Annotated in this window: 207 protein-coding genes, 7 tRNA genes and 2 pseudogenes (2 of these 216 cut by a window edge); 91 read left to right on the plus strand and 125 right to left on the minus strand. The window is 52.6% G+C overall.

The features are described 5' to 3' along the window. The 14 genes from DSCA_RS09670 to meaB form a co-directional block, all read left to right on the plus strand. Positions 1-590: the 3' portion of a C39 family peptidase gene (locus DSCA_RS09670; protein WP_155316237.1), read on the plus strand. The gene continues 154 nt to the left of window position 1, outside the view; only the last 590 of its 744 coding nucleotides appear in the window; its start codon lies off the left edge, out of view; it ends in the stop codon at positions 588-590. Positions 591-846: 256 nt separating this feature from the next. Further along, a complete protein-coding gene (locus tag DSCA_RS09675; protein ID WP_167527688.1) occupies positions 847-1,809 on the plus strand; it encodes a transporter in 963 nt (320 codons plus the stop codon). A gap of 1 nt (position 1,810) precedes the next feature. After that, the gene (locus DSCA_RS09680) at positions 1,811-3,499 is read left to right on the plus strand and encodes an OmpP1/FadL family transporter (RefSeq protein WP_167527689.1); all 1,689 of its coding nucleotides are present in this window, start codon (positions 1,811-1,813) and stop codon (positions 3,497-3,499) included. 443 nt (positions 3,500-3,942) lie between these two features. Beyond that, positions 3,943-4,488 carry a hypothetical protein gene (locus tag DSCA_RS09685; RefSeq protein WP_155316240.1) on the plus strand — a complete coding sequence of 182 codons (546 nt, stop codon included), beginning with the start codon at positions 3,943-3,945 and terminating at the stop codon, positions 4,486-4,488. A gap of 70 nt (positions 4,489-4,558) precedes the next feature. After that, on the plus strand, positions 4,559-6,112 hold the full coding sequence (locus tag DSCA_RS09690; protein ID WP_155316241.1) for a class I adenylate-forming enzyme family protein: 1,554 nt from the start codon (positions 4,559-4,561) through the stop codon (positions 6,110-6,112). A 138-nt stretch (positions 6,113-6,250) separates the two neighbouring features. Then, positions 6,251-7,990, plus strand: a complete 1,740-nt coding sequence (locus tag DSCA_RS09695) for a methylmalonyl-CoA mutase family protein (RefSeq protein ID WP_167527690.1) — start codon at positions 6,251-6,253, stop codon at positions 7,988-7,990. Positions 7,991-8,058: 68 nt separating this feature from the next. Then, positions 8,059-8,361 (plus strand): hypothetical protein, encoded by a 303-nt coding sequence (locus DSCA_RS09700; protein ID WP_155316243.1) that lies wholly within the window; start codon positions 8,059-8,061, stop codon positions 8,359-8,361. Positions 8,362-8,489: 128 nt separating this feature from the next. Continuing rightward, a complete protein-coding gene (locus DSCA_RS09705) occupies positions 8,490-9,821 on the plus strand; it encodes an MmgE/PrpD family protein (protein ID WP_231716520.1) in 1,332 nt (443 codons plus the stop codon). Between the two features lie 82 nt (positions 9,822-9,903). After that, the gene (locus tag DSCA_RS09710) at positions 9,904-11,100 is read left to right on the plus strand and encodes a thiolase family protein (RefSeq protein ID WP_155316245.1); all 1,197 of its coding nucleotides are present in this window, start codon (positions 9,904-9,906) and stop codon (positions 11,098-11,100) included. A gap of 49 nt (positions 11,101-11,149) precedes the next feature. Further along, the gene (locus DSCA_RS09715) at positions 11,150-13,243 is read left to right on the plus strand and encodes a 3-hydroxyacyl-CoA dehydrogenase NAD-binding domain-containing protein (RefSeq protein WP_155316246.1); all 2,094 of its coding nucleotides are present in this window, start codon (positions 11,150-11,152) and stop codon (positions 13,241-13,243) included. 60 nt (positions 13,244-13,303) lie between these two features. Next, positions 13,304-13,702, plus strand: a complete 399-nt coding sequence (locus DSCA_RS09720) for a cobalamin B12-binding domain-containing protein (protein WP_155316247.1) — start codon at positions 13,304-13,306, stop codon at positions 13,700-13,702. Between the two features lie 29 nt (positions 13,703-13,731). Continuing rightward, positions 13,732-14,682, plus strand: coding sequence for an NAD(P)H-dependent flavin oxidoreductase (locus DSCA_RS09725; RefSeq protein WP_155316248.1), 951 nt, complete (start codon positions 13,732-13,734; stop codon positions 14,680-14,682). Further along, positions 14,683-15,474: an enoyl-CoA hydratase/isomerase family protein gene (locus tag DSCA_RS09730; RefSeq protein ID WP_155316249.1), complete on the plus strand. Its 792-nt coding sequence runs from the start codon at positions 14,683-14,685 to the stop codon at positions 15,472-15,474. Positions 15,475-15,483: 9 nt separating this feature from the next. Next, positions 15,484-16,425, plus strand: coding sequence for a methylmalonyl Co-A mutase-associated GTPase MeaB (gene meaB / locus DSCA_RS09735; RefSeq protein WP_155316250.1), 942 nt, complete (start codon positions 15,484-15,486; stop codon positions 16,423-16,425). Here the strand turns inward: meaB and DSCA_RS09740 are convergent. After that, on the minus strand, positions 16,422-17,987 hold the full coding sequence (locus tag DSCA_RS09740; RefSeq protein ID WP_155316251.1) for a sigma-54 interaction domain-containing protein: 1,566 nt from the start codon (positions 17,985-17,987) through the stop codon (positions 16,422-16,424). The two genes, meaB and DSCA_RS09740, sit on opposite strands and share 4 nt — an antisense overlap. Before the next feature lie 360 nt (positions 17,988-18,347). On the opposite strand from DSCA_RS09740, the gene DSCA_RS09745 reads away from it, so the two are divergent. The 12 genes from DSCA_RS09745 to DSCA_RS09800 all read left to right on the plus strand — a co-directional run bounded on the left by DSCA_RS09745 (position 18,348) and on the right by DSCA_RS09800 (position 31,471). Beyond that, positions 18,348-19,601: a thiolase family protein gene (locus tag DSCA_RS09745; RefSeq protein ID WP_155316252.1), complete on the plus strand. Its 1,254-nt coding sequence runs from the start codon at positions 18,348-18,350 to the stop codon at positions 19,599-19,601. Between the two features lie 70 nt (positions 19,602-19,671). After that, entirely contained in the window at positions 19,672-20,829 is a 1,158-nt protein-coding gene (locus tag DSCA_RS09750) for an acyl-CoA dehydrogenase family protein (RefSeq protein ID WP_155316253.1), read from the plus strand. Then, complete coding sequence (locus DSCA_RS09755; protein ID WP_155316254.1) at positions 20,826-21,692, plus strand: 3-hydroxyacyl-CoA dehydrogenase NAD-binding domain-containing protein; 867 nt, start codon at positions 20,826-20,828, stop codon at positions 21,690-21,692. Before DSCA_RS09750 ends, DSCA_RS09755 begins: the two co-directional genes overlap by 4 nt. Before the next feature lie 27 nt (positions 21,693-21,719). Beyond that, complete coding sequence (locus DSCA_RS09760; protein WP_155316255.1) at positions 21,720-23,789, plus strand: (Fe-S)-binding protein; 2,070 nt, start codon at positions 21,720-21,722, stop codon at positions 23,787-23,789. Between the two features lie 161 nt (positions 23,790-23,950). Beyond that, positions 23,951-24,739, plus strand: a complete 789-nt coding sequence (locus DSCA_RS09765) for an electron transfer flavoprotein subunit beta/FixA family protein (RefSeq protein WP_155316256.1) — start codon at positions 23,951-23,953, stop codon at positions 24,737-24,739. Next, positions 24,739-25,707, plus strand: coding sequence for an electron transfer flavoprotein subunit alpha/FixB family protein (locus tag DSCA_RS09770; RefSeq protein ID WP_155316257.1), 969 nt, complete (start codon positions 24,739-24,741; stop codon positions 25,705-25,707). The genes DSCA_RS09765 and DSCA_RS09770 overlap by 1 nt, the downstream gene beginning before the upstream one ends. A gap of 338 nt (positions 25,708-26,045) precedes the next feature. Next, on the plus strand, positions 26,046-27,419 hold the full coding sequence (rsxC, locus tag DSCA_RS09775; RefSeq protein WP_155316258.1) for an electron transport complex subunit RsxC: 1,374 nt from the start codon (positions 26,046-26,048) through the stop codon (positions 27,417-27,419). After that, positions 27,419-28,414, plus strand: coding sequence for an RnfABCDGE type electron transport complex subunit D (locus tag DSCA_RS09780; RefSeq protein WP_231716431.1), 996 nt, complete (start codon positions 27,419-27,421; stop codon positions 28,412-28,414). The genes rsxC and DSCA_RS09780 overlap by 1 nt, the downstream gene beginning before the upstream one ends. A gap of 85 nt (positions 28,415-28,499) precedes the next feature. Beyond that, complete coding sequence (locus tag DSCA_RS09785; protein ID WP_155316259.1) at positions 28,500-29,171, plus strand: FMN-binding protein; 672 nt, start codon at positions 28,500-28,502, stop codon at positions 29,169-29,171. After that, a complete protein-coding gene (gene rsxE / locus DSCA_RS09790; protein WP_155316260.1) occupies positions 29,164-29,784 on the plus strand; it encodes an electron transport complex subunit RsxE in 621 nt (206 codons plus the stop codon). Before DSCA_RS09785 ends, rsxE begins: the two co-directional genes overlap by 8 nt. Beyond that, positions 29,781-30,572 carry an electron transport complex protein RnfA gene (locus DSCA_RS09795; RefSeq protein WP_155316261.1) on the plus strand — a complete coding sequence of 264 codons (792 nt, stop codon included), beginning with the start codon at positions 29,781-29,783 and terminating at the stop codon, positions 30,570-30,572. The genes rsxE and DSCA_RS09795 overlap by 4 nt, the downstream gene beginning before the upstream one ends. After that, positions 30,560-31,471 (plus strand): RnfABCDGE type electron transport complex subunit B, encoded by a 912-nt coding sequence (locus DSCA_RS09800; RefSeq protein WP_155316262.1) that lies wholly within the window; start codon positions 30,560-30,562, stop codon positions 31,469-31,471. Before DSCA_RS09795 ends, DSCA_RS09800 begins: the two co-directional genes overlap by 13 nt. 419 nt (positions 31,472-31,890) lie before the next feature. Here the strand turns inward: DSCA_RS09800 and amt are convergent, their stop codons facing one another. Continuing rightward, complete coding sequence (gene amt / locus DSCA_RS09805) at positions 31,891-34,173, minus strand: ammonium transporter (RefSeq protein ID WP_155316263.1); 2,283 nt, start codon at positions 34,171-34,173, stop codon at positions 31,891-31,893. A 776-nt stretch (positions 34,174-34,949) separates the two neighbouring features. Here amt and DSCA_RS09810 point away from each other — a divergent pair. The 7 genes from DSCA_RS09810 (at position 34,950) to DSCA_RS09840 (ending at position 42,068) form a co-directional block, all read left to right on the plus strand. Next, positions 34,950-35,396: a hypothetical protein gene (locus tag DSCA_RS09810; RefSeq protein WP_155316264.1), complete on the plus strand. Its 447-nt coding sequence runs from the start codon at positions 34,950-34,952 to the stop codon at positions 35,394-35,396. Positions 35,397-36,050: 654 nt separating this feature from the next. Continuing rightward, positions 36,051-36,323, plus strand: a complete 273-nt coding sequence (locus tag DSCA_RS09815) for a DUF3862 domain-containing protein (RefSeq protein ID WP_197904769.1) — start codon at positions 36,051-36,053, stop codon at positions 36,321-36,323. Between the two features lie 1,391 nt (positions 36,324-37,714). Continuing rightward, positions 37,715-37,918 carry a hypothetical protein gene (locus DSCA_RS09820; protein ID WP_155316265.1) on the plus strand — a complete coding sequence of 68 codons (204 nt, stop codon included), beginning with the start codon at positions 37,715-37,717 and terminating at the stop codon, positions 37,916-37,918. Between the two features lie 21 nt (positions 37,919-37,939). Beyond that, positions 37,940-38,689, plus strand: coding sequence for a radical SAM protein (locus DSCA_RS09825; RefSeq protein ID WP_155316266.1), 750 nt, complete (start codon positions 37,940-37,942; stop codon positions 38,687-38,689). A gap of 696 nt (positions 38,690-39,385) precedes the next feature. Then, a complete protein-coding gene (locus DSCA_RS09830) occupies positions 39,386-39,637 on the plus strand; it encodes a hypothetical protein (protein WP_155316267.1) in 252 nt (83 codons plus the stop codon). 576 nt (positions 39,638-40,213) lie between these two features. Continuing rightward, positions 40,214-41,278, plus strand: coding sequence for a glycosyltransferase family 4 protein (locus DSCA_RS09835; RefSeq protein ID WP_155316268.1), 1,065 nt, complete (start codon positions 40,214-40,216; stop codon positions 41,276-41,278). Positions 41,279-41,303: 25 nt separating this feature from the next. Further along, positions 41,304-42,068: a WecB/TagA/CpsF family glycosyltransferase gene (locus tag DSCA_RS09840; protein ID WP_155316269.1), complete on the plus strand. Its 765-nt coding sequence runs from the start codon at positions 41,304-41,306 to the stop codon at positions 42,066-42,068. A 38-nt stretch (positions 42,069-42,106) separates the two neighbouring features. On the opposite strand, the gene DSCA_RS09845 is transcribed toward DSCA_RS09840, so the two are convergent. Beyond that, the gene (locus tag DSCA_RS09845) at positions 42,107-43,729 is read right to left on the minus strand and encodes a hypothetical protein (protein ID WP_155316270.1); all 1,623 of its coding nucleotides are present in this window, start codon (positions 43,727-43,729) and stop codon (positions 42,107-42,109) included. Between the two features lie 370 nt (positions 43,730-44,099). On the opposite strand from DSCA_RS09845, the gene DSCA_RS09850 reads away from it, so the two are divergent. Then, complete coding sequence (locus DSCA_RS09850) at positions 44,100-46,415, plus strand: 2-hydroxyacyl-CoA dehydratase (protein WP_167527691.1); 2,316 nt, start codon at positions 44,100-44,102, stop codon at positions 46,413-46,415. A gap of 12 nt (positions 46,416-46,427) precedes the next feature. Further along, the gene (locus tag DSCA_RS09855; RefSeq protein ID WP_155316272.1) at positions 46,428-47,480 is read left to right on the plus strand and encodes a GNAT family N-acetyltransferase; all 1,053 of its coding nucleotides are present in this window, start codon (positions 46,428-46,430) and stop codon (positions 47,478-47,480) included. A 64-nt stretch (positions 47,481-47,544) separates the two neighbouring features. Here DSCA_RS09855 and DSCA_RS09860 read toward each other — a convergent pair whose 3' ends face one another. From DSCA_RS09860 to DSCA_RS09955, 20 genes are all read right to left on the minus strand, one after another. Then, positions 47,545-48,687 (minus strand): glycosyltransferase, encoded by a 1,143-nt coding sequence (locus DSCA_RS09860; RefSeq protein ID WP_155316273.1) that lies wholly within the window; start codon positions 48,685-48,687, stop codon positions 47,545-47,547. An 11-nt stretch (positions 48,688-48,698) separates the two neighbouring features. Beyond that, a complete protein-coding gene (locus tag DSCA_RS09865; protein ID WP_155316274.1) occupies positions 48,699-49,691 on the minus strand; it encodes a polysaccharide deacetylase family protein in 993 nt (330 codons plus the stop codon). Between the two features lie 205 nt (positions 49,692-49,896). Next, a complete protein-coding gene (locus DSCA_RS09870) occupies positions 49,897-50,586 on the minus strand; it encodes a GNAT family N-acetyltransferase (RefSeq protein WP_155316275.1) in 690 nt (229 codons plus the stop codon). Positions 50,587-50,648: 62 nt separating this feature from the next. After that, complete coding sequence (locus DSCA_RS09875; RefSeq protein WP_155316276.1) at positions 50,649-52,136, minus strand: O-antigen ligase family protein; 1,488 nt, start codon at positions 52,134-52,136, stop codon at positions 50,649-50,651. A gap of 85 nt (positions 52,137-52,221) precedes the next feature. Further along, positions 52,222-53,760: a flippase gene (locus DSCA_RS09880; protein WP_155316277.1), complete on the minus strand. Its 1,539-nt coding sequence runs from the start codon at positions 53,758-53,760 to the stop codon at positions 52,222-52,224. A gap of 21 nt (positions 53,761-53,781) precedes the next feature. Continuing rightward, a complete protein-coding gene (locus DSCA_RS09885; protein WP_155316278.1) occupies positions 53,782-55,365 on the minus strand; it encodes an alkaline phosphatase family protein in 1,584 nt (527 codons plus the stop codon). 133 nt (positions 55,366-55,498) lie between these two features. Then, positions 55,499-56,890 carry an IS66 family transposase gene (gene tnpC / locus DSCA_RS09890; protein WP_155316279.1) on the minus strand — a complete coding sequence of 464 codons (1,392 nt, stop codon included), beginning with the start codon at positions 56,888-56,890 and terminating at the stop codon, positions 55,499-55,501. A gap of 118 nt (positions 56,891-57,008) precedes the next feature. Beyond that, entirely contained in the window at positions 57,009-59,246 is a 2,238-nt protein-coding gene (locus DSCA_RS09895; RefSeq protein WP_155316280.1) for a GNAT family N-acetyltransferase, read from the minus strand. 48 nt (positions 59,247-59,294) lie between these two features. Further along, positions 59,295-60,089 (minus strand): tyrosine-protein kinase family protein, encoded by a 795-nt coding sequence (locus DSCA_RS09900; protein ID WP_155316281.1) that lies wholly within the window; start codon positions 60,087-60,089, stop codon positions 59,295-59,297. A 12-nt stretch (positions 60,090-60,101) separates the two neighbouring features. Then, entirely contained in the window at positions 60,102-61,556 is a 1,455-nt protein-coding gene (locus DSCA_RS09905; protein WP_155316282.1) for a GumC family protein, read from the minus strand. Between the two features lie 31 nt (positions 61,557-61,587). Further along, entirely contained in the window at positions 61,588-62,586 is a 999-nt protein-coding gene (locus DSCA_RS09910) for a polysaccharide biosynthesis/export family protein (protein ID WP_155316283.1), read from the minus strand. Between the two features lie 39 nt (positions 62,587-62,625). Beyond that, positions 62,626-63,948 carry an alkaline phosphatase family protein gene (locus DSCA_RS09915; protein ID WP_155316284.1) on the minus strand — a complete coding sequence of 441 codons (1,323 nt, stop codon included), beginning with the start codon at positions 63,946-63,948 and terminating at the stop codon, positions 62,626-62,628. Between the two features lie 23 nt (positions 63,949-63,971). Beyond that, on the minus strand, positions 63,972-64,796 hold the full coding sequence (locus tag DSCA_RS09920; protein WP_155316285.1) for a phosphoadenosine phosphosulfate reductase family protein: 825 nt from the start codon (positions 64,794-64,796) through the stop codon (positions 63,972-63,974). Next, positions 64,778-66,694 carry an AAA family ATPase gene (locus DSCA_RS09925; protein WP_155316286.1) on the minus strand — a complete coding sequence of 639 codons (1,917 nt, stop codon included), beginning with the start codon at positions 66,692-66,694 and terminating at the stop codon, positions 64,778-64,780. The genes DSCA_RS09920 and DSCA_RS09925 overlap by 19 nt, the downstream gene beginning before the upstream one ends. Before the next feature lie 28 nt (positions 66,695-66,722). Continuing rightward, positions 66,723-68,225, minus strand: coding sequence for a sugar transferase (locus DSCA_RS09930; protein ID WP_155316287.1), 1,503 nt, complete (start codon positions 68,223-68,225; stop codon positions 66,723-66,725). A 1,418-nt stretch (positions 68,226-69,643) separates the two neighbouring features. After that, positions 69,644-70,519, minus strand: coding sequence for a sulfotransferase family protein (locus DSCA_RS09935; protein ID WP_155316288.1), 876 nt, complete (start codon positions 70,517-70,519; stop codon positions 69,644-69,646). 343 nt (positions 70,520-70,862) lie between these two features. Next, positions 70,863-71,837 carry a hypothetical protein gene (locus DSCA_RS09940; RefSeq protein ID WP_155316289.1) on the minus strand — a complete coding sequence of 325 codons (975 nt, stop codon included), beginning with the start codon at positions 71,835-71,837 and terminating at the stop codon, positions 70,863-70,865. 89 nt (positions 71,838-71,926) lie between these two features. Continuing rightward, a complete protein-coding gene (locus DSCA_RS09945; RefSeq protein ID WP_155316290.1) occupies positions 71,927-73,183 on the minus strand; it encodes a hypothetical protein in 1,257 nt (418 codons plus the stop codon). 1,309 nt (positions 73,184-74,492) lie between these two features. After that, on the minus strand, positions 74,493-75,044 hold the full coding sequence (locus DSCA_RS09950) for a hypothetical protein (protein WP_155316291.1): 552 nt from the start codon (positions 75,042-75,044) through the stop codon (positions 74,493-74,495). Between the two features lie 234 nt (positions 75,045-75,278). Next, a complete protein-coding gene (locus tag DSCA_RS09955; RefSeq protein ID WP_167527692.1) occupies positions 75,279-77,402 on the minus strand; it encodes a tetratricopeptide repeat protein in 2,124 nt (707 codons plus the stop codon). Between the two features lie 474 nt (positions 77,403-77,876). Between DSCA_RS09955 and dinB the strand changes: the two genes are divergently transcribed. The 5 genes from dinB (at position 77,877) to DSCA_RS09980 (ending at position 82,044) form a co-directional block, all read left to right on the plus strand. After that, positions 77,877-79,037: a DNA polymerase IV gene (gene dinB, locus DSCA_RS09960; RefSeq protein ID WP_231716432.1), complete on the plus strand. Its 1,161-nt coding sequence runs from the start codon at positions 77,877-77,879 to the stop codon at positions 79,035-79,037. 70 nt (positions 79,038-79,107) lie between these two features. Beyond that, positions 79,108-79,545 carry an ester cyclase gene (locus DSCA_RS09965; protein WP_155316293.1) on the plus strand — a complete coding sequence of 146 codons (438 nt, stop codon included), beginning with the start codon at positions 79,108-79,110 and terminating at the stop codon, positions 79,543-79,545. Positions 79,546-79,919: 374 nt separating this feature from the next. Continuing rightward, entirely contained in the window at positions 79,920-80,129 is a 210-nt protein-coding gene (locus tag DSCA_RS09970) for a hypothetical protein (RefSeq protein WP_155316294.1), read from the plus strand. 692 nt (positions 80,130-80,821) lie between these two features. Continuing rightward, positions 80,822-81,022, plus strand: coding sequence for a hypothetical protein (locus DSCA_RS09975; RefSeq protein ID WP_155316295.1), 201 nt, complete (start codon positions 80,822-80,824; stop codon positions 81,020-81,022). 155 nt (positions 81,023-81,177) lie between these two features. After that, a complete protein-coding gene (locus tag DSCA_RS09980) occupies positions 81,178-82,044 on the plus strand; it encodes an HDOD domain-containing protein (RefSeq protein ID WP_155316296.1) in 867 nt (288 codons plus the stop codon). Between the two features lie 166 nt (positions 82,045-82,210). Here the strand turns inward: DSCA_RS09980 and DSCA_RS09985 are convergent, their stop codons facing one another. Together DSCA_RS09985 and DSCA_RS09990 are read right to left on the minus strand one after the other, a co-directional pair. Beyond that, positions 82,211-82,573, minus strand: coding sequence for a PilZ domain-containing protein (locus DSCA_RS09985; protein WP_155316297.1), 363 nt, complete (start codon positions 82,571-82,573; stop codon positions 82,211-82,213). After that, entirely contained in the window at positions 82,570-82,854 is a 285-nt protein-coding gene (locus tag DSCA_RS09990; RefSeq protein WP_155316298.1) for an integration host factor subunit alpha, read from the minus strand. The genes DSCA_RS09985 and DSCA_RS09990 overlap by 4 nt, the downstream gene beginning before the upstream one ends. A 643-nt stretch (positions 82,855-83,497) precedes the next feature. Between DSCA_RS09990 and DSCA_RS09995 the strand changes: the two genes are divergently transcribed. The 7 genes from DSCA_RS09995 to DSCA_RS10025 all read left to right on the plus strand — a co-directional run bounded on the left by DSCA_RS09995 (position 83,498) and on the right by DSCA_RS10025 (position 90,356). Then, complete coding sequence (locus DSCA_RS09995; protein WP_155316299.1) at positions 83,498-83,689, plus strand: hypothetical protein; 192 nt, start codon at positions 83,498-83,500, stop codon at positions 83,687-83,689. A gap of 239 nt (positions 83,690-83,928) precedes the next feature. Next, positions 83,929-84,189 carry a hypothetical protein gene (locus tag DSCA_RS10000; RefSeq protein WP_155316300.1) on the plus strand — a complete coding sequence of 87 codons (261 nt, stop codon included), beginning with the start codon at positions 83,929-83,931 and terminating at the stop codon, positions 84,187-84,189. Between the two features lie 736 nt (positions 84,190-84,925). After that, entirely contained in the window at positions 84,926-85,165 is a 240-nt protein-coding gene (locus DSCA_RS10005) for a hypothetical protein (RefSeq protein ID WP_155316301.1), read from the plus strand. 415 nt (positions 85,166-85,580) lie between these two features. Beyond that, positions 85,581-87,557: a hybrid sensor histidine kinase/response regulator gene (locus DSCA_RS10010; protein ID WP_167527693.1), complete on the plus strand. Its 1,977-nt coding sequence runs from the start codon at positions 85,581-85,583 to the stop codon at positions 87,555-87,557. Between the two features lie 222 nt (positions 87,558-87,779). Beyond that, positions 87,780-87,856: transfer RNA gene (locus DSCA_RS10015), tRNA-Trp, on the plus strand. A gap of 384 nt (positions 87,857-88,240) precedes the next feature. Continuing rightward, a complete protein-coding gene (locus DSCA_RS10020; RefSeq protein WP_167527694.1) occupies positions 88,241-88,642 on the plus strand; it encodes a BlaI/MecI/CopY family transcriptional regulator in 402 nt (133 codons plus the stop codon). Next, complete coding sequence (locus tag DSCA_RS10025) at positions 88,629-90,356, plus strand: M56 family metallopeptidase (RefSeq protein WP_167527695.1); 1,728 nt, start codon at positions 88,629-88,631, stop codon at positions 90,354-90,356. The genes DSCA_RS10020 and DSCA_RS10025 overlap by 14 nt, the downstream gene beginning before the upstream one ends. A 99-nt stretch (positions 90,357-90,455) precedes the next feature. On the opposite strand, the gene DSCA_RS10030 is transcribed toward DSCA_RS10025, so the two are convergent. Beyond that, entirely contained in the window at positions 90,456-92,969 is a 2,514-nt protein-coding gene (locus DSCA_RS10030; RefSeq protein ID WP_155316305.1) for a PAS domain S-box protein, read from the minus strand. 643 nt (positions 92,970-93,612) lie between these two features. Here DSCA_RS10030 and DSCA_RS10035 point away from each other — a divergent pair. Continuing rightward, a complete protein-coding gene (locus DSCA_RS10035) occupies positions 93,613-94,464 on the plus strand; it encodes a thymidylate synthase (RefSeq protein WP_155316306.1) in 852 nt (283 codons plus the stop codon). 253 nt (positions 94,465-94,717) lie between these two features. Here the strand turns inward: DSCA_RS10035 and DSCA_RS10040 are convergent, their stop codons facing one another. Next, positions 94,718-94,933 carry a hypothetical protein gene (locus tag DSCA_RS10040; protein WP_155316307.1) on the minus strand — a complete coding sequence of 72 codons (216 nt, stop codon included), beginning with the start codon at positions 94,931-94,933 and terminating at the stop codon, positions 94,718-94,720. A gap of 111 nt (positions 94,934-95,044) precedes the next feature. Between DSCA_RS10040 and DSCA_RS10045 the strand changes: the two genes are divergently transcribed. The 4 genes from DSCA_RS10045 (at position 95,045) to DSCA_RS10060 (ending at position 98,388) form a co-directional block, all read left to right on the plus strand. Beyond that, complete coding sequence (locus tag DSCA_RS10045) at positions 95,045-95,239, plus strand: hypothetical protein (protein ID WP_155316308.1); 195 nt, start codon at positions 95,045-95,047, stop codon at positions 95,237-95,239. Between the two features lie 470 nt (positions 95,240-95,709). After that, a complete protein-coding gene (locus DSCA_RS10050; protein ID WP_167527696.1) occupies positions 95,710-97,311 on the plus strand; it encodes an HDOD domain-containing protein in 1,602 nt (533 codons plus the stop codon). Between the two features lie 110 nt (positions 97,312-97,421). Then, positions 97,422-98,120: a lysophospholipid acyltransferase family protein gene (locus DSCA_RS10055; RefSeq protein WP_155316310.1), complete on the plus strand. Its 699-nt coding sequence runs from the start codon at positions 97,422-97,424 to the stop codon at positions 98,118-98,120. Positions 98,121-98,160: 40 nt separating this feature from the next. Continuing rightward, a complete protein-coding gene (locus tag DSCA_RS10060) occupies positions 98,161-98,388 on the plus strand; it encodes a hypothetical protein (protein WP_155316311.1) in 228 nt (75 codons plus the stop codon). A gap of 465 nt (positions 98,389-98,853) precedes the next feature. Here the strand turns inward: DSCA_RS10060 and DSCA_RS10065 are convergent, their stop codons facing one another. After that, complete coding sequence (locus tag DSCA_RS10065) at positions 98,854-99,021, minus strand: hypothetical protein (RefSeq protein ID WP_155316312.1); 168 nt, start codon at positions 99,019-99,021, stop codon at positions 98,854-98,856. A 168-nt stretch (positions 99,022-99,189) separates the two neighbouring features. Continuing rightward, positions 99,190-99,393, minus strand: coding sequence for a hypothetical protein (locus tag DSCA_RS10070; protein ID WP_155316313.1), 204 nt, complete (start codon positions 99,391-99,393; stop codon positions 99,190-99,192). Between the two features lie 324 nt (positions 99,394-99,717). Between DSCA_RS10070 and DSCA_RS10075 the strand changes: the two genes are divergently transcribed. Beyond that, positions 99,718-100,278 (plus strand): DUF4136 domain-containing protein, encoded by a 561-nt coding sequence (locus DSCA_RS10075; protein WP_155316314.1) that lies wholly within the window; start codon positions 99,718-99,720, stop codon positions 100,276-100,278. Positions 100,279-100,337: 59 nt separating this feature from the next. After that, positions 100,338-103,448 (plus strand): hypothetical protein, encoded by a 3,111-nt coding sequence (locus DSCA_RS10080; RefSeq protein ID WP_155316315.1) that lies wholly within the window; start codon positions 100,338-100,340, stop codon positions 103,446-103,448. A gap of 40 nt (positions 103,449-103,488) precedes the next feature. Here the strand turns inward: DSCA_RS10080 and DSCA_RS10085 are convergent, their stop codons facing one another. The 6 genes and pseudogenes from DSCA_RS10085 to DSCA_RS33185 all read right to left on the minus strand — a co-directional run bounded on the left by DSCA_RS10085 (position 103,489) and on the right by DSCA_RS33185 (position 108,429). Continuing rightward, positions 103,489-105,468, minus strand: coding sequence for a transporter substrate-binding domain-containing protein (locus DSCA_RS10085; RefSeq protein WP_155316316.1), 1,980 nt, complete (start codon positions 105,466-105,468; stop codon positions 103,489-103,491). Positions 105,469-105,480: 12 nt separating this feature from the next. Next, positions 105,481-105,759, minus strand: a complete 279-nt coding sequence (locus DSCA_RS10090) for a hypothetical protein (RefSeq protein ID WP_155316317.1) — start codon at positions 105,757-105,759, stop codon at positions 105,481-105,483. A gap of 234 nt (positions 105,760-105,993) precedes the next feature. After that, positions 105,994-106,401: pseudogene (locus tag DSCA_RS10095) on the minus strand (DsbA family protein); the annotation flags it as partial. A 12-nt stretch (positions 106,402-106,413) separates the two neighbouring features. Then, on the minus strand, positions 106,414-106,818 hold the full coding sequence (locus tag DSCA_RS10100; RefSeq protein ID WP_155316319.1) for a hypothetical protein: 405 nt from the start codon (positions 106,816-106,818) through the stop codon (positions 106,414-106,416). Positions 106,819-106,972: 154 nt separating this feature from the next. Then, positions 106,973-107,932, minus strand: a complete 960-nt coding sequence (locus DSCA_RS10105; protein ID WP_167527697.1) for an MBL fold metallo-hydrolase — start codon at positions 107,930-107,932, stop codon at positions 106,973-106,975. A 335-nt stretch (positions 107,933-108,267) separates the two neighbouring features. Next, positions 108,268-108,429 carry a dodecin domain-containing protein gene (locus DSCA_RS33185; protein ID WP_407924243.1) on the minus strand — a complete coding sequence of 54 codons (162 nt, stop codon included), beginning with the start codon at positions 108,427-108,429 and terminating at the stop codon, positions 108,268-108,270. 1,054 nt (positions 108,430-109,483) lie between these two features. On the opposite strand from DSCA_RS33185, the gene DSCA_RS10115 reads away from it, so the two are divergent. The 6 genes from DSCA_RS10115 to thiS all read left to right on the plus strand — a co-directional run bounded on the left by DSCA_RS10115 (position 109,484) and on the right by thiS (position 116,001). After that, the gene (locus DSCA_RS10115) at positions 109,484-110,509 is read left to right on the plus strand and encodes a molybdopterin-binding protein (RefSeq protein WP_155316321.1); all 1,026 of its coding nucleotides are present in this window, start codon (positions 109,484-109,486) and stop codon (positions 110,507-110,509) included. Positions 110,510-110,879: 370 nt separating this feature from the next. Continuing rightward, positions 110,880-111,758, plus strand: a complete 879-nt coding sequence (locus DSCA_RS10120) for an FAD binding domain-containing protein (protein ID WP_155316322.1) — start codon at positions 110,880-110,882, stop codon at positions 111,756-111,758. Positions 111,759-111,825: 67 nt separating this feature from the next. After that, positions 111,826-112,278, plus strand: a complete 453-nt coding sequence (locus tag DSCA_RS10125; RefSeq protein WP_155316323.1) for a (2Fe-2S)-binding protein — start codon at positions 111,826-111,828, stop codon at positions 112,276-112,278. A 96-nt stretch (positions 112,279-112,374) separates the two neighbouring features. Next, on the plus strand, positions 112,375-114,726 hold the full coding sequence (locus DSCA_RS10130) for a xanthine dehydrogenase family protein molybdopterin-binding subunit (RefSeq protein ID WP_155316324.1): 2,352 nt from the start codon (positions 112,375-112,377) through the stop codon (positions 114,724-114,726). A gap of 292 nt (positions 114,727-115,018) precedes the next feature. Further along, a complete protein-coding gene (locus DSCA_RS10135; protein WP_155316325.1) occupies positions 115,019-115,774 on the plus strand; it encodes a HesA/MoeB/ThiF family protein in 756 nt (251 codons plus the stop codon). Positions 115,775-115,797: 23 nt separating this feature from the next. Beyond that, positions 115,798-116,001: a sulfur carrier protein ThiS gene (thiS, locus tag DSCA_RS10140; RefSeq protein WP_167527698.1), complete on the plus strand. Its 204-nt coding sequence runs from the start codon at positions 115,798-115,800 to the stop codon at positions 115,999-116,001. 191 nt (positions 116,002-116,192) lie between these two features. Here the strand turns inward: thiS and DSCA_RS10145 are convergent, their stop codons facing one another. The 3 genes and pseudogenes from DSCA_RS10145 to DSCA_RS10155 form a co-directional block, all read right to left on the minus strand. Then, complete coding sequence (locus DSCA_RS10145) at positions 116,193-117,092, minus strand: sulfite exporter TauE/SafE family protein (RefSeq protein ID WP_155316327.1); 900 nt, start codon at positions 117,090-117,092, stop codon at positions 116,193-116,195. 363 nt (positions 117,093-117,455) lie between these two features. Further along, positions 117,456-117,893 (minus strand): annotated as a pseudogene (locus DSCA_RS10150) (transposase); the annotation flags it as partial. A gap of 39 nt (positions 117,894-117,932) precedes the next feature. Continuing rightward, positions 117,933-118,145 (minus strand): dodecin family protein, encoded by a 213-nt coding sequence (locus DSCA_RS10155; RefSeq protein ID WP_155316329.1) that lies wholly within the window; start codon positions 118,143-118,145, stop codon positions 117,933-117,935. 965 nt (positions 118,146-119,110) lie between these two features. Between DSCA_RS10155 and DSCA_RS10160 the strand changes: the two genes are divergently transcribed. Then, on the plus strand, positions 119,111-120,319 hold the full coding sequence (locus DSCA_RS10160; RefSeq protein WP_155316330.1) for a M14 family zinc carboxypeptidase: 1,209 nt from the start codon (positions 119,111-119,113) through the stop codon (positions 120,317-120,319). 191 nt (positions 120,320-120,510) lie between these two features. Next, entirely contained in the window at positions 120,511-121,788 is a 1,278-nt protein-coding gene (locus DSCA_RS10165; RefSeq protein ID WP_155316331.1) for a M14 family zinc carboxypeptidase, read from the plus strand. Between the two features lie 580 nt (positions 121,789-122,368). Here the strand turns inward: DSCA_RS10165 and DSCA_RS10170 are convergent. Further along, entirely contained in the window at positions 122,369-123,730 is a 1,362-nt protein-coding gene (locus DSCA_RS10170; protein WP_155316332.1) for a sigma-54-dependent transcriptional regulator, read from the minus strand. Beyond that, positions 123,705-125,666 carry an ATP-binding protein gene (locus DSCA_RS10175; protein ID WP_167527699.1) on the minus strand — a complete coding sequence of 654 codons (1,962 nt, stop codon included), beginning with the start codon at positions 125,664-125,666 and terminating at the stop codon, positions 123,705-123,707. Before DSCA_RS10175 ends, DSCA_RS10170 begins: the two co-directional genes overlap by 26 nt. A gap of 438 nt (positions 125,667-126,104) precedes the next feature. On the opposite strand from DSCA_RS10175, the gene DSCA_RS10180 reads away from it, so the two are divergent. The 7 genes from DSCA_RS10180 to DSCA_RS32515 all read left to right on the plus strand — a co-directional run bounded on the left by DSCA_RS10180 (position 126,105) and on the right by DSCA_RS32515 (position 131,850). Continuing rightward, positions 126,105-127,109, plus strand: coding sequence for an aliphatic sulfonate ABC transporter substrate-binding protein (locus tag DSCA_RS10180; RefSeq protein ID WP_155316334.1), 1,005 nt, complete (start codon positions 126,105-126,107; stop codon positions 127,107-127,109). A gap of 60 nt (positions 127,110-127,169) precedes the next feature. Further along, positions 127,170-127,931, plus strand: a complete 762-nt coding sequence (locus DSCA_RS10185; RefSeq protein ID WP_155316335.1) for an ABC transporter permease — start codon at positions 127,170-127,172, stop codon at positions 127,929-127,931. Beyond that, positions 127,919-128,722, plus strand: a complete 804-nt coding sequence (locus tag DSCA_RS10190; RefSeq protein ID WP_155316336.1) for an ABC transporter ATP-binding protein — start codon at positions 127,919-127,921, stop codon at positions 128,720-128,722. Before DSCA_RS10185 ends, DSCA_RS10190 begins: the two co-directional genes overlap by 13 nt. Positions 128,723-128,789: 67 nt before the next feature. Next, positions 128,790-130,241 (plus strand): trimethylamine methyltransferase family protein, encoded by a 1,452-nt coding sequence (locus DSCA_RS10195; RefSeq protein ID WP_155316337.1) that lies wholly within the window; start codon positions 128,790-128,792, stop codon positions 130,239-130,241. A 57-nt stretch (positions 130,242-130,298) separates the two neighbouring features. Further along, entirely contained in the window at positions 130,299-130,865 is a 567-nt protein-coding gene (locus tag DSCA_RS10200; protein ID WP_231716434.1) for a corrinoid protein, read from the plus strand. 158 nt (positions 130,866-131,023) lie between these two features. Then, on the plus strand, positions 131,024-131,467 hold the full coding sequence (locus DSCA_RS32510) for a dihydropteroate synthase (protein WP_231716435.1): 444 nt from the start codon (positions 131,024-131,026) through the stop codon (positions 131,465-131,467). A gap of 14 nt (positions 131,468-131,481) precedes the next feature. Further along, positions 131,482-131,850 carry a pterin-binding domain-containing protein gene (locus DSCA_RS32515; RefSeq protein WP_231716436.1) on the plus strand — a complete coding sequence of 123 codons (369 nt, stop codon included), beginning with the start codon at positions 131,482-131,484 and terminating at the stop codon, positions 131,848-131,850. Between the two features lie 297 nt (positions 131,851-132,147). On the opposite strand, the gene DSCA_RS10210 is transcribed toward DSCA_RS32515, so the two are convergent. The 4 genes from DSCA_RS10210 to DSCA_RS10225 form a co-directional block, all read right to left on the minus strand. Then, positions 132,148-133,008 carry a GIY-YIG nuclease family protein gene (locus tag DSCA_RS10210; protein WP_155316338.1) on the minus strand — a complete coding sequence of 287 codons (861 nt, stop codon included), beginning with the start codon at positions 133,006-133,008 and terminating at the stop codon, positions 132,148-132,150. Between the two features lie 342 nt (positions 133,009-133,350). After that, the gene (locus tag DSCA_RS10215; protein WP_167527700.1) at positions 133,351-134,139 is read right to left on the minus strand and encodes an IclR family transcriptional regulator; all 789 of its coding nucleotides are present in this window, start codon (positions 134,137-134,139) and stop codon (positions 133,351-133,353) included. A 372-nt stretch (positions 134,140-134,511) separates the two neighbouring features. After that, positions 134,512-134,700 carry a hypothetical protein gene (locus tag DSCA_RS10220; RefSeq protein ID WP_155316340.1) on the minus strand — a complete coding sequence of 63 codons (189 nt, stop codon included), beginning with the start codon at positions 134,698-134,700 and terminating at the stop codon, positions 134,512-134,514. Between the two features lie 42 nt (positions 134,701-134,742). Beyond that, the gene (locus DSCA_RS10225; protein ID WP_155316341.1) at positions 134,743-136,074 is read right to left on the minus strand and encodes a phenylacetate--CoA ligase family protein; all 1,332 of its coding nucleotides are present in this window, start codon (positions 136,072-136,074) and stop codon (positions 134,743-134,745) included. 583 nt (positions 136,075-136,657) lie between these two features. Here DSCA_RS10225 and DSCA_RS10230 point away from each other — a divergent pair. From DSCA_RS10230 to DSCA_RS10240, 3 genes are all read left to right on the plus strand, one after another. Continuing rightward, positions 136,658-137,680, plus strand: a complete 1,023-nt coding sequence (locus tag DSCA_RS10230) for a TRAP transporter substrate-binding protein (protein ID WP_155316342.1) — start codon at positions 136,658-136,660, stop codon at positions 137,678-137,680. A gap of 113 nt (positions 137,681-137,793) precedes the next feature. Further along, positions 137,794-138,234 carry a TRAP transporter small permease gene (locus DSCA_RS10235; RefSeq protein ID WP_167527701.1) on the plus strand — a complete coding sequence of 147 codons (441 nt, stop codon included), beginning with the start codon at positions 137,794-137,796 and terminating at the stop codon, positions 138,232-138,234. Next, positions 138,231-139,547: a TRAP transporter large permease gene (locus DSCA_RS10240; RefSeq protein WP_155316344.1), complete on the plus strand. Its 1,317-nt coding sequence runs from the start codon at positions 138,231-138,233 to the stop codon at positions 139,545-139,547. The genes DSCA_RS10235 and DSCA_RS10240 overlap by 4 nt, the downstream gene beginning before the upstream one ends. A gap of 6 nt (positions 139,548-139,553) precedes the next feature. On the opposite strand, the gene DSCA_RS10245 is transcribed toward DSCA_RS10240, so the two are convergent. From DSCA_RS10245 to DSCA_RS10280, 8 genes are all read right to left on the minus strand, one after another. Continuing rightward, positions 139,554-140,249, minus strand: coding sequence for a Crp/Fnr family transcriptional regulator (locus tag DSCA_RS10245; protein ID WP_155316345.1), 696 nt, complete (start codon positions 140,247-140,249; stop codon positions 139,554-139,556). A 525-nt stretch (positions 140,250-140,774) separates the two neighbouring features. Further along, positions 140,775-142,508 carry a sulfoacetaldehyde acetyltransferase gene (gene xsc / locus DSCA_RS10250; RefSeq protein WP_155316346.1) on the minus strand — a complete coding sequence of 578 codons (1,734 nt, stop codon included), beginning with the start codon at positions 142,506-142,508 and terminating at the stop codon, positions 140,775-140,777. 2 nt (positions 142,509-142,510) lie between these two features. Continuing rightward, entirely contained in the window at positions 142,511-143,383 is an 873-nt protein-coding gene (locus DSCA_RS10255; protein WP_155316347.1) for a TetR/AcrR family transcriptional regulator, read from the minus strand. Positions 143,384-143,481: 98 nt separating this feature from the next. Beyond that, complete coding sequence (locus DSCA_RS10260; protein ID WP_155316348.1) at positions 143,482-144,303, minus strand: SDR family oxidoreductase; 822 nt, start codon at positions 144,301-144,303, stop codon at positions 143,482-143,484. A gap of 36 nt (positions 144,304-144,339) precedes the next feature. Further along, complete coding sequence (locus DSCA_RS10265) at positions 144,340-145,281, minus strand: bile acid:sodium symporter family protein (RefSeq protein WP_155316349.1); 942 nt, start codon at positions 145,279-145,281, stop codon at positions 144,340-144,342. A 74-nt stretch (positions 145,282-145,355) separates the two neighbouring features. After that, complete coding sequence (locus tag DSCA_RS10270) at positions 145,356-147,083, minus strand: thiamine pyrophosphate-binding protein (protein WP_155316350.1); 1,728 nt, start codon at positions 147,081-147,083, stop codon at positions 145,356-145,358. An 81-nt stretch (positions 147,084-147,164) separates the two neighbouring features. Next, positions 147,165-148,001 carry an SDR family NAD(P)-dependent oxidoreductase gene (locus tag DSCA_RS10275; RefSeq protein ID WP_155316351.1) on the minus strand — a complete coding sequence of 279 codons (837 nt, stop codon included), beginning with the start codon at positions 147,999-148,001 and terminating at the stop codon, positions 147,165-147,167. Positions 148,002-148,503: 502 nt separating this feature from the next. Further along, on the minus strand, positions 148,504-148,872 hold the full coding sequence (locus DSCA_RS10280; RefSeq protein ID WP_155316352.1) for a hypothetical protein: 369 nt from the start codon (positions 148,870-148,872) through the stop codon (positions 148,504-148,506). A 227-nt stretch (positions 148,873-149,099) separates the two neighbouring features. Between DSCA_RS10280 and DSCA_RS10285 the strand changes: the two genes are divergently transcribed. The 4 genes from DSCA_RS10285 to speB are packed head-to-tail and all read left to right on the plus strand — an operon-like array spanning position 149,100 to position 151,965. After that, positions 149,100-149,873, plus strand: a complete 774-nt coding sequence (locus DSCA_RS10285) for an alpha/beta fold hydrolase (RefSeq protein WP_155316353.1) — start codon at positions 149,100-149,102, stop codon at positions 149,871-149,873. Then, positions 149,870-150,586 (plus strand): haloacid dehalogenase-like hydrolase, encoded by a 717-nt coding sequence (locus tag DSCA_RS10290; RefSeq protein ID WP_167527702.1) that lies wholly within the window; start codon positions 149,870-149,872, stop codon positions 150,584-150,586. Before DSCA_RS10285 ends, DSCA_RS10290 begins: the two co-directional genes overlap by 4 nt. Before the next feature lie 21 nt (positions 150,587-150,607). Then, positions 150,608-151,096 (plus strand): prolyl-tRNA synthetase associated domain-containing protein, encoded by a 489-nt coding sequence (locus DSCA_RS10295; protein WP_155316355.1) that lies wholly within the window; start codon positions 150,608-150,610, stop codon positions 151,094-151,096. A gap of 14 nt (positions 151,097-151,110) precedes the next feature. Beyond that, positions 151,111-151,965, plus strand: a complete 855-nt coding sequence (speB, locus tag DSCA_RS10300; protein ID WP_155316356.1) for an agmatinase — start codon at positions 151,111-151,113, stop codon at positions 151,963-151,965. A 20-nt stretch (positions 151,966-151,985) separates the two neighbouring features. On the opposite strand, the gene DSCA_RS10305 is transcribed toward speB, so the two are convergent. The 4 genes from DSCA_RS10305 to DSCA_RS10320 form a co-directional block, all read right to left on the minus strand. Next, on the minus strand, positions 151,986-152,543 hold the full coding sequence (locus DSCA_RS10305; RefSeq protein ID WP_155316357.1) for a response regulator: 558 nt from the start codon (positions 152,541-152,543) through the stop codon (positions 151,986-151,988). Positions 152,544-152,614: 71 nt separating this feature from the next. Continuing rightward, on the minus strand, positions 152,615-153,427 hold the full coding sequence (locus tag DSCA_RS10310) for a sensor histidine kinase (protein WP_155316358.1): 813 nt from the start codon (positions 153,425-153,427) through the stop codon (positions 152,615-152,617). Positions 153,428-153,442: 15 nt separating this feature from the next. Beyond that, positions 153,443-155,770, minus strand: a complete 2,328-nt coding sequence (locus DSCA_RS10315; protein WP_155316359.1) for a sensor histidine kinase — start codon at positions 155,768-155,770, stop codon at positions 153,443-153,445. Positions 155,771-155,797: 27 nt separating this feature from the next. Beyond that, positions 155,798-156,244: an amino acid-binding protein gene (locus DSCA_RS10320; protein WP_155316360.1), complete on the minus strand. Its 447-nt coding sequence runs from the start codon at positions 156,242-156,244 to the stop codon at positions 155,798-155,800. Positions 156,245-156,395: 151 nt separating this feature from the next. Here DSCA_RS10320 and DSCA_RS10325 point away from each other — a divergent pair, with 151 nt between their 5' ends. Next, a complete protein-coding gene (locus DSCA_RS10325) occupies positions 156,396-156,773 on the plus strand; it encodes a hypothetical protein (protein ID WP_155316361.1) in 378 nt (125 codons plus the stop codon). Between the two features lie 15 nt (positions 156,774-156,788). Here the strand turns inward: DSCA_RS10325 and DSCA_RS10330 are convergent, their stop codons facing one another. Both DSCA_RS10330 and DSCA_RS10335 read right to left on the minus strand, forming a co-directional pair. Beyond that, positions 156,789-159,428 carry a response regulator gene (locus DSCA_RS10330; protein WP_167527703.1) on the minus strand — a complete coding sequence of 880 codons (2,640 nt, stop codon included), beginning with the start codon at positions 159,426-159,428 and terminating at the stop codon, positions 156,789-156,791. Between the two features lie 224 nt (positions 159,429-159,652). Beyond that, positions 159,653-161,608 (minus strand): ATP-binding response regulator, encoded by a 1,956-nt coding sequence (locus DSCA_RS10335; RefSeq protein ID WP_155316363.1) that lies wholly within the window; start codon positions 161,606-161,608, stop codon positions 159,653-159,655. 334 nt (positions 161,609-161,942) lie between these two features. On the opposite strand from DSCA_RS10335, the gene DSCA_RS10340 reads away from it, so the two are divergent. Genes DSCA_RS10340 through tdh form a run of 3 tightly spaced genes read left to right on the plus strand, consistent with a single transcriptional unit; the run spans position 161,943 to position 165,277 of the window. Further along, a complete protein-coding gene (locus DSCA_RS10340) occupies positions 161,943-162,983 on the plus strand; it encodes a GGDEF domain-containing protein (RefSeq protein ID WP_155316364.1) in 1,041 nt (346 codons plus the stop codon). 47 nt (positions 162,984-163,030) lie between these two features. Next, positions 163,031-164,221: a glycine C-acetyltransferase gene (locus DSCA_RS10345; protein WP_155316365.1), complete on the plus strand. Its 1,191-nt coding sequence runs from the start codon at positions 163,031-163,033 to the stop codon at positions 164,219-164,221. A 21-nt stretch (positions 164,222-164,242) separates the two neighbouring features. Then, positions 164,243-165,277, plus strand: coding sequence for an L-threonine 3-dehydrogenase (tdh, locus tag DSCA_RS10350; RefSeq protein WP_231716437.1), 1,035 nt, complete (start codon positions 164,243-164,245; stop codon positions 165,275-165,277). On the opposite strand, the gene DSCA_RS10355 is transcribed toward tdh, so the two are convergent. Together DSCA_RS10355 and DSCA_RS10360 are read right to left on the minus strand one after the other, a co-directional pair. Beyond that, positions 165,274-166,026, minus strand: a complete 753-nt coding sequence (locus DSCA_RS10355) for an alpha/beta fold hydrolase (RefSeq protein WP_197904770.1) — start codon at positions 166,024-166,026, stop codon at positions 165,274-165,276. The genes tdh and DSCA_RS10355 overlap by 4 nt on opposite strands. Before the next feature lie 310 nt (positions 166,027-166,336). After that, positions 166,337-168,316 (minus strand): MFS transporter, encoded by a 1,980-nt coding sequence (locus DSCA_RS10360; protein WP_155316366.1) that lies wholly within the window; start codon positions 168,314-168,316, stop codon positions 166,337-166,339. Between the two features lie 285 nt (positions 168,317-168,601). On the opposite strand from DSCA_RS10360, the gene DSCA_RS10365 reads away from it, so the two are divergent. Beyond that, positions 168,602-170,092, plus strand: coding sequence for a sigma-54-dependent transcriptional regulator (locus DSCA_RS10365; RefSeq protein ID WP_155316367.1), 1,491 nt, complete (start codon positions 168,602-168,604; stop codon positions 170,090-170,092). A gap of 427 nt (positions 170,093-170,519) precedes the next feature. On the opposite strand, the gene DSCA_RS10370 is transcribed toward DSCA_RS10365, so the two are convergent. The 3 genes from DSCA_RS10370 to acd form a co-directional block, all read right to left on the minus strand. After that, complete coding sequence (locus DSCA_RS10370) at positions 170,520-172,253, minus strand: acyl-CoA carboxylase subunit beta (RefSeq protein ID WP_155316368.1); 1,734 nt, start codon at positions 172,251-172,253, stop codon at positions 170,520-170,522. A 47-nt stretch (positions 172,254-172,300) separates the two neighbouring features. After that, a complete protein-coding gene (locus tag DSCA_RS10375; protein ID WP_155316369.1) occupies positions 172,301-172,693 on the minus strand; it encodes a carboxymuconolactone decarboxylase family protein in 393 nt (130 codons plus the stop codon). Between the two features lie 302 nt (positions 172,694-172,995). Then, complete coding sequence (gene acd, locus DSCA_RS10380; RefSeq protein ID WP_155316370.1) at positions 172,996-174,159, minus strand: glutaryl-CoA dehydrogenase Acd; 1,164 nt, start codon at positions 174,157-174,159, stop codon at positions 172,996-172,998. A gap of 333 nt (positions 174,160-174,492) precedes the next feature. Here acd and DSCA_RS10385 point away from each other — a divergent pair, with 333 nt between their 5' ends. Further along, positions 174,493-175,254 (plus strand): IclR family transcriptional regulator, encoded by a 762-nt coding sequence (locus tag DSCA_RS10385; protein WP_155316371.1) that lies wholly within the window; start codon positions 174,493-174,495, stop codon positions 175,252-175,254. 125 nt (positions 175,255-175,379) lie between these two features. On the opposite strand, the gene DSCA_RS10390 is transcribed toward DSCA_RS10385, so the two are convergent. The 50 genes from DSCA_RS10390 to DSCA_RS10635 form a co-directional block, all read right to left on the minus strand. After that, complete coding sequence (locus DSCA_RS10390) at positions 175,380-176,672, minus strand: TRAP transporter large permease (protein WP_155316372.1); 1,293 nt, start codon at positions 176,670-176,672, stop codon at positions 175,380-175,382. A gap of 45 nt (positions 176,673-176,717) precedes the next feature. Next, on the minus strand, positions 176,718-177,302 hold the full coding sequence (locus tag DSCA_RS10395; RefSeq protein WP_155316373.1) for a TRAP transporter small permease: 585 nt from the start codon (positions 177,300-177,302) through the stop codon (positions 176,718-176,720). Between the two features lie 84 nt (positions 177,303-177,386). Further along, a complete protein-coding gene (locus DSCA_RS10400; RefSeq protein ID WP_231716438.1) occupies positions 177,387-178,262 on the minus strand; it encodes a TRAP transporter substrate-binding protein in 876 nt (291 codons plus the stop codon). A gap of 699 nt (positions 178,263-178,961) precedes the next feature. Further along, on the minus strand, positions 178,962-179,579 hold the full coding sequence (gene rplQ / locus DSCA_RS33445; RefSeq protein WP_155316375.1) for a 50S ribosomal protein L17: 618 nt from the start codon (positions 179,577-179,579) through the stop codon (positions 178,962-178,964). 8 nt (positions 179,580-179,587) lie between these two features. Next, positions 179,588-180,607, minus strand: coding sequence for a DNA-directed RNA polymerase subunit alpha (locus DSCA_RS10410; RefSeq protein WP_155316376.1), 1,020 nt, complete (start codon positions 180,605-180,607; stop codon positions 179,588-179,590). Positions 180,608-180,687: 80 nt separating this feature from the next. Then, positions 180,688-181,317, minus strand: a complete 630-nt coding sequence (rpsD, locus tag DSCA_RS10415) for a 30S ribosomal protein S4 (RefSeq protein ID WP_155316377.1) — start codon at positions 181,315-181,317, stop codon at positions 180,688-180,690. A 69-nt stretch (positions 181,318-181,386) separates the two neighbouring features. After that, on the minus strand, positions 181,387-181,773 hold the full coding sequence (gene rpsK / locus DSCA_RS10420; RefSeq protein ID WP_155316378.1) for a 30S ribosomal protein S11: 387 nt from the start codon (positions 181,771-181,773) through the stop codon (positions 181,387-181,389). A gap of 25 nt (positions 181,774-181,798) precedes the next feature. After that, positions 181,799-182,179: a 30S ribosomal protein S13 gene (rpsM, locus tag DSCA_RS10425; RefSeq protein WP_155316379.1), complete on the minus strand. Its 381-nt coding sequence runs from the start codon at positions 182,177-182,179 to the stop codon at positions 181,799-181,801. 13 nt (positions 182,180-182,192) lie between these two features. Next, entirely contained in the window at positions 182,193-182,309 is a 117-nt protein-coding gene (gene rpmJ / locus DSCA_RS10430; protein ID WP_456236723.1) for a 50S ribosomal protein L36, read from the minus strand. A gap of 49 nt (positions 182,310-182,358) precedes the next feature. Beyond that, positions 182,359-182,577, minus strand: a complete 219-nt coding sequence (gene infA / locus DSCA_RS10435) for a translation initiation factor IF-1 (RefSeq protein ID WP_155316380.1) — start codon at positions 182,575-182,577, stop codon at positions 182,359-182,361. Positions 182,578-182,651: 74 nt separating this feature from the next. Then, complete coding sequence (gene secY, locus DSCA_RS10440; RefSeq protein WP_155316381.1) at positions 182,652-183,962, minus strand: preprotein translocase subunit SecY; 1,311 nt, start codon at positions 183,960-183,962, stop codon at positions 182,652-182,654. Between the two features lie 2 nt (positions 183,963-183,964). Then, positions 183,965-184,405, minus strand: a complete 441-nt coding sequence (rplO, locus tag DSCA_RS10445; protein ID WP_155316382.1) for a 50S ribosomal protein L15 — start codon at positions 184,403-184,405, stop codon at positions 183,965-183,967. A gap of 3 nt (positions 184,406-184,408) precedes the next feature. Then, positions 184,409-184,591 (minus strand): 50S ribosomal protein L30, encoded by a 183-nt coding sequence (gene rpmD / locus DSCA_RS10450; protein ID WP_155316383.1) that lies wholly within the window; start codon positions 184,589-184,591, stop codon positions 184,409-184,411. Positions 184,592-184,603: 12 nt separating this feature from the next. Next, positions 184,604-185,101, minus strand: a complete 498-nt coding sequence (gene rpsE, locus DSCA_RS10455) for a 30S ribosomal protein S5 (protein WP_155316384.1) — start codon at positions 185,099-185,101, stop codon at positions 184,604-184,606. Positions 185,102-185,127: 26 nt separating this feature from the next. Continuing rightward, complete coding sequence (gene rplR / locus DSCA_RS10460; RefSeq protein WP_155316385.1) at positions 185,128-185,496, minus strand: 50S ribosomal protein L18; 369 nt, start codon at positions 185,494-185,496, stop codon at positions 185,128-185,130. Positions 185,497-185,562: 66 nt separating this feature from the next. Continuing rightward, the gene (gene rplF / locus DSCA_RS10465; protein ID WP_155316386.1) at positions 185,563-186,102 is read right to left on the minus strand and encodes a 50S ribosomal protein L6; all 540 of its coding nucleotides are present in this window, start codon (positions 186,100-186,102) and stop codon (positions 185,563-185,565) included. A gap of 79 nt (positions 186,103-186,181) precedes the next feature. Then, positions 186,182-186,574 (minus strand): 30S ribosomal protein S8, encoded by a 393-nt coding sequence (rpsH, locus tag DSCA_RS10470; RefSeq protein ID WP_155316387.1) that lies wholly within the window; start codon positions 186,572-186,574, stop codon positions 186,182-186,184. A 45-nt stretch (positions 186,575-186,619) separates the two neighbouring features. Next, positions 186,620-186,805: a type Z 30S ribosomal protein S14 gene (locus DSCA_RS10475; RefSeq protein WP_155316388.1), complete on the minus strand. Its 186-nt coding sequence runs from the start codon at positions 186,803-186,805 to the stop codon at positions 186,620-186,622. A 29-nt stretch (positions 186,806-186,834) separates the two neighbouring features. Further along, positions 186,835-187,374: a 50S ribosomal protein L5 gene (rplE, locus tag DSCA_RS10480; RefSeq protein WP_155316389.1), complete on the minus strand. Its 540-nt coding sequence runs from the start codon at positions 187,372-187,374 to the stop codon at positions 186,835-186,837. A gap of 34 nt (positions 187,375-187,408) precedes the next feature. Continuing rightward, positions 187,409-187,738 carry a 50S ribosomal protein L24 gene (gene rplX, locus DSCA_RS10485; RefSeq protein WP_231716439.1) on the minus strand — a complete coding sequence of 110 codons (330 nt, stop codon included), beginning with the start codon at positions 187,736-187,738 and terminating at the stop codon, positions 187,409-187,411. Positions 187,739-187,768: 30 nt separating this feature from the next. Next, complete coding sequence (rplN, locus tag DSCA_RS10490) at positions 187,769-188,137, minus strand: 50S ribosomal protein L14 (RefSeq protein ID WP_155316390.1); 369 nt, start codon at positions 188,135-188,137, stop codon at positions 187,769-187,771. Between the two features lie 18 nt (positions 188,138-188,155). Further along, entirely contained in the window at positions 188,156-188,413 is a 258-nt protein-coding gene (gene rpsQ / locus DSCA_RS10495) for a 30S ribosomal protein S17 (protein WP_155316391.1), read from the minus strand. A 9-nt stretch (positions 188,414-188,422) separates the two neighbouring features. Continuing rightward, positions 188,423-188,626 carry a 50S ribosomal protein L29 gene (gene rpmC, locus DSCA_RS10500; RefSeq protein WP_155316392.1) on the minus strand — a complete coding sequence of 68 codons (204 nt, stop codon included), beginning with the start codon at positions 188,624-188,626 and terminating at the stop codon, positions 188,423-188,425. Further along, positions 188,626-189,039, minus strand: coding sequence for a 50S ribosomal protein L16 (rplP, locus tag DSCA_RS10505; protein WP_155316393.1), 414 nt, complete (start codon positions 189,037-189,039; stop codon positions 188,626-188,628). The genes rpmC and rplP overlap by 1 nt, the downstream gene beginning before the upstream one ends. Positions 189,040-189,057: 18 nt before the next feature. Then, the gene (rpsC, locus tag DSCA_RS10510; RefSeq protein ID WP_155316394.1) at positions 189,058-189,708 is read right to left on the minus strand and encodes a 30S ribosomal protein S3; all 651 of its coding nucleotides are present in this window, start codon (positions 189,706-189,708) and stop codon (positions 189,058-189,060) included. Positions 189,709-189,721: 13 nt separating this feature from the next. Continuing rightward, positions 189,722-190,063 (minus strand): 50S ribosomal protein L22, encoded by a 342-nt coding sequence (rplV, locus tag DSCA_RS10515; protein WP_155316395.1) that lies wholly within the window; start codon positions 190,061-190,063, stop codon positions 189,722-189,724. A gap of 16 nt (positions 190,064-190,079) precedes the next feature. Beyond that, positions 190,080-190,361 carry a 30S ribosomal protein S19 gene (gene rpsS / locus DSCA_RS10520; protein WP_155316396.1) on the minus strand — a complete coding sequence of 94 codons (282 nt, stop codon included), beginning with the start codon at positions 190,359-190,361 and terminating at the stop codon, positions 190,080-190,082. Between the two features lie 71 nt (positions 190,362-190,432). Next, complete coding sequence (rplB, locus tag DSCA_RS10525) at positions 190,433-191,257, minus strand: 50S ribosomal protein L2 (protein WP_155316397.1); 825 nt, start codon at positions 191,255-191,257, stop codon at positions 190,433-190,435. Between the two features lie 17 nt (positions 191,258-191,274). After that, the gene (gene rplW / locus DSCA_RS10530; protein WP_155316398.1) at positions 191,275-191,562 is read right to left on the minus strand and encodes a 50S ribosomal protein L23; all 288 of its coding nucleotides are present in this window, start codon (positions 191,560-191,562) and stop codon (positions 191,275-191,277) included. Then, a complete protein-coding gene (rplD, locus tag DSCA_RS10535; RefSeq protein ID WP_155316399.1) occupies positions 191,562-192,182 on the minus strand; it encodes a 50S ribosomal protein L4 in 621 nt (206 codons plus the stop codon). Before rplD ends, rplW begins: the two co-directional genes overlap by 1 nt. Positions 192,183-192,270: 88 nt before the next feature. Further along, entirely contained in the window at positions 192,271-192,900 is a 630-nt protein-coding gene (gene rplC / locus DSCA_RS10540) for a 50S ribosomal protein L3 (RefSeq protein WP_155316400.1), read from the minus strand. Positions 192,901-192,915: 15 nt separating this feature from the next. Beyond that, positions 192,916-193,227 (minus strand): 30S ribosomal protein S10, encoded by a 312-nt coding sequence (rpsJ, locus tag DSCA_RS10545; RefSeq protein ID WP_456236724.1) that lies wholly within the window; start codon positions 193,225-193,227, stop codon positions 192,916-192,918. A 17-nt stretch (positions 193,228-193,244) separates the two neighbouring features. Further along, on the minus strand, positions 193,245-194,438 hold the full coding sequence (tuf, locus tag DSCA_RS10550) for an elongation factor Tu (RefSeq protein ID WP_155320377.1): 1,194 nt from the start codon (positions 194,436-194,438) through the stop codon (positions 193,245-193,247). A 126-nt stretch (positions 194,439-194,564) separates the two neighbouring features. Next, positions 194,565-195,035, minus strand: coding sequence for a 30S ribosomal protein S7 (rpsG, locus tag DSCA_RS10555; protein WP_155316401.1), 471 nt, complete (start codon positions 195,033-195,035; stop codon positions 194,565-194,567). A gap of 40 nt (positions 195,036-195,075) precedes the next feature. Next, positions 195,076-195,447, minus strand: a complete 372-nt coding sequence (rpsL, locus tag DSCA_RS10560) for a 30S ribosomal protein S12 (RefSeq protein WP_155313299.1) — start codon at positions 195,445-195,447, stop codon at positions 195,076-195,078. A gap of 117 nt (positions 195,448-195,564) precedes the next feature. Continuing rightward, the gene (gene rpoC / locus DSCA_RS10565) at positions 195,565-199,974 is read right to left on the minus strand and encodes a DNA-directed RNA polymerase subunit beta' (RefSeq protein ID WP_155316402.1); all 4,410 of its coding nucleotides are present in this window, start codon (positions 199,972-199,974) and stop codon (positions 195,565-195,567) included. Between the two features lie 71 nt (positions 199,975-200,045). Next, positions 200,046-204,131 (minus strand): DNA-directed RNA polymerase subunit beta, encoded by a 4,086-nt coding sequence (gene rpoB, locus DSCA_RS10570; RefSeq protein ID WP_155316403.1) that lies wholly within the window; start codon positions 204,129-204,131, stop codon positions 200,046-200,048. 142 nt (positions 204,132-204,273) lie between these two features. Then, entirely contained in the window at positions 204,274-204,660 is a 387-nt protein-coding gene (rplL, locus tag DSCA_RS10575; RefSeq protein WP_155316404.1) for a 50S ribosomal protein L7/L12, read from the minus strand. Between the two features lie 67 nt (positions 204,661-204,727). Next, positions 204,728-205,252 (minus strand): 50S ribosomal protein L10, encoded by a 525-nt coding sequence (gene rplJ, locus DSCA_RS10580; protein ID WP_155316405.1) that lies wholly within the window; start codon positions 205,250-205,252, stop codon positions 204,728-204,730. Positions 205,253-205,547: 295 nt separating this feature from the next. After that, positions 205,548-206,252 (minus strand): 50S ribosomal protein L1, encoded by a 705-nt coding sequence (gene rplA, locus DSCA_RS10585; protein ID WP_155320378.1) that lies wholly within the window; start codon positions 206,250-206,252, stop codon positions 205,548-205,550. A gap of 95 nt (positions 206,253-206,347) precedes the next feature. Further along, positions 206,348-206,770 carry a 50S ribosomal protein L11 gene (gene rplK, locus DSCA_RS10590; protein ID WP_155316406.1) on the minus strand — a complete coding sequence of 141 codons (423 nt, stop codon included), beginning with the start codon at positions 206,768-206,770 and terminating at the stop codon, positions 206,348-206,350. A 53-nt stretch (positions 206,771-206,823) separates the two neighbouring features. Beyond that, positions 206,824-207,354: a transcription termination/antitermination protein NusG gene (gene nusG, locus DSCA_RS10595; RefSeq protein ID WP_155316407.1), complete on the minus strand. Its 531-nt coding sequence runs from the start codon at positions 207,352-207,354 to the stop codon at positions 206,824-206,826. A gap of 16 nt (positions 207,355-207,370) precedes the next feature. Continuing rightward, the gene (gene secE, locus DSCA_RS10600) at positions 207,371-207,610 is read right to left on the minus strand and encodes a preprotein translocase subunit SecE (protein ID WP_231716441.1); all 240 of its coding nucleotides are present in this window, start codon (positions 207,608-207,610) and stop codon (positions 207,371-207,373) included. A 203-nt stretch (positions 207,611-207,813) separates the two neighbouring features. Further along, a tRNA-Trp gene (locus DSCA_RS10605) sits at positions 207,814-207,890 on the minus strand. 30 nt (positions 207,891-207,920) lie between these two features. After that, on the minus strand, positions 207,921-208,070 hold the full coding sequence (gene rpmG / locus DSCA_RS10610) for a 50S ribosomal protein L33 (protein ID WP_155316408.1): 150 nt from the start codon (positions 208,068-208,070) through the stop codon (positions 207,921-207,923). Between the two features lie 21 nt (positions 208,071-208,091). Beyond that, positions 208,092-209,285, minus strand: coding sequence for an elongation factor Tu (gene tuf / locus DSCA_RS10615; RefSeq protein ID WP_155320377.1), 1,194 nt, complete (start codon positions 209,283-209,285; stop codon positions 208,092-208,094). A 65-nt stretch (positions 209,286-209,350) separates the two neighbouring features. After that, a tRNA-Thr gene (locus tag DSCA_RS10620) sits at positions 209,351-209,427 on the minus strand. A gap of 63 nt (positions 209,428-209,490) precedes the next feature. Next, positions 209,491-209,566 (minus strand) — tRNA-Gly (locus tag DSCA_RS10625). Positions 209,567-209,709: 143 nt separating this feature from the next. Next, positions 209,710-209,794: transfer RNA gene (locus tag DSCA_RS10630), tRNA-Tyr, on the minus strand. Positions 209,795-209,814: 20 nt separating this feature from the next. After that, positions 209,815-209,890 (minus strand) — tRNA-Thr (locus DSCA_RS10635). Positions 209,891-210,305: 415 nt separating this feature from the next. On the opposite strand from DSCA_RS10635, the gene DSCA_RS10640 reads away from it, so the two are divergent. The 3 genes from DSCA_RS10640 (at position 210,306) to DSCA_RS10650 (ending at position 212,635) form a co-directional block, all read left to right on the plus strand. Further along, entirely contained in the window at positions 210,306-212,180 is a 1,875-nt protein-coding gene (locus DSCA_RS10640; RefSeq protein WP_155316409.1) for a lytic transglycosylase domain-containing protein, read from the plus strand. Positions 212,181-212,192: 12 nt separating this feature from the next. Next, a tRNA-Arg gene (locus DSCA_RS10645) sits at positions 212,193-212,268 on the plus strand. 160 nt (positions 212,269-212,428) lie between these two features. Continuing rightward, positions 212,429-212,635 carry a hypothetical protein gene (locus DSCA_RS10650; protein ID WP_155316410.1) on the plus strand — a complete coding sequence of 69 codons (207 nt, stop codon included), beginning with the start codon at positions 212,429-212,431 and terminating at the stop codon, positions 212,633-212,635. Positions 212,636-212,798: 163 nt separating this feature from the next. Here DSCA_RS10650 and DSCA_RS10655 read toward each other — a convergent pair whose 3' ends face one another. Next, positions 212,799-214,157 carry an ISNCY family transposase gene (locus DSCA_RS10655; protein WP_155316411.1) on the minus strand — a complete coding sequence of 453 codons (1,359 nt, stop codon included), beginning with the start codon at positions 214,155-214,157 and terminating at the stop codon, positions 212,799-212,801. Positions 214,158-214,833: 676 nt separating this feature from the next. Here DSCA_RS10655 and DSCA_RS10660 point away from each other — a divergent pair. Then, positions 214,834-215,040 (plus strand): addiction module protein, encoded by a 207-nt coding sequence (locus DSCA_RS10660; RefSeq protein WP_155316412.1) that lies wholly within the window; start codon positions 214,834-214,836, stop codon positions 215,038-215,040. Next, entirely contained in the window at positions 215,037-215,345 is a 309-nt protein-coding gene (locus tag DSCA_RS10665) for a type II toxin-antitoxin system RelE/ParE family toxin (protein ID WP_155316413.1), read from the plus strand. Before DSCA_RS10660 ends, DSCA_RS10665 begins: the two co-directional genes overlap by 4 nt. Before the next feature lie 343 nt (positions 215,346-215,688). Here the strand turns inward: DSCA_RS10665 and DSCA_RS10670 are convergent, their stop codons facing one another. Together DSCA_RS10670 and DSCA_RS10675 are read right to left on the minus strand one after the other, a co-directional pair. Beyond that, positions 215,689-216,495, minus strand: a complete 807-nt coding sequence (locus tag DSCA_RS10670) for a reverse transcriptase domain-containing protein (RefSeq protein WP_155316414.1) — start codon at positions 216,493-216,495, stop codon at positions 215,689-215,691. A 697-nt stretch (positions 216,496-217,192) separates the two neighbouring features. After that, positions 217,193-217,474, minus strand: a complete 282-nt coding sequence (locus DSCA_RS10675; RefSeq protein ID WP_155316415.1) for a hypothetical protein — start codon at positions 217,472-217,474, stop codon at positions 217,193-217,195. Between the two features lie 457 nt (positions 217,475-217,931). On the opposite strand from DSCA_RS10675, the gene DSCA_RS10680 reads away from it, so the two are divergent. Continuing rightward, complete coding sequence (locus DSCA_RS10680; protein ID WP_155316416.1) at positions 217,932-218,777, plus strand: hypothetical protein; 846 nt, start codon at positions 217,932-217,934, stop codon at positions 218,775-218,777. Between the two features lie 174 nt (positions 218,778-218,951). Here the strand turns inward: DSCA_RS10680 and ald are convergent, their stop codons facing one another. From ald to DSCA_RS10725, 9 genes are all read right to left on the minus strand, one after another. Further along, complete coding sequence (gene ald, locus DSCA_RS10685; protein ID WP_155316417.1) at positions 218,952-220,067, minus strand: alanine dehydrogenase; 1,116 nt, start codon at positions 220,065-220,067, stop codon at positions 218,952-218,954. A gap of 158 nt (positions 220,068-220,225) precedes the next feature. Next, positions 220,226-221,548 carry a cyclic 2,3-diphosphoglycerate synthase gene (locus DSCA_RS10690; protein ID WP_155316418.1) on the minus strand — a complete coding sequence of 441 codons (1,323 nt, stop codon included), beginning with the start codon at positions 221,546-221,548 and terminating at the stop codon, positions 220,226-220,228. A 259-nt stretch (positions 221,549-221,807) separates the two neighbouring features. Continuing rightward, the gene (locus DSCA_RS10695) at positions 221,808-222,884 is read right to left on the minus strand and encodes an NAD(P)H-dependent flavin oxidoreductase (protein ID WP_155316419.1); all 1,077 of its coding nucleotides are present in this window, start codon (positions 222,882-222,884) and stop codon (positions 221,808-221,810) included. 119 nt (positions 222,885-223,003) lie between these two features. Continuing rightward, complete coding sequence (locus tag DSCA_RS10700) at positions 223,004-223,909, minus strand: hypothetical protein (protein WP_167527704.1); 906 nt, start codon at positions 223,907-223,909, stop codon at positions 223,004-223,006. Continuing rightward, the gene (locus tag DSCA_RS10705; RefSeq protein ID WP_155316421.1) at positions 223,906-224,493 is read right to left on the minus strand and encodes a hypothetical protein; all 588 of its coding nucleotides are present in this window, start codon (positions 224,491-224,493) and stop codon (positions 223,906-223,908) included. The genes DSCA_RS10700 and DSCA_RS10705 overlap by 4 nt, the downstream gene beginning before the upstream one ends. Positions 224,494-224,610: 117 nt before the next feature. Further along, positions 224,611-226,131, minus strand: coding sequence for a hypothetical protein (locus DSCA_RS10710; protein WP_155316422.1), 1,521 nt, complete (start codon positions 226,129-226,131; stop codon positions 224,611-224,613). A gap of 49 nt (positions 226,132-226,180) precedes the next feature. Further along, positions 226,181-226,525 carry a hypothetical protein gene (locus DSCA_RS10715; protein ID WP_155316423.1) on the minus strand — a complete coding sequence of 115 codons (345 nt, stop codon included), beginning with the start codon at positions 226,523-226,525 and terminating at the stop codon, positions 226,181-226,183. A 77-nt stretch (positions 226,526-226,602) separates the two neighbouring features. Then, positions 226,603-227,673 carry a histone deacetylase family protein gene (locus DSCA_RS10720; protein ID WP_167527705.1) on the minus strand — a complete coding sequence of 357 codons (1,071 nt, stop codon included), beginning with the start codon at positions 227,671-227,673 and terminating at the stop codon, positions 226,603-226,605. Next, on the minus strand, positions 227,670-228,623 hold the full coding sequence (locus DSCA_RS10725; RefSeq protein WP_167527706.1) for a universal stress protein: 954 nt from the start codon (positions 228,621-228,623) through the stop codon (positions 227,670-227,672). Before DSCA_RS10725 ends, DSCA_RS10720 begins: the two co-directional genes overlap by 4 nt. A 23-nt stretch (positions 228,624-228,646) precedes the next feature. Between DSCA_RS10725 and DSCA_RS10730 the strand changes: the two genes are divergently transcribed. The 3 genes from DSCA_RS10730 to DSCA_RS10740 form a co-directional block, all read left to right on the plus strand. Next, positions 228,647-228,859 carry a hypothetical protein gene (locus DSCA_RS10730; RefSeq protein WP_155316426.1) on the plus strand — a complete coding sequence of 71 codons (213 nt, stop codon included), beginning with the start codon at positions 228,647-228,649 and terminating at the stop codon, positions 228,857-228,859. 101 nt (positions 228,860-228,960) lie between these two features. Then, on the plus strand, positions 228,961-229,485 hold the full coding sequence (locus tag DSCA_RS10735) for a TIGR03546 family protein (protein ID WP_155316427.1): 525 nt from the start codon (positions 228,961-228,963) through the stop codon (positions 229,483-229,485). Then, positions 229,482-230,686, plus strand: the 5' portion of a protein-coding gene (locus DSCA_RS10740; protein WP_167527707.1) for a TIGR03545 family protein. It continues 568 nt past the right edge of the window; only the first 1,205 of its 1,773 coding nucleotides appear in the window; it begins with the start codon at positions 229,482-229,484; its stop codon lies off the right edge, out of view. The genes DSCA_RS10735 and DSCA_RS10740 overlap by 4 nt, the downstream gene beginning before the upstream one ends.

A 230,686-nucleotide genomic window follows, 5' to 3' on the forward strand; every position in this document is an offset into this window, starting at 1 on the left:
AGGCGAACATCGTCCGGCAAGAGTATGATTACTCCTGCGGATCGGCGGCCTTGGCCACGCTGCTGAACTACCATTTCGGCGAGGATTTCGAGGAACGCCAGGTGATCCAGGGGCTCCTGCGCCACGGGGATAGCGATAAGATCGCACGCCGGCGGGCGTTTTCCCTGCTGGACATGAAACGGTTCGTCGGTATCCTCGGTTACAAAGGGGTGGGTTACAAGGCCGAATACGGGGATCTGGCCACCATGAAGCGTCCCTGCCTGCTGCCCATCAAGATTTTTGAATATCGTCATTTCACCGTCTTCCGGGGAATTTACAAGGACCATGTTTTTCTTGCGGATCCCTGGCGGGGCAACATCAGTCTCGCCAAGGACGCGTTTCTGGAAAAATGGTACCAGAACGTAATTTTCGTCGTCTATCCGGAAGGCGCGGAGGAAGTTCCGCTTCTGGCCTTGAAAGAAGAAGACCTGCGGTTTATCGATGAGGACACGGCCAGAAAAATCCTTTTCGATCCGGCGTTGAGCGTCAAACCACCCGTGGATCGCCGGATCGACGACCGTCCCCAGGTTCGCCAGGCATACAAAAGATAACAGCGATGGGCATCTTCGCGCCCCACCGCGTGAGAAGGAACGAAGCATGCTTCGAATGAAAATTCCGTTCTTGTTGTTTCTCGCATTTTTTTCGACATCGACAACGGGTTTCGCCGACGACGAGACCACTTTAGACCAAACCGTGCGAGGAGTTGTATCGGCCGATGAGAATAAACGCCAGCCGCAGGAGGGAGGCGACGCTCAACCGGAGCCCCCTCCCCCGCCACCCACTGACCGGCGCGAGACGGATCCGCGCATGAATGAGCTCTGGGACTCGTTGCAGTCCATGCAAGATGAAATAAAGCGGCTCCGGGAACAGCAGGAGGTCAGACGTCGACTGGAAATCACTGACGAGGAAAAAAAGGCTCAGGAGAAGGAAATCCTTCAGGCCGCCGGACGTGAATACACGACCATGAAGAAAGACACGCTTGGGCTGGAGTACAATTTCAACTACCAATACTACTCCTACGATATCATCAGTCAGGCTACGGAGGTGGAACGACACGCCAATCATAATCTCACCAACTCAATGTACATCGAATACGCGTTTCTGGACAACCTGACATGGAACCTGAACATGCCTTTTGTCTACAAGTGGGACAAAACGGGGACCGACCAGTCCATAAGCACGACAGAGCTTGACGATATCTCCACCGGCTTGCAGTATCAACCCTTGCGCAGCAAAGAGGGCTGGCCGGTTGTTATTTTGTTGGGGCGTGTCACCTTTCCCACGGGGCAGAGCCCCTATGAAATCAACATCAATGAGGAGCTGGCGACGGGCAATGGCTATTACTCCGCCTTTGGCGGTCTTTCCCTCAGCAAGACCATTGATCCGGTCATCGCCTTCGGGAACATCGGGTATACCTATAACTTCAAAGACGAAAGCCTGTCCCAGCGACGTAACGGGCTGGAACTGACAGGGATATCCCCTGGGGATTCCATCAGCGGTTCCGTGGGAATGGGGTTCTCCCTTTCTTACAACGTTTCCATGAATTTCAGCTACCAATACTCATACCAGATGAACACCCAGTACACCTGGCGAGAGATTCCGAAGACCGACAGCGGAAGCCGGACTTCATCCCTTTTTTACATCGGCGCCGGGTTTCGCTTGTCCCAAAAGTACTCGATCAACCTAAAAGTTGGAATCGGTTTAACGGACGAAGATCCGGATTTCGTGGTCGGTTTCCGCATCCCCTTCCAATTTGCATCGGATGGGTAAATTGGACAAAAAAGGTGATGGAAGCCTCCATTTGCCGCGGTCTTGCTGTACCGTGTGCCTGGCCGGCATGGTGATCGCCATTACCGTTGCCTTGACAGCACTGCCGACCACCGTCCTTGCGGCCTTCGACGAACAACTGGCCATCGATCCCGTTGCCGTCTCCCTGGCCAATGCCGTCACCGCCCACCCGCCCGGTCACATGGCTATCCATTACAACCCGGGCGGACTATCCACCCTGCCGGACGGCAAACATTTTTCCGCCGGAGCATCGGTGGTTCCCGTCATTGAAGCAACATCTTCCTTCATCCAAGACCCAGAATTTCCCGGCTTCATGGACACCTACAGGGAAGATATCGAGGTGAACGGCAAAAGCGGGACCAGCACCAGCGGGTTCATGTTCCTGCCGGTCTATGACCAGACCATCGACTTTCTCGGCGCTCCGGCATACGCTCTCTCCTTCCGAAAGCCAGGGTCCAGGTGGACCTTTGCCGTTGGCGGGTACGCACCCTTCGGCATCGGTCTTACGCATGGGGATGCGGATGATCCGTCCGTATTCGGCGGAAAGTCCGTTTATCACCAACACCTGATCTATTTCTCTCCAGCCCTCAGCTGTCAGATCACGCCCGACTTGTCTGTGGGTGCCTCCGTCGGACTGGGCCATTCATCCATCGGCGCCGAACTGGAGATGCGCGCTCCCAACGACATGGTCGCATTGACCAAACTACTGGGCGACGTGACACAAGGTCTCGAGATTCCCGTCCTTTCCGAGCTGACCCTCCCCCCCCCCTGGTTCGGTGGCGGAGTCGGCCCATTCAACCGGGTTGCCTCCCTGGAAATTACCGTATGGGACAACTTCAGCCCCAACTTCAATATCGGCTTACTGTGGGAACCATTGAAATGGTTGTCCATGGGCGCCTGCTACCAGAGTGCCATCAAATCAAGGCAGGCGGGCCGATACTCGTTCGATTACTCGGACGAATGGAAGCGTTTGATGAATTGGCTCGGCTCATCCCCCACACTGTTCATCGTGTCGAACGTGTTGGACCTACCCACCGGAGCGGTGGACCATCAATCGGGCAGGGTCACCAGCGAGGTCGAATATCCCCAGCGCGCCCAGTTCGGTATCAAGCTCCAGCCATTTCAACGTCTGCGCCTCATGGTGGATCTGAATTGGGCCGACTGGTCGTCGTTCAAACAGGACACGTTTGTTTTCGATCAGGACATCCAGGTATTCGAAGTGGTCAAGCTCCTTGGATACACCGGCGGCAACAATACACTGATTCTGAAAAGAAACTGGAAGGATACCTGGCACTGGAGTTTCGGGTTGGAAGTTGACCTTCTGGAATGGCTCACGGTGCGTTTCGGATACGAATACCGTCCCAGTTCCATTCCGGATGTCACTTACGACCTGGTGTATCCCATGCCGGACCTGGAAAACTACGGCGCCGGATTCGGCATCCGGTTCGCAAACGGCGTCGTCCTTGATTTCGCCGGCGCATACCTCGTTAATAAAAGTACCAGTATCCCCAACAATTCCAGCATAAACATGAACTCCACCGATTTCACCAAGCCGGTTTACAACCCATATGCCAGTATGAACTACGAACAGAAAACCGAAGCCTATATTTTTTCCTTCAAGATCTCCATGCCAACCCAAGTCATAACGGAAATGTTCAGCCGGCTTTTTTGATCTTCTCCGTAAAGACGCCATCCATACTTTTCTGTCCACGCCATCCCATCTGGAATATATTTTCGCCCCGGATCAAGTCTCCGGATAATCAGCCGATTATTTAAAATGTTAATTGACCGTCTCATCGGAAGGTGGTCGATGCGTTCTCCGGTATTCTGCCAGGAAAACATACAATCTCGCATGACGGGCTTCGCAAGATCTGAATGGTCTGCCAAACCACGGGCAATCGTGGGACGGAAAGCCACGGTTCCCGACCGGACGGTACGGAACGGACATGACGAAAAACGCCGTTTCGTCCGCTTGCCGATTACGGGGCTTCCCTGACGGCTGCCGAAACGGATCGGATCGCCGCGCAAATGGTCATCGCTTCCCTTCCGGGAGACCCTGCTTTGTCAACGGCCGCGATTTCTTCCTAAATCTTCGGGCCGTAAGGCAGGGCAATCATGCCAGGCGACGGCGTCAGAAAACCGGACGAGATAATCAGTGCCGCCTCCTCGATGATTGCCGCTCCCATTGCCATGGATCGTCACTTCACCGGTCTGGAAGCCACTTCCAGTGCCTTGATGAGCTATACGCTTGCGGCGTGTGCGGCCGGGCTGGCAAATTTTATTTTTGGCAGTTTGTTCGGTATCGGTCTGGTACCAGGTGCTCTCGAGATAGTGGTAGGTGATGTCTCCATACAAATGACGGGACCATCTTATAGATCTTTCATCCATTATCGATTTTTGCAATCAAAAGCCCTCTTCCCGGCAGCATGTTCTCTTCGTCGACACGAGCACATCGGACAAATATACTTTTTTTACGGCCGTAGTGGCCGTTTTTTTTTCATTCACCTGCGTACTGTCCTTTCATTATCTTTCCTCATTCGAATCGATCCGTCGCGGTTGCTCCTAAAGCGCAGACCATTACTGGTCCAGGTTTTCAGCCAACGCGTATCTTCATACCAAAGCATCTTTAGTTGTGGCGCAGTTTTTGCTCTGTCGCTTTGAAAGCATGGCATCGTTTGGACGACAAAACATCTTAGGTCAACTTCGCTTTTTGCAAAAAAGGGATAAAAAAATGAAATGGAATGTAGGATCCATCATCAGAAAAAGGGCCCAATTGACACCAGAAAAAAACGCCTTCATTTACGAAGGCGATCCGATTACTTATAAGCGTCTAAACGATGACACAAACCGTTTGGCCAACTATTTTCAATCGGTCGGACTGAAAAAGGGGGACCGTATTTCAGTCGACCTGCTGAACTGCACCGAGTTTCTGTCCATATACTTCGCCGCCGCCAAACTCGGCCTGGTCTTCGTCCCCCTGAACTGCCGAATGGTATCCGGAGAATTGGAATACCAACTCAACAATTGCGGATCGCGCCTGTTGATCTTCCATGACGCCTTCGGAAAGTTGATCGAGCCGATCCACAATTCGGTACAAGTGGACCCAGATAAATTCCTCTGCCTGCATGGAAGCAACCCCAAAGATTTCGCTACCCCCGATTGGGCAGTGGACTTCTGGGAGGCAATCGACGGACAGTCATCGACGGAACCCGAAGTCACCGAACTGATCGACCTGGACGACCCATTCGTAATTATCTATACGTCGGGTGTGACCGGGCAACCCAAGGGAGCGGTGCTCTCCCACGGCCAAACCTTTTTCAAGTGTTTCCAGATCATGATGTATACGGACATGCGTGAGGACGACGTTTTTCTATCCCAACTGCCTCTTTTTCACTCCGGCGGTCTTTTCATCATCGCAACACCGGTATTGTGCCGCGGCGCTTCCTTTGTAATGCGCAAAAGCTTCGAACCCGATCAGTTCACCCAGGATATCAATACGTACAAGCCAACGGTGATTTTCGCCCTAACCACCATGTGGCGCTTTATCCTGAAAGAGGACGCTCTCGATTCGGTGGACGTCAGTAACGTCCGCATCGTCCTTGGTGGAGGAGAAAGGACGCCGTCCAGTCTGCTTCGCGATCTGGAAAGTTACGGACTGAATATGCAGCAGGGGTTCGGCCAGACGGAAAATTCGGCAATGATGATACTGCCCAAAAAGGACACTCTTCGCAAGGAAGGCTCCATCGGTTTGCCTGGGTTCTTTACCGATATATGGATTGAGGATGAAACCGGCAAGAAACTTCCACCTGGTGAAATCGGCGAAATTGTCGCCGCGGGTCCGACGGTGATGTCCGGATACTGGAACATGCCGGAAAAATCGGCGAGCACTATCGTCAACGGCCGCTTGTTTACCGGCGACCTGGGATACATGGATGAAGAGGGCTATTTTTACATTGTCGACCGCGCCAAGGACATGTACCGGACCGGCGGTGAAAATGTCTACCCGGCGGAAATCGAAAAAATACTGGTCAATCACCCGGATATCGAAAATGCCGTAATCGTCGGTGTTCCCGATGATACGTGGGGCGAAACAGGCAAAGCATTTGTTGTCCCCGAAAAGGGAAAACCGGTTACCATCCAAGATATTCGGGAGTTTTTATCGGGTAAAGTCGCAAAATATAAGTTTCCGACCCATTTGGAAATCATCAGCACACTCCCCATGACCGCCACCGGCAAGATAAAGAAATCCGAACTGAAGGAAAAGTATCTGATGAACACGACATAGGAAACAAAACGGTTCTAGTAATCTCGATAACGGTATCTATCCCTACCCGTTTTCGGAAACCAATTGTTCGGCGTTTTACCAATCTTTTAACAGATGTCGACGCTGCACGAGACGATACAGGCGTTGAGGAATAAAAAAATGGATAAACAAAAAAGTAAACTGGCGAAGAAGAAATGGCAAGAAACGACCGTCTCTTCTCAACTTGAGAAATACGGCCTGAGTCGCTCCTGCACCCGGTTTTTCACGCCCGATGACATCAACGGCTTCGACTTTGAGGAAAAGGTCGGATTTCCCGGTCAGTACCCCTTCACTGCCGGCAATACCCCCCTTCCCCGCTGGCAGGCCTTTGCGAGCAAGCTGGCCAAGGCATCGGCGCGTCACGAATGGGGGGCCAGCAGTGCGGGAAAGTACGCAGGCTTCGGAACATCCGAGGATTATCGGGACTACCTGATCCGCATGCACACCATGGGCAGGAAAGGCGCGCCCAACATGGCCATGGACCTACCAACCCAATGTGGCTACGATTCCGACGATGCCTGGGCAGAGGGTGAGGTGGGACGGGTGGGCGTGGCCATCGACTCGTTGCGGGATTTCGAGGTGATATACGAGCCCTATAGCGGGAATATCGATCTGGACAAAATCGCCTCGAATTTCACCATCAACGCCCCCGCCGCCGTGATTATCGCCATGTACGCGGCACTTGCCGAGCAACGCGGCATCCCGTTGAAAAAATTGCGTGGCACGCCGCAAAACGATATCCTCAAGGAGTTCGTCGGTCGCGGTCTCTACATCTATCCACCGAGCCCCTCCCTGCGCCTTTTTCGGGACGCCCTCGCGTTTTGCACGAAGCACATGCCCCGCTTCAACATCACCAGTATCGGCGGTTACCATATGCGTGAGGCGGGCGCTACGAGAAGACAGGATCTCGCATTTAGCATGGCCATCGGTGCGGCCTACCTTCAATCGGGGATCGACGCCGGGCTGGACATCGATGCCTTCGCGCCGAACTTCACTTTTAACGCTTTCGGCGGGAGTATGGAGTTCTACAAGGAGATCGCCTTTCAACGCGCCGCCAGAAGAATGTGGGCCGGAATGCTCAGAAACCGTTTCGGCGCCAAAAACCCCAGAAGCATGTTGATCCGTCAGATTTCGACGGCCCACATCGGCTGCAGCAGCACACAGCTGCAGCGACCGCTGAACAACCTATCCCGCGCGATCATCGGCGGAATGGCCGCTGGCATGTCCGGCGGTATACCGGGGACATTTCCGCCCTATGACGAACCTTTGGGATTGGGCCACAGCCTCGAAGCGCAGCAACTTTCCCATGACGGTACAAGAATTCTCATATACGAGGCCAAGCTGGGTGAGGTCCTGGACCCGTGGGCCGGGTCGTATTTCATGGAGTCCTTGACCAACGACATGGAAAAAGCCGCATCGGAGGAGGTTGAAAAAATCGAAAAAATGGGTGGAGCGGTCGCCGCCATCGAAAACGGATACATGCAGAAAGCCGTCGCCCAAAGCAGTTATGAAAAACAAAAAAAGATCGAAAACCAGGAGGAATTCATCGTCGGCGTGAATTGCTTTACCGGTGCCCATGAGATCGAGGTCAGTATCGACCGCAGTGTCGAGGAGTTATATTCCGCCGACCTGATGGCTACGGCAGAGGCTCGTCAGATCGAGAATCTCGCCCGATTAAAGAGGAACCGGAACAACAAGGAGGTCTGTCGTTGCCTGCGAAACCTGAAGAAAAATGCAAAGGACGAATCGAAGAATCTGATGCCGGATATACTGGCCTGCGTAAAATGCTATGCGACCCTTCAGGAGATATGCGATCAACTCAGAGAGGTATTCGGAGAGGCTGAACCCGCCAAACTATAGTCATGATGGACACCATCACTATTTCGGGACCGCCCGATGGCCGCGTAGCCGGATATAAGGAGGTTCAAGTGACCAATTTTGAAGCGCTGGTTTCAGGAGTTCTTCTTTTCAACGCGATTCCTCACCTTGTTCAGGGGATTTGCGGCAAGAGGCACATGACACCGTTCGGGAAAAGCTCCAGCCCTACGATCAATGTGGCCTGGGGTTGGGTCAACCTGTTGGCAGGGGGGGGCGTGGTTATCCATTCATCATCGGTGCCATGGACAGGCATCACTTATGCCTGCTTCTGCATGGGTGGGGGGCTCACATCGTTTCTCTTGGCCCGTTTCTGGACCAATCCTGATGCGAGGCTGCCCTGGCAAAAGAAATAGTCGACCCCGAACCGGTATTTACGTCGAGCCTCCTCTTTCCACAATTGTTGGGCTTTGCGCAAACCGTGAACTCGTTTTCTTCAAACCGACACAGGAGATAACCACCGATGAATCAAGCATCCGATGCAATGACCAAAGAATTGGCGCGGTTTATCGCGGAACTCGACACGAAAGAGATACCGGCGACCGTTTACGAACACGCCAAAGTCGCCTTTATGGACTGGATCTGTGTGACCCTGGCCGGCAAGGATGATCCCGCGGTGAAAAAACTGCTTAGTTACTCCGATACCATGGGAGGAAATCCACAAGCGACCATTTTGGGCCATGGGACAAAAAGCAGCCTCAGTCACGCAGCTCTCATCAACGGAACGGCCTCCCATGCACTCGATTATGACGATACACTTGAGGCTTTCCTGGGACATCCGTCTGTGACCATATTCCCGTCGATTCTCGCCCTTGGAGAATGGACCGGCAAATCGGGGAAAGCCTTTTTGACCGCTTACATCACCGCACTGAAAGTGGGAGCCGCCATTGGCGCCTGCGGGGGTATGGACCACTACATGAGCGGTTGGCACGCCACCTCGACCCTTGGACATTTCGCCTCGGCTGCAGGATGTGCCAAATTGATGGGGTTGGACGAAAAACAGACGGTAAATGCGCTGGGGATCGCAGGCACGCAGGCATCGGGATTAAAGCGCGTGTTCGGGACCATGTGCAAGCCTTTTCACGCCGGTCGTGCCTCCCAGGCGGGAATGCTTTCCGCCCTGCTGGCCGAGAATGGATTCTCCAGCGCCGAAGATATCCTCGAAGGAAGTCACGGTTTTTTCCAGGTACTGAAGGGGGAGGTGAACCACAAGGTGCTCGGCACGCTGGGAAAGACCTGGGACATCGAAAATCTGGCGCAGAAATACCATGCCTCCTGCCACGCCACCCATTCCCCCATAGAGGGTGCGCTTTCCATCGTGGCCGACAACAGTCTCGCCGTAGCGGATATCGCTTCCCTGCGGGTATTCTGTTCGCAATTGTCCCTGGACGCCGCCGGTAACCACCAACCGAAATCCGGCCTCGAGGGTAAGTTCAGTATTACCTATTGCCTTGCAAATGCACTCATCCGAAAACAGACCGGAATCGCGGCATTTACCGACGCAAGGGTTAATGACCCGGAAATATTGATATTTATGGACAAGATCGATGTAATCCATACGGATGAGTTCAAGGGCCTGGAGGCGACAATAGAAATCGAGACGAATTCAGGGGCGGTACACGAGCAGACATTCAATATCTTGAAGGACATCCCGCCGCTCGAGGATAAACAGGCCAAGATAAGAACCAAATTCGACGATTTATGCACCCCTTTACTGGGAGCGGGGGGGGCGGAAAAACTGGCGGGTCTCATTGCCGCTCTTGACCAGGTCGAAAACATCAAATCAGTCATAGACGCCACAAACGCCTCACTATGACTTGGGGACAAGGCCGTTATTTCTGATTTCAAAAATTTTCATTTTTCGGACCCACAAACAGTTTAACCATTGAGGAGAAGACATGATGACTGAAAATTGTGTTATCGTGAGCGCCAAGAGGACACCATTCGGGAAATACCTCGGATCTCTGTCACAGATGGAACCGCTGGACGTAGCCGTTCATGCAGCCAATTCCACACTGGACGCCGCCGGAACGGAGATCCGCGACAAGATCGATCAAATTTTCGTAGGCAATTGCATTCCAGGCGCCTTCGAAACCGCCTCGGTCACCGGAAGACAAATCGGCCTGAAGCTCGGCCTCGATGTTTTCACCACCACCATCGACACGGCCTGCTGCTCCCCACTCTCCGCCCTTCGCATGGCGCTTTGGGGGCTACGCCTGGGTGAGATCGAGTCCGCGCTGGTGATCGGAATCGAGGCCATGAGCCGCACCCCTCACGTCAGCCGCCAGTTCCGTGAAGGCGTCCGGATCGGCGGGATCAATCTCCCCGATCCCATCTTTCCGATCTCCTATCCGGGGTATCACTCCGTGGCCGTGGATGCCTCCGACGGCGCCGAAAAATACAAGATCTCCAAACGCATGCTAGACACCTTCGCCATGGGGTCACACCTGAAATGGGCCCAGGCAATGAAGGAGAACAAGTTCGGTGACGAGATCTCTCCCATAATGGTGAAAAAAGGCCGCCAGAAATACCTGTTCACGACCGACGAAATGCCAAGACCTCAGGGATCGGTCGCCGGTATCGAAATGCTGCCGCCCGTATTTGGCGCCAAGACCACCACGGCCGGAAACGCGCCCGGACTTAATGACGGGTCATCGGCCATGGTCGTGATGACCGAAAAAAGGGCCAATGCTCTCGGATTGACCATTTTGGGGACGATTGTCGATCAGGTGGGAGATACCGATATGCCCTACGGCATCTCATGGATTCCGGCGAGCGCCATCAAGAAGATTCTTTCCAGGACAGAAAACACCATCGATGACATAGATCTCATTGAGATCAATGAAGCCTTTGCCGCCATGCCATTGGTCAGCACGCGGATCCTGTCCGAAAACGACGACAAAAAATGGCATGCGCTGATTGAAAAAACCAATGTCAACGGCGGAGCCATCGCCATCGGACACCCGGTCGGCGCATCCGGACTCAGAATCACGATGTCCATGATGTACGAGTTGAGACGAAGGGGCGGCGGACTTGGCGTGGCGGCCATCTGTGGCGGATTGACCCAAGGTGAGGCGATCTTGGTTCGCGTTTGAAATCACGCCTGTAGGAAAACTTGGATGCTCGGCTTGAAAGGAGAAAGACATGCCGGAAGTAAAATACCAGATTGATTCCGATACGAAAATCGCGACGTTCGTGATAGATAGCGCCGGCCCGGTCAACACCATCGGCGAACAGTTCATCAAGGATCTTGCCGCGGCCACGAAAATGGCCAACCGGGACAACGTTAACGGGGTGATACTTCTGTCGGGCAAGAAGAAAAGCTTCCTCGACGGTGCCAACCTGATGGAGATCATGAAAGACGGATCTCCATTTAATCTAAAGTACATCGTGCTGAAACTCCAGGATTCACTGTCGGGACTGGCGAAAAGCCCCTTTCCGGTGGCCGCGGTGCTGCCTGGCCAAACGGCCCTGGGCGGTGGTTTCGAGACCCTGCTCTGGTGCTGCGATAAAATTTTCGCCTCTCCTGGAACCAAACTGGGCCTGCCCGAAGTGAACATCGGTCTCTTTCCGGCCGGGGGGGGGCCTGAAACGCTCCGGAGAATCGTCGGTGTCGAAAAGGCCGTGGATATCGTCATGAAGGGACAGGTGCTTCCCGCGGAAGCCTATGTCGACACCGGGCTCGTGGCCATGGTTCCCGCCGGGGAAGGCATGGCGGAAGCCCAAAAGTGGCTGTCGGCGAACGCGGGCCTCGTGAACCGCAATTACACGGACAACTGGAAGGACCCCGGCGGATTGAGCGTTGCGGAACAAAAGGAAGTGATCGCAAAAGCGAGAAAGAAATTCTGCGCGTGTGCCGAAAAACCCTACCTAAGGGCCGCCATCGACGCCATGGCCGATGGGATCGGACTTCCCGTCGAGGAAGCGTCGGCCAAGGAAGTGGACTACTTCGCACCGCTCATCGCGGATCAAAACGTGAAAAACAAGATCGATTTCTTCTTCCTGATGAACAGCATCGCCCCGAAGCTCACCCGCGCGAACACCAAAAAAGCGGTGCCCGCGCCAGAAGTCGCCATCATCGGCGCCGGATTGATGGGGCAGGGCATCGCTCAGGTGTGCGCTGACAAAGGCATCAATGTTGTTCTGATCGATGTGGACCAACAAACGGCCCAGGCCGCGAAGGAGAAAATCGAAAAAGGGTTGGAGCCCCTCGTGCAAAAAGGGAAGTGGTCCGCCCAGCGAAGGGACACGCTTCTTGAAAAAATCCGGGTGTCCGACGACTACAACGAACTGAAAAACGTATCCCTGGTTATCGAAGCCGTATTCGAGGAAATCGGCCTGAAACGAAAAATCCTAAACAAGGTACAGGCAATCAACCCGGACATCGTCTTCGCATCCAATACGTCAACCATGCAAATGCAGGAAATCGCCGCCGAATCAAGTCGCCCCGAACAAGTCGTCGGAATGCACTACTTCTCTCCAGTCCCCCTGATGCCGCTTCTCGAGGTTATTCAGGGTCCGCAGACCTCCGAAGCCGCGTTGGCGACGGCCCTGCTTTCCGGACAACAGCAGGGCAAGACCTGCGTGGTCGTGGGCGATGGTCCCGGTTTCTACACCAGCAGAACCTTCGGCGTCTATGTTATGACCGGGTTCTGCCTGGCGGAATTGGGCCTGGATCCGTGGCACGTCGACCGCTTGGCGCTGGAAGCCGGCTTTCCTCAGGGGCCGCTGAACATTTACGGCACTGCGGGCGGAAACGTCATCTACCATGCAGGCCTGAACATGCAGGAAAAACGTCCGGAACTGATGGTAATGCCAAACACCTTGATCAGGATGTACGAGGCCGGGTATGTCGGTGCCGGCAAACCCTGCTTTTACAAGAACGGCATGGAACCCGACGAAACGGCGCGGCAGTTCATCGTTTCCGACGGCGAACGGCCGACGCCGGACGATGAAGAGGCAAAGGCGATGCTCCTGCTCGCCATGGCCAACCAGGCGTTCCACTGTCTCGATGAGGGCGTCGTGAAAAGCTACTATAGCATGGACCTTGCGGCGGTACTCGGCATCGGATTCCCCGATTGCTGGCACGGTCCCGCCCGCTACGTGAGCAACATTGGCGTGAAGGCGACCCTGAGCCGGTTGCAGGCGCTTTATGAAAAATACACGATTCCTTTCTTCAAACCTGCGGATGAATTTGAACGACTGGCCGCCTGCGGCGTGGACAAGGGACTTGTATAAACACTTGGTTATGCATCCCCGGACATCTCGGCCGGGGATGCCATAGATACGAGGACATCCATGGATGAGAAAAAGAAAATCAGAGTCCTGATCGCAAAACCCGGGCTGGACGGCCATGAGCGGGGCGCCCGGGTCATCGCCTACGGCCTGAGAGACCTCGGATTCGAGGTCATCTACACGGGGCTGCGGCAAACCACCGACCAGATCGTCACGGCGGCAATCCAGGAGGATGTGAACGTGGTCGGGCTGTCGATTCTTTCCGGTGCCCATATCTCCCTGACCCGAAAGGTTCTCGATCAACTGAGGGAACGCGATGCCGGTGATGTGATGGTCATCATCGGCGGAATCGTACCGGAAAAAGACCATGCGGAATTATCGGAAATGGGCGTTGCCGGCATTTTCACAGCCGGAAGCGCCATCAAGGACGTGGCCGCGTTCATCCGGTCGAAGCTCGCCTGAAATCCGTTTTCCGGTCAAGGATAGCCTTCATGAAATCGAATCGTCTTTCAAAACTCATAGGCATTGACTACCCGCTGTTCCTCGGTCCGATGCGCCTGATCACACTGGGGGAGATGGCCGCCGCCGTTTCAAACAGCGGTGGATTCGGCCAAATCGCGGCTTCCGGCCTCTCGCCGGACCGCCTCCGAGAAGAGATCGACAAAGCACACCGCCGGACGGACCGGCCTTTCGGGGTAAACATCCCGATCTACAGAAAAAACGCTATCGACCAACTGGAGGTCTGCACGCAATGCGGAATCCGCACGATCACCACATCGGCGGGCAATCCGACCAGAATCATCGAACTGCTCCGGAACTCCGGAGTCAAGGTGCTGCACAAGGTTTCCTCGGTGGAAATGGCCCTGAAGGCGGAGTCCGCCGGCGTCGATGCCGTCATCGCCACAGGTCACGAGGCCGGCGGCCACGTGGGACGGGATGGCGCCACGACCTTCTGTCTGGTACCCATGCTTGTCGATGCCTTGCAAATTCCCGTGATCGCCGCCGGTGGTATCGCTGACGCCCGGGGACTCGTGGCAGCGTTCGCTTTCGGTGCTGAAGGCGTGGAGGTGGGGACGCGTTTCGTCGCGACGGATAAAGCGCCGGTTCCGGATTTTTTTAAGGAGCTTCTCATTATGGCGCGTAGCCAATCGACCACCCTTCTCGGGAAAAACGCCATGCCCATTCGAGTGTTGAAGAACAAGGCCGCAGTGTCAATCCTGAATCCTGTGAAAAGTGAGGAAGATCGTCAGATCCAGGGTGACGCCGCGGACAGACAATACATTCAATCAGGGGGAGATGCGGACTCGGCGATCATGCCGGCCGGTCAGATCGCCGGTCTGATTCAAAATGTTAAAGACATTGGTGCCGTCTTCCCTGAAATGATCGAGGCGGCCCATACCATTTCGGAAAGGGTCTTCAAGAACTTTCAACGGGAGAGATAGATGGGGTGGGAATACGTTCTATGTGAAAAGAAGGACTCAATCGCGACCATAACCCTCAACCGGCCGGAAAAGTACAACGCCTTCGGTGGCAGAATGAGGCAAGAGCTCTTGGAAGCAGTCGAGGATTCCTGTTCGGACAAGGAGGTTCGGGTGATCGTTATCACCGGCGCGGGCAAGGCCTTTTGCGCGGGCGGTGATGTGGATGAATTCGTTTCCGGAAAAACCCAGGCACTGGCCGATACGGTATCCAACGAAAGACACGCCATGTCCAAGATCGTTTTGGCCATCAATTCCGTGGAAAAGCCGGTCATCGCAGCGGTCAACGGCGTCGCCGCAGGCGGCGGCTGCAATCTGGCACTCTCCTGCGACATCCGGATCGCCAGCGAAAAAGCACGTTTCGGCCAGGTCTTTACCCGCCGGGGAGCCCATCCCGACTGGGGAGGTATTCATTTCTTGCCCAGGTTGGTAGGTTACGCCAAGGCGGCCGAGCTCATTTTCAGCGGTGAAGTTATCGATGCCCAAGAGGCCCTGAAGCTCGGAATGATCAATCGGCTGGTTCCCCATGATCAGCTCGGACAGGCGACAGATGAACTCGCTGGAAAAATCGCCGGCAACGCGCCAATCCCCATCGCTTTCGCAAAAAGAGGCCTCCAGAATTTTCTGAAAATGGATTTACCCCAGGCCTTGGACTACGAGTCCTACGTTCTGGATGTCTGCCTGAAAAGCGATGACTTCATGGAAGGGTTCAAGGCTTTTATGGAAAAGAGGGAACCGACGTTTAAAGGGAAATAGCATAGCCATATGAAAATGGACTGGAAACAGCTAATCGAAGAGATGCAAAATGGATCGGTACGCGCCCTTGCAAGGTTGATCACAAGGGTCGAAAACCGGGATTCCGGGTGGATCGAGGCCATGCAAAGGATCTATCCGTATACCGGTCGCGCCCGAATCATCGGCATTACCGGGTCCCCCGGTGCCGGCAAGAGCACCCTCACGGACCGCCTGGCCCGCATCATGGCTGACGAATCACGCCGGGTGGGAATTATCGCCGTCGATCCATCCAGTCCATTTTCAGGGGGTGCCCTGTTGGGGGATCGCTTGCGGATGAATCAAGTGACCGCCAGCAACGATATTTTCTTTCGTTCCATGGCTACCCGTGGCGCCCTTGGCGGACTATGCGTCGCAGCAAGGGATGTAGTCAAAATCATGGACGCCTTCGGAATGGACACGATTCTCATCGAAACCGTGGGGGTCGGTCAAGATGAGGTGGATGTGGTCAAAACGGCCGATATGGTCTCGGTCGTCTGCGTCCCGGGAATGGGCGACGGCGTTCAGGCGATCAAGGCCGGAATAATGGAGATCGCTGACATATTCATCATCAACAAGGCCGACCATGAAGGATCGGATCAAGCAGCGGCCGACATCCGCGCGATGCTGGAACTCGCGGCCGACGAACATGCAAAGGAAATTCCCGTGGAAAAAACCGTCGCCACGACGGGTGAGGGCATCCCAAAAGTCGCCGACATACTGATGAATGGACGCGGGCTACGTGATACCGAAACCGATCGACGCGAGAAGAAAATCAGAGATGAAATATCCGGTCTACTGGAAAAGGAAGTCGCCCGTCGTTTGGAAAGACGGCATGCCGAAAGCCACGAAATAGAAAACGCCGTCCGGAAAATCCTCGCGCGAGAACTGGATCCGTACACTTTCGTAAAGCAAATGTTGGATCGTTTACTCTAGCGTTTCTTACTACTATTTTTTTTAACCTCCCGCCCAAAGGGAATACCCAGCTTTTTCATTCGTTTTCGCAAGGTGGATGGGTGAATGGCAAGTAATTTGGCAGCCCCCTTCTCTCCCTCAATCTGACCGTTACATTGCTTGAGTACTTTTCGGATGTAGATAGACATGACCGCATCAAGGGGCAACACGACCTTGTCTTCTTCGACAACATGTGATTCACTGCCCGTCTGGCCATCCATTACCGAAGAGAGGATGTCCCGAAAAGTCAGTGTGCCTTTCTTGCAGAGAATCAGATCACGCTCCACGGCGTTTTCCAGTTCACGTACATTTCCCGGCCATGGATAACGCAGCAGCATATCTAAGGTGCCGGTTTCGACACGCGGCATGATCGACCGTTTCATCTCCCTGGATTTCTTCTGTATGAAATGGGATAACAATGCCGGAATATCCTGCCGTCGCTTTCGTAGAGGAGGGATGGTAATCGGAAAAACCCGCAACCGGTAGTACAAGTCTTCCCGAAATCCGCCATCGGCCACCATTTTTTCTAAATTCCGGTGTGTTGCCGCAAGGACTCGTATATCCACGGGAATCGTTTCGATGCCCCCAACACGCTCAATTTCCTTCTCCTGCAAGACGCGAAGAAGCCTGACTTGCGCCTCTGGCGACAGTTCTGCGATCTCGTCCAGAAAGATCGTCCCGCCGTCTGCTCGTTCGAACCGGCCGCGTTTACGTGATACGGCACCGGTAAACGCACCTTTCTCATGCCCGAACAACTCGCTGTCCATCAGCGTAGCCGGCATAGCGCCACAATTCACGCGGATGAAGGGGCCGTTACATCTCAGCGAAAGCTTATGAATCGCGTTGGCGATCACTTCCTTGCCCACCCCGGTTTCTCCCATCAACAGAACGGGACTGTTGAGCGCCGCAACCTGATTTACCAACTCCATCACTGCTTTCAATCCGAGATCGCCGCCGACCACTTCGTCCCCGGCGATGTGGCGCAACTCTTCTTGAAGATAACGATTATCGTCCTCCAACATTTCGCGCAACACTTGAAGCTCCCTAAACCGTATGCAGTTTGCCAGGGCAATGGCAAAGGGTTCATTCAAAATGGCAAGCAATTTCTCATGATGGTGATTGAATTTGATGTTCGGCTCGCAAAAAACGGAAACCGTCCCCACAAATTTTCCCTCGAGAGCCAGGTCCAGGAGCAACCCGGACAAGTGGGGCACCCCCAATTGACGGGCAACCGGACCCGCCACCGCATCGTCTCCCAAACGATTCACCTGTTTGGTTCGCAGGGAACGTTGATCTTCGACCTGTCGCCGGCCTCTTGGAGACAAGGGCGTGCGCAAGGCCATGGTCTGTGCGTCGTCGATCGTGGCCATGGCCACTGTCTCCACAATGCCGAGTTCACGGTCATAGATATGAAAACAAAAATGTGAGGCCGGCAGGAATCGGCATAAGTACTCAAGGCACCGCTGCATGGCAATCTCAATTTCGAGGCTGCTGCAGATCCGCAAAGCCGCCTCACGAAAAAAATCGCTTTCGTTAGCGTTCATGACGTTCTTCTCTGTAGGAATTGAAAAGCGGATTTATCCCTCGTACGAAACCCTTCGTTGTTACCGGCGTCAACTGTACTATAGAGCAGAATATCATAATCCGTACCATAGTCCAGCCTTTTCTCTCCCATGGTCAGGAATTTTAAATGCGGTATATACGTTCTTAAAAAGGTTTTTAGATGAATCAGCCCGATTCATCAAGGGTATTAGAATTTTAACTTTTAGTTATTCTTATATAATAACCCCCACATAACATTTCTATACAGCCCTTTCTTGACTAAAAATGAAAATATTCATCAAGTGGCGCGGATTCTGCTTCTTTAAATGATTTCTGTTAAACCTACCAACCAGGAGAAAATAATGAGAGATGTCGTCATTATCAGTACTTGCCGGACGGCCATCGGAGCCTTCGGCGGCACGTTAAAAAGCCTTAACGGACCTTTTCTGGCCAGCGTTGCCATGCAGGAGGCGATTCGACGCGCCGGTATCGATCCATCCATAATTGACGACGTTCGATTCGGCTGCTGCCTCGAGCACCATGACAATCTGAATGTGGCCCGTGTTGGAGCCCTCATGGCCGGTATTCCCAATACGGTCCCGGCCGTGACAATGAATCGGGCCTGCATTTCCGGAATGGAAGCCACCATCTCCGGCATGGCCATGATTCAGGCCGGCATGGCCGACGTAATTCTCGCGGGCGGTGTGGAGCATATGTCCGGTGCACCGTACACTGTTCCCGGTGCGCGCTGGGGTTGCCGTCTTCAGGATAATACCTTTGTGGATGCCATGATTCACGCGCTGCACGCCGGATCCCACCTGCTTCCGCTGGAAGCCGACGCCCCGGTGGACACGACCCAGGCGCCGGCCAGTCATTTTGTCGGAAAACCCTACATCATGGGCCACACCGCCGAGTTTGTCGCCCAGAAAATGGGTATCAGCCGGGAAGAGATGGACGAAGTGGCCCTGCGCAGCCAGAACAACGCCGAACGGGCAACCCTGGATGGCACCTTTGCCGACGAAATCGTTCCTGTACCGGTCCCCCGCCGCAAAAAGGAACCACTGATCTTCGACAAGGATGAACACTTCAGGCCGGGCCTGACAATGGATCAGTTGCGCGAGCTGCCACCCGCCTTCGTCCCGAAAACCGGAACCGTTACCGCCGGAAACGCCAGCGGCATCAACGACGGTGCCGCCGCCATGCTGCTCATGTCTGCCGATAAGGCCAAGGAACTGGGCCTTCCCCCGATGGCGAGAATTCACGCCACCGGCAAGGGAGCCTGCCATCCCGCCCTCATGGGTTTGTCACCGGTCCCGGCTGTCAATGACCTCACCGACCGAAGCGGCTTGAAAGTGGCCGATTTCGATCTGGTAGAAGTAAATGAAGCCTTCGCCGCGCAATATATCGGTTGCGAGCGTGATTTAGGGTTGAATCGCGAGATCACCAACGTCAACGGCTCTGGTATCGGGTTGGGCCATCCGGTCGGGGCCACCGGCTGCCGCATCATGGTTACCTTGATCCATGCAATGAAAAAAAGAGGAAACAGTTTAGGTCTTGCCACCTTGTGCGGCGGCGGGGGCGTCTCCATGGCCTGCGCACTGGAAATGATCACCTGATCATCGGGCAACGACGACGCATATTCGCGACAGCAATTTCAATCCATTCAACAGGAACCGGAGGAGAAATATGGACTTTGAACTCAGCCGAGAGCAGAAAGAGATCCAGAAAGCCGTTAGAGAATTTGTAAAGGGCGAATTTAAAAAGGAAATTATCGAGGAACTCGTTGAGAACCACGACTATCCCAAAGCAATTTGGAAAAAAGCGGCGGAGCTCGGTTTCATCGGCATACACTACCCGGAGAAGTATTCGGGAATGGGACTCGGATGCCTTGAGAACATCATCGTCGCCGAAGAGCTGGCCCGTGGAGACAGCACGGTCGGTACGTGCTTGCTCATTGCCGACTTCGCATCTGAAATCATTCTGCACCACGGCAGCGATGAACAAAAATCCAAGTGGCTTCCCAAGGTCGCCGAAGGCGAGTGTCTTTCCTGTGGCGCCTTCACGGAACCGGACCACGGGTCTGATATTACTACGGTCAACACCACCGCCATCAAGGACGGTAACGACTGGCTCATTAACGGAACCAAAATGTTTATTACCAACAGCGGCCCCCTGGCTGGCTTTTATTGCGTGCTGTGCCTGACGGACCCGGATGCCGCTCCTTCATACAGGGGGCTCAGCCTCATTCTCGTGGAAGCGGACAATCCGGGAGTCTCTACCCAGGACGTAGGAAAAAAGATGGGAATTACGATCTCCTACACCGCCGAGGTGATCTTTAAGGATGTCAGGGTCCCCCTGGACAATCTGATCGGCAAAGCGAACAAGGGGTTTTACCAATTGCTGGAATTTTTCGATGAAAGCCGCATCCTCGTTGCCGCCCAGGCGCTGGGTACGGCCCAGGGAGCCTTCGACAGGGCGCTTGACTACATCAAACAGCGGGAACAGTTCGGTAAGAAAATCGCTCAGTTTCAGGTCAACCAGCACAAGATCGCCGACATGGCCACAAAAATCGAATGTGCGCGGATGATCACTTACAAAGCCGCATGGAACTTCGATCAGGGTCGCATCGATCCCAAGTTGACCTCCATGGCCAAAATGTATGCCGCGCGTACGGCAGTGGAAGTTGCCGACGAGGCGATCCAGCTGATGGGTGGCTACGGCTACATGCAAGAATACGAGGTCGAGCGGTTTTATCGGGATGCCAAAATTACCGAAATTTATGAAGGAACCAAGGAGATTCAGAAGAACACCATCGCCGGCGCTATTCTGGGAAAGATGAAATGAAAGAAAAAAAAATGGACATCAAGAAAATATGCGTTTTAGGCGCAGGATTGATGGGGAATGGCATCGCACAGGTTTGTGCCCAAACCGGATATCAGGTAACCCTGCGGGACATCGAACAGCGTTTTGTCGACAACGGAATGCAGACGATAACAAAGAACCTCGCCCGGGATGTAAAAAAGGGTCGAAAAACCCAAGCGGAGATGGATGCCGTGCTGGGCAGGATCACACCGACGGTCGATCTTGAAACGGCCGCCGCGGACGCGGATATCGCAGTGGAAGTGATCGTCGAGGTGCTCGGCATCAAACAACGACTGTTCAGGGATCTGGAAGCGATTGTCCCGGATCGCTGCCTTTTTTTCACCAACACCTCCGGGATCAGCATCACCGAGATCGCCGCCTCGACCGCTCGGGCCAAAAAAGTCATCGGGACCCATTTCTTCAATCCGGTCCCGGTCATGCGTCTTCTCGAAATCATCAAGGGGCATGAAACCGACGACGAAACCCTCGCCACCGCAAAAGCGTGGGGCGAAACACTCGGCAAGGAGGTGATCATCGTCAACGAGGCGCCGGCGTTCACCGTTAACCGCATCCTTTGCCCAACCATCAATGAGGCTTTTTACGTTTTGGAGTCCGGAATCGCCAGTGCAGAGGATATCGACAAGGGAATGGTACTGGGATGCAATCATCCCATCGGCCCCCTTGCCCTCGCCGACATGGTCGGTCTCGACACCCTTCTGAAAGTCATGGACAATCTGCATGCCGAGTTGGGAGATAAATACCGACCGTCTCCCTTGCTCAGAAAAATGGTGCGTGCTGGCAATTTCGGCAGAAAAACAGGCAGAGGGGTTTATGAATACGATTAATTTTATTTGCAGAAGAGGACGATTCCTATGACACCTGTTTTACTGCCCCCGGCAAAATTAACTTTCTTGGGGATTCCGACGGTTATTCTTTCCATACTAATTCCGATCGTCGGGATGGTAGTCTTTGCCTACATCATGGCGCTTCGATCGGTCCCGTTGGTAAGGTCCGCGCCGGACAAACGCCTGGACCGGATTCCCGTCCGTCTCTTCAACGTGCTCAAGATCTGGCTGGGCCAGTACCGGCAGCCGCGGTACATGCTGGCCGGTGTGGTGCATATCGTCATCTTCGCCGGGTTTCTGATTCTCAGTGTCCGCTCCTGCTCGTTGGTGATCATCGGCATTAGCGAAAGCTTCGTCATGCCCGGCTTTGGCGGTGTTGTCGGCCACATATACAATTTTTTCAAGGACTACGCCGCCACCGTCGTGCTGATTGCCTGCGCCATCGCCGCCTGGCGGCGGGCCGTGGTGAAACCGGAACGGTACAAAGTGCCGGACAAGTATGGCAAGGATCACACGGCCGAGGCCCTCTTCGTGCTGGGCATGATTTCCACCTTGATGATCTCCGAAAGCCTTTTCGAGGCCAGCAGCGTGGCGGCCAATACCCAAGCCGGTCTGCATGCCGAGTTCTTGGCTCCGCTGAGCCTGGCCTGGCTGTTCAAGCAGTCCCTGCTGTCCACTTCCATCCAGGCGCTCCAGGCCATCCACATCATGGCCTATTACGTCCACGACCTGACCTTCTTCTTCTTTCTCTGCTTTTTGCCCCTGGGCAAGCATTTTCACGTGATCACCTCGCTTTTCAACGTTTTTTTCATGCGCATCGACCGGGGCAACATCAAGCCGGTACGCCACGGCATCAAGGATGATGAACTGGACGACCTGGAATCCTTCGGTGTCAAGAAGCTGGAAGACTTCACCTGGAAGCACATCCTGGATTTCTATTCGTGCGCCGACTGCGGCCGTTGCTCGGACAACTGCCCGGCCAATGCCGTGGGGCGGCCCCTGTCGCCACGCTTCATCTCCATCAAGGGGCGCGACCTGACCTTCAAGAACTACCCCATCTACCCCTACGGTGCGCCTATCAAAAAGAGCGAGGATCTGATCGGCACGACCTATGAGGAAGACGAGATCTGGTCCTGCACCACCTGCGGCGCCTGTGAGCAGGAGTGCCCCATCGGCATCGAATACATCGACAAGATCGTGGACCTGCGCCGTGGCATGGTCGATGAGGGCATGGTGCCCCAGAGCCTGCAAAAGCCCTTGAAGGCCCTTGAAAAACGTGGCAACCCCTGGGGTAAGATGGAGAAGAAACGGGCCGACTGGACCAAGGACCTGCCTGCCGATGTGCCCGTCAAGGACCTGGCCAAGAAAGACTCCGCCGAGGCCCTCTATTTCGTGGACAGCATCACCTCCTATGACGACCGGATGCAGGAGATTGGCCGAGCCACAGCCACCGTCCTGTCAAGGGCCGGTGCGGATTTCGGTATTTTGGGCAAGAAGGAGAAAGACAGCGGAAACGAAATTCGTCGGTTTGGTGAAGAAATGTTGTTCCAGACCATCAAGGAGACCAATACTGATGCCATTTTGAACAGTGGTGTCAAGCACATCATCACCGCCGACCCACATGCCTACAACGCCCTGAAGAATGACTACCAGGGGTTGCCGCCGGTGGAACACATCAGCCAGTTTATCGCCCGAAATGTGAAATCCGGCGCCATCCGGCTGAAAGGCGCCAACGGTGACGGCAAGGTCTATACTTATCACGATCCGTGTTACCTGGGACGTCATAACGATGTCTACGACGACCCGCGATCGGCCCTGGATGCCATTGCCGGGCTCAAGCGGGTGGAGATGGAGCGCTGCCGCGACCGGTCGTTCTGCTGCGGCGGCGGCGGCCTGATGCTGTTCTACGAACCGGAGGAAGAGCAGCGCATGGGCGTGCTGCGGGTGGAGATGGCCGCCAAGGCCGGCGCCAACGTGATCGTCACGGCCTGCCCCTTCTGCCTGGTCAACATGGAGGACGCCATCAAGGTGGCCGGCATGGAGAGCAAGATGGAGGCCATCGACCTTTCGGAATTGATTATCCAGCATATGGAGTAATTTAGTGGATATGATTTGTGGAGCGGTCTCACTTCAGAGAAGCTATATTTGGCAATAACCATCCTGGTTAAGGTTTTTTTTGCCATTGGCACCTCCGGCTCTGGAATGAGATCGCTCCTCCAATTTGCGATTCACTCCGAACATCAATAAGGAGAAAAGAGATGAAAATCTTAGTCTGTGTCAAGCGGGTACCCGATACCGCTGAAAACGAGATCGAGGTCAACGGCGACGGCAGCGATATCGAACGCGACGACCTGGTGTACTCGGTCAACGAGTGGGACAATTACGCCGTGGAAGAGGCCATCCAGATCCGCGACAACGTGGGCGGCAGCGTGACCGTGGTCACCGTGGGCGACGACGAGTCCGAAGAGGTGCTGCGCCGGGAGATGGCCATGGGCGCCGACAACGGCCTTTTGCTGAGTGATGACGCCTTCGACGGATCCGACGGCAAGGGCGTGGCCACCCTGCTCAAAGCAGCCGTTGAAAAAGGGAAATACGACCTGATCCTAACCGGTGCTCAGGCTGATGACGGGGCGGCCCAGGTGGGTGGCATGCTGGCGGCCATGCTGGACTATCCTTACGCGTCACTGGTCAATAAAATCGATGTGGATGGCGACAAGCTCAAGGTGGGCCGTGAAATCGAAGGCGGCAACCAGGAGATGAACGAGATTGCGCTGCCCTGCGTATTGTCCATCCAGACCGGTATCAACGAACCGCGCTACGTGGGTATCCGCGGCATCCGCAAGGTGGCCTCGGTGGAGATTCCACAGCACGGCGCCGCCGATCTGGGCGTGGACGCGGCCACTGTGGGCGCCGCCGGCGCCAAGGTCAAGCGCCTTGACTACTTCGTACCTGAAATGGGTGACGGCGCCGAGATGCTGGAAGGCAGCACCGAAGAGATCATTGCCAAGCTGATCGAACTCTTGAAGGCCAAAGGAGGGTTGAAATAATGGCTGATATCTATGCATACATCACACACAAAGGTGGCGTGGCCGACGATTCGGCCCTTGAAATGGTGGCTGCGGCCAGGAAAATCGATGCCGGCGCGGCCGTGACCGCCATCGTTACAGGGTCGGGCGCCGACGTTGACGCCGTTGCCGAAGACGTGGCCGGTTCTTATGCCAAGGTGCTCAAGTTTAACCTGGACGCCCTGGCCTACCCCAATGCAGAAGTCATCCGCAAACTGCTGGTCAACGTGCTTCCCGGCGACGCCATCGTGCTGGTTCCCCATGACACGTTCGGCATGGACCTGGCCCCCGGCCTGTCCATCAAGCTGGATTCGGCCTTCATTGCCGATGTGGTGGACATCGAGGGCGTGGACGGGACCGACCTGAAGGTGATTCGCCAGGAGTACAGCGGCATGGTCAGCACCCATGTGACCGCCGATATTTCGGCCGGGGCGGTCGTCAACGTGCGCCCCGGCGCCTTTGCCCCGGACGAGAGCAAGTCCGCCGGCGGCAGTGTGGAAGACAAGTCCGGTGATGCCGGGGACCTGACGGCCAAACGCACTTTCCTGGAAATAGTGGAAGCCGAGGTGGGCGACGTGGATATCACCAAGTCCGACGTACTGGTTTCCGTGGGCCGCGGCATCGAGGACGAAGACAACATCGAGGTGGCCGAAGAACTGGCCGAGGCCATGGGGGCCGTGGTCTCCTGTTCACGGCCCATCGTCGACGCCAAATGGCTTGAGAAGTCCCGTCAGGTGGGTACCTCCGGCCAGACGGTCAAGCCCAAGGTCTACATGGCCTGCGGCATCTCCGGCAGCTTCCAGCACATGGGCGGCATCAAGGGCTCGCCGTTCATCGTGGCCATCAACAAGAACGTCAAGGCACCCATCTTCCAAGTGGCCGACGTGGGTATCGAAGCCGACATCCTCGATTTCCTGCCTGAGCTGACCGAGGCTATCGAGGCCTTATAAGTAATCAATTGGAATTGATGCTGGTTATACGATTTGGGAGTTGGCAAGAAAACTCGGTATTGAAATCAATATTATCGAGCATCTTGAAAGAGTTCATAGAATGCCCAACCCGAATGAAATCTTTAAACTCTCAAAATTGATGCGTTCGTAAAAAGTCAAAACCGTTCCATTTTTGTCATTCCCGTGAAGACGGGAATCCTGTAGTTTCAATTGGTTATAGGTTTTCATCTTCGCGGGAATGACATGCCTGGCGACTTTTTACGAGTCTGTCAAAAGTGTTCGGTCCGAAAATTTTAAATCCTTTCAATACAAATTTTTGAACAATCGAAGGCAGGACCATGGCGCTGAAATCGACGGGCTATGACGGCAACGGCACCTTCGCCCATGGCGTCCATCCGCCGGACCACAAGGATCTGGCCAAGGACGCGTCTATCCGTGTGATGCCCACGCCGGACAAGGTGGTGCTTTCGTTGCACCAGAATATCGGTGGCCCCTGCGAACCGATGGTAAAAGCTCGCCAGACCGTTGGGTGGGGCGAGTTGATCGGCAAGGGCGCATCTTTTGTCTCCACTACTTTGCATGCATCCGTGCCCGGCGTCGTCCAGCGCCCCATGCGCATGACGCTGGCCAACGGCCGACACATGGACACCCTGCCCATCAAGACCGACGGCGAAATTCCCTCGGACCGGGACCTGTGGGAGGAAATCTACGGCGGCCATTGGCCGACCACTGGTCTGGAGGCCTACGATCCCGAGCTGATCAGCCGCGACATCAGTGCTGCCGGCCTGGTGGGCCTGGGCGGGGCGGCCTTTCCCACCCACGTGAAGATCACGCCCAGTGACAAGAAACCCATCCATACCCTGGTCGTCAACGGCTGCGAGTGCGAGCCCTACCTGACTTCGGACTACCGGCTGATGCTGGAAGCGTCGGCCCCCATCGTTACCGGAGCCCTGTTGGCAGCCCGCAGCGTGGGCGCCGAGCGCATCGTCATCGGCATCGAGGACAACAAAATCCCGGCCGTGGCGGCCATTCGCCAAGCGGCCGAGGGAACCGGTATTCAGATCGGCGTGGTCAAGACCAAATATCCCCAGGGCAGCGAGAAACATTTGATCCAGGCGCTGCTCAAGCGCCAGGTGCCCCTGGGGGGGTTGCCTGCCGATGTGGGCGTGGCCATGAGCAATGTGGCCACCATAGCGGCCGTGGCCCGGGCCGTGATCCACAATAAGCCTCTGACCCACCGGGTGATCAGCGTCACCGGCGGCGGGATCGTCAAGCCGTCCAATGTGCTGGCACCCATCGGAATTTCTTTCGGCGCCCTGATTGATTTTTGCGGTGGTTTGACGCCCAATGCCGCCCGTTTGGTGGCTGGTGGCCCCATGATGGGATTCGCCTTTTCCAACCCGGAGACGCCGGTCACCAAGGGGGCCGGGGGGCTCACCGTGATGTCGGAAGAAGAAGTTCGGGCCGGCGAGGAAAGTGCCTGTGTGCGCTGCGGCAAGTGCGTGGACGTATGCCCCATGAACCTGGTGCCCACCAAGATCGCTCTGGCATCCCGGTACCAAAACATCGGCTTGTCTCGTCGATACAACATCATGGCCTGCTTCGAGTGTGGGTCTTGTGCCTATACCTGTCCGGCCCACATTCCGCTGGTACAGCTGATCCGGGCCGGCAAGGCCCGGGTTACGGCTGAAAATCGGAGGGAGGGTGAATAATGGAGAAGTCGAACCCTATGCAGGAACCCAACTCCAATGAACCGGCCGCTCCGGTGATCCATGTTTCGCCGTCTCCCCATCTGGTGCAAACGGCGTCCAGTACCCGCCGGATGATGGTGGATGTGCTGATTGCCTTGGCGCCGGTGGTGGTCATGTCCCTGTATGTCTTTCGCGGCTATGCTCTTTTCCAATTGGCTGTCTGTACCGGCGGATGTCTGCTGGCGGAGCTGCTCTTCCTACGGATGCGGGACCGCCCGGCGACCATCAAAGACTGTTCAGCGCTGGTCACCGGGATCATCTTGACCATGTCCCTACCCGGAACGGCTCCCTGGTATGTGGGTGTGATCGCCGCCTTCGTTGCCATCGGCATCGGCAAGATCATTTTCGGTGGTCTGGGCATGAACCTATTCAACCCGGCAATGGTGGGACGGGCCTTTGTCATGATCTCCTTTGCCGGGGCGCTGGCTGCATCGGGATTCGAAGATACCCACAGCGCGGTGGATGCCGTCTCGCAGGCCACGCCCATGAACGCGTATAAGATGAACGGGGTGGTGACGGAGCTGGGAGCTCTTTTTTGGGGCACCACCAACGGCAGTCTGGGAGAGACCAGCGCCCTGGCCTGTATCGTCGGTGGGCTCTATCTGATCGTCCGACGGACGGCCTCGTGGGAGATCCCTACCGGCCTGCTGCTGGCGGTAGCGGTCATCGGCGGCCTGGCGCATCTGGCCGGCCCGGCCGACGGATGGACCGTGTTGCATCACCTTTTGGGCGGTAGCGTGCTTTTCGGAGCCTTTTTTATTGCCACGGATCCGGTCACCAGTCCCCTGACGCCCAAAGGCAAATTCATTTTTGGATTGGGTACCGGTATCTTGATCATGATTTTACGGCTTTTTTCCGGCTACCCGGAAGGGGTGATGTTTGCCGTGCTGCTCATGAACGCGATGACGCCCTTAATCAATAGATGGAGTGTTCCCACACCCTTTGGCGCGAATTAATTGGAAGCGTTAGCAGGACATCGTTGGAGCGGTTTCCAGCCGTGATTATTTACCGTTTTCGTTTTAAACGGAACAGGGATTGTCTATGTACACGGAGAAAAAATCAGTTGCTGCCAGACTGAAAGCCAGCAGCCTCGTCCAGGCTTGGCTGGTGCTGCTGTTGGCGGTCAGCTTCGGGGTCAGCCTGGCCGGCGTGCAGCTGGTGCTGGGGCCTGTCATCGAGGCCAATAAGATCAACGAAACCCTGGAAAAGGTTCCCGAGTTGGTTCTGGGCAGCGACCTGGCGGCCAAAATGACCGACCAGAACCAGAGCCTGGATATTGCCGTCCGCCGGGTCGCCGTGACCAAGACGGACCGGGACAAAGCTTACAGCGTTTACGAGGCGCGCTATCAGGGTGAACTGCGGGGTTGGGTGGTCAAGGCCAAAGGCCAGGGTTACGCCGGTGTCATCGAGATACTCGTAGGCCTTTCGCCGGGATTGAAAACCATTACCGGCGTATTCGTCCTCGACCAGAAGGAGACACCCGGTCTGGGCAACAAGATCATCACTACCGAGTGGCGCGGTCAATTCATCGGAGCACCGGCCGACCGATCCCTGATGGTCGTTAAGGGTGGTGCCGTGCAGCCTGGTGAGATCGATGCAGTGACCGGCGCCACCATCTCTTCCAAGAGTGTCGCCGCCATGATCAACGTGGCCGTCGCCGATCTGCGCAAACCGCTGGCCGAGATGGAGCAGAAGGGAGGCGACAATGGCTGACCAGCCCACCGCCGCCGAACGTTTCATTAACGGCATTTTACCGGAGAACCCGGTTTATCGCCAATTGTTGGGACTGTGCCCCACCTTGGCCGTGACCAACGGCCTGCAGGCCGCTGTCACCATGGCTGCGGCCGTGGGGTTCGTTTTGCTGTGCGCCAACGTGATCACCAGCCTGATCCGCAATTTGCTCAAACCTCACCTGCGCATCGTGGTATTTACGTTGACCATCGCGACCTTCGTGACCATTGCCGACCGGCTGCTGGCTGCCTATCTCTACCAGATGAGCAAAACCCTGGGACCCTATATCCCGCTGATCATCGTCAATTGCATCATCATCTGCCGCTGCGAGGTATGCGCCTCCAAGCAGTCCCCGTTTGCCGCTGCAGCCGACGCCGTGGGCCAGAGCCTGGGCTTCGGGCTGGCCCTGGCGAGCATCGCCGCCATTCGCGAGCTGCTGGGAACCGGGGCACTGTTCGGCCTGCGGGTCCTGCCGGAGGTCTGGCCTGACTGGGTCATCATGGTGCTGCCACCGGGGGCATTTCTCACGTTCGGTTTATTGCTGGGTGCGGTGAACTGGTTTACCGATAGAAAGAAAGGACAGGAGACCTCATGAACTACCTTATTGATATCCTGCTCATCGCTTTGGGTGCTGCCTTGATCAACAACTTCGTGCTTTACTACTTCGTGGGCATCTGCCCTTTCATCGGCGTCTCCCGGCGCGTGAGCATGGCCGTTGGCATGGGGGCGGCGGTGACCTTCGTAATTACCATCGCTGCATTCATCTCCTGGACGATCACCACTTTCGTGCTGATGCCCGGGGCCCCGTTGACCCGTCTGATAGCAGGGTTGTTTATGCCGGCCGAGGCTGCTTCCGGGGTGGATTTGACGATTCTATGCTACATTGTCTACATCTTTGCCATCAGCTCTTCGGTGCAGTTTGTGGAGATGTATGTGCGTCGGTTTTTCCCCCTGCTCTACAAAGCCTTTGGTGTATTTTTACCGCTGATTACCACCAACTGTGCGATTCTTTTCGCCTGTCTGACCATCATGAGCAATGTGGTGGGGGCCGAGAATCCGTCTGACCGCTGGGACCTGGGCCGGGCCCTGACCCTGGCCTTTTTCGGCGGGGTCGGATTCACCGTTGCCATTGTGATCATGGCGGGCATCCGCGAGGAGTTGGCGTTGTGCGACGTGCCCGAACCGTTCCGAGGAGCCGCCATCACCCTGGGCGTGGGCGGCATCCTGGCCATGGCCTTCATGGGATTTACCGGCGTGGACAAAGGGTTGAAGGATGCCCTGACTGAGAAACCAACCGTCTCGGAACAGCAATCCCTTTCGCGCAGTGCTGGACCGGCCGGGGACCATGGCGTAAGAGTTTTGGAGGAATCATGTCCTGGGTAATCGTCAGTCTGGCCGCGGCCACCATGCTGGCCATGGCCCTGGTGCTCTCGTTTGTTCTGGGCTGGGCCAACAGGGCGTTTCATGTCGAGGTGGACCCGCGGGTGGATTCGGCGATCGAGGTCCTGCCCGGCGCCAACTGCGGCGGGTGCGGGTACGTGGGCTGCGGCGAATATGCCGAAGCCGTCGTGGAAAACAACGTCCCGGTGAACCTGTGCACCGTAGGCGGCAAAAGCTGCACGGAAGCTCTGGCGGCGGTCATGGGCGTGGAAGCTGAGGTCAGCTATCCCTGGCGTCCGGTGGTGCACTGCGGCGCCCGCTACGCTGACCGCCTGGGACGGACTGTATATAAGGGTGAGCAGCGTTGCGGACCGGCCAACCTGGTCACCGATATCCAGGGATGCACTTACGGCTGCCTGGGTTTCGGGGACTGCACACGGGCCTGCGACTACGACGCCATCCACATTGAAGACGGTCTGGCCCGGGTGGACTACCGCGCGTGCGTGGGCTGCGGGGCCTGCGCTAAAGTCTGCCCCCGCAACATCATTACCATGGCGCCCTTCAAACAAGAACGCATGATGGTGGTGGAGTGCTCCAATCTGGATGCGGGCAAGGACGTCAAGGCGGTCTGCAAGGTGGGCTGCCTGGGGTGCAAGGCTTGCAAGCGCACCTCGGGCATGTTTGCAATCGTCAACAACCTTTCCACCATCAACTACGACAACTATACCCGGGAAAACTTAGAGAGCGGCCTGCTGGCCGCCAGGAAATGCCCCCGCAACCGGCTGGTCTTCGTCGGCGTTCCGTCGGAGCAGGATATTCTCGCCGTGGCCGAGGAGGATCTGCCCGACGTGATCGAACCGGATTTCAAAACCAGTGTGGACGACACGGAATGGCGTGGATAATTGCTGGTTTGGGTATCAGCATTGCTGTTTTTAGCTTGGTTTTCAGGAGGAAAAGGGCAACCTGAATTAACGCTATCACTCTTGAAGAAATTGAAAGACTTAACGGAGAAATCCTTATCGCATTGGCGGTTAAATTTGGACAATTCGAATGGATACTAATCTCCCCCAAAATAAGGTTTTTGAGACCGAATTGCATCTGTTTAAGTAATTATTTTGGGATCTTGAAACATTTTATTGCTTGAAAGGCTGGCTTTCTAAATGGGTTCATGCTCATAAAAAACGAAAATCCCGGCAAAATCATTTCCTCCAAAAATCGATTTTACAATTTTGGTAATCCGTGCATCCCTAAGAGATATTCACACAGTTTTTGGGCGGAAAGTAATTGCCGCCTTTCATTTACAATCGAGAAAATATAAAACTCAAGTCGTTGCAGAAAGAGAAGTTTTTGTTTTTTCAAACAGGTTTTCCAACTCTTCGAAAGAATCGTCGTTTTTCTGTGAAATCATCTTGACAGCATCCTTGACCTCATGGATCTGGTCCATCATCATGGATGCTGATCGGGATGTCGCTCCCACTACCTCGCTAACATTTTTGATACTTTCTTCCTGTTCCTGCACCGTCTTGAAGATCCTGTCATTGATCTGGCTCATCTGATCCACAGAATCAGCAATTGCTGTAATGCTGTCTAAGGCCATTGTTGAATTGCTCTGAATTTGGTCCACTCTGTCGGTGATATCTTCCGTAGCCCCGGTGCTCTTGGCAGCAAGCCCCTTGACATTATTGGCTACCACTACAAAACCTTTTCCGGCTTCTCCAGCCCGTACCGCTTCGATATTGGCATTTAAAGCCAGGATATTGGTTTGGGCTGCAATTTCCCGAATCTCCATGACGACATCACCGATTTCCTTGGCCGAAGCGCCCAGTCGGTCCACTACCGACTTACCGTTCGAAGAAGTTGAAACCGCTCTATCTACAATGGATGTTGCTTCTGTTGTATTTCGTGCCACATGGGACAGCGATTCAAGTAAAGCATTATTTTTTTCAACGATCTGACCAACGGCGGACACCATGGTCTGAGCCATTTCAGCGGAATCTTCCAGGTGGTGAGAAATTTTTTCGGTCTCTTGATTTACGTTGGCGATGTTGGCCTTAAGATAGGTATAGAAATTCTTAAGCTCTTTGTCTGCTGTATCCTGCTGTGTTTGAAGACTTGCCAAGGCCTTTTTGGACCGGCCTTGCTCATACTGGATTGTGTCAATCATCTGGTTGAAAAAATTTGCAATATCTCCCATTTCTGTACCGATTTCTACCTCGACCTTGACCCGGTCTGAAAAATCCTTGTTCCTTGTAGCATATTGCATGGATTCAGCTATATCAATGAGAGTTGAACGTGCACCATGTTCGGCAATATTGAGTCCTAATTTCTCATCCTCGATACTTACGCGCATACCTCCCATGTATTTGTCTACAATTTTAAGCAGAACATAAGCGGTGCCGAAAGACCATGTAAAACAGGCCGCAACCCCAATGCCTTGAATAAAGATCTGGTGCAAACGATCAACTTCACCCAAGTTTTCAGTTGTAATAAAAAAGCCAACGGCAATGGTTCCCCATGCGCCACACATTCCATGGACCGCAATGGCTCCAACAACATCGTCTATTTTAAGAACCCGCTCGATGAAACGGGTGCCGAAATAGACAACAATGCCTGCTCCGGTGCCGATTGCAGCAGCCCCCACGGTTTCCACGGCTGCACAACCGGCGGTGATACCAACAAGGCCCCCCAGTACGCCATTGGCGATCATTTCGCCTTCGGGTCGTTTGTACGGGCTATTGAGCCAACTCAGGATAGAGGCAGAGAAGCATCCGAAGCTGGCTGCCAGAAGCGTGTTCATGGCGATCCCAGCGATATCTGGGCTCACATCCAAGGTGGAGCCGCAATTAAAACCGAACCATCCGAAAAAGAGAATAAATGTGCCCAGGTAGGCAAGGGTCATATTATGGGGAGGGATGGTGTTTACAGTCCCATCTGCGTTGTATTTTTCATGTCGGGGACCAACGACAATACATCCTGCCAAGGCTACCCAGCCGCCTAAGGAATGGACTACGGTGGAACCAGCAAAATCGATAAACCCCAATTTTTCGAGCCATCCAGTGGCCGCATCCCCATGCAGCAGGCTACCCCATGCCCAATGGCCGAAAATCGGATAAATAAGGGTTGAAATCAGGGCTGAAATTACAAGATAGGATGCAAATTTGGTCCTACCGGCGATTGCGCCTGAGTCAATAGTAGCCGCCGTCCCCACGAATACGGCCTGAAATACAAAAAACACCACATTCCAGGGATCATCGAGTTTCATAACAAAATCGGTAAGGCCAATAAACCCATTGTCTGAAATCCCAAACATAAGACCGAATCCGACGATCCAGAAAAGAATAGAGGCCAGTACGAAGTCGGCTAAATTTTTAATGGCCACATTGATAGAGTTTTTTGCCGTGGCAAGACCTGATTCCACACACATAAAACCAGCCTGCATGATGAAAACTAGGGCAGCGGCCAAAAGTACCCACAAGTAGTTCATATGGGTTTGCAATTGCGCAATATCAGAAAGATGGGCAAGTTTGGCTTCGTCGCTTGCCAACACATCTGTAGTAAGCATAACGATGATAGTCACAATAAATGACACAGATCGGATTTTCATAGAATCCTATGCCTCCATGATTCTGCTAAACACAATCCTATATGTTGCCGAGCTAAATCAAGTTAAATCAATCATTGAGAATCGATATCGGTTGTTGTTATAAAAACTTAAGGGTGGTTTGGTGGTTTCCATGCTGCTTTTCTAAATTGACGTCTCCGACCGTGACAAACAGATCAATCAATTTACCAGATCGGAAGGTGAGATTCTCAACTAAGAGTTTCAGTTTGTTGAAATTTCCGCATAGGCAGTGCTAACAGTTTTGAGGTGAGACGTAGTCGATGGGAAGTTGGCAAGAAGTGATATTTGAATGGATAAACAAGTAATTTACCGCTAATCTGAAGAAAGGATAATTCATTTGGTCCGGTGAGAAAAATTCCACATTCACGCGCACTCCCCTGCCGCAAGCAGCGAGGTATCAAGACCTTAAAAGAATTTTATCGATTTAACGCCGCAGAGCGGTGGTGTATTAGACCCGCTGCTTCGCAATAAACGGGCAGCCTTTAACAGGCATTTCTGTCCCGTTAACAATTCGCCAGCAAGGTTTCCCGAAATTTTTTGGGAATGGTTTTTGCGACTTGTCAGCCATGTCTAAATTGGCTCTATGAAGGTTGCCGTCCTTGTCTTTACCCAATTGTTGTCATGATAGTTTACAAATCTTGTCATTTTTAATGGCACGGCAAAACTTGTGAACTCCTAACAGACCGTATTTATATGGACATGTTTTTACAATGGCACTATACTTGCATAAAATCCACGCAAACCAAAAGGAGGGCAAAGTGCGAAATACAACTGTTTGGGGCATCATTGTCATTGCCGTTTTCTTTTTATTGTCATCAGATGCGCTTGCAGGAACCTTAAGTTTCTCCTGGGGTGGCAGCCAGCAGACCGGAACTGCCCCCACTGTGGCCAAGGCAAATAAAAATGGTCCACCGGCGCACGCGCCCGCCTATGGATATCGTTCAAAGCATCAATACCACTATTATCCTTCTGCCTCGGTATATCATGACACCAGCAGAGGCTTATATTTTTACCTCAGTGGTTCGGGTTGGCAGATTGCGGCATCATTGCCCCAAGATTTGAAGGTGCGATTAGGAAATTCCGTTTCGATAGAGATGGAAACCGATAAACCCTACCTCTACAATGATCAACATAAGAAGCAGTATCCGCCCGAAAAAATAGAGAAAGGGAAAACGAAAAAAGAGAAAAAACGGGCTAAAAGTTAAAGTTTGGGACAGAACTTTATTCTCAGCGGATTCGTTTAGCCAATTGGCTTTTATGACAAAATATCCACAGGTAGGGCCACTATTGGCTCTGCCTCTTTATTTTTTGTAACTGGAATATTACCCGTTAAATTCAATCTTCAAGTTTGTTATAAGTGGCGCTTTTGATGATGCCGATTTCATTGTTAATTGAGGAGGCTGCTATTGTGGTGTTTCGAGGTTAATGCTTTGAATAAATACCTTATGATATTTCTGGTTTTTCTTTTTTTGGGTTGTAGCGATAAGCAAAAATGGCCCGTTTTCGATAAACCATTTAGTAATGCTGTCAAAAAATCCCGGCCGGCTACCATTGATAAATGCGAGTTCCTAAATGGTCAACTTCGTATAAAAGGAAGCTGCGGAGATGAGGGTGAGGTTCTGCTAGTGTTGCCAACGACAAAGGGTGATAACAGGATCATTGGATCACCAAAATGCAGCCAGGGCAGATACGAAGTGATTACCTCTACCTTTGGAAGACCTCCGTGCGGCGTAGCCGTGGAATACGGTGGAGATAAGAGTGTAAAATCCCGGGTAAAAGGCGCTGACATTTACTGTCCTTAACACCCCCTTGAGCAGTACTCCAGCGGGATTGATAAATAAGGATTAACTGGAGATCAAATGATTGCAAATATATCGAAAAAGATGATTTTAGTGATTTGCGTCGCATGCCTTCTATTTCTGACTGGCTGTAGTAAATTAACTCCAGATAACTATGACCAGCTGAAAATAGGCATGAATTACGATGACGTCGTTTCAATATTAGGGAATGCTGACGAATGCGACGGAGCCATTGGCGTAAAAAATTGTGTGGGGGGTGATGAAAAAAAACACATCAAGATCAGCTTCGCAGGTGACAAAGTAATGGTTTTTTTTGGTAGTGGCCTTAAATAAAGGTCAACCCGTTTCAGATTTCACCTCTCATCCCATGGCAGAATCCTACTTCAATTTTAAGCCTCGCAATTTGACATAGCGCCAGCTACAGGACTTTTAAATAATTTGTAACTATCTGAATTTTTTTACTATCCAGAAAAACCTTCGAAATATTCAAAAATGACGTTCAGTTTTAATGGTTCCACAAGCACATTCTGTTATAAGGTGCTACCTTTTTGAATTACAGCTTAGCCTTTCGGGGATGATGGTCTCTTTTTTCGACTGGTTCCCATGGCCAACTCGCCTTCCGTTAATAGTTTTCTACTTACCGGAGTGTTACCCATTCTTTCTAAGATCGTATTGTCATGAATTGGAAATTAGGACAGATGTGACAATCCGTGCAAATAACCATGGTAGGTGCGACGACACCATATGGAACGGACTGGTATAAACCGGCTGGTTTTTTGGACTCGTTCAAGAACACGATTTGGTATTATCAGCAACTGACTGATATTCCGGAAACAGAAATACTTATATGGGGTTGTATTTTTGTGTCGATTTTCCTTGACATCGTCTGAAATGCCTGTTGGGTTATGAAGTGTTGGTTTCCTTATTTTTAATGAGCTCACAAGTTCATTTCGCTATTCATAGTTGATTTTATAAATGGCCTTCCAGAAGATTTGGGGACGCTCAGGCGAATAGTCCTTTCTTTGCTTTAAGTGCTCACCGACCAGAAGGTGCTGCGACAAGGACTTTGGTATCGTTGGGATTATCTCAACCAATCACAATTTCCAGGGTCCTGAATTTTTGGTAATATTCCGTAGATTCGGTTAGAAATGCATATAGTCTATATTGGATTTTTCTAATCCAACTGACCCAAAGTGATTATCCACTTTAAGAATGGAATCCGGTTTTCATCATATTTTCACACTCCTTTGAAAATTCATATTGCTGAGCTCTTCTCTTTCGTCTTCTTAACGCTGGACTTCCACTAACGAATTTTCTTACGAAAGGAGGAATTCGTTATGTATTTTTCATTTAAACCAACAGCTTACTATTTGCTACTGTATATTTATACGACCATGCTCATTGTCGTGAAACCGCTTCTTCCGACATCCGCAAATGAAGCCCACGTCATTGATCCACCCCTCACCAGAAATAACGACTCCATAGTCACGGGTCGTCCCCTTTCTATCGCATCCCCCCATGGACCGCTATCTTTTTATTTCATTTTCATGTAAATGAGCCAATGATTTTTTTATGGCCTGGAAGTTGCCTTGATGGGCAACTATCGAAAACTTTCGGCCACATTTCTTCAAGACGCTGCCCCAGATGAAGGGCATGGACGGAAACGGATTGTTTTTCAAACTGACCGGAAATAAGGACAGATACAGAAACGAAAGGAGGAAGCCATGAATCATGGAATTTGCCACATCTGTGGGACACTATTCAAGCCCTTTGCCAGTAACTGCTCGGTTTTCGGATTTGAAGGCCTTCCCGATTGCATTGACTGGATGCCGGATGAAAGGAACTTTTCGGAGGGCACGAGCGACTCCTTCACCCAAGAGCAATGGGATCAGGATCTGGACGAAGTAGCTCTCTCTAATCGTAATTGACAATAGTACACGATAACCACCATGATTCGTGACATCCACCAAGCGTACACAAACGTTTATGATACGATGAAATGGCTGCTTCCCGATGACATCGGGGAAGCTGTTTTCACGAGAAAGTCGTTGTTGGATCGTATCATGGGCAATCCCCAAGGGCATTGGGCCTATTCTCGGACCAAACTTTATACCCACCATATGTCGCCAGGATGCACTCTGTGCGGCCAAGGGCGATGGTCTTGCCTCTTCATCAATGGCATTTGCAATGCAAACTGTTTTTATTGTCCCACCGCTCAGAACGATCCCGGGAAGCCCATGACCAATACGATTATATTCGATGATCCCCACGATTACGCGGATTATATATCCCGTTATCATGTAAAGGGGGTTGGTTTCAGCGGAGGGGAACCTCTTATTACTTTCGATCGCCTTCTCGCCTATCTGGAAGCCCTCAAGACACGGGTAGATCGGCCAGTGTATACGTGGCTGTATACCAACGGGATTTTGGCAAATCGGGAGAGACTCAAAGCATTGTGCGATGGTGGACTGGATGAAATCCGTTTTGATTTGAGCGCCAATGGCTATCGCCTGGAGCCACTGGAGCAGGCGCTACATGTGATTCCGCGGGTTACCGTCGAAATTCCGGCGATTCCTGAGGATGTTTCCACGGTTAAAGAATTGATGATTGATCTGGAGCGACTCGGGGTTGACCATCTGAACCTTCACCAGATACGTTGTACCCCCTATAACGTCAACCATCTAATAGACAGGGGATAAACATTTGTCCGCGGCCCTGCGGTTACCGTCCTGGAGAGCGAACTGACCGCCTTGACCTTGATCCAATACGCCCTTGAACGGCCCATTGCACTGGCCATCAATTATTGTTCGTTTGCCTTTCGCCACCAATTTCAAGGGATGGGCGCCAGGAAACGATGTGCCAGGGAGATCAAGGCCGGACATGAAGATATCACCCCCACAGGGTATATCCGACATATGCAAATAGTCGGCACCGAAAAAAATATCACTGATGTCTGCAACCTCACATCCCATGCAGTTGACAGTTCAATGTATAATATCTCTGCTAAAAAAGTGAGACTCTCTTTTACTTCTGAATTATGGCCTTTGACTCAAGTTTGACAGTTGTTTTTTAAATATCCATTCATTTCAAGGTGCTACAAGGCACAAAAAAGTTCTTGGCACTACCTTTTAAAATTTCAGGAGCGGCTTACGCGTCCTGTATCGTCGGCGGCATTGCACCCCCAACTGCCTGGAAGACCTTGCTGCATACGCCCTGCTCTGGCTTCTGATCGAAAGTCGCCTGCCATCTTCTGTGATGATTACGCCTTTCAGCGCTTTCAAGTCCTGCTTGATTTCAGCCCAGTTTCGGCAGTGGTTTTCATACGCGGCCGAACATGATGATGATAACCAAGGAGAGGGCCGGATGCTGCCCTGCGAAGAGGACGCCTGGTCAGGTTGGACAACACTAAAAACAGTATTTTTCTTATAATAACCGACTGGCACCATGAACGCATTGTTTTAAACGACTATGCAGAAATTCGTGTACAAATTGCATTCGTTCATCGCGACAGATCAGATGCCTTTGGACCTCATGAAAGTTCGGACTGGTGCATAGATGAGGTGATTGTTGAAACACCCTGCGGGCGGGACCGCTCCTCTACCAAGGTTGAAATCTCCCCGCCGTCAGGCTACTATGGAAGCATCTAGGACTTCGATCTGATGATCCTCATTAAACCATGGGAAGGATGTTCGGTGGCCGAGATGAGAGCCACTTTTAATGGCAGTGATGTCTCTGCGTTTCTGGAGGGCTGTTGTATCGATGGGACATTAGCCATAGGCGGCGAGACATTAAGGTGTCCTTCAACCAGCAGTTACCTTTACCCCGGTTATCATACATTCAGCGTTGACTTGGAATTGAACGACGGTTCCATTGTGAATGACACCGTAAGATGGCATATTCTCTCTGACACTGAGCCCTAACAAAAGGGTTGGCCTGTTCAATCAGCGCTTTAGTTCTTTTTTTTAAGGGTGTTGTATTCAGCGCTTATCGATTTGGCCACGGACAAAGGCAAGGTCGTAAAGGGCCCTGCCTTTGAAATATGACAGGCGGCGCAAGTCAAGGGCGGTCTCAGACCTCGCTTAACGAATCAGGGCAGGGCTTTCCTCTATGCAAGATGGCCAATCTTTTAGGGTTCAACATTTATAATTTTTATAAAAATCCCATCTTTTATTGGGGGTGTGAGTTCCATCCGTTTTGAACACAAAAAAACAGAGGCCCAACAGATGGTCAGCCATAAAATAATTATGCTGGGTGCAAGTCTGGATCAAAATGGAGGAATCGCAACAGTTGAAAAACTGATCTTGGAATTCATTCCCTCCGGGATTCAAGTCCATCACATCGCCAGTCATGACGAAGGTAGCATCTGCCACCGATTGTCTGTATTTGGAAGATCCTGGCTTGCGTTGTTATGGCAACTGCTCAACCAAAAAACAGATATTGTCCATATTCATATGTCAGATGGCGGGAGTCTCATTCGAAAATCGATTTTATCCCTGACAAGTTTCCCGTTTCGAAAACCCGTGATAATACACGCTCATGGTGCAGAATTTCATGCGACTTATGCAAAGCTTCCAAAATGGGTTAAAAAACTGGCCTGCATTATTTTTCGTCGGTGCAACTACTTTCTGGTTCTTTCGAAAACCTGGAAAAATTATTATGAAGCAGCATTGAATCTTCGCGAAGATCAGGTAATCGTCCTGCCGAATCCCGTTGAATTGCCATCTCAAGTCCCTCAACGCATGGATCGAGGAGTAGTTCGTTTAGCATTTATCGGACGGATTGGTTGCCGTAAAGGGACCTTTGACCTAATTAAAGCATTTGCAAACCTGTCGTTGAACATTCGCCGGCGGGCAGAACTGCTAATTGCCGGGGATGGAGAAATTGAGCAAGCCGGCAAGTTGGCTAAGAAGTTAAATGTTGACCAATCCGTAAAGCTACTCGGATGGATTTCATCAGAAACGCGGGATCATCTGTTTTCAGAAATTGACGTCTTTATTCTGCCTTCCTATAATGAAGGTTTACCCATGGCAATTCTTGAAGCGATGGGATGGGGCCTGCCTGTAATTGTCACGCCGGTGGGGGGAATTCCGGAACTGATTCGATCCGGTGAGAACGGGTTGATGGTACCCCCGGGTGACGTCGGACAACTCAGCGATGCTATCCAGCGTCTTATCCGTAACGAGGCATTAAGACGATCTCTCGGAAGTGCCGCTCGAACATCGGTAATGTCCTATGACATCAAAAAGTACTGCGGCAGCCTGTCAAAGATATACCATGAACTTTCATAATACGTATAGGAGCTTAAGGGGCAGAATGAGAATCAAAATTGCTGATGTGGGCATCGACACCTGCAGCTTCGAAAAAGTCGTTGAGCGAATCACTGAGCATCTATTATTAAAAAAACAACCCGAATACGTCGTAACGCCCAATGCGCAGCACATCGTTTTATTACAAAAAGACGCGGCATTTTATCAGATCTACCGCCAGGCCTTTTTAGTCGTTCCTGATGGCGTTCCCCTTTTATGGTCAGCGAAACTATTGGGAACGCCCCTGCAGGGTCGGGTCAATGGAACGGACCTGTTTGAGCGATTATGCCAGGTCAGTGCTGAAAAAGGCTTCAGGGTGTTCCTGCTGGGAGGTCGACCTGGCGCCGCAAAAGCTGCTGCCAGATTGCTTCAAAGCAGAAATCCTGATCTGGAGATCGTCGGTACCCATTGCCCCCCTTATGGATTCGAAAATTCCCAGGAAGAATTGCGCCTGATCAATTCTAAAATTAAAACGCTTGATCCCGATATCCTGTTTGTTGGCTTAGGCGCCCCGAAACAGGAAAAATGGATCTACAGCAACTGTCAAGAGATTGGCGTGCCCATCTCCATCGGTATTGGCGTAAGCTTTGAACTCGTGTCCGGCATGGTGAAAAGAGCCCCAAAGCCAATGCAACAACTTGGCCTCGAATGGCTTTTCCGGTTGTTTATGGAACCGCGTCGATTGTGGAAACGCTATGTTTTGGGAAATACGATCTTTTTATGGCTTGTCATCAAGCAGCGGTTTAGGATGTTTCCCCCCCCCATGCAATAATTTTCCAACGTCACACCCACTGGTCCGGATGCGTAGCGTTAGCCGTCTACGACCAGTAGGTTGCTTGGCGGATTCAATGCTGCGTTGACCCTGAAGGAGATCCGAATGCCTGTGTGCAGTCTGTTTATATAATTGGTTTTCAATTGAATGGTGCCATTGGTCATGTCCATTGCCGGCAGAGCGTTTTCGCTTGTTTTTTCAAACAACTCATTGACAAAATATGCGGTTTCGATTTGTTTTCCGGAAGGCAGCTGTACCGTCCCATCCAAACTACGAAAAACAATATACAGTTCATTGTTTAACGGATTAAGGGAAGAAATCACATCGGCTGACGCAAAGCTGTAAATACTCTTGTATTCTTCCCCATTCCACCGTCGCTCGTCTGTGGAAGAAGGAGCGTTAAAATCCGGCACATCCACCCCTGCAATATTGTCCCAGTTGGGAATAGCACGAAGAAGCTGCAGGTCATTCGTGTAAATTCGATTCTCCTGGTGCTCCAGGTCCACGCCATCTTCGCCGTACCAGCCAAACCAGGCCCCATTGAGTCCGGCAGTTCCGCAAGCATCCAGATGTTGATCAAAGTGCTGATCCTTGTTATAATTATCTTTTCTGTCAGAAAGGGTATTATTGAAGGCATATACATCGTCCAGTGAAATTTTGTTGGCCGGTATGTATGCTCCGGTGGGGTTCATCGGATCAACATAGGCGGGTTCGTTCGTTCCGGGTACCACTCCATTTGGCGCCTGTGATTGAAAACCGCCTTTCTCATAATAATAGTGGTCTAATCTCAAAGTATTATCGGCGTACCATACCGACTTGGTTTTCAAGACTGAAGACTGGGTCGGATTCCAGATATTGGCAAAGATGGCGGTGGGTTCTTGCTGCCCGGTAAAGTCGGTATTACGTGCGTATTTTGTAATCGTTGAAACTAAATCAAGCTGACCGTCACTCCAACTCGCATATGTCCCTTCTCCACCGTAATTATCATTATATATCTGGGCTGTTGTGTTATATACGAAGTCATCTATAAATAGCCCCTGGTGGGTTTCCCAAGGGAAACTGTCTATTACGATCGATACGATTTGCCGAACAACTTTTCTGCTTTTCCAATTAGCGGTCAAATTGCATGCGAACCAACGATCATCCTCAAGTGGCCAATATGTATCAAATTTGGATTCTATATCTTCCATCGTAAGATTATGGTGGGTCAATCCGCTTAGGTCACCAATGGCAGCCGCATAGGACGTGATAATCTCAAAATCTGGCTCCTCAATCTTGTAGAAGCGTTTGTTTGTTCTCTCAATTCCATGCAAAGCCGCTAGCGGATTCAAAGTCGACCCTTCGAACCATCGATACGAAATGTATAAAACGCCAGTTGCTTTTTCTTTATATATTCTAAAAGGAGCTCCCCTTACGTTATAGTTTTTGATTAGTTTTATATTTTCATAAAGAGAATCTTCGATTTTTGCTTCCGAAACAAAAGCGTAACCCATTGCATATGCATGTTTGGTTGCGCTCACGGATGTTCTGAAATTGTGCAGATTGTGGTTTTGGCCCAGAGAAGAATATTGGCCTGCAAGACCGCTCTGTGTAAAAAAGCTTAAACTTAGAATAATTACAGGTACTTTTAGTAGTTCTTTTAATAAAAACATCTTCTTCATTATGGCTGACCTCAAGGTTGTAGTTTGTAGGATCAACTTTGCTATATTTGTGCCAACACCATGAACGCATGTGGTAAACATAGAAAAAATCATAGAAATTATATTGAATATGACACAAATCCAGTGCTTTTCGACAGATACCAGCTTCTTTTTCTTCCGCATAGAAAGTGACCCCCCTGTGAATAACGTATTTATTCAGATAGCAGTAATGGTAACGAGGACAATTTTTTGCAACTCAGAAAAAACCAGAAATGGGGATGTGCCTTTCTGTAGACATTTTTTTCGACCCATGTCCAAAACCGTTTCAGAACAGAAGCATTCATTCGGATCCTGAAATTTTATGGAAAATTTCGTTGGGAAAGGGGGCCAGTTGTACGATAAAAGCGATGCTTATTTAGGGCTTGACGCTGGATCGGCCAGTATTGATTTAGTACTGATCGATAGCCATGGCAATGTTATCGAATCCGCATATCATCTGGCATCACCAGAAACCGGCAACTCATATAGGCACCGCAATTCATGTGACCAATGCTGTGAAATGTGCGCGGACCCATGTGGCGCATCCTTCATCGCAACCAAAATTAAAACCTTTATTTCATCGTGCCACGATCATTTTGACATTGAAATAAAAGGGTGCTGTGGAACGGGCAGTCAAATTAAAAAGAAAACACCGCTCCCAATTCATTTAGATCTTCTGGTTAGTGAGGTTAGCGCGCATGCAAGGGGAATGCAATATGCTTCCAACACCGACAACATTGAGGCAATCATTGATGTCGGTGGCCAGGATTCTAAAGTGATGCGCCTGTCAAGCCCTTTAGACTTTAATATGAGTGGATTATGTTCAGCAGGAACAGGAACCTATCTTGATGAAATATCCAGGGTGGAAAAGATAAGTGTTTCCAAATTTGGGGAAATCGGCGCTAAGTACATTAAACGTTACATAGAATCACTTTCCTCTGATGCCCCATTAAATATCGATCATTTTTCATCTGTCTGCACCGTATTCACCAAAACGTCCTATGTTAAGAAAAAAAGCATTTTAACCCTGGAAGAGCGGGTGGCGGCTATCTGTTGGGCCCAGGCTCGTCAGATTTATAATTCGGTGATTAACCACTTACGGGACTATGACGGCCAGATCTCCTTCCAAGGCGGTGTTTCTTTTAATTCCGGAGTGAAGATGGCATTAGACTATCTGTTAAAGAAAGGCCGGTCGCTACCCCATGACGCTATGACGATTCTTATAGTCCCTGAAATAAAAACCTATTGCGACGATAATGGGCATAAAAAGCCTGTGTCTCACCTGATGGGGGCACTTGGTGCAGCATTGTTGGCAAAAGAATATATTAAATTATCCAGGGGGCAAAAAACAGACACCACACACCACCCCGTACCGCTAAAAAGTTCTATTAAACGGAAAAATTTACTTAAAAAACAAATTGCCCTGTCCAAATTACAAGGGGAATCGAGACCCCAAATAGCCTGGTGTGGCACACTTTTCCCAAGTGAAATCTGCTATCTCTTCGACATGATCCCTGTTGCCCTGCCCGTTTTAGCTGCTGTGGATCATAAAAACGCACACGACAATCTTTTGTCGGCGGCAAGGACTGAGGGGGTTGATCGTGCGAACTGCACTATATTATCTGCGATTTTAGGACGGCTTGATCGAACGCCTGCACCGGATTTCATTTTTCATACAAGCGGCAGTTGTGATTACTACCGCCAGCATATGATCAGGCTTATCGACATAGCCCATGAACGATTCGGTATCGATAAGCAAAAACAGGTCTGTTCGATTGATCTACCGGCATTTAATTATGAAAATGATTTAAACTTGAAATTTGTTGCAGACCAGCTAAAGGACGCAGTTGCAAAGGTTGAAGATACGATCAAAGTCAAACATGATCCTGACAAACTCCGAACGATAATAGAAAATGTGAACCAGGCGAGATATTACCACGTTCTGACTGAGAAACTGCGCGCAAAAAACGACATGCTGGCAGCAGGCTCCGAACTTTTAAAACGATGCGTTCTCTATTCTTCGGCATGGGGATGCAGGGAATTCGTTGACATCACCAGATCCTATTATGAGGAAATTGCAGAACGTGCAAAAAACATATCCGGCAAAAGAAGAATAACCGTCTCCAGGAGCAAAGAAAAACACAGAATCCTATGGGTTTACTTATGGGACTATACGGATCCTGGATTATTTCATTTTATTGAAGTTGAGTTAAATTGTGCAATTGTTGCAGAAGAGTTAAACCACATCCACTGGCCGAAGATGGTTCCCAAACGTCCTTTTGAAAGCATCGCCAGAAGGATTGTCCAGCCGATCAACCATATTAATAGCAGGATATCATACTTGACCGAAATGGCAGAAAAATACAGGGTTGACGGAATCATTTTTTTTGTTCATTTTTTCGCGCATTGCCCCCTCGCCAGTGAAACCGTCCAGCATCAGCTTCGTATTAGTGATTACCCGGTTTTATTTTTGGAAGGAGATTGCCTTGATAAAAGCAGACGTCCCGCAAATATGTTAACCAAGGTACAAGCCTTCGTAGAACAATTAAACAAGAAGAAATATGGTAATATATTCGGTTTCAGGTCGAGCCAAAGCACCCTTCGTGCTCGTACGATTGGTAAAAATTTAGCTTTTCCTGATCCTATAGAAAAAGGCAACTTAAACTAAAAGTGAGCAGGGTTGAACCGAACTTTAAAAATACGTAGATATCATTCGGATGATAAAAGTTCTGTTTTAAAAACCTTTAAGGCGGCCTTCAACAAGAACTATCCACCTGCTCTCTGGAAATGGAAATTTGAGAATAATCCCTTCCAGCCCATTGACCACCCAATGATCTACGTGGCCACAAGCCACGGCCAAATAGCAGGGTCCGCAGGGTTGTTGCCGGTTCCTTTTCAAATTGAAGGGCATCCCGTCTCTTTTTGTTGGGGAACCGATCTCATGGTCCATCCGGATTTCCAGGGACGGGGTATTGCCCGGCAGATATACCAATTTCTTACCCAACAGCATGTAATTATAATGTCCATTGGGGCTACCGCAGGCGCAGCCTATCTTTTAGAAAACAAAACCAACTGGTTCAAAATGGAAGGGGCCAAAAAACGGACCCGCTATTTGGATCTTCAGCCATATTTCCAAAAAATGATTCCTCGGATCTCTCATCCATTAGGCCAATTTTCCCGTTGGGTGCTGAAAGACTTATGCAGTTGGAAGCACTATGATCGTAGAAATCACCAAATCAAAGATATTCTTGAAATAGGACCGGAATTTGACAAATTGTGGAAAGCCTTGGAGCCTTGTTTCCCAATTTCTGTCACACGCACCCGCCAGTACCTTAAATGGCGGTATAGGGGAAATCCTCACCATAGTCACCGTATCTACGGAATCTATCAAGCCGAATTACTATCCGCTTTTATGGTAATGGCGTTTAATAAAAAAAGAACAGAAAGTGGATTCAAAGAAGCGATCATCATGGAGTTAGTGGCAGATCCAAGGGATTCCGAATGCATCAAGACGCTTATTGATAGTGCCGTTTATTTGGCAATTGAAAGAGGTTGTCATGTTGTACGATGTTTTTCATCACCTATATTGGAAAACTATTTTCGTGGTAAAGGATTTTATCATCTTCCTAAACAGGACAGTTATTTTTTTGGCACACTCATTCCGGGCAGCATTCCGGCTCGAAAAATTCAGAACACGAGTTGGTGGATGCTGTCATGCGGTGACATGTGGTGAGCAATTAAATGATGCGCCTGCTCTTGATTTGGATTAGTCTCGATTTGATCGACTAAATTCTAACCTACCGACAGTCAGTCGCCTTATTTTGCAAAAGCTTATCATAAATGGCCTCCAGATCTTTCATTTTTTCAGTAATATTAAATTTTTTTTCCACCCTTTGAAATCCATATTGTCCCATCTGGGTCCTCAACTCAGGCGAATCAATCAAATCAGCCAGTTTTTTGGAAAACCCCACTGTATCTCCTGGTGGTATCAAAAAGCCGGTTGCTTCATTGACAACGGCTTCATTGATGCCTTCGACATCAAATGCCACAACGGGTTTTGCACTGGCCATAGCCTCGAGCAATGTAATTGAAAAGGCCTCTCCACCGCTTGCAAGCGTGAATATGTCTATCAGCTTCATCAATTGATATACATCGGATCGCAGTCCTAAAAGCCGGACACAATCCCTTAGTCCCATCTGATCAATTTGTGCCTCTAAAAGTGGCCTCAAAGGCCCCTCCCCAATAATTAGGGCGATAAAAATTCTGCCCTGGTTTTTTAAAAAAGCAAGGCACTCCAGCAGCACTGGGTATTGCTTTTCCGGAGCAAGTCTACCCACCGTTCCGATCACTGGAAGGGTTGGTGGAATTTTCAATGTAATTTTCAATTTCCGAATATCGATTAAAGTGTTTTTTATAGCATCGACATCGATACCATTGTAAACCAGAGTTATTTTCTTTTTATCTATTTTCTCTCGAATCAACAGGCTTTTCTCCATCCCTTTGGATATGGCAATAGAGTGGTCTACAAACGGAAGTAAGAAACGGTTTGTGAATACCACTCTGTTTTTGCGTTTTACCGGTGAACCGAGAGTTGTTCCATGGTCAGTGTTTACAATTACAGGGGGGCAGGCTAAAATCGAACAGAAAATTCCCAGAGGATTCTGACCATGAATATTGACGATATCGATTTTTCTTTTGCGTAAAAATAGTGTCAATTTTAAAGCCCGGAATACATCAAACCCATTTTTCATTCCGAAAATCACACACTCAAAACCTTCGCTTGCAATCTTTCTGGAAACAATATCGTCTGACAAAAGCACACCAACGACGACCTTGATGCGCATTGGGTCATGGGACCGGCATAGTGACAGCACAAATTTTTCAGCGCCGCCGACACCTGCGGTTGGCAATAAATGGCACACATTTATTGGGCGATTCATAGCATATACGGTTAAAAAAACAGGTAGGGACTGTTTGGAGCTCCCTTTCTTTTCATAGTCAAAGGCCTTTTTATGGGAAACGTCTCAAAGCCGACATTGGTTGTGCAGGCATATTTATATCCCGCCTCCTTAACAAGGCGAACAACATTTTCATTATAATACTCTTTCCCGCCATAAGGGTACGCAAACACAGTTACTGGTTTTTGCGTCTGCGCCTCAATTTCCAGTTTTGACGTGATTATTTCATTTCTGATATCGGTATGTTCCATTGTATTCAAATTAGGGTGGGACACCGTATGCCCGCCAAACGATACGCCATGCATGGCCATTTGAGAAACTTCTTCCCATGAAAGCATGGTGCGCTCGTTGCTTCCTGGCCATTCTTCAATATTACAAGCATTTGCTAAACTTTCTAATATGAAGTTTTGTTCCTTTGTTTTAAATTTTTTCAGTTGAGCAGCAATTCGCCGCAAGATATTGAGGCTGTTAGAAGGTTTTTCGGAAAAAAAAGAGCAAACATCATGTGCAATTTTTGGATGGATTTCATATTTGGCTAGTTTTTTTATATCAGGGATGGAAATCGTTTTGTAGAGAATCCATGACAATCGATCATACCACAAAAGCCGAAGTGTATTTATGTAACCTGTGGCCAGAAATACGGTAGCCGGAACATTATACTTTTTCAATATCGGAAATGCTTGGCTGTACACATCACGGTATCCGTCATCAAATGTCAGAGCAATGCAGTCTTTATTATTGGCTTGAAAGTATTCTGATTGATCTAACCGGCTGATATCGACAATCCGGAATTTTTTTTTCAGGAAACGCACCTGCCTTTCAAAATCCTTTGGATGGACAACATCCTCAAAAAGGGGATACGATCGATGGTCGACACGATGGTACATTAAAATATATAGCCGCCTCTCAGTTCGGTTCCAGCGCAATGCCCCTTTGACTCTATTAAATCCTCCATAAAAAAAAATTGGTTTGACAATCTTTTTCATTAGGATGTAATTGTTTATATTTCGCAAGTCCAATTTGGTACGGATCCAGAAGCGGTTTATTTGCTTTATATCTATGTTGCGTTAATATTTTTTCTCTGGACTATCTATTTGATGCCTGTGTTAAAGTTTTTCGCGCTCCTCAATCTCGATCAGATTGTCCTGTTTCTGGATAGGCTATTTACAGCCGTCCCAATGTGATAAATTCCTATTGTTTAGGCTTACAAACCTTGTTGAAATCTGATTCATTTTTAATTACCGTATACCAAAGGAATTTTTTAAAACAGACGGTCCCTACATGAAAACAACCCATTTTTTCATGTGCTCTTATGGATCCTATATTATTCCCTTCGATAAAACCAAAAGCTTTTTTATATCCTGCGTTTTTAAGTTCGGAAAATCTATAGTCCAACAGGACTGAGTGTGCTCCGCGGGCCCTATTTTCTGGGCGAATAAAGGCGTCATATAATAAAACATAACCATCCCGGGGATTTACATTGTAAAAAAAAGGCGCGCTACCTTCATTTTCTATCATATTTGTGCTTGACCAAGCGTAGCCAATAACTCCTTTCTGGTTTGATATTAAATATCCAAGGGAGTGATTCAGCCTGATTTTGAAACGATCGAGAATGATTTTTCCAAATCTGCGCTCAATTTCGGGGAAATCGTCTTCTTTCAAATAATGGCAGTGATACTCGGACACCTCATATCTATTGTGAAATTGCATTTTATCCAGCGGGAATGTCCAAATACCTAATTCTCGGTGCATGTAGAAAAAGTTAAACATTAATTCGAGACTTCCAGACATAATCCAGCGTAGGGTTTTGATAGCACCATTCTTCTCAACGTAGCCATTAAGTCTTTTGTAGTTGTTTTTTAGAATTGTTTGTAATTCCATAAGCTTTAATGTTTTTACCTTTTTTACTGAAATTCTTAATTATACAGGCTATAATTCTCACGCTACTGATTTTTATTTTTTAAAACGGTCATATCCTCAGACAGAATACAATGCAAAGCGACTATTATCCCCAAGGTAAACCACAGGTTGTTGTTTAGCCCGATGTAATCGATTTTTACCAACACATGAACACACCAAGATACGATCCCCCCTGAAAATCCAAGTCCGATAAGGGCAGGCAATTTATCCCCTGATTTTAGAAATAGAAGTGATTTTTTTGAGGCAGCCAGCAGGACCCATATAAAAGATAGAAGGGCGAAAATCCCTGATTCTGCGGCAATTATTAAGTATGCATTGTGAACCGGAAATGGAAAGGTGTAGGATATATTTCTTCTTGAAAAGTCATATTGATGCATTTCAACAGTATAGTTATTCAATCCGACACCGGTTACCGGTTTGTCTTTAATGATATTGACGGCCACCATCATCATGGGAATTCGGCTGTAAGCCGACCCATAATCATCTTCGATCAACCTGTTTCTTACGCTTCCTGAAAGGCTGAAAACCAAAACCAGGACGACAACAAATGACGTCCCGCCAATCACCAGCGCTTTAATGCTGCCGCCAAATCTTATCCAGAACAATCCACAAAGGGTAATAAGCATACCGATACAAAAGGCTACCCACCCCCCCCTTGAAAACGTAAGTAGTTGGGCTAACATACCCATGAGCATGACCAAACCGATGACGGTTCGAAACCTTCTCCCTTGGTCTGTAAAAAGAAAACAAAGCAAAACCGGTATGAAGGAATTTAAATACATGGCAAGGCCATTAGGGGTGCCGATAAGTCCTCCTACTCTTGAAATCCCTTTGCTTCCGGCCCATCCTTCTTTAAATGAACTGTCAAATTCTCCGAATAGCTGTCCCAGACCAAGTGTGCCGCCTGTCATGTACTGCATAAAGCCAACGATACTTTGAATGACCATACAGGTTGACAACGCCACGACAACCCAGATAATTTCTTCTTTCTTTCTAATATTATTGGAAAAATAAAGAAATACAAGGTATCCTTTAACCGTTAGAGCAAGCATGCTGAGGCTTAAAAGTTTATCATCGGCTTTTAATACGGATAGCCCCGAAAAAAAAATAAACAACAACATAGGAAGGGAAATCGAGGGATAAAACCGGAGTCTTTTTTTAAGAATTATCAGTTGAATAAGCCACTGGTTCAATAAAAACAAGAATATCAAATCAAATAGGGATATGGGGAACCCCTGCAATTGTACATAGGAGGTCTCTTTATAAAAAAAATAAAAATCAAGTCGAATCGAAAGTAAGAACGTAGCAAAAAACAAAAAAAATCGCCTGGAATTGGAAAAAAATATAAAATAAGAAAAAAACCCGATCACCCCGAAAATTAGAGCAAATCCCCATTTGGGGTCCATGTTGGAAGCCATTATAATAATCGTACCAACAGCTACGCCCAAAAACACCACAACGATGTTTTTTTGATGCAGCAGATAAGCATGCCCTGTACGATCTTCTTTCAACAGTAGAAATCTCTTTTTAGTGTGTATCGCTGAGGTTTTTTGTAAATAATTACGTATACAATTTTGAGATATTGGGTTTTTAACTTCATCGTTTCTGATGAAGTAATTTTTTCTTTATTGCGTACAACGTTACACGGTCCTCGTAAGATAATTTGAAAAGAAAAAGTAATCCAGTGTAACTCGCCAAAAAAACAATAGAAAACATCATAATCCTTGCAATTTCATTAATATCGACAAAAATTAGATCTGAACTGTGGATGACTAAAAAAGATACCAAACAGCTTAATACAGGCTTCCAAATATCATTGCGGTAAGGATGCATTTTTAGGAAATACCATACCTCCCCCAAGCGTAACAGTTGAACTGCAATTACTGCAAAGGCCGTGGCAAATGCAGCTCCGACAATACCAAAAGAAGGGATGAGTAGAATATTGAGAATAATGTTAATGATACACATGATGCCAGAATTCCACAAATTCGCTTTTGGTCGCCCGGTCATGACCAGCATATATCCGACAGAACCGGTCGCCGAATTTGCCAACTGGCTGACGCAAAGTATTATCATTGCCTGAGATCCAAATATAAAATTAGGCCCCATTATGGCTAAGATTTCTTTTGAGAAATATGTCAACAAACAAAAAATAGGAAGGCTTGCGGTAAGGATCCATTTTGTTACCATCTTAAACTGAATACCCAATTCAATATTTTTTCTTCGGGCAAACAGATCAGCAATAATTGGCGCAAATATTCTATTAAATGAATCTAGGGGGAATGCGATGAAGGGGGTCAGCCGCTGGGCGAGTCCATAAATACCAACCATAGATGCCGGCAGATAGTGAGCCAAGAGCAGCACGTCTGCTTTGCCGATAATTGTATTAAAAAGGCCAGAGAAAAGCATGGGGGTTGAAAAAGAAACCAGTTTCCTTACCTCGAAAACAGTATATGTCTTTTGAATAATTTCCGGCATATTTTTTACTAAAACATAGATGCTGTATATTAATCCTGCGACTTCCGACAACACGTAGGACCATGCTATTCCGGCCATCAAATACCCTGCATGAATGGTCACGATAACCATCGCAAGCCGAGCAGTCGGAATCAGAATTTTAAATACAAATATTTTATACTTTACATGTTTCATTCCCTGAAGAGAGGATAGGCAAAGCCGCCCGACCACGGAAACTGGTATTGAGGCAGCCATAATTTTAATCATCACGACGTTTCCTCCAATCGGAAACACTTTTTCAACAATCAGAGAACTAAATAAAAACAATGACAGGCTGAGCAAGATACTGAATATAAATGATATTCCCATACTTGAATAGATAAATCCTTTTAAGCGAGGAATATCATCAAGCGCTTTAAATTCTGCAACAAATTTAACAACGGAATTCTCCATACCAATGAGTGCCATCATTCGGGTAACCTCAAGAATCGTCATGGAAAGAATATAGGTTCCGTAAATATCTGCACCGAATGATCGAACGATTATTATGCTGATGGCCAACCGTAACAGAACGGTAACCACATTTCCTCCAAGACCGAAAAATGAATTCTTGGCAATCTTTAAAATTGTTCCAGAATCACCGTTGATCCGTTTTTCTCTGGGATGTGCTACAGTCATATGTAATCTATTAGATTTGTGTTACAAATAACCAAGGTTTTCCAAAAGTTTTTTTGATTCTTCAAAATCATCAATTTCGGTTTCATCGTTTTGCAAAAACTCATTGAATCCATCTTCTTCATAAATAGGTTTGTTTTGTTTAATATGGTATTTACTGAACAATTCTTCAATCAGTCGACCATCGTATCTTCTCGGAATGGGGCAGTTCATTAGATATAAAATAGTTGGCGTGACGTCCTGAATAGATATATTACTGTTAAGTTTTTTCTTTATTATGTGCGGACCGTTTGCTATTAAAAGGCCTTCAACTCTATGTTCTCCTGTTTTTTTCCGATCCCGAATATCATAAGTCAACTTCCTACGCGCCGGATGAAATTTTACAATATAGTCATAATCGAGTTGAACGATCAGATCCGGCGCGCTATCTGTTAAGGGTCCTGAATAAATCGTTTCTCGGGGAAAAACCTGCTGTACAAGTTTTTTTCCTGTTTTTGGATCTTTAATTTCTAAAAGTTTTTCAGTGATTCTATTCTTAATTTCTATCAACAGATTTTTTTCAGTATGGTTTTCTGCTTTATTATTAAAACCAATACCGAAAAAGTTAGCATATATAGGATGATAACTAATTATATTCTTATCATTTTCTAAAAATTCAATAGAATCTAATTTTTCATTTTTTATTATTTTCGATAAAATTCTATTTGTCAGGTACTTTTTCCAAAATTTCAGACTGGTCAAATTCAATTGAAACAGTTTTGAGAGTACATAAAGATTAAGTATACGTTTAGGTGATGATCCAAACCCATGATCTGACATCAATAATTTAATTGTTTCTTCTCCAGTTTCTTTTATCAATCTGGCTATTAAAGTATCTAACATAGTGTAGTAATCTTCAATAATAGTAGAAAATTCATTTCGCCCTGAAGGATCTTCCCAGAAAAAATGTGAAATTCGATCTGACCCCGTAAATACGACCATAAAAAAGTCCCATTCCATCTCTTTCATAAGTTTGAGCGTATTTTCTGCCCTTGATTGAGTAAGCCTGAATACATTTTTAATGAACTCGTCCCTGTTTCTTTTTACCAGTGTACCTGCTCTCCATTCATTCTGCTCCATCAATCCATCCAAATCGACTTTATATTCTTTAAGTTTTGAAAAAAGGCTATTGGGATAAACATAATCAGTTGCTTCAGGTGGAACCAGCATACCTGATATGATAAATCCGTCAACTCGATCAGGAGGGTAAGTAATAGGTATATTAACCAATCCTACTTTAAAGCCATTATCATTCAAATTCCTCCAAAATGGTTTGGTTTTAATGTTATTAAAGCTGACTATTCTTTTTTTGGAATTTTCATCATCCTTATTAAAAAAATAAAAAATGCCATGCCTGCCCGGGTTTGTTCCCGTTATAAAAGAGGTCCAAGCAGGTGCCGTAACTGGCGGTACAGTAGATAAAAGTTTACCATAACTACCATTCTTGATAAGCTTTTCAAAAGTTGGCAATTTATTTTTTTTTATCATTGGAAGTATAATATCAAGCGTTCCACCGTCGATTCCGATTATCAGAATCTTATTCTTTTGATAATTGTCTTTTTGTACCATTTGATATCCTAAACGCTAATTATTTTCTTAAATTTAGAACTGTTTGCAGCCTTTTTTTTATTGCGGTTGTTTTTAAAATTAACTGCAATTGGATAAATAAACTGTACGCGTTCACGGGATATTCCCGTATGAATCAAATCCAGGAAAGGTCAGGCATTATATTACGAAAGTAGGAAGCAATACATTCCACGAGAAATGGGAACGTGGGCTTTTCATTTAAACGGCAGGTCTCTTTCAGTGACAAGATCCGCTCGACCCACCGATTACCCTTTTCGCTTTGGGTTCCCAGACTGCGTTTTCGCCACAGCACACCAAAACGTAAGGCCCGCTCAGCGCGATTATTTGTAGGTTCGACGCCATGGTGATCGAGAAAGGTCCACAGACTGTCCATTTCCCGTACGATCTGACGGGCAAGTCTACCAGCATCGGTCTTGTCCTCCTCCCAAAGGGAGACGGTGAACAAGAAGAACGTATAAAAATCCGACCACTGTTTTGAGTCGGGAGGTTCTTTGGCAAACGATACCAGTTGCCTCAGCCAGGCGGCGACGATTTCTCCGAAGCGGCGAAGGTCGGGTTTCTTTCTTTCCGTCAGGGCATCGGCCTTGCGGATCAGGTGAGCCAGGCAGGTTTGGCGGTGCACCCATTTTTGGTATAGGCCGTATCCATCACTGACCAGAATGCCGTTCCAATCCTGGATTAAGTTTTCGAAGGCCGCCTTAGACCGGTGTGGGTCGATACGATAAAATGCCACCCGTTCATTTACCATGGCCCACAGCCAGTGCAGATCATTTTGCTTAAACCAGGATGTTTCGTCGATGTAGTTACACCAAAAGCGTCGGGCGATCTGGCCGATGCGTTCGTAGACTGGCAATAGCGCATTTGAGGTGCGGTCGACAATTTTCTGGATGGTTCCGGTGGCAATGGGAATGTCTAATACAGATTCGCACAACTTTTTGACATCGTTTCGGCTCATGCCCTTGATGCCGCTCAGTTCACCGATAAAGGCGGTAAAACGAGGACCGTAACCGGTGGACATCTCAGGTGGCAGCATGGCTTTGACCACGTTACCGCAGTTAGGGCAATCGCATTGCTGGAGAAGATAGTGATTGACTTGCATTTCGATTTCGGGAAGCTCAATATGTTGATGTACGTAAAACGTTTTCATCTTTTCCTGATCGAAAGCCGAATGCCCGCATGAGCAACGTTGCGGGGTCAACCAATAGCTCTCGGTCGGGTCCAGCACTTGCTGCTGGTGCGGCTTATGGCCTTTCTGACCGCCTTTAGCCTTTTTGCTCTTTTTTTGCTTTCTCTTCTTCCTCGCAAAAGGTGGATCGGAAGACGGTGGCTTGCTGGAGTTGTGAGAATTTTTCCGGGTCCGAACCTCGAGCTTCTCGAGCCGTTTTTCGTGGAGTGCAATCCGCTGTTCCATATCGAAAAGCGTCCGTTCCAGAGCCATGATGTAATGACGCACCGGCTCTGGCGTCAGTTGCCAATCGAGTTCCGAAAAAGGTCTTTTGAGTGCCATGAAAAGCACCCTATCATAGCCAAAAAGAAAAATCTAGATTTATTTTGAATTATTCCAGATGGTTAGGAACCTTACCTTTGTGTATTGATTTCGGGGACTTGCGAAGCCAATCGGACCATCAAAGTACCCCGTGAATGCTTACAATAAACTTATCTATTGTATAAATGAGTAGCGAACTTAACCGATTGTTAAAAATTAAAATACGGTAAAATCTATCCAAGCTGTTTGACCAATCTATTTTGAATTTTTCTTCCCCTCGACCGTGGTTATATTCTATATTTCTATTATCAAAACAACTTTGAATGGTATCTTTTAAAAGAAGTATACCAGGTGAGAACTTTTTATATACAGGATCATACGAGGTACTGTAAGAGAAAAACTTGTTCTTTATTAAATAACCAATCCTATAAACAATTAGTCGATTTTCTACAAAGATTCCAAGAAGTCTCAATTTCCCTTTTTCAGCGAATTTGGAACAAACTTTTAACATGAAACAATAGTCTTCTGACGAATGAAATAAAGCGGTTTCAGAGTTTTTTTTCCATGATTTATTTTCAACTTCTGCAATAATATTCAAAATCTGTTTAATTTGTTTTTTCTCTTTGACCAACAAAAATGAAATAGTTCCATTTTTGCTAAGTAAGGCATATTTATGCCTGATTTTTTGAATTGTTTTCTTAGTTTTTTCCTTAAGAAGAAAATCTTTCCATCCAGTATTAATCTTTACAGTAGGACACCCCTGACAATGTTTGTCTTTTCTTGTAATGTGGAAGTACTTCCTTTCAATTAAATAGTTGTTCAACCCTTCGAAGGCTTTTAAACCAATTGGTAATCTTTGTAATTCAATAACATGCCACAGTCTGTTATTATCCATTAGGTAATTAAAAGCATGGAGCCACGCTAAATTTGTATCGATATTTAATATAGGCGACAAGTAATCAGATTTTCCAGTGCCAATAAACTGTATTTTTTTTATGGTAACGTTCAGATATTTATCATGAGCGATCATAAACGGGAAAATAGCTACTGGCTTATTGTTAAGATGAAGCATAATAATAAATAGCTTATTTTCTTTCCCATATATTTCCCACCATGTTTTATTCCATAAATAGGTTTGAAATGGTGTAATTTCAACATCTCGATCTTCAAGTTTACACCATATATTTTTAATTTTAACCAATTCTTCTTCATTTGTTATAACTGAAGTTCTTATTGGTTTAATTTCGCGTTTGAAACTTTTTTTTGTATTCAAAACAGGACTATTTTTACTCTTATTATTCATTACTTCCTGATAAACCTTTTCAGTTTCTATTGAAATTGAGTCCCAACTAAATTTTTTTTTTGTCAGTATTGAAATTTCATTACTAAATTTTTTTCTAATTTCATTATGGTTTAGCAAATATACGATTGCATCCTTCAAATCATCCGAATTATGAGGAGAAACAATTAATCCAGTATTACCGTTTTCCACCATTTCGGGTATACTGCCAACGTTGGTTGCAATTACAGGTTTTTTGAATGCAAAGGCCATGGCGACGACGCCACTTTGGCTGGCTTCGACATATGGCAAAACAACAAGCGTACATCTTTTAAAGAAACCTGATACTTTTTCATTTGGTATGAATTCATCATGAACTTCAAATATTTTTTTACTTAATTCATTTTTTCTTTTCTTTAAATCATCTCCATCGCCTGCTATGAGAACTTTAAATCCCGGAATCTCTCTCTCGACCAAAATACATGCCTCAATAAGAAATTTAAGTCCTTTATATTTTTCCATTCGTCCAAAAAAAAGAATTGTATTTTTTTCTTCTTTTATTTTTTCTTCATCATTTTTAAAAGAAAATAAGCTCCCATGAGGTATGGAGTATAAATATTTCAATTTGGAATTAAAATTGTCTAAATATTCTTGTTTTAATTTTTCACCATGAACTATTACATTTTTGTATACACACCTGCGAACATATTGCAATAAGGTGTTATATTTAAATTTCGTTCCAAAATGAGGTAAAACGTCATGAACGGTAACAACAATTGGTACTCTAAAGAGAAATAGTGATAGGTAGTGAATATCACCGCTTTCTTGAATATGTATTATACTCGGCTTAAACCGAAAAACGAGAAGAATTAAACTTAATAAATTCTTAAAAACTTTAATGTTTTTTCCTGGATATTTTTTAAGTATTGTATATTGTAGATTATTGCTATCCAAAATTTTCTTTAATTTTTTTTTTCCAATAGTTTGTTCCACCCTTTTATTTGAGAGCAAAAGATGGACGACGTGTCGTTTCCTCAACGCCAACGCTAATTCCAATGCATATTCAACATGATGTAAAGAAGCCAACAATATTTTCATTATTGATTCATTTTTTCTAAATTTTCAGGGGAATTTGCCGAACTTTAGTTAAATTCTGTTATACAGCCATTTAGGAATTACATGCCTAACACGATTCAGTACGAGCCCTTCAATATTGCATTCATTTTCTCTAAATATTTGAAGGGCTTTTTCTACAATTTCAAATTCAGTTCTGCCAGCCTGTACAACTAATGCGGTAGTATCAGAGGCAACAGCTACAGCTAATGCATCTGATGAAGTAAAAATGGGAGAAGATTCAATTAGTATGTGATCATATAATTTTCTTATTTGATTAATATAGGTAATCAAATTGTTTTGAACGAGATTAGATGATTCAATTGAAGAAGCGAACCCAGCTGGTATTATATGAACATTGCTTTTTCCAACACGGGTGATAACATCTTCATGTTTTACTTCATTTTTTAATAATTCACATAATCCTGGTTTTAGATTAATTCCAAAGGCAGTATGATATACTGGATTTTCTAAATTTGCATCTATGAACAACACATTACCTAAATGTTTTTTTTCCATAATATGGCTAATTAAATTTGCAGTTATCGTAGAGGTTCCTTCCCCCTTCCTGGAACTGGTAAAGTGAAATACTTTACTTTTACTTTTCATTGAAATACGTTCTATCCGTTGTGCGAGAACTCCAATCTCATTCGTATCCTTCAGGTCAACAAACATAAATTGATTGATAATTTCCGGTCTAATATGCTTTTTTTTAGCTTTCTTTTCAGTATTGTGTACTTTAATTGTCCTTTTGGTATCCTTAACCGGATGTAACCCTTTATCTGATAATGTTCCAGCTTTTTGTAATGCCTCATAAGTTCGTGACATGTCTTTCCTTTATTAATTGTAATAGTTTTTAAATGCGCAAATTACCGGAATTGAAAGGTTGTTTTCTGCTTGGGTGGTTGTTTTTATAGTATGATCAAAGTGTTCTAAAAAGAAAGGTGTACCCAATGCAGCAAACAAACCTAGTATAATTGAAGATACGGCCATTAGCGGCCTTTTTGGTGAAATCGGTTCTACCGGCAAGGTAGCCTCGTCAGCAATGGTAACATTAGCGAGGTGGTGTTTCTTCCGCTCACTATAAATATTTGCATCTTCTGCCTTGGAGGCATATAGTAAAAAATTATCGTTATAAATTTTAACTTCTCTTTCTAAATTCCTTAATACACTTTCTTTCTGGCTAAGATCATTTGCCTCTCGCTGCAATTGTTCTATTTTAGCCTGTAATGAACTTTTTCGTATTCGTAAACTTTCAAGTTCTAATTCATCTGTTTTAATTGCTTTATTTATTTCATTTATCATATCATTTTTTAATTCGCGTATCTGGTTTTGTATATCTAAGTACTCTCTACTCGCTTTAGTATAGTTTTTTAATATTTCACTACGTTCAATCAGGAGTGGAACAACTCCTTTTTCAAGTTCTACAATTGAAGGTATTGTCCTCATTTCTTTTGTTATCAAAATTTCTTTATCACTATTATTCAGACTCTTTCTAAGTTGTTCGATTCTACTATTAGCCTCATCAAATGAAATTTCTAAATGCCGAATTTCAGGTCTTACCTCAGTTAGAAGCTCTATATAGGCTTTATTTTGTTCTTCAAGGTCTACAATATTATTTTTTACCTGAAATTCTTTAAGGTTTTTTTCAGCATCTTCTAGCATTTTTCTATATTTTTCAGCTTGAACCCTAAAGAAGTTAACTCCCTCTTCTTTAGAAAATACATCATTATGATGTTTAATATATATGTCCAACATGGTTTCTAACGTTAACGCCGCATTTTTAGGATTTTCCGACAAAAGACTTATTATTATTATATTTGATTTGGCAACGGGTTCAACATTAACAGATCTTCTTAAATTTGAGACAAAAGCATCGAAATCAGAAATTTTTTCTTTGAATTTAATTCCTACCAGGAATGTGTTGATAGCTTCTTTTATTGGTTTAATCCATTTGATTCTTGGTGATTGTTCTAACCTTAATCCATCCTTCAAAAGAAGATCAACCGTTCCATTAAATACAGCATCACTTGTTAATAATTCGATTTCTGTGTTTAAATCTTCTAAAGATAGGGGTGCAATACGTTTTTCGTCAGTCCCAGAGGAAATAATAACACCTTCACTTGTTTTTGGTAAAAGGAGAATTTTAGATTCACTTTTATATATAGGAGTTACGGTATAAGAAAATGTAATAACTAATCCCACAATGATAATAAAGATAAAAATTGCTTGCTTTTTCCAATAATACCATGTTCTGAATAAATCACGATTTGAACTTAAACCTTTAAGTGTCACGATTTAATCTCCATCCAAATATTTAAGTTTATTATGGATTAATTCGATAAGTAAAATTCATACTTATATCCCTTGGAATAATTTTATTTATGTATTGATCTATAAACTGATTTGCCTGGGCAATTTTATTTTTTGGAACAAAAACTACATCGAATCGTTTCAGAAATATATCTTCTCCAATGTTCCCATTTTTAAGAACGTCTTCGATATTCACTAACCTTCCTACAGGCTTTCCATCTAAACTCCTGCTAAGTACCAGAACTGTTTTTAAAGATGCAGTCTCAAAAATAATACCAGCCTCGGATAAAATTTGAGTCACTGTCGTTGGTCCCACGAGTTGGTATGAATCTGGTTTTCTTACTTCTCCATTTACATACACTAAATTGCTGTTTGTAGAATACAATGCTATTGAAATGGCAACACTGGAAAATCGTTTTTTGTAATTTGCTGACAACGTTTTCTCAAGTTGTTTAACCGTTTGGCCTGACGCTTTTGTATCCGTCTCTAGGAAAAAGGGGCTTATATAGCCATCAGGCCTTATCAACATTGTCTTGCTGTGTCCCCCTCTGTCACTTTTAACAGCTTCTTTGAAACCTTTAAGCGCTTGGCTGAACTCTATCAGTTCTATGGTTAATTCGGGATTTTTAAAAGTATCACTGTATATTTCTACTATTTTGTTTTTTAATTGTAATGTTGACAAACCTGCTGCACGTATATCTCCTTTTCTAGATAGAGTTATTTTTCCATCTGGTCTTATCGTTGCCCGTTTGTTTGTCTCTGGATGATATAAAAAATTTACATTTATAACATCACCCACTTCAAGCAAATATTCTTCTTCACTCGGTTGTGTGCTGAAAAAATATGTAATTTGTATCGTATCTCCTTGACCTAATATATAATTAGATGTTTTTTCTACAATTTTTTCACTATAATATGCATCTTTTTTAATCTCAACAGTTGGTCCTACACATCCAATAATGATTATTACCAATGGTATCATGACGAATATAAATTTATTTTGGGTATTCATAAAAAACTCCTCTATTGACTGTTAGTATTTATCAATAATTCATGTTTTATGATATTCATCCAAAATTAAATTTTTTACGTCGAAAATTGTTCTGACACCATTCCCCCTGTTAGAAAATATAAAAGCATCGTCGTTAGTGTGCATACCCTGAAGATTTGAACGGCCAAAAAGATATGGACTTCCAATTTTACCCTTCAAGTCGAAACCATATTCAGATAAAAGTACTAAATCCGGGCCAAACTTTTTATAAGGTCCGTGATATAATTGTTCACGGTCAAATACCTGCCTCAACACCGGACTCCCGTTCTTGTAGGTAAGCTCTCCTAAACCGGAAGCAATTTCTGATTTAATTTTTTCTACATCTTTTTTTCCGATTGATCCGTTTTTAAATCTATCTTTTTTATTGATATATATTCTGGAGGGATCCATAGCGAAGGCTTTTGAAGATGGATTAATATCTTCCCAGCTGGATGGGTGATTATTGATATATGATAAGAAACCGTTTTCTTCCAACCATTTATTTATGTATATCTCAGATTCAATTCCAGTAAATCCATGATCAGAGAGGATCATAAAGTGGTTCTTACCAATATTTGAACCGGGAAGCTCCATAAATTTAGTAAAAAAGGTTCCAACAAATTTATCTACTTTTTGATAGTATTGAATAAAGTCCTTGTGCAATTTTTTTGAGGGATCAGAACCTGAATTCCATAAAAAATGATTGATACGGTCAGTGCCGGTTACGACTATAAGAAACAGGTCCCACTGTTCCCTATTCCATAAAAACTCTCCTATTGCCATTCGGGATTTTAGGGTCGTATCAAGAGAACGAAATAAAAAACCAGTGTTTGAACGACTTCTTTTTGTATCGATATCAATTGAATATTTTATTTTCTGTAATTCTTTAAAAAGATTTGAAGGATAAACGGCTTTTTTTAAATTGGGGGCTACAAAGCCTGAAATTAATACACCTGAAATATTTCGCGAGGGATACGTTGACGGAAGATTTATTACAATTGATCGTTTTGACATCTCGCCTAAATCGTCAAAAATAGTATTTAATTTCAAATTTGAGAAATTGGGGAAGTACATCTTATAACTTCCCGGAATAAGATCGACAAAGCCAAATATACCATGTTCTCCTGATTGAGCTCCAGTCATAAAAGAGGACCATGAAACCGATGAAATTTCAGGCAAACATACACTCATTTTATTAAAGCGACCCTTTTTTATTATAGAACTAATATTAGGTAATTTGTTCTTTTCGATAAGTTTTTTTAAAAAAGTGAAGGGTACACCATCTAAACCAATAATCACGGTTTTATGCCTTTTTCTATCTTCTGTTTTTTTAAATAAAGACATTTAGTATAGCCTATATTTATCCTTTACATGTATCCAAGATCTCGAAGCTGTTCCATTATTCTTTCTTTGTCTTGATCTCTTCCTGACCTCTCAATAGTGTTTTGTAAATCTTGTTCCCATGCAGGCAATTCAGAATTCTTAACGGTGGAATATTTTGAACCGAGTGATCTGTAACCATTGTTGTAAAGCGAACAGAATGGAATATTTTTCCTGTGTATTAATTCCCAAATATCTTGTTCCTTAAAGTGGAGCATAGGGTGTATTCTGACGTGGAATGGATTGTTTATGTTTTTAAAATAGTCTTCTGAACGTCTAGCGCCCTGCTCATCCCATCTGATTGCGGTTCCAACCATTTCAACTTGATTATTTTCTATAAAACTGTTCATCACTACTGTTTTCAGAAGATGGTTGCACACTAAAGATTCCGGTTCCAAAATTAGAAATTGATCTGTAAATCCGAGATTTTTTATTTCAATCTGATTTCTATTATTTAGGTTTTTTATACGAATCCTCTCTCCACAATTTTTTACTTTTTCTAATACATCCGTATTCTTAAGATATGTTACATCAATATTAAAATGTTTTTTGAATTGATCTACAAAATCAATTATTTCTTCAAAAACAGAACCTTCATTTATAAAAAATGTTTTAGGTGGTGGTTTACCGTTCTCTTTAAAAGTTTCAATGTATAACCACAGCATAGTTGTACTATCCTTCCCACCGGTCCAGGCCAAATAAAAATTTTTATAAGGGCATTTTTTTAATCCGCTTATAATGATTCGTTTTGTTTTGTTTACTTTTTCTTCTATTGAAAGATTTGATAATTTTTTTATTCTGCTTTGTTCCACCCATTCTCTCCTGTTTTTTCGAGAATAAAAGATAAATGTTCAGGCTTAAGGGCAAACAATCTCTTTTCCGCTTCATCGCTGCTATTAAAGGATCCCAAATATATACGATAAACCAAATTTTCACCTTGTATTTGTTTATCGGATATGACAGAAAGCCTATTATTATTTTTTAACCGGTTACATGATTGTTGAGCTTCTTCTCTATTATAGTACGAAGAATAATGAATTAGGTATTTGCCATTCCCATCATCTACTACAAGATGTTTTTTTTCAAAATGAGGTAAAATTAATTTCTGGCCTGGGAAAATCTTGTTTATATCATATAAATGAGGATTCGCCTTTTGTATTAGATCAATAATGACTCCCATTGATACGCCATAAAAATCATGCGATATCTCTGACAGATTCTCACCTTTTTTTACTATTTTTAAACTGAATTTTTTATCTTTCTCATCCTTTTTTTCTCCTAATCTTCCCTCTGAAAATTCATCTTGTTTAGTTGTACTCTCTTCATCTGAATGAAATATATTTTCTTCCCTTTTTTTATCATGTTCTGTTTTTTCAACATAGTCCTCTGAGATACTATTATTTGAAAACGGTCCTGTGTGAATATCCTTTCTGTAGCCTTTTTGATATAAATATGATTTTTTAGTCATGACTTCTGATTTAATTGTAATTGGGACGGCTCTATCTTTAGAATATCTTTTTTCTAATAGTAGATCCTTATATTCATCTTTTATTTCCAAATTTATTTTCTTTCCATTTAATCCTTCTGGTTTTCGGGTCTCATCTTTATCCTTTGGTTCAAGATCATAACCAACAGCATTTAAAAGTTTTTTTTCTTGATTTTTCGTAACTTCAGATTCTATTTGAGCTTTTATCGATATTTTATTTTTCTTTTGATTAGATCCGGCTAACTTATCCTTCCTTATATTTTCTGAGTTTGTAGTAATTTTAACTTTTCCATTATCTTTTTTTAACTCTAAATATTTTAATAATCCATCCGAGAACCAGAAAACCGAAAAAACAATCAAAAAAAATACACCCACCCATAATAACGCGTTGTAATTATTTACATTACAGAGCTTTTTTCTCTTTTTGAAGTTCATATCGTCGAGCACTTCTTTAACTATGCGATGGTCAATAGCGGTTGCCGACAAAGCATAACCGATAAGAAGAGAATTATCACAAATATGGTTGATCAAGCGCGGAAACCCCCGACTACCTGAACTGATTAATGAAATTGCTTTTTTTGTAAATATTTGTGATCTCCTACCTGCAACCCGTAACCTATGCTCAATATAGTTCTTAATTTCTCTTTTGCTTAATGGCTCTAAGTATCGATTTATTACCACTCTTTGTGATAATGTTTTCAATGATTTTTTTCGAAGCTTCGAATATAGTTCATTCTGACCTACCAATATAATTTGGATCAATTTAGTACTGGCACTTTCCAGATTTGATAGTAACCTTATTTTCTGCAATGAAGATTCTGTAAGAAGGTGCGCTTCGTCAATAATAAGCACAACTTTAATATCCTTACTACTTAGGTCTTTCAACTTCTCCTTAAAAACTTCAAGCACTTCAAATGGACCTCTATTTTCTGAGACCACTCCCAACTTTTTCGTCATGTATTCTATGATTTCAGCAACTTTCAATTCCGGATTAATGCTATTGAAGATTAGGTAGGATGGATTGATTTCCTTTATCAGGGCATGAATCAAAGTCGTTTTACCTGTTCCAATATCTCCTACCAAAACTATAAATCCTTTTGAATTTTCGACACCATAAAGTAATGAAGCTAAAACTTCCCGATGTTTTTTTGACGGAAAAAGAAATCGTGGATCTGGCGTGTTTTCAAAAGGAAATGAATTTAAATGATAATAGTCTGTATACATTTTTTAATTTTTATCCGGATATCGACTTTCAGAATGCTCCCGCGCCCTTAAGAACAATAGGAATCGTTTTTAATATTATTTTTAAATCCAGCCACAAGGACCATTTATCAATGTATTCCATATCGAGTTCCATCCACCTTTCAAAGGGAATTGAACTTCGTCCATTTACCTGCCAAAGACATGTTATCCCCGGGCGAACACTAAACCGTCGCCGATGCCAATCTTCCCTGAAACCCTTGTAATCTCTGACGGGCAGAGGCCTGGGACCAACAATACTCATTTCTCCCTTTAATACATTGATAAATTGAGGTAACTCATCAATACTTGTTTTTCTCAAATACTTTCCGACAGGGGTAACTCTCGGGTCATTCTCGATTTTGAACACAGGCCCTGTCGCCTCGTTCAACGATTCCAGATCAGCTTGTTTTTTTTCAGCATTTTCGTACATTGTCCGGAATTTGTATAACTTAAAAATTCGCTTATTTTTTCCTATACGCTTCTGACTATAAATAATTGCCCCTGGAGAATCAATTTTGATCGCAATTGAAACTATGGCAAGCAGAGGGAGGAATACGATTAGCAAAACTATCGATAGAATAATATCCATGGTTTTTTTTATAAAAGAGGGATAAAAATCCATATTCTTATGTGTTATATGGATCAATAATTCTTCATCTGAAAAACAATTCCCTGAAATTGGAGCCTTAACATCAAATAAATTTGAAAGGTATCTGATGTTTATCCCTTGCTCTTCACAAGTTGTTATGATTTTAGATGCTTGATCATATAGAGATTTGACAGGAAGGCCTATGATAACCTCATCCACTATACTGTTACGTATGTAGGATTGGAAACTGTCAAAATCACAAACAAGGCTTTTTCTTTTTAAATTGTCCTTATTTCCCCCAAACCACTGGTTGTCCACAAAACCAATAATCTGATAGCCGAGATAAGGAGCCGAAGCAATTTTTTCAGCAAATTTTATTGCCCGTGGATTCGTTCCGATTATCAACATGTGACGAAGGTTTCGTCCGCGGACTCTAACGACTCGAAGAAACAGTCTCAATATGATTCTGCTGGTAATACCGATGATGGTACTCAATAATAGAAAGAGGATAATTGTGTAGGAGTCGATAACCTCTACCGAAAACAGTTTGGCTTCAAAAAATATCAGCAGGCACCCAATTGATGAAGCTTGAATTAAGTCCAAGATTTCTTTGACGGGTTTGTCCAGACGTTTGGAACGGTAGAGGTTTAAATACGAGTAAATGGTCGTCCATATAAGGAGAGCGAGTAGAAAAAAAATAATATTGTTTACGGCGATTTTAAGTTCCGCAATCTGATGAAACGACATCCTGATGCTTTTATCAAAGCCCCAGACAATTGAAACAATCAAACAAAAACCGGCGTTCAAAACATCGAACAGCTTAAATGCATTCAGCAAAAATTTTCTGCGCAATAAATCCATTGTTAATTTATACTGTCCCGAATGAATTGGTAGACCGCGAGTAGACAGAAAAACAGTTCCCAATGGCCTTTTCTCGCAAGCGCCGGTTCAGATAAATTCAGCAGTAGATTCTGTGCAGATCCGTTTTATGAGCTCAATACATGCAGGAAATTGAAGTTCAATTATCTGATTGGAATGGTATTTACATATGAGTTGTGCAACAATTTTTTCAAACCGTAGGGAAATTGAATAAGGGCAACCCGGTATTGGAGTACTAACCTTTCGGCAAAATATTTGCGCCGACTTTTGGCGCGCATTTTTGCCAAATAATTCATCCACAACTTCGGCGGAACCGATACACCTGGGGATAATCAATCTGAACTGTTATTTCGATCGATCATCCCCGACGATTACAGTGTTCGCCCAACTATAAGCTTTAATATTGTGCCCGAAGTTGAAGTCTCCTTTACATCCGTGAAGCTCAGTATCAGCAGTCCCTGTCCTGGCATGCCAACTGGTCCTTGAAGTATTCCAGAGGCGACTATTCCTAGAAAAGACATTACAGAGCAATTAGAAATTCGCCGATACAAAGGCTCCCTACGTCCGCCCCCCCCCCCCCCGCAGGGGTTCTGGTCGCAAAACGACTTTATATGCCCGAATCCAAACCACGCGTTTCAGATTGCTTGTATCCAAGGTCAAGCGCCCCCTGGTTGAATCGACTGGAGCGGATGATATGGATCTGGTGCATGCGAATGCTGACGAGGCGTTCTTCCTGACGCCAACGAGTTGTTCAAACTTGAAAATACCGCCTGCGGTTACCAAAGCCCGATGGTGATCAAAGGCGACTTTCAATCCCTGAAGCGCACCAGGATACAGTTAACGTCCATGCAGCACCGGAGGGCCAAGGCAATGAACCCCATGAGAAAATAGGCCTGTTGCCCCCATGATGGTATCCATCTTCGAAAAACACTGGGCAGTCCTGGCAAAATCAGAAGAAAATTCGAACAAACATTCTGAATTTCGCTCAACTTCAAACATTACGACTGGCGTACGTATGCAAGAAAATTGTGAACTTACACGTCTTAGCCCAAAGCGTTTGGGCAAAAGGTTTTATATTGAGAATTGGTGCAGGATTTAACCAAATTTTAATGCAAATTATATGCAAAAAATGATTATAAATAAATCAGTGGATAATCAATGAGTTAATTTAACATATAGCATGTATTTGTCGGGATAGCCAAGGAAATATTATGAAAAAATTTTCAAAATGTGTAAATATATTCCCAACAACAAGGTGTGATGGTTCGAAAATGGTTTATTTTATGTCATTCCCGGCCGGTCCGTTTTTAGCGGCTTACAGTGCGTTTAAACAATCGCCCGCATTGAAGTGCACCGGAAAGCCGGCCGGTTAGTTCGGCCCGGAGGACTTTACCCATAGCCGGTCTAGCTCCAGGCGATGTGCAGGCAGGCAAACTGATCCCGAATTTTACGGGCCAGCTACCTCAAGCCAATATATAGCCAAGTGGACCTGCGAATTGACTTACGCTTTTTTTTACCTGCATAATCTGTTTGTGCGTCAGTCTTTGTTTGTAACGGTAATTCATGTTTTTAATATTAATGGACCTTATAAATTCCTCAAATTCTAACGACCATCCTAATTCACAAAAATCGCATACCTGTTTTAATGTTGATATGGGATCAGATGTAAAATCTTCATATTTTAAATCAATATATTGGTTAGAAGCCAGACAATCCGCATCATGAATCACTTTCCCAACTTCCCTTTCCCATAATTGCGCAGCGAGTTCGACTGGATCGAATTCGATCCCTGGCCTTGATTTGTTATTCTTAGGGTCAATGAACCAAGGCGTTAAATTTTTATACCAATCAACATTCAGAAAAGAGGCGACAACAGCCCTGACATCCCTTACCACATGAATGAATTTAGCATCCGGAAATATTTGATTGAGAAACGCTATTCTTCTGGAATTTCGTGTATTTTTATTGATAAACCTTCTTTTTCCCGAATATCGAATATGGTCATGGACCATTTTGTGGCATCGCAAGGCATCGGCTTTTTTGACATCACCCTCTGCAAGTGGCGGATCATTCGGGGAATTGAGAACCGGCTTACACCAGTTCCATAAGCGATATCCCTCATCAGGCGTAGGAATCCGTCTTTTCATTATTTTATTAACCAGCGTCGAACGATATAAATTGCTTAACCAAGCTATGATCGGCATTCTGGTGTAGAATTGATTCGAATAATAACTGATCCAAGCCAAATCAGAATGCCATGCCAGCGTATTATAGAATATTGTCGTTCCGGACCGGCCGCACCCGACAATGAATATCGGCTTATAAATTTTATTTTTCATGGCCTTGGTGAAAGCTGTTGTCCATCAGGGAATCGGGAAACGGGCCATCTATGCATGGGCAACAGTGGGTGAAACGGTGCTGAACCAGATATATCGCCTTTACAGCCGGGGCCCGCAAAAAAGCCTGGCCTGATGATTCAATCGTGAACGCATGGGGCTTCATTCAGGTAAAAAATGAAGAAGGCACATAACCCTTGAAGTTGATACACACACCGCAAAAAAAAGCAATGCGAAAATCGCCGTGCTTCGAGGATGGTGATGTGAATGAGCCGTGCACCGCTCGTTTGGATAACGCGGGGCCGCCTTTCAGCGACCCCGGTGTATTTTATTTAGGATGAATCAATTACTGCCCGTCGGGTGCAGGTCCCTCTGTTTCATCTGCAGTTGCCTGACTGCTGCCGCAATAGTTCACCACAACCGTGCCGGTTCCGCCATACGCACTGACCCACTGGCTCTGGTTACCCAATCCGCCATTGTACATAAAGGCGAAGCTGCCATCAATTTGATATGCGACCAGGTCGAGGGCACTGTTGCCCCAGCGGTAGAGCGCTTCGGCGCCCCGCGTTGCGACATCGGTTTCACATGTCCCCTTCATATAGATCCCCACGCTGTCCCGCTTGATCTCGTTCAGGCACCACTCGTAACCAAACGAATCCTGCAGGCAGTAATCGCACTCCTGCACAAAGGCAAGGTCATCAACGACAAGCACCCCACCGAATTCATTTCCGGTAAAAGTGATCTCCACCCTGTCGATGCCGGCCCCGGACACCGACAAGGTCTGCAAGGCGCTGAGCCCCACAACGAAATCAAAATCGACCTGCGTTGCGCCGCGAAAGGCAAACAGACGAATAGTACCTGCATAAGGTGACCCGACATTGACCTGCAGGTGGCTGATGGTGGGTGAAAAACTCATGGTTTGAGGCCCGCGGGCCACGCCGCCGTCTGAAAAAGAGGCAGCCACATTGAATGCGAGGAAATTGGGTGAGCTGTGCCCGCTCACAAAAAAATTGCCGCATTCGTCCAGAATGCCCCCGCCATCCAAGGCGGCAGGTCCGGAAAAAATAACGCCCAGGCTGCTGTATTTGTTCCTGAGAGCTGTAGTCTGGTAAAAATTACACGGTTCCTCGTCTTCGTCAAAGCCGATAGCCACGGCGCCCGCCGGGGCTTCAAGGATATCCCGCCCCGCAGGCTGACCGGCGATTGGTTCCGGCGGGGAGTCACTGTCAACGCCACAGACGACGAAGGCGAATGCGTAACCGGCGCCAAACACCATTATCAAGGCGGCCAGCAACAGTACGACTCGGATGAGTTTTCTCATTTTATAACCTCCCGTAATTATATTTACACTCAAACTGTATTGAGAACCAAATCCATTTTGTTACCGGGCTTGCGCAGGTAGCGTCCTGCCTACTCCGCATCGTTTGGCGCGGCCCCATCTGACGGACTGTCTGCCGCCTGGACGCTGTCGCAGTAGTCAACCACAACCGTGCCGGTGCCTCCCCATGAATTGACCCACATGCTTGTGTTGCCCAGTCCACCATTGTATGTGAAAACAACGCCATTGCCGCCATAAGCCGTCATGGTCAATGCGCCGTTGGCCCAACGATAGAGCGCGAGGGCGTCCTTATCGTCACCGGACGCGTCACAGTCGCCATTCAGATAGATCCCCAGGCCGTCCCTCTTGATCTCGTTCAGGCACCAGACGTATCCAAAGGCATCCTCCAGGCAGTAATCGCATTCCTCCTCGTCGCCACCGGAAACCGTCAGGGGCATCACGCTAAGATGCTGCCGTCCATCATAGTTCCCGCCCCAGGTAAAGGTGTGGTCGTCCCCGGGGTTCCACGTGTCATGCACGTACACGGTGGTCATCTGCTCGATCGAATCGTAATCGTAGCCGTAGCCGAACATGCTATGCCCCTCGATATTGATGAGCACCGGCCGCCCGGCGTCTATTTCCGCCCGGTACTGGGCCGCCGTGAACCCGGCCCCACTCGCATGAACGGGGTAAACGGGTTGATGATAGATGGTGTCGACATTGTAGCCGGCATACTGGACATATTCCCTGACGCCGTACATGCCGCTTTCGTCTTCAAGGCCATTGGCTTCCGCATCGGCCGGTGTAAATGGGCTGCCATCATTAAAAGTGTAAAACCAGGTGTTTCCATCCGTACTGCCCAACTGCGCCTGGCTGGTTCCCATGAAATCGGCGAGGCAGTCAAAATCATGGCACGTGGTGGGATCGGCATTGTTGCACGCGTCAGGCCCCGGATGTCCGAAGGTAACATAAAAATCGTCAATATGCGCCTGGCTTGCGATGGTGTCGTTAGCAATTGCGCCTGGATTCCCAAAGGTGCTCAGTTCTGCTTCGCCTCCCGGTACGAGGTTGGGATAAGCCAGGCCGCCGTAACCGTTAATATCGTAGTAGCCCATCATCATGCCCGCCGAGGTCGGCGAACAACCGTACCACCAGTCGTAATCCGGGGAACTGGTGAGCAGTTTCGGCACACCGAATTGGCGGCCAATAATGATTCGGCCATCGTGCCCCTCGTAATACCTCATTCCATTCTGCTCGTAGAGAAATGTTGCACCCCCATAGGCTCCCGAGCTCAACACAAAAATGGAAAGAAGCAGTACTAAAATTGAAAATGCACAGATTTTCTTCATAGGGTACTCTCCTTGTTAAACCTCTCTTCATGTTGAATAAAATGTAGCCCCAACATCTTTTTTACCATTACTTCGGTTGACGATTGATGCCCTCACCTCCTTTTTGCAAACGCCAATGGGTTCAGGTTACACTTGCGCATGCACATACGCCGTTGCCAAAAGGTCCTCGACTGAGCCTGAAACAAGCTTCCTTAATTAGCCGGACAGTCTAAAACTCAACTCTTATCGGCACCGAGACCTTGCATTTCCGCTGGCAGGCAACGACAAACAGAGAATGAGCAAAGTTTGAGAGGCAACTCACGTCATGCCGGATAGTTACAATTAAGGCGGCTCAGGAGACTGCAGGCACAGGTACGGCTGAGAAATCTTCACATGCAGGCATGTACGCGTTGACAGCGTATGCATCTATCTACGAACCAGGACTCGAAAAATATAGAAACACCCGGTGGTCAAATGCTTCCATTTGGCCCACAAAAAACGCAATCAAATAATACGCAGGCCAGTATCAGAGGAATCTAAAACGATAGCCGGCCCGAGCACCTTTATCGACGGCACCCGCTGCCATGGCAGCGTTCCAGCGCACCGGGCATGCGGACTGGTTGCTGTTGATCCGTACCGCAGCGATCAACAGGAGATAAAGACTACCGGCTCAGAGGCTCAGATCTTTCCAGGACTTTTGGGCAGCCTCCAGATTTGAAATCGGTCTGTAGACGGTTGGCGATCGTCACCGATGAATGTCAACAACCGGTCACATGTACCTGTCCAGCAAAGATACGCATCTGAGCTGGTACCGGAACCATTTGTAGAACTTTGGGCGATCAAGAGAAACAGGAGTGGGCGGACGACGCTGTCAGCATTTCAACGATCAGAATGGTGGATGAAACATGTCTTGCTCAGCTTACCCCAACCAGGATGAACGGCAACAGACAAACCATTGAACCCAACCCGACGAAAGCTAAAAGCATGATTATTATCGGAATGTTACCTCCCTACTGTGCATAGGCATATTCCGAACCATGAAATTGAGGTAATCGCTTCCCGGGTAAAAAGAAAAAATAATACCTGCTTGCCGATAAAGACATTCACAACGGGTCAAGCATTCATTTTCAGATCACGCACACCTGTCGGCGGATGGTCACACTGACGCATGCAAACGCATCGTCATCACGCATGCCACTGACGTCTTTTCAACTTGCCGGCGCCCCGATCCGGATCACAGGCAAGAATCGGCCACAGATGGCAGCAGGGGCATCTGCGCTGTTGCTGACGACTTTTCAGCTGTTTTGGGTATGATCTTTTCCATGAGGCATCAGTTGTTGCCAATATTGCCCATTTTCGGGTTGACGGGTTTTATCTTTTTGTCGGTATTTCCGGCGAGGGCGGCAAAAGGGCCGATAACGACCACCGAAGCCCCTCCGGCAACGGGCTGATAGAAAGCAGCATTAGCAGTTGGGTCGATAAAGATGACGACGAGATCTTTTGATTCAACCTTGACCGGAAGAATTCCTGACACTTGCGATGATATGCCCCTGGGCGCCTCTTCAGGCAGACGATAAACAATCTTCACTTCATCTCCAGGGCTGACCTTTTTTCGGCCTTTGACAACATGGAGCGCCTTCAGGATAAACATCCCTCTCAGCTGTTTTTTCTCGGATGATGGTTCGGTTGCGGTCTCGAACCTTTTCGGAGGCGGTTTTTCATCGAGCAGGAGTATCTTGCCGATGCGCTCTACGGTGCCGATCAGAATCAGGTTGGCTTCAAGATTTTTCTTTTCTATCTCTTCCGGCGGTGGCGAGGCAAAAAGCGTTCCCGTAAAAAAACAAACAAGGCATATAATTGAGAAAAAACGGAAGGATGGCATTTTTGCCCCTCAACCGGTGCTGTTTATCAGGTTTTTATACAGGATTAATCTTGAATTAAATTCTGAATCACTAAAATTGTCAATAAAGAATTTGGCGTCTCGAGTATCCGGCAGGAGTTTGCAGAATCACAGGCCCTAACGTCTGGCTGGAGCCCGTCCAGAAATGGCCAATTTGCCCGATATCTGTGTTGCGCGCCTCAATCTCAACCCAACTCAACTATTTCCGGATGACCACTAATTGGAAAACAGTCGAGCATACAGGGCGGCAACATGGTTCCGCATAGGCCCCTTTGGCAAAACCTGCAGAAGTTCAACAAGGATTGCCTTCGCTTCCCGGGCATTGCCGGCCATGTGATGGGCTCTTGCAAGCTGAAATCGCAGGCCGGTTTTTTGCGGTGCAAGTTCTGAAGCACGGGCGAGGGGGGCGAGGGCCTGATGGACCTGACGGGTTTCAATCAGTGCCATGCCGTAGTTTGCTTGAGCATACCAGTCCCAGGGCTTGCTCTCGGATTCTGTTTGAAAGGTCTGCAGGACGCGTGACATGTCTTTGCGGGCCAGGAAGGACGCCTCTGCGGCTGTAACCGGATCGACAAGCCATGCCTGCTTCCAGTGTGAACCGGCTTCGGACGGCTCCAGATTCGCGAGCATGATGTGTGCCGTCGCCCATTGCGCACGTTTGGGCCAGAGATTGCTGTCCTGGGAAAGTTCGATCAGACGCCTCAAGAACGCTCCAGCTTTTTGTTGATTATGATTTACCAGGGAAATCTGGGCTGCCAGCATCAATATATCAGGCGATTCCGGCATTCGCGCAAGTGCAGCCTGAATATGGTGCAGGGCCTGAGCGACCTGTTTTCTGGCAAACAGGCTCTTGGCAAGAAGATAGTGTGCATCCGGATCAGACGTAACCTCAAGTGCGTTTCGATAAGCGTTTTCAGCGTCCTCAGTCTGCCGGTTGAATTGATAGGCGTTTCCTAAGTTAACATAGTCCCTGACCCAGTCATGCTGCGGTTTTCCAAACCACATCGGCCATGAAATGAGACCAGCCATTAAAAACCAGGCCATTCGATATCCGACAGAACGCCAATCCCTGGCAGACACGTCATCAGCGAGCCGTTTGAGCGCCCACCCGGCCGGAATCATTAAAAAGGGAACCACCGGAATTCGAAAACGTGAATTTACAAAAAATACGACCCCCACAAGAAGATAACCGACTATCCATAACAGGCAGAGGTTGAATGCGAACCGGACTTGCCGGTCCCGTTTTTTAGCCATCCCTATCAGGCCGCAAAACGATAAGGGAAGTATGATACCGAACTGTAAAAAAGGATAACGCATGGGCCATGCTGATTCCTGCATGAAATGAAAGCATATGTTGTTGCGGAATTCACGGCGATTAAAAAAAGCCAGCCCTTTTTTCACCATCCTTGAAAGGGCCCTGTTATAATTCTCGGACATATCGCCAAGCGCCCGTCTAATCCACCACTGGCTGGCTTTTCCGGGTTTTTCGAGGATGTCCTGGGGAACCCTTGAAACAAGCCGCTCCCACTTTAACCCCACGGGGATTGCGGAAATGCCATCTGCTGACAAATGGTTTCCACTGTATAAATTGATTCCGGCGTTGCTTGATACCGGGATAATCTCAGTGGTCAGGACATAATTTCGAATGGTGACCGGTAAAAGAACAGCTGCAATACCTGCTGCAAGAAAGACCGTACGCCCTGCTGTGCCCCTCAACGCCCTCTTTTTGCCCTCCACCGACAGATAAACGGCAACGAGACCGGCCGGCAGGAGTACGTCCGGCCGGACTCCCGCCGACAGCCCAAGTAAAATGCCGCCGAATAAAAATCGTGTGTTGGCGGGACGCGATCTGGACCCGACCAGAAATAGCATTGCCGACAGGTTCAAGGCGATGCTGAGGGCGGGTGTCAAAAGTTGCGACTCGAAAAAGATATAGGGGGCGTAGAGAGCACTTAATACACCGCTGAAGAACCCTGCACGGCGCCCCAACAGGCGGGCTGACAGAATCGCTGCCAAAATACACGACAGAATCCCCATACTATACTGAACCCATTGAATACAGAAGATGTTCTGTCCGAAAAGGGCATACCCCCCCGCTAACCAATAGGCGTAGAGAGCAGGCTTGAACACATCGTCAGGGCCATGGCCCAGAATATCGCCGGCAACGATGCGTTTTGCCCAACCGTCATGATACCCCGCATCGATGATCGGGAATTGAAATAAAGGATGGTCGGCGATGACTGATGCACAGAGCAAACGGTAGCCGATGGCCAGCAGCGCGATGACGACCAGATCCCGTGATTGGACAGAATCATTTGAAGATGTTCGTGACAGCCCCATGGCATAATTTTGCTCGACACGATTACGGCAAGGCATGAGGAATCGGAATTCCGTTTTTGAACCGGCTCCCGTGTCGTTTCAAGGCCGATGGGAAAACCGGTAAACGGCGACGGGAGATCTCATCGGCCAGACGATAGTGTATGTTACCCAGCGACAGATCAGTCCTACGAGCAATTTGAGATGAACTATAGCAAAATTGAATGGAATATGGTCAAAACCTAATAAAAATAACCTTGACTGTCAAATACCAGGACATGGGCCGCCCAAACCTATCGGCAAAGATACCGAGACGCTGGCCACCCTTTTGATGAATTACACCCGTTTCCTTTGTTGGTGGCCCATCATGCCCCTATCTGTCGCAAGCCGGCACCATGGAGGCCGCACAGCGCAGGCTATAATGTTTCTGCAAGTGGACGGTTGAACAGCATATTTATCTGGCAATTCAAGTGCGGGGGCAGGATAATTCACCGGTTGATGTTCAGCATTTGTATTACCATGGTTTTCTACCCTTCGTTTTTCGTATATGTATGCAGCGCTATGTACGGAATTCGAAAAATCATCCACATCGACATGGACGCCTTTTACGCGTCGGTGGAGCAGCGAGACAAGCATGAACTAAAAGGCAGACCGGTGATTGTCGGCGGCGATCCGCAGAGCAGGGGCGTCGTGGCCGCCTGTTCCTATGAGGCCCGCAAGTTCGGGATCCATTCGGCCATGGCCTGTGCCACCGCCTACAAACGATGTCCCCATGCTGTTTTCATTCGCCCCCGGTTTGATGTTTACAGGTCAGTTTCCCGTCTGATCCGGGAAGTTTTTTTAGAGTATACCGACCTGATGGAACCGCTGTCGCTGGATGAAGCCTTTCTGGATGTCACTCAGAATAAAAAAGGCCTTTCCTCGGCCACACAGATCGCCCGGCAGATCCGGCGGCAGATCTTTCAAAACACAGGCGGCTTGACCGCTTCTGCCGGGGTATCGTTCAACAAGTTCCTGGCCAAGGTTGCCTCGGATTGCAACAAGCCCAACGGCATCACCGTGATCACTCCGGACAAGGCACCTGCGTTTATTGACAATCTTCCTGTCCGCAAATTTTTCGGTGTAGGCAGGGTCACCGAGGAACGCATGCTCAACCTTGGGATAAAAACCGGCGCGGATCTCAAAAAAATCAGTCTCAATGACTTGATTCATTACTTTGGCAAGATTGGCATATACTATCATCACATCGCCCACGGCAGGGATGACCGGCCAGTGGAACCCCATCGCGAACGAAAATCCTACGGCAAGGAAACCACCCTGAAGGCCGATATTGACGACACGAACCAGATGATGGATATTCTTCAGGACCTTGCCAAAAGGGTTATTGAGGGATTGCGTCGTGAGGATCGCCAGGGCCTGACCCTGACATTGAAAGTGAAATACCATGATTTTCAGTCGGTCACACGAAGTGTGACTTTTCCGGACCCGATCGCCGACATGGATTTGGTTTCGGTAACCATTAGAAGGTTGCTGGCCAATACCGAAGCCGGTCCAAAGCGTGTACGGCTGCTGGGGATATCGGTTTCCAATTTTCTGGGAGGCCGAAAAGAAAAGGATGGTTGGGTGCAGCTGCCGTTGCCTTTTGGTTTCGAGGGGTGACAAAGGTGATGAGACACCGTCTCTTTAGAGAAATCTGTCAGACTTCTCAAAATGAAATTCTGAGGAAAAAATGATGGAAAGCATAGAAAAGAAAAAACTGATCAAGCAGTTGCATTACATCTGGAATTCTGGAGAAAAAGAAGCAATCCCTGAGGTGTATTCAACGGATTGCATCGTCCACTGGCCGAAAGGCTGGGCAGAGCACGAAAGCCGCGGCCTGGATGGCGTCCGTCAGGCCATTGAAAAGATCCGTTCAGCATTTCCGGACTGGCATGAAGAGGTTGTCGATATGGTCGCCGAGGGCAATAAGGTTGTCACACGATATGTCTCCACGGGGACGCTTCTGGGAAGCTATGCGGGAATCAAGGAAGCGGGTAAAAAAGTGGAATTCGATGAAATCTCCATTTATCGGATCGAGGGAGGCAAAGTTATTGAACAGTGGTGTTTATCAGATGATCTTTCTACATTGCGGCAGATTGGGCGGTTAGAGGAATCTGCCGACTTATAGACAATCCAATCATAAAGTCCACACGGCGCCGCATCTGCATCGTTCTCGGGCATTGGACCTGCGCCATGCCCGGCGCCTTGCATCGACGGCCCCCTGCAAATGAATACAATCCGATGGGTTAAAAAAACAATTGGGTCATTTTTCCCCGGGACCGTTTACAATAAATGGTTGCCGGGTCGTTTTGGAATCGACGATTGAAAACGGCACCGGCTTCCATCGTCATGCCATACCGATCTCGGCTATGCGCAGACAGACGGCATCGAGTTGGCTGATGCCGAGAAAACAGGATATTCCTATTCGCTGAACAATGCTGTGTCCAATCTGATCGTCAGGCCCTTGATTGGTCCGGATTAAGCGTCGGAGACCTGATATTCGTGGATTTTGACAAGGACAATGTCTGTGATTTCGCTGCCGTCTATCTGGACGTTCACGGATCCGTCGACCATGCGGTTGTATTTGCGTCGGATTATTATGACGAGGTAACCATCGAAAATCTGGATGATCCCGATTCCATCATCGTTATGGACATGGCATATGGGTACTGTGATGCAAAGACCCCGGACTATGAGGCTATTTCCAATTAGTGATGGCCCCACGTTCCGTACCGATGCCAAAGGCCCCGGGTTGGGTCCGTTCACCTGGAAATATCATCCTTCGAGAACTGACCCGCCGTTGGTGGCGAAACCGCCCTTCGATCCGGGCCATCGATGGAAAGTTCCCTGTTAGCCCCGCCGAATGGGTCATCCCGGCAACCGCATATCCCTGTTCGAAGCGGCTGTCATCCGCATAAATGCCCTCCGGGCGCCATCTTTCGAAAGGGACGGTCCCAGGCCCTTTCTTCAGGGGGGCGCTGTCGTCTCCATTAACTGAATCCCCCCGGTTCTGCATGGGGCTCACAACGTGTGGCATCTTCGGGCTTAAGGAATAGCACCTGCCATCCAATGAACCGCTCAGCGTTCGACAGGCAGAAGCCTTTAATGAGTGATGCACAAGTTTGGGGCGACAGCCCGTGGGGCCCTATTGCCCCTTCTCCTGAACACCATGAAAAATTTGGATCTTCTGGGAAAATGGTATAATTCCGGCAAAGCGGGGGAAAGCGTGGCCACCGAAAGCCAATAAAAGGCGTCCTGAAACCATGAACCGATACGTTTAGGCCACATCAGACAGTCATAAAATAATGAAATCATTTTTTTTCAAAGGCAGGCGCAGGGGGTGAAAAGAACAAATTTATATTTGAATCAGATAGATACAACCATTTCAAGCCTGGAAATCTGAAATGCGGGGCATTAAAGAAACAACAAAAAAAACCGAAGATAAGGTCGCAGGGTTGCTCCTGGTATTTAGCGAACAGATACTGTTCGGCGCTGAAGGAAACAGGCAGGAAGATGCAAAAAAAATTAAATACTCCGAATGTTCCCAAAAAGATGGAGCCGGTTATAGTCTCCAGCGGCGCTCTACCGTTGCTGTATTTTCTTGAGGCGACCATCTTTATCCCGGGATTGTCACCGAACCGATATACCCCCTTTTAATCATGAGTCGAATTGAACCGTATGTGGAATATTACACCCGTCAGGCCGGCTATTCTCTTTCAGGGAAGCCCATCCGAAACGTGCATGGGACCGTGGTATTGATATGAGCCATGTAGACGATATTATAAAAGAAATAGACGCCATCGCACCGACCTCCAGGATTATCAATCGAATACTGGAGCTTGCAAACGATCCCGAGGGCTCGATATCGGACCTTGCCGATATCGTAAAATGCGACCTGACGCTTACCGCTAAACTTCTGAAACTGTGCAATTCTGCCTATTATGGATTCCCCGTATTTGTGGATTCGGTGGATCAGGCAGTCAAACTGTTAGGCGAAAACAGAGTGGTTGAATTGGCAGTGCTGGGGGGCGTCGGCCAGAATCTGACCAAAGCCCTGAGAGGCTATGATCTCAAAAGGGGAGAACTGTGGACGTGCAGCTTTGCCTCGGCATTGCTTGCAAAATCATTTTCCGAAAAGGCTCATCCGGGCTCAGATAAATTTCTGGTCTACACCGCATCCCTTTTGAAGGATATCGGCAAAGTGGTTATCGAAGGTTATGTCGGCAGGTCTTTTGCCAAAATAGAAAACCTGGTAAAGAAAAAAGGTTATAATTTTGATGAGGCGGAAACGGAGGTCATCGGGATCAACCATGCGGAACTGGGCGGACTGATCGCAGAGAGATGGAATTTCAGCCCGAAAATGATTTATTTTATCCGAAACCACCACCTCAGCGATCCAGGCGCAAGAGAGGATCTCGAAACCGTCATTATTTATCTGATCGATACCGTATCAAGGATGGCGCATACCGGGATTGGTGCCGATGGCCTGGCCTACAGGGTTTACGACGAAATTTTCGGACGCTTGGGCGTTTCCGAGGCCGATGTCAAGGACCTGTTGACCGAATTCCATTTAAACCACAACATCGCGAGAAGGATGTACCATTTAATTGGGTCCCCGACGGGATAAGCCGGACCGGGGAACACAAAAAAGACAGCGGCACCCAATTCCCACAAAAATGGTTACGATGGAAAACCAATCGAAAAAGCCCGCCCTTTTACTTCAGGGGGGGCCTCCTGGATCCCAAATTACGGACAAAACGGCCAACTTCCGAACAGACGCGATTTACGAGGCGTCACGAGGAGATACTGTTTTTGTCGATTTTTATGGTTGATCGGTTGCCCTCATCGACATTTGCCGGAAACTGTCCTTCTTTGAAAATCTTCATCTCGATGGCCTCATTGAACATCACGGCAAACCCGTCTTCATCGCAACGCACGACGGTCCCCATGAGGCTGAGCCTTCTTCCAAATGCAAATATCGGGAATTGGATGTTAATCGACCGTCCCTGATGAATCTTCCTCCGGGTGGTGATAAAAACACCACCGGCACCAACGTTTCTGATCAAATCCCGGAATTTTCCCTCTTTGACGGTGTATTTCGTACTGAAAACAGCCGAGTAGCGAGGGTATTGGCGTCGATGCGCGACGGTATTCATTTTCCATCCACCTTTTTCCGCAACTTCCCGGAGCACTTGAACGTCACGACGCGCCTCGCCGGCAGGATGACCTCCTCGCCGGAAGCCGGATTCCGCCCTTTACGCTCCTTTTTGTACTTGACACAAAATTTACCGAAGCCGGAAATCAGGACATCCTCGCCGGATTGCAGGGAAAACCTGATCAATTCGAGAAGGGACTCAGTAATCGCTGCGGCCTGTTTTTGGGGAAAACCGAGATGGTTCTGGACCCGTTCAGCGATAGCGTGTTTCGTCAGTGTCATATGACCACCTGTTTTATCCGGGGTCAGATTACGGTTTAAAGGGCAAGTCCGATGATGCCAGGCAGCCTGCGTATCCGGCCAAAACGCTCTTCGATATACCCGTTCACCATCCGGCGGCTGCTTTTATTGGGGGCGTCGATCACGTTCATGGCCACGGCCGCCTTCGATAAAGGGATGGTGAACGCTAGGTGAAACAACTCCACGTTTGCAAAGATTCCCATTCTTGTCAAGGGGTTGATTGATGTTGGCAATAGGGCTGTACGGGACGGATCCGGCAAACGGCCAGGAGGCGTGAGGCGCCATGGTCCATGGCGTAGAAATAGCACGATTGCGTATGATGCGACGATGCCTTTTGGCAAAATGGCACCCCTATTCCATTCCGCCCCCCGTCAGCCACATCCGAAACAACCGTTGACAGGCGGCTTCACGATTTATAGGATTAAAGAATAAACTTCGGCAGATTCCGTTTTTCCGGACCCGGTTCCACTTAGGCTGTGCACCCCGTTGATTCTTATTGCCTGCGGGCTTCCCTTACCCAGATAGACAAACCTATCATTTTCCAGGTTCACACCTCTTTTTTGCCGATGCTTGATTATTTGCCTGTTCCAACCGTGCATCCGATCAACAAAGGGGGTGATGGATCATGGCCCAAAAAAAACTGGACAAAGACCTTATCTTTTACAGCCCGGGAGAAAAGGGCACCGTATTTACCTTTAAAGCCGGCAATTTTTATGATCGCCATCTGGTCGACCAGACCATAACGCATCTGGAATACGAAATGGAGCATCCGATCCGTTGGACTGAAGACCGCCGATCGGCGCCCCGACCGTCCTAAGATATTGCAACACCATGCCATCGTGAAGGCCATTGTTAGGAACAGGCAAATAATTCAATGCGTTGTCCATCATGGCCGGACCGTTTGACGAAACGGGAAACCGACAGGCCGAAAAAGGGCGAAGCAGGCAACAGGCCGGGGGAGACATTCGATGGTCCTTGAACGCCCCCGCACAGTGTTTAGGTTTTTCGTAGGGCGTCTCCATAATTAAACGGAGCAGGCCTCCGAAAGGAGGAAAGATGCAAAATTTTCTGAACGACGACCTGAATACACGGCGGCGAAGCGCCGGGGTCAACCGGAGATTGCAGGATGCCGTGGCCCGCAGGGATCGGTATCTTTCACGCCACCCGCACCTGAGGCCCTACCAGGCGGAAATTGACAGGGTGCTGGATAAATCCGGCAGCGTTCATGGCCGCATGGCCGTTCTCGGAACGTTGATCCACGGCAAGCTGATAGAAATGCAAAAAGAACTTCGCAAGCTGAACCAATTTCTCCAGTAGGCCGCCAACCCGATTACCGGTTGCGATGGTCCCGCTTTTATAAACCCATAAAGAGAAACCGGATCACCACGGTGCGATCCGGTTCCGCAAGGAGCGTAAGGAAGAACGTTTGACGTCCCTGATCCCCGGGAAAGGTCAGCTGAGGCCCCGCCTTCCGGGCCGAACCTTATCATCGCAAGGCTGCCGAAACATGGCGCCAAGATGATCAGAAAAGTATCAACGGCCCCTTGATCCAAACCCGGTCGATTCTTAATTTAGAGTATAACCGGAGCAACGCAGCGGGCACTCAGTTGCCCAGGCGGCCACATCCCGTGGCCGCCCCCCTCGCACCACCCCTTGCTCCGGTTTCCATTTTTATTTCGCACGCCTATTCACCCGCTGCAATCGGCCCCCTTGACCATTCCGGGCACAAAATTCTGCAGAAGGCCTTCAAGGGAAAAGATGTCACCGTGCCGGTCCACAAAGAAAGCCCCGGCAGAGGTATGGGCTGCCGGGGCTTATATGGGCAAGTGGTATGGAACTGAAATAATGGCATTACCACTGGTCTTGAAGAACCAGTATTTCCCGAGGGGTTACACGGCAACCGAATTCGGGATTTTTGGGCGGGTGCATCCATGCCCACGCAGCCGCCGACATTGACAGGCCCCTGCAATTGTGATGGAACGGTATCATCTGAACCGTAAAATCGTATGAAACCGCCCACACCACGCTGTCAACGGTCTCCCTGGATCGCCAGATGAATAAATTTCAAGCCATGGCACAAATCATGATTCTGTTGAATCAGGACCAGCTGCTGAAGCCGGGAAGCCAGGCATATAAAACAGTCAGAAAAATGGTTTCCGACACCATCGACAGGCTGGGGCCGGAGGCCGCACTGGCACAGGTCATGGATAAAAAAACCCACCTGCTGGAGGAAATCAAGATATTGTGCATGTGGCACAAGTCCACGGGCAAACGACCGTCCGTAAAATTATAGAATTCAAACATGGGAAGTGGTAACCCAGGTCCCGGTTGCCGGCGCGAGGCGTCGGGCAGGCAAAGCATATCACCCCTTCCCGCTTGCCATGGAGGGGCCTGCGGAGAACGGTGACATGCGCCCTTTCCGCTCCGTTTCGATTTCCCGGGTATCTCCTTTTTCCCGATGCCCAAACGGATTGGAATATGTTTTGAAATTCTCACCTTTCAGGTCAATAACCGTGTTTCCCGCCAGGTGAATGACCTCGGCGCTTCTGCCGCCACCGGTCACGCCCTTCTTATTTCACGGGTTAAGATATCCGATTAACAACCGATAGTGGTCTATATGGTTTCGGTGACCTGGCACTTGGCCGTGAATCCGAATCACTATTTGGACTATGCTCCCATTAATGAAAGGCAGGCAATCAGGAGTGGCGATGGATCCCCGGAAATGCAGCAATCAGGGTACAAACGATGAGGCGGAGACCGGTCTGGCACAATATTGCCTGGACCAGGCCTCCGTCTGCTTCTTCCGCCATGACGCGGAGGGGCGTTTTTTACATGTCAACCAAAAGGCCTGCGAAAGTCTCGGCTACTCTTTGACCGAATTGATAGACATGTCCGTATACGACATCAATCCAACCGTAACTTCCGAAAATTGGCCCAACCTGTGGCAACGCATGTGCGATGCCCGCTCGATAACATTCGAGGCAATTCACCGCCGGAAAGATGGAACCACGTTTCCAGTTGAGATCACGGCCAATCTGATCGAACACAACAACCACCGCTTTGCCATCTCCTTTGTCCAGGACATCACGGAACGGAAGCGAGTTGAAGAAAAACTTCGCCTGACTCAGTTTTCCTTCGACAGGGCCTCCATCGGCATCTTCCGCAGCGGTATGGATGCACGGATTTTAAACGCCAATGAACAAGCCTGCAAAAGTTTGGGATACAGCTGCGAAGAACTGGCCAGGATGACCATTTTCGATATCGATCCAACCGTATCGCAAGAAGTCTGGAATGATCTGTGGCAGAAAACCTGCGAAAAGGTCACCATCAATTTCGAGACGACCCATCGCCGTAAGGACGGAACCACCTTCCCCGTCGATATTACCGCCAACCTGCTCGAATTTGAAGGAAGCAAATACTCAATTTCCTTCGTCCGGGACATCACGGAAAAAAAGGAGAATGAGAAACAAAAAGCAATCATGGAGGCGCATCTCCACCAGGCACAAAGAATGGAGGCAATCGGGACGCTGGCCGGAGGCATCGCACATGATTTCAACAATATTCTTTCAGCTATCTATGGATACACCCAACTGGCGCAACTCAGATGTGCCGGCGGCTCCAAGTTGCGGGAATTCATCGACCAGATTGGCCTTGCGAGCGACCGTGCCAAAGATCTCGTTCAACAGATACTGGCCTTCAGCAGGCAGGGCAAATCGGAAAAGATGCCCATAGACATCGGCAGCGTTGCCAAGGACGCCATAAAATTGATCCGGGCGACGATTCCCACAACCATTGAAATCAGGCAAACCATCAAACCCAAATTAGGCGCCGTGTTCGCCGACGAAACACAAATACACCAGATAATCATGAACCTTTGCACCAATGCCTATCATGCCATGCAAAAAAAGGGCGGGCTGCTCGAAGTGGATATCGTCCCTGTCGCCATCAACACCCAGGATTCATCCAACTACCCGGACATGGATCCGGGAAAGTATCTTAAACTCATCGTGTCCGATACCGGCGATGGCATGGATCAGGACACGCTGGCGCGGATTTTTGAACCATACTTCACAACCAAGAGATCGGGCGAGGGAACCGGCATGGGGCTTTCCACGGTTCATGGAATCGTAAAAGATCACGGCGGGTGTATAAAAGCGTACAGTGAACCGGGTGTCGGGACGACATTCCAGATTTTTCTCCCGCTTGTCGAAACGGTACCCCAAGGATCAACTCCGGAAGAAGGCCCCCTGGCATCCGGCGAAGAGTGCATCCTCCTCGTTGACGATGAAAAACTATTGATTGAAATCGGGAAGGAACTGCTGGAAGCACTGGGATATCATGTTGAAACCCGGACGAGTCCAATCGATGCAATTGAAGCGTTCCGGGTAAATCCTGAAAAATATCAGCTGGTCATCAGCGACATGACCATGCCAAAAATGACGGGCCTGAAAATGGCCCAGAGGATTAAAACCATCCGACCTGAAATACCAATAATCATCTGCACCGGATTCAGCACGACGATCAGCACTGACACGCTTGCACAAAGCGGCATCAACGAGGTGCTGATGAAGCCGGTCACGCTGCATGAACTTTCCAGTACGGTCCGAAACGTGCTGGATGAAACGAGACGGATGACGGTCAGTCCCAATCGCGAAGACGCTGATCATGCCGCCGCCGAACGATGACTCCGAGGGAACCGCTCGATTGATCATGCTATAAACCTATTCCGGAAGGCGGTTTGCGTGCAAAGCCTGACGTTTCCTCAACCGACAACGCTCATCCAAAAAAACCGATAAAAGCAGCGCCCGAATCTCAGATAGGTACGAGTCCTGAACCGGCGCCCCTGCTTAATTTTTAGGCAGACTTTTTCAATTTTCTGTTGTATAGGAACTTTTCGATCATTTCGCAGGCCAGTAGCTCGAATTGGTAGAGCACCGGACTCCAAATCCGGGTGTTGGGGGTTCGAATCCCTCCTGGCCTGCCAGAACCCATAAAGGGGATCAGCCAAAACGGCGGATTCCCTTTTTTAATTGTCGACGCGCACGGATAACCACTGACGCCGAGTGACGTTTGTCGGTTGGCAGGTTGTCGAACAGGGTGTTTATCTTCAGATCCAAATGCCTTTTCGACCGTTCCTCCAAATACCCGGAACTGACGCCGGAAGGTATAGCAGCCCGGTGGCTGTTGAATCAATTGATGGACTACTGGAAAAGATCGTCTGCGGCCCGGGTGAGAGGATTTATTTGATCAAGAAAGGACGTTGCCGGCTGCCACGAAAAAAGGCTTGACATTTCGCCCTGTGTATAAAATGATGGGCCTATGGCATTACAATGTAACAGTTACTCTATATTTTAACAAAGAGGCGTCCATGGCCGAGAATTCATCCCTGCCGGATTTGACTAAAGCGGAATTCGATATCCTGAGAATCATCTGGAAAAACAAAAAATTGAGTGTGCGGGAAGTTCACGACCAGGTCACCGCTACCCATAACTGGGCTTACTCCACAACCAAAACCATGATGGACCGGATGGTCCGAAAGCAATTACTGGCAAGGGGAAAATACCACGGCGTTTTCCTGTACCACCCCCTCATATCCCGGCCTACGGGGTTTACCCGTTTGGTCCAGTTTTTTGCAGACCAGGTCCTGGAACTGGACTACGGGGAGGTGGTGGCCCTTTTTTCCAGGAGCAAGGCCCTAGAACCCGAGGAGATCCGGGAACTGGAAAAACTCCTGGCGGATGAGACGGGGGGTCGTCATGATACATCCTGATGAGATCGCCCGGGTGGTTCTCGGCATCTTATCGCTGCAGTCAGTCTATGTCCTGGTTCTGTTCCCCCTGGTCTGGGGAATGGTAAAATGCTGCCGGGGAAAATATCCCCGGTGGCAGCACGGCCTGTGGTTCCTGATTCTTTTGCGCCTGGTGCTGCCGCCGGACCTGGCCGCCCCCTGGAGCGCCAGCAACCTGGTCAGGTCTTTAACGCCACACCGGGTCTCCCGGTCATTTCTCGCCCTTCCCTGCTCAGACCTCATTTTTCATGACCACCAGCAATCGCGTCCGGCCTCCCTTCCCGATGACGTTGTGACTGAGGATCCCAATGCCTTCGGAATGGCCCCGGCTATCGGCAGCAGAAGGGCTGCGGTTCAATCTCCTCCCGCGCTGAAGTGGCTCCTCATTACGATCTGCTGCGCCTATTTTGCCGTTGCCACATTCTTACTGGCAGTGTTCCTCAGCAGGCGCCGTCGGTTTTGGAAGATCGCAGAGCAGGGAAAGACAGTCCGGGATCCTGCTGTCCTGGACATGATCCAATCCTGGTGCAGGCGGCTGCATATCCGCAGAACGGTGGTGGTAAAGGCGGTTTTTTCAGATGCACCCAGCTTTACCATGGGATTTTTTCGGCCTGTGGTTATCCTGCCGGCGCATCTGACAGACCCGGCCGGGAGCAAGGCCCTTGAACCGGTCCTGGCCCATGAACTGGCGCATGTAAAACGCTGGGACGATCTTGCGATCTGTCTCCAGGAACTGGTGAGAATCGTCTATTTCTTTCATCCCCTGGTCTGGTTGGTGATGCCCCGCCTCACCTGGTCGCGGGAAGCGGTATGCGACGCAACGGTTCTTTCCCACGGAACCATTTCACCCAAACACTATGGCAGGCAGATGCTGGCGCTCGTCGGGGAACAGGCCCTTCCGGAACGGCTGCCCAGCGGGTTGGCAGAATTTACCCCTGCTGCCAGGGGCATGGCCTTTCGGCTGAATCATATTCAAAAGGAGGACCATATGGAATCTCACCCGTTAAGGATTCATCTGACGATTATGATTCTAGGATTATTTCTATTGCCCATGGCACCGGTGGTATCATCGGACCAGGGCAACACCACGGAAGGCGTATCAGCGCCCGTATCCCACGTCCAGGTCCGGGACGGTCTGCAGATGGTGAACAAGGCGCTCGTTCAATATGTCGTACAATGTGTCCCCTGCCAAAATGCGTCAGAGGTTTCGCGAATTATCTGGGGAGACCTGATTACGGAGGATTTTGAGGAAGAAGATTTTTCGCGCCTCGTCTCAGCGACCGACTGTGACATTGTGGACAACATCGGGGACGGCCAGAAAGCTTATGTTTTTTACCTGCTTTCCGGTTCAAGGCAGGGAGTGTATCGTCCCAATTTCCATTTCATAAAAAAACAAAACCAATTGGTGCTCCTTTTCAAGAGCCGCAACCTTTCAGCTTATGTTACGGATCGACCAAAAGTGAATGGACGCTATCAGATTGAAGAAGGATGGAGAGCCGATCTTTTTGATGGGATTGATGATGATCGCGTCAACCTGGCATGGGGCGCTTCCGTGTGGTTCTGGTCTGGAAAACGATATCTGAAGGCCTATACTGACTATACCATCGAAGACGCAACCGACCCCTCGTTATTGGGAACAAAAAGAGAATGGGAGAAGGATACCCGGTCCTTGTATGAAGCCGTTCCCCGGAAGTGAATCCACACCATCCACCGGCGCGACAAGCGACGCCACGTATCAGCAGGCGGTTATGGATGGCCACAATCCCCACGGATTGGATGATTGCCCCTCAGGGGCCTATTTCGTTCCGTCCAGCACCTCCCGGACCTTGACAGCCAGCGTCTGCATGGAAAAGGGTTTCTGGATAAACTGAACGCCTTCGTCGAGCACGCCGTGATGGGCAATGACGTCAGCCGTGTAGCCGGACATGAACAGGCGCTTGAGGTTCGGATAAAGCGACAACAGGTTCTTGGCCAGGTCCCTGCCGTTCATCTCCGGCATGACCACGTCAGTCATGAGCAGTTGGATCTCGCCGGCATGCTCCCGCGCCAGACGAATCGCCTCGCCCGGCGTGGCGGCGGTCCGCACCGTATATCCCTGGCGTTCGAGCATCTTCATGGTGATATCCAGGATCATGGGCTCGTCTTCCACCAAAAGGATGGTTTCGCGCCCGTGCAGGGCCGGCGGTGCCGCATCCTTCTTCGTTTTCGGACCGTTCTCAGTCGTGTTCCGGGGGAGGTAAATCCTGAAGGTCGTGCCCTGGCCAGGCTCGCTGTGCACATCAATGAAGCCGTTGTTCTGCTTGACCATACCGTAGACGGTGGCCAGCCCCAGGCCGGTGCCTTTTCCCACCTCCTTGGTGGTGAAGAAGGGTTCGAACAGGTGCGAGAGCGTCTCGGCGTCCATGCCACAGCCATTGTCGCTCACGGCCAGCAGCACATACTCACCGGGAACCATTCCCATATGACCCGCGCAGTCGGCTTCGTCCAAGGTGACGGCAGCCGTCTTGACGATGATCTTGCCCGTATCGTGGATGGCATCCCGGGCATTGACACACAGATTGGCCAGCAACTGTTCGATCTGGGAAGGGTCTATTCTGAGCCGGCCCAGGTCTTTGCCCGGCAGCCAGGCCAGATGGATGTTTTCGCCGATGAGCCGGCGCAGCATCTTGAGCATCCCCTCCAGGGTCTCGTTCAGGTCGAGCACCTTGGGCGCCACGGTCTGCTTGCGGGCAAAGGTCAGCAGCTGCCGGGTGAGGTCGACGGACCTCCGGGCTGCTTTTTGGATATCTTTCAGTGTTCCATGGGTCGGGTCAGCCGGGCTGACCTTCATCATGCCCAATTCCGTGTAGCCCAGGATCGCCCCCAGCATATTGTTGAAGTCATGGGCCACCCCGCCGGCCAGGCGGCCGACCGACTCCATTTTCTGGGCCTGGCTCAATTGTGCCTGGAGTTTCTCCCGTTCTTCATTGATCCGCTTGCGATCGGTAATGTCGCGGGCAAAGGCGCAGTTGTATTCGCGTCCATCGACCTCGACAAAGTTCGAGTGGATTTCGACCGGATAGACGCGGCCGCCCTTTGTCCGGTGGTTGGTTTGGAAAACGAGATGTCTTTTCCCCCGCAGTTCGTTCCAATAGTCCGACCAGGTTTCCATCTGAAAATCCGGAACGATGTCCGCGACAGTCATCTGCACGAACTCGTCTCTGGAGTACCCCAGAGCCCGGCATGCCGCCTGGTTCACATAAAAGAAGCGTGCATCGGAAGTCATCCAGAAGGCGGCGTCCGCCATGTGGTCAATGGCGAACTGGGTGAACCGCAGCGCTTCCTCCGTTTGTTTGCGATCGGTGATATCGAGATAGACCGCCGTCAGGAGCCGGTGGCCGGCCCTGTCGATGAAACGGCCGAATAACGAGCAGTTTCGGACAGCACCGTCTCGCCGCCGCAGGAGGGTCTCGAAATCGGTAACGTCATTTTGCCCGTGGGCCATTTTGAGAAACCGGCTGCGATCCGAGGAATCAACCCACAGTCCGATGTCGTTTCCGCTCCGGCCGTCCGCCTCTTCCCGGGCATAGCCAAAGGTGCGATACCAGGCCTCGTTCCAGGTCGTGCCCCTGTATCCATCGACTTCGGAAGCATAGGCCATCGGGACCGGGGCCGACTCGAAGAGCTGGCTGAAACTGATCTCACTCTCCCTGAGTGCCTTTTCCGCCTGCTTGCGTGCAACCGCAGTCCCGATTATCTCGGCGAGCGTGCGCAGGGGGGTGAGCTCTTTCTCGCCCCAGGATCTGGTGGCAGCCACATTGTCGTAACCCATGAATCCTGACAGTCTGTTTTCTACCATGAATGGGACGGCGAGAACCGACTTGATGTTCTGGGCCTTCAGAATTTCTTTTTCCGTCCGGGCTTCCGGCGGCAGCTCGGCAACGTCTTTCACATGAATGTTACGCCCCGCCTGCAGTAACTTCATCCACCAGGGAAACATATCGAGGGGCAGTCCCTGAAGATTCTCGATTTCAGGCTTGACCCCGGACGCGCACCATTCGTGGGTGTTGTTCATCGTGTCGCCATCGGAAGTAAACTGGAAGAGGTAAGCCCGTCCAGCCGCACAGAAGCGTCCGATATCTGCCAGGCATGCATTGATGGACTGGTCCAGTTCGGTCAGCGTCAGAAAACGCCGTGAGGCTTCGGAAATGATCTTTTCCAGGGATGCTTTGGTAACAAGCGCATCCGCCACCATCTTTCGCTCGGATTCAGCCTGCTCAAGTTCCTGAACCCGCCGCGCCAGTTCCTCGTAGGTGGGTTTTTCAGGCATGGGGATCTCCCGTGGTTCCGTTCAGAAACAAAGTATATTTTCTGTCGGTTAACTCTGTAATTTACCAGACTCTCAATACTTCAATCAACTGTATACCCGACATCAATCAACTATTCAAACAGTGACAATCTGATATCGGTCATTAATCCAGAATACTTCAATCGCCATGGTTTCGTATGTGCCTTAAGCAGGAATGAGCACCGATAAGCGTGTCATGCCATTTTCTCGGAAATCTCCTGACCCGATGCGCCCCATGTGGATAATCGTGAGGCAGCCCGGATAGTGGTTGCGGTTCAATGATGGCACCTATGTTGCGCTCAATAAGCTTTAAATGATATTGATGTCAGTTGAACCTCACTACCATGAGGCATCAAAAAAAGGCTCCCCCGCCACATCGCGGACGGGAAAGGGGGCCCAAAAAAGGTAGATTCAACGCTGATCCTCCCAGAGTCCCCGACTGCGGGTATCTGGCGGCCGGAGACGGCAACCGGGAAGCGAATTACCCGGCAGCGGGGCAGGCCGTGTAGAGGAACATGATGATTCCCGGGCATGTCCCGGGTGAGCCTGGAAACTTATAAAAAAAGCCGTCCATGGAACAGCCGGGCATGAGCCCCCGGGCCCGGGGCGGTTTACAGGGAGCGGTATGCAAGCCTATTTAGACCTTTGCCGGCGGGTTATTGATGAAGGCGTCTGGGTGAAAAATACCCGGACCGGAAAACGGTGCCTGACAGTGATTAATGCGGACTTTGAATATGATGTCAGCGACGGCAGCCTGCCGGTGCTGACCACCAAAAAGCTGTTCTGGAAACCGGCAATCGCCGAGATGCTGGGTTATCTGCGCGGCTACCAGAGTGCCGCCCAGTTCCGTGCGCTCGGCTGTAATACATGGAATGCGAACGCCAATGACAATGCCGGGTGGCTGGCCAATCCGTTTCGGGTCGGCGAGGATGATATGGGCCGTTGTTACGGGGTTCAAGGGCGGCGCTGGCGAAACCCGGAGGGCAAAGAGATCGATCAGCTGCGTAAAATCGTCGACAATCTGTCCAGGGGAATTGATGACCGGCGGGAAGTGATGACCTTCTACAATCCAGGCGAGATCGATCGCGCCTGTCTGGCAGCCTGCATGCACACCCACACGTTCAGCCTGCTGGGCGATGCATTGTACCTGACGAGCTACCAGCGCTCTGACGATTTACCCCTGGGCCACGGGTTTAACCAGGTACAGGTAGGCTGGTTATTGATGATTATGGCCCAGATTACGGGGAAAAAACCGGCCAAGGCGTTTCATAAAATCGTCAATGCACACATTTATGAAGATCAGCTGGATCAGGTAAAAAATATTCAGCTCAAACGCGATCCGTATCCGTTGCCCAAGTTGAAAATCAACCCCGATATCAAATCGCTGTCGGACCTGGAGAACTGGGTGACGCTCGATGATTTTGAATTGCAGGGGTATCGGCACCACCCGGCCATTCAGTATCCATTCTCCGTCTAAGGGCTCCGCAGCATCTTTCAGGGCGTGCCGCCATGCCGGCCCGCCCTTTTTTAGTGGACGGTTCAACTTCATCCTTTTGGTGGGCTCCTTGAATCGGCCGGGGACCACCCGGCCCGCCCTTCAGGCCCGGACCGCGCATTTTTTGATAATGAAGCGCAGTATAAAAGGTTATTCGTTTCCACTATAACGGTATCTCCGGGACGGGATACGGCTTTTATACTCAGGCTCAGGGCGTCGCTGCATCCATTGGTGATCATGATGTCCTCCATGGACACCGATGGTACCATCGGGGACAGGTTTCAAGTCCAAAGGTGGCTTGAAAAACGGTCGTCATGCTGTAACCGGTTTCCCGGCAAAGCACCCGTAATGACCGCTGTTTTTCAGAAAGCCGGAACGCACCTTTTTCGATCTGGCCCTGGATTCGATCGGCAAGGTCGGCATACAGAAATTGCCCGTATTTATTTTTCATGTCTGCTCTGCTTTTTTTTACAGGTTCTGTTCCTGTTATTTTCAGAATTTGCACTTATACTGTTTTACAGATGATAGTTTTTGTTAACAAATTACAGACGAGGAGAATAAAATGGCGACAGATGGGTTAATGGCCATTCGATATCTGATTTCTGCCGAAGAATCCCGGATAGGAAGAACGGATTACTGGAACAGTGTTTTTCTGGCCGGCAGGACACCGTTTGACAGAACGTGTTTGGCGCTGCTCAAAGTGCTGGTGATAATCACCCTGTCTGTCTTTATGGTGATGGCGCTGAGCCAGCTTTAGCCGGTATTTTTCACCCCCGGATACGGAGCATCGGCGCCGGCGACGCTGCCGCCGGCGCCGATCCGGCCGGCATTGAATCCCCTGTATGACCACCCCCTGCCCCCATCCCCCCTCCCCCATGGCCGGCGCCGGGTCTTTCGGGTACCGGCACACAACTGAAAACCAGTGACCTGAAGCAGGACGACCCCGCCATGGCCCGCCCTATGATCGATCGGAAACCGACGCAACAAGGAAAAGGTTAACTAATTCCGACAAATGACGATAGTATATCAAGCGCTGTCCGGCCGGGTCCCCGATATGAGGCGAAACCGGCCACCGGGCATTACAACCGCCTGAATCGGTATCGCGCCCTGCCCCGGCTCACCGGGGCGGTTGAAAACGGACGCATGTGCATCGCTTTGCATATACGGGGCTCGCGACGGCGGTCCGGGACCTGAACCAAACCGACGGAAAATGGGTGTTCGATGAATATGGACCAGAAAACAGCCGCCCTTCCCAAAGCAGCCGACCGTGGCGAAAGCGCCCTGGATCGGCTGCTGAAACGCATTGGCCGGACGGAAGAATTTCCCACCATCTCCAAGTATGTCATGGAAATCAATCAGAAGCTGGCGGTAAATCCGGACGACTCCAACGCGACCGACCTGGCCAATGTGATTTTAAAGGACCATGCCCTGACCAGCAAATTGCTGAAAATGGTCAACTCGGCCTTTTACGGCCTGGCGGCCGGCAAGGTGAGTACCATCACCCGGGCGGTGGTGGTACTGGGATATGAAAACGTCCGGCTGGCCACCCTCAGTCTGGGGCTGTTCGAGCATTTCAAAAGCAAATCCAGCGCCAAGCATCTCAAGGAAGTGGTGGTCGGCGCCTTCTGGTCCGGGATGATGTCCCGGGAACTGGCATCGATGGATGGCACCGTCAATCCTGAAGAGGCCTTTGTCTGTGCCATGATGACCCATCTGGGCAAAATGGCAATGATCCACTACCTTCCGGAGGAATACCGCAACATCTGCATCTGCATGGCCGACAGGGGCATCGGCGAAGCCAGGGCGATCCGATCGGCATGCGGGGTCAGTTACGAGCAGTTGGGCATGGCCCTTGCCAGACAATGGAACCTGCCGCCACAGATCTGCAACGCCATCCAGCCGCTCTCCAGGGAGGAGCTGCAGGACAAAAAGAATCCGCCGGAACGGCTGAGGGTGCTCTCCGGTTTTGTGAAAGCCTTGTGCGACACGATTCACGGTGGTGGCCAGGCAGCGGATAAAAACAGGATAAAAGGCATCTTGGAGCACTACCAGCCGCATGTCACCATTTCCGGGAAACAGCTGAAAACTCTGATCAAGGATTCATTGGAAAACGTCCATCAGCACGCCCATGCCCTGAGCCTGAATACCTCCCAAAGCACCTTTATCGAACAATTGTCGGCCATCTACACCCTTCGGAAACGGCCATCACCGGCGGAAGCCGTGCCTGCAATGCCCGATCGGCCCAATGACAGCTTCCATTTAACCGATGACCACCTGTTGAAAGCCAGGGCGCGCATCCCCGGGACCCGGAACCCCAAAGACATCATCATGGAAGGGATTCAGGAACTCTCCCAGATCATGATGGCCGACTACGATGTGGACACCATTGCCCTGATGAGCCTTGAAATATTCTATCGTGCTCTTGATTTTCAGCGGGCCCTGATGTTCATCCAGGACAGCGCCACCAGGCGGATGTCGGTTCGTTTCGGTTATGGTCACAATTGCCAGCAGCTGATCGGCAGCACCGGCTTTCAATTGGGATCGTCCACGGATGTGTTCAACCTGTCGATCCAGGTGGGAAAGGACCTGATTGTGGCGGATTCCTACGATGAGAAGATGACGCATATCGTCCCCCCGTGGTACCGCAATAAAATCGATGCCCCGGCATTTGTTTTTTTGCCCGTGGTTTTCCAGAAAGTATGCATCGGCGCCCTCTATGCCGATCGGGACACGGAGGGCCTGCCCATCAGCGATGCCGAACACAGCTACCTGAGCATGCTGCGCAACCAGCTTGTCCTTTCCATTAAATACAGGCAGAGAACCGCTTGAACGGCCGGTTTTCATAAATCGACCTGGATGACAGGACCGACGGTTGACCCCTGCACCCCGAATGCGCTATTGGTGGTTCATTTACGACACCTTCCACCCGATCCGATACCATGCCATTAAAAAATCGCATTCAGGATTTCTGTTACCGTCAGCTGTTTCCGCGGGCTGGTCTGCTCCTGGTAAAACTCATCTCCCGGTCCTACCGGTACCGGCTGGTGGATACCCAAAACGAAACGCGCGTGTTCGATGCCCATGGAACCGTGATCTATGCATCCTGGCACCAGCGCTTTTTTCCGGGAATCACCTTCTTTGCCACCCGTAAGCCCATCGCCATCATGATCAGCCAGAGCCGGGACGGAGAGATGATCGCCCGGGTGGTGAACATTCTGGGGTGGCGGTCGGTGCGGGGATCTTCGTCAAGAGGCGGCACCCGCGCGCTCAAAGCGCTCCGACGCCTGACCCGGAAAGGGTACCGGGTGGGACACATCGTGGACGGTCCCCAGGGCCCTTTCGGTGTGGTCAAACCCGGGCTGCTCACCATCGCCCAGTTTGCCGGCGCGCCCATCGTTCCGGTGATCATGTCTGCCCAGCGGCGATGGGTCTTCAATAGCTGGGACCGGTTCATGGTACCCAAACCCTTCTCCCGGGTGGTCATCCGGTTCGCTCCGCCCATCACCGTCCCCCGCCGGCTCGAAGCCGGCGCCTTCGACGCCCTCCGCCGGGATATTGAAAAACAGATTAAAAAACTCTACATTGAGACCGATAACTGGTGGAGGAGCCCGGAAATGATCAGACGCTATTTTTCCTGATCGCCCCCTTTTACCGGACCTGCCCCCCCAGAGGAACCCGATGACGGAACCCATGTTCAAGCCAGTCGTCGCCGACCCGGTGGAGACGCCGCCGGGTCGGGTCTACCTGGACCACTACCCGCTCCTGGAGGCCCCCTTTGCCATCACCCCGGCCCCTGGATCTCTCTTCTTTTCGCGCTTTCACCGGCAGGACCTCGACAAAATCGGCTATGCCATCGACGGCCGCATGGGCTTCGTCCTGCTCACCGGCGAGCGGGGCACCGGTTAAGCCACCCTCTGCCGCACGCTGCTCGACGGGTTGCACGGCAGGGCCGAAACCGTCTACCTGATCAATCCGTCGCTCTCCGGCCACGACCTGCTGGCCAGCATCCTCGAGGATCTGGGAGCGGTCCCGCCCCCCATGGCCACCCCAAAACACACGCATCGATCAACTCAACCAGTGGCTGCTGGCCAGTGCCATTGACCGCCCCTTTGTGGTGATCATCGTGGATATCACCTGGCGCCGCTGACGGTCGGCGGGCTTGAACCTCTCGCCCGATCAATTCGGATAAATGAGGCGCCGCCGCCGGGTCAGGGGCCATCATGAACAGGGCATCCACCGAACTTTTGGTTTTCTGTGAGTAAAGGTAAAAGGATTGGTTGATTTCGTAGTTCAGCAGATCGTAAGTCTGCGATTCGTCCTTGCCGGAGCGGGGAGTTCAATGGTCCGGGAAAAGAGAAACTGCCCCATGAATTAAAAATAGAGAAAACAGTCCGTCTCTCCAAGATGAACAATCCCGACCGCCTGCCCGTCGAACCCATCGGCCACGTCCTCCCGTTTGGCCTGCCACACCAGGCGGGCGTGGCCACCTGGCGCGGACGGATGCCAAGCTTTTTCATCCGACGGTACAGCCGGCAGCAATGGTTTCCTGGAGATAAAAGGCATAAAGGTGCTGGCGGTGGGCCCGTCGCCGAACAAGGGCATAATTGTAAAAATCGGCCGGATCGGGTTGATCCATGCGCAACTGGCGTTGGATAAACGCAGCGACAAGGAACCTCTTGCGCGCCTGAAAGTCGTTACAGCAGCTCTTTACCCAATAATCGGGCACGACAGGCGTCTGATGGACCGACTGCAATGCCGCCCGGGGCAGTCACCGGTTTCGGCGTTGCCCTCCAGAAATGCCTCCAGGGGCAGGCTGGCCAGGGGTCTGAGACTGCCGTTCGTCCGGCGCATCAGAAAACTGAGGATTTCCTCACCGGCAATAAAGATCATCGATGTGTGGCCTCTGACCATGATGGCCTGCTTATCGGCACCCTGACTCCGAAGTGTAGGTTTTGATGCGTTTTTCAATGATTTTTCACCAACAGGGTTCCGGGCCGCATGGCAGCGCGGCGATCCCGTATTCGCGAATGGCACCGGCCATGCGTGCCCAACCGCGCTGCCCGCCGGCAGGCGGCGCTGGCCGTTTTTTCTCCCGGGGTGCAGGTCTTGTTTTGACTTATCGGGCCAATATGCTAATTATGAGAGGGAGATAGATTCACAATCACGGATGAGGTCCGATCACATGTGACGACAGATACCGGTTTGACTCGCGTCGAACGGCCGGAGGTGCTGAAAATGAGATATGGATGGCTTGCGATTCTTTTGGCGGCGTTGATTGCGGCAGGGTGCTCGGGCATCACGGTCAGCCAGGACTATGATCCGGCGACGAACTTCAGTTCGATGCAAACATTCCGGTGGGAATCTGAAACCCAGGAAAAAACCGGGGATCCGCGAATCGACAATCCCCTGCGAGACACCCGCATCCGGTCAGCGCTGGAGCGACTGCTTGCGCAAAGGCGCATCACAGGATCGGTGAGCGAGGCACCCGCATTTTTAGTCCGGTATCAGTATGCGATTCGCCAGAAACTGGAATCGAGCGGCACCAGCAGCGGCATCGGGTTCGGCATGGGCAGTTACGGACGCCATGGCGGAATTGCCATCGGCACGGGCAGCCAGGTCAGGGAGTATGAAGAGGGCTCGCTGACGATCGATTTTGTCGATGCAACCTCGCGAGCGCTTCTCTGGCGGGGCACGGGCACCCACCGATTCAAGGAATACGGCAACCCGGAAAAGGCCGCCCGGGACATCAATGCACTGGTGGAGAAAATCCTGTCCCAGTTTCCACCTCGGCAATAGGACCAGCGACCGTCACCCCATTAACCGATTTCCCCGCTCAACCCGCACCTGGAGGGCCATTGAGTTTCTTGTTCGATAAACGCGACCGCGATCTTCTCAAGATTGTCAACGATGTTGTACGCGGCTCTTCAACAACCACCATCGGCAAAAAGGGCCTTTTTCCCTGGTTTCACCCCCACGGCATCAAGGAACTGGCAGAAACCCGGGGCCTCCGGATCGCCTATGCGGTCATCCATCTGCTCGAATCCCTGGAGGCCGGCGATCTGGAGGATCGTCTCAACGCACTGCGCGCCCTGCGTGACGAGGTGCTGCATGCCTCGGCCGGTACCATGCCCAAAAATGCCGCCCGGGTGCTCCTGTCGATCATGAAGGATCTGGTGCGGTCCCACGGCAGGGAGATCGAGCAGCTCAAACTGGCCCATGATTTCCGCCGGGCGGCCACCGGGAAACCCAGCATCGTCCGGAAAATGCTGCACCGTTACCACCTGCTGGAAATGCCCGAAGCCTGGAACCAGCTCTCCTTCGACGACCATGTGCATGATATCAACACCAAGGGCCGCAAATCCGCCTCCCATCTGATCATGGACGCCTGGATCAAGGGGATCCGGCGGCTGAGGGTGATCTATTACAACTTCATCGATCCGCCATCGGCCGCCGAATTGATCGAGGCGGCCCAGATCATGGGCGTCGACATCCGCATCGGCATCGAGTTCTCAGCCCGATTCCGGGAGCGCTACATTCAACTGATCTGGGTCCCCAGGGGGTTTTCCGACGCCCAATCGTTCCTCTGTTTCCTGGCCGAAGAGCCGGTCAGGCGGCTCATGGACCAGGGGCGTGAGGTCACGCGCTACCGGCAGCGTTACGTGCTGAAAATTCTCGACGCCTTCAACCGCGTTCACCGGCTGGCCATCAACACCACATTCGGACTGGACATGCCCGTGTTGGACGCCAGTGCCTTTCTCCGCTTTGTCCGGCCGGGCCAGCCGTCCATTCTTCACCTGGCCAAGTATATCCACACCCGGCTGCTGCCGCTGATGGAAGCGAGAGTGGATGGGCTGCGGGCGGCCTGTGAAGGTGCCGATGCCACCCAGCAGGAAGAGATGGCATCGATGGTGGACCAGATGAACACCCTCGATTCGGAAACCATCGTGCGCCGGTTTCTGAGATCCTCGGCCAATCCCGGCATCCCCGACCCCAACCAGGTTCACGATGATCCGGACACGCCCGAAATGCTCACCCTGACGCCCCGCCAGCTGCTGGGCCGCGTCAGTGGCCTGCACACCGGCTATCGGGTCACCTTGAACCTGACCGATCTGGCGCCCGAAGACGTGGTGGAAATCCTCTACGACTGCGAAGGCCTCATCAGCCGTCTGGAAATCTTCAACCTCAAGGACTACACCACCGGCAAGGCCTGTCACATCGAAGAAATCAGCGAGCTTCAGCTGGCCTTCAACGAAGGCAACACCATCAATCTGAAACGGGTGATCCGGCGGATCATCGGGCGCCTGGCCACCGCCAGGCCCTTCCCGGGCAAAGCGGAGCGGATCGAAAAACTGGGCATCATCCTCCACGATATCTCCGCATTTACGGCCATGTATCCTCCCATGCACCTCAAGCCGAGGATCGGCAGCGACTCCACCGGCCACTCCTCACGGTTGTACGGCATGGGATTGGCCATCCTGGACACCCTGCCCCCCATCGCCCGCCGGATGTGCAGCCGCCGTCAGCATGTGGCGCCGGAAGAAATTCCCTGTTCGATAGGCGACCCCCGCGAACCGCCGGACCGGGCCACGCGCAGCGTGATTCCATTCAGCATCCCGGTTTACAAGCGGGTCACCTACATCCCCTACGAAAGTCCCAAGGGATCCCAGGGGCTGCACCAGCGCCTGCTTCAACACCTGCCCAAGCTCAAGGTGCTGGGCCGGACCCGCCAGATCGACTGGCTCGTTCAGACCCACCTCACCCGGATGAATGAAAGGGGAAATATCGTTACCCTGGGAGGCATCGCCGAACAGTCGGATAACGGGCTGAAACTGGGCTGCTGCCCGGCAGAGGAAGCCCCCCCGCGAATATCGCCATTTTACCTGAACAGCAAGGTGAGTAATGGGCTGAAAATCCTGATGGGCTTCATTCCGGCATTTTTATCCTTTTACCTGACCAATTCGTGGTGGGTGCTGGCCTATCTGGGGGCGTTCATCTGGTTCGGAATCACGGGAATCCGGAACATCCTCCAGTCGGTACTGGGCGGCGGTGGCATCGGTCGGTCGCCGCTATTGCAATGGAAGGATTACGTGAGCTGGGTACGGATATCCGATTCATTGCTGTTTACCGGTTTCTCCGTGCCCTTGCTGGATTATCTGGTCAAGACGGTGCTGCTGGATCGGATCGTGGGCATCACGACGACCACCAACCCGGTGGCCCTGTACACCGTCATGGCAGTGGCCAACGGCATCTACCTGTCCAGCCACAACCTGTTTCGGGGACTGCCCAAGGGGGCGGTATACGGCAACTTCTTCCGCAGCATTCTTTCCATTCCGATCGCCCTGGCCTTCAACATATTGATCGGGTTCCTGCTGGGCCTGTTCGGGGTGACGGGTATTGACGGCCACCTGCAGAAATGGGCCGCCGTCATTTCAAAGGCGGCGTCGGACACCGTAGCCGGGGGCATCGAGGGGACGGCCGACCGCTTCAACAATATTCGGACCCGGTTCCAGGACTATGCGGACACCCTGTCACAGCTTTTCAACACTTACGGCCGCCTGGAGGCCCAACTGCCCGAACTGAACGTGTGGGAAACGCTTGAAGCCATCGGCAAAGACCGAATCGACGCCAATGCCGACGCCAAGGACCTGGAAAGGCTCATCGTCATCGGCGCATTGGACCTGCTCTACTTCTGGATGTACCAGCCCCGGGCCCGAACGGCACTCAAATACCTGTTCAAGACCCTTTCTGACGAGGAAAAGCGCATTCTGGCAGGATGCCATGCCGTCCTGAAAAGGGAACGGGAAATCAGTCAGATGTTCATCGACGGCGTGGTGGGAATGAATTTCTCCAAGGGGCTTTCCTTCTACCTGCAGAGTGCCCCCGGCTATCTCAAATCCATGGACCGGCTGCTAAAACTGGAAACCGGGGCGTCTGCCCGGGGTGTTGAAATGCATCAACCCCTTTAAGGGGATGAACCGCGGGCCGTGTTCCAGGGACCGGCGACGATTACGTCGCCTCTTTAGCATCAACGCCGTTGCCCGGCGATGGCGCGGCCGGCAGGATGACGATGAAGGTCGCCCCTTTCCCCGGTTCGCTCTCCACCCGGATGTCTCCCCCCATATCCGACAGGGCCTGGCCGACCACGAAAAGGCCGATGCCGGTTCCGCTGGTCTTTCCCCGGGTGGTAAAAAAGGGCTCGAAAATACGGTCCTTGAGATCGGGGTCGATGCCCGGTCCGGTGTCGGCGACATAAAGGACGCGCTGAAGGGGCCCCGCCGAAGACGTCTGCCCGTTGGACGGATCGGCCATGAGCCCCACCGTCAGGGTGCCGCCGCTGCCGGCCATGGCCTGGGCACTGTTCACACAGAGGTTCATGAGCACCTGAAAGACCAGGGCCGGTTCGGCCCACACGGCGTCATCTTCGCCGCCGACGGCATTGTCAAAGGCAACGGCAGGGCCGCAGGTCGGCTGAATCAAATTGAAGACTTCAGATACGACCCGACCCAGCCGGACCCGTTGTCTTTCGGGTTTACGCCTGCCGGCGGTGGCCAGAAAGTGGCGTACCAGATCGGTGCCCCGATCACATCCGGTGAGGATTTTCTCCGCACTGTTGGCGACGGCATCCGCATCCTGGGGGCGTCTGGCGATCAATTGGGCATAAGCGGATATGCCCGTAACGATATTGCTGAAGTCGTGGGCCACCCCGCCGGCCAGCTGCCCCAGGGCCTCCATTTTCTGGGACGCCAGGACCTGGTTCTCCAATTCCTTCTGGAAGGTGATGTCCACCAGAAGCCCCCGCAACCCGGCATGGCGGCCGCCGGACAATACCGGGGTGGCGTAGAAAAGCGCCGGGAAGGGATCCTTATCCGGTCCGCTGACCACACACGCTTTACCACCGAGATGGCCGTCCAGCGCCCATGCATGGAAATCGGTCTCCCCGGGAAGGAGGTCGGACAGATGGATGCCGTCTGAAATCGACTGGGGGTCAAGACCCATCATATCGAATCCGGAGCGGTTCAGAAAGGAGAGCCGACCGCTGCTGTCCGTCTCGAAGACGGTCTGGGGCAGCAGATCGCAGAGTTCATGGAAGCGCCGTTCGCTTTGCATCAGGGCGGCGGTTCTCCGCCGCACCGTTTTCTTCAGCAAGAGGTTCCAGACAAAGATGGCGGCAGCCACGCCGGCCATGGCGGCCAGCACGAATAGGCCGGAGCGAACCATGGCCATGCGCCGGGCATGGGCGTCGGCAACGGAAAACCATTTGCGGTACAGATCTTCATACACCCCGCTCTGGTGCATCAGGTGGATGCCCTCGTTCAGCTTCGCCAGCAGCCGGTCATCACCTTTTCGGACGGCAAAGGCGTAAGGAGCGCACACCAGCGGCGGACCGGCCATAACGATCGTATCGATGCCCAGCTCGCGCATCAGGTCCAGGGCGCTGAGGCGTTCGATGATCGCGGCGTCATGCCGGCCCTCGGCCAGCAGCTGCAGGGCCTTTCGGGGGGATGAAACCGGCATGATGCGATCGGTGATCCTGCGCGCCTGCAGCCAGTCATGGGAGTATGCCCGGGCATGAACCAGAATCGCCTTTCCGCCGGCATCCTCGATACTTTTGATGGGCGACCCGCGACGAACGAAGAGGCAGTAAAAAACGCCGGCGTGGCTGATGGAGAATTCGAAGGTGTTCTCTCTTTGGGCCGATCGGATCATCCCGGTGGCCAGCTGGATGTCGCCGCTGGCCAGGTCTTCGAGGACGGTCTCCCAGGCGTCCAGCCCGATATCCACATTCATCTCCAGCCTGGCGGAAATCGCTTTGAGAAGATCGACGTTGAACCCGTCAGGCTGACCGTCCGCGTTGAGGAACTCGTATGGGGGAAAGTGACGATCGCCCCGGGCGATCACCGGCGCAGCAGAGGTGTCGGCCGCCGGGAGACCCATTGGATGAACAACGAGGCATGCCAGCAGGCAGGTGCTTAACCACATCCGCATGGGGACGGGCACCTATTGAGCCTGTTCTTTCCTGGGTTTGAACCACTCGGTCCGCTCCCACTGCCAGCCCTTGTCCTTCATGCATTTGCGAATCAGGCGCATCTCATCGAAGGTATCGTAGGTGTCGGGTTCATCACGGATGCCTTCCCGGACCCACACTTCACAGGCCTCGTGGTCGATGGTCCACTCCCTGTCGCTTTTGGTCGGATGATAGGGCTTGTGGGTACACGACACCGAGACCAGTGACGCGACCCATAACAGGAACATGAAACCAACCATTTTACGATTCATCTTTTTATTCCTAAATGAGAAAGCCGGCAGACGGAAGCCGGACCACCCCGACCCGTTCCCAGGGGCCGGGGGCCGTGTGGATCAGGCCACCGTTGCGCGGGCAGCGGCATGCAGGCCGCGGGCGCGCTGTGCCGGTTCGGGGTTATGCCGAGAGGTGAGTCGGTGTATCGGGCCACTGAGAACTGACATAATATAGTTCATCCGCCCGCATACCGCAACGGGATGTCCTGCTTTTCACCGGGCCAGCTCCCGCCGGATCAATTCGGGGAGGGCACCCGGATTTTTTATTCGCTTCCCGTTCATGAACAATGACGGGGTGCCGCGAACGCCGATTCTTTTACCGTTTTCAACATCCGCCGCGATCAATGCCCGGCTGGATGGCAGGTTGCGATCCTGGTTGAATTGCTCCATGTTCAACCCCAGGCCCCCGGCGATTTCCACGATTTTCTCTTCGTTGACCTGCTTGTGGTTGTCGAGGAGCTGGCTGTGAAACGCCCAGAACCGGCCCTGCCTGCCCGCCGCCAGGGAGGCCATGGCGGCCCGATGGGCAAACGGGTGACTGGAAAGGGGAAAGTGCTTGATCACATAGTTGACGTCATCGGGAAACTGGTCCAGCACCTGCTGGATGAAGCGCTCCAAACGCGCACAATACGGTCACTGATAGTCATCGAACACCACCAGGGTGACCCTGGCGTCCGGTGGGCCCTTGACCGCCCTTCCGGACAGGTCGATGTCGAAAATGCGGCTGAACCGGATGACGTTGATCCGGGAAGGTTTGGCGGCGGTCAGGACCAGGCGGTCTTCGTCCTGATAGGCGATGCGGTCGAAGGGCCCCGCCACCGGGATGCGGTCCAGGACGGTCTGGTCGTCGGTCGAGTAGATCAGCACCTCCCCCGGCGTGAGCACGAAGACCAGGTCTCCGGCCGGATTGGCGGTCACGTCCAGGATGGGCGCGCCAATATCTGCGTTGAGGATGCGTTCGTGCTCGAATGCAGCGTGCACCGTGACGGGAATCAGGAGGACCGCCAGGATGACGGCCAGTTTGGTCTGTCTCAACATCGGATTCCTTTGGTTGAAGGTGGGCAACGGGTGTCGGAACGGTTGCCGGACCGGCCACCGTTTCCGGACCGGCACCGGTGTTATAGCACGCAGGATACAACGAAAAAGCGGGCCGGTGCAAGGTGCACGGCCCGCTTTTTTCGGTTTTCCGTTTTCAGGCGCTGAAGGTCAGGTGGGTCCCGGACATGTTCAGGATGAATTGGTCCGGCATCTCTTTTTCGATGCGCTGAATCGCCAGCCGGCCGGTGCAGTGGGTGGGAATGATATAGGTCGGCGCGATGGCCTTCAATGCGTCGATGGTCGGGGCGACGACCCTGTCCGGGTCCTGCCCGGCCAGGTGAAACCCGCCCATGACGGCCATTACCGGGTCGACGCCGGTAGCCTGCCGGGCATAGGCGACGGTATTGACGATGCCCGAATGGGCGCATCCGGAGACCACGACCAGCCCTTTTCCACGAACGTTGAACACCATGGCCGAGTCGTCATCGAATGGGTCCTGCCGTTCCAGCCCGTCGATTTCGCAGAACAGGTTGGGCGCCCCTTTTTCAAACCCGGTGGTGCGTGGAATCTGCCCCAGGAAGGCGGCCGTATGATCGAGCATGGGATAGGGCCTGTCGACATCGACGACGGCCGCACCGGCAGCGGCGGCCTTGTCCCGTGTGAAGGCGGGAAAAAAGACCTTGAAGTCATCGGAAATTTTCATAAACCGGGGGTTTCTGAAGGCCGCGGGATGCACCACCAGGGGGATATCCCGTTTTCCGGTTTTTTCGATCAGCGGTCCGATCCCGCCGACGTGATCCAGGTGGCCGTGGGACAGCGCCGTCGCTTCCACAGCAGTCAGGTCGGCACCCAGCGCGTCGGCATTCTGGGCCGCCCCCTGTTCCGAGAAACCGAAATCGAAGAGCATGCACCGCGAGCGGTCGTCATCGGTGACCGTGATCAGCGAGGAAAAGCCGTGCTCGGCGAGAATGGAGTTTTTCACCTCCAGCCCGACCAGGGGCATGGCACGCTGGACCACCGCATTGTTGTCCTGCTGGACCAGATCGATGGTATTGTCCTGCAGGGTCAGGATCTCCACACGGTCAACGGCCTTGATTTCTAATTTCTCAGTCATGTGTCCCCCTTTTCGCCTTGGTGGTGCATTGGAAAGGTCGCATGCTAATGGGCAAATGCACATAACAATTAGCGCGATAGTGTGCTATTGTCAAGGGGCATTGAAAATAGGGGACCGGCAGCCAGGCCGGAAGGCAATCATGGCAAAACCCAAAGACAAGTTGAAGGGTGACGCCGCCGTTTTGACTTTGAGTTCCCGGCCACGGAGCAGATTGACTGTTTCGCCGGATCGATCCGAACCGCTTCAGTCATTTGGGCATGGACTGATGCTTAACCATCAGTAATTATTCAAGTTTAAACGAAACTTTCACTCTGGTCCTGAAGCCGACAATCCTGTTATCTTCCAAACGCATATCCATATTTAACCACTTCGGCGATGCGCATGTCGCGAACAGATTTGTCAACAGCCGCGACAGCAGCCTTCGCAGCATCTTCCCATGAAGTTTCAGCGAATCGGTAGCGAGTGCGTTTAATCCATTCACTCGCTACCTGACGCATACGGTGCTGAGTGTCGTATTGCTTACGGCCTGGGGATAAGAATAATCAATGGAATTGAAAACAGGGGACACAGCCATTCCCGGTCAAATGGTCGCAACATGGCAGCGGGTAGTGACCATCATCTCCAACCTTATGAATGTTCTCAGCGCCATGGGCGGTCGATAGGAACCTGCGAAATTGGAGAACTTCCGGTCCAACCTCGGCCCGGACAACCCCTTCCCCACCGGAATGCGGATGAAAATGGGCGGCGAGTAGTGTGCCGCGGCGGATATCACCCTCAAAACGGATACCAGTAGGCCTGCGAAGACCCAATCACGCAATAATCTTTTACCAAAGAAACACCTGCTCCTTGAAGCCGTCCAGGTGATGAAATCGGATACCGCACCAGGGATCTTGTTGGCCAACTGCTGGTCTTTGGCCGCAAACAGATATTCAATTTGCAGCCAATCGGTGTCCATCGACCCATTGAAAAATTCAAAAGCCTGTCAGGCGTATCATCCGTGAAACTACCGAAATTGAAATCAACACCACGCTGGGGATGCCAACCATCAGAGCGGACATCGGCCGGATCGAAACAGCATGATGACAATATCTGTGTTGACAGCCAGCCGGTCAGAGGGACGACATTCTGCCTTTTATTTCCTGCCTGTCTCCGGTGAGACCCAATCGATAAGGCGGTCGCAGGGACCATTCCCGATCAAATCGAAGGCGCCGAAGCCCTTATCGAGAAGTCGCTGTTTCTTACCCGGTTTATTTATAATTACGCCAATATCGGCAATTACCGGCTTGCCCCGGATGATAGGATTTTGACGAAAACGCACGCGCTGACATCGAATCAGGCAAACTTTAGTTCACTATATTGAACAGCCAGCATCCCCTCGCCTCTTCATTACCACGGTGGCATAGCTCTCAATAAGGCTTATTTTACTATTAAATAGTGTAATATCAAAAATAAATTGACACTAAGAATTTCAGTGATAAAATGATAACGTTCATTTTGGTGAACCATGCTAAATCGACCCCTTTTAAGGGGCATCCGCAAACGGAGGGCGATATGAAAACTGTATCTGTTGAAGATGCAGTTGGAAAAGTGTTGTGTCACGACATTACCCAGATTGTACCCGGTTTCTTCAAAGGGAGAGCCTTTAAAAAAGGATGCGTCATCCAGCCCGAGGATGTGCCCAAACTCCTGGATCTCGGCAAGGCGAACATTTATGTACAGGACCTGCCGGCCGGTACCCTTCACGAAAACGAAGCCGCCGCAAGAATCGCCAGGGCGGCTGCGGGGAACGGACTTGGTCTGTCGGAACCGAAAGAAGGCAAGGTCAGCCTCACCGCCCGGCACAGCGGCTTGCTGTCGGTCAACGTAGACGCACTTTACCGCATCAACGATATCGAAGACGTGATGTTCGCCACCCTGCACACCCATCATCACGTGAATGCCGACCAGGCGGTTGCGGGAACGCGCATCATCCCCCTGTTTACCGACGAAGAACGCATCGAAGCGGTTGAACGGATCTGCCGGGACCACTTTCCCCTCATCGAGGTAAAGACGTTCACTTCCGTAAAGGTCGGGGTCGTCACCACCGGAAGCGAAATCTACCATGGTCGCATCGAGGATAAATTCGGCCCGATTTTGCGTGAGAAATTCGACGCGCTGGGCAGCCGGGTGATCGACCAGGTACTGGTCTCCGACGACATCGACATGACCGTCTCCGCCATCCACGGGCTGATCCGTTCCGGCGCGCAATTGATCGCCGTAACCGGCGGCATGTCCGTCGATCCGGACGATCAGACCCCGGTGAGCATCCGTGCGGCCGGCGGCAAGGTTGTCACTTATGGGGCACCGGTGCTGCCGGGGGCCATGTTCATGCTGGCCCATATCGACGATGTCCCGGTGGTCGGGCTGCCCGGATGTGTGATGTACTACCAGGCCAGTATTTTCGATCTTGTCCTTCCACGCATGCTGGCCGGTGAAACGGTCACCCGGTCGGATATCGTGCGCATGGGCCATGGCGGATTTTGTTCCAACTGCCCGGACTGCCGCTATCCGACCTGTTCTTTTGGAAAAACAACATAGACGCTCACTAAATTTTTATCTTAATCCTGAATAGTGTTCATCCAGAAATAGGCAAATTGGGTCGAGATCAAGGCGCGCGAAAAATTTTACCGCCCCGTATAGATCACGGGATGTCCCACAGGCATATGGCTGATATTCCGGGGATAAAATTTTGAGCGCAACGCAGATATCGGACAAACTGGCCATTTATGGATGGGCACTAAATAGGGAGTGTCCACCGAAGAAATGAGGAATCTCGCCAGAAGTCAAGGCGGGCAGCGAATTCAAACCGGATACATATTGTCGATATTTCAAGGATTTGAATTTACTGCTCGACGCAGAAATCGGGTGAGAGGTGCCGTTTCTTCGGCGGACACCAGGGAGGAGAGAGATGTTATTGCCCACATTCGATTTTCATGAACCGGTGTCGGTCAATGAAGCCTGTGAGATCATGGGTACTTATGGGGCCAAGGCCAAGTTGATTGCCGGTGGTACGGATCTCATGGTCAACATGAAAAAAAAGATCCTCGCCCCCGAACATCTGGTCTGCCTGGGGCGTATCGGCGCCATGAACAGCATCGCAGAAGATGGCGATCACATCGTCATCGGCGGGGGCTATACCGTGGCTGAATTGACGGTCGATTCCCTGGTGGAGAAAAAGTTGAGCGCCCTGCAGTCCGGTGCCAAGTCCCTCGGCTCGCCGCTGGTTCGCAACCGGGCGACCATCGCCGGCAATATCGGATCCGCCCGGCCCGCGGCCGACCTGCCGCCCTCGTTGATCGCCTACGGCGCCACCGCCGTATTGGAAAGCTGCAGGGGCAAAAGAGAAATCGCCCTGAACGACTTCTTCAAAGGCCCCGGCTTTACTGAAATCGATGTCGATGAAATCCTGACCGAGGTGCGGGTTCCGGTTCCCGCAGACGGCCAGGGGGCTGGCTACATCAACCTGGGTGTGCGCAAGGCCCAGGATTGCAACGTCGTCAATGTCGCTTCTTTCATCGCCCTGGATAACAAAGACGGCAGCATTAAACAGGCCCGCATCGTCATGGGGTCCGTGGGACCGACGCCGCTAAGGGCCGAATCGGCGGAAGCGACGCTGATCGGCGAAAAGCCGGATGAAGCCATTTTTCTCAAAGCCGGCCAAGCCGCCCGGCGGGATTGCACCCCCATCGACGATTTCAGGGGTGCCGCCAGCTATCGCAAAGCCATGGTGGGCATACTGACCAAACGCACCCTGGAGATCGCCCATCGCCGGGCCATCGGCAGCTGATTGGACATGCGTTCGACCATCTGATGCATGAGCGACTGAAAAAAAGAGAATCGCGAAGGAAAAGCCAATGAAGAAACTGATCACACTGACGGTAAACGACCGTGAGGTGGCAATCGCAGTCGAACCGAACCTGACGCTGACCAACCTCCTGCGGTATGAGTTGGGGCTGACGGGAACCAAAAAAGGATGCGAAACCGGCGATTGCGGCGCCTGCACCGTTATCATGGACGGGATTCCGGTCAACTCCTGCCTGGTCCTGGCCGTCCAGGCCAACGGGAGGAAGATCGAAACCATCGAAGGCCTCGAAACCGGAGCGGGACTGCATCCGGTTCAAGACGCCTTCGTGGAGTACGGCGCCATCCAGTGCGGCTTCTGTTCTCCGGGAATGATCCTGTCCGCCAAACATCTGCTGGACAAGAACGACAGCCCGGACGAGGAGGAAATCCGGGCGGCCATTTCCGGAAACCTCTGCCGCTGTACAGGATACCAGAAAATTATCGATGCCATTAAAAGCGTTTGAAGCAACAGCCGATGCCCATCGGCAATCGTCATAAAGTCCGGCAAGTCCCTGTAAAAAGCCTCTGGGTTTGCCGACCGTTTATCGAAGGGATAAATCATGAGTAAACATCATGTGATCAACAGCAGGGCCAGAAGACTGGATTCACCGGCCAAGGCGACCGGCAAGGCCGTGTTCGTGGACGATATCAGCAAGCCGGGCATGTTGCATGGCGCCCTGCTGCAGAGCCCCCATGCCCATGCCAACATTCTCAGCATCGACACCTCGGCGGCGGAAACGCTTCCCGGGGTCAAATGCGTGGTGACCGCCAGGGAGGCCGGGCTGGTCAAATACGGCGTCAGCCCGGCCCGCTATGACGAAACCCTGTTCTGCCACGACAAGGTCCGCTACGTGGGAGACGAAATCGCGGCTGTGGCGGCCGTGGACCCCGAAACCGCGGAAAAGGCGGTTGAACTGATCCAGGTACGGTACGAAGAACTGCCGGCGATCTTCACCGTCGAGGATGCCCTGGCCGAAGGGGCGCCCCGACTGCACGAGAAGTACCCCGGCAACATCTGCGCCGAGGTGCACCAGGAGTTCGGCGATGTCGCCGCGGCATTCCAGGAGTGCGACCTTATCAGGACAACGACAGTGAAAAACAAGCGCCAGGACGGCGGTTTCATCGAGCCCCAGGGCTGTATTGCCGAGGTAGATCACGCCGGCAACCTGACCCTGACCAGCTCCACCCAGGTGCCCCACTATGTCCAGCGTACGGTGGCCATGGTGCTGGGTCTGGATGTGGGCAAGGTGCGGGTGGTCAAACCCTATGTGGGGGCCGGGTTCGGCATCAAGGCCGCGGCCAATCCCATGGAACTGGCCTGCTGCCTGATGGCCGTCCGCACCGGCAAACCGGTCAAGATGAACTACTCCCGCGAACAGGTCTTCATGTACGGACGCGCCCGCCACGGATTCACCCACAAAATGAGCATCGGCGTCAAAAAGGACGGCACCCTCATGGCCCTGGAGCACGAGGCCTGGCTGGACGGCGGCGCCTATTCCAGCTTCGGCATCGCCACGGTCTATTACTCGGGCTCGCTGCTGGGCGGCCCCTACAAACTGCCCAACATGAAATACGACGGCTACCGGGTCTACAACAACAAACCGGCCTGCGGTGCCCAACGGGGCCACGGGGCGGTAATCGCCCGGGCCGCCTTCGAGCAGCAGTTGGACATGATCGCCGAGGAGTTGGGGATCGATCCCGTAAAGATCCGGCAGAAGAACATGATGAAGACCGGGGACACCACCTGCAACGATTTGAACATGAGCAGTTTCGGCATGGCCGAATGCCTGGACGCCGTGACCCAAGGGTCCGATTGGGCATCCAAAAAAGGCAAACTGCCCAAGGGCAAGGGGATTGGCCTGGCCTGCGGGTTTTTCGTATCCGGGGCCGGATTTCCCATTTACCGGTCCGACACCTACCACGGCACGGTGATGGTGAAGCTGACCGAAGACGGCGGGACCGTACTGGTCTATACGGCCTCGGCCGAAATCGGCCAGGGCTCGGACACCACCTTTGCCATGATCGTGGCCGAGGCCGTCGGCGTGCCGCTGGATTGCGTCCGGCTGGCATCGGGCGACACCGACATGGGCGTGGACCTGGGGGCCTATTCCAGCCGCCAGACCCTAATGACCGGACATGCCGCCAAGGAGGCCGGCGAAGATGTGCGGCGTCAGGTCATCGACGTGCTGGCCGACGAATTGAACCTGTCTGCCAAGGGCATCGACATCCGAAACGGGTTCATCGTTTTCGACCGCGACGATGTTGATTTCTCCGCGATGCGCACCCGCTACATCAAGGAACATCGCGGCTGGACGGACAATCCCGATTCCGACAAACTCACTTTCAAAGAGGCCTCCCGGATCGCTTACCTGGCCAAAGGCACCATCGTCGGCACCGGTAAATACAAGCCCCGGTTTCTGGGCGGCAAATACAAGGGCGCCGCCGTCGGCACCTCACCGGCTTACGGATGCAGCGCCCAGATCGTGGAGGTGGACGTGGACCTGGAAACCGGCCAGGTCACCATCGAAAAGGTCACCGATGCCCACGACTGCGGCAAGGCCATCAACCGCACCTCCGTTGAGGGGCAGATGCAGGGCTCGGTCTCAATGGGGATCGGTGAGGCCATGTACGAAGAAGTCAAGTTCGACGACCTGGGCAACGTGATCAACAACGACCTGGCCGAGTACAAGATGGTTACGGCCCTGGACATGCCGCCGGTGGAGGCCATCGTGGTCGAAACCAACGAGCCCAACGGCCCCTTCGGCGCCAAGGAAGTGGGCGAAGGCGCCATCATGCCCACCATCCCCGCGGTGCTCAATGCCGTTTACGACGCCACCGGGGTGCGCATTCACGAACTTCCCCTGACGCCCCAGCGGGTTTATGAAGCGTTGCAGCGGAAAAAGGCGGATTAGGAGAATGCGGTTCTGCGGAATAACTCGAACAAATTTCCATTGGCATGGAAGCATTATTTCGTCCAACGGAACAATTTTACGTGTTACGTACAAAATGTTACGCAAAGGCATTCTATCGGTTTTACTACTCCTGTAAATAAAGGCACCAACTTCGTCATGCCGGACTTGATCCGGCATCCAGACGTTCCCTGGATAGCGCCAAGGATTCACTTCGGGCCCGGCTTCCGCCGGAATGACGGGACTCTGAAACAGTTACACGCCGATGCAATCGACAGTGGTTTGAGGAATTGAAATGTCGGTCGACTTATCAGACGAGGAGCACATCCGCTACCGGCGCCAGCTGATCATGCCGGAGATCGGCATCCGTGGCCAACAACGCCTCAAACGGGCCACCGTGCTGATCGCCGGCCTCGGCGGGCTGGGATCCGTATCCGCCTTTCAATTGACGGCGGCCGGCGTCGGCTGCCTGAGAATTGTCGACATGGATCGGGTCGCGGTCCATAACCTGAACCGCCAGATCCTGCACACCAGCGCCGACATCGGCAAACCCAAAACAGCGTCGTCGCTCGAAAAACTGAAGGCCCTCAATCCGCACTGCCGCATTGAGCCGTTGGCGGCGCGGATCACCGGCGAAACGGCGGCCGCAATGGTCCGCGGCTGCGATCTGATCCTGGATGGCACCGATAACCTCGATACGCGTCGCACGTTGAACCGTGCGGCCCGGGACGCGAAAATCCCTTTCGTTTTCGCCGGCGTGGACGGGCTTGACGGCATGGTGGCGACATTCATACCCGGTCGCTCGGGCTGCCTGGAGTGCATTTTCCCCGGGGATCCCCATCGCACGCCTGCTGAAATCGGCGTCATCGCACCGACTGTCGGCGTCATCGCCTCCCTGCAATGCCTGGAGGCGGTGAGACTGTTGACCGGCCAGGAGCCGAACCTTGCGGGAAATCTGATCCACTTTCACGGAGCGGACATGCGGATAAAACGAGCTATAGTGCCACCCAACCCGAACTGCCGGATCTGCTCCCCGAATAATGGAACGTGAACGCAATCATGGCAGCGGATCGAATGATCGAAATAATACTGAACGACCTGCCCCAACAGGTGCCTGCCAACACCAGCCTGGAGGCCCTGATCCGGGATCTGGGGGAAGCGGATCCGGATCTGATCGTGGAGTTGAACGGCCGCTTCGTCTATGCGCGCGACTACGCGACCACCTTCGTTACAGCCGGGGATCGGCTGGAGTTCATCAATCCGAATTTCGGCGGGTGACGGACCTTTTTCCCAGACTGCAACTTTGGTTTTGGTACTTGCCGGTTTTAGGTGGGTTGAAATCTTGTGGGTAGTTGGATATCTGAACCGCAGTCAAGTCGTTTGAAGCAACGCAATCCAGTGGGGTTCGGACCCTGTTTGATCGTAATTTGACAGATCCCTTTTCCTTGGATACCTCAAATAATTACATACTATGTGAAAAAACCAACGACGTATCGGACAGCTACAAACAGAACGCAGCAACAAAGGATACCTTTGATGATTCGGGCAGGTACAAATTTCTGAGTTCGAGCGCCCAGATACATACCCAGAAGTCCACCTAAACCAAACAAAACACCAAGTGTCCAATCTGGTGCAACTGCAAATTCTGTATATACCCACGACAGGTATTGATAAAAAATCACACCTGCAACTGAGGTGATGAAGGTACCCATCAATGCAGCTCCGGCAACCGTGTAGACAGGCAGACCGATGATTGCCACAAAGAAAGGAGCAACAATGGATCCACCGCCAATGCCATAGATCCCGCCTATAATGCCAACCAAAAAGCAGATGACATAGACAATCAAGGGAGAGAATTGAAAGGTTTCACCATCGTAATCGAATTTTACCTGACGTAGGGTTGACTCAAGTAGCTTAACAATATGCCCTTCTTCCGTTTTGTGTTTTGTGCTGGAACCCTTTTTCTGGCCTTTATTTTTGATGACATCCATGAACAACCGGAAGCCGATATACAAAAGGATCATGCCAACAAACAACTTGAAGTTTCTGGGGTCCGGCAGAAATTCGATTCGGACCCATGCTCCGATGAAAACTCCAGGTAAAGTGCCAATGATTACAGCCCAAGTTAAAGGCCACAGCATCCGACCTTCTCGTATGTATCGATAGACGCCACTTGGTATCGCAACAATATTGAAGACCTGATTCGTTGCACTGACGGAGGGAGCCGTGAAGCCCAAAACGCTTACTTGAAAAGGAAGCAGGAGAAATGCCCCGGATACACCGGCCATTGATGTAAAAATGGAAACCACAAATGCGACAACGAAGGGTATTAGTGGATTAACCTCGATTCCTGAAATTGGGAAAAACATGCTTTAATTTCCGAATAAATGGTATCCTCGTCAACAGATCAGAATAATTTTTATTCAACAAGAAACATACCAGATTTTAAAAAAGACTCAACTTTTTCAAGAGACCGTAAAGTTTAAACATTTTTATTCTCCTAATAGTTCCCGGCAGTCTGGTGTCAATCAGCTAAAGACAGTTCCCTAAAAAAAAGAAACATATGGTTTACAGGTGTACGGCTAAGGAAGATTTAAAAGAAAAGAGTTTGGATACCTGAGCATAGACCGTTTCTTTCAGTTCAAGGCCGAAATCATCATGGTGATGGACCCGAAAGGCTGGACAACCTGACGTATAGGATAAACTCTGAGCCGATTCGTTAAGGGGAGGCCTCAGGCCGCCTCCGCGAATGGATGAGGAAGGCCGTAATAAACCTCATCCGGGGTCAGGTTGTCAAGTGCCTGATGAAATCGCTCCTTGTTGTAAAATGAGAACCAGCCGCGAAGGCCTTTCCGCAGATCGGCCCCATTGTTAAAAGCGCGGAGATAGACATAGTTATACTTCAGGGTCCACCATAGCCTTTCAATAAAAATGTTGTCTTGGGCACGGCCTCTGCCGTCCATACTGATGGCAATGCCATGGTCTTTTAGCAAGCCGGTAAAATCGTCACTGGTAAACTGGGAGCCCTGATCGGTGTTGAAAATTTCCGGGGTTCCGTAGCGGCGGATAGCCTCATCCACCGCCTCAAGACAAAAGTCGGTCTCCATGGTGTTGGACAACCTCCAGGAAAGCACCTTGCGGCTGTGCCAATCCATGACGGCCACCAAGTATCAATCAAGCAATGTATATTTTACAATAGGTATACCCTATCAGTCTGTTACATTTTTGAATGATAACTTTACCCGAGCACGGTAGTCGGTAATCGTTCCATCTTCCACCGTCATATCTAATTTCGAAATTTCCGCCACTCTAAGATTCTTCAAAGACTTTGATGCGGTATATACGGCATTTTCCGCTGAAATTTCCCAATTTGCCTGACTTGTTCCCACCAATTCGATGATTTTGTAAACGCTTTCGCTCATTGATCTCTCCTTTTTGTTTCTAAGTTGATCGTCGAATAAATTGTGAGCAAGATCATCCTCAGGCATTCCAAGCTGTCCACCACTCAGATTTACTTGGCAGGATCAGCGATTCTGAGGCATTGAAATGGATTGAAACCATATACGGCTAAAAGCAAGAAAGGGTGGGTGGGTGGCTTGGCTCACCCTTTCGACTGTGATTATAATCCGACATCGTTGGTATTTTTCAAAGCTTGGTTATAAATTCTGACTCCCTACAATCAGCGACCAATTTCGAACGATATTACATAATATCGTCTATCACAAATTTGGTAGGCAACACCAGCGTTGATTAACCCGATGTACCACATGGCATTTGAATAATAGGATATGTCATTGTATATTAATAATATATGTATCCACCGCCCAGATGGATCGACCACAATAGATTGATGTGGTTTTTGAACAGTTTTCGACCCATTTTTCAAAAGATACGCTAAGATTTTAACAGTCCAATTTCTGTAAGAAATTATTATGGTAACCCAACATACTCCTTCCTTAGTGTTGGACGTTGTGTGGACACACATCATATAGTTCTGAAATTTGATTGAATTATTACATTGTGACAGTTGTAAATAATTTAATTGACATGTTTAGTTCATCACAATTAAGTTTATGCATTGACCTCAAATTGATTACTCCCTGCATACATTCGTAGAAGTTTTTTCACTCCTTTAGAAGATTTCTTTGAACTGAGGTCATCCATAAAAAATTTCCAAACGTCCTATTTTTTCTAATTCTGGTATTGGACCTACAATTTAGAAATAGAAAAGATTCAATCAGAAAGTGATAAATTATTAGCAGTTTAGGTTTTAACTGGACTGCAATTTTTTAAAACAAACGCTCTATTATTTTAGGGGGGGTGATACAGGTAGCGAGATCCAAGCGTGTATTTTCATCATTCCATCATAACAAGAAGGAGGGGTGTTATGAACAATCGATTGGTTACCGTTCTGGCTTTTTTTATTACCGTATCCATTGTGTTTTGCGAAGTATCAAGTGTGTTCGCAAAGACCGACATTGTTCCAGGTGGTCCGTGGATCACCGACAACCAAAATGTCAATCTCTCCAGACTCAGTTCCTATGACGAGCTTGTTAAGAGACTCCACCAGATCGAGAAATCATCCAAAGGGCTGATCGAATTAGAGGTGATCGGGCTAACCAATTACGACAGAAATGTTTACATGGCGAAAGTCGGTGATCCTTCAAGAACGCCTGTCATGATTATGACTCAGCAACACGGCAACGAGCCGATGACCACTGAAGCGGCCCTTAAGGTGCTCAAGGAATTGGGCACAGGCAGCAAGAATGTTCAAGGGATTCTGGATGAACTCTATGTACTCATAATTGTGAGGGTAAATCCCGAAGGTTCGGAACTTTTCACCCGTGGTAATGCGGACTTCACTGCTCCCCCACGTGACTCCAGAAGTTGTTTTGATTCAGATGGGAATGTCGATCCAGCGTTGATCGATCAAGGGCGTGGCGTCTATTCCACCACCTACGTCGATCCTGATGGAAATCTTTTCTCCAATTACGACATCAACCGCTACCACTGGGAAGACTGGTCCCAAAGCGATCAGATCCTTTGCAATCCAGGTCTGCCTGGTAGGCACTTTGACCCCGATCTGTGCCCGGTGCCAGAAGCAGTTGCCGTTATAGAGGCATTCAAAAATTACCGTCCAATCTGGATGGCGGATTTTCACCATCAAGGAACCTATGTCACCGATGACGGTGAAAACGTCACCAGTTCCATTCTGTGGCCCCGAAACGAAAATGTAATAGAGGAATTCGTGGATTTGTCCAAGCAACTGTGTGTCAAGATTTATGACCATATGCAGCAATTCGGTTTCGCCACCATTACTTTGTACCCCGGTGGTACATTTGCGGGAATTGCCAGAAATGCATACGGGCTCGCAGGTGCAGGCAGCATCCTCGTTGAACTGAAAGGCGGTATCGGGCAAAAGCAAAGCGGCATGATTATCAAACATGCCTACGAACAGATGTGGTCGATTCTTGAAGCAACTGCAGATGGATCGCTTTACGAGATCGATCCAACAAGGTCTGATGAAATCCCGCCGAGAGGTACCTACTACTATAAAGACATCCCACCCAATGAAAATGATGATGATGGTGAGTAGGGTGTAACAATCAAAAACTCATAATAAGCAGGGCTTAATGGCCCTGCTTATTATGATTTCTCTCCAACGTACATATCCTGCCCACAAACGAGTGCTTTTTGTTATGCACGTTTAAAAAAACAAAAATATCCAGATACAGTATCTTGTGCCTGACCTCTATTATAAACCAATAGCAATGAGAGGAATTTATCATGAAAAAGAAAGTAAAGTTGGTTTTAGCGATTAGCCTGATTCTCCTGTTTTCCAGTTCCACTGCGATGGCACAACCGCAGTCCATTCCCAACGGACCATGGCTCCAACCAGAGCAATATGTAAACCTGAGTAGTCTATTTCAACCAGATACATTGAATGAGAAATTGCACGAAATTGCGGACCAAGCGGTGGAAGGGCGTATGGAACTTGAGCTGATTGGTAGCTCAGCGGGTTTCGAATGGCCTATGTACGTGGTAAAATTTGGTTCAGAAGACGAAGATAAAGCAAAAATACTTATCGATAGTCAGATACATGGTAATGAACCATTGGGGACAGAAGCATTGGTTGAAATGATCAAAGAGCTGGCTACGTCCAATAGTAGTGAAGTAATAGAAATATTAGACAATGTTGTAGTGTGGGTTATCCCCATGCTAAATCGTGATGGAGCCACCATCTTTGAAAGAGATACGGAGACTTACAGGGGAGACGCCCAAACACGACAAAACGTTCAGGATTGGACGCCCGAAGAGTGGGGACTGCCAAATGATTGTTCAGCTCCTTGGTACCACAGAGATGAAACAACTAGAGGTACACCTGGCTATGATATCAACCGTGACGCTCACCCCCATTTGTTTTTTGACCTTGACAGGCTTCAAGACCAGCATAGTCCGTGTGTCGAGAATCAAAACTGGGGAGGCCAACCAGGATTCTATGTAACTCCCGAGGCCAGGGCGTTAAGAAATACTTTCCGGGAATTAATGCCCGATGTCTATATCAATCATCATCACCGCGGCAGCAATGTCATATCAGAGGATGATAATCGGAGGGTTTTTTTGCAAATTTATGCTCAGTTTGTTCCCCTGGACAGGGTGGACACAATCATAGATGACAGTGTAGAATATTCTTACTCTCTATCTGAGGAATCCTTAGAATTATCTAAAAAGGTAAACGCACTAGTATATAAAAAACTACAAAGGGGTAAGGGCAACTCACCTTTTAGTACCATCACTAAATATCCGAGAGTAGAGGATTACTATGGGGGAGAGGGGCTTCCCGGGACCACGTTGGCGTCTTTTTCCATGAACGGTGCTGCAGTCATGCTTTATGAAGTCACTGCTATAGGTCAAAAAAAGAATGGCATGCTCATCCGGCAAAGTTATATTGGGATTTGGGAAACCCTGTTAGGACTTGCCAACGGGGACCTTTACGATGTAGATCCAGACGTTTATGATACAATTCCGGAGGCTGGTCCCAGAATTGGTAATCCTCGGCTTTAAGTCTAAGGCTGTGCGATCCAGTCCAAAGCTTTAAACTTTTCTAATATTCAGAGAACAGCCCTTAAATCAAGAAGAAACACAGAGATGCGGGCCTGAATGAAAGTAGCCGGATTGCCTATCGAAGGCAGTTCGGCTACAGATACTATATTACGATATCTGGATTATAGGCGGGGTCGCGATACATTGAGATCATCTTACCATTTGGAAAATATTGAAATTTTCCTGATATGCTTTGGTGATCTCCACGATACCACGTGAGTCTTTATTCTGGCAAGGTTTGGCTCATTGTGATTATTTTCAAACATCATTGAAAATTGGAGAGGCTGATATCTACAAGGTTGTTGGAGGCATTAGCGAAATCCGCCATCATTTTTTTGCCTGTGATAGCAAATTGAAAGTCAACTAATCATAGGGAAAGGCCAACCACCAGATGTAGCGGTTGGCCTCTCTGATTTTTTGTCAACCTATCGGTAAACCTTCAGCAGATATCTGCAATTAGCCTTACTGGCAGCTTTGTTATGGTAAACAAAAAGAGAACCGACCACAATCATCGTTTGATGGACATTGTGCAAACTCGGAGTCAATCTTCCATCTGATAATGAGCCAATTTGTCGTAAAGTGTTCTTCTGCCGATCCCTAAGAAAACGGCCGCTTTGGAGCGATTGCCTTCGGCCAGTCGTAACGCGCGACGAATAGCGTTTTTCTCGGCCTCTTCCACCGCTTTTTTAAGTAGCACCGGTTCAGAGGAGCTGTCCTCGCAGGCAAATTCCTTGTCCATGCCCCCGGCTCCGAAGCATTCGGAATCGATCAACGAACCGTCGGAAAGCAGTACCGCCCGTTCGATCATGTTCTTCAGTTCACGAATATTCCCTTTCCAGGGCAGTTCCATGATTTTTCTTAAAACGGTCGGGCTCAACTTGGTCACGTCTTTGTTGTGCCGCTGGTTGAATTCGCGCACGAACTGCCCCACAAATTGCAGCAGATCCTCCCGGCGCTCCCTCAAGGCCGGCAGGTTCAGTGGGATCAGGGAGAGACGATAGTAAAGGTCCTCGCGGAACCCACCCGTATCGACTTCCTTTTTCAGGTCGCGATTGGTTGCGGAGATGAAGCGGACGTCGATCTTGATGGGGTGGTTGCCGCCAACCGGACGGATCTCCAGTTCCTGGATGGCCCGCAGCAGCTTCACCTGGGTCTGGGGCGGCAGTTCGCCGATCTCATCCAGGAAAACCGTTCCGCTGTGGGCCTCTTCCAGCAATCCCCGTTTGGCTCGAATGGCGCCGGTGAAGGCTCCTTTGACATGGCCGAACAGTTCGCTCTCCAGAAGGTTCTCCGGAAGCGCACCGCAATCGATGGTGACGAAGGGGCCTTGGTTGCGGTTGCTGAGAGAATGGATGTGTCTGGCCAACATGGTTTTTCCGGTGCCGGTTTCCCCTTGAATGAGCACCGAGGTATCTGAGGCTGACACCTTCTCGATGATGGCCATGACCTTTTTCATCGGCCGGCTTTCGCCGATGATGAGAAGATTATCACAGGCCTCTTCTTCCTCTTCGTCCAGCCTGGAAAGGCGGCGGTGCATCATGCCGAATTCCACGGCGCGCTGGGCCATGATTTCCAATTCCTGGCGTTTGAAGGGCTTGGTCACATAGTGAAAAGCCCCGATCTTAATGGCCTCCACTGCGCTTTCGATGGTGCCTGCACCGGTGATGATGATAAAGGGCAGATCCTTGTCGATGGAGCGGATTTTTTTCAGCAGGTCCATTCCGCTCATGCCCTCCAGGGCCAGATCGGAAATCACCAGATCGTATTCGGTTTCGGTTAGGGCATTCCAGGCCTCCTCTGCGCTGGCTACGGCGGTGACCGCATACCCTTTGCGCAAAAAGAACCGCTTCAGAAACAAAAGCATCTCCGGCTCGTCTTCAACGATCAGCAGGCGCGTTTCCATTGCTTCTCTCCGTTAGAACCGGGAGGTCCACGAACATGGCGGTGCCTCCCAGGTCGCTGTCTTCGACGGCGACGTTGCCGTCATGTTTTTTCAAAATTCGTGCGGCGACGAACAGGCCCAGCCCGACGCCCTGGGTTTTGCCGCTGGTGAAAAAAGGCTCGAAGATGTGCGGCCGATGCTCCTCGGGAACGCCTTTGCCGCTGTCTTCGATGCCAATCCGATGGTACCTGCCGGAACCATCTCTGCCGACACGCAGCCGCAGCATGCCTTCTCCGGACATGCTTTCGACGGCATTGAGCAGCAGATTGATGAACACCTGCTGCAGTTGGTTTTCGTCGCCCCGGACCCAGTGGTTTTCGGCATTCAGGTCGCGAAGTACCTTGATCTTTTTCAGGCGCGGCTTCAAAAAGTGCAGGCACTCCTCCAGCAGGACGGCGACATCCAGGTCCACCCGGTGAGATGCGTCCGAAGATGCCTGATCCAACAGGGCCCGGGTGATATTTCCGGCACGAAGCGCATTGCGCCGGATGGCGGTCAGGCTTTCCTGGCTTTCGGCATCGTCCAGTTCGCCGCTGATCAGGTCCTCCGCATGGGCCAGGATGATGCCGATGGGATTGTTGACCTCGTGGGCCACGCCGGCAGCGATCTTTCCGATGGTCGCCAGGCGCTCGGAAGCGATCAGTTCCCGCTCCATCAATTTTCGTTTGGTCAGGTCCCGCGCGAAGCAGCATGCCAGCCGTTCCTCTTCGCTGCTGCGACGGAGCCTGGCGGCCACAAATTCGACGTTGATCCGACGGCCGCTGTGGTTGGTCAGTTCGGTCTCCAGGGATGCGATTTGAGCGGCAAACAGTTCTTCTAAAAAAACACTGAGTTTTTCTTTGTCTTTGGGGATCACAAGGGACTGCAGCTTACTGGCCAGCAGTTGGTCCTGGGGGATCCGCAGCTTCTCGACGGCACTCTGGTTGGCCAGACGGATAACGCCCTTTTTATTGATCAGGAACACCATGTCCGGCGACGACTCGATCAACTGCCGATGGCGTTCTTCAGAGACGCTGAGTTGTCCGGTGACCTGGGCCACTGTTCGTTTCAGGGCGATGTGCCAGAAAAACAGAAGAAGGGCAACAGCAGCCACACTGGCGGCAACGAGAACAACCAGCGGTGCGAAACGCTGCCACAGGTAGGATACATAACTTCTCCCCAGCCATTTTTCCCGGACCTGGTCAAGCTGGCCGCTCTTGATCGCCTCTCCCAAGGCCTTGCTCAAGCCCGAATTCAACGGCTGGTTGTCTTTGGCGATGATCATGGTGAACGGAAAGCGCCCCATGCGGACCCCGGCCTGCCGAATGTTTTGCAACCCGTACTTGCCGATCAGATAGGTGGCCATCTGATCGGAATAGTCGATGAATTCCCTGGCCTGCCCGGAGTTGACGATCATCAATGCCTCTTTGACAGACCGCGCCTGGATGAAGCCGCTTTTTTCGCCCCCAGCTCTGGAAGCTACATACGGCTGATCCCGAACGACAACACTTTTAATGGCTTTCAAAGCAGTGCGGCTCGTTTTGTCATCAGGATGATGGACAAACAGGTAGCGCTTGACATAGATCAGGATTTCCATGGTGCTGAACTGCTGGCGCTGCGTTTCGTTCAGGGCAATGCCGACGACAAGGTCCAGGTCGCCGTCTTTTAAGGCCCGCAGCAGATCGGCATCCCTTCCCACCAGATAGCGCGGCTCGGTTGATAGCGCGGCGCTCAACATATTCAGGACGTCCACGCTGTATCCGCGAACTTCGCTCTCACCTTCATCTTGATAGGAGAAAGGAGGAAATCCCATGGGCACGCCGATGCGCAGCTGTTTTTGGGCAATGGCTGCCGCCGGAATAGACAGGATCAGTAGTACGCAGAGGCCGAACAGCCAACGGGTTGAACGCGAGTTCATATATTTAGAACGGCTCATTGAATTCATAGTGAACAGTATATGCAATCGGCAGGCCTGTCACGGGGCGTGACCGATTTTTGGGTTAAATCATCAACATTATAACTGTTCAAGGCTATTCGATGTCAAACCATCCGTTCCTTTTCCTGTTCGGCACAATGGCTGGGACGTGCTCTAAAAATGTGCCATTTCCCGCACTACATGCAGGATTGTGCGCTCCGCCGCACACTGTTGCATGTCTTCCCGTAATAACAGACAATCATTAACCAACATAACCACTTGTTAATTATTGAAATTTATCACATGGCACAAATGTTGATCTTGTTAATTCTCGATCCGGATTGAAGAAGCCTGCACCCCTGACAGAATCAGTTTTAATTGTAGCGACACTTCATACGGATATCATTCAATAACCCATCATTAACGGAGGAGAAAATGAAAATGACCGGTTTTTTTAGAAAGTCGTTGATCCTGGCTGCCGCCCTGATCCTGGCCATCAGCGTCGTTGCGGTGCATGCCGAAGGCAAACCCGAAAAGGTGACCGTGATCTATGGCGGTTCGTCCTGGCTGGGACACTACCCGGCCTGGGTCGGCATTGAAAAGGGGCTGTTCAAGAATCACGGCCTGGGCGTATTGTTTCAGAATTTCTATGCCTCCTCCGGCCGCATGGGGTCATTGGTGGCTGGAGATCTGGATGTGGCCTCCACGGGAAGCATTTCCGCAATCGCCCTGATGGCATCCGGCAGCAGGGGCTTCATGGCTTTCGGCACCCAGGATTCCTACGCCACCGTAGAAGGCATCATCGCCAAAGAGAGCATTAAAACCATCAAGGACCTCAGAGGCAAACGGATCGCCGCACCCTTTGCCTCCAGCGCGCATGTACTCGTGCTGGATATCCTGGAGCAAAACGGCCTGGACCCGGAAAAAGACCTGACCCTGCTCAACCTGAAGGTCAACGAGATGCCGGCTGCCATGGGTTCCGGGGAAATCGACGCCTGTGCGGCCTGGACCCCGCATTTCAACAAACTGCTCAATATGCCGGGCAACCACATGCTGGTGAACGATACCGAGTTCAGCCTGTACAAGGAGTTTAAACTGGGCCCCGGCCCTGACCTGCTGGTGGTCCGTAAAGAGTTTGCCGAGAAATACCCCAACACCTGCAAAGCGTTTGTCAAAGGCTATTTCGAAGCGGTGGACATGCTGATCAATCAGCCCGAAGAGTGCGCCAAGGTGCTGGTCAAGCTCACCAACCTGAGCATGGAAGACCAGATGACGGTGCTCAAGGACATCACCTGGATCAAAGGCAACGAGCAGAAAGCTCTGATGGTAGATCCCGGCGGTTTCACAACTGGTATGCAGCAACTGGCCGAGTTCCTGGTTAAGCACCAGCAGATCGATGAGGCGCCCAAAGTGAAGACCTGGATCGCCGAAAGCATGGTTCCGTAATCATTCATTTCCTTAAGGAGGGCCTTTTACGGCCCTCCTCGCATCCATCGGGGGGAGGCCATGAAAGTAGACAGCACTGCAAAATCGCTAACCATCAGTATTGTCTCGCTATTGATATTCATATCCGCCTGGGAGCTCTTCTGCCGCCTGGGATTCATCGAGCCGCTGTTCATGCCGGCTCCGTCCAAAATACTGACCCGGGCCATGAAACTGATCGACAACGGGCAGCTTGTGGTTCACACCCTGGCGTCCACCCGGCGCGTCATGGTGGGTTTCATCGTGTCAAGCATGGTGGCGATTCCCTTCGGTATTTTTCTGGGGTCGTCCCGTTTCTTCATGGCCGTGTTCGATCCGCTGATTTCCCTGCTCCGGCCGTTGCCTTCCATGAGCTGGATCCCCCTGTCTCTGCTGTGGCTGGGCATCACCGAAACCCAGAAGTACTCCATCGTCTTCATGGGCTCCTTTGCGCCGTCACTGCTGTATATCATCGAAGCCACCAAAGGCATTGATCCTCTCTTGATCCGCGCTGCCAAGAATCTTGGGGCATCAAAACTGGATGTCATGCGGGAAGTGATCCTGCCGGGCTCCCTACCGCAGATTATCGCCGGTTTGAAAGTTATGCTTGGGATTGCCTGGACCTGTATCATTTCGGCGGAGCTCGTCGCCGCCAGGGAAGGTTTGGGATTCATGATCATGAACGGGAAAGAGTATTTTCAAACCGACACCGTTCTTTTGGGTATGGTGATGATCAGCATCACCGTCATGATCATCGACGTGGTATTCAGAAAATTCGAGAGGAGGCTGCTTCCATGGACACGGTAACCAGCGGAAATAAAATATCCATCCAGGGGGTTACGAAAACTTTTTCCGGCAAACGGGGAACAGTGACCGCTCTCAAGGACCTTTCCATGGATGTCGAAGATGGCGAGTTTTTGGTGATCGTAGGCGCATCGGGATGCGGTAAAACCACCTTGCTGAATCTAGTGGCCGGGTTTGATACACCGACACAGGGAAATATCATTTTAGACGGTCAGCCTGTGACCGGAATTACTCCGGAGTGTGGCATGATCTTCCAGCAGTATGCCCTTTTCCCTTGGAAAACGGTTCAGGAAAATGTCGAATTCGGAATGAAAATGAAGCGCATGCCCCATGCCGAGCGCCTGGAGCGGGCAGCTAAATTTATCGATATTGTGGGACTCAATGGTTTTGAAAAAAGCTACCCCCACCATTTGTCCGGGGGCATGAAACAGAGGGTTTCCATTGCCCGCAGCCTGGCAAACAATCCCAAGGTGATGCTTCTCGACGAACCCTTTGCCGCCCTGGATGCCATGACGCGCCAGGTGCTTCAGGAGCAGTTGGTCCGGATTTATGAAAAACATCGCAAAACAATCATATTTATAACGCACTCCATTGACGAAGCGTTGTTGCTGTCTTCCAGAATCATGGTGATGACCGCACGGCCAGGCAGGATCGCCCAAGAGATCATCAACGACCTGCCGCATCCGCGCAATGCCGATGTCCAGCTCTCCAGTCGTTACATGGAACTCAAACGGACCATTTGGGACAGTGTGCAAGCAGAAGTGATGAAAAGTATGGAAGTTGAAGCGGGCTGATAAAATTCCAATTCTGGAAAATGTAAACTCTCAAAAGTATGGAACAATTTTAAAAGGAGAATCCCAAATGAACTCCAAGGGTCTGAGCGGCGGCATTTACAAGCCCTTGTCGCCCGCAGGCATCGACGCCATTCACGATGCATCGCTGACCATTTTAGAAAAGACCGGCATCACCTTCGAAGCCGGCCTGGAAGAGACCGTGGATATGCTGGCCGGGGCCGGCGCCACCGTGGACCGTGAAAACAGCCCTATCCGCTTCCCCCGGGACCTGGTTCTGGAGCAGGCGGCCAAGGCCCCTTCCCGGGTGGTGCTCTATGCCCGCGACGGCAAAAGCGACCTGGAACTCACCGAGGACAAGGTGCACCTGGGCACCGGCGGCGCCGCAGTCAAAATCCTGGATCTGGAGAACGGTCAGCAGCGTTCGTCGACCCTTCATGATTTGTATGAGATCGGCCGCCTGGTGGACGGGTTGGACCACATCCACTTCTTTTTGCGGCCCTGCATCCCCACGGACATCCCCGAATCGGAATACGACGTCAACATGTTCTACGCCTGCCTCAAGGCCACGGGCAAACATGTCATGAGCGGGGTCAACGATGAGGCCGGACTGGAGCGCATCATCGAATTGGCTTCCACGGTGGCAGGTGGCGAAGAGGCGTTCAAGGAAAAGCCGTTTATCTCGGTGATCACTTCTTTCTCCATCTCGCCTCTCAAACTGTGCACCCAGTCCACCCGCATCATGCAGGCCTGCAACCGCCGGGACATCCCCGTGGCCCTTTCGGCCGCGCCCATGTCGGGCTCCACCAGCCCCATGACCATGGCCGGAACGTTGGCTCAGCTACACGCGGAACAGCTGGCCGGCATCGCCATCTGCCAGCTGACCCGACCCGGCGCCCCGCTGCTCTACGGCGGCATTCCGGGCATGGCCAACATGGCCACCATGGGCTACCAGGGCGGGGGCGTGGAGTGCGGCATGATGAACGCCGCCATCCACCAGCTGGCCGCCCATATCGAGGTGCCCAACTACAACTCGGCGGGCCTGTCCGACTCCAAGCTGCCCGACGCCCAGGCCGGCTGGGAAAAGGCCATGACCGTGCTGTTGGGTGCCATGGGCGGCTCCAACTACATGCACCACAGCGCCGGCATGCTGGAATCCATGCTGACCGTGGCCCACGAACAATACGTGATCGACGACGAAATCATCGGCATGGCCTGCAAGGTGCTCAAGGGCATTGAGGTGGACGCCGACCATCTGGCCATGGAGGTGATCGACTCCGTCGGTCCTGCGGGCAATTTCATGATGTCGCCCCACACGATGCAGTACATGCGCAGCGAGTACTTCCAGGGCCACGGGGTGACGGACGCCAAGAGCCGGCACCAGTGGGAGCGGGGCGGCAGCCTAAACGCCCGGGACAGGGCCAGAAATATCGCCCGCAAGATCCTGGAAGCACCGGAGACCCCGTATATTTCCGAGGGTATTGACCAGGCGATTCGAGAAAAATTCAACATCCTGCTGTAGGTATTATAAGGAGAAAACCAATAACCACCCAAGAAATTTTCAACGCCGTCCTGGCCTTTGACGAAGCCACCGCCCTGGCCAAAACCCAAGGCTGAGATCGATGCCGGCACGGCCATCGAAACCATCCTCAAGGACGGCCTGATCGACGCCATGGACGAAGTCGGCGAAAAGTTCAGCGCCGGAGAGTTCTTCGTACCCGAGATGCTAATGGCCGCCCAGGCCATGAAGGCCGGCCTGGAGCTGCTCAAACCCCATTTGGGCGAAGGCGGCAGCCAGAGCAAGGGCACGGCCGTTATCGGCACGGTCAAGGGAGATTTGCACGACATCGGCAAAAACCTGGTGTCCATGATGATGGAAGGGGCCGGTTTCGAGGTCGTGGATCTGGGCGTGGACGTGGAAAGCGAAGCCTTTGTCAAACGTGCGGCTGAAAAGAACGCCGACGTGATCACCCTTTCGGCGTTGTTAACCACGACCATGCCGGCCATGGAGAGCACGGTCAAGGCGACGCGAACGATCATCGGGGGCGCGCCGGTGCCCCAGGCCTTTGCCGACCAGATTGGTGCCGATGGCTGCAGCGCCGACGCCCCGGGGGCGGTGAAGATAGTAAAGGAATTGGTCGCATAAAGCGAACCGATACCACATCAACTATTAGATACACACGCTCTCTTGCAGGGCCTCCTCCTGCTGCCAGGGCGGGCACGATCCAAGGCATCTCCTCGCCAATAACGGGTCGTGCCTGTCTTCCTCGGCATAAAGGTGTGCGTTTTATAGGAGTGAGACCAATGATCATCATCGGCGAACTGATCAACGCCAGAAGAAAGGCGATCAAGGCGGCCATCGAGGCCGACGATGCAGCAGCCATCCAGAAGGTGGCCACAGACCAGGCTGAAGCCGGGGCCGACTACATCGACGTCAACGCCGGCATCTTCGTGGGCCAAGAGCCCGAATACCTGAAGTGGCTGGTGGAAACGGTGCAGGCCGTCACCGACAAGCCCTGCGCCATCGACAGCCCGGACCCGTTGTCCATCGAGGCGGCCCTTTCCGTGCACCAGGGCACCCCCATGATCAACCCCATCTCCCTGGAGAAGGAGCGCTACGACAAACTCATGCCCATTGTCGCCGATACGGACATGAAGGTCATCGCCCTGTGCATGAGCGACAGCGGCATGCCCCAGACCGTGGGCGACCGCATGCGCATCGCCGATGAGCTGGTGGCGGCCTGCTGAAGAACAACGTCAAGGTGGAGAACATCTTCGTGGACCCGCTGGTGCAGCCCCTGTCGGTGGACGGTACTTTCGGGGTGGAGTTCATCAACACCAGCGAAAAAAGCGTCGCAACCTATCCGGGAATCCACACGGCCTGCGGGCTGAGCAACATCAGCTATGGCCTGCCGGCCAGAAAGTTCATGAACCAGACCTTCATGACCATGGCCATCGCCAAGGGGCTGGACGGAGCGATCATCAACCCGCTGGACCAGCGCATGATGGCCAACATCATCGCCGCCGCGGCCCTGGCCGGCAAGGACAACTTCTGCATGAACTACCTCAAGGCTTTCAGAGTAGGCGTTTTTGAACAGCCACAATTTGTTTTTTTGAGAAAATCCCGCTAAACAGTCCGTTCAAAGATAGATCGATCTGGTACGTTTCCGAGTGACAGATGGAGGGCAGGCGAGCGAGCCCGCAGGGCAAAGCTCGCGGAGCCTGCGCTGCTCTAATCACAGGTCCTACTGAAATAAAGATACGTTGGATATCTGAACCGCAGTCAAGTCAAGTCATTTGAAGCAACGCAGTCCTTGGGTGTTCGGACCCTGTTGAATTGGAAAAGCCGGGGTTGCCCGCACTTGATCGCTCTTTGACAATTTATGGTGGTAACGCTTCCACTAACTGGCGGCGGTACACCGTACCGTTCAGTGGGTTGTTCTGCTCCGTCCGGCAAGGTTTCGATTCAGGCCCATCTCACGGCTCTGCAACTTGGCCTGCCATCTTCCTTCCATTTCCAGTATGTCGTTGTCCGTGGCCGACGAACCTGCAACTTCCAGTATGGACACTTGGTAGTCACTTGGGTCTCGGCTCTTCAAACCGAGGTTGCCACCATGTCCAGTTTGAACGTAGTCGTGCCATCTACCCCAGAACCCCATGGTTCCGCTTGCAGAGCCAACGTACTGCTCTTTGGTCCTGGGGCATGTGAGTAGGTACACGCCACGCGCCGCTTGTAGAGCATGACGCCAACTTTGCGGCAATCGCCCGAGGCTCGACAGGGACTGAATGAAGTTGATAAAGCCAGGAAACTCGGGCTCCTTGAAGCGCCTGCGTAACTCCACAATAGGCTTGTCCTGGCGGTTGGCGTATTGAACCCATGCAAGGGCTCCGGCTCCCCAGTCGATGAAGAGCCGCCCAATGAACTCGGTCGCTTCGTCGCACAGCGTGAGGTCGTAGACATCATAAATGCCCGCCTTGTCAATTCCATCCCGGTGAGGCTGTGGGGTGTCTTTGTCGAGCAGCCCGCGGTAGCGTGCTGCGTAGATCCCCGCAAACATGGTCTCGTTGCTCAGATTCACCACGAACACTGCCCAGTACGGAGCGGAGAACTTCTTTCGGGCGGCGATCCTCTGGAGAGACTGATACTGCTCGAAGAGGTCGCGGCTATCACGCCACAGTTCATATACGGAGCGACCACGTGCAGCCGACGTGTCTTTGTGACGTACGAGGCGCACCTCCTTTGGATCAAGGCCTGTATCGCGAAGGACGTTGTTGAACATGAGCGGCATCGTGATTTCTCCTTTCTCTTGAGCAGAACTTAGTTATTCATTCGCTGCGAATTAATTGCACACCAAAATTATCAGGCCAGGTATTTAGCTACAGGGGGTGCGTTGTTTACGGAGGAGGGTCAAATTACAGATACATCGAGTATCCCAGGAAGCATCAAGCCCGAGATACGAAATGATAATCAAACGAGCCCAATAAGAAAATAGATACTTAATAAACTATGCGGCTTGGTGCTGCTGTGAGATCAATACGATTCCCGAAAGCTACACTTTCTCTGGAAATGGATTCAACAATAAGACCACCATACCACTGGTGAGAAGTTATTCCAATGCCGGAAGCATCGCTCAGTCACCCGGCCCTTGATCAAGAATACCACGCAACTTGCCGGAAGCGGCCGTCATGACACCGATGGCGTGCGCAATCTTGTCATCGTCCATACGGTTAGACAGCCCCACCGCCCAGAAAGCCATGGGGGGCCCTTTAATGTTGTTCAGGGCAACGGCCACGGCCCGGACTCCGGTGAGATATTCCTCGTCGTCCACGCAATACCCGTTGGAACGGGCCTCTTCCAGCACAGCTAAATATTTCCCTTCATCGGTGATGGAGCGGGGGGTGTGGAAAGGCAGCCCGTTTTCCCGTATCAACTGCTGCGCCTCACCGGGAGGTTTGGCGGCCAGAAAAACCTTGCCGGCGGCACCGGCGAATAGGGGCAGGACAGTTCCCGGCGACGCCGAAATCTTCAGCGGATCCGCCGATTCGGCGGCAGCCAATATCAGAATGCGGTTGCAAATCAACGCACCCAGGACAAGGGTTTCCTTGATTCGGTCCCGCAACCGGTCGATGACGGGCTGCACCGCCTCGACCATTTTGATAGAATTCCAACTGGAAAAGGCCAGATCGATCACCGTCGGCCCCAGGTGGAGTTTGCGACCATCCGCCCCCTGCACCAGCGCACCTTCACGGAGTAACGCATGCACCAGCCCGTGGGTGGTGCTTTTGCTGTAGCCCAACTTTTTGGCAAGACCGGTGAGGCCGAACGGCTGGCGCGATTGCGCCACGGTGCGCAGCAGGTGGAATGCCTTGTGAACGGCCGGTGCCTGGTAGCCCGCCGATTTGTCTGCTGGTTTTGTCATTTCCCTACAACCTGATGCCCCTTCCCGCTGTCCCTCTCCCTTAAAGGGCGAGGGGACGCAACCGCGATCTGCGTTTATCATTAAGTTTTACCTCAGTGAACACATAGCCTGATCACCACCTGTAGTCAACCACGGCTGTGATCCTTCATAACGCGATAACCGCTCAATTTAAATATGGAAATTTAAGACTATAACCGCGGGCGGGACCGGTGTGTCCCCGGGGAAGGGTTCACCCCGTTGATCTCAAAGAAAAGTGGGCGGTCAAAGGGATCCAACCACCGCGCCTGTGTATTCGCCAACACCTTCAGGCGTTGAAAGTAGCTTGGCTCGCAAAACTCGACGTCTCACCATGAAAAAATGACAGCCACTGAATCATTCCATCTGTGCGGGATCGACAAAATTCATTTCCAGCATCTTGATGCTGGCGCGGACCCGGACCAGATTGCGTTCCAGCGCCGGGTAACCGGTGCGCAAGGATTCCAGCCGTTCGATCGCGGTTTTCATGGCATCGATTTCCAAGCCGATTGCGTGTAGGGTTTCCTCGATTGGCGTTTGATTCATTATCTTGGTCTCTTTGAGGGCACTTGAATCCGGAAACACGGTTTAGAGATGTTTCCGCAGGTCCTTGAAGCGCTTCGCTTTCACATCATAGCGGGGCAGCCGGCCATAGTCATAGAATTCCAGGCGGTAGCTCAGGTTGGTCTTTAGACGCAGTTGGTCCTTTAATTCGGTTTCGATGACTTTGGCGCGTTCTTCCTGCCCGGGGTCCAATTCCACCTTGAGCTTAATCCGGTCGATGTCCCCCAGCTTGTCCACGACGACCTCGTATTCATCGCCGAGACCATCGATCCCCCGGACCACCTCCTCGATGGCCGACGGGGCCAGCAGCACCCCTTTCACCTTGGTGATATCGTCCGCCCGGCCGATGACGCCGCCTTTGATCAGGCGAAAAGTTCGGCCGCAGGCGCACGGTTTTTCCCCCCACTCGATGATATCCTTGGAGTCGAAGCGGATGCAGGGCTGGGCGAACCGGTCCAGGGCGGTGATGACCATTTTTCCGCGGCGACAGGGCTCGTCTATGATCTCGCCGCTGTCGACATCTTCGATTTCGACCAGAAAAAAGGCTTCGTTGACGTGCATTCCTCCCGGCTGAGCCGCACATTCGTACGACCAGGCCCCGATTTCCGTGGCTCCGGCATGGTCGTACACCCGGGCATTCCAGGCGTCCTGCATCCGCTGCTTGGTAGTTGGGATACTGGCGCCCGGCTCTCCGGCACAGGTGACTTTGGTGACCCCCAACCCGGCCGGATCGATATCCATTTTGCGTCTGGCCGTATCCGCCATGCCCAAAATATACGTGGGGGTGGCCATGATGGCGGTGGCCTTGAGTTCCTGAATCTTCAGTATGCGCGCCTGGGTGTCCAGGACGCCTCCGGGAACCAGTTCGCAGCCGATTTTTTCGGCGGCGTAGTGGGCGGCCCAGAAAGCCACGAAAACATTGTATCCGAAGGGGAGAAACACCCGGTCCGAAGGGCGGTATCCCTGGGCCCACATGATAAAGGACCAGCACTCGGCCCACCATTCCCAATCCTGCCACGTATCGGCCTGGTAGACGGGCTGCCCGGTAGAGCCGCTGGTCTGGCGAAATGCCGTGACCTCCTCGAGGGGAACGCAGAGCATGTCTCCGTATGGAAAGGGATCCTTGCGCTGGATGCCGCGCATCATGGATTTTTCCACCTTGGGTACCCTGCGGATATCTTCGAAGCTGTGGATATCGGCAGGCGCGATCCCCGCATCGTCATAAAGCGCACGATGAAACCGGGAATGCTCGTAGGCCCATGTAAAGATCCGCTTGAACTTCAGCAGTTGCAGACGTTGCAGTTTCTCACGATCCATCTTCTCCAGTACCGGGTTCCAGTATGGCGTGTAATCCATGGACAAGCCTTTATCTTCAGATGTGATTAACGGCAGTATGCAGCGACGATTCGGCCCTTTGAAGCCGAATCGCCACTCGGGAAGGGATGGGACGTTCGCCCGACCATAAATAAGTTAGCCCGGTGGTGTATATGATCGGAATCATATAGGCGTGAGATACCCGATAATTTTTTAAATCATGAAGGTGTATGACGACGGTCATAGACATGGAATGAGCATGCGATTAAACGTTAGAAAGGGCAAGAGAAACAGAATGGCGATCAGGTGGGGACCGGACAGTCTAAATTGCCGTTCACGTATCCTATCCGACGATTTTTCCCGACCACGACAGCCTGTATTACACGCGGTATGAAACGAAATGGGATTGAAGGTTTGATCCGCAACCTTACGAGTGTTCGTGATTTCAATATCTTGAAATCACGATCGATAGACATAAACGACCATTTGAAAACCAAGCGGTCTGCCAGAGAATAAGCAATAGTTGCCCAACCAGCGTCGCACCTCCGATAAACGTTATGCTCAAAAATATACAGCCAACGGCTGAAGCATACCATCAACCCAAAAATGACATCGGGAGGGCCTCATGAAAAGATCCGTTTTGCTTGTTCCTGTTTTGCTGGCGATTATTGCGATCCCCCTGGCCTGGGTTACCACCGCATCTGCTGCCGATTTCAAATTAACCTACAGCAATTTTTTCCCGCCCACGCACATCCAGAGTAAACTCGCTGAAGCATGGTGCCAGGAAGTCGAGAAGCGCACCGGCGGCAAAGTCAAAGTAAACTACTTCCCGGGACAGACCCTGACCAAAGCCAAACAGTGCTACGACGGAACTGTGGAAGGAATCTCCGATATAGGCTTTTCGGTACTGGCCTATACCCGCGGACGATTCCCCGTCATGTCTGCCGTTGACCTGCCTCTGGGCTATTCCAGCGGCAAGGTGGCCACCGAAGTGGTCAATCGGGTAAACCAAAAATTCATGCCCAAAGAGTTCGACGATGTGAAAGTGATGTATCTGCATGCCCATGGCCCCGGACTGGTCCACACCAAAGGCAAAGCGGTCCGCAAATTGGAAGACATGAAGGGCCTGAAGTTTCGCGGCCATGGCACGAGCGCGCTGGTGGTCAAAGCCCTGGGCGGCACCCCGGTTCCCAAACCAATGCCTGAAACCTATGAAATGCTGCAAAAAGGGGTCGTCGAAGGCGCCGTCTACCCTCTCGAAGCCAACAAGGGGTGGAAGCTGGGAGAGGTGACCGACTACGCCACCTGCGCCTTCAGCGCCGCCTATACCACCTCTTTTTTCGTCGTGATGAACAAAGACAAGTGGAATTCCTTTCCCGCCGATATCCGGAAGACGATCGAACAAATCAATGCAGAGTGGATCGTGAAACATGGCGAAGCCTGGGATACCAGCGACATGAAGGGCATCCAGTTTTTTCTCAACCAGGGAGGACAGTTGCTTGGTGTCGACGCCCAGGAACAGGGCCGCTGGAAGCAGGCGGTGGCGCCGATCATCTCTAAATACGTAACCGATGCCAAGCAGAAAGGCGTGAGCAACGCCCAGGAAATCGTCGATTTCATCGTGAAAAGCCTAAACGAGCTGCAGTAGGGCTGTTTGTGTTCAGGGGGGGCGACTTTCGGCCCCCTGGCCCACGGAATGATAACGAATGGAGGATGGTCGCCGTTTTGAAATTGTTTCAATGGTTGCGGGATTTATTAAAAATGGGGGGCGCTGTCTGTCTGGTGGCCATGACAATAATGACCTGCGCGGACGTCGTCGGGCGTTATTTGGGGCACCCGATCCTCGGGTCGGTAGAAATCGCCGGGTTCATGGCCACGATGGCGGCGGCCCTGGCGCTTCCCTACACCCACCGCATGCGCGGCCACATTGGCGTTGAAGTCGTGGTGCGTCTTTTATCGCAACGGACCCAGGCCGCCATCGGGCTGTGTACGAATACACTGGCTTTTTTGATGTTCGCCGTGATTTCATGGCGTATGGCCAACTATGCCGAAACGATGCGCCGGTCCGGAGAAGTCTCCATCAGTCTTGAATTTCCCGAGCACACGATCATCTACATCACCGCTTTTTGCTTTCTGATTCTGACCTTGAACCTGCTTGAGGACGTTTTAAAAGACGTCAATACGCTAATGGGAAAAAAATGAGTCCTACGCTAATCGGTACCATCGGGCTTGTCGTCATGCTGGCGATGTTCATGACGCGTATGCCCGTCGCTTATGTCATGATCCTGGTGGGCTGGGTCGGCTTCAGCTATATGGTTTCGGTCAAGGGGGGCCTTAACCTGCTCTCGCGCAACATTTACGAAACCTTTTCCTCCTATGGCCTGACCACGATTCCGCTTTTCATCCTGATGGGCCAGATCGCCTTCAATGCCGGTATCGGGCGTCGATTGTACGACACCGCTTACAAATTTTTGGGAAGCACCCGCGGCGGCCTCGCCATGGCAACCGTAACCGCCTGCACGGCCTTTGGCGCGGTATGCGGATCAAGCCCGGCCACTGCGGCGACCATGGCGACAGTGGGTCTGCCAGAAATGAAACGTTACCAATACGCCGACGAACTCAGTTCCGGCTCTGTCGCGTCAGGAGGGGGGCTGGGAATGATCATGCCACCCAGCGTCGTTCTGATCGTCTACGGCATTCTGACCGAACAATCGATCGGCGCCCTTTTCGTAGCGGGAATCATCCCGGCCATCGTGATGACCCTCTTGTTCATCATTACCGTCATCATTCACTGCCGTTTACACCCGGACCAGGGACCTGCGGGCGAGACGTTCACCTGGCGCCAGAAGATGAAGTCCCTCTCCGGGATGGGGGATACGCTGGCAGTGTTCATTCTCGTCATGGGGGGGCTCTTCCTCGGCCTGTTTACCCCCACGGAAGCCGCAGCTGTTGGCGCTTTCGGCGTTCTGGCGGTTTCTGTCCTCAGGGGACATCTTTCATGGGATGGCTTCGTCAAGTCCCTGTATGAAACCCTGCGAACGTCCTGCATGGTGATGTTCTTGATCGCCGGTGCAGCCGTGTTCGGGAAATTCCTGGCCGTAACCCGCATACCGTTCAACATCGCCAGCGGTGTCGGGGGATTGAATCTGCCACCGTTTTTAATCCTGATGATCGTAATACTGGTTTACACGGTCGGCGGCTGTATCATGGACGCTCTGGCACTCGTCATGCTGACCATCCCGATATTTTACCCGCTGGTTGTCGAACAACTGGCCTATGATCCGATCTGGTTCGGCGTGATCATCGTGTTGATCACGCAAATGGGCGTTATCACCCCACCGGTCGGGATCAATGTGTACGTCGTCTATGGGGTTTCGCAAACAACAGGCGCCGACATTCCACTGGAATCAATATTCAAAGGCATCCTCCCGTTCCTGGCAGCCATTTTCATCGGCATCATCCTGATGATCATCTTCCCTCAGATCATCACCTGGCTCCCCGATCTGATGTACTGAAAGAACTCAGATCCATAAATCCTCAGACTCAGGATCGATCAGCGCTTCCGGTTTGAGAATATCAATCTGTCCCCGGCTTTTTTCGATGATGCCCTCTTGACGCAGATCGCTAAGTACGCGCAATGCGGATTCGGTTGTCGTACTGGCCAGGTCGGCGATCTCCATTGCGGTAAAGTTCAGGACCGGTCCAAATTTTTCGGATAAAGTATGCAGCACGCGCTTTAAGCGTTGAATGACCTTCTTGTCCTGCATGTCCAGGATACGGCTGTTTGAACTGTCCACCGCCTGCCCCAGAATTTCGATAATGGCTATGATCAACTGGGGATGTCCTAATGAAAATTTGGCAAACGCCTTCCTTTCGATAGACATGATTACCGTATCGGTGCAAGACTCTGCGACATAATCACGGGATGCACCGGTAAATGGCCCGATCAGATTCAGCGGTTCTCCGGGACCTGCCAGCAAATAGGTGAGCCGCTTGCCCGTGGCGGAGTATCTGCAGACACGAACCAGCCCTTTCTCAACGATGGTAAAAACATCGCAAGGTTCCTGCGCTTGGAAAATAATGTCATTTTTTTCATAATGTTGCCTTGCAGCCATTTCGGCAAGGTCCAGGTGAGCCTTTGGGGACAGTTCTTTGAACAAATTGGCATTGCGGAATAAAGCGATTTTTCTCCCAAGGCTTTCCGGATCCGTTTTCATCTGTCTTTCCGTTGCAGTTAAGTATAGTCAATTGCCACTCAATAAATATCAGTCGGTTAGCAGTGTATCAGTATGGGGTTCAATTATCAAACCGATGGATATTGCAACAGTTACTAAAATGAATAGCTCTTGCTCAGTCGGGATGGCGTTTTTTGGATATCCATTTTCATAGAGACCCGATAGAAGCCTTAAATAAAGATGGATCGCATGGAGATGTATGTTGATCAGACGCTGCAGGCGCTTGGCGATACTGCGTTAAAATTCGGCTCGGAATGCTCATTTATCACCCATATACCGCACTCTTTTTCGACGAATGGTGCCTTGTTTTGCCTGCGCTCACGACGCTTTTCAACACCCTTGCAGAGACCTGTACAACGCCAGCTGACGGTTGACGATGAAAATGTCGTCATGGCGCACTGTCAATGGATGTTCCGGAGCGGTTTAAAGGTTCATCAAGTCATGAAAAGGCCGGGACCGATCAGGGGATTGCCTTGCCATCACCCCCCTGACCGGTCGATCACCGTCTCATTTCGCATTCAAATGGCTGTATTTGTCCAGGTAGCGCACCGGCATGTTGAGCGCATCCCGGCGGAAGGGTTCGGCCAGCACCTCTTCACCGCCCTGGACGATGGCGTTGATCACGCAGGGCCGGCTGGACGCGATGGCTTCTTTGACCGCATCGCCCACCTGGTCCGGGTGATCCACCCTGAAGCCCAGGGCGCCCATCTCTTCGGCCAGCCGGGCGTAATCGGGGTTGTCCGGCAGGTTCGCGCCCACGAAGCGGTTGTCGTAGTAGTCGATCTGGTTCTTCTTCTCTGCACCCCATTCGTAATTGGTGGCCACAATGGCAATGACCGGAATGTTTTCCCGAACGGCGGTCATCACCTCGGCGATGCCGCTGATGCCGTAGGCGCCGTCCCCCTGGAAGGCGATCACCGGCGCGTCGGGCCTGGCGATCTTGCACCCCAGGGCCGCCCCGTAGGCAAACCCGCAGTTGCCCCAGGAAAGGGCCGAAATGTGCTGCCGGACGCCTTCGAATCTCAGGTAGCTGTTGATCATGGAAGAATTGTTGCCGATGTCGGTGGTGACGATGCTGTTTTCGGGCAGGGCCCGGGTCCACTCCCGGTGAAAGCGGCGTGGGTGCATGGGCGCACTCCGGTCGCTGGCACTCCATTGGTTCAGTTCATCGCCCCAGGCCTGTCTCTCTGCTTTCACATCGGCCAGGCGGCCGCTGTCGGCCTTGAGATCCGGCGCCAGCGCCTTGGTGCGCTCCAGCAGCAGGGTGGCGAATTCTCCGACATCGCCGCAGCTGTAGACATCGGCCCGTTTGGACAGGCCCAGCACGTTGACGTCCGTGTCGCACTGGATCAGCCGGGCCTGGTCCGGCCAGTAGGCCATGTCGTACTGGGGCAGCGTACCGAAGGGCCCCAGACGGGTGCCCAGGGCGACGACCACGTCGGCCTTTTTAATGGTCCGCATGGCCGCTTTGGAACCGCAGTAGCCGATGGGGCCGCAGGCCAGGGGGTGGCTGGCCGGGAAGGTGTCGTTGTGCAGATAGGAATTGACCACCGGCGCTGTCAGGTATTCGGCCAGGGCCCTGACCGGTTCGACGGCATCGGCCTGGGACACGCCCCCGCCGGAAACGATCACCGGATACCTGGCCGCCGCGATGATCCGGGCGGCGGCGTCCAGGTCTTCCAGTGAACCGGCCCCCCTTTTGATGACGGGCGTCGTATAGATCTCGTCCTCGCAGACGCCGTAAAAGAAGTCACGGGGGATGTTTAGCTGGGTGGGGCCGTTGAGATTCTTGGCCATGTAGAAGGCCCGCCGGGCCAGCTCGGCCATGCGCCGGGGCTGGTTCACCCGCACCTGGTACACCGTCTGTCGCTCGAACATGGCCATCTGGTCCAGTTCCTGGAAACCGCCGGTGCCCATGCCCATGGAGCCGGTTTCCGGGGTCAGGGCCACCACCGGGCTGTGGGCCCAGTAGGCCGCCACCATGGCCGATACGAAATTGGCCGCACCGGGACCGTTCTGGCCGATGCAGCACTGGGGACTGCCGGTCACCCGGGCCAGGCCGTCGGCGGCGTGGGTGGCCGCCTGTTCGTGGGCCACGGGAATGAACCGGATGCCGGCGGCGGGGAAGAGGTCCAGGGCGTCCATGTAGGCCGATCCGACGATGCCGAAGACGTTCTTTACCCCTTCGGCCACCAGGGTTTCCACCAGCGCCTCGCTGGGCGTCATTTTCTGTTTTGCCATTATTATCGCTCCTTTTTTGGTTTCAGTCCGTCGATCAACTGGTCGACCGCGTATTCAAAAATATGGGCGTGGTTCTCTCCCTCCAGAACGGTATTCTCCAATTTCTTGAACTGGGTCAGCCCGTGCAGGGCGCCCCAGAACATGACGGCGTATTTTTTGGGATCGACGCTGCGGAAGGTTCCGTCGGCGACGCCGGTCCGGGTAAACCCGTCCAGCAGTTTGAGGATGCGGCTGCCCTTGTGGTCGATCCGCTGCTTCAGTTCGTCGCCCAGCATCACCGTCGGCGTCGCCAGAAAATAGTTGATGATATCGAAATAGTCTTTGTGGCGTCTGCTGAAGTCCAGGTAGGCCATGCCGGTTTCACGAAGCTTTCCGTCGGGGCCGATGGACTTGCGGCCGATGGCTTCGATCTGGCGGAAGAGAATATCCAGGCCCTCTTCCTGGAGCGCATAAAAGATTTCCTCTTTGCTCTGGTAGTAAAAATAGATGGTACCGACGCCGAGTTCGGCCTTGCGGGCGATCTGATTGATGCTGGTGGACTGGATCCCCTTTTTAAACAGGAGGTGTCGGGCCGCATCCAAAATCTGATGTTTGCGCGCCTGTTTTTCCCGTTCTCTTCTTTCCTTGAGTCCCATCGTCTTCCTGATCGAGCGTTGAAGCCGCTTCCTCAATACCTGTTTTTCACTGGCATTGCCGGGAGGGCCGTGGGTTATCCTGGCGGACGTCCGACCGATGGTAACCGCACCATCCGCAGACCGAAAGCCGAACCAGGGGCGTTGGCGCTTCATGTGACAGTGCCGGACCGGACACCAGCGGACCGGGTCCGCTTCGGGAACCTTCAAGGGGTTGGCGGTCCCGGCGGTGTGCTGCGCCACCCACCGCCGGGCCTCGCCCCGGCTGTCCGCCTAACCGGCATGGTACCGGGTCCGGCCGACACAGTGAACGAAGCCATAAATCAGTTCATACGATCCATTCACGACGGCGGGCGTTCCAGTTCCGCCTTGAACCGGCGGGCCATGCGCCGCTCGTAAAAGGCCGGTGCCAGGCGGCTGACCCAGTATCCGATTTTACCCATGGCGGTGAGCACCAGCAGGTCTTTTTCTCTTTCGGCGCCCCGGAAAATGGCGTCGGCGGCGCACTCCGGCGTATCCTGCCGGCCGACCCTGGACTGCGGGTGGCGGGTAACGGTGCCGTCGGCGCCCAGGGCCCGGTCCTGCAGGTTGGTCTTGATAAAGCCGGGACAGACCACCATGACGTGAACCCCCCGGTCCCGGACCTCGCTGCGCAGGGAGGTGAACAGGCCATGCATGGCATGCTTGCTGGCGGCATACCCGGTGCGCCCCAGCAGCGGCGCCAGACCGGCGATGCTTTCATTGGAAATGATCAGGCCGCGCCGCCGGATCAGGCTGTGGATCGCCGCCTTGGTGCAGTAAAGGGCACCGAAAAAATTGACCGCCATGACCCGCTCGTACACCTCGATGCGCGTCTCCACGAAGGCGCTGCGCTGGGTGATGCCGGCATTGTTGAAAAGCACATCGATGCCGCCGAACCGCTCGATGACAGTCTGCATGGCCGCTTCGCAGTCGGATCGCCGGGTCACGTCGCACCGCAGCCCCAGGACCCGGTGGCCGGCATCGGCAAACGCCTGTTCACATGCCTTCACCCGAACCGCATCCATATCCAGCAGGGCGCAGGTGGCACCGGCCCGGGCAAAGCGTCGGGCCACCGCCAGCCCGATCCCGCTGGCGGCGCCGGTCACCACGACGATCCGATTGGAAAAACGACGTCTGGCCATTCGCCACTCCTTTCGCTCCAGAATACGGTTCCGCGATTACAGTCGGCAGGCGGCCTCATCCGTCTGCTCCCCGTCGGGCAGCGGCCGGCGGGTAAAGATAAACGCCGTGGTCAGGCCGGCAAAAATATGCCACACGCCCCACCAGGCCACGAGGATGGCCATACCGCCCAGGCCGTCGAAAAAGTTGAAGACCAGCACCAGCCCCAGGGCAGAGTTCTGGATGCCCACCTCGATGCAGGTGGCGCGGGCATCGCGCTCCTCCAGTCCGGCCAGGCGCCCGGACCAGTACCCCAGGTTCAGGGCCAGGGCGTTGTGCAGAAACACGGCGAACATGACGATGCCCACATAACGGATAAAGTTGCCCCAGTTGGCCGCCAGTGCGCCGCAGACGATCAGGATGAAAAAAACCAGTGAAAATATCTTGAACGGCCGGCGCACCCGGTCGGCCAGGGTGGGAAACGAGCGCGCCAGGACCTGACCGAGGATCAGCGGGATGCCCAGGATAACGAATACGGTAATGAACACATCCACCGGTCTGAGGCTGACCCGGCGCAGGATGTCGGCGGTGTCCGGATTCAGGCTGCCCCAGATGGACAGGTTCAGCGGCGTCATGACAATCGCCGCGATGGTGGAGATGGCCGTCATGCTGATGGACACGGCGCAGTTGCCCTTGGCCAGGTAGGTCATGATGTTGGACAGATTGCCCCCCGGGCAGGCCGCCACCAGGATCATCCCCAGGGCCATGGAGGGATGGGGCTTGAGTATCAGGGTCAGCAGGAAGGTAAAGGCCGGCAGGAGCAGGAACTGGGCCAGCAGACCGATTCCGGGCGCCTTGGGGGACACCAGGATGCGCTTGAAGTCCTCGAGCTTCAGGTCCAGGGAAACGCCCAGCATCATCAGACCGATGGCCCCGTTGATGGCCATGAGCCCCTGGGGGTTGAAATTGAGCCGGACCTGATCGATGGCAAGCGGTTCCATGGATTTGTCTCCTTATTTTCAATGGCAGATCGGTTTTACACAATGGACCGTATGCAGGCAGCCGGTCTGTCTGCTCACATCTTTCCCGATCGAGCCGCCGCCCACAGCCAGTTGCCCGGGGGATCCACATTGGCATCGGGATCGACGGCAACATGAATGACGGCAGGCTTTCCGGAGGCCGCCGAACGCTCCAGGGCCGGCAGGATCTCCTCGACGGACGCCACATATTCACCGTGACATCCCATGGCCGTGCCCACCTGATCGTAGCGGACCGGAGCATGGTCATGGCCGAACCAGGCGGCATCACGCCCGAACTGGCGCTGCTGGGCGCTCTTCTCCATCCCATAGGCACCATCCACAGCCACGAGGATGATAACGGGCAAATCGTTTCGCACGGCGGTTTCCAGTTCCTGGATGTTAAATCCGAAAGCACTGTCCCCGGTGACGCAATAAACCGGTTTTTCGGGACAGGCCAGCTTGGCGCCGAGCGCGTAAGGCAAGCCCGTACCCAGGTGCCCGTAGTTCATCGAGTAAACCACCGAACGTGATTTTCGGGCAACGTGATAATGCAGGTCCCACAGGGTCGTGTTGCCTCCGTCCATCACGAAGATGGCATCATCGCTGAAAAAGTCGTTGCAGGCCTTGAGTATCTGACCGGTGAGCATGGGTTGGCGCGCCGTGTCGGCCAGCGCATCATCCAATTCTGTTTGAAACTGATCCTGGAGGGCCCTGAGCTCGGCGATTTTTGCATGATGAGGGCGTTTTTCGGTCAACTGCCGCACTTCGTCGAAAAGCTGGGCCAATACCAATCGCGCATCCCCGATCAAGGGGATATCGGTAGGCCGGTTGAGCCCGATGTTGGTGGGTTCGGTATCGATCTGGATCAGGCGCTGCTTGTCCGGCTCTCCGAACATGGGCGGCTGGCCCCACATATTTAGTTCACCCAGCCGAGTCCCCACTGCCAGTACGAGATCGGCCTGATTGTTGGCCACAATGCGTGACATGCAGGTGGGATGGAAGCAAAGGGGGTGATCGTCGGGAATGATGCCGCGGGCACGGATGGTATGAGTCACCGGACATCCCAGGAAGTCGGCCAGCCGTTGAACCTGATCGCCGGCATCGGCGCGTTCAGACCCGTTTCCGCAGTGAATGTTGACCAGATCCGCGCTGACCAGCATTTCCGCCGCTCGTTTAATGGCCGCGGGATCTGCCGGCATGCTTTCGACCACCCGGTATCGCTCTGGAGCAATGATGGCCACGCTGGCGTCATCCCCCTTTTGCGAGATGATGTCCTCGGGGATGAGGATGTGGGTGGGACCGGGCCTGCCCGACATGGCGGTGCGAAACGCATGGCGCACCATGTCGGGAATCCGCTTCCAATGATCGATCTTTCCGTTCCATTTGACAGCGGGCCTGAACACGTCCAGATGGTGGCTGACCTGCATGCCTCCCTGGTGAACGTATGAATCGGAAATGTCACTGCGACGCGTCGTGGTGATGGCCACAACAGGGCTGCCTTCGGCCTGGGCGCACATCATGCCCGCCACCAGGTTGGCCGCACCCGGACCGGCACAGGCCATGACCACCGCCGGTTTCCCGGACACCCGGGTGTACGCGTCGCAGGCGTGGGCCGCAGCCGCTTCATGACGGGGGACCACAAGCCGCATATTGAGTTCAGTGCCGAGTCGCTCCAGCGCTTCGATCACCATCATGTAGGTGCCGTCGGTAATGGCATTGATATGACACACACCTTCGGCGTGCAGGCACCTTAACAACAATTCCCCTCCGGTTATTTCAGCCATGATCCCTCCAGTAGATGTCAGTTGATGAAATGGTTTTCGGGAAAGCCGTGTCTGATGATCCCTTTGGCAGCCACCCGGATGTTACAATTCCATGAGCTGTCCGCCGGTGATGTTGATGGCCTGGCCGGTCATGTAGGCGGCGCGGTCCGAAGCCAGAAAAACCACCAGGTCCCCGACTTCATCCGGGCTGCCGATGCGGCCCAGGGGAATGGTCTTGCACATCTCCTTCTCTCTTTCTTCTATGGTCGAATCGAAGAATTGGGCCTCCAGGCCGAAACGCCATTTTTCCAGGTCCGTGGCGATCTGCCCCGGACAGACGGCGTTGACCCGCACGCCGTTGCCGGCCAGTTCCATGGCCATCACCTTGGTGAGCATGATCACCCCGGCCTTGGCCACGGCGTAGGCACCGTTGAACAGGGCCGGCACCTTGCCGGCACGCGACGCCGTATTGACGATGGCGCCGCCATTTAAAATCATCATCGGCAGCAGGGCCCGGCTGACCCGGAAAACGCCATGCAGGTTCACGTCGATGGTCTTCATCCAGGCGGTTTCGTCGTAGGTATGCACGGCATTGGGCACGCCGAAGGAGGCGCCGGCGTTGTTCACCAGGATGTCTATGGTTTCGAACCGCTTGCCGATGGCCTGCACCATGGCGGCAATGCTGTCGGCCCGGGTGACATCCAGGTTGACGGCCATGGTGTCAATGCCATGGGTTCGGGCGACTTCTTTCGCGATATCGGTCATTTCGCTTTCAACCCCGGTCTTGACCGCCAGTTCCGGGTCCGCGTCCCGTCCCAGGTCGGCGATCACCACGTTGGCCCCTTCGGCGGCCAGCTTGCAGGCCACCGCATAGCCGATGCCGGACCGTTTCCCGGCTCCGGTCACCACGGCGGTCTTACCGGAAAGCAGCTTTCCCATATTCCCCCCTTATGATTGACGGATTCGTAAATAAGCCGATATCTGCATTACGCTTCATCCCTCGTCACTGCGGAGTACCGTAAGCACGCCTCATTCCTTAAGGATTCGCAAGCCTTCCTGTCCCGTCTGGTGTGTAGCGGGCGATCTCGCCTTTTTACGAACCCGTCGGAAAAACGACTTTTACGAAGGCATCAAGGTTGAAGTTGATTCAAACAATATAAATCAGACCGGTATTTTTCGAACATCGTTCGATAACTGATCACTAATCTAATTTCGAGATGTCGTCAATAAAAATATTCACCCCCGCCGAACGCCGCCACATGCGCACCACAGCGCCTGCGCGCCAATTCAATCCCTTCCCTCGGTGGAGACGCGGCACAAGAGACGGCTTGGCAGTGGTTTTCTACATGATGGGAGACCGGTATGTGCAAAAATACCGGGCCGGCGGCGAAGCGGGGTCACGGTTGGGTGGGGCAGTCTGTTCGTCAGGAGCGACGCCGTCTCAGCGCGGCAGCTCAACGGTAAGCGTTCTTCCGCCATAGGCGTGCACGGAGTCATGGGCACGGACCGTCACGCGAGAAATATCCTCCGGGATCCCGACCCCTGAAAGGCTGCGGGTGAAGGGCTGTTCGCCCACGTGGGGATGGTAAAGGGTCCGTGACCCCAGCACGGTGCCGTCCGGTGCCAGCAGATCCCATTTATCGGCGTAGTGATCCCAGCCGGTATCATCGTGCTGAACGGTTACATCAAAATGGAAGCTGCCCTTTCCGGTTTTCTCGACGTCAACCTTCAGGACATCCGCTTCACCGCAATATCCGGTGACCGGACCACACAGGGCCAATACGATGACAAATATCCATTGACGGGGCATGGGGGGTCTCCCTCTTGCGATTAAAAGGTGTATAAAAATCGATGATAGGCAAATACGACCCTTTTGCTGGCGGGAATTTTAGAGAATAAGGCATTTTCAGTCCGTTATCAATCCCCCGACGGCCCGGGATATCGTAAAAAAGGATTGAACCATCCGCCGATTTGGGGGTATGAGGAGCGTCTGGCAAAATATCGCCCGCATGCAGACGGGCCCGGAAAGCGGAGAACATGATTGCGCGTAAAGAAAACGGAATTGCTTTTCTGGCAGGAAGATGGCCGCTTTTACCGGACCGGCCGACCCTGGTGTTCATCCACGGCGCAGGGCAGGAAGGTCGTTTCTGGCAGGCCCAGATCGAAGGGCTTTCCGAACGGGCCAACACCATTGCCGTGGATCTTCCCGGACACGGCAACAGCAGCGGCGATGGATTCAGGACGGTGCCGGACTATGCCCGGTCGGTCATGGAATTCATCGATACCCTCTCCCTCCCCGCCCCCATCCCCTGCGGGTTGAGCCTGGGCGGGGCCATCGCCCTTGACCTGCTGGTTCATCACGGCGCCCGCCTCAAGGCGGGCGTGCTGGCCAATACCGGCGCGCGGCTCAAAGTGCTGCCGGCGATGGTTGATACCATCGAAAACGACTACGATCAGCACCTGGATGGACTCGTTTCGTTTGCAGTGGCACGGGGCAACCAGGACGACGAGGATATCTGCCGGAACGTGCTGGCCTGTTCGACGGCAGGCCCCGTAGTGACCGCCAACGACTTTCGGGCCTGTGACGCCTTCGACCTGAGCGATCGGCTGTCATCCGTCAGCGTGCCGGTACTCGTCCTCAGTGCCGCAGATGACATATTGACACCCGTCAAATACGCCGAGGCGATGGCCGACCGGATCCACGGCGCCAGGCATGTCACCCTCGACGGTGCAGGACACATGGCGCCCATTGAACAGCCCGCGGCATTCAACCGGGCGATCGAGCGATTTCTGGAGTCCCTGGTCCGGTGAACGACGCAGCCTCCCATGGCCGGCCCGTGGCCGCATTCGATTTTGACAAAACCCTGATCAATATCGATGTGGCTTATCATTTCCTGGACACCGCCATCAAACGCTGCAGGGTCAGACGACTGGCGGCCGGCATACTCATGCCGGTGCTGCTGCCGTTATTGCTGCTTCGACCGAGTCGAATCATCGCCATGAGCACCATGATGTGGATCGCGACCTTCCCCCTTCGCGGCCGGACAGCGCGGGATGTGTTCAGCGCCTTTGCAGCGGGCGTATTTTCTCCGCCCCTGAACGGCCGGTTCTACGATGAGGGACTCAGCGCCCTGGCAGCACACCAGCGTCTGGGCCATCAATGCCTGATCATTTCCGGTTCTCCGCAGGAACTGGTCAGGCAGGTCGCCCGGACCATGCTGAAGCAGGATATCGTGGTCATCGGTTCACAGGTCAGCCCCTTTCTTGGCGGCCTGGTCTACCGACGCTACTGTATGGGAACCGGTAAAATCAAGCTGGCAAAAGCGCGGGGTCTGCTCCATGGCCATTGGGGCTATGGCTATTCGGACAGTGCATCGGACGTCCCCTTGCTGGCCCATTGCCGCCATCGGTTCCTGGTCAATCCCGGAAAAAAAACGATCAAACGGGTAAAAGCAGCCCTTGGCGGCCGCGTGACCCTGCTGAACTGGGCGAAAACGACAATTGAAAACCTTGACAAAAACTGAATTGAACGAAGGAAAAAAACCATGGAAATCTACGATTACCTCGACACCCACGGCATCGAATACGAACGCCACGACCACCCCCCGGTATTCACCTGCGAGGATGTCAACCGCCTGGTACCGGAGCTTCCCGGCATGAAGACCAAAAACCTGTTCATTTGCGACAACAAGGGCAAACAGCATTTTCTCGTGACCCTGCCCGATGAGAAATCGGTGGACCTGAAGTCATTCGGCGAGGCCCTGTCGGTCAAAAAACTCCGGTTTGCATCGGCCGGCCGGTTGGAAAAACATTTAAAGCTCGAACCCGGGGCCGTGACCATCCTCGGCGTGATGAACGATGACGCCCGGCAGGTCCGGGTGATCGTGGACCAAGCCATCTGGGAGGCCGACGCCCTTCAGTGCCATCCGCTGGTCAACACGGCCACCCTGGTTATCGCCCTGGATCAGGTGCGCAAGTTCCTGGATGCCACCGGCCACGAGGCCACCGTGATGGACGTGCCGTCCCGCAATTAAGCAGGAGAAGATCGATGACTGAAACAATTACAGCAGAATCGACCGCGGCCTTGGACCCGGGCGCGGTTGCGGTGGTCGGTATTCCTTTTGACGAGTACTCCAGCTTCATGCGGGGGCCGGCCAAAGCACCGACGGCCATCCGGAAGACGCTTCATAACGGCGCGTCGAACCTGTTTGCCGAAAACGGCGTCAACCTGGAGGCCCACCCCATGTTTCACGACCTGGGAGACCTGATCCTGCCCGCCGGCGGAGCAGCCTTTGCAGCCATTGAAACCGCAATCGGGCGGGTGGCTGCGCAAAGGGCCCGGCCCCTGGCTCTGGGCGGTGACCATGCCGTCACCTTTCCGGTGGTGGCGGCGCTCAGCGAAGTCCACAACCCGCTGACCATCCTGCACCTGGACGCCCATCCGGACCTTTACGACAGCTACGGCGGCAGCCGCTTTTCCCATGCCTGCCCCTTTGCCCGCATCATGGAAACCGGACGGGTGAAACGACTGGTCCAGGTGGGTGTTCGCGGCATGAACGACGAACAGCGCCGGCAGGTGGAAAAATTCGGCGTCACCTGTATCGAGATGAAGGACTACCGGTCCAAAAATCCCATCGACCTGGAAGGGCCGGTCTACATTTCGCTGGACCTGGACGTCCTGGACCCGGCGTATGCACCGGGGGTATCCCACCATGAACCCGGGGGCATGTCCACCCGCAAGGTCCTGCGGCTGATTCAGTCCCTGAAAAACCCCATTGTGGGGGCCGATATTGTGGAACTCAATCCGGATCGGGATATCAACGGCATGACGGCGGCGGTGGCCGCCAAATTCCTGAAAGAGATCGCGGGGGCCATGCTTCGGCAAGCCGGTGCGCATTCATAGCTGGAGGCGATGAGAAAGCGTCACACGCCCTTGTCCTGCAGGTGCGGGTCGTGTTTCAACCGTTCCTGGATGCCCCGTCCCACCTCCCAGTTGCGGGAAAAATCGGACCAGAACGTCTTGTCTTTGGCCTTCCAGTCCGGTCCGAAGCGCTCGTCGAAATAGGAACCCAGCTTATCGAAAAGGAGCTTCCAGGGGGGCTTGCCGGCGGCGTGGGCGGCCAGCAGTTCCTCCAGGAGGTCGTCCAGGTCGGCCAACGTTTCCTTGGGCAGATAGGAGATCGCCCCCTTGCGGATCGATGACATCAGCGTGTCCGGATTGATGGCGTGGGCCGTGAGCATCACCGTGGGGATTCCCCGGGCCACCGCTTCCTCGAGCAATACCAGCCCGTTGACGCCCATGATGTCCAGAATGGCCAGATCGTAACTGCCGGTCCGGATCTTCTCCGATGCGGTCCCGTAGTCCCGGGCGACCTCGACGGCGGCCATGTCGAGAATATCCTGAATGGTCTCTAAAATGTCCGCTTCGTCATCCACCGCCAGAATGCGTTTACCGTCCAGATAGGATTGATTGGCTGTCATGGGCTCCCTTTCTTTTCATTCGGTTGATCCGGTTAATGGGCAATTATAAAGGAGAACAAGCATGAAACGAATTAACCCGACTGCGCGAAGGTCAGCGGAAGCCGTAGGCAGAAGCAGGCCCCCGGACGGCGATGGTCTTCCACGGAGATGTCCCCGCCCAGGTGGCGGGCCAGAATCCGTGCCCCGGCCAGTCCCAGACCGTGTCCGGTCCTGGACAGGATGGTGCACGGGGCGAGTCGGGTGTATCGCCTGAATATCAACTCCCGGTTCTCTTTTTCCACCCCCGGGCCATCGTCGACCACGTCGACCACCAGCTGACCGCCGCGGCAATAGACACCGATGTCCAGCCGACTGCGGCGGTGCTGGAGGGCATTTTTGATCAGGTTGCCCACAATTTGCCTGAATTTGGTCTCATCCTGGCAAAACTCTGCACAAAAAAGGTCCTCAGAGAAGGTCAAACCGATACCCCGATCGCTCAATAGAGCAGCCCGGTCCGGCCCCGCCTCGACCTCCTGAAGCGATTCCCAGAGACCGGCGTCGACGTTCTCGAGCACCTCCAGGAGCACCTCTTCGATCGCGGGCACCGGATTGAACCGGCAGCACTGAAAACATCCCGCCTCGGAACGCCCCACCTCCAGCAGGTCGGCGAGCAGGCTTCGGGCCTTTTTGGCATTCCTCAGCGCGCGTTTGAGCGTTTTTTCCTGGCGGCCCGTCAGGGTGCCATATTTACCGGGCTTTTCAATCAGCATGCGTACGGCGGTTTCAATGACCGACATGGGATCCTTGAGTTCGTGGATCAGAAACTCCACATCGACCTCGCGGAAAAAAACGCCGTCGGCGGATGCGTCGGCAACGTTGTGGCGGGTCATCGGATCTTCGCTCATCTGTTGTGCCTGTTTTTAGATTTCATCCACGCGGCATGCCAGGTTCAACTCGTTCGAGGGCACGAATCGAATCTGCATGGTGGTACCTCCCGACTCGCCGCAGTCCGCCGGATGGGTGCAGTGGCCGCATCGATCGACGGCACCCGGGCAGAGGTCGCTGTCAGCAGGGATATACCGGCACCTGCGGGATATCATTTTGGTATCGAACCGGTATCGCTCGGAAAAAATGGTAATGCGCAGCAAATCAATCCCCTTGCCGCCGGCATTGAAATCATAGGGTGCCTTGGAGGCATAGCTCAGGGTGTCCCCGGGGGCGAAATAGTGGTTGAAAATCAACCGCTGTTTTTCCGCCGTCAGGCCTACGCCGGTGTCCCGCACCTCGAAAACCGGGCCTTTGCTCCCGGCCCGCACCACCACCGTCACCCGTCCCCCGTCCGGCGTGTTCTCGATGGCATTTTTAACCAGCCCTTCAACAATCTTTTCCATGACCTCCGCGGGAATCAGCACCGCTGCCACCGGCTCCAGACGGAGGTCCAACCGAATATCACGGTGGGCAAAGCGGGGTTTCAGCACCGCCAGATGGCTTTCCACCAGCCGGTCCAGGGCGAGATCCACACATGGAATTTCGGTGTGCCCGAACTCACGGTCAATGGCCTCTTGAATCACGTCGGGCGCCCGTGTCTGTCCCGGTTCGGTTTCGGCCAGGGTGACCAGCATGTCGAGACTGGCGTCCAGAAGGAAAGAGAGCATGCCGTGGGCCCGGTAGTCCTGTTCCCGGAGCATGTCCCCGATCTCGTACTGCATATCCAGCAACCGCTGGAGATTGCGTTGCGCCCGCACCACCACCCGGTCTGCGGCCCCGTCCTCCCCCTTGGGAAGCCTTTTTTCCAGCAGACGCAGGGAAGCGGAAAGAACCGACAGCGGTGTTTTCAGTTCGTGGGAAAGATGATGAATCACCTGCTCTTTGGCCCGGTTGAGCCCGCGCACATTTTCGTAGGCCCGCTGAAGCGCCTCGTTGATGCGGGCATTTTCAATGGGCAGGGCCACGAGATTGGCCACGGCGCTGAGCAGGTCCACGTCAGCGTTGTCGAATGCCCCCTCTTTCTTGTTGACCGCGCACAATACACCGATCATGCGATCCTGGATGCGAAGGGGTACATCCAGCATATTTTTGTGGTGGTACTGGGCCTGCTTGTCCACCTGGTCATAAAAATACGGGCTTTTGGCCGTATCGTGAACGATCAGGGGCTTGCCGGTCCGGTATACGTGGCCGGCCACGCCCTTGTCCATGGGAAACCGGATCTCCTTCATCTTGATGCCGGTCTCGACGTCTTCGTAGGCCGCCACCGGAATGGTGAATTCCCGGGTCTCCTCGTCGATGAGTATGACCATGGCCCCGGCCACCCGGATCAGCGCCTGGATCTGGCGGGTGATATACTCGAGCATGCGGTCCAGCCCGGGAAACCGGTACAGGGCCCGGGAAATCCGAAACAGGGCCTGGTTTATCTGTTCGGCCCGCTTTCGGGCGGTGACGTCCCGCAGGGTGATCACCTGGCCTGCCGGGTTATCCTGTGCGTCGTAGAAAATCGCCCCGTCCACAACGATGTCAAGAATTCGGCCGTCCCGGGTCGAGCGCCGGGTCTCGAAGCCGTGGAGCACTTTTTCGGCAAACAGCCTTTTGATGCCGGCCCGGGTGCGGTCCTTTTCGTCTTCCGGAATGAAGGGAATGCGTTTGCCTTCGAGCTCCTTCAAGGTCCATCCGAAGACCCGTTCGAAGGCGGGATTGAGGTAAGATACCGTACTGTCCATGTTGAAGACAAAAACCGGGTCAGGCAGAAATTCCAGGAAGGCGCGGTAGCGCCTCTCGGCCCGGGAGCTGGCCTGGTAGAGCTCGTGAGAACGTCGCTGGGAGGCCTCCAGCTCCTGCTGGTCGGCAATTTTCCGGGTGACATCGCGGGCCACCCCCTGGAAGCCGGTTTTCCTGCCGGACCGGTCAACAATGAGGTTGACCGATATTTCCAGGATTCTCTCCTGACCGTCTTTCCTGACAATCCGCCAGATGATTTCCGACGGGATTTCCCCGGATTCGTAAAGCCGGTTGAAGACCGTAAAGGCATACAGGGCGTTTTCCGCATCCATGAATTCGCGGAAGTTCCGTCCTTTGATCTCCGTCGCCGTATACCCGAATATCCGGCACAGGGCATTGTTGAAAAACCGGAAATTACCCTTCAGATCCGTTTCATAAAACCCGTCCGCCACCTCTTCCAGGAAGACCCGGAACCGGTCCCTGAAAACGTCATCGGCGATATCCGTCCGGTCGTCATTGGGGGGTGCATGGGCCATAATCACGGGTATTGAAGCGTGAAGCGGTTAATCCGAATTTTCCAGAATGCCGAACTGCTCGGCATCGAGCAGGTGCACGCCATTTTCCTGCATGATCGCGATGGCTTTGTCATTGTCCGAAAACCGGAAGATCATGACCGCCCGTTCCCGGCTCTGCCGCAAAAAGGCATACATGAACACCAACTGCACGTTGGCATCCAGAATCGGTTTGAGCAAACTGGCCAGCTGGCCGGGCCGGTCCTCGATTTCGGCGGCGACGACCTCGTTCACCATGGCAGGAATGTGCATCTCCATAAGCAACTGCCGTGCCTTGGCCACATCGGAAACCAGCAGGCGCAGCTGGCCGAAGGCGCCGGTGTCAACCAGGTTCAAGGCCCTGAGATTGATGCCCGCGTTTCCCAGTGCATGGGTCACCTCGAAAAGGCGGCCCGGTGAATTTTCGATGGATACCACGATCTGTTTGAGTTTTAACATGACCTTCTCCCATGGGTGTAGTATTGAACAAACACGGTCGCCGGGAATGCCGGGCGGCGCATTGGGCAGCACCCCGGCAGGATTGCTATTTTTATCAGGGTATCATTAAGAATAGCGTTTATTCTGTCAAGACTTATCAAAAGGTGAAACCATGAAAATCCGGGCCACGCTGATCGTCTTTGGTTTATGCTGGGCTTTGCCTGTCGACTCGGGCGCCCTGACCGTGGAAGAAATCATGCTGCTCAAACAGAACGGTATTTCCGAAGCCACCATACAAATGATGCTGCAAAGCGAAATGCGTGCCGGCCAGTCGCCTGCTGACGGGGAGAAAATGGGCGTCAGGACCATTATCCGGCCGAACGGCAAGCCGGCCATTGTATACACCACCGACAGCGCTGACGAGGAAGCCCGCAGGGCAGCGGAACGCCTGAAGGAAGAACGGGCCTGGGAAATGCTGCGCCATCTGATCGTGGACACACGAAAAACGGATAGCCGCAGACCGGGGTCAGATGCCGGAAAGCGGGATTGAGCGCTGCTGTCTTCCTCAGTCCTCAGAGACGCGGGCCACCATCTGCTTGAGCCGCCGCTCAAAACCGGCCAGTTCATCGGCCAGGGTCCGGAATTGGATCCCGGCCATTCCAAACTGCTTCTGATCGGCCAGCTGTTCCAGCTGTAAGGCGGCATCCGCCGCCCCATCGATCTGGAAGTTACGCGCCATTCCCTTGAGGGCATGGGCCGTTCGGCTCAACAAGGCCCCATCCCGGTCGGCAATGGCTTTTTTCACCGTCTCCACCATGGGTGGATAATCGGAGATGAACATGTCGGCAACGTCTTTGAAAAATGCGCCGTCGTTGTTGAATGCCTCGAGAATCGCGCTCAGTTCGCCGTCATCATCCCCTGCTGACGTCGACGGGTCGGCGTCCACCGATTCCGGTTTGCGGTCCGGCATGGGCACCACCCGGCGGATGGCTTCCAGAAGTGCGATGGAGGAGATCGGTTTGGACACATAATCGTCCATGCCGGCGTCGATGCACCGCTCCCGGTCGCCTCGCATGGCGTGGGCCGTCATGGCGATAATGGGGATATGGCGATCCCTCTTTTTTTCCAGGTCGCGGATCCTCGCCGTAGCGGTGAGGCCGTCCATTTCCGGCATCTGGACATCCATCAGCACGAGATCAAAATGTTGTCCGTCCAGGGCATCGATGGCCAGGCGGCCGTTTTCGACGATCGTTGCCCGGCAGTGCCAGGTGTCCAGCAGCCGCCGGATATACTTCTGGTTGAAAGGCGTATCTTCGGCAACGAGAATATCGAGCGGCGGCAGGGAGAAATCATGACCGGAACCGTTGTTGTCGACCCGCTTTTCAGCCGGCGCCTGCGCCACTGACAAGGCCTTGATAATGGCGTCCAGCAGGTCCGACGGACGAACGGGCTTGGTCACCAGGGCTCCGACGCCCGTTTCATTGTAAAAGGCCGTTTCCTTGGCGGTGGTGGTGGTCAGCATCATGACAACCCGCGTGGTATCCCCGCCCCGCCCATGGATCTGACGGGCCAGAGACAGGGCGCCCGAATCCGACAGATCCGAATCGATCAGCGCCAGGTCGAAAACGGCCCCGCTGTTTCCCATTTTTTTCAGCAGCGCCATGCCCGCGGCTGCCGATGACGCCGGCTTCGGAACCATTTTCCAGCTGGCCAGCATCTCGCACAGGATCTTCAGGTTGGTGGCATTATCATCCACGACGAGAATCCGCCGCCCGCTCAGGTCCATATCATCCGGCAATTCGGGACCGTCCGCACTCTTGGCGTCCACATCGAAGGCGATGGTGAAGTGGAAGATGCTTCCCTTTCCCAGCACACTTTTGACCCCGATCTGTCCACCCATCAGATTGACCAGTTGAGCGGAAACCGCCAAACCGAGGCCGGTGCCGCCGAATTTCCGTGTGGTGCTGCCGTCGGCCTGCCGGAAGGCCTCGAAAATCAGGGCCTGCTTGCCGGTGGCAATGCCCACCCCGGTGTCCCTGACTGCCACGTGCAGCAGCAGATGATCAGCGTCCACGGTGCGGCATTGGGCAAAAACGACGATTTCCCCGGAATCCGTGAACTTGAGGGCGTTGCCGATTAAATTGAGCAGCACCTGGCGGAACCGGTGATGGTCGCCCACCAACCGGTCCGGTACGTCGGGCGCCACCCGGTAGGCCAGCTCCAGGTTTTTCTCATGGGCCTTGACGGCCAGGATTTTGAGCGCCTCACCCAGAAAATCTCTCAGGTTGAAGGGGGATCGTTCCAGTTCCAGCTTACCCGCCTCGATCTTGGAAAAATCGAGGATATCGTTGATGACCGACAACAGGGCAAAGGCTGCGGATTGAACCACTTTGAGATCTTCACGCTGTTCCCTGGACAGGGGCGATTCGAGAAGCAGCTCGACCAGCCCGATAATGGCATTGAGCGGGGTTCTGATCTCGTGACTCATGTTGGCCAGAAATTCGCTCTTGGATCGACTGGCGGCTTCGGCGGCCATCTTTTCCTGCTGAAGTGCATCGGCCTGGCGACGACGCGTCACATCCCGCAGAAGGCCCCGGTAGCCAACCAGCCGATCATGGCGGCCGGTAATGGGGGATACGGACGTTTCCACCCAGCGCCTGGCGCCGTCCTTGCGGACGATGACAAATCCCAGGTCTTTGATGTTCGTTCCCGTCCGGTTCACCTTGCCAAAGGCGGCAAGGACTTTCTGGGTTTCCGCCGGGGTCAGGAGCCGCCGGTAATCCAGCTGGCGAAGCTGCTCTGCCCCATATCCGGAAATCTTGCGAAAGGAGTCATTGAAAAAGGTAAACCGGCCCCTGAAATCGATTTCGAAGTATCCGTCTTCCATATTTTCGATGATGGTGCGGTATTTTTCCTCACTGCCGGCCAGCGCTTCGTCCGCCTTCTGACGCTGGCGCATCGTATACCCCACGTGAGAACCGAAAATCATGAAAAAACAAAACACCAGCAGCCGGCTCAGCACCTCGTTGAGTCCCGGGTTGAAATAATTGTGGACGAAGGTACCGCTGGTAGCCGTCAATGCAAAGATCAGGGAAGCGAAGATCCAGTAGGCAAAGGCCACACCCAAGCCCAAAAGAAGGACCCGGTCCGCCATCCGCGCGGCACTGGTTTTCTTCTCCGGGTCGAGGAATTCGGGTCGTTTCAATTTTGGGGAATTCTTGATCGTCTGGATGTCAGCCATTGTGCTTTGTTTGCAGCTCCCATTGCAGGCGCGGTTGGTCACATCCGCAGATGGCCTGCTTCCGTATGGACGCCCGATAGAAAACGGAGTCGATGGTCACCCGTCAAGCCTGGCGCGATCGCGCGCAATTGCCTCATGAGCCGCCACCGTCTCGCACGAAGGTCCGCAGCCATGGAACCATCCGTCCTTCAGGCAAGGATCTCCTTGATCTTCTGTGCAAGCTGATTGAGGTTGTAAGGTTTTTGAATAAAACCGTCGCATCCTTTCTTGAGCAGTAAAGCGGCCTGTCCCTCGATGCTGTATCCTGAGGAAAGGATAACACGCATATCCGGCCGTGAGGATTTAACGCGTTCGAAGACGATTTCACCACCCAGGTCCGGCATGATCAAATCCAGAATAAGCATGTTGATACGATCCTTGTTTTCTTCGAATACACGAATCGCTTCCTTTCCTCCGTTGGCGAGCAGCACTTCATAACCGAGTTCATTGAGCATGGCTTTGTCGGCATTGAGGATATATTCCTCGTCGTCCACCACCAGGATGGTGCCCGACCCTTTTTCAGGGAGTGTTCCCGACGAGATCACCCGCAGCTTGTCCTGCGCTGGGGGTTTTTGAAGAATTCGGGCAGCCGGCAGATAAATGGAAAACGTGCTGCCGCGTCCCACCTGGCTGTCCACGGTAATAATGCCCTGGTGTTTTTTAATGATGCCGAATACGGACGCCAGTCCCAGGCCGGTGCCCTCTCCCATGGGGCGCGTGGTGTAGAAGGGTTCGAAAATCCGCTCTACGGTTTTTTCGTCCATCCCCGCTCCGGTATCGGAAACGTCGATTTTCAGGTAACTGCCCGGGGTCAGGTTGTAAGGTTTTACGAAAGATTCATCCAGTTTTACATTGGCCGTGGAAACCGTCAATGTCCCCCCACTGGACATGGCATGCCACGCATTGACATAAAGATCCATCAACGCGAGTTCAATCTGGGCGGAATCCACTTCCGCCGTGGCCAGTTCCGCTTCCAGATGCCGTTCCACATGGATCTCTTTTCTGGTCCGGGCAAACATACCGGAAGACTTTTCGACGATATCGTTGACATCCTGCAGGTCCAGTGAATAGCGGCCGCCCTTGGCAAAACTGAGCAGCTGGCGGGTCAGCTTGGCGCCGCTGTCGATGCAGCGTTCAATGCCCGCCAGTTCATCATACCCCGGATCCCCCACCTTCTTGTCCTGAATTAAAATAGAGACATTTCCCTGAACCCCCATCATCAGGTTGTTGAAGTTGTGGGCAATCCCGCCCGCCAGGTTGCCGATGGCGTCCATGCGCCGCACATGCTGGAGCTGGTACTCCAGGTCCCGCTGCTCGGTGACATCGGTAATCAGCAATATCGTGGTGTCTGTCTCCGCTTTGACCGGAAAACTGCGAATGATGACCTGACGCCCGTTGAGTTCCAGAGGGTGGGTCAATCCGACCACCGGCGATGTTTCCGAGTCCCTGTGCATCAGATCGTCAATCCGGTTTCGATCGGCATCGTCAAACAGTTCACGGGGGTTGGCCGACAGCAGGTTTTCCGGGGGGATGCCAAAAAGCCTGACGGCCGCCGAGTTGGCGTAAACCACACGACTGGTATACACCTCCACGATGCCCTCGTTCATACTTTCCAGAATCGTTTCCAGGTGCCGGTTGCGCCCCAGCAGTTCCTTGGTCATTCGCCGGGCGTATACCGGGATGCCATCCACCGAGGCAATACCCAGAATTTCATGTTCCGAGATCACCGTTGAGGGATTGCCGGAATCCTGGATGGCCGCCAGCACATGCTTGCCCATCTGACCGAAAGGTCCCTTGGCGATGCAGGCGTTCACACCGATTTTTCTGAAGTCCAGATCCATTTCAGCCACGGCGGCGGAGATGATCACGAGATAGCAGTTTTTCATGTGTTCCATGGTTCGGATAATCTGGCACAACTTGTCTCCGCCGATTTTGGGTATGATCAGATCCACGAAAACAATATCCGGCTCATAGGTGGTCAGCAGGCTCAGCGCCGACAGGCCGTCTTCACAGGTTTTCACCTCGTGACCTTCACCGTCCAGCAGATTGGACAGGAACTTCAGAATCATCCGGTTGTCGTCAACCACCAGTATCTTCTTTTTCATGGGCCTGTATCCTCTGTGTGTGCCGCCGGAAGAAGAAAATGCGGCACGGCGACGCGCCAACACGAACCGGCCGCTCCGTCAAATCGGGCATGCCGCAATCGTTTGCTGGAAATTAGTCTTTCAGGTCAATCGATTATGCACAGGCGGCCTTTGGCGGTCAAGCAATTTATCACCGCCGCCAGGCCGGTATCCGAACCGGTTTTTAATTGACAGTTTTAATCTGTGCTTCTAAATAGAAGATCATCATCCGGCAGGAAAACGACCGCCTGACCGGCTACCTCTTACCCCACGGATTTCAGAACTGACATGCACCCGGTAAAATCGATCGACGCCTATGAAGAAAGGCCATCGCACCATGCGCTATGACGACAGCATCGAGGATTCACGCAAACACCTCCGGCTGGCCCTGGAACAGATCGGCAAACTCGGGCTGCCCACCAACCCGATGAACTACTGCATATGGTATGATTATGCGACCGGGAAAAACGGACCGCTCAACGCAGCCATCGACGATCATCTGAAAAACCATGGATCCTTCTCCGAATCGACCAGCCGTCAGTTTTTCGATCAGTACATTGCCGGCCGCGCGGAGACGGTCACCACGCTGGTCCGAGAAGAACTGAAAAAAGTCTTTGCCGAGATTATCGCTGCGATTAAAAACACGAACCAGCATTTTTCCCAATCCGAAAACAATCTGGAAACCATCAACGAGTCCATCGCCGCCAGCCTGTCTGAAGCAGACGTGGAAATGATCGTCAACCAGATCAAACAGGAAATCCAGATCCTGGAAGCCACCAGCGGATCCTTTAAGGAACAGCTGCAACAGGCCACCCGCGAAATCGATCAGCTGAAGGTCAAGATGGCCCGTTACCGCAATGAGGCGCTCAAGGACCCCCTGACCCGTATTGACAATCGTCGCGGATTCGACAAGAAGTTGAAAGCGGCCATGGGCAAAGCCAAGGCGGACGGAGACGCTCTGTGCCTGGTCATGGCCGATATTGACCATTTCAAGCAGGTAAACGACACCCATGGCCATCTCGTAGGAGACAATGTGCTCCGGATGGTCGCGGCCACCATCAACGATTCCATTAAAGGAAAGGATCTGGTCGCCCGGATCGGTGGCGAGGAGTTTGCGATCCTGCTGCCGGATACGCCCGTTGAAGGCGCCATCAAACTGGCCGACAATATGCGCCGCAGCTTTGAAGGACTGGACTTGAAAAAAAAGAATACGGGTGAAAGCCTGGGAAAAATCACCCTGTCATTCGGCGTGACCACCTACAGGGAAAATGAACCTTCGGAAGACCTGGTAAACCGCGCGGATGAAGCCCTGTACCAGTCCAAAAAAGAGGGCAGGAACAAGGTAACCAGCCTGTAGCGACGGTTTTCAGAACACTCGAATAACCGCTAAGGGAGGTCTATCCCATGCGTCCAGCGTTGACAGATCACCTATCTGGTGAAATCAAGATATTAAAGAAAAACGGCCTGTACAAAGATGAACGGACGATCACCTCGGCCCAGCAGGCCGCCATTACCGTCGACAGCGGTAAAACCGTCCTCAACTTCTGCGCCAACAACTATCTGGGACTGTCCAACCATCCACGCCTGGTGGAAAAAGCGCAATCTGCCCTTTCCACCTATGGGCTCGGCATGTCCTCCGTTCGTTTCATCTGCGGCACCCAGAGCATCCACAAAACCCTTGAAGCACGCATCAGCGCCTTTCTGGGAACCGAGGACACCATCTTATACAGCTCCTGTTTTGACGCCAACGGCGGTCTCTTCGAGACGTTGCTGGACGAGAACGACGCCGTAATCAGCGATGCCCTGAACCATGCCAGCATCATCGACGGCATCCGTCTGTGCAAGGCCAGGCGCTTCCGCTACCGGAATAACGACATGGCCGATCTGGAACAACAGCTCAAGGCGGCATCCGACTGCCGGTTCCGCCTCATTGCCACTGACGGGGTCTTTTCCATGGACGGTATCATTGCCAACTTGAAAGGCATCTGTGACCTGGCCGATCGGTACGATGCGCTGGTGATGGTGGATGATTCCCACGCGGTGGGATTTGTGGGTGAAAACGGGCGGGGGACACCGGAATACTGCGGTGTATCCGACCGGGTGGATATTATCACCGGCACCCTGGGCAAGGCCCTCGGCGGCGCGTCCGGGGGATACACCGCCGCACGGAAAGAAATCGTCGACTGGCTCAGACAGCGATCCCGGCCCTACCTGTTCTCCAACTCCCTGGCACCGGTAATCACCGCCACGGCCATTGCCACGTTGGACCTTCTCGAGGAAAGTTCGGACCTGTTGGATCGACTCCGGGAAAACAGCAGCTATTTCAGGAAGGGGATGCAGGCGGCAGGGTTCAGCCTGGTTCCCGGGCAGCACCCCATCATCCCGGTCATGCTGGGAGACGCGGTTCTGGCCCAGAAAATGGCGGCCCGGATGCTGGAGGAAGGAATCTACGTGGTCGGGTTCAGTTTCCCGGTTGTTCCCAAGGGCCAGGCCCGCATCCGCACCCAGATGTCCGCCGCCCACACCCGGGAGCATCTGGACCGGGCCATAGCGGCCTTTATCAAGGTAGGCAAGGCACTTGACGTGATCGACTAAGCCGGAAAGGCGGGTAATCCCATGGAGACCATGAAAGCCATCGTCAAGCTGAAACCCGAAACGGGCATCTGGATGGACCGGGTGCCGTTTCCACGCATCGGCCATAACGACGTACTGATAAAGGTGCTCAAGACCGCCATCTGCGGCACCGACATCCACATCTACAACTGGGACCCATGGTCCCGCAAAACCATTCCCACCCCCATGACCATCGGCCATGAATTTGTGGGGGTCATCACCGAAATCGGCAGCGACGTCCGGGGCCTCAAGGTGGGAAACCGGGTGTCGGTCGAAGGCCATATCACCTGCGGCCACTGCCGGAACTGCCGCGCCGGCAAGCGCCACCTGTGCCGCAACACCATTGGCGTGGGCGTCAACCGGCCCGGATGTTTTGCCGAGTACATCAGCGTGCCGGCATCCAATGTCTTTAATGTGCCGGAGACGATCAGCGACGATATCGCCGCCATCCTGGATCCCCTGGGCAATGCCGCCCACACGGCCCTCTCCTTTGACCTGGTCGGAGAAGATGTCCTGATCACCGGCGCGGGCCCCATCGGCATCATGGCCGTGGCCATCGCCCGCCATGCCGGCGCCCGGCACGTGGTGATCACCGATGTCAACGACTATCGCCTTGAGATTGCCGCGCGAATGGGCGCCACGGCGGCCGTCAACGTCACCCGGACGTCGATCGCCGAAACCGCATCGCAGCTGGGCATGAAAGAAGGCTTTGATGCAGGGCTGGAGATGTCCGGCAACATCCAGGCCTTCAGTGACATGCTGCAGGCCATGAACTATGGCGGGCAGGTCGCCATCCTGGGCATCCCCACAGGCGAGGTGTCCCTGGATTTGACCCAGATCATCCTTAAGGGACTTAAATTAAAGGGAATTTACGGGCGTGAAATGTTCGAGACCTGGTACAAGATGACCAGCATGCTCCAGAGCCAGCTGGACATATCGCCGGTGATCACCCACCGATTCGGCGTGGATGACTTTCAGCAGGCGTTTGATGTGATGCGCTCCGGACGGTCGGGCAAGGTGATCCTGGACTGGGATTAGTGATCATGCCTGAACCGGCCGTGTTCAAGGAAGTGGATGGTCTGGTCGATAACCTGCGTATCGTTCATGATAAATCCGTGGCTTTTATGAACCACAAGAAAGTCATCCATCTCCGCCAGGCGGGCCCGCGCGACCGACACCTTGCCATCGTCGGGTCCCGGCAGTCGGGCGGAGAACCAGGGCTCCAGCGTGCTGTCTCCGGTGATGATGCCCACGGGCACATCCACCGGTCCCAGGCGATTGGGAACCGAGTCTTCCGCCGTTCCGAGCTGCTGCCCCGCCGGCCCCATGATCCAGCGGTATAGAAACCAGTCCTTGAGCAGGTCGGCCAGTTCGCTGCCCTGGTTGGGCGGGCTGAGCATCACCACCCGGCTGCCCGGCGGCAGCCGGCGGGTTTGCAGGTATTGCCGGACGAGAATGCCTCCCAGCGAATGAGTGACGAAGTGAACGGGTGCCGACGGGTGCGCCAATCGGCAGTCCCGGACCGTTTCGGCGACAACACCCTCGCTCAGGGTTTCGATGCTGGCGCCGGTGGACGGATAATCCAGGTTGACCACCCGGTAGCCGCTGTCGGCCAGACGGCTGGCCATCGTGGCCATGGACCGCCGTGTGCGGCCCATGCCGTGAAGAAGAATGACACTGGCTTCGGTTTCCATTTCTTCAGGTTCCGTTTCTGTGGCCCCAACCGCTGTTATCAGGTAAAGGAATGCGGTTATCAGGGCCATCAACGCAGCTGCGTTTCTTACCATCGATTCACACTCCGGGATATCGTTTGTTTGTGTCCGGCAGCGCCTGGCGGGGCCGAAGATCGAAAGGCCACCGCTTGCACCGGCTGGCGGTAGCGGCCCGTAGGGCACTTTTTATCCTGATGGATGCGACCGACATTCGGGCAAGGCGCCAAAACCCTGCCGACAGACAACCGACGACATGGCTTGGGGTCATGGCCACAAAACCGTGCACATCCCAATTGGTCAGCCATGTCTCACCCGTATATAACTCAAAACCGGTCTGGATGAAAAGCACCGCCAGCGTCATGCGTCAGATGAACACCCCATGGGGTCACGGGTGCGGGCACCGGAAACCGCCGGACAGGCCAACGACGGTTTCCCGCAATTCTGATGCTGACACGCGGGCCGGTGCCACCGGCGTCCCGGCCGCCAGCTCCACGCGGGACCAGAAACGCTGGGGCAGACGGGTCAGGGCGTGGCCGTTTTTGTGGCTGAAAAAGCTGCCCCAGAGCCCTTTCAGGGCCAGGGGCACCACCGGCACGGGGTTGGTCCTGATGATCCGCTCGATGCCGGGCTTGAACGCCCCCACCCTGCCGTCACGCGTCAACTGGCCTTCTGGAAATATGCAGACGACTTCCCCGGCCTCCAGGGCTGCTGAAATCTCCTGGAAGGCGGTTTTCAGCCCCACCGGATTGCTGCGATGCGAAGCGATCGGGATGGCCCGGGCCGCCCGAAAGATAAAGTGAAGCAGAAACATCCGATAGATGGGCTCGTAAATGACGAAGCGCACCGGCCGGCGGCAGGCGCCGATAATCAGAAGGGCATCCATGTAGCTCACATGGTTGCAGACCAGCACGGCCGGACCGTCCTCGGGGATGCGGTCCAAATCACGGTGGCGAAACCGGTACATGGTATGGGTGATTATCCACACCAGAAACCGCATGGTAAACTCGGGCACCAGTGAATAAATGTAAACGGCCACGACGGCATTGGAAATCGCAAGAATGAGAAAAAAAACCGGGATGGAAATGCCGGCAGCGCCGAGAAGAAGGGCGCCGGCCAATGAGGAAAGCACCATGAACAGGGCGTTGATAATGTTGTTGGCGGCAATCACCCGGGCACGCTCCCGGGGTCGGGTACGCATCTGGACCATGGCAAACAGGGGCACGATATAGAGTCCGCCGAAAATACCGATCATCACGAAGTCGATCATCAGTCGCATGCTGCCGGGCACAGCCAGAAACCGGGACAACGTCAGCAGACCGTCGCTGTCGGGGAGCCGGCAGGCCCAGAAAAGATCGAGGCCGAACAGGCTCAACCCGATGGACCCCAGGGGCACCAGACCCAGCTCCACTTTCTTGTCCGACAGACGTTCGCACAACAGCGACCCCGCCCCCACACCGATGGAAAACAGGGTCAGCAGCAAGGTGACCACACTTTCGCCGCCGGACAGCACGGTTTTGGTGAAATTGGGAAGCTGGGTCAGGTAGGCGGCGCCAAGCAGCCAGAACCAGGAGATCCCCAGGATCGAAAGAAAGACGGATCGCTCACGGCGGGCATAACCGATGGTCCGCAGGGTTTCTTTGAACAGATTCCATCGTACGGTCAGACGGGGAGCATGGACGGCCGTGGCCGGAATCATGCGGCTTGCCAGCCAACCGGCCAGGGCGATGCCCACCAGCACCAGTCCGGTAACCGCCGGACCGTTTTTGATCTGAATCAGCAGCCCCCCGCAAAGGGTGCCCAACAAAATGGAGATAAAGGTGCCCATTTCAACCAGGGCATTTCCACCGACAATCTCAGTCGGTTTCAACTGGTCCGGCATGATGCTGTATTTAACCGGGCCAAAGAACGCCGACTGGGTGCCCATGAGAAACAAAAGGCCAAGGAGGACCATCAGGCTGCCGGTCCAGAATGCCAGCCCCGCACAGGCCATGATGGCAATCTCCATCACCTTGATCCGACGAATCAGCAGCGATTTTTCCATCCGGTCGGCAATCTGTCCGGCGGTGGCCGAAAAAAGGAAAAAGGGGAGGATAAACAAACCGGCCGCCAGGTTAATCGCCACATCGGACGACATGGAGAGCCGCTGACCAGCCTGGAAAGCGATGGTCAGCATCAAGGCATTTTTAAACACATTGTCGTTGAAGGCCCCGAAAAACTGGGTCCAGAAAAAGGGTGCGAATCGCCGGGTGGACAGCAGTCGCCACATCCCCCGTGGGTCTTCAGATGCCGACTGGTCTAATGGTTTTTGGGTCTTTGACTGAGTCTGGTGTAAATTGGGGAAAACGGCGTTGCTTCGTTTTTCCATCTCGTGGTCCTTTTCTCCGAAGGGTCGGATTGTTGTCGATCCAAGCGGCGCAAAGTAGGGGCCGGGTACCGGTTGATCAGTTGCAATGGGTCTAATCAAATCCCGTGCCTGAATTGAAATTTAATTATTACCCACTGTAATCAATAGAATTATTCGGTTTTCGCCCCCCTTCCATGCAATTCGACCGGAACCAATTGTTCATTTTTTGATTATATGATATGCATTTTTTGTATGACGACGACAGCACGTCGGCCACCGTTCGAACCGGTCAACCGGGAGTTACCCATGAAAAAGCTCACCCCATCGGAACGCGATTTCTTTGCCTTGGTTCACGAAGCGGTCTACGCCAATCCCTTCAGTGACCGTCGAAGCCGCGTGGACTTGGAAATTGCGGGTCTTTTTCCAGGCCGGACCGACCGGCGTGGATTTGGGGAGACCCTTGCCCGGGTCCGCAGGCATATCCAGCGACTCGAGGAGACAGGCCGGGCAACCCTCACCGCCTATGGCCATCGCGACCGGCAGTTGCTGACCAGCTCTTTCCTGTTTGACCTCTTTCACCGATTTACCGACCAGTTCGACCGCCTCATCATTGACCAGTTGAACGCCGGCGACCGCTCCCTGCCGGTGCCTTTTGCCGGGGCGGTGATCGACCTGTTGATCGGCTGGGGCTTTGACGGGGAAATGGCCCGTCGCTATCTGGCCATGTGTTATCAGCTCCGCCGGGCTTTTTTCTTTATCGACAAACATCTCAAGGGACGCAGCGAAAGCATGCGCCGGCTGCGGGAAAGCCTGTGGAACAACGTCTTCACCCACGACATGGATCTTTACCACCGTTACCTGTGGAACCGCATGGAAGATTTTTCCACCATGCTGCTCGGCGAAACGGGCAGTGGCAAAGGAACGGCCGCCATGGCCATCGGCCGATCCGGCTTCATCCCGTTCGATGAAAAAAAAGGATGCTTCGATCAGAGCTTTACCCGTTCGTTCATCGCCCTCAATCTGTCCCAATACCCGGAAACCTTGATCGAATCGGAATTATTCGGCCACCGCAAGGGCGCATTCACCGGCGCGGTGGAGGACTACGAAGGGGTCTTTGACCGCTGCAGTCCCTTTGGCGCCATTCTCCTGGATGAGATCGGCGAAGTCGGCGAACCTATCCAGATCAAGCTGCTCCAGGTAATCCAGGAACGCATTTTCCGTCGGGTGGGGGACCACCGGGCGAGGCCGTTTCGAGGGCGGGTCATTGCCGCCACCAACCTCCCGGCCGAACAACTGCTTGGCGGACAGGCGATGAGAAAAGATTTTTTCTACCGGTTGTGTTCAGACCTGATCGTGGTTCCCTCCCTGGCCCGGCGAATTCATGAAGATCCCAACGAGTTGCAAGACCTTCTCCAGATCGTCATTGAACGGATCGTCGGAGTTCCTTCGAAAGAATTGACGTCGATGGTAAAGGCGCAGATTCACCACACACCGGGACTCGCCTACCCCTGGCCCGGAAATGTCCGCGAGCTTGAGCAGGCCGCACGGCGCATTCTGATGAAACAGGACTACACCCCGATGCCGCCGGAATCACCGTCGAGTCCGGCGGCCTGGCTGCAAACGGGTTTCCAGCGACAGGACATGACTGCCAGGGCCCTGGTCGCCGGCTATTGCCTCATGCTGCACCAGCAGCACCAGACCATTGAAGCGGTTGCGCGGATCACCGGACTTGACCGACGGACGGCCAAGAAACACATCGAAGAAGGCAAACACCTGTTTGTTCCGGGAAGGCGTTGATAAAGAAATGGGTTTCAGGAATTCAGGGCAGCCCCGTTGAACGAGGCTTGAACACTGATGAAACTTGTGCGTTTTCATACACGTTGAAAAGCAATTAAAATGTCCGAATGACAAACAGGTGCCTGCGCATGTTGGACGATGGACAAAAAAAACTCAACATCTCAGTAGATGTAGGGTGCGTTTTACGAACCAGATCTCAAAATAACAGTTGTTTTGTTCAATTTTCCCATTCGGTGTTTTTGTTTGAGATTTGATCTTTGAGATTGGTAATTTTTCAATCAGTGCAGTTCCATCCAATAGAGATTTGAGCACTGGTGAAACGATGCCCGAGATGAAGTTTCATAAGCGGGATATCGTTCCCCCTGGCGAAAAAACGGACGCCGCACCTGTGGCCGCGCCCGTTTTTATCGTATCAATGGAAGGATCGCTACCCTTTGATCACCCGGGGCGTCAGCATCTGGTGCTGGGGGCAGATGGATTTGGGGTTCTGGTAGACACAGCCGGCAAAGGCGGAAAGATAGCGCCTGATTTCCGACATTTTGACCACCTCGTCCACGAATCCCTTGCGGGCACAATAGCTCGGCCGCGAATAATCGTGATATTCCTGGGCCATCTGGTTCATCTTGTCGATCACCGGCTGCAGGGGTTTTCCGGCATTCTTCTCCTTGACCAGCCGCCGTGAGAAACTGGCGGCGGCGGCCGTCTCCCCGTGCATCACGTATATTTCCGTCGTGGCCACGCCCAGGGTCAGGGCGTTGTGCCGGTTGGCCGTGGGCCCGCCCATGACATAATGCGCTGCAGCAGTGCCCTTGCGCAGCACCATCAGCAACTGGGGCACATCGGTGGACTGGATCGAATAGATCAGGGACTGGCCCAGACCCAGCAGTTCGGCCTTTTCGGCGATGTCGCCGACGTCAATGCCGGACGTGTCCTGGAACCAGATGATCGGCACCCGGTCACGCCCGCACAGGGTGACGAACTCGTTCATCTTGATCAGGCCCTGACGGTAGAGCTTACCGCCGATGCCGGGGTAATCGGCATATTCGGGATAGCCTTCACCCAGCCACCCCTGGCGGTTGCCGATGACGCCCATCAGATAGCCATCGATCTTGACCAGGCCGGCGTATATCTCGGGCCCGTAACCCGGCTTGAATTCCATGTGTTCACTGCCGTCCACGATGCGTGCCAGTACCTGGTCGAAGTCGTATATCTGTTTCTGGTTGTAGGGAACCAGGCGGTATATGTCATCGGCCGGGAAAAGGGGCGCTTTGGGCTCAGCCACCCGAAAAAACTTGGGGTTGTAGGCCGGGATGTCCTTCATGTAATCCTTCAGGCCGTCGAGCACCTGGGTCTCTTCTTCGTATACATACCTGAAAAAACCGGTGCCGTCGTAGTGAACATCCACTGACCCCGGCGGTTTGGCTTTGAACTGCTTGGCTGCATTGATAAGGGCCTCGGCGCCCTCTTCGTCAAAAAATCCCTTGGGCGACATGCCGCTGAGGATGCCGCCGCCGCCCACGGCGATATTGCAGTTCTTGTGGGCGAACAGGACCGTCGGACTGATGGCCTGGTATCCGCCGCCGGCGGGATTGGTGCCATAAATGGCGGCCAGGATGGGGATGCCGGCCTGGTTCAATTCCGCGTGCCGGAAAAAGGTGGTGCCGCCGCCGCGGCGATCGGCGTAAAATTTTTCCTGCTCGGTCAGCTTCACCCCGCTGCAGTGGACCAGCCAGACCAGGGGAATGTTCAACCGTTTGGAGAGGTTGGTGATCCGCAGGATATTTTCGTATTGTCCGGGCAGCCAGGCGCCGGCCAGGACCTTGTTGTCGAAACCGATGATCACTGCCCAGCGCCCCGAGATTTTACCCAGGCCGTCCACCACATTGGTGGTGCCTTCCTCGTTGTCTTCCGGGTTGTACAGGGAGTGCAGGGGGCACCAGGTCCCCGGATCAACCAGGTAGTTCAGCCGCTGCCACACGGTCATCTGGCCGCGCGCGTTTATCTTTTCTTCGGAGAATCCCGCCAGCTTGACCTTTTCCGCTTCCTTTTTCAGACTGGATTCGACCTCCCGGAGTTGCTTGACATTCTCTTCAGCGCTCTTGATCTGTCCGGCATTCATCTCTCGGCCAAAAACCGGCATTTTTTCAAAATACGGTCTCATGGTTTCACTCCCCAATCGGTTAAAGTGTTTGGAATAGAATCTATTCTTTACTCAGCGATGGGCCACTGGCCCCTCTCTTTCAATACGTCTCTGAGCACCTTTAAAGCCGTATTCACCGTAGGGATGCCACCGTAGGTGAAAGTTTGAAAAATCACCTCGGCAATTTCCGGGGCCGTGCAGCCGACATTCAATGCCGCCTGGATGTGCAACTTGAGTTCCTCAGGCCGTGACAACACGGTCAACACGGCCACCGTAACCAGTTGCCGTGTCGGATGGGGAATCTTCTCCCGGGCATAAAGCTTGCCGGTGATAAAAAGGGATAAATCCTTTCCCAGATACTTATCAAAGGATCGCCACAATTCGAAAGGTTTTTCTCCTTCGACCCCGTTGAAATATAGCGAACCGGTGGCCTTTGTTTTTTCGACGATATCGTCACTCACGGCATGAAGTCCTTTCAACGTTTTGGTTGGAAACGGCAGGCTGGGAGACGGATCAATCGTTTCGGCACCGACTCAGCTGATACGATCCCCCAATCCCGATGTCAGAGGTCGGAGATACTAATTCTGTTCGCACCAATCCCCCGATCCCTTTAAGCAACGTTTTATTCGGAAGTGGTCGGTCGAGGTTCGGATCAAGGTCGCAGCATGCTTGCAACCGCAGGCGTAGCAGCGCTGCGTCGAGGATTGTAAGCATGTGAGAACGCCGATCCGGGCCGCAAGATGCCTCTTCCGGGTGAAACGGTTTAGCGGTTGGCCTTGCGATACCCCAGCTGATCCAGGGCGATGATCCACTTGCAGATGTTCGCCGAGCCCTCCACCATGTAGTAGGTCGGCGTATCCCGGTAGATGCGGGCCACCGGGTACTCGGTCGAGTAGCCGTAGGCCCCCAGGATGCGCATGGCGTAATTGGAACACTTATTGACCGCCTCTCCGGCAAAGTATTTGGCCTTGGCCACATCCAGGCCGTTGTTGAGCCGGCCCTGGTCCTTGGCCCAGGCCGCCTTGTAGACCAGCAGGCGGGCCGCGTCGACCTCCGTGGCCATCTGGGCCACCATATCCTGGTTCATCTGGAACTGGCCGATCGGCTTGCCGAACTGCTTGCGGTCGTTGCAGTATTTGGATACCACATCCAGGCAGGCCTGGGCCACGCCCACCGCACCGGCCGCGGCCGACAAACGGGTCTGGTTCAATGAACCGAATACGATCTTGGCGCCCATGCCCGGTTTGCCCAGAATGTTCTCTTTGGGTACCCGGGTATTGTCAAGAAACACCTCGCCGGTCGGCGAACTGAACGAGCCCATCTTGTCCAGACGGGTGGTCTTGACCCCGTTGAAGGTCTTGGGCTCGATCACGAAGGCCGACAGCCCCTTGGAACCGGCGTCGATGTCCGTGTAGGCGTAGTAGATCAGGACGTCGGCCACCTCCGCGTTGGAAATCCAGGTCTTGGAGCCGTTGAGCAGCCAGTGGTCGCCCTTGTCTTCAGCCGTGCTGGTCATGGCCATCACATCCGAACCGGCGTCCGGTTCGGTGATGCCGAAGCCACCGATCAGGTCGGCCGTGCACAGCCCCGGGATGTACTTCTTTTTCAGGGCTTCCGTTCCGTAGGTCAAAATCGTGAAGGCGCAGCCGAGCACCTGCATGTTGACCTGCACCCGCAGCGAACTGCACACCCGGGCAATCTCTTCGGTGACGATCATGGCCGCCATCCAGCCCATGTCCTCGCCCTCGTATTCCTCCGGAATCACCGTGCCCCAGAACCCCAGCTCGCCCATGGGCTTGATGACCTCTTTGTATGGAAAGTAGTGCGCTTCGTCCCACTGGTCCACATTGGGCGCGATCTTCTTGGTGGCGAATTCGCGCACCGCCTTGCGAAGCATCTCCAGTTCCTTGCTCAGTTGAAAATCCATGAGATCTCCTTTCAGGCCGACGCGAGCCGTTATCCATCAGCTGGTCGCAACAGGTGGATGGCAACCATAGTGAGAAAGGCCGGTTGTTTCGCCATACAAAACAGCGTTTTGTTTATAGCAGACGATGCCCGCCTTTTCAAGAATTTTGCATGGGGGGATCTCAAGGTCCTCCTGCAAAAATAACGATCAGATCGGGTTTTTAAAAAATATTCCGGCCCGCGTCCCACCCCATTTTCACGATAAAAAAGCGGAAATGGCTTGACAAGCCGGGCCCCTTGTTGGCACACCACAAAGACAAAACAGTGTTTTATATAACGAGACAATCGGAAAGCCATGAATGCCGTCGAAAAAGCCCTTGAGATACTGATCGCCTTCCAGAGCGACCATCCCACATGGGGGGTTCGGGAATTGAGCGCACATCTGGGCTTCAGCCCGGCAACGGTCCAGCGCATTCTCCAGTCGCTCAAAGGGTATGGCTTTGTCCAGCAGGATCAGGCGACCCGCCACTATCGGCTGGGCCACGTATATTTCAATTTCCTGCATACCCTCCAAAGTGCGTTTCCCGTCAAGAGATCAGCCACGCCTCACATGCAGCGGCTTTTATCCCAAACCCGGGAGACTGTTCACCTCAATGTCATCGATGGCCATGAGCGCATCTGCATTGACACACTGGAATCGTTTCAGCCTCTGAAAGCCAGCATGCCCGTCGGCAGCCGTTCCCCGCTGCATGCCGGCGCATCTTCCAAATGCCTGCTGGCCTATTCCAGCCGGACCTTCCTCGACACCTACCTCCAGCGGGCCAAATTAAAGGCGCTCACTGACAGCACGATCACTGAAAAAACTAAACTGGAAACGGAAATCCAGCACATTCGTTCCACGGGGTATGCCCTCAGTCTGGAGGAACGAAACCCGGGAATAGGCTCGATCAGCGCACCGGTATTCGACCATAAGGGCCTGCTGGTTGGTGCCATCAGCCTGGCGATCCCGGAAATCCGCTTCCGGGATGCTGAGCACCGGTCTTTTTGCCTGACGGGAATTCTCAAAGCCACCGCCGATCTATCCAGGGAATTGGGCTACCGGGCACAGGGGCGCTAAAAATGGTTTCCCCTTCTCTTTAGGCCGACGGCGAGAATGACGGCAATCATCCCTTCTGCCTGAGCAAAAAAAAACCTTCGAAGGTTTCAAGTTCGAAGGTTTTTCAGATGATGGGGAACATAAACTTATATAAACCCCATCATTTTAGGAAACCACAACACCACATCGGGGAAAAAGGTCATCAGCAGAAGGACAACAATCTGAATGAAAATAAAGGGTGCCACGGCCTTGGAGACATAGATCAAATCCCGGTTGGCAATCGCCCCCGTAATGTACAGGCTGACCCCCATGGGCGGCGTGCAGTAGCCGATTGCCAGATTCACCGTCATGATCAGCCCAAAATGCATCCAGTTGATGTCGAATGCATCCAGCATGGGGAGAAACACGGGGCCAAGGATCATGGTGGCCGAAATAATGTCCATGAACATACCGACAACCAGCAACAGCGCGTTCATGGCAACCAGGAACAGCACCGGCGATGTGATGGCGGAAAGAACGGTTTCCGTAATACGGCCGGGTATGTCTTCCAGGGTCAGCAAACGGCCGAAACAGGTCGCACCGGCAACGATGATCAGCAGAGTCGCCGAAGTGACCGCCGAATTGACGGTAATCTGTTTGACCTGGCTGATTTTCATGGACTTGTGGATGAACAATTCCACAATAAAGGCATAGATGCAGGCGACCACGGCCGCCTCGTTGGCGGTGAAGACGCCGGAAAAAATGCCGCCGAAAATGATCACCGGCAGCATCAGGGACCAGAAGCCCTCCCTGAACACGGCAATGGTATCCTTGAACGACGGAACCGGCATCCGCACAATCTCTTTTTTCTTTCTGAAGAAAAGATATGAATAGAGGCACACCAGGGACATGATCAGCATGCCGGGTATAAATCCGGTCAGAAACAGTCCCTCGAGACTGACATTGCTGATCATGGAATAAAGAATCATACCAATGCTCGGCGGAATGATCACCCCAAGATTGGGTGATGTGGTCATGAGCCCCAACGTATATTTTTCCGGGTAACCATTGTCCAACAGTGCCGGAATCATGAATCCGCCTAAGGCGACGACGGTGGCGACGGTTGAACCGGAGATGGCACCGAACAGTCCACAGGCAAGCACACCGGCCATTCCCAGCCCACCGGGCAGCCAGCTGACCAGGGCATTGGCCACTTTGATCAACTTTTCGACAATTGACCCGGCGGTCATGATGTTTCCGCATAGAATGAAAAACAGCACCACCACCAGTGCAAAATTATCCATGCTACGGAAAATGGTTTGAAACAACAAAAGCAGGGGAAGATCGGTAAACAGTAAAAATCCGAGAACGGCGGTAAAAAAAAGGCACATGAAGACGGGGATATAAGTGGCCATACACCCCAGCAGGATCAGCATTATGATGATGTCGCTCAACTGCATATCGATAGGCTCCTTGGGATTGCCATTCCTTGGGTCGGGATTGGTTCAGGCATCAACTCGGGATTGCGTGACGTCATGGTGCATGACGAGAAGGGTCCTTAAAAACATCAGGACCCCGGTGAGCGGTAAAATAGCGTACAGGTAAACCAGCGGTATCTGAAGGATCAAGGTTTTCTGAAAAGTTCTGGCCTGCAGTGCTGCCATTTGCCATCCGTAGTACATCATCAATGTCGAAAAAATTAAAATGACCCCATTGCTGAAATGGGTCAGCACCGGTTTTAATTTTGGAAGCAACTGCACCGAGGCATCGATCTTGATCATCGATCGATTTTTGACGGCCACACAACAGCCGATGAAGGTCGTGTAAATAATCACCTCACGAACCAGTTCTTCCGACCATGCGAGAGTGTAATTGAATCCATAGCGCAGGACCACGTTTAAAAACAGGGCGATCAAGGCAACGCCGACACTAATCAGCAGTGTCCACTCTTCAAACCGGGAAAGCCATCGGTCAATGGTCGTTAAAACAGATGACTTGCGCTCACGGCCATAGGGAAATAAAAAGAGAAGAGAAGAAAAAATCACAGCCGTGATTGTGAAAATAAGCGGATAGATCGAGTTACTTGTCATAAACATGACCCTATCGAACGAAGTTTATATATGCAAGGGGGCCGGCATTGCCGGCCCCCTTTGGTTGACTTGACCCCAATCGTGTCAGGGCGTATATCCCATTAAGGCCTGTACCTCTTTCAGGTAGTTGGCGGGCCGGTACGTATCGCCCGGATAAAGCTTGTTAATCTCCTCGGCATATTTTACATGGGCCGCATCGCCTTTACTTTTGATCCAGCCCAGATCTTCTTCGGGCAAGCTGTAAAACAGGATTCCGGCTTTGGATGCCTTGGCGATCTGTACGGCTTCCTGAACTTTGGTTTGTTCGCGAATCTGCGCGCAAACGTCATGGACCACGGCCTTGAAGGTCGTCTGCAGATCAGCCGGCAGACGGTTCACCCAGGCCTTGTTGAAGATCCAGATGAAAAGTCCCTGGGCATAGTCAAGGTACGTATAATACTTGCACACCTCAAACTTCTTGGTGATATTACAGACCATGGGGGTGTGGTCCAAACCGGTGATCACCCCTTGTTTCAAGGCCACCGGAACATCCGGCCATGGCATGACAACCGGGTTGAAACCGCACTCTTTGTAAAAGAGCTGGTTAACGGCCGCCTCGGCAGTCCTGAATTTTACTTTTTTGGCTTCCTTGATGTTGGTAACGGGTGAGGTCGTGGCCCATCCGTAATTCCCATACCCGGTGATATCCAATCCCATGATTCCCTGATGGTCCATGGCCATCATGTAGTGATCGAACAACTTTCCGGATCCTACGAATTTATCCAGTTTGTCAAACGAATTGACCAGAAATGGAAGATTGATCAACCCGAAACGGGGTCCGAGGTTCGTTGCGGCAACGGAACTGACGCCCATTCCCTGGATCGCGCCCATCTGCAGTTGATTGAGCACTTCCACTTCACCGCCGAGCATGGAAAACGGTTTGTAGTCGAGGTAAATCTGGCCGTTGGTCCGCTTCCACAACTCATCGCGAATCGCAAAGCCGGCGTAAACACCTTTAATAACGGGATGCGAAACATTGGAAACAATGCATTTGTATTTTGCTCCGGATGGGTCAAAGCTCGGTTTCCAAGCATCCAGAGAAGGTTTTTTCGCAAAACCGGGACTGAACCACAAACCAATAACCACCAACATCACACAAACAATTTTAATTTTCCTGTTTCGAATCATCCGGCCCCTCCTTTTGTTCCCCCGCAGTTGATAAAACCGATCGCCCAAAAAGCTACTTAACAGCTACTTAACAGCCACTTATTTTTTAAGTCAAGAAAAACTTTTAAAGCAGATTCATCAAATGAAAATCAATACGATCAATAAAGCGCATCAAACCAGCTGAAACGGATCGAATTTCACCATGAGATAGAAATTTTTTGGCCAAACCGGACCCGGTGAAACGAATGCCTCGTTACCGTCTGCTTTGAGCAATAGGCGACGGGCAATTGAAACGATGAGAGCGTGCCGGTAACGATGTCAGGCATCCAGGCAAGCAGCGATGTTGTCCCAGATATGGAAATACCTGTTTTCCCCCGCTTTCGAATGAACCTATACTGACAATCGAAACCGTTATTCCCTATAGAAACATGAGGGAAAAGTCAAAGAGTTTCATCAATTAAAAAAGGCCCTGCAGGTGCAGGGCCTTAAAAAAGCAAATCAGGTGGGGGCCTATTATTTTTCCGTTCCGTCCGATTCTGCGGACCCTTTGGCGTCATCGTCGGCGCCGGCGGCTCCTTCAGCGGGTTCGGCTGGATGGGATTCGGTCGCGACCGGATCCGCAGCAAGGGTCGCATCCTCGCCGGAACTGTCGGCCACATCCGCTTCACCGCTATCTTCTCCCGCCGCGGCGTCCTGCCCGACCGGTTGCACCTTAGCAGCGGGCTTAGCCTCCGTTTTGGTGGTTTTCTTTTTCTTCTTCACCGGTTTGGCGTCATCTGAACTGACCAGTTCGACGAGGGTCATGGCTGCCGCATCGCCGGCGCGACGGCCGATTTTAATGATGCGCGTATATCCCCCGTTGATCGCTCCGAAGCGGTCGGTCGCCTCTTCAAAAATTTTATGGACGACGTCTTTTTCACGAACGATGGCCATTGCCATGCGCCTGGCATGAAGGTCGCCCCGTTTGGCCAGGGTGACGATATGGTCCGCCCATCGCCGAAGCTCTTTGGCCTTTGCCTCGGTGGTTTTGATGCGGTCATGCTTCAGCAGCGAGGTCACCATGTTTCTGAACATCGCCTGCCTGTGGCTGGTGGTTCGATTGAGTTTTACACCGCTTTTTCTGTGTCTCATTGGAACGTTTACTCCCCTTCTTCGACAGTTTCTTCAGGCGGGACAAAGCTGTCGAGCTTCATTCCCAACGAGAGTCCCATTTCCGACAACACTTCCTTAATTTCATTTAGGGATTTTCGGCCGAAATTTTTGGTTTTGAGCATCTCGTTCTCGGTTTTCTGAACAAGCTGATAAATTTTCAGGATCTCTGCATTCTTGAGGCAGTTGGCACTTCGTACCGACAATTCTAATTCCTCGACGCTTCGATACAGATTATCATTAAATGCGGGCTTTTCAGACTCGTCATCACTGCCATCGTGTTGCGGTTCAGAATCTTCATCAAAATTGATGAAAATACTTAATTGCTCTTTCAGAATTTTTGAACTGTATGCAACGGCATCTTCGGGCAAAACACTTCCATCAGTCCATATTTCAAGCGTGAGCTTGTCATAGTCGGTGCGCTGCCCGACCCGCGCATTACCCACCACATAATTGACCCGTTTGATCGGAGAAAATACGGCGTCAATGGGAATGGTCCCGATCGGTGCATCCTCGTCCTTGTTGGCCTCGGCCAGCGAGTATCCTTTGCCCACCTTGACAACCATGGTCATTTTTAAACTCCCCTCACCGGTGAGGGTCGCAATATGGTGATCTGGATTCAAAATCTCGACATGCCCGTCATCGCTGGTAATGGCCCCTGCCGTAACCGCACCTTCTCCAGAGACATCAATCCGGATGGTCCGGGGTGAGACATCGTCCATTTTCAACCGGACTTCTTTGAGGTTCAATATGATTTCCGACACGTCCTCATTCACCCCGGGGATGACACTGAACTCATGTTCCACAGATTCGAACCGGACGGATACAATGGCAGCACCGTATAAAGAAGAAAGTATAGTCCTTCTCAAGGAGTTGCCCAAAGTGATACCAAACCCCCTTTCCAGGGGTTCACAGACGAACTTTCCGTAGGAGTCGGTGCTGTTGACACGAACTTTATCGGACTTGATCATTTCACGCCAGTTCATGTACATAAGTTCGTTATTAACCATTACATTTTCTCCAAAAGGATTTTAAAATCAATGCAGTACTACGTCCCATCGTTAACCGAGCTTAAGAGAAATCCTGTTTCTTACTTAGAGTAGAGCTCGACAATGAGTTGTTCCTGCATCGGTAGAGTAAGGTCTTCGCGAACTGGGAAGCTTTTAATCTCGCCTTTGAAGTTCTCTTTTTCAACGGCCATCCACTGGGGCAACCCTCTTCTGACGACCGCATCAAGGGAGTCGATGATGGCTTGCACCTTCCTGCTCTTTTCGGCCACCTCAACCGTGTCGCCCACTTTTACCAGGAAGGAAGGGATATTGACACGTTTTCCGTTAACCTGAAAATGGTTGTGCCTGACGAAGTGCCGCCCCTGCGTTCTTGAGTTGGCGAAACCGAGTCGATACACCACATTGTCCAAGCGACGTTCGAGAAGGACCAGGAGATTTGTTCCGGTAATGCCTTTTTTGCGGTCGGCTTTTTCAAAAAACAGTCTGAACTGTTTTTCAGAGAGACCGTAAGTGTTCTTAACCTTCTGCTTCTCGCGGAGCTGAATGCCATAATCAGAAGGCTTGCCGCGACGACGCTGCCCATGCTGTCCGGGAGCGTAGCCTCTCCTGTCAAATGCACATTTGTCAGAATAGCAGCGGTCGCCCTTTAAAAACAATTTCATATTTTCACGTCTGCATATCCTGCAGACGGAGCCTCTATATCGTGCCAATTCGTCCTCCTTTTATATTCAGACCGTAGCGTGGCGCGCTTCTTTTTGGTTACAGCAGCGGCGAACCGGCTACACCCGTCTTCTTTTCGGCGGCCGGCAACCGTTATGGGGAATGGGGGTGACATCTTTGATCATAACAACGTTAAAACCCGCGGCCTGAAGGGAACGAAGTGCTGATTCACGGCCGGAACCGGGCCCCTTCACATACACCTCAACACTTTTCATGCCATGCTCCATCGCTTTTTTTGCTGCGTCCTCGGCAGTCATCTGGGCGGCGAAAGGCGTGCTTTTTCTTGAGCCCTTGAACCCGTGAATACCGGCGCTGGACCATGAAACCACGTTCCCCATAGAATCGGTAATGGTGACAATTGTATTATTGAACGTAGATTGAATATGAACAACCCCGCTGGAGATGTTTTTTCTTTCTTTTTTCTTGGTCTTCGTTTTTCTAGGCATTTATTTTGTCCTGACAGGTAATGGATTACTTTTTGGCAGCGCCCTTTTTCTTGATTGCAGACCGTTTCGGGCCTTTCCGGGTTCTGGCGTTGGTACTGGTCCGCTGGCCATGTACCGGCAGGGAACGTCTATGCCTGAGGCCGCGATAACAGCCGAGATCCATAAGCCGTTTAATGTTCATGGAAACTTCCGTGCGAAGCTCCCCTTCTACCTTGAGGTCATTATCGATTACCTTACGAATGCTGTTGATCTCAGCTTCGGAAAGATCGTCTGTATTGGTATTCGGATCGATCTTTAGTTTGCTAAGGATCCGATTGGAAGCGGTTCTTCCGATACCGTAAATATAGGTCAGACCGATCTCAATCCGTTTACGCCTAGGTAAGTCTACACCAGCGATTCTTGCCAAAGTTCAGCCTCCTCTAACCTTGCCTCTGTTTGTGTCTCTTGTTATCGCAGATAACCCGAACGACGCCCTTGCGCTTGATAATTTTGCACTTGCTGCAAATCTTTCTAACGGATGCTCTGACCTTCATCATTAACTCCTTCGTACCGCGGGAAATTGGATTAAATGCGGTGTTGGAAACCTTATTTTGAACGATACGTGATTCGCCCCCGCGTGAGATCGTAAGGCGAAAGTTCTACCGTGACCTTGTCACCGGGAAGAATCTTGATAAAATGCATTCTCATTTTGCCGGAAATGTGTGCCAGGACTTGGTGTTTATTTTCCAGTTCGACCTTGAACATCGCGTTCGGCAAAGTCTCCAAAACGATGCCTTCAACTTTGATGGCCTCTTCCTTCGGCATTCCACTCTCCTGCGTTTCGTGTTGTATTGGTGTATTCTACCCTGCCCGCGTATGGTAAACCGACCTGCCAGGCGTCAGCGCCGTCCGCGAATTCCGCCTTTTTTCAGGAAGCCTTCGTAGTGCCGGGTCAGCATATGCGACTCCATTTGGGCCACGGTGTCAATGGCAACCCCAACCACAATCAACAATGCCGTTCCCCCGAAATAAAATGGGACATTGAAACGGCTGATCAGAATGGAAGGGAGTACACAAACCGCTGACACGTAGATAGCGCCTCCCAGTGTAATTCGCGTCAGTACACGATCAATATAATCCGCCGTCCGCTTTCCGGGGCGGATGCCGGGAATGTAACCACCATTCTTTTTCATGTTGTCGGCAACATCGACCGGGTTGAAGGTCACCGCCGTATAAAAGTAACAGAAAAAGAAAATAAATCCAACATATAGAAGTTCATAAAACAAATTACCCGGCCGCATCGAGTCAGCGATGGCTTTCATCCACGGAACGGTAATGAAACTGGCAATGGTGGCCGGAAACATAATGATCGATGATGCGAAGATTGGGGGGATGACACCCGATGTGTTGATTTTCAGCGGCAGGTGCGTACTCTGCCCGCCATACATGCGACGTCCGACAACCCGCTTGGCATATTGTACCGGTATCCGCCGTTGCCCCTGCTCGACAAAAATAATAAAGCCGATGACAAGAACCATGAGAAGCATAAGGACGATAATGGAAAAAATGTTCATTTCACCGGTGGACATCAATCGGAAGGTGTTCATGATGGCTGCCGGCATCCGCGCGACAATTCCGGCGAAAATAATCAAGGAGATCCCGTTGCCGATCCCCCTTTCGGTGATCTGCTCACCCAGCCACATGATAAAAGCGGTCCCTGCAGTCAGGGTCAACACCGTCATCAACCGGAAGCCCCAACCCGGAGCGATTACAATGGCAGCCCCGCCGGGCGAGGTCATGCTCTCGAGTCCGATGCTGATACCCAGCCCCTGGATGATACTCAATACGACCGTGCCGTAACGGGTGTATTGCGTGATTTTCTTGCGCCCCTGTTCCCCCTCGTTCTTCAGCCGTTCCAGATGCGGGATCACAACAGTCAATAACTGCAGGATAATGGAGGAACTGATATAGGGCATGATGCCTAAAGCGAATACGGAAAGCTGTTCCAGCGCACCACCAGAGAACATATTGAAGATACCAAAAATGGTTCCTTCCATTTTGGCGAAAAAGGAAGCCAGTGCGACGGTATCGATCCCTGGCGTCGGCACATGCACACCGATTCTGTATACGAAAAGCAGAGCCAGCGTATACAGAATGCGTTTTTTGAGCTCAGGAATTTTGAATATATTTCCGAATCCGCTGCCAACCATGATCAGATGACCTCTATCTTTCCGCCAGCGGTTTCGATTTTTTCTCTGGCACTGTCACTGATTTTGTTGATCCGAACCGTCACGGGTACGCCCACGTCCCCTTTGCCCAGAATTTTGATTCCGTCACGATCGCCCTTTACCAGCCCGATTTTGATCAGCGCGACTTCATCAACGACCGACTGGGCGTCAAACCGGTTCAAATCCTGAACATTAATGATCGCAAACGTTTTCTTGAAATGGTTTTTGAATCCCCGCTTCGGAAGCCGACGGTGAATCGGCATCTGACCGCCCTCGTAACCGGGCCGCACACCGCCGCCGGAACGGCAATTCTGACCTTTGTTGCCCCGGCCCGCCGTCTTTCCGGAACCCGACGCTACGCCCCGTCCAACTCTTTTTCTTGCTTTTCGCTGGCCCTTTTCAGGGGCCAAATCGTTGAGTCTCATTGGTTATTTCTCCTCGGCAACCACCAGATGGGATACCTTGTCTACCATTCCTCTAACGGAAGGGGTATTTTGAAGTTCAACGGTGCGATTAAGCTTGGTAAGGCCCATTCCCCGAAGCACCTTTCGATGTTTTTCGGGCCGTCCGATCATGCTTTTTACCAACGTGATTTTCAGCATTCCACTCATGGTTCGTTATCCTTATTTCAAATCCTGGACCTTTAGTCCACGCCGGGCGGCAACCGATTCGATGCTCTCCAGCTGTTTCAAACCATCCACGGTGGCCTTGACGACATTGTGAGGATTGTTGGTCCCCATGCATTTGGTCAGGATATTCTGGACCCCCACCGCCTCGAGCACGGCACGAACAGCACCACCGGCAATAACGCCGGTACCTTCTGATGCCGGCTTCAACATCACCCGGCCGGCGCCGTATTTACCGATAACCTTGAAGGGAAGCGTCCCTTCCTTCAGAGGCACCTTGACCATGGTCTTTTTGGCCTTTTCCACACCTTTTCGGATGGCTTCCGGAACTTCCCCCGCTTTTCCGAGGCCGTATCCGACACTGCCCTCACCGTCTCCCACAACAACGATAGCGCTGAAACTGAAACGGCGGCCACCCTTTACCACTTTAGCAACACGGCTGATATGAACGACCTTGTCGATCAGTTGGTTTTCTTCTGTGTCTTGCTTGAACAAGGCTTTGCCTCCTTAACTGGTGTGTACTAGAAATCCAACCCGGCTTCCCGGGCTCCGTCGGATAGGGCTTTGATGCGGCCATGATACAGGAAACCGTTACGATCGAAAACGACCTTCTTAACGCCTTTGTCAATGGCCCGTTGCGCAAGCAGCTTACCGGTAAAAACCGCCCTGGCGACTTTGTTTTCGAAAGCGGGCTGATCTTTCACTGCCTTTTCGGTGGTGCTTGCAGCGACGATCGTGGTCCCGGTGGTGTCGTCGACAATCTGGCCGTAAATGTGTTTGGCACTCCTAAAAACAGTCAGCCTGGGCCTGTCAACCGTGCTGATGATTTTTTTACTGATTCTTTTTTTACGTTTCAGCCAGATCTTCTTTTTTTCGTTTGTTGAACCCATTTTCAATTCCTTTAGTGGCCGCTGTTCACCGGCTTGTGCCGTCAGGAAACGCCAAGTCGACGGATGTTATTTGGTACCGGTTTTTCCAGCTTTGCGCTGAATATACTCTTCGGCGTATTTAACACCCTTGCCTTTGTATGGTTCCGGCTTTCTCAGTTTACGTATCGATGCCGCGGTCTGTCCGACTTTTTCCTTGTCTATGCCGCTGAGCTTGATCACGTTGTTTTTGTCGACGGTGGCATCAATGCCGTCCGGAAGCGGGAAATCAATGGGATGCGAATAACCCAAGTTTAGAACGATGGATTTACCCTTCATTTCCGCACGATATCCAATGCCGTTGATTTCCAGCGTTCTCTCGAATCCCTTGCTGACGCCGTCAACCATGTTTGCTACGAGACTGCGGGTCAGTCCCTGAAGCGAACGGGTCTTACGATCTTCGCTTTCGATGGTCACCGAGATCGTATTATCCTTAATCGCCAAATCTACCGCAGGGTGGATGGTCCGGGTCAAGGTCCCCTTCTCGCCCTTTACCACCAGTGTTCGGTTTTTATAATCGACACTGGTTTTTTCGGGGAGCTTAATTTCTTTCTTGCCTACTCGAGACATTTAACGCACCTCATTTTTACTTCCTGTCAACAACCAGGGTTGGTTCCGGATCAAGAGTATACCGTTTTATATTGACTGCCTACCAGAGGGTACAGAGCACTTCACCGCCGATATTTTTTTCCCTGGCCGCCTTATCCGTCATCACCCCCTGTGAGGTAGACATGATGGCGATTCCCAAGCCGTTGTATACAGGATTCACAGACTTGGCATTGAGATAGGTTCGCCGGCTGGGCTTGCTGATCCGTTCAACATTAATGATGGTGTGTTTCTGTGCGTCCGTATACTTGAGATAGACGCGAAGAATACCCTGCTTCCCATCCTTGAGAAACTTGTAGTTCCGGATGTAGCCCGATTCTTTGAGAACCTTGGCGATCTCTGTTTTTATTTTCGACCCGGGAATGTCAACACTGTTGTGTTTGGCCTTCCCGGCATTCCTGATGCGGGTTAACATATCGGCAATCGGATCGCTCATCGCTGTTTCCTACTCTAAATAGTTAATCGATTTAAATTTTGGTGATTACCAACTGGACTTTACAACGCCAGGGAGTCTGCCCTGGGAAGCCAGGTTACGGAAGCAGATGCGGCAGATGCCGAATTTCCGGATGAATGCCCGGGGTCTTCCGCAGATCGGGCAGCGGTTGTATGCCCTTACGCTGAACTTCGGTTTCCTTTTAACCTTCTGTCTGAGTGATGTCTTCGCCAATGCTCTCTCCTTGTAACCACCAGGCTTTATTAATTCTTGAAAGGCATTCCCATCAATTTGAGGAGTGCTTTGCCTTCTTCGTTACTTTTTGCCGTTGTGACAATACTGATGTTCAACCCCTTGATTTTGTCTATTTTATCATAGTCTATCTCGGGAAATATCAGCTGTTCCTTGATCCCCAGGGAATAATTCCCGGAGCCGTCGAAGGCTTTGCCGGAGATCCCCCTGAAATCCCTGACACGCGGCAGCGCGACATTGATCAGCTTATTTAGAAAATCGTACATACGCGTTTTTCGCAGCGTGACCATGCAGCCGATGGGCATCCCTTCACGCAGTTTGAAAGCAGCAATGGACTTTTTTGCCCGAGTGATCACGGGCTGCTGACCGGAAATCTGTTTGAGTTCATCAACCGCCGAATCGATGATCTTGATGTTATGAATCGCTTCACCCAACCCCATGTTCAGAACAATCTTTTCGATTTTAGGGATCTGCATGGGATTGGTGTAATTGAAGGATTCCTTCAGCTTCGGCACCACCGTTTCATTGTAGTAGGTCTTGAGATGTGACATGATAATCCTCCGAGAGCCTCCCTTTTAGCTGGCCCTATGCATCTATGATTTCACTGCATTTGCTGCAGATGCGGACCTTCTTGCCGTCGTCCAGGGTTTTCGATTTCACCCGCACCGGTTCAATGCATTTGCTGCACATCAACATCACGTTGGACCAGTGAATCGGTGCTTCGCTCTCAAGGATCCCGCCTTGTCTGTTCTGTGCACTGGGCTTGGTGTGCCGTTTGACAATATTGATGTTCTCGACGAGGAGACGGTTCTTTTTGCCGATGACTTTAAGGACTTTGCCGACCTTTCCCTTGTCCTTGCCGGCAATGATCTTCACCTTGTCATCTTTTTTCAATTTGATAGTGTCTTTGATCATTTCGTTTTCTCCACGACGCGAGGTCTTGAATTAGAGCACCTCGGGTGCAAGTGATACGATTTTCATAAACCGTTTGGCACGAAGCTCCCGCGCCACTGGCCCGAAAATACGGGTTCCCAGGGGTTCACGCTGGCTGTTAATCAACACTGCAGAGTTGTCGTCGAAACGAATATACGATCCATCGGGCCGGCGAATCTCTTTTTTGGTTCTGACCACGACGGCCTTGAGAACATCGCCCTTTTTTACCTTGGCGTTGGGAATCGCTTCTTTCACCGTAACCACGATAATGTCGCCAATGCCCGCATACCGTCTTTTGGACCCCCCCAGAACTTTAATGCAGTATACCGCACGCGCACCCGAGTTGTCCGCCACCGTTAATTTTGTTTCGGCCTGAATCATGTTTATCGTCCTTTGTCGCTATACGGCTTTTTCGATAATTTCGGTAACGCGCCACCGTTTAAGCTTGCTGATGGGTCGAGATTCAGTAATCAACACCTTGTCCCCGATGTTGCAGCTGTTGTCTTTATCGTGGGCGGCAAATTTATTGCGTCGTCGGATGTATTTTTTATACAGTGGATGTTTAACCAACCGCTCGACTTGAACAACGGCCGTTTTATCCATCTTGTCGCTAACCACAGTACCGGTGAGTTGTCTTCTTATTCCACGATTTTTCATGACCGCATCTTAGTCTTTTTTTATAGGGTTGGTCTTAACGTTCAATATGGTTTTCAAGCGGGCAATGTCCTTTTTGGTTTCCCCAATCTTCTTGGGATTCTCCAACTGCCCGATTTCATGTTGAAACCGAAGATTGAACAGGGCTTCCTTCAGGTCCGCGACCTTCTGCTGAATTTCATCAGTACTGAGGTCTCTGATTTCGGTCGCTTTCATTATAGCTCGCTCCTCTCCACAAACCGCGTTTTAATGGGAAGCTTGTGGGCGGCCAGGCGAAGCGCCTCCTTGGCCATTTCCCGGCTGACGCCGGTCATTTCATAGAGCACCCGACCCGGCCGGATGACGGCGACCCAACCCTCGGGAGCGCCCTTACCCTTACCCATGCGGACCTCGGCAGGCTTCTTTGTGAAAGGCTTGTCAGGAAACAAACGGATCCAGATTTTCCCGCCACGCTTTACATGCCGCGTCATGGCAATACGTGCCGCCTCGATCTGCTTTGACGATATCTTTCCACAATCGATGGCCTGCAATCCGAATTCTCCAAAATTCAGATCACTGCCACGGTAGGCGGCCCCCTTCATTCTTCCCTTTTGACTCTTACGATATTTAACCTTTTTCGGGCTCAGCATTTCGTATCTCCCACAAGCCTATCCACTGATCTCGGCTTTATCCTTTTTGAGAATCTCGCCATGGAACACAAACACCTTGATCCCGACGATTCCATAAGTGGTGCGGGCTTCGGTGATACCGTAGTCAATATCGGCCCGCAGGGTGTGCAACGGCACCCGGCCTTCACGGTACCATTCCGTACGGGCCATTTCAGCACCGCCCAGACGACCCGAGCAGATAATCTTGACGCCCTGGGCACCGAATCGCATGGCCGAGGAAACCCCACGCTTCATGGCACGTCTGAACGCCACGCGACGTTCAATTTGCATGGCCACGTTTTCAGCAACCAGCTGCGCGTCCACCTCAGGTTTTCTGATTTCCTGAATGTCGATCAGCACTTCCTGGCTCACGCGCCCTTCAAGCGCCTTCTTGAGCTTTTCAATCTCCGAGCCCTTTTTGCCGATGACGATGCCAGGGCGCGCCGTAAAAATCCGCAGTCGAACCCGCCGGGTGGATCGTTCGATTTCAATTTTCGCAACACCGGCGTGGTGGAGCTTCTCCTTGATGAACTTGCGAATCTGGTAGTCCTCAAAAATGTAATCGGCATACTTCTTGCCGGCAAACCACCGGGATTCCCAGGTTTTAACGATTCCCAGCCTTAATGAGATAGGGTTGACTTTCTGGCCCAAGCTATGTTCCTCCTTACTGTACCGAACCTTCGGCTAACACGACGGTAATGTGAGCGGTTCTTTTAAGTATACGCGACCCTCTTCCTCTGGCCCTCGCCTTAAACCGTTTCAGGGAAGGTCCCTGATCGACAATCAGATTCCTGACCACCAGCTCGTCGACATCGATGCTCGTATTCTGGTCCGCATTGGCAACAGCGGATCGAACGATTTTCTCAACGATGCCGGCTGATTTCTGCGGCATGAATTTCAGTGCGTTGATCGCTGCCTCCGCAGGCTTCCCCTTGATGGCATCGACGATCATCCTCACTTTCTGAGGTGATATCCGCACGTATCGTTGTGTTGCTCTGACCTCCATTTAGGGCCTTCCTTTTTTATCTTTTTACCTTTGATTTCCTGTCCGCTGCATGCCCGTAGTAGGTCCGCGTCGGAGAAAACTCACCCAGTTTATGGCCAACCATATTTTCTGTGACGAACACCGGTATAAACTTTCTGCCGTTATGAACGGCGAGGGTGATGCCGACCATTTCAGGCAGTATGGTCGACCGCCGCGACCAGGTTTTGATTACCTGATTGCTGCGGGAGCCCTGCGCTTCGGTCACCTTTTTGAATAGTTTTGGGTCAATAAAAGGACCTTTTTTTAACGAGCGTGGCATGTTGTCTCCTGATGATAATCATTTTCAATCTGAACATCCGGCCCTGTGACGGCTGCCCAGAAGCGCAAATATTATTTCGTACGCCGTTTCACGATGTAGCGGTCGGTGCGTTTGTTCTTCCTGGTCCTGAACCCCTTGGTGGGAACGCCCCAGGGAGAACAGGGGTGCCGACCACCGGATGAGCGGCCTTCCCCGCCGCCCATGGGATGGTCTACCGGGTTCATCGCTACACCGCGGACCTTTGGACGTCGCCCTTTCCAACGGTTTCTTCCCGCTTTTCCAAGGGATATGTTTTCATGGGTGACATTGCCGAGCTGTCCCACCGTTGCCTTGCAGTTGAGCAGCACCATCCTCACTTCACCCGAAGGCAGTTTCACCAGTGCGTAGCGGTCTTCTTTGGCCATCAGCTGGGCAAAAGTGCCGGCGCTGCGAACAATCTGACCGCCCTTGCCCAGGCGCAGTTCAATGTTGTGGATGTGGGTGCCCAAGGGAATCTTGGACAGGGGCAACGCATTGCCCGGCTGAATATCCGCCTCGGGGCCTGACATGACCGTATCCCCGACGGAAAGCTTCAAGGGTGCAATAATGTATCGTTTCTCCCCGTCTGCATAGTGCAGCAGGGCAATTCGGGCTGACCGGTTGGGATCGTACTCGATCGCGGCAACGTTTGCTGGGACACCGTCTTTATCCCGCTTGAAGTCAATGATGCGGTAGTATCGCTTGTGACCGCCACCCCGTCGCCTGCTGGTTATCCGTCCGTTGGCGTTGCGACCCCCCGATTTCTTGAGGATCCTCAGCAGGCTTTTTTCGGGCGTGGTCTTGGTGATTTCCTCAAAACCGGCGTAATTCTGGAACCGTCGCCCGGGGCTTGTCGGTTTAACTTTTTTCACTGCCATCGTTATACTCCTAGCGTCTATACACCTTCAAAAAAATCAATCCGTTCGCCGGGCATCAGGGTAACGACCGCCTTTTTCCAGTCCTTGCGTTTCCCTAGTATCCGCCCCCGTCGCTTTATTTTCCCCTTGACATGGGCCGTACGTGTTTTGGCCACCTTGACATTGAAGATTTTCTCGATCGCTCGGGCTATTTCGACACGGTTTGCACGCTTGTCCACTTCGAAGGAGATCTGGTTGTTCTCCTCTTTCTGGATATTGGTCTTTTCGGTGATGACGGGTCTTTTGATAATGTCATACTGGTTCATCAGCCCAATCTCCCCTCTATCCCTTCAAGAACCGGCTGCAGGAGAACCAGTTTAGGGTATTTAAGGATGTCGTACACGTTCATCCCCTGTGCCTGAAGAACTTTGACCCCGGGCACGTTGCGGGAAGACAGTTCCAGCCTTTCGTCCTTCTCAGCGGTGACGATCAACGCCTTCTCGGTGTTCAGGTCCGCCATGATCCCGGCAAACACCTTGGTCTTGATTTCGTCGAGATCGATCTTGTCCACAACCACCAGCTGCTCTTCCTGCACCTTGCTGCTCAGTGCCATTTTCAGGGCCAGCTTTCGGACTTTCTTCAGCACCTTCTTCGAAAAATCCCTGGGGTCCGGCCCAAAAATCACACCGCCACCGCGAAGAACCGGGGATTTGATGTCACCTTTTCTTGCCCGCCCGGTTCCTTTTTGCCGGTAGAGCTTGTGCCGGCTCCCCCTGACGTCGGAACGGCGCTTTACGGATGCCGACCCCGCCCGTTTGGCGGCCAGCTGTGCGGTGACGACCTGATGCAGGACGCTCTTTTTGACCGGGACATTGAAGATCTCATCGTTCAATTCAGCCTGGGATACGACATCTCCGGCAACATTTACTACATCGACAACAGCCATAATGTTCCTCGTCCACTGCGCCCCCGCAGCCGTGTGTCTCCCAATGAGAGGGGCACACCAGGCTGAAGGCGGCCTGAAGTCCGTTCGACTAGGCGAACAGGACCTTGTTAATCGTTACGATTCCTGAACGGGATCCGGGGATGGGTCCCTTCAGAAGGATGAGATTCTCGTCAGGGCGAATTTCGACGATTTCAAGGTTCCGCACCGTCTTGGTCTCTACGCCGTACTGCCCGGGCATCCGTTTTCCCTTAATCACTTTTGCCGGCCATGCGCTGCAGCCGATGGATCCGGGGACCCGGTGGTTCTTGCAACCGTGGGTCATCCGTCCGCCGCCGAAGCCGTGGCGCTTGATGACGCCGGAAAAACCACGGCCCTTGGAGCTGCCGGTAACATTGACTTTCTCTCCGACGGCGAAAATTTCAGGACCGATATTCTGCCCCAAGGTGTAGCTGTCCGGGTCATCCACACCGACTTCTTTCAGTGTGGAGAAGCATGCACCGCCGCTTTTTTCGAAATGCCCCTTGAGCGGCTTGGTGGCTTTGGCTTCTTTTTTGTCGCCGAACCCCAACTGGAGCGCCTTGTATCCGTCTGTCTTGTCGTTCTTGATCTGAGTGACCACGCATGGTCCCACCTTCAAAACGGTGACGGGGATGTATTTTCCATTGGGCGCATAGACAGAGGTCATGCCCAGTTTTTTTCCTACTATTCCTTTACACATCTCACTTATCCCGTGTTAAAGTTTGATCTCCACATCAACGCCAGGAGACAGATCAAGCTTCATGAGCGCATCAACGGTCTGCTGTGTCGGCTCGAGTATGTCGAGCAGTCGCTTGTGCGTCCGCATCTCGAACTGCTCCCGTGATTTTTTATCCACATGGGGGGAACGGAGGACACAGAATTTATTAATCTTGGTCGGCAGGGGGATCGGCCCCACCACTTTGGCACCGGTTTTCCGGGCAGTGTCGAAAATATCACTGGCCGACTGGTCCAGAAGCTTGTGATCATAGGCTTTGAGCCGGATCCTGATCTTGGAGTTCATTATCATCGTTATCGACTCTCTTTTTATTCAATTATCTCGCTGACGACACCGGCACCCACCGTACGGCCACCTTCACGGATGGCGAACCGAAGCTCTTTTTCCATGGCGATCGGCGTAATCAGTTCGGCGGTGATGGCCACGTTGTCGCCAGGCATCACCATCTCGACGCCTTCAGGCAGATTCAGGATACCGGTCACATCCGTGGTACGGAAGTAAAACTGCGGACGGTATCCGTTGAAAAACGGCGTATGACGACCGCCCTCTTCCTTGCTCAGGATATACGCCTCGGCCTTGAACTTGGTGTGCGGCGTAATCGTTCCCGGTGCCGCCACCACCTGGCCGCGCTCGACTTCGTCACGCTTGGTGCCGCGAAGCAGAACGCCGATATTGTCACCGGCCTGACCTTCGTCGAGCAGCTTACGGAACATCTCCACGCCCGTACACACCGTCTTCGTGGTCTCGCGGATACCCACGATCTCTACCGCGTCGCTCACATGGACGATGCCGCGCTCCACACGCCCCGTCACCACGGTACCGCGGCCGGAGATGCTGAACACGTCCTCGATGGGCATCAGAAACGGCTTGTCCACATCGCGCTCGGGCTCGGGGATGTAGGCGTCGATGGCATCCAGAAGCTCGAAGATGCACTTGGCTTCGGCAGACTCCGTATCATCGGACTCCAGGGCCTTGAGGGCGCTGCCGCGGATGATCGGGGTGTCGTCGCCGGGAAACTCGTACTTGTCCAGCAGTTCGCGCAGCTCCAGCTCCACCAGCTCGATCAGCTCTTCGTCGTCGACCATGTCGCATTTGTTCAAAAATACGATGATCCGGGGGACACCCACCTGGCGGGCCAGCAGGATGTGCTCACGCGTCTGGGGCATCGGGCCGTCATCGGCTCCGACGACCAGGATCGCGCCGTCCATCTGGGCTGCACCGGTGATCATGTTCTTGATGTAGTCCGCATGGCCCGGGCAGTCCACGTGCGCATAATGGCGAGTGGCCGTCTCGTACTCGACGTGGGCCGTGGCGATCGTGATTCCACGCTCTTTTTCTTCAGGCGCCTTGTCAATCTGATCGAAAGGAATAAAATCCGCCATCCCCTTCAAACCGCTCAACTTTGTGATCGCAGCCGTCAATGTCGTCTTGCCATGGTCAATGTGACCGATGGTCCCTACGTTTACGTGCGGCTTCGTCCTCTCAAATTTTTCCTTCGCCATCTCCCGGTCCTCCTGTTTGCGGGTACAGTTACCCCAACAAGGCAAAAGGCTTTGATCGTCAGGCAGTTAGCAGGCCTGGTCGGCGCTCAAAACCTAGTGCAGATAATATATAATGGATGTGGATCGTTACCAGCGGAAGTGGGCAAACGCCTTGTTGGCATCCGCCATCTTGTGCGTATCCTCTCGTTTTTTCACGGAAGCGCCACGGCCGTTGGCAGCGTCCATCAACTCACCGGCCAGTTTTGCACCGAATCCTTTTTCTCCACGACCCCGCGCATAACCAATCACCCAGCGAATCCCCAGGGCCGTTCTCCGGGAAGGACGGACCTCGGTCGGGACCTGATAGGTGGACCCGCCCACACGCCGCGACTTGACTTCGATTACCGGCTTGACGTTATCCAGCGCCTTTTCGAAAATTTTGAGCGGATCCTCATTGGTTTTTTCACTGATAATGTCAAAGGCCCCGTACAACAGCGCTTCGGCCGTACTCTTTTTCCCGTCGCGCATGATGGAGGCGATAAACTTGGAGACCAGTTTGTTCTTGTATTTGGCATCCGGGATGATCAACCGCTCCGGCACTTCTCTTCTTCTCGGCATAACTCAATCCATTTTTATTAATATTCGAATATCAGCCAGGCTATTTCGGCCGCTTGGCACCATACTTGGAACGTCCCTGCCGCCGGCCATCAACGCCCAGGGTATCCAGCGTCCCGCGAACGATATGATAGCGGACACCGGGCAAGTCCTTGACGCGCCCGCCCCGGACCAGCACCACCGAATGCTCCTGAAGGTTGTGTCCGATACCGGGAATATAAGCGGTCACCTCAACGCCGGTGGTCAAACGGACCCTGGCAACCTTACGCAACGCCGAGTTGGGCTTTTTGGGTGTTGAAGTGTAAACTCGGGTGCACACGCCTCTTTTTTGCGGCGCCCCCTTCAGTGCCGGTGTATTGGTCTTTTTTTCAACCCGTTTCCGACCCTTACGCACTAGCTGGTTGATTGTTGGCATTTTAACCCCTTAAGCTGGTCTTTGACATCGATTTTCTTCGCGCACAGAAACTGGCTATGTATAGTTTCGGCCGTCACTTGTCAAGATAATTTTTTAAGATTCCACCATTCGGGCCCGTCACTCTGCAGCTTTCGCCGCCACGGAAAGGTCGCGGTATTCGCTGACCCCCGTACCGGCGGGAATGATCCGGCCCATGATGACGTTTTCCTTGAGGCCTCGCAGTTCGTCTTCGGCACCGGCAATACTGGCATCGGTCAGCACCTTGGTGGTTTCCTGGAAGGAAGCTGCCGAAATGAAGCTGTCCGTACTCAATGACGCTTTGGTAATCCCCAGGATCAGCGGTTCGGCAATGGCCGGTTTGCCCCCCTTGGCGATGATCGCTTCGTTGGTTTCCTCGAAGGTGATCTTGTCCGCCTGCTCTTCAAGGATGAAATCCGTGTCTCCGATATCAACCACTTTAACCCGGCGCATCATCTGCCGCACGATGACTTCGATGTGCTTGTCGTTGATACGGACGCCCTGGAGCCGGTAGACCTCCTGGACTTCATCCACCAGGTACTTGGCCAGAGCCACCTCGCCTTTGATTTTGAGGATATCCTGGGGATTGGCGGCGCCGCCGATGAGCGGCTCGCCGGCCCGGATGTAGTCACCTTCGTACACATTGATATGCTTACCCCGGGGGATCAGGTATTCCTTCTTGTCGCCGACGTCGACAGGCGTGATGGTGACCCGCTGCTTCCCTTTTTTAGTGGCCTTTGAAATGGACACATACCCGTCAATTTCACTCAGAACCGCCACTTCTTTGGGTTTTCTCACCTCAAACAGCTCGGCAACACGCGGGAGACCACCGGTGATATCCTTGGTCTTGGTGGTGGCCCGGGGCAGTTTGGCAATGATGTCGCCGGCTTTAACGGGGTCACCCTCTTCCACCAGGATAATGGCATCCACCGGCAGCATGTAACGTGCCATCCCCGATCCATGGGAGAGCTTGGCCGTCTTCCCGTCATCCCCCTTGATGGAAATACGGGGTCTCTCTTCAGCGGTTTTGGATTCGATGACCGTCCGACTGGACTTACCAGTCACCGGGTCCACCTTCTCCTGAATGGTTTTCCCCGGGATCAGGTCTCCGAACTTAACGAGTCCATTGACCTCGGTGATAATCGGGGTGGTGAAAGGATCCCAAACGGCCAGCAGGTCGCCCGGACTCACGGCCTGGCCTTCCTGAACCACAATATGCGCACCATAGATCACCGGGCAACGCTCCCGCTCACGACCGTTCTCACCGACAATGGCAAATTCACCTCCCCGCCGGTTCATGACCACCAGCTCGTTGTCGGCATTTTTGACCACATTGAGGTCGACGAATTTTATCTTCCCGACGGTTCGTGCACGAATGTCCGCCTGTTCAACCCGCCGGCTGGCTGTGCCGCCGATATGAAATGTCCGCATGGTCAACTGCGTTCCGGGCTCACCGATGGACTGGGCGGCAAGTATGCCCACCGCCTGGCCCATCTCGACAGTTCTTCCATGGGCCAGGTCCCGGCCGTAGCACTTGGCACAGACACCATGCTTGGTCCGGCAGGTTAGGGCGGAACGAATCAGGACGGTGGTAACGCCTGCATTTTCAATTTTCTGGGCATCGTTTTCATCAATTTCCCGGCCGGCGCGCACCACCACTTCATCAGTGAAGGGGTCCAGTACATCGTTCACCGTGGTCCGTCCCAGGATACGCTCGCTGAGGCGCTGAATCACCTCGCCGCCTTCGAGCAGCGGTTCCACTTCCACACCGAGCATGGTGCCGCAATCGTGCTCGATCACCGCACAGTCCTGGGCCACGTCCGCCAGTCGGCGGGTCAGGTATCCGGAGTTGGCGGTCTTCAAGGCGGTATCCGCCAGCCCCTTGCGGGCGCCATGGGTGGAGATGAAATACTGGAGTACGGACAGCCCTTCGCGGAAATTGGCCTGAATCGGTGTTTCGATGATCTCACCGGAAGGTTTGGCCATCAATCCGCGCATTCCGGCCAACTGGCGCATCTGGTCCTTGCTGCCACGGGCTCCGGAGTCGGCCATCATGTAGATGGGGTTGAAGCTCTCCGCCTGCAACGGCTGGCCAGACGTGTCGAGTTTGGGGTTGCCGTCGCTGTCATAGAGGTTTTCAACCTTCATGGCGTCCATCATCTCATTGGCCACATCGTCGGTCGCTTTGGCCCAGATGTCGACCACCTTGTTGTATTTCTCGCCCTGGGTGATAAGCCCCTCGGTATACTGCCGCCCGATCTCGACAACCTGCGTCTCCGCCCGATTGAGTATCGTCCCCTTTTTCTTGGGGATGATCATGGCGTCGATGGAGATGGAAAGGCCGCCTTTGGTGGAATATTTATACCCGATATCTTTGAGGCGGTCCGCCAGGATCACCGTGGCTTTTGCGCCCAGGTTCCGATAGACGTAATCGACCAGTCCGCGCAGGGAGCCCTTGTCCATAACCTTGTTGATAATGTCAAAGGGGATTTCCGGGCGTCGTTCCACCATCTGGAAAAGGTGGATTCCCCCATCACCGGGCATGATGGGTGAGATGTCGTCGGCCGACAGGCTGAACAGCGCATCGGCGTCATCCGATGCCACACCGAATAACCGCATGACCTCGTCTTTTTTCAGGAGCCCGATGTCACCGTTGTTTTCTTTGTCCGGGCTTTCGGAATAAGTGGCAACGAGATCAGAAAAGTCTTCTCCGGCCTGGGCCTTTTTGGCAACCTTGGCCATTATTTTTTCGTCGCCGATCATGATGTGGCGCAACTGAACCACTTCCTCCTTGGGCATGATCTCCCACAGGAGGAGCCGGCCCACAGTGGTTTCCACCCGTTGCCGATCGATCCGGACCGTAACATTGGCATGCAGTTCGACAGCCCGGTCGTCGTAGGCCGCCCGGACTTCTTCCGGGTTGGAAAAGATCCGCCCCTCCCCCCTGCAGCCGTCTTTGCCACGGGTCATGTAATACAACCCTAAAACGATGTCCTGGCTGGGAACGATAATGGGACTGCCGTTGGCCGGAGAAAGGATATTGTTGCTGGATAGCATCAGCACCCGGGCTTCGATCTGGGACTCGACGGACAGGGGAACGTGAACGGCCATCTGGTCCCCGTCGAAGTCGGCATTGAAGGCCGTACAGACCAGCGGGTGAAGCTGGATGGCCTTGCCTTCGATCAATGTCGGTTCAAAGGCCTGAATACCCAAACGATGCAGGGTCGGCGCACGGTTGAGCATCACCGGGTACTCCTTGACGACTTCGTCGAGCGTGTCCCACACCTCCGGAACCTCCCGCTCGACCATCTTCTTGGCGCTTTTTACGGTGGAGACCAGGCCTTTTTGTTCCAACCGATAGTAGACAAAGGGTTTGAACAGTTCCAGAGCCATCTTCTTCGGCAGGCCGCACTGATGGAGACGAAGGTTCGGCCCCACGGTAATCACCGTACGACCGGAGTAGTCCACCCGTTTCCCGAGAAGGTTCTGGCGGAAACGGCCCTGTTTTCCCTTCAGGGTATCGCTCAATGATTTGAGGGGGCGCTTGTTCGTTCCGGTGATCACCCGGCCGTGACGGCCGTTGTCGAAGAGGACATCCACCGATTCCTGCAGCATCCGTTTTTCATTGCGGACAATGATTTCCGGCGCCTTCAGATCCATGAGCCGTTTGAGCCGGTTGTTGCGGTTGATCACGCGGCGGTAGAGATCGTTCAGGTCGGAGGTAGCGAACCGCCCGCCTTCAAGCGGCACAAGGGGCCTGAGGTCGGGAGGCAGCACGGGGATAACGTCCATGATCATCCACACGGGCTCCAGGCCGGACCGCATAAACGCATCCACAATTTTGAGACGCTTGGACAGCTTTTGCCGTTTGGCCACGGAGTTGGTCGCACGGATATCCTGACGAAGTTCCACGTAGAGTTCGTCGAGTTCAATGTTTTCCAACAGGGCCTTGACGGCTTCCGCACCAATGCCGGCTTCGAATTTTCCCAGGCCGTATGTTTCGATGGCCTCCTGATACTTGTCGTCCGACAGCAGTTGGCCCCGTGTCAGGGCAGTGTCTTTGGGATCGACAACGATGTAGGAATCAAAATAGAGCACCTTCTCCATGTTCTTGAGCGTAATATCGAGAAGGTTGCCGATCTTGCTGGGCAGGCTTTTAAGAAACCAGATGTGGGAAACCGGTGTGGCCAGCTCAATGTGGCCCATGCGCTCCCGGCGCACCTTGGACTGAATCACTTCGACGCCGCACTTCTCGCAGATCACGCCCCGGTGCTTCATGCGCTTGTATTTGCCGCAATTACACTCGTAATCCTTGGTCGGCCCGAAAATCTTGGCACAGAAAAGTCCGTCCCGTTCGGGCTTGAAGGTCCGGTAGTTGATGGTTTCCGGCTTTTTTATTTCACCATGGGACCATTGTCGGATCTGGTCCGAGGAGGCCAGGGAAACTTTGACGCCGGTATAACGCCTGGGGTCTGTCGGCTTGGAGAAAAAATCATATAGTGTTTCCATAACTATTTCCTTGTAAAGGCGTTAAGGATATTCAAAGGAATGCCACGTTAAAAGGAACCGGAACCGCCCGATTACTCTTCGAGAAGGGTTACATCCAGCCCGAGGCTCTGGAGCTCTTTGGTGAGCACCTTGAACGATTCGGGAATACCCGGTTCCAGGACGTTTTGCCCTTTGACGATCTTTTCGTACATTCGCGTACGGCCGGCCATGTCATCAGACTTGACCGTCAAAAACTCCTGCAGGGCATGAGCGGCACCGTAAGCTTCCATGGCCCAGACCTCCATCTCGCCAAGACGCTGTCCGCCGAACTGGGCCTTGCCGCCGAGGGGTTGCTGGGTAACCAGCGAGTAAGGTCCGATGGATCTGGCGTGAATCTTGTCATCGACCAGATGGTGAAGCTTGAGCATGTACATGGTGCCGACGGTAATTTTTTCCTTGAACGCCTCTCCGGTATGGCCGTCATAGAGGGTCGTCTGCCCGGTGGGGCTCAAATCCGCCTCGACCAGCAGTTTCTTGAGTTCCTCTTCTTTGGCGCCGTCGAATACCGGCGTCGCCATATGAACGCCGTTCCGGTAAAAAGCGGCCAGATTCTTGATCTCCGTGTCACTCATATTTTTGAGATCGCCGGCCGCCTCGTCAAAGATATTGCCCAGCTTTTCACGAAGCGCCTTGGTTTTGCTCTCTTCGTACAGTGCATTGAGTTGATCGCCGAGTCCCTTTGCAGCCAGGCCCAGATGAATCTCAAGGATCTGGCCCACGTTCATTCGTGAGGGTACACCCAACGGGTTGAGCACCATATCGACGGTTCTTCCATCGGCGAAGTAGGGCATGTCTTCAACGGGTAGGATCCGGGAGACAACGCCCTTGTTTCCATGGCGACCGGCCATCTTGTCCCCGACGGACAGCTTGCGCTTCATGGCCACGTAGACTTTGACCATTTTGATGACGCCCGGCGGAAGTTCATCGCCCTTTTCATAGCGCCCCAGCCGGCCTTCGAACTCTTCCTGGCAACGGGCCACCTGGGCACGGTAGACCTCCAGCACCTGGTGGACTTTTTCGGTAAGCACCGGGTCATCGAAAAGCAGCCCCTCCAGATCGGCAACCGGGACCTCCTTGAGGCTGCCCGCCCCGATGGACGTGTTTTTCGCCAGATAAACCTTCTTCCCTTTTTTCAGCGGGGCGGCGCATTTGCTTCCATCCAGAAGGTTTTCCAGCTGGGACCGGACGCTCTCACCGATGATTTTGATTTCATCGTTCTTGTTCTTCTCCATGGCCGCCATTTCAGCGGACTCGATAGCCAGGGTACGTTCATCTTTTTCGACACCGCGCCGTGAGAAAATTTTGGCATCGATGACGATGCCTTCCACACCCGGCGGCACCCGCAGAGAAGTGTCCTTGACATCGCCGGCCTTTTCTCCGAAAATTGCCCGAAGCAGTTTTTCTTCAGGGGACAGCTGAGTCTCCCCCTTGGGCGTAATCTTGCCGACAAGGATATCCCCCTGTTTGACTTCGGCGCCCAACCGGATGATCCCGCTGTCGTCAAGGTTTCTCAACGCCTCTTCACCCACATTGGGTATATCGCGGGTGACCTCTTCTTTTCCGAGTTTCGTGTCCCTTGCCACCACTTCGAATTCTTCGATATGCACGGACGTATAGACACCGTCTCTCACCAGTCGCTCGCTGACAAGGATGGAATCCTCGAAGTTGTATCCCCCCCAGGGCATGAAGGCCACGGTGACGTTTTTACCCAGAGCAAGCTCTCCCTGCTCGGTGGCCGGGCCATCCGCGATGATCTCACCGGCCTGGACGAACTGGCCTTTTTTGACGATGGGTCGCTGGTTGAAACAGGTGTTCTGGTTGGAACGGACAAATTTATGCAGGTTATATATGGTGACCTGCTTGTCGGCATCGGCCTCGGATGAATCATGGCGCAGAACAATCCGTGACGCATCCACATCAACCACTTCGCCGTCACGGCTGGCAACGATCGCGACACCGGAATCCTTGGCCACGACGCCCTCGATGCCGGTTCCCACCAGGGGCGCTTCGGCCTTGATCAGGGGAACCGCCTGGCGTTGCATGTTGGATCCCATCAGCGCGCGGTTGGCGTCATCATTTTCGAGGAAAGGAATCAGTGATGCCGAAACGCTTACCAGCTGGTTGGGCGAGATGTCCATCAGCTCAATCTTGTCCCGCTCGACCATCATGAACTCACCGGCGACCCTGGACGTGACCGTCGGGTTGATATACTGGGAGTCATCATTGATGGGGGCATTTGCCTGGGCGATGGGATGGTCCTTCTCTTCAAAAGCGCTCAGGAATTTAACCTCTTTGGAGACAGTCGCATCGTCGACCACCCGGTAGGGCGTCTCGATAAAACCAAAATCGTTCACTTTGGCGTAGGTACTCAACGAAACGATAAGTCCGATGTTGGGCCCTTCAGGCGTCTCGATGGGGCAAATGCGTCCGTAGTGGGACGGATGAACGTCACGGACTTCGAAGCCGGCCCGTTCCCGCGTCAGTCCGCCCGGTCCCAATGCACTGAGGCGGCGTTTGTGGGTCGTCTCGGACAGGGGGTTGGTTTTGTCCATGAACTGACTGAGCTGGCTTGTGCCGAAAAACTCTTTAACAACTGCCGAAACGGGTTTCGGATTGACCAGGTCGTGGGGCATCAGGGCATCGACCTCCTGCAGGCTCATCCGTTCCTTGATGGCCCTCTCCATGCGGACCAGGCCGATACGGTACTGGTTTTCGAGCAGCTCCCCAACAGCCCGCACCCGCCGGTTCCCCAGATGGTCGATGTCGTCCACCACGCCCTGGGTGTCGCGAAGTTCAACCAGGGTTCTGGCGGTGAGCAGGATATCCTCTTTCCGCAGAGTCCTGACATTCACGGGCGTATCAATGCCCAGCCGCAGGTTGATTTTCAATCGTCCGACACCGGACAGGTCATAGTATGAGGACTTGAAGAAAAGGTGATCCAGAAAATCCTGGGCCACTTCCGGCGTCGCCGGATTTCCGGGACGAAGCAGGCGGTAGATTTCGATCAGCGCGTCTTCCTTGGTGGACACCTTATCGAGCAGGAGCGTTTTCCTGATGGAATCGCTGCTGGAGGCGCCGTCGATAAAAAGCAGTTCGAATTCTCTGATTCCGGAATCCTCGAACAGCTTTAACATGCTTTCGTCCACCACATCGTTCGCTTGTGATATCACCGCCCCGCTTTCCGGGTCGGCAACGGAAAACGCAATGGCTTTATCGAGCAGATCTTCCCGTTCAATGGGAACGCTTGTAATGTCGAGATTGGACATCTGCTTGAGTGCCCGCTGGGTGAACATCCGCCCTTTCTTGACGATAACATCGCCGCTTCCGGGGTCGACCACATCTTTGGTAGCGCGCGTGCCTTTCAATATGGCAGGGGACACCTGCCGATAATACTCATTGGCTTCGACGATGATCTTCTCGGTACTGTAAAAATAACTCAGCAGATCCTCGGTCGAATAGCCGAAAGCTTTGAACAGCACCGTAACGGGAAATTTCCGCCGACGGTCGATCCGGATGTACACAATATCCTTGGGGTCGATTTCCAGGTCGATCCAGGATCCGCGGACCGGAATGATTCGGGAGCTGTAGATAATTTTACCGCTGGAATGGCTTTTTCCCTTGTCATGGTCAAAGAAAACGCCGGACGAACGATGCAGCTGGCTGACGACCACCCGCTCGGTTCCGTTGATGATGAAGGTTCCCTTTGCGGTCATCAGGGGTATGGTGCCGAAGTAGATCTCCTGCTCCTTGATGTCGCGTATATTGGAGACACCGGTATCTTTGTCGGTATCATAAACCACCAGGCGAACCGTTATCCGAACCGGCAATTCATAGGTCATGCCACGGTGGACGCACTCTTCCTCACTATGTTTGATTTCGGCAAATCGATAAGACACAAACTCCAGAGAAGCACTTCCAGTAAAGTCCTTGATCGGAAATACGGATTTGAAAACTGCCTGCAAACCGATGTCTTCCCGTTTTTCGGGAGCAACGTTCATTTGGAGAAATCGCTGATACGAGTCCCGTTGCATACCGATCAAATCAGGGATTTCTACAATTTTCTTTATTTTGCCAAAGCTTTTTCGAAATCTCTTGTTCGCCGTTGGTCTTTTCGACATGGCAACTCCGATAGATAGATTGAGGAATATGAAAATGGGATCAAAGGATTATTCTCCTTTGCACCCCATTTTCACATTCAATGCTTTATATTGTAAAAAAAGAATGTTACGCATCCTCATGGCGCCTGGCGCCACTTTTTTCTTATTTGAGTTCCACCTGCGCCCCCGCACCTTCGAGCTGAGCCTGGATCTTTTCAGCTTCTTCCTTGGGCACTCCCTCCTTGACCGGTTTGGGCGCTTCGTCAACCAGTGCTTTTGCTTCTTTCAGCCCCAGTCCGGTAATGGCGCGAACCTCTTTGATCACGGCAATCTTCTTGTCGCCTGCGGCAATGAGTACGACGTCGAATTCATTCTTTTCTTCGGCGGCCTCGCCACCAGCCTCGCCGGCAGGTCCGGCGGCCATCATGGCCACAGGAGCGGCGGCGGAAACGCCGAATTTTTCTTCCATCTCCTTGACCATCTCGGAAAGCTCAAGAACAGACATGTTCGCTATAAACTCAATAACGTCTTCTTTGGTAATATCAGCCATTGGTAGTTTTTCCTCCAGATTTGATAATTTTTCAGTTGTTCGATATCGGTTGACCAAACAGGTTTGATCAGGCTTGCGCTTCTTTCTGGTCCTTGATTGCCTGAAGCACGTTGAGCAATCTTCTCGGCACATCGCTCAGTGCCGTTACGAGTGACGTCGGCACGGCGTTCATCGCAGAAAGCACCTGCGCCAGAAGGACTTCCCTGGACGGTAGCGAAGACAACGCTTTAATTCCGTTAAAATCAATAACCTTGCCGTTAAGCACGCCGACCTTGATTTCAAACTTTTTGTTTTCCTTAAGGAAATCGGTAAGCACCTTTGCCGGCCCGACAGGGTCGTCGTAACTCAGTGCGATGGCGCTGGGTCCCTTGAACTGGTCTTTGATCAAGGTGACATCGTTGCCTTCCGAAGCACGCACAAGAAGCGAATTTTTTGCCACCTGGTATTCGGCGTTGGCTTCCCTGAGTTTCCTTCTCAACGTGTTCATCGATGACACGTCAAGCCCCTTGTAGTCGGTCAAAATAACAATGGTTGACTTTTTGAAGCGCTCTTGAAGGTCTTCAGCAATTCTTTTTTTATCGTTGATATCCAATGCTTGATTACACCCCCTTCCTTAATCTGCAAAAACCGGAGGGCCCATGATGGCGTTGATTTATGCGAGTACCTTCTGAAACATCCATAGTTACGGCGACGATGTTCTGGGAAGGCTCATGGTACAATCCAACTCCGTCTCGGCAGGCCGGTAAAAACCGATTATACACAAATACCCTTGACAGAACGGGCCGTTGTGAACCTACAGTCTTTGACAGCGTGATTCGACAGGCGTTTTAACGCCTGCCGTTAAAAAATGGCTTTCGCCTAAGAAATAGAGGAGGCCGCCGGCACTCCTATTTCACCAAATCTTTAACCAGTGCAGTATCGATTTTGATACCGGGTCCCATGGTCGTGGACACGGCAATCCCTTTCAGGTAGGTTCCTTTGCTGGAAGATGGCTTTAACTTCAAAATGGTTTCAAGAAATGCGGAAAGGTTCTCAACGATCTTTTGCGATCCGAACGAGACTTTTCCCATGGGGACATGGACAATGCCTGCTTTTTCGACCCGGAAATCAATCTTACCGGCCTTGAGTTCCTGAACGGTTTTGGCCACATCAAAGGTAACCGTACCTGTTTTTGCGTTGGGCATCAGCCCCCGTGGACCGAGAAGCCGACCGATCTTTCCGACGGTGCCCATCATATCCGGCGTCGCAATGGCTTTATCGAATCCGAACCAGCCCTCCTTGATTTTTTCGACCAGTTCTTCGTTGCCGACAAACTCGGCGCCCGCTTCTTTGGCCTCCATCTCCTTTTCGCCCTTTGCAAAAACGAGGACCTTGACTTCTTTTCCGAGACCATTTGGCAAGACGACGGTGCCGCGGACCATCTGATCCGCATGTCTGGGGTCAACCCCGAGGCGCACAGCCACATCTATCGTTTCATCAAATTTCGCGTAAGAAGAGGAGATGGCAGCATCAATCGCTTCAGTGAAGTCGTAACGTTTGGCAGACTCGATCTTGCTTGATGATTCGTTATATTTCTTACCACGCTTAGGCATTTTAACTTTCACTCCTTGATAATTTGTAGCTTCACGCCCTCGTCTTGCTGCGATCTCTTTGTTTCAGGATCGACAATCAGGCATTACCCGCACAGCTAATTGACATCAATCCCCATACTTCTGGCCGTCCCGCTGATAATTTTGCATGCGGCGGCCATATCGTTGGCATTCAGATCTTCCATTTTAATCTTAGCGATTTCTTCAACCTGGGCCATCGTTACCGTACCGACGCGATCACGTTTGGGATCGCCGGCGCCCTTGGCAACTTTTGCGGCCTTTTTCAACAGCACCGCCGCGGGCGGTGTTTTGGTGATGAAGGTAAAAGAGCGGTCCTGGAAAACGGTGATGACCACAGGGATGATCATACCGGCATCGTTAGCGGTTCGCGCATTGAACGCCTTGCAAAAATCCATGATATTGACACCATGCTGTCCGAGGGCCGGACCGATGGGGGGCGACGGATTTGCCTTGCCTGCTTCAACCTGAAGCTTGATCTGAGCCATTACCTTTTTAGCCATTTTTCGATCGATTCCCTTAAAATTCTGTTAGATGGTAAAAACTGCCGGGGCGGTTATAATTTCGATACCTGGACAAAATCCAGTTCAACCGGGGTTGAACGGCCGAAGATACTCACCAGCACTTTAATTTTCCCCTTTTCGGGGTTTACTTCCTCCACGGTGCCGTTAAAATTGGTGAACGGCCCGTCGATGACCCGAATTTCGTCACCGGTTTCAAAAAAGTATTTGGGTTGCGGTTGGTTTTTCCCCGCCTCCATCCGGTTGAGTATGGTATCCGCCTCTTCCTGAGATATCGGCGTCGGTTTTTCCCTTCCGCCGAGAAAACCGGTTACCTTGGGCGTATTGTTCACGATGTGCCAGGTTTCATCGTCCAGATGCATCTTGACGAGCAGATATCCTGGATAGAACTTTCGCGATGAAGTCCGGCGTTTGCCCTTGACCAGTTCAACAACCTCCTCAGTGGGAACGAGCACCTTGTCGAACTTGTCCGGGTTGGGTGAAGAAGCTATCTTTTCTTCGAGGGAAGCTTTCACTTTGTTCTCGAATCCAGAATAGACATGAACAATATACCATTTTTTTGCCACTATAAACGCTCCTGCGTTATTGCAATACTGCGCGGATCAGGCCGGAAAGGCCTGCGTCGACAAGCCCGAGGAAAAGTGAAATGATGGTCACAATGACCAGGACCACGACGGTTGACCCCATGGTCTGCTTCCGAGAGGGCCACGTCACTTTTTTGAGTTCCACTTTTACTTCTCGGAGAAACTGGATCCCCTTGTCGATAAATGTTTTTTCTTTGACAGCCGCTGCCTTGCTGACCGGCGTGTAGGTTTTTTTCACCGCCGGCAGCGGTTTCCCCATTTCCGCGGGGGAGTCGGAATTCCGGCCGGCTTCATCCACAGGTATCGCTTTTTTAGCTTTTTTGCTCGGATCTTTTTTTCGAAGTAACCGTCCCATCATTCCCCGTTATTATCTACGGCGAACAGCCGTCATGCCTTGCGGCTTTCGACTGTCGGCACCATTGCAGATTACACCTGAAAATGTGGCAGGCCAGGAGGGATTCGAACCCCCAACACCCGGATTTGGAGTCCGATGCTCTACCAATTAGAGCTACTGGCCTGCATAAATCCCTCAGCGTCCGCCTGCACGTTTATTTGGTCTCTTTGTGCGGTGTATGCTTTTTGCAAAACCGACAGTATTTGCTGAACTGCAATTTATCAGGCGTTGTACGTTTATTTTTGGTCGTCGTGTAATTTTTGCGCTTACACTCCGTACAGGCCAGTGTTATAATAATTCTCACTTGAAGGCACTCCTTGGGATACTATTCAATTATCTCGCTGACGACACCGGCACCCACCGTACGGCCACCTTCACGGATGGCGAACCGAAGCTCTTTTTCCATGGCGATCGGCGTAATCAGTTCGGCGGTGATGGCCACGTTGTCGCCAGGCATCACCATCTCGACGCCTTCAGGCAGATTCAGGATACCGGTCACATCCGTGGTACGGAAGTAAAACTGCGGACGGTATCCGTTGAAAAACGGCGTATGACGACCGCCCTCTTCCTTGCTCAGGATATACGCCTCGGCCTTGAACTTGGTGTGCGGCGTAATCGTTCCCGGTGCCGCCACCACCTGGCCGCGCTCGACTTCGTCACGCTTGGTGCCGCGAAGCAGAACGCCGATATTGTCACCGGCCTGACCTTCGTCGAGCAGCTTGCGGAACATCTCCACGCCCGTACACACCGTCTTCGTGGTCTCGCGGATACCCACGATCTCTACCGCGTCGCTCACATGGACGATGCCGCGCTCCACACGCCCCGTCACCACGGTACCGCGGCCGGAGATGCTGAACACGTCCTCGATGGGCATCAGAAACGGCTTGTCCACATCGCGCTCGGGCTCGGGGATGTAGGCGTCGATGGCATCCAGAAGCTCGAAGATGCACTTGGCTTCGGCAGACTCCGTATCATCGGACTCCAGGGCCTTGAGGGCGCTGCCGCGGATGATCGGGGTGTCGTCGCCGGGAAACTCGTACTTGTCCAGCAGTTCGCGCAGCTCCAGCTCCACCAGCTCGATCAGCTCTTCGTCGTCGACCATGTCGCATTTGTTCAAAAATACGATGATCCGGGGGACACCCACCTGGCGGGCCAGCAGGATGTGCTCACGCGTCTGGGGCATCGGGCCGTCATCGGCTCCGACGACCAGGATCGCGCCGTCCATCTGGGCTGCACCGGTGATCATGTTCTTGATGTAGTCCGCATGGCCCGGGCAGTCCACGTGCGCATAATGGCGAGTGGCCGTCTCGTACTCGACGTGGGCCGTGGCGATCGTGATTCCACGCTCTTTTTCTTCAGGCGCCTTGTCAATCTGATCGAAAGGAATAAAATCCGCCATCCCCTTCAAACCGCTCAACTTTGTGATCGCAGCCGTCAATGTCGTCTTGCCATGGTCAATGTGACCGATGGTCCCTACGTTTACGTGCGGCTTCGTCCTCTCAAATTTTTCCTTCGCCATTTTAAAACCTCCCTGAATGGACAATTACTGGCTATTTCAATTTTCTAAAAGCAATGGGCAAAAGGTGGAGCCCACGATCGGAATTGAACCGATGAACCTCTTCCTTACCAAGGAAGCGCTCTACCGACTGAGCTACGTGGGCTTTAGAAGCAACAAGAAAAAGAGCAATTAAAGGCAGGCTGTAAACGAGCCGTATCAAAGTCAATGGAGCGGGAGACGAGGCTCGAACTCGCGACATTCAGCTTGGAAGGCTGAAGCTCTACCAACTGAGCTACTCCCGCGTTCAAATACCCACGATCTTGACATTGACACTGCCCATTAGTGTTTGCCGCATCGCATGACGCAACAAAAAAGCAAGCCATGTAGTACGCTATCGATCCTTCGCTTGCAACGATCTCCTACAGGAACTTACCCAGTATAAAATTGGTGGTGGGGGGAGGATTTGAACCTCCGAAGGCATCGCCGACAGATTTACAGTCTGTTCCCTTTGACCACTCGGGAACCCCACCATATGATCAGCTGTCAACACTGGAGCCAGCGGAGGGACTCGAACCCCCGACCCACTGATTACAAATCAGTAGCTCTACCATCTGAGCTACGCTGGCGGACAAGGTTCTGAAAGAACAAACCAATCAGACGGGTTAACAGGTAACCTTAAAATTGATTGATTGAAACGACGTCTTTTACACCCTCTTTTTTAAATTTTCAAGCAAAATTTTTTCTATCCCAAAAAAAAATATGTATACACGCGCCCCGTCATTCTCTCAAGTCAGCAAAATCAGAGCCTGACGACCAACCGGCCGTTGCCGGGCTAAAGTTTGCGGTGCAATGGAACGATAACAGCATAAAAAGGAAACCGGGGTTACTGGCCTTGCGCTGAATCCGGATTTCCTTCCGGCTGAACCATCGCAACTTGACAAAGAAGCGGTCCAATGTGTATGGACCCTGGAAACAAGCGGTTTTGCATTGGCTCGATTCGTTCGTCACTTATCATATGATCGTCAAAAAGAGGACCCTGAATTGCCTTCCTATATTATGAGACCCATTATCTGTTTAATGCTGATTCTTTTTTCCGGATGCGCCCACCAGCCCGCCGACCGGACCTCCGAACCGACAGCCGACGCCTATCTGTCGCCTGCCGTTGAAGTTCCCAGCGCAGAAATCAGTCCCGTCCCGGCGGATCCGTCCCCGCCCGATGACACCGTTGTTGTCAACCAGCCATCCGCGATGGCAGCCGAATGGGAAGTTCCGCCAATGGTTGCCCCGTCAGATGCAGAAATTTCAGTTGACAGCACCGAGGTGATCGACCCTGTTGCCGCAGACCCCGTTTCTTCAGCCAACGGCATTCAGCAGCAACTGGACGAAGCATTGGTGTTCTGCGAAGCCGCCCAGGATTTCTGGCAAAAGGGGGAACTCGAAAATGCCCTGGAGTCCCTGGACCGGGCCTATTCCCTGATCCTGACGATCGAACCGGACGACCCCCCCAAACTGGTTCAGCAAAAAGAAGACCTGCGGTTCCTTATTTCCAAGCGCATACTCGAAATCTACGCATCACGGAATATCGTTGTCAATGGCAATCACAATGCCATTCCACGCGAGATCAACGCCAACATCCAGAGGGAGATCAACCTGTTCACCAGGGGCCCCGAAAGGCGTTTTTTTATCGAGTCCTACAAACGTTCCGGTAAATACCGCCCCATGATCCTGCGGAAACTGGAAGCCGCCGGCCTGCCCGCCGAGTTGTCATGGCTCCCGCTGATCGAGAGCGGTTTCAAAGTCAAAGCGCTATCCCGGGCCCGGGCACTGGGGTTATGGCAGTTCATACCGTCAACGGGCTACAAGTTCGGCCTGAAGCGAGACCAGTATATCGACGAACGCATCGATTTTGAAAAATCCAGCGATGCCGCCATCGCCTATCTCAAAGAACTCCACAGCATTTTCGGAGACTGGTCCACCGTGCTGGCTGCCTACAATTGCGGTGAGGGGCGGGTGCTGCGTGTGATCCGGACGCAGAACATCAACTACCTGGACGATTTCTGGGATCTTTTCGGCCGCCTGCCCTTTGAGACCGCGCGCTATGTCCCCCGTTTTCTGGCGGCCCTGCACGTCATCGAAAACCTGGAAAAATACGGGATGGCGGATATCGATGCGTATCAGCCACTGGTTTTCGAAACGGTGGATGTCAATCGCCAGATCCACCTGAAAGATCTGGCCGTGCCCCTCGGAACCACACGCGAGGTCCTCAAGGAACTCAACCCCGAACTCCGGTACAGCGTGCTGCCCCCCAGAGGATACACCGTGCGGGTACCGGTCGGCAAAAAAGACCTGCTGCTGGCGTCCATTGACCAGGTGCCGGTTTCATCCCCCCCCCGCCCTGCATTCGTTTACCACCGGGTCAAAAAGGGGGAAACCCTGTCCACCATCGCCCGGCGTTACCATACCAGTGTCAAAAAAATCATGTGGGCCAACAATCTGAAGCGGTCCAGCTATATCGTGGCCGGAAAGAAGCTTAAAATCCCCCAGCGCGGGATGGTCATCACACGCGCGCCGGCCACGGCGCCTTCTCCCGCCGCGTGGAATCGGAAACACGTGGTCAAAAGCGGCGATTCCCTGTGGATTATCGCCAAGCGATATGGTACGACCACCCAGAAAATTCAGAAGGTGAACCGTCTCTCGACCACCCGGTTGCGCATCAACCAGGTGCTGAAGGTCCCCTCGCAGAAAAGCGCCGGGGCAACACCGTCCAGGGGATCGGCAACCTATTACGTGAGACAGGGCGACAGCCCCTATCTCATTGCCCGGAAAAATAACATGTCACTGAACCATTTCCTGAAAATCAACAACCTGACCCCCCGGAGCACCATCTACCCGGGACAGTCGGTCAAAATCGAATAACCCTACCCAAACGCCCCCGTAGCTCAGGGGATAGAGCATCGGATTCCTAATCCGTGCGCCGCAGGTTCGAATCCTGCCGGGGGCACCAATCGACTTAATAAAACCGGGCATTTAGCCCGGTTTTTTATTCGTTGCCGAAGGCGGATTTTTGGGGTGTCAACATAGTGTCAACTTTTTTTGACTGACCCTTTGATTATTGGTTGAATGTCTCTGTACATCAAAATCAATAGCAATAAAGGAGATTGAAGATGCAGTGTTCATTCAACATTGAGGTAGTGGAGCCAGAACCGGATGGTATGCTTTTTCAACCATTCGTCAAATTCCGATTCGTACAACTCAATGATACGCCAGAATTAATGACAGCCGGAGAAATTGACTATCAGATAAACAGCATGCTCAAAAAAATAACGAACCTTAAAAAAACAGGCAAAAAGCAAGCTAGTGTCCATCCATAAATGGTGATTCTCAGAGCCGAGTCGCAAAAAATATGGAGCAGTAGAATCCTCGGCAGGATATTTCTCACCATCGTTACATTGAGTTGTGACTAATCAATCAAAATCGGCTTAATCCAAGCGCACTTGTTCAACCAGTTTTTAAGATGCGGAAGCGGTTAAGCTCTCAAGTGGCTGGCTTGGCCCTGGCGATGGTCAGCAAGTTCGCGGCCACAATCGACGACCAGACATAGGATTTAAACGAGTCCCATCCTTTCCAGGTACATCGGGAAAGGCCAAGACAACGCTTCAGCCAGGAAATGCCAGCTTCAATTCCGGCTCGAAAACGGCGTAACCTGCGATAAACATACTGGCTGCGGCACATGTCGGTTTCTGATAGACCTCGCTTTTTGGCAAAACAGACGTCTTTGATCTTACGCGATTTGGCCTGTTTCAAGTTCTCCTTGGATGCAAAACCGCCATCGAAGCTGGCCTTGAGGGGATAACGGCCATAGATCTGTTTTTGCCGGTCCAGCATGGGTATGGTCAGATCCGTGTCGGCTGGATTACCTTCGGTGACTACACAGTCCAGAATCAGGTTCGAAGCGCCGCCGGTCAGACAGATTTTGTGGCCAAACAGCGTATCGCGTCGATCCTTGACGATGATGTCGGTATGTGGCTCGAACACCGATACCACCTTGTCTTTGGCATCGACAGTTTCTCCATGAAGAACCCGGCGTTCGGTCTGGTGGATCACCCTACGGGTCAAGTCAACAAAATGTTCGATCTGGAAGCCAAGTGCCATGGCCAGAGGGTCTATGGTCCCACCGGTGTTGATCGCAGCGACAGCCCTGTGGGCGTACCCGACCACTTTGCGACTGGTTTTGAGCAGATCCACGTAGGCGGCCTTACGCGTGATCTTGCGTTTGGCATTCATCACCGCCAGCATCCGACGTTTGGCAACACGGGTATGGTTATGGAAACCAGGAACGTTAACCCGAAAATCTTCCCGGCAGCGGTCGACCAGCCTTGTCAGCACCCGAACACCATCCCACAACAGGTTGGAGTCGGTGGGGTGATGGATGTGGGTTTCAACGCATGTGCAATCCACACGGACTTGACGACCCTTTTCAATGCCCTTTTGTTTCGCATATCCCAAAAGGTCCGTGTTGATCAGTTCCCAGGTGATGTCCGATATGGCTTTGATGTTCTTGTTCAGCGCAGATTTCTTGTATCCCTTGTCGGCGATGCCGATACGGCAAAACCAGCTCAATGCCTGCGAATCGACGATATGAAAGGCCAAGTCTTCATACGTAAAACCGAAAAGGACTTTCACAATGGCACAACGAAGCACCTGGTCAGCACTCATGCCACCGGCACCTTTTCGATAGGCGACCAACTTGCCCTTGTTCAAATCTTGAAGAACGCGATCGCAGATGATAGGGTGCCCATCAATGATGTCACTGATGGCTGTGAGTTCTTTTGCTTGGGCGTGGTCTTTTATCTGAGGCATCAGCGGCATCTGTTTTTGCCATTTTTCGCGCATTTTGTGTTTCGCCTTTTTCTTTCTTTTGTAATGATATTGGTTGTTTGGAGACTTTCAATATACTACAACGAGAAGAATAAAGCTACAACAAAATGCGCGTTTCTTATTTATTACGGGTAGTTATTCCCGTGGATGGACACTGGCTAACGTCTCGCTGCCTTGGCCGTCGCAATCGCCATGTCCAACGCCGCGACAATTTCAGCCGTCGTTAATCCCGCCAACCTAAGTGGCCAGGGGTGCATTGATTGCCGCGGCCAGCGATCAATCCACGACCGTTACTGCCGAGCATGTCCGGCGGGCGGCTACCGAAATATTTTAAGGTGAGAAAACGACGGGGGCTTGTAAAATTTACAGCCCCCGTTCAAATAATCTGGAAATCGATCAATTGGTTCAAAATAATCAGGAAAAATCCGTCCATTTAATTTGAAAATCAACACACAGGATAATCGCGTAGGTCTCACCGAATCGTGTCTCTACCACAGCTAAGCGCTACAATTTTCCACATTTAATTTGATGGAAATTTTGATATAGAATATAATTGTTTGTATTCATTGATTAAGTTTTTGATTGAAAACTATTTGTTTTCCGATATGATTGGTCCAGCAGGGCCGATATTCAGCAAGGCATTCAATAGTCTGTTTGGGTATAACCATTATGTTTTTTTGGAGGCTTTCCAATGAATATAGATGAGTTAAAAAAGTTAAGCAGTGCCGAGCGCATTCAGGTAATGGAAGCCCTTTGGGATTCCATGCTCTATGAGGGCGGTGAAATGAATACTCCTGAATGGCACACACGCATATTGGAACAAAGGAAAAAAGCTATCGCTGATGGTAGTGCAAAATTCATCTCAATATCAGAGCTTAAGACGAGCCGAGGGCAATGAAGGTTAAAGATGTCTTAGTATTGCAAGAAGCCGTTGATGACTTGAATGAGGGAAAAGCCTTTTATGATCTTCAAGAACTTGGCGTAGGCAATTATTTTTGGGATTGCATGGTCGCTGATATTGAATCTTTGATCGTTTACGCTGGGATTCATTCCAAAAAGCTTGGTCTGTTCCAGATGTTTGCCAAGCGCTTTCCATATGCGATCTATTACGAAGTGGTTGAAAAGATTGCTTATGTTGTGGCTATTTTGCCAATGCGAAAAAATCCGGCTTGGATTTCTAAACAGCTGAATAAGAGACGATAATCCGGATTTTAATTTTAATCCCCCCGAATTCGAGGAAATTAAAAATAAGGCCAGCCTGAACCGCTTTGTTCTTTCTGTTAAGCAGTTGGCCTTCTATCCTGCCCTTGTGTATATTTTTGTGTGCTCGGTGGCGTTGTAAGGAATTGAACTTTGGGCCTCCTTGCATACACAAATCGTCCCCCCATTTGTTGGATTGTTTTGTATTAATAATGCAACATTCCCCAGTTAAAATGTGATTTCCCCTGAAAATGACCAATTAAGACAGAATTACATCCCTCAAATAAAACAATTTCATATAATATCGGTGGGGTTATTTGGCCTGAAAGTCAGTATTTTAAAATGATCATTTGCCACAATCACAAACCCCTCCCATTTTTCCGCACAGGGCACAAGGCAGCTCATCTAAGGGACCGCCTTGCGGAGTCCCTTCCACACGGCGTATTTTTACCCCCTCTTGCAGCATGCCCGCCTCCAGGAACCGACGAATAACCCGCAGAAGCCGTTTGTCTCCGATCCAGCGGCATAGACGACCCATCAGCACATCGTGGTTGACCCGGTCGAAAAACTTCTCCAGGTCCATGTCCACCACGACCTCATGGCCAGAGGCCACGTACTCCTGAGCTTGTTTCAGTGCTGTGTGGGCGCTGTGCCTTGGCCGAAAGCCATGGCTGGCAGGTGAAAACGTCGCGTCCAGAATTGGCTCCAATACCTGCAGGATTGCCTGCTGGACAAGCCGATCCACCACCGTTGGTATACCCAATTGTCGCATACCACCGGCTGGCTTGGGGATTTGCACGCCCCTGATCTGACAGGGCTTGTAGGTGCCGGTGACCAACTGCTCGATCAACTGCCCTTTATGGGTGCTCAGCCACGGGCTTAGGTCGTCGACGGTCATCCCGTCGATCCCTGCTGATCCCTTGTTGGCTTTCACACGCCGATAGGCAGCGTTCAGGTTGGATGGAAGGACCACCCGTTCCATCAGGTCCTGCGTCAAGGCTCGTTGCTGGGCCACCGCCGCAAACGCTTGCTGCTCCTCGCTCGTTCCAGATCCGCTTCCGGCTTCTCCAAAATCGACGGGGCGTATAACCGATCCTACCTGCTCGAACAGGCTCAGTTGTTCTGTTATACCTTGCTGCCGCTCCACGTTCATCGAGATGTCTCAGACTGCTCCTTGGACTAAAGGATTCGGCCCTTCAACCGGTCTGGTCTACTATGGCCTCTGCTGACTTCTCCAAACGCATCCCGTAGCCTTGCGACATCGGTAGTCTGCTCGTCAGACACGTTTTGAGATCTCCCAGGGTAAGACGGAATTCTTTCACCCGGTTCCCGCCGGATTTACCTATGTCGCATCCGAGTGGCTATCGGGCTTCTCTGTCTATGGCCAGATTACCCTGCGAGCATCGGCCTTGTATCCGGTTTCTGTTCGTCGGGTCCGGGTTTTGCCTCCGGCTTCCTCCAGACCTTGCCTCGCGACAACGCCCTTGCCTTTGGCTAACAGTTCCGACCAATACGGCCTGTTCGGGACTTGCACCCTATAGAATTGCGCCATGCCTGGCACACATCTCTTGGGCAAGACCCAGCTGCGGGTCTTGCCCTTTTTTATGTCAGCCGCCACACCAGGGCCGGCGTTGCCTCATTGGCCGGGCAAGTAGACCGTGGTGCCCAAGTTGGGAGCATATGTTTTTTTCTGTTCCAACTTGTACCCGGCAGCCTGCTTTTCAGGGCATATTCGGATTCTTGGTCGGTGGCGTCCGGAGGTGTTTGAATAATTTCGGCTGGCACTCCCCGCCCCTTCACCGATGGGGAGCCTGTTGCATCGAAACACGGCCGCATTGCCACGGGGATCGTTAATTGGAGTTGACGGACGCCTGGAGCATTTTGGAGAGGGTGTAGAGTTCTTTCTGCATTTCAAGCAGCTTGCCCTGCAGCAAGGTCCCCAGGACCTCCATGCGACCCCGGCAGTTTCCGGACTGGTCCAGCACCCTGTCGATCTCCGCCTGGTAGGGCCTCAGGTGCGCATTACGACCCAGAAACCGTTCGCGTTCAGCCAGGGCCTCCTGAAGGCATTGATCACTCGTCATGGACCTCTGCTGCTGCCTGTCGCCGGCATTGTTGAACGTTTCTTTCATATTTGCGCCAATCCTCTTATTCCATCATTGTTGCGTTGGAAAAAGGCCGGGAGACGATGAATCGTATCGCTGGATTCAAGGATGGGAACCGGTATATTAACAAAGCAAGCAATGGGCCAGAAGCTTAACAGGGGTATATTGTCATTATTTTCTACATGTTAAAAAATTTCGGCCACAACGGAAGCATTGGGCTGGGAAAAAAGAAACCCATAATTTATCGATAATAGTGTCTAATTATATGGTGCGGTTTACCCAATTGACGCCAGGGATGAAGGCGGTCAGAGGCCATCTGCCCCCTGGCCTGGCCCAAATCCGAAGGTAAGGCAGGTCATCCTCATTTTCATTGGATCGAAATGCAAAAGTCCTTGGATTCTGTAAAAATATCTGGAATAAGTGCTGCCAGACCGACGGCATCACCGATGAACCAGAATAAACCTTAATTCACCGACGGAAAATCATGAACACCTGCCCGCCGAGCAGCAGCAAAACGGTTTACCTGTGCCAGGTGAGCCCCGACGTCTCCTGCGGAGCCTGCTGCGGACTTTACAATGTGGCCGATCCGTCCCCCCAGGCACTGGAAGCCATGCTGGTGCGCCGGACCGGATGGTTCGCCGACGTCCCGCGCACCGTGGCCGGGATTGACGCGTTCAAGGAACGGGTCGAAGGCAGCGAACCCCGCCAGCACCCCTTCCCGGAGTTTCACCACTGTCCTTTTCTGGGAATCATCGCGGACACGGGCCGCCGGGTGGGCTGCCTGCTGCATCCCCTGGCAGACGGCAACGACGGCCTGGACTGGCGCGGACTGAGCTACTACGGCGGCATGGCCTGCCGCACCTATTTCTGCCCCAGCGTCCGGCAATTGCCGGCCCGATGGCTGAACGTCGTGCGCCGGAGCATGGACCACTGGTACCTGCACGGGCTCATCGTTACCGAACGGCATCTGCTGTCCGCCTTCTTTGAGGAACTGGAGAGCCGGATCGGTCGGCCTGTCCGCGAGGCCGACGTTTCAGATGGCGCCGGCACCGCATCGCTTTTCCGGGCCTTTGCCGGGCTTAAGTTGAACTGGCCCTTCCGTCGACAGGATGCACCGGGGGCGGGCAACTACTTTTTCGAAGACGGCCGGTACCGGCGGCCACCGGTGGAACGGACAGCCCCTGACATCCCCGCATCGCGATTCGACCACATTTTCAAGGAACTCGATTCCGGTTTTACATCGACGGCCGACCTTAGCCGGGCAGAAGAACGGATAGAAACCCTCTTCAGACGAATGACAAAACGCCTGCAAGGCGGTGGGGGCGGATAAGGGCTCCTTGCAGCCGGCTAGGGAGCCGCATCCTGCCGCGATGGGAAAGACAGATGACGCAGGCATCGCTGCCGGAGGCCGTTTTTAGCGGATAAACCCAAAAGGGGGCTCCGGCTGGCTATAGAAAGCCGGACGCCCCCTCATCCTTCCTTCGTTGCGCCATCAACGCCCGGTTTACGACATCATCTCTTCAACAGGCGTGTATGCCATGCCGAACGCCTCGGCCACGGCCCGGTAGGTGACCTTGCCGTCGATCACGTTGGCGCCCGGCTTGATTTCGGCGTTCTCCTGCATGGCCCGCTTCCACCCCTTGTTGGCGATCTCCACCGCATAGGGCAGGGTGGCGTTGGTCAACGCCAGGGTCGAGGTCTTGGCCACCGCACCGGGCATGTTGGCCACGCAGTAGTGCACCACCCCGTCCACCACGTAGGTGGGGCTGCCGTGGGTGGTGGCCCTGGAGGTCTCGAAACAGCCCCCCTGGTCGATGGCCACATCCACCAGCACCGACCCCTTCTTCATGGTTCCCAGCATGTCACGGGTCACCAGCCGCGGGGCCTTGGCCCCGGGAATCAGCACGGCCCCCACCACCACGTCGGCCTCTTTGACCAGCTTGCGGATCGTCGCCGGGCTGGACATCAAGGTGAAGCAGTTGGCCGGCATCACGTCGCTCAGGTAGCGCAGCCGGTCCAGGTTCATGTCCAGCAGGTAGACCTTGGCCCCCAGGCCGCAGGCCATCTTGGCCGCGTTGACCCCCACCACGCCGCCGCCGATCACCACCACCGTGCCCGGGTCCACGCCGGGAACGCCTCCCAGCAGCACCCCGTGGCCGCCCTGGGCCATCTCCAGGTACTTGGCCCCCTGCTGGATGGCCATGCGACCGGCCACCTCGCTCATGGGCGTCAGCAGCGGCAGGCTGCCGTCGGCCTTCTGGATGGTCTCGTAGGCGATGCTGACACTGCGGCTCTTGATCAACGCCCGCGTCTGGGTCTCGTCGGCCGCCAGGTGCAGGTAGGTGAACACGATCTGTCCCTCCCGGATCAGGTCGTACTCGGGGGGCAGGGGCTCTTTGACGTGCATGACCATGTCGGCCGCATCGAAGATCTCCTTCGGGGTGTCGACGATACGGGCCCCGGCCCCGGCGTAAGCCGCGTCGGCAAAGCCGCTGCCGGCGCCGGCGTCTTTTTCCACCAGTACCGTGTGCCCGTTGTGGATCATCACTTCCGCCCCCGCCGGAGTCATGCACACCCGGTTCTCTTCCGTCTTGATCTCCTTTAAGATGCCGACAATCATGGTCCCTCCCGGTCTGATGAAGTTAATGGAATACTATCGGTTTGCCTATCACATGCAACCTTGACGTTACCGAAACATCGCAGCCCCGTCAACTCTCCGGAAACCGGCGTTTTGCACTGTTTTCAGGGGGCGCGGACACGGGACACGGCGGCGCTTTTTCAGAGCCCGCCCTCAAGCTGCTTGCGGATCACCGCTTCGAGGGTGGGCTCGCTGTTGTCCTTGTACTCGTAACGCACACGAACCACCGGTTTATCCACGGTCACCACGGCTGTGAGGTCAATGGGCGTGGCCGAAAGGACCAAGTCACAGGGGCAGTCGTTGATGGTATCTTCCAGGTCCTTAATTTGGGCGGGGCTATAGCCCATGGCAGGAAGCAACGTGCCGATATGGGGATAGTCGTTGAACGTTTCCGCCAATGATCCTTTGAGGCAGGGGCGCGGGTCGGCAAGGGAAGCGGCACCGAACCGGCGGGCGGCAATGACACCGGCGCCGTAGGTCATTTCACCATGGGTCAGCGTGGGCCCGTCCTCCACCACCAGGACCCGTTTGCCTCTTATGAGGCTTGGATCGTCCACCAGGACCGCGGAGTCGGCCATGATAATGGCCGCCTTTGGATTGTGTTTTTCAATGGTTTTGCGAACCTGCTCCACCTTCTCGGGCTCGGCACTGTCCACCTTGTTGATCACGGCGACATCGGCCATGAGCAGATTGGTTTCACCGGGGTGGTAGCGGGTTTCATGCCCGGCGCGGTGGGGGTCGAAAACCACGATATTGACGTCCGGCCTGAAAAACGGAGTGTCGTTGTTGCCACCGTCCCAGACAATGACATCGGCCTCTTTTTCCGCCGCTTCCAGGATCAGCCCGTAGTCGACACCGGCATAGACGACGGCCCCCATGTCGATGACCGGTTCATATTCTTCCCGTTCTTCGATGGTACAGTGCTGGCGGTCAAGATCCTCGCGGGAAGAGAACCGCTGAACGATCTGCCGGGTAAGATCGCCATAGGGCATGGGATGACGAACGGAAACCACGCGTTTTCCCATGCGCTTCAATATCTGGATGACTTTCCGGCTGGTTTGGGATTTTCCGCAGCCGGTGCGCACCGCACAGACCGAGATCACCGTCCTGTTGGATGTCAGCATGGTGTAAGGGGCGCCGATAATGATAAAATCGGCACCGGCGGCGGTGGTCAGGGAAGCCTTGTGCATCACCTCCACATGGGGCACGTCGCTGTATGAAAAGGCCACCAGGTCCACCCCGTGCCGTTGGATGAGTTCTGCCAGCCGGCTGTCCGGGTAAATGGGGATGCCATCGGGATACCGGCTGCCGGCAAGTTGCGCCGGATACATGCGGCCGTCGATATCGGGAATCTGGGTGGCCGTGAATCCCACCACCTGGTACCGGAGGTTATCCCGGAAATAAACATTGAAATTGTGAAAATCCCGGCCTGCGGCCCCCATGATGATCACCTTCTCTACCATGCTGCACCTCCTTGCGGGACGATCGTTGATACAGGGCGACCATCGCTGCCGGCGAACCCGGCGTGAAACGGCCGCCACAATTTAATTATCAATCGGCCGACTCGACAAGGGATCTGGCCTGCAGGCCGGCCGTGAACCGGTTTGAATGAAGGGCAGTAAAGACGGGAAATCGGCAGCCGGGCACAAAAAAGGCGCCGGATTCTCCGGCGCCCAATATATCAGCTGGAAGAAAAAAAGAAAGGCGGAAAAGCGGGTGCCGTCAGCCCGTAGCCCGATCGTAACCGGTTTCCAGGGATCGCATCAACTCCTTGACGGAGACAATTTCGTCCACACGGAAAGCATTGGCACCGGCGAAGGCGAAACCGTTTTTCAACTTGCCCCGCCTGGCGGAGGCCAGGGCCATACCGATGCAGTAGGGGCTCTTCTCCGGATCGCAGGTCTTGATGCAGTGATACGGACAGCGGAAAGGCCGCCTGACGCCGGCGGCCACATCCACCAAAAACTGGTTTTTCAGGGCTCTTCCGGGGAGCCCCACCGGGCTTTTGATGACCATCAGGTCCTCTTTTCGCGCATCCACATAAGACTGCTTGAAAATCGGGTCCGCATCGCATTCGTGGGTGGCCACGAACCGGGTGCCCATCTGGACGCCACTGGCGCCGATCTGCAGGAATCGCCGGATATCATCGCCGTCATAGACGCCACCGGCAGCGATGACCGGAATCCGGATGCCGTGCTCCGCCTCGACCTTCTTCATCTCGGCGACCACATCGGCCACCAGGGTCTCTAAACTGAAAGCGGGATCATCGAGCTGCTCGGCTTTGAATCCGAGGTGCCCGCCGGCTTTGGGCCCCTCCACCACGAAGGCATCGGGCAGGTAGCCGTAGCGCTGGAACCATCGTTTACAGATCAGGGCAGCGGCCCGGCCCGACGAAACGATTGGCACGAGCCGGGTGCGGTCCCCTTTTTTCAGGAAACCGGGCAGGTCCAGCGGCAGCCCCGCACCGGCAAAAATGATGTCTATTTTCTCGGCGATGGCGGTTTTGACCAGGTCTGCAAAATGGGTCAGCGCCACCATGATGTTGACCCCCACAATCCCGCGGGTCTTCTCCCTGGCTTTGCGGATTTCCCGGGAAAGGGCGCGGCAGTTGGCCTCCAGCCCGTTGGTGGAGACATCCTTTTCGGTGATGCCGGCCATCGCACCGGCGATGACGCCGATACCACCGGCGTTGGCCACGGCGGAAGCCAGGCCGGACATGGAGATCCCCACGCCCATGCCCCCCTGAATAATGGGGAGCCGACTGATCAGGTGTCCGATTTTCAACTCAGGCATTTTCATTTGTTGCACCGTCCCCGGTCGTTTGAAATAGTTCGACAGATACAGGTCGTTTTGAAACGCTGTATCCTTATCGGGGACGATGGCGCGGGACAAGCAAGAAAGGCAATGTGACAAAAGTTTTACATGTACTTATCCCGCAGTGCGGTCAGGCGGGTCAGGTAGCGTTCCCGGTAGGCCAGTCCTTTCTGGTTGGAAATATCATAAAACAGGTAGTCGATATAGGGGCGGACATCGATGCCGTACTGGTTGAACTTCTCGTCGTTGGCCCGGTCGACGATTAAAATGGCGTAATAGCTCACCAGCATGCGCAGCTTGGATTCCCGCCTCAGCAGGTAACTTCGCCCGCCGAGGGTGTTGAGGAAATAACCGGCATAATCGTAAAGCCGTTCGATGGGCAGCGGTTCTCCGTCACCGGGCAGAGGCTGACGGCATTCGGCAATCCCGGCATAAAACATCGCCATGGCCGGTTCCAGAACCCGTTCTTCAGCGGCCAGGATATCCTTGACCAGGATCAGGCGGTCTTTTCCCAGTACCCGGTAAAAATGGGTCACATTCTTTACCAGGCGGAACATGTCCTTCATCTCCGCGATGTTTACCGGCGGATCGGCCATGAGCCGTTCCGCGCAGTCACGGAAAAAACCGGCGCTGCCCCCCTCCAGATCCCGGGCGGACAGGTATGAACGGCCGTCCAGGTAATTGAAAAAAGAGGTCAGCTGCACCGCGACCTTTTCACAGTCCACGGGCAGGGCATCGGCATCGCGACCGGGCGGCGGCGTACCGAAAACCGTCGGATAGACATCGTCACCCGGACGCATCAGGCGTTCCGACGCCAACTGCGCCCTGACATCTTCCAGATCCGCTTCCATTTTGCGAATCACCTCCAGGCACTCTTCCTGGGCCTGCTGGCGGCCAGCGGCCATCTGGCGCTGATGCCACTTCTTGACCATTACGTAAGCCACCAGACCGGAAACGACCAGGGCAAAAACAACGGCTACCGTCACGAGGGTCCTGTTCATGGAATTCACATCGATCTCCTTCTCTTCTGTCTATCAGTCCGAGGTGGTGATACGATTCGGCACAGTGCCCGCATGCCCGCGTCCGATGGCCGGCCATCCAGGACTGCCGCCGATGCCAGAGCCGCGTCTTTGGCGTCATGAAGTCGGGCCCCCAGCCGATCCGGATTGATCCGGTTCAGATCGGGGGGGTGGGTTACTTCCACCAGATGCCGTCCGCCGACAGCCCTCCTGCCGACGTAGGTCATCACCATACTCAATGCCAGCAGGGCATGATGGTGATCGGGAGTGGCTGAAACCGCACCGGAAATACTGCGGCACAGAAACTCATAACAGACCGGGGGGCGTCCCGCAACCAGTGTGCATCCCGTTGCGGACAACCAGCCGCGGGACGGGTCGAAAACCGATTGGGGCGGGAAGCACCGGACGACCTGCCCGAGAAAAGTGCTTTCACGGGTTTCCAGACAAAAATGCGATTGGCAGCAAACCTGCCGGCAGACCGAACAAAAAGGCCGGCAAAACCGAGTCATCTGCTGACAGACCCGCTGCTCAAGCTGGCCGTATCGATCTACGATCCGTTGGATATCCGATTTCATGAAACGGCTCTCATGGCGGCATCGCCAAAAAAAAGGCTCCGAGGATGGCTGGCCAGGCAGGAGCACCGATCGCCGAAATACCCTTTTTGTAGATCACATTGCCCTGCTTTTCAACACCTACATGCATCGCCCGCAGGTAAGGGACCAGGCCAGGAGCAAGGCAAAAGCCACCTGAAAAATCCGCATGCCCCGTCGGCGAAGCCGCCAGGGGGGCAGGGAAAAAGCCACAGCGAACCCGTTGGCCGCATACAGGGGCGTCAACGCCTCGGGGCTGCCGGCATGCCAGGCCACCACCAGGGCCGCCAGGTAAAGGTATCCCGCCCACGCCACGCCGACCGCCTTGAGCCGCCGCGGCCCCCGCACCATGGCATGAAACATCGCCGGCAGCACCAGCAAGGGAGCGAAGGGGCCAAAGCCCATGCTCCCGCTGCCTGAAAAAAACGGGACAAAGGGCGTATTCGCTCCGGGATGGCCGAAAACCGCCGCCAGGGTGGTGTAACCAACCGCCAGCAGACGGTTCAGATCCAGCCCCACCAGCCAGACCAGCATTTGCTGAACCGGCCCGGTGGGATCCACGCTGGCGAAAAAAAAACGCAACAGGTTGGCGGCGGCACCGGTCAGCCCGCCGGATTCAAAAAGAATGGCCCCGCCCCAAAGCGGATGTGCATTGGCCAGGTTCACCAAAACCACGGGAATCTGGGCCAGTACCAGGGCGGGCAGCAGGACCAGGAAGCTTGAAAAGGGTTTCGCCGCTGCCAGTTCCCGCAACATCAGCCACCCGTGCCGACGAACCACGACCACCGTCATCAGCAGAAACATCACCGGAACCAGGGCAACACTCAAGGGACTGGCGGACAGAGAAAAAAAGGTGCACAGGACAAACAAGCGCAAGTCCCCGGACCGGTGCTGCTCCACCAGGCGATAGACCAGGAGCATGGAAAAAACAACGGCTGCGGTGGAAACCATTTCCGCAGACGGCCATCGCCCCAGGGCAACCAGGCGGGGCATGCTGAGCACCATCAAGGTGACCGTCAGGGCCATGGGCGGCCAGGCGTAGCGCCGGGCCAGGGCATAGGTGGAAAGGCCGACGGCCATGTAGGCCAGCAGGCCGAAACCACAGGCATCGGCCCCCAGGCCAAAACGGGCCGTGTGAAAAAACAGGGCCTGGGCATTGAGCGGCTCAATCGCATCGGCCCCCGCAAACCGCCAGAATGCCCCCGGTATGGTGCCGAACCGCAATCCGTGCCAGGGAAAGGCCGGCGGAGGGGGATCCAGGGACCACCACCCCACCACCAGCAGGCCGGCCATCACCGACCATGCGCCCGCGATGGTTCCCGCTGAAAAGGCTTCCTGGCGGACCAGATTGCTCATCGCTGCCCACCACCGCGGCAGATCCGGCAGCCTCCGGAAACCCAGGAAAAAAACGGTGGCCAGGGCGGTCGACTCCAGGACGAACCCGGGCAGGAGCGATCCGCTGAGCAGAGAGAGCTGATGGACCAGTGACAAGGCGATGAACACCAAAACGACAGCACCGGCGCCGGCTTCGGCCAGGGTGTATTCCCGGGACAGGAGCCATGCAAATCCTGCCAGGATAAAGACGGCTGTCTCGGCGGACAGGCCCAGTGCGACCCAGGCCATCACCGGACGGTATCCAGGCTGGATGACGTCCGGGCCTCATCGGGGCGTTTCACGCGCGTTCCCCGCTTTTTACGGCAGCTTCCCGGGATTTCAGGTGCTCGACGATTTCAACCATGAAGTCTCGCATATTCCTGGCCAGGCGTTCGCATTCCGGGCAGTATACCTTTCGGAACATTTTACCGTGGGCATCGTTCTGGTGCCAGTACCATTCGATATAGGGTGAGCCCTTGCAGAATTTTTTCCCCGTATACTGGGCAATCGGGCATCCGACGCAGACCAGCACATAGAAGATGCGGCAGGGAGGACAATCAAGGACGCCGCCGTCCATCCCCTTTCCGGCGATGATCCGGTCCCATTTGCGGACAGACGCTTCCATGATGCTGATCTTGTCCATGTGTTCCCCCTTGCCCGGCTGACGACATATCCGGTCGGTGGGGCGTCAGCCGGCCCATTTCTCCTGCGGTGTCCCGGTTACCCGTGACTGGACAGCGGCCCGTCCAGCTGCGTCCCGAACCGCCGGTGGGTGTGGATGCAACGTTCCAAGACGGGGTTCAGCCGACCGGGGTCGGCACCTGCCGCCATGGCCGTTACATCGGTGGATGTCCGCCCGGTAAGTTCATCGATCATGGCCAGGGCCGAGTCGGACAGGGCGTCGGCGTTGTATCCCCCCTCCAGGCAGAAAACCACCCGGCCGGCACAGGTCTGCCGGGCAAGGTCGAGGAGCAGGCGGGTCAAACCGGCAAACCCCGCCGGGGTCACCGTCATCCCTCCCAGCGGGTCGTCAACATGAATATCGAACCCGGCGGAAACCAGGATCAACTCGGGTTTGAACGCCCGGACCACGGGAGTCAGGAGGCGCCGGTAAAGGGCCGTGAATTCACCGTCACCCCAGCCGCGGCTCAAGGGGACATTCATGGTGGTCCCCTCCCCCGGCCCCAGCCCGGTTTCCGTGAGATGGCCGGTGCCCGGATAGTGGGGGAACTGGTGAGAAGAGAAAAAAAACACCGACGGATCCCGCTCGAACATGTGCTGGGTCCCGTTTCCGTGGTGAAGGTCCCAGTCCACCACCATCACCCGTGCAACGCCCATGTTCGCGCGTGCGGCCATGGCGCCGATGGCCGTGTTGTTGAAGATGCAGTATCCCATGGCCCGGCTCCGTTCGGCATGGTGCCCGGGCGGCCGGGCCAGCACCAGGGCATGGGACAGGGTGCCGCCAACCACCTGCCTGACCGCCTCGATGGTTCCGCCGACGGCCATGGCTGCCGCCCGGTAGGAATGCCTGCAGGTCAGGGTATCTGCACTGAGGGCCGATGCGTCGATCGCGGCAGTGGCCTTGACCTGTTCCAGGTAGGCCGGGCTGTGCACCAGCAGAATCTCTTCGTCCGTGGCTGCCGGCGGGGTAACCGTTTTAAACCGGTGGTTCACCGCCGTATCCCGCAGGTGACGGTACAGAGACTTGAGCCGGCGGGGGTGATCCGGGTGGCCCTCGTCGGTCACATGCGTCAGGTAGACCGGGTCCCAAACCACGCCGGTGGCCGTCATCGCTGGCCCCCTCCGGGCGGTTGCCCCTGCACCGGCTCCGGGACCGTCAGCACGCAGCATGGGGATCGGCGCAGCAGCGCTTCGGTGGTCGACCCGCTGATCCAGCGGCCCACTTTTCCGGAACGACGCACACCGACGGCGATCACATCTGCAGATCGCTGACGGGCGACCTCCATCACCATCTCCTGCGGCACACCGGGAGCGACATCTACGGAAAGCGTGACGTGATCGGCAAACAACCGCCGGGCCTGCTGCCGCAGTCCCCGGCTCAGGCGGGCCTGAAGCACCTGCTGAACCTGGCCGTAGGACGCCTCATCGACATCCGACATGGCCTTGTCGACGGGTCTTTCCATGGCGTGAACCAGGTGGACGTGTGAATCGGTATCGGCCTGGATCGACTGCAGCAGCGGGACCAGCCGCTGCCAGTAGCCGTGGCCGTCACAACTGACCACAACACGGTGAAACGTGTCGGATCCCCGGTCGGGTTGACCCTCGCCGGGCTTGACCACCAGCATGGGGCGGGTCAGTGCCCGCGTCAGGCGTTCCACCACGGTGCCGATAAAAAGCCGCCGGAATCCGGATACGCCATGGCTGGCGGAGACCACAACCCCCGACGGAAGACGATTAACGAAAGCCACGGTCTGTTCCACCGGGTCCCCGAAACGGATCACCGCCTCCCAGTCCACGGCGGCATGGGCCATCAGTTCGCCAAACCGCTTCCGGGCGTCATCGGTATGCTGGGTCAGGTCTCCCCCCCGCTCGAATTCGGTCGTGGGGTGCAGCCGGTCCTGGGGATCGTGGACCGCATGCAACAGGTAAAGGCGAACCCCGGCGCGCCGGGCCAAGGCCACCCCGTGTTCGACCACCAGGGGGCTGAAGGAAGAAAAGTCGACCGTACAGATGACGGATTGAATGGTCAGCGGCATGATGGGGTGCTCCCTGTACAGCATTGGCAACATCATGGAAGGATGGCATGGAACAGGTGCCCGGTCTGCCTTTTTCAGCCAAATTGTATGAAAAAGGCGGCGCCCATGTCAATCTGAATGTCAGCGCCGCCCGCAGCGGACCGCGACCGGAAGAGAAAATGCATGAGCGGTGGCCGGCGCATGTCGAACCGGGCCGTGTCGCGGCGAGACCCCGCTCCGGCAGCCCGCCCGCCGTCAACGGATCCAATTCCGGAAATTGAACTATTCATTTGAACCGGGGGCGGATTGGGATTAAGATGAACCTCACACATGAACCTGCCCTCACGATCTGCTGGTTTTCCTTAAAGAAAGGAGAAGTATCATGATCGAAGCCGTCGCCAATCTGCTCAAGGTTCTCAATTCGGAAACCGAACCGGGGCAGATATCCCTGGCCCTGTGCCTGTCCATGGTTGCCGGCCTGACGCCGGTGCTCTGCCCCCACAACCTGCTGGTGCTGCTCCTGGTGCTGGTGCTGCGGGTGAACCTCTCCAGCTTCGTTCTGGGATGGGCCTTTTTCTCGGCGGTCGCCTACGCCCTGGATCCCCTCTTCGACCGTATGGGGTTGGCAATACTAACGGCCCCCCGCCTCACCGGGCTGTGGACCGGCCTTTACAACACCAGCTGGTTCCGCCTGGACCGGTTGAACAACACCATCGTCATGGGCAGCCTGATCTTCTCGCTGGTCCTGTTCGTTCCCGGCCTGATTGTTTTCAACCTGCTGATTCGCCGCTACCGGGAGCACATCCTCGCATGGGTGAGAAAAACCCGCCTCATGCAGGCCTTCAAGGCCACCCGGCTTTTCGAGGTGTATCAATCCGTATCCGGCTGGAGAGGGGGGGCCATATGAAACGCTGGATCCGCGCAAAAGGCATGGTCGCATTTGTCGTCGTGAGCCTTCTCATGGTCCTGGTGTGGGTCCTTGTGGTCGACACGGTGATCCGCCGCACCATTGAAACAGCCGGCACCCGCGCCGCCGGCGCCCGGGTGGACCTGGCCGGGGCGGACCTGTCCCTTTTTCCGTCAGGCCTTGAGCTGACCGGCCTTGCCGTCACCAACCCGGATTCCCCCATGCAGAACATCGTTGAGATCGGCAGCCTGCGCATGGACCTGGATCCGGGTTACCTGATCAGGCGCAAGATCATCATCAATGCCATGGCGGTGGAGGGGCTCAGGTTCAACACGCCCCGAAAGACCTCGGGTGAAGTACCGGAGCTGGCCGAAGATCGCCACCCCGGAGAGAAATCCGATGCGGCCGCGGTTTCCACGGCTGCGATGGAAAAAGTCTGCGGAAAATTCACCATGCCTGCGCTTTCCATACCGGACGTGGACACGATCCTGGCCGGGGAGCCCTTGGAGGCCCTCACCCTGGCCACCGGCCTGGGAAAAAAGATCGAGGCCGATCAGGCCCGGTGGGAAAAGGCGCTGACACGCCTGGCGGACGAAAAAACGCTGGCGGCCTACCGCGACCGGGTTGAGAAAATCAAGGGCACCGGCGGCGCCTTCGGCGCACTCCTGGGAAATGCGGGAGAAATTCAGCAGCTGCAGGCCGACATCCGGAACGATCTGAATCGCCTGAAAGAAGCCCAAACCGCCTTCACGGCTGACTTCAAAGATTATCAAAACCAGGTGCGCGACCTGTCCAACGCACCGGTCAAGGACATCAACCGGATCATGGACAAGTACAGCCTGTCCCCCTCGGGGCTGGCCAACATGAGCCGCATGCTCTTCGGCGAACGCCTGTGTGGATGGCTGGGGACCGCAACGGGCTGGTACCGTAAAATCGAGCCCCATATCGGCCGGCTGCCCGGCGCTGACGGCGGGGCACCCGAGCAGCAGGCCCCGCGGCGGGGAAAAGGCCAGAACATCCGTTTTGCCGAAACGCCTCCCATGCCCGATTTTCTGATCCGCAGCATGAAGGTCAGCGCCGCGGTGGCGGCGGGCAGCCTCACCGGCAAGGCCGAGAATATCACCCTGGCGCAGCACATCCTGGGGCGCCCCATGACCTTTGCCTTTTTGGGCCGGGAGATGAAGCAGATCAACATGTTGAA

The sequence above is a fragment of the Desulfosarcina alkanivorans genome, assembly GCF_009688945.1.
In the GTDB taxonomy this organism is placed as follows: domain Bacteria; phylum Desulfobacterota; class Desulfobacteria; order Desulfobacterales; family Desulfosarcinaceae; genus Desulfosarcina; species Desulfosarcina alkanivorans.

What these genes read in the sequence shown, in the direction of transcription:
- DSCA_RS09675 (WP_167527688.1), top strand. Translation starts at nt 847, where the DNA reads ATGAATGAGCTCTGGGACTCGTTGCAGTCCATGCAAGATGAAATAAAG.
- DSCA_RS09685 (WP_155316240.1), top strand. Translation starts at nt 3,943, where the DNA reads ATGCCAGGCGACGGCGTCAGAAAACCGGACGAGATAATCAGTGCCGCC.
- DSCA_RS09690 (WP_155316241.1), top strand. Translation starts at nt 4,559, where the DNA reads ATGAAATGGAATGTAGGATCCATCATCAGAAAAAGGGCCCAATTGACA.
- DSCA_RS09695 (WP_167527690.1), top strand. Translation starts at nt 6,251, where the DNA reads ATGGATAAACAAAAAAGTAAACTGGCGAAGAAGAAATGGCAAGAAACG.
- DSCA_RS09705 (WP_231716520.1), top strand. Translation starts at nt 8,490, where the DNA reads ATGACCAAAGAATTGGCGCGGTTTATCGCGGAACTCGACACGAAAGAG.
- DSCA_RS09710 (WP_155316245.1), top strand. Translation starts at nt 9,904, where the DNA reads ATGATGACTGAAAATTGTGTTATCGTGAGCGCCAAGAGGACACCATTC.
- DSCA_RS09715 (WP_155316246.1), top strand. Translation starts at nt 11,150, where the DNA reads ATGCCGGAAGTAAAATACCAGATTGATTCCGATACGAAAATCGCGACG.
- DSCA_RS09720 (WP_155316247.1), top strand. Translation starts at nt 13,304, where the DNA reads ATGGATGAGAAAAAGAAAATCAGAGTCCTGATCGCAAAACCCGGGCTG.
- DSCA_RS09725 (WP_155316248.1), top strand. Translation starts at nt 13,732, where the DNA reads ATGAAATCGAATCGTCTTTCAAAACTCATAGGCATTGACTACCCGCTG.
- DSCA_RS09730 (WP_155316249.1), top strand. Translation starts at nt 14,683, where the DNA reads ATGGGGTGGGAATACGTTCTATGTGAAAAGAAGGACTCAATCGCGACC.
- meaB (WP_155316250.1), top strand. Translation starts at nt 15,484, where the DNA reads ATGAAAATGGACTGGAAACAGCTAATCGAAGAGATGCAAAATGGATCG.
- DSCA_RS09740 (WP_155316251.1), bottom strand. Translation starts at nt 17,987, where the DNA reads ATGAACGCTAACGAAAGCGATTTTTTTCGTGAGGCGGCTTTGCGGATC.
- DSCA_RS09745 (WP_155316252.1), top strand. Translation starts at nt 18,348, where the DNA reads ATGAGAGATGTCGTCATTATCAGTACTTGCCGGACGGCCATCGGAGCC.
- DSCA_RS09750 (WP_155316253.1), top strand. Translation starts at nt 19,672, where the DNA reads ATGGACTTTGAACTCAGCCGAGAGCAGAAAGAGATCCAGAAAGCCGTT.
- DSCA_RS09755 (WP_155316254.1), top strand. Translation starts at nt 20,826, where the DNA reads ATGAAAGAAAAAAAAATGGACATCAAGAAAATATGCGTTTTAGGCGCA.
- DSCA_RS09760 (WP_155316255.1), top strand. Translation starts at nt 21,720, where the DNA reads ATGACACCTGTTTTACTGCCCCCGGCAAAATTAACTTTCTTGGGGATT.
- DSCA_RS09765 (WP_155316256.1), top strand. Translation starts at nt 23,951, where the DNA reads ATGAAAATCTTAGTCTGTGTCAAGCGGGTACCCGATACCGCTGAAAAC.
- DSCA_RS09770 (WP_155316257.1), top strand. Translation starts at nt 24,739, where the DNA reads ATGGCTGATATCTATGCATACATCACACACAAAGGTGGCGTGGCCGAC.
- rsxC (WP_155316258.1), top strand. Translation starts at nt 26,046, where the DNA reads ATGGCGCTGAAATCGACGGGCTATGACGGCAACGGCACCTTCGCCCAT.
- DSCA_RS09780 (WP_231716431.1), top strand. Translation starts at nt 27,419, where the DNA reads ATGGAGAAGTCGAACCCTATGCAGGAACCCAACTCCAATGAACCGGCC.
- DSCA_RS09785 (WP_155316259.1), top strand. Translation starts at nt 28,500, where the DNA reads ATGTACACGGAGAAAAAATCAGTTGCTGCCAGACTGAAAGCCAGCAGC.
- rsxE (WP_155316260.1), top strand. Translation starts at nt 29,164, where the DNA reads ATGGCTGACCAGCCCACCGCCGCCGAACGTTTCATTAACGGCATTTTA.
- DSCA_RS09795 (WP_155316261.1), top strand. Translation starts at nt 29,781, where the DNA reads ATGAACTACCTTATTGATATCCTGCTCATCGCTTTGGGTGCTGCCTTG.
- DSCA_RS09800 (WP_155316262.1), top strand. Translation starts at nt 30,560, where the DNA reads ATGTCCTGGGTAATCGTCAGTCTGGCCGCGGCCACCATGCTGGCCATG.
- amt (WP_155316263.1), bottom strand. Translation starts at nt 34,173, where the DNA reads ATGAAAATCCGATCTGTGTCATTTATTGTGACTATCATCGTTATGCTT.
- DSCA_RS09815 (WP_197904769.1), top strand. Translation starts at nt 36,051, where the DNA reads ATGATTGCAAATATATCGAAAAAGATGATTTTAGTGATTTGCGTCGCA.
- DSCA_RS09820 (WP_155316265.1), top strand. Translation starts at nt 37,715, where the DNA reads ATGAATCATGGAATTTGCCACATCTGTGGGACACTATTCAAGCCCTTT.
- DSCA_RS09825 (WP_155316266.1), top strand. Translation starts at nt 37,940, where the DNA reads ATGATTCGTGACATCCACCAAGCGTACACAAACGTTTATGATACGATG.
- DSCA_RS09835 (WP_155316268.1), top strand. Translation starts at nt 40,214, where the DNA reads ATGGTCAGCCATAAAATAATTATGCTGGGTGCAAGTCTGGATCAAAAT.
- DSCA_RS09840 (WP_155316269.1), top strand. Translation starts at nt 41,304, where the DNA reads ATGAGAATCAAAATTGCTGATGTGGGCATCGACACCTGCAGCTTCGAA.
- DSCA_RS09845 (WP_155316270.1), bottom strand. Translation starts at nt 43,729, where the DNA reads ATGAAGAAGATGTTTTTATTAAAAGAACTACTAAAAGTACCTGTAATT.
- DSCA_RS09860 (WP_155316273.1), bottom strand. Translation starts at nt 48,687, where the DNA reads ATGAATCGCCCAATAAATGTGTGCCATTTATTGCCAACCGCAGGTGTC.
- DSCA_RS09865 (WP_155316274.1), bottom strand. Translation starts at nt 49,691, where the DNA reads ATGAAAAAGATTGTCAAACCAATTTTTTTTTATGGAGGATTTAATAGA.
- DSCA_RS09870 (WP_155316275.1), bottom strand. Translation starts at nt 50,586, where the DNA reads ATGGAATTACAAACAATTCTAAAAAACAACTACAAAAGACTTAATGGC.
- DSCA_RS09880 (WP_155316277.1), bottom strand. Translation starts at nt 53,760, where the DNA reads ATGACTGTAGCACATCCCAGAGAAAAACGGATCAACGGTGATTCTGGA.
- DSCA_RS09885 (WP_155316278.1), bottom strand. Translation starts at nt 55,365, where the DNA reads ATGGTACAAAAAGACAATTATCAAAAGAATAAGATTCTGATAATCGGA.
- tnpC (WP_155316279.1), bottom strand. Translation starts at nt 56,890, where the DNA reads ATGGCACTCAAAAGACCTTTTTCGGAACTCGATTGGCAACTGACGCCA.
- DSCA_RS09895 (WP_155316280.1), bottom strand. Translation starts at nt 59,246, where the DNA reads ATGAAAATATTGTTGGCTTCTTTACATCATGTTGAATATGCATTGGAA.
- DSCA_RS09900 (WP_155316281.1), bottom strand. Translation starts at nt 60,089, where the DNA reads ATGTCACGAACTTATGAGGCATTACAAAAAGCTGGAACATTATCAGAT.
- DSCA_RS09910 (WP_155316283.1), bottom strand. Translation starts at nt 62,586, where the DNA reads ATGAATACCCAAAATAAATTTATATTCGTCATGATACCATTGGTAATA.
- DSCA_RS09915 (WP_155316284.1), bottom strand. Translation starts at nt 63,948, where the DNA reads ATGTCTTTATTTAAAAAAACAGAAGATAGAAAAAGGCATAAAACCGTG.
- DSCA_RS09925 (WP_155316286.1), bottom strand. Translation starts at nt 66,694, where the DNA reads ATGTATACAGACTATTATCATTTAAATTCATTTCCTTTTGAAAACACG.
- DSCA_RS09935 (WP_155316288.1), bottom strand. Translation starts at nt 70,519, where the DNA reads ATGAAAAATAAAATTTATAAGCCGATATTCATTGTCGGGTGCGGCCGG.
- DSCA_RS09940 (WP_155316289.1), bottom strand. Translation starts at nt 71,837, where the DNA reads ATGAGAAAACTCATCCGAGTCGTACTGTTGCTGGCCGCCTTGATAATG.
- DSCA_RS09945 (WP_155316290.1), bottom strand. Translation starts at nt 73,183, where the DNA reads ATGAAGAAAATCTGTGCATTTTCAATTTTAGTACTGCTTCTTTCCATT.
- DSCA_RS09950 (WP_155316291.1), bottom strand. Translation starts at nt 75,044, where the DNA reads ATGCCATCCTTCCGTTTTTTCTCAATTATATGCCTTGTTTGTTTTTTT.
- DSCA_RS09955 (WP_167527692.1), bottom strand. Translation starts at nt 77,402, where the DNA reads ATGGGGCTGTCACGAACATCTTCAAATGATTCTGTCCAATCACGGGAT.
- dinB (WP_231716432.1), top strand. Translation starts at nt 77,877, where the DNA reads ATGTTCAGCATTTGTATTACCATGGTTTTCTACCCTTCGTTTTTCGTA.
- DSCA_RS09965 (WP_155316293.1), top strand. Translation starts at nt 79,108, where the DNA reads ATGATGGAAAGCATAGAAAAGAAAAAACTGATCAAGCAGTTGCATTAC.
- DSCA_RS09975 (WP_155316295.1), top strand. Translation starts at nt 80,822, where the DNA reads ATGCGGGGCATTAAAGAAACAACAAAAAAAACCGAAGATAAGGTCGCA.
- DSCA_RS09980 (WP_155316296.1), top strand. Translation starts at nt 81,178, where the DNA reads ATGAGCCATGTAGACGATATTATAAAAGAAATAGACGCCATCGCACCG.
- DSCA_RS09985 (WP_155316297.1), bottom strand. Translation starts at nt 82,573, where the DNA reads ATGAATACCGTCGCGCATCGACGCCAATACCCTCGCTACTCGGCTGTT.
- DSCA_RS09990 (WP_155316298.1), bottom strand. Translation starts at nt 82,854, where the DNA reads ATGACACTGACGAAACACGCTATCGCTGAACGGGTCCAGAACCATCTC.
- DSCA_RS09995 (WP_155316299.1), top strand. Translation starts at nt 83,498, where the DNA reads ATGGCCCAAAAAAAACTGGACAAAGACCTTATCTTTTACAGCCCGGGA.
- DSCA_RS10000 (WP_155316300.1), top strand. Translation starts at nt 83,929, where the DNA reads ATGCAAAATTTTCTGAACGACGACCTGAATACACGGCGGCGAAGCGCC.
- DSCA_RS10005 (WP_155316301.1), top strand. Translation starts at nt 84,926, where the DNA reads ATGAATAAATTTCAAGCCATGGCACAAATCATGATTCTGTTGAATCAG.
- DSCA_RS10010 (WP_167527693.1), top strand. Translation starts at nt 85,581, where the DNA reads ATGGATCCCCGGAAATGCAGCAATCAGGGTACAAACGATGAGGCGGAG.
- DSCA_RS10020 (WP_167527694.1), top strand. Translation starts at nt 88,241, where the DNA reads ATGGCCGAGAATTCATCCCTGCCGGATTTGACTAAAGCGGAATTCGAT.
- DSCA_RS10025 (WP_167527695.1), top strand. Translation starts at nt 88,629, where the DNA reads ATGATACATCCTGATGAGATCGCCCGGGTGGTTCTCGGCATCTTATCG.
- DSCA_RS10030 (WP_155316305.1), bottom strand. Translation starts at nt 92,969, where the DNA reads ATGCCTGAAAAACCCACCTACGAGGAACTGGCGCGGCGGGTTCAGGAA.
- DSCA_RS10035 (WP_155316306.1), top strand. Translation starts at nt 93,613, where the DNA reads ATGCAAGCCTATTTAGACCTTTGCCGGCGGGTTATTGATGAAGGCGTC.
- DSCA_RS10040 (WP_155316307.1), bottom strand. Translation starts at nt 94,933, where the DNA reads ATGAAAAATAAATACGGGCAATTTCTGTATGCCGACCTTGCCGATCGA.
- DSCA_RS10045 (WP_155316308.1), top strand. Translation starts at nt 95,045, where the DNA reads ATGGCGACAGATGGGTTAATGGCCATTCGATATCTGATTTCTGCCGAA.
- DSCA_RS10050 (WP_167527696.1), top strand. Translation starts at nt 95,710, where the DNA reads ATGGACCAGAAAACAGCCGCCCTTCCCAAAGCAGCCGACCGTGGCGAA.
- DSCA_RS10055 (WP_155316310.1), top strand. Translation starts at nt 97,422, where the DNA reads ATGCCATTAAAAAATCGCATTCAGGATTTCTGTTACCGTCAGCTGTTT.
- DSCA_RS10060 (WP_155316311.1), top strand. Translation starts at nt 98,161, where the DNA reads ATGACGGAACCCATGTTCAAGCCAGTCGTCGCCGACCCGGTGGAGACG.
- DSCA_RS10070 (WP_155316313.1), bottom strand. Translation starts at nt 99,393, where the DNA reads ATGGTCAGAGGCCACACATCGATGATCTTTATTGCCGGTGAGGAAATC.
- DSCA_RS10075 (WP_155316314.1), top strand. Translation starts at nt 99,718, where the DNA reads ATGAGATATGGATGGCTTGCGATTCTTTTGGCGGCGTTGATTGCGGCA.
- DSCA_RS10085 (WP_155316316.1), bottom strand. Translation starts at nt 105,468, where the DNA reads ATGCGGATGTGGTTAAGCACCTGCCTGCTGGCATGCCTCGTTGTTCAT.
- DSCA_RS10090 (WP_155316317.1), bottom strand. Translation starts at nt 105,759, where the DNA reads ATGAATCGTAAAATGGTTGGTTTCATGTTCCTGTTATGGGTCGCGTCA.
- DSCA_RS10100 (WP_155316319.1), bottom strand. Translation starts at nt 106,818, where the DNA reads ATGTTGAGACAGACCAAACTGGCCGTCATCCTGGCGGTCCTCCTGATT.
- DSCA_RS10105 (WP_167527697.1), bottom strand. Translation starts at nt 107,932, where the DNA reads ATGACTGAGAAATTAGAAATCAAGGCCGTTGACCGTGTGGAGATCCTG.
- DSCA_RS33185 (WP_407924243.1), bottom strand. Translation starts at nt 108,429, where the DNA reads ATGCGTCAGGTAGCGAGTGAATGGATTAAACGCACTCGCTACCGATTC.
- DSCA_RS10115 (WP_155316321.1), top strand. Translation starts at nt 109,484, where the DNA reads ATGAAAACTGTATCTGTTGAAGATGCAGTTGGAAAAGTGTTGTGTCAC.
- DSCA_RS10120 (WP_155316322.1), top strand. Translation starts at nt 110,880, where the DNA reads ATGTTATTGCCCACATTCGATTTTCATGAACCGGTGTCGGTCAATGAA.
- DSCA_RS10125 (WP_155316323.1), top strand. Translation starts at nt 111,826, where the DNA reads ATGAAGAAACTGATCACACTGACGGTAAACGACCGTGAGGTGGCAATC.
- DSCA_RS10130 (WP_155316324.1), top strand. Translation starts at nt 112,375, where the DNA reads ATGAGTAAACATCATGTGATCAACAGCAGGGCCAGAAGACTGGATTCA.
- DSCA_RS10135 (WP_155316325.1), top strand. Translation starts at nt 115,019, where the DNA reads ATGTCGGTCGACTTATCAGACGAGGAGCACATCCGCTACCGGCGCCAG.
- thiS (WP_167527698.1), top strand. Translation starts at nt 115,798, where the DNA reads ATGATCGAAATAATACTGAACGACCTGCCCCAACAGGTGCCTGCCAAC.
- DSCA_RS10145 (WP_155316327.1), bottom strand. Translation starts at nt 117,092, where the DNA reads ATGTTTTTCCCAATTTCAGGAATCGAGGTTAATCCACTAATACCCTTC.
- DSCA_RS10155 (WP_155316329.1), bottom strand. Translation starts at nt 118,145, where the DNA reads ATGAGCGAAAGCGTTTACAAAATCATCGAATTGGTGGGAACAAGTCAG.
- DSCA_RS10160 (WP_155316330.1), top strand. Translation starts at nt 119,111, where the DNA reads ATGAACAATCGATTGGTTACCGTTCTGGCTTTTTTTATTACCGTATCC.
- DSCA_RS10165 (WP_155316331.1), top strand. Translation starts at nt 120,511, where the DNA reads ATGAAAAAGAAAGTAAAGTTGGTTTTAGCGATTAGCCTGATTCTCCTG.
- DSCA_RS10170 (WP_155316332.1), bottom strand. Translation starts at nt 123,730, where the DNA reads ATGGAAACGCGCCTGCTGATCGTTGAAGACGAGCCGGAGATGCTTTTG.
- DSCA_RS10175 (WP_167527699.1), bottom strand. Translation starts at nt 125,666, where the DNA reads ATGAACTCGCGTTCAACCCGTTGGCTGTTCGGCCTCTGCGTACTACTG.
- DSCA_RS10180 (WP_155316334.1), top strand. Translation starts at nt 126,105, where the DNA reads ATGACCGGTTTTTTTAGAAAGTCGTTGATCCTGGCTGCCGCCCTGATC.
- DSCA_RS10185 (WP_155316335.1), top strand. Translation starts at nt 127,170, where the DNA reads ATGAAAGTAGACAGCACTGCAAAATCGCTAACCATCAGTATTGTCTCG.
- DSCA_RS10190 (WP_155316336.1), top strand. Translation starts at nt 127,919, where the DNA reads ATGGACACGGTAACCAGCGGAAATAAAATATCCATCCAGGGGGTTACG.
- DSCA_RS10195 (WP_155316337.1), top strand. Translation starts at nt 128,790, where the DNA reads ATGAACTCCAAGGGTCTGAGCGGCGGCATTTACAAGCCCTTGTCGCCC.
- DSCA_RS32510 (WP_231716435.1), top strand. Translation starts at nt 131,024, where the DNA reads ATGATCATCATCGGCGAACTGATCAACGCCAGAAGAAAGGCGATCAAG.
- DSCA_RS10210 (WP_155316338.1), bottom strand. Translation starts at nt 133,008, where the DNA reads ATGCCGCTCATGTTCAACAACGTCCTTCGCGATACAGGCCTTGATCCA.
- DSCA_RS10215 (WP_167527700.1), bottom strand. Translation starts at nt 134,139, where the DNA reads ATGACAAAACCAGCAGACAAATCGGCGGGCTACCAGGCACCGGCCGTT.
- DSCA_RS10220 (WP_155316340.1), bottom strand. Translation starts at nt 134,700, where the DNA reads ATGAATCAAACGCCAATCGAGGAAACCCTACACGCAATCGGCTTGGAA.
- DSCA_RS10225 (WP_155316341.1), bottom strand. Translation starts at nt 136,074, where the DNA reads ATGGATTACACGCCATACTGGAACCCGGTACTGGAGAAGATGGATCGT.
- DSCA_RS10230 (WP_155316342.1), top strand. Translation starts at nt 136,658, where the DNA reads ATGAAAAGATCCGTTTTGCTTGTTCCTGTTTTGCTGGCGATTATTGCG.
- DSCA_RS10235 (WP_167527701.1), top strand. Translation starts at nt 137,794, where the DNA reads ATGGGGGGCGCTGTCTGTCTGGTGGCCATGACAATAATGACCTGCGCG.
- DSCA_RS10240 (WP_155316344.1), top strand. Translation starts at nt 138,231, where the DNA reads ATGAGTCCTACGCTAATCGGTACCATCGGGCTTGTCGTCATGCTGGCG.
- DSCA_RS10245 (WP_155316345.1), bottom strand. Translation starts at nt 140,249, where the DNA reads ATGAAAACGGATCCGGAAAGCCTTGGGAGAAAAATCGCTTTATTCCGC.
- xsc (WP_155316346.1), bottom strand. Translation starts at nt 142,508, where the DNA reads ATGGCAAAACAGAAAATGACGCCCAGCGAGGCGCTGGTGGAAACCCTG.
- DSCA_RS10260 (WP_155316348.1), bottom strand. Translation starts at nt 144,303, where the DNA reads ATGGCCAGACGTCGTTTTTCCAATCGGATCGTCGTGGTGACCGGCGCC.
- DSCA_RS10265 (WP_155316349.1), bottom strand. Translation starts at nt 145,281, where the DNA reads ATGGAACCGCTTGCCATCGATCAGGTCCGGCTCAATTTCAACCCCCAG.
- DSCA_RS10270 (WP_155316350.1), bottom strand. Translation starts at nt 147,083, where the DNA reads ATGGCTGAAATAACCGGAGGGGAATTGTTGTTAAGGTGCCTGCACGCC.
- DSCA_RS10275 (WP_155316351.1), bottom strand. Translation starts at nt 148,001, where the DNA reads ATGGGAAAGCTGCTTTCCGGTAAGACCGCCGTGGTGACCGGAGCCGGG.
- DSCA_RS10280 (WP_155316352.1), bottom strand. Translation starts at nt 148,872, where the DNA reads ATGCCCCGTCAATGGATATTTGTCATCGTATTGGCCCTGTGTGGTCCG.
- DSCA_RS10285 (WP_155316353.1), top strand. Translation starts at nt 149,100, where the DNA reads ATGATTGCGCGTAAAGAAAACGGAATTGCTTTTCTGGCAGGAAGATGG.
- DSCA_RS10295 (WP_155316355.1), top strand. Translation starts at nt 150,608, where the DNA reads ATGGAAATCTACGATTACCTCGACACCCACGGCATCGAATACGAACGC.
- speB (WP_155316356.1), top strand. Translation starts at nt 151,111, where the DNA reads ATGACTGAAACAATTACAGCAGAATCGACCGCGGCCTTGGACCCGGGC.
- DSCA_RS10305 (WP_155316357.1), bottom strand. Translation starts at nt 152,543, where the DNA reads ATGACAGCCAATCAATCCTATCTGGACGGTAAACGCATTCTGGCGGTG.
- DSCA_RS10310 (WP_155316358.1), bottom strand. Translation starts at nt 153,427, where the DNA reads ATGAGCGAAGATCCGATGACCCGCCACAACGTTGCCGACGCATCCGCC.
- DSCA_RS10315 (WP_155316359.1), bottom strand. Translation starts at nt 155,770, where the DNA reads ATGGCCCATGCACCCCCCAATGACGACCGGACGGATATCGCCGATGAC.
- DSCA_RS10320 (WP_155316360.1), bottom strand. Translation starts at nt 156,244, where the DNA reads ATGTTAAAACTCAAACAGATCGTGGTATCCATCGAAAATTCACCGGGC.
- DSCA_RS10325 (WP_155316361.1), top strand. Translation starts at nt 156,396, where the DNA reads ATGAAAATCCGGGCCACGCTGATCGTCTTTGGTTTATGCTGGGCTTTG.
- DSCA_RS10335 (WP_155316363.1), bottom strand. Translation starts at nt 161,608, where the DNA reads ATGAAAAAGAAGATACTGGTGGTTGACGACAACCGGATGATTCTGAAG.
- DSCA_RS10340 (WP_155316364.1), top strand. Translation starts at nt 161,943, where the DNA reads ATGAAGAAAGGCCATCGCACCATGCGCTATGACGACAGCATCGAGGAT.
- DSCA_RS10345 (WP_155316365.1), top strand. Translation starts at nt 163,031, where the DNA reads ATGCGTCCAGCGTTGACAGATCACCTATCTGGTGAAATCAAGATATTA.
- tdh (WP_231716437.1), top strand. Translation starts at nt 164,243, where the DNA reads ATGGAGACCATGAAAGCCATCGTCAAGCTGAAACCCGAAACGGGCATC.
- DSCA_RS10355 (WP_197904770.1), bottom strand. Translation starts at nt 166,026, where the DNA reads ATGGTAAGAAACGCAGCTGCGTTGATGGCCCTGATAACCGCATTCCTT.
- DSCA_RS10360 (WP_155316366.1), bottom strand. Translation starts at nt 168,316, where the DNA reads ATGGAAAAACGAAGCAACGCCGTTTTCCCCAATTTACACCAGACTCAG.
- DSCA_RS10365 (WP_155316367.1), top strand. Translation starts at nt 168,602, where the DNA reads ATGAAAAAGCTCACCCCATCGGAACGCGATTTCTTTGCCTTGGTTCAC.
- DSCA_RS10370 (WP_155316368.1), bottom strand. Translation starts at nt 172,253, where the DNA reads ATGAGACCGTATTTTGAAAAAATGCCGGTTTTTGGCCGAGAGATGAAT.
- acd (WP_155316370.1), bottom strand. Translation starts at nt 174,159, where the DNA reads ATGGATTTTCAACTGAGCAAGGAACTGGAGATGCTTCGCAAGGCGGTG.
- DSCA_RS10385 (WP_155316371.1), top strand. Translation starts at nt 174,493, where the DNA reads ATGAATGCCGTCGAAAAAGCCCTTGAGATACTGATCGCCTTCCAGAGC.
- DSCA_RS10390 (WP_155316372.1), bottom strand. Translation starts at nt 176,672, where the DNA reads ATGCAGTTGAGCGACATCATCATAATGCTGATCCTGCTGGGGTGTATG.
- DSCA_RS10395 (WP_155316373.1), bottom strand. Translation starts at nt 177,302, where the DNA reads ATGACAAGTAACTCGATCTATCCGCTTATTTTCACAATCACGGCTGTG.
- rplQ (WP_155316375.1), bottom strand. Translation starts at nt 179,579, where the DNA reads ATGAGACACAGAAAAAGCGGTGTAAAACTCAATCGAACCACCAGCCAC.
- DSCA_RS10410 (WP_155316376.1), bottom strand. Translation starts at nt 180,607, where the DNA reads ATGGTTAATAACGAACTTATGTACATGAACTGGCGTGAAATGATCAAG.
- rpsK (WP_155316378.1), bottom strand. Translation starts at nt 181,773, where the DNA reads ATGCCTAGAAAAACGAAGACCAAGAAAAAAGAAAGAAAAAACATCTCC.
- rpmJ (WP_456236723.1), bottom strand. Translation starts at nt 182,309, where the DNA reads ATGATGAAGGTCAGAGCATCCGTTAGAAAGATTTGCAGCAAGTGCAAA.
- infA (WP_155316380.1), bottom strand. Translation starts at nt 182,577, where the DNA reads ATGCCGAAGGAAGAGGCCATCAAAGTTGAAGGCATCGTTTTGGAGACT.
- secY (WP_155316381.1), bottom strand. Translation starts at nt 183,962, where the DNA reads ATGGTTGGCAGCGGATTCGGAAATATATTCAAAATTCCTGAGCTCAAA.
- rplO (WP_155316382.1), bottom strand. Translation starts at nt 184,405, where the DNA reads ATGAGACTCAACGATTTGGCCCCTGAAAAGGGCCAGCGAAAAGCAAGA.
- rpmD (WP_155316383.1), bottom strand. Translation starts at nt 184,591, where the DNA reads ATGAGTGGAATGCTGAAAATCACGTTGGTAAAAAGCATGATCGGACGG.
- rplR (WP_155316385.1), bottom strand. Translation starts at nt 185,496, where the DNA reads ATGGGTTCAACAAACGAAAAAAAGAAGATCTGGCTGAAACGTAAAAAA.
- rplF (WP_155316386.1), bottom strand. Translation starts at nt 186,102, where the DNA reads ATGTCTCGAGTAGGCAAGAAAGAAATTAAGCTCCCCGAAAAAACCAGT.
- rpsH (WP_155316387.1), bottom strand. Translation starts at nt 186,574, where the DNA reads ATGAGCGATCCGATTGCCGATATGTTAACCCGCATCAGGAATGCCGGG.
- rplE (WP_155316389.1), bottom strand. Translation starts at nt 187,374, where the DNA reads ATGTCACATCTCAAGACCTACTACAATGAAACGGTGGTGCCGAAGCTG.
- rplX (WP_231716439.1), bottom strand. Translation starts at nt 187,738, where the DNA reads ATGATCAAAGACACTATCAAATTGAAAAAAGATGACAAGGTGAAGATC.
- rplN (WP_155316390.1), bottom strand. Translation starts at nt 188,137, where the DNA reads ATGATTCAGGCCGAAACAAAATTAACGGTGGCGGACAACTCGGGTGCG.
- rpsQ (WP_155316391.1), bottom strand. Translation starts at nt 188,413, where the DNA reads ATGAAAAATCGTGGAATAAGAAGACAACTCACCGGTACTGTGGTTAGC.
- rpmC (WP_155316392.1), bottom strand. Translation starts at nt 188,626, where the DNA reads ATGAAAGCGACCGAAATCAGAGACCTCAGTACTGATGAAATTCAGCAG.
- rplP (WP_155316393.1), bottom strand. Translation starts at nt 189,039, where the DNA reads ATGCTGAGCCCGAAAAAGGTTAAATATCGTAAGAGTCAAAAGGGAAGA.
- rplV (WP_155316395.1), bottom strand. Translation starts at nt 190,063, where the DNA reads ATGGAGGTCAGAGCAACACAACGATACGTGCGGATATCACCTCAGAAA.
- rpsS (WP_155316396.1), bottom strand. Translation starts at nt 190,361, where the DNA reads ATGCCACGCTCGTTAAAAAAAGGTCCTTTTATTGACCCAAAACTATTC.
- rplB (WP_155316397.1), bottom strand. Translation starts at nt 191,257, where the DNA reads ATGGCAGTGAAAAAAGTTAAACCGACAAGCCCCGGGCGACGGTTCCAG.
- rplW (WP_155316398.1), bottom strand. Translation starts at nt 191,562, where the DNA reads ATGAACCAGTATGACATTATCAAAAGACCCGTCATCACCGAAAAGACC.
- rplD (WP_155316399.1), bottom strand. Translation starts at nt 192,182, where the DNA reads ATGGCTGTTGTCGATGTAGTAAATGTTGCCGGAGATGTCGTATCCCAG.
- rplC (WP_155316400.1), bottom strand. Translation starts at nt 192,900, where the DNA reads ATGTGTAAAGGAATAGTAGGAAAAAAACTGGGCATGACCTCTGTCTAT.
- rpsJ (WP_456236724.1), bottom strand. Translation starts at nt 193,227, where the DNA reads ATGATAATGAACTCCAAGATCAGGATCCGGCTCAAAGCCTATGATCAC.
- tuf (WP_155320377.1), bottom strand. Translation starts at nt 194,438, where the DNA reads ATGGCGAAGGAAAAATTTGAGAGGACGAAGCCGCACGTAAACGTAGGG.
- rpsG (WP_155316401.1), bottom strand. Translation starts at nt 195,035, where the DNA reads ATGCCGAGAAGAAGAGAAGTGCCGGAGCGGTTGATCATCCCGGATGCC.
- rpsL (WP_155313299.1), bottom strand. Translation starts at nt 195,447, where the DNA reads ATGCCAACAATCAACCAGCTAGTGCGTAAGGGTCGGAAACGGGTTGAA.
- rpoC (WP_155316402.1), bottom strand. Translation starts at nt 199,974, where the DNA reads ATGGAAACACTATATGATTTTTTCTCCAAGCCGACAGACCCCAGGCGT.
- rpoB (WP_155316403.1), bottom strand. Translation starts at nt 204,131, where the DNA reads ATGTCGAAAAGACCAACGGCGAACAAGAGATTTCGAAAAAGCTTTGGC.
- rplL (WP_155316404.1), bottom strand. Translation starts at nt 204,660, where the DNA reads ATGGCTGATATTACCAAAGAAGACGTTATTGAGTTTATAGCGAACATG.
- rplA (WP_155320378.1), bottom strand. Translation starts at nt 206,252, where the DNA reads ATGCCTAAGCGTGGTAAGAAATATAACGAATCATCAAGCAAGATCGAG.
- rplK (WP_155316406.1), bottom strand. Translation starts at nt 206,770, where the DNA reads ATGGCTAAAAAGGTAATGGCTCAGATCAAGCTTCAGGTTGAAGCAGGC.
- tuf (WP_155320377.1), bottom strand. Translation starts at nt 209,285, where the DNA reads ATGGCGAAGGAAAAATTTGAGAGGACGAAGCCGCACGTAAACGTAGGG.
- DSCA_RS10650 (WP_155316410.1), top strand. Translation starts at nt 212,429, where the DNA reads ATGCAGTGTTCATTCAACATTGAGGTAGTGGAGCCAGAACCGGATGGT.
- DSCA_RS10655 (WP_155316411.1), bottom strand. Translation starts at nt 214,157, where the DNA reads ATGCGCGAAAAATGGCAAAAACAGATGCCGCTGATGCCTCAGATAAAA.
- DSCA_RS10660 (WP_155316412.1), top strand. Translation starts at nt 214,834, where the DNA reads ATGAATATAGATGAGTTAAAAAAGTTAAGCAGTGCCGAGCGCATTCAG.
- DSCA_RS10665 (WP_155316413.1), top strand. Translation starts at nt 215,037, where the DNA reads ATGAAGGTTAAAGATGTCTTAGTATTGCAAGAAGCCGTTGATGACTTG.
- DSCA_RS10670 (WP_155316414.1), bottom strand. Translation starts at nt 216,495, where the DNA reads ATGAACGTGGAGCGGCAGCAAGGTATAACAGAACAACTGAGCCTGTTC.
- DSCA_RS10675 (WP_155316415.1), bottom strand. Translation starts at nt 217,474, where the DNA reads ATGAAAGAAACGTTCAACAATGCCGGCGACAGGCAGCAGCAGAGGTCC.
- DSCA_RS10680 (WP_155316416.1), top strand. Translation starts at nt 217,932, where the DNA reads ATGAACACCTGCCCGCCGAGCAGCAGCAAAACGGTTTACCTGTGCCAG.
- ald (WP_155316417.1), bottom strand. Translation starts at nt 220,067, where the DNA reads ATGATTGTCGGCATCTTAAAGGAGATCAAGACGGAAGAGAACCGGGTG.
- DSCA_RS10690 (WP_155316418.1), bottom strand. Translation starts at nt 221,548, where the DNA reads ATGGTAGAGAAGGTGATCATCATGGGGGCCGCAGGCCGGGATTTTCAC.
- DSCA_RS10695 (WP_155316419.1), bottom strand. Translation starts at nt 222,884, where the DNA reads ATGAAAATGCCTGAGTTGAAAATCGGACACCTGATCAGTCGGCTCCCC.
- DSCA_RS10705 (WP_155316421.1), bottom strand. Translation starts at nt 224,493, where the DNA reads ATGAAATCGGATATCCAACGGATCGTAGATCGATACGGCCAGCTTGAG.
- DSCA_RS10710 (WP_155316422.1), bottom strand. Translation starts at nt 226,131, where the DNA reads ATGGCCTGGGTCGCACTGGGCCTGTCCGCCGAGACAGCCGTCTTTATC.
- DSCA_RS10715 (WP_155316423.1), bottom strand. Translation starts at nt 226,525, where the DNA reads ATGGACAAGATCAGCATCATGGAAGCGTCTGTCCGCAAATGGGACCGG.
- DSCA_RS10720 (WP_167527705.1), bottom strand. Translation starts at nt 227,673, where the DNA reads ATGACGGCCACCGGCGTGGTTTGGGACCCGGTCTACCTGACGCATGTG.
- DSCA_RS10725 (WP_167527706.1), bottom strand. Translation starts at nt 228,623, where the DNA reads ATGCTGTACAGGGAGCACCCCATCATGCCGCTGACCATTCAATCCGTC.
- DSCA_RS10730 (WP_155316426.1), top strand. Translation starts at nt 228,647, where the DNA reads ATGGAACAGGTGCCCGGTCTGCCTTTTTCAGCCAAATTGTATGAAAAA.
- DSCA_RS10735 (WP_155316427.1), top strand. Translation starts at nt 228,961, where the DNA reads ATGATCGAAGCCGTCGCCAATCTGCTCAAGGTTCTCAATTCGGAAACC.